Source organism: Paucibacter hankyongi, from assembly GCF_037482915.1.
Lineage (GTDB): Bacteria > Pseudomonadota > Gammaproteobacteria > Burkholderiales > Burkholderiaceae_C > Paucibacter_A > Paucibacter_A hankyongi.
This window is the reverse complement of record NZ_JBBHJX010000003.1, coordinates 57,508-286,433: the sequence shown is the minus strand read 5'-3', so window position 1 is coordinate 286,433 and position 228,926 is coordinate 57,508. Positions and strand designations below refer to the sequence as shown.

At 63.0% G+C, this 228,926-nt stretch carries 201 protein-coding genes, 2 tRNA genes and 1 pseudogene (2 of these 204 only partly in view); 117 read left to right on the top strand and 87 right to left on the bottom strand.

The window, feature by feature from the left end:
* From WG899_RS07240 to ompR, 4 genes are all read right to left on the bottom strand, one after another.
* Positions 1–489, bottom strand: the 5' portion of a protein-coding gene (locus tag WG899_RS07240; protein ID WP_339594956.1) for a hypothetical protein. 324 nt of this gene lie to the left of the window's left edge; the window shows 489 of its 813 coding nt (coding positions 1–489); it begins with the start codon at positions 487–489; its stop codon lies beyond the left edge, outside the window.
* A 213-nt stretch (positions 490–702) separates the two neighbouring features.
* Positions 703–1,266 carry an outer membrane beta-barrel protein gene (locus tag WG899_RS07235; RefSeq protein ID WP_339594955.1) on the bottom strand — a complete coding sequence of 188 codons (564 nt, stop codon included), beginning with the start codon at positions 1,264–1,266 and terminating at the stop codon, positions 703–705.
* A gap of 215 nt (positions 1,267–1,481) precedes the next feature.
* On the bottom strand, positions 1,482–2,804 hold the full coding sequence (locus WG899_RS07230) for an ATP-binding protein (RefSeq protein WP_339594954.1): 1,323 nt from the start codon (positions 2,802–2,804) through the stop codon (positions 1,482–1,484).
* Between the two features lie 36 nt (positions 2,805–2,840).
* Positions 2,841–3,581 (bottom strand): osmolarity response regulator transcription factor OmpR, encoded by a 741-nt coding sequence (gene ompR, locus WG899_RS07225; protein WP_339594953.1) that lies wholly within the window; start codon positions 3,579–3,581, stop codon positions 2,841–2,843.
* A gap of 260 nt (positions 3,582–3,841) precedes the next feature.
* Between ompR and WG899_RS07220 the strand changes: the two genes are divergently transcribed.
* Positions 3,842–4,549 carry an SIMPL domain-containing protein gene (locus WG899_RS07220; RefSeq protein WP_339594952.1) on the top strand — a complete coding sequence of 236 codons (708 nt, stop codon included), beginning with the start codon at positions 3,842–3,844 and terminating at the stop codon, positions 4,547–4,549.
* Positions 4,550–4,587: 38 nt separating this feature from the next.
* On the opposite strand, the gene WG899_RS07215 is transcribed toward WG899_RS07220, so the two are convergent.
* A complete protein-coding gene (locus tag WG899_RS07215) occupies positions 4,588–5,358 on the bottom strand; it encodes a 3-hydroxybutyrate dehydrogenase (RefSeq protein ID WP_339594951.1) in 771 nt (256 codons plus the stop codon).
* A gap of 50 nt (positions 5,359–5,408) precedes the next feature.
* Here WG899_RS07215 and WG899_RS07210 point away from each other — a divergent pair, with 50 nt between their 5' ends.
* From WG899_RS07210 to WG899_RS07195, 4 genes are all read left to right on the top strand, one after another.
* Entirely contained in the window at positions 5,409–6,311 is a 903-nt protein-coding gene (locus tag WG899_RS07210) for an alpha/beta fold hydrolase (protein ID WP_339594950.1), read from the top strand.
* 80 nt (positions 6,312–6,391) lie between these two features.
* Positions 6,392–8,674 (top strand): RelA/SpoT family protein, encoded by a 2,283-nt coding sequence (locus tag WG899_RS07205; RefSeq protein WP_339595149.1) that lies wholly within the window; start codon positions 6,392–6,394, stop codon positions 8,672–8,674.
* 61 nt (positions 8,675–8,735) lie between these two features.
* Positions 8,736–8,812, top strand: a tRNA-Val gene (locus WG899_RS07200).
* Positions 8,813–9,077: 265 nt separating this feature from the next.
* Positions 9,078–11,903: a winged helix-turn-helix domain-containing protein gene (locus WG899_RS07195; protein WP_339594949.1), complete on the top strand. Its 2,826-nt coding sequence runs from the start codon at positions 9,078–9,080 to the stop codon at positions 11,901–11,903.
* A 68-nt stretch (positions 11,904–11,971) separates the two neighbouring features.
* Here WG899_RS07195 and WG899_RS07190 read toward each other — a convergent pair whose 3' ends face one another.
* Positions 11,972–12,751 (bottom strand): PEP-CTERM sorting domain-containing protein, encoded by a 780-nt coding sequence (locus WG899_RS07190; protein ID WP_339594948.1) that lies wholly within the window; start codon positions 12,749–12,751, stop codon positions 11,972–11,974.
* A 450-nt stretch (positions 12,752–13,201) separates the two neighbouring features.
* Here WG899_RS07190 and phaR point away from each other — a divergent pair, with 450 nt between their 5' ends.
* From phaR to WG899_RS07175, 3 genes are all read left to right on the top strand, one after another.
* Positions 13,202–13,822: a polyhydroxyalkanoate synthesis repressor PhaR gene (gene phaR / locus WG899_RS07185; protein WP_339594947.1), complete on the top strand. Its 621-nt coding sequence runs from the start codon at positions 13,202–13,204 to the stop codon at positions 13,820–13,822.
* 108 nt (positions 13,823–13,930) lie between these two features.
* On the top strand, positions 13,931–15,355 hold the full coding sequence (gene rimO / locus WG899_RS07180; RefSeq protein ID WP_339594946.1) for a 30S ribosomal protein S12 methylthiotransferase RimO: 1,425 nt from the start codon (positions 13,931–13,933) through the stop codon (positions 15,353–15,355).
* 76 nt (positions 15,356–15,431) lie between these two features.
* On the top strand, positions 15,432–16,652 hold the full coding sequence (locus WG899_RS07175) for a PLP-dependent transferase (protein ID WP_339594945.1): 1,221 nt from the start codon (positions 15,432–15,434) through the stop codon (positions 16,650–16,652).
* A 7-nt stretch (positions 16,653–16,659) separates the two neighbouring features.
* Here WG899_RS07175 and smpB read toward each other — a convergent pair whose 3' ends face one another.
* Positions 16,660–17,178, bottom strand: coding sequence for an SsrA-binding protein SmpB (gene smpB / locus WG899_RS07170; RefSeq protein WP_339594944.1), 519 nt, complete (start codon positions 17,176–17,178; stop codon positions 16,660–16,662).
* An 85-nt stretch (positions 17,179–17,263) separates the two neighbouring features.
* On the opposite strand from smpB, the gene WG899_RS07165 reads away from it, so the two are divergent.
* Positions 17,264–17,728 (top strand): type II toxin-antitoxin system RatA family toxin, encoded by a 465-nt coding sequence (locus WG899_RS07165; protein WP_339594943.1) that lies wholly within the window; start codon positions 17,264–17,266, stop codon positions 17,726–17,728.
* A complete protein-coding gene (locus WG899_RS07160) occupies positions 17,715–18,062 on the top strand; it encodes an RnfH family protein (RefSeq protein WP_339594942.1) in 348 nt (115 codons plus the stop codon). Before WG899_RS07165 ends, WG899_RS07160 begins: the two co-directional genes overlap by 14 nt.
* A gap of 7 nt (positions 18,063–18,069) precedes the next feature.
* Here WG899_RS07160 and WG899_RS07155 read toward each other — a convergent pair whose 3' ends face one another.
* Entirely contained in the window at positions 18,070–18,606 is a 537-nt protein-coding gene (locus WG899_RS07155; protein WP_339594941.1) for a DUF4124 domain-containing protein, read from the bottom strand.
* Between the two features lie 83 nt (positions 18,607–18,689).
* Between WG899_RS07155 and guaB the strand changes: the two genes are divergently transcribed.
* From guaB to WG899_RS07075, 16 genes are all read left to right on the top strand, one after another.
* Entirely contained in the window at positions 18,690–20,159 is a 1,470-nt protein-coding gene (gene guaB / locus WG899_RS07150; RefSeq protein WP_339594940.1) for an IMP dehydrogenase, read from the top strand.
* A 77-nt stretch (positions 20,160–20,236) separates the two neighbouring features.
* On the top strand, positions 20,237–21,523 hold the full coding sequence (locus WG899_RS07145; protein ID WP_339594939.1) for a TCR/Tet family MFS transporter: 1,287 nt from the start codon (positions 20,237–20,239) through the stop codon (positions 21,521–21,523).
* Between the two features lie 36 nt (positions 21,524–21,559).
* Positions 21,560–23,164 carry a glutamine-hydrolyzing GMP synthase gene (gene guaA / locus WG899_RS07140; protein ID WP_339594938.1) on the top strand — a complete coding sequence of 535 codons (1,605 nt, stop codon included), beginning with the start codon at positions 21,560–21,562 and terminating at the stop codon, positions 23,162–23,164.
* A 51-nt stretch (positions 23,165–23,215) separates the two neighbouring features.
* Positions 23,216–23,431, top strand: a complete 216-nt coding sequence (locus WG899_RS07135) for a hypothetical protein (protein ID WP_339594937.1) — start codon at positions 23,216–23,218, stop codon at positions 23,429–23,431.
* 44 nt (positions 23,432–23,475) lie between these two features.
* Positions 23,476–24,030, top strand: coding sequence for a tRNA adenosine(34) deaminase TadA (gene tadA, locus WG899_RS07130; RefSeq protein ID WP_422045271.1), 555 nt, complete (start codon positions 23,476–23,478; stop codon positions 24,028–24,030).
* Complete coding sequence (locus tag WG899_RS07125; protein ID WP_339594935.1) at positions 24,027–25,007, top strand: LD-carboxypeptidase; 981 nt, start codon at positions 24,027–24,029, stop codon at positions 25,005–25,007. The genes tadA and WG899_RS07125 overlap by 4 nt, the downstream gene beginning before the upstream one ends.
* On the top strand, positions 25,004–27,235 hold the full coding sequence (locus WG899_RS07120) for an ABC transporter substrate-binding protein (protein ID WP_444718824.1): 2,232 nt from the start codon (positions 25,004–25,006) through the stop codon (positions 27,233–27,235). The genes WG899_RS07125 and WG899_RS07120 overlap by 4 nt, the downstream gene beginning before the upstream one ends.
* Complete coding sequence (locus WG899_RS07115; protein ID WP_339594933.1) at positions 27,232–28,215, top strand: ABC transporter permease; 984 nt, start codon at positions 27,232–27,234, stop codon at positions 28,213–28,215. Before WG899_RS07120 ends, WG899_RS07115 begins: the two co-directional genes overlap by 4 nt.
* Before the next feature lie 16 nt (positions 28,216–28,231).
* Positions 28,232–29,749, top strand: coding sequence for an ABC transporter permease (locus WG899_RS07110; protein ID WP_339594932.1), 1,518 nt, complete (start codon positions 28,232–28,234; stop codon positions 29,747–29,749).
* A 7-nt stretch (positions 29,750–29,756) separates the two neighbouring features.
* Positions 29,757–31,622, top strand: coding sequence for an ABC transporter ATP-binding protein (locus WG899_RS07105; protein WP_339594931.1), 1,866 nt, complete (start codon positions 29,757–29,759; stop codon positions 31,620–31,622).
* Between the two features lie 370 nt (positions 31,623–31,992).
* Positions 31,993–34,785: a TonB-dependent receptor domain-containing protein gene (locus WG899_RS07100; RefSeq protein WP_339594930.1), complete on the top strand. Its 2,793-nt coding sequence runs from the start codon at positions 31,993–31,995 to the stop codon at positions 34,783–34,785.
* A 486-nt stretch (positions 34,786–35,271) separates the two neighbouring features.
* Positions 35,272–35,922, top strand: a complete 651-nt coding sequence (locus tag WG899_RS07095; protein WP_339594929.1) for an ABC transporter substrate-binding protein — start codon at positions 35,272–35,274, stop codon at positions 35,920–35,922.
* A 96-nt stretch (positions 35,923–36,018) separates the two neighbouring features.
* Positions 36,019–36,855, top strand: coding sequence for a MotA/TolQ/ExbB proton channel family protein (locus WG899_RS07090; RefSeq protein WP_339594928.1), 837 nt, complete (start codon positions 36,019–36,021; stop codon positions 36,853–36,855).
* A gap of 25 nt (positions 36,856–36,880) precedes the next feature.
* Positions 36,881–37,309 (top strand): ExbD/TolR family protein, encoded by a 429-nt coding sequence (locus tag WG899_RS07085; protein ID WP_263536902.1) that lies wholly within the window; start codon positions 36,881–36,883, stop codon positions 37,307–37,309.
* A gap of 19 nt (positions 37,310–37,328) precedes the next feature.
* Positions 37,329–37,760 (top strand): ExbD/TolR family protein, encoded by a 432-nt coding sequence (locus WG899_RS07080; RefSeq protein WP_339594927.1) that lies wholly within the window; start codon positions 37,329–37,331, stop codon positions 37,758–37,760.
* 78 nt (positions 37,761–37,838) lie between these two features.
* Complete coding sequence (locus tag WG899_RS07075) at positions 37,839–39,092, top strand: tetratricopeptide repeat protein (protein ID WP_339594926.1); 1,254 nt, start codon at positions 37,839–37,841, stop codon at positions 39,090–39,092.
* 111 nt (positions 39,093–39,203) lie between these two features.
* On the opposite strand, the gene WG899_RS07070 is transcribed toward WG899_RS07075, so the two are convergent.
* From WG899_RS07070 to WG899_RS07040, 7 genes are all read right to left on the bottom strand, one after another.
* Positions 39,204–39,962 carry a 3-hydroxyacyl-CoA dehydrogenase gene (locus WG899_RS07070; protein ID WP_339594925.1) on the bottom strand — a complete coding sequence of 253 codons (759 nt, stop codon included), beginning with the start codon at positions 39,960–39,962 and terminating at the stop codon, positions 39,204–39,206.
* A gap of 134 nt (positions 39,963–40,096) precedes the next feature.
* Positions 40,097–40,750: an adenylate kinase gene (gene adk / locus WG899_RS07065; protein WP_339594924.1), complete on the bottom strand. Its 654-nt coding sequence runs from the start codon at positions 40,748–40,750 to the stop codon at positions 40,097–40,099.
* Positions 40,751–40,944: 194 nt separating this feature from the next.
* Entirely contained in the window at positions 40,945–41,718 is a 774-nt protein-coding gene (kdsB, locus tag WG899_RS07060) for a 3-deoxy-manno-octulosonate cytidylyltransferase (protein ID WP_339594923.1), read from the bottom strand.
* Positions 41,715–41,990 carry a Trm112 family protein gene (locus WG899_RS07055; protein WP_339594922.1) on the bottom strand — a complete coding sequence of 92 codons (276 nt, stop codon included), beginning with the start codon at positions 41,988–41,990 and terminating at the stop codon, positions 41,715–41,717. The genes kdsB and WG899_RS07055 overlap by 4 nt, the downstream gene beginning before the upstream one ends.
* Positions 41,983–43,092, bottom strand: a complete 1,110-nt coding sequence (gene lpxK, locus WG899_RS07050) for a tetraacyldisaccharide 4'-kinase (RefSeq protein ID WP_339594921.1) — start codon at positions 43,090–43,092, stop codon at positions 41,983–41,985. Before lpxK ends, WG899_RS07055 begins: the two co-directional genes overlap by 8 nt.
* 12 nt (positions 43,093–43,104) lie before the next feature.
* On the bottom strand, positions 43,105–43,521 hold the full coding sequence (locus tag WG899_RS07045) for an ExbD/TolR family protein (RefSeq protein ID WP_339594920.1): 417 nt from the start codon (positions 43,519–43,521) through the stop codon (positions 43,105–43,107).
* 22 nt (positions 43,522–43,543) lie between these two features.
* Entirely contained in the window at positions 43,544–44,161 is a 618-nt protein-coding gene (locus WG899_RS07040) for a MotA/TolQ/ExbB proton channel family protein (RefSeq protein WP_339594919.1), read from the bottom strand.
* A 419-nt stretch (positions 44,162–44,580) separates the two neighbouring features.
* Here WG899_RS07040 and xseA point away from each other — a divergent pair, with 419 nt between their 5' ends.
* The 13 genes from xseA to WG899_RS06975 all read left to right on the top strand — a co-directional run bounded on the left by xseA (position 44,581) and on the right by WG899_RS06975 (position 57,034).
* Positions 44,581–45,939, top strand: coding sequence for an exodeoxyribonuclease VII large subunit (gene xseA, locus WG899_RS07035; protein ID WP_339594918.1), 1,359 nt, complete (start codon positions 44,581–44,583; stop codon positions 45,937–45,939).
* Positions 45,940–45,995: 56 nt separating this feature from the next.
* A complete protein-coding gene (locus WG899_RS07030) occupies positions 45,996–46,577 on the top strand; it encodes a superoxide dismutase (protein ID WP_339594917.1) in 582 nt (193 codons plus the stop codon).
* Between the two features lie 84 nt (positions 46,578–46,661).
* Positions 46,662–47,363: a response regulator gene (locus WG899_RS07025; protein WP_339594916.1), complete on the top strand. Its 702-nt coding sequence runs from the start codon at positions 46,662–46,664 to the stop codon at positions 47,361–47,363.
* Between the two features lie 7 nt (positions 47,364–47,370).
* Positions 47,371–48,939, top strand: a complete 1,569-nt coding sequence (locus tag WG899_RS07020) for a sensor histidine kinase N-terminal domain-containing protein (RefSeq protein ID WP_339594915.1) — start codon at positions 47,371–47,373, stop codon at positions 48,937–48,939.
* A 143-nt stretch (positions 48,940–49,082) separates the two neighbouring features.
* The gene (locus WG899_RS07015) at positions 49,083–51,467 is read left to right on the top strand and encodes a heavy metal translocating P-type ATPase (protein WP_339594914.1); all 2,385 of its coding nucleotides are present in this window, start codon (positions 49,083–49,085) and stop codon (positions 51,465–51,467) included.
* A 10-nt stretch (positions 51,468–51,477) separates the two neighbouring features.
* A complete protein-coding gene (ccoS, locus tag WG899_RS07010) occupies positions 51,478–51,678 on the top strand; it encodes a cbb3-type cytochrome oxidase assembly protein CcoS (protein ID WP_339594913.1) in 201 nt (66 codons plus the stop codon).
* A gap of 21 nt (positions 51,679–51,699) precedes the next feature.
* On the top strand, positions 51,700–53,145 hold the full coding sequence (gene ccoN, locus WG899_RS07005) for a cytochrome-c oxidase, cbb3-type subunit I (RefSeq protein ID WP_339594912.1): 1,446 nt from the start codon (positions 51,700–51,702) through the stop codon (positions 53,143–53,145).
* Between the two features lie 32 nt (positions 53,146–53,177).
* Positions 53,178–53,801: a cytochrome-c oxidase, cbb3-type subunit II gene (gene ccoO, locus WG899_RS07000; protein WP_339594911.1), complete on the top strand. Its 624-nt coding sequence runs from the start codon at positions 53,178–53,180 to the stop codon at positions 53,799–53,801.
* A gap of 16 nt (positions 53,802–53,817) precedes the next feature.
* The gene (locus tag WG899_RS06995; RefSeq protein WP_339594910.1) at positions 53,818–53,973 is read left to right on the top strand and encodes a cbb3-type cytochrome oxidase subunit 3; all 156 of its coding nucleotides are present in this window, start codon (positions 53,818–53,820) and stop codon (positions 53,971–53,973) included.
* Positions 53,970–54,893, top strand: a complete 924-nt coding sequence (ccoP, locus tag WG899_RS06990; RefSeq protein ID WP_339594909.1) for a cytochrome-c oxidase, cbb3-type subunit III — start codon at positions 53,970–53,972, stop codon at positions 54,891–54,893. The genes WG899_RS06995 and ccoP overlap by 4 nt, the downstream gene beginning before the upstream one ends.
* A 16-nt stretch (positions 54,894–54,909) precedes the next feature.
* A complete protein-coding gene (ccoG, locus tag WG899_RS06985; RefSeq protein ID WP_339594908.1) occupies positions 54,910–56,400 on the top strand; it encodes a cytochrome c oxidase accessory protein CcoG in 1,491 nt (496 codons plus the stop codon).
* 47 nt (positions 56,401–56,447) lie between these two features.
* Entirely contained in the window at positions 56,448–56,711 is a 264-nt protein-coding gene (locus tag WG899_RS06980; RefSeq protein WP_339594907.1) for a hypothetical protein, read from the top strand.
* Positions 56,708–57,034 carry a hypothetical protein gene (locus WG899_RS06975; RefSeq protein WP_339594906.1) on the top strand — a complete coding sequence of 109 codons (327 nt, stop codon included), beginning with the start codon at positions 56,708–56,710 and terminating at the stop codon, positions 57,032–57,034. The genes WG899_RS06980 and WG899_RS06975 overlap by 4 nt, the downstream gene beginning before the upstream one ends.
* A gap of 132 nt (positions 57,035–57,166) precedes the next feature.
* On the opposite strand, the gene fnr is transcribed toward WG899_RS06975, so the two are convergent.
* On the bottom strand, positions 57,167–57,904 hold the full coding sequence (fnr, locus tag WG899_RS06970; protein ID WP_339595148.1) for a fumarate/nitrate reduction transcriptional regulator Fnr: 738 nt from the start codon (positions 57,902–57,904) through the stop codon (positions 57,167–57,169).
* A gap of 203 nt (positions 57,905–58,107) precedes the next feature.
* Between fnr and hemN the strand changes: the two genes are divergently transcribed.
* From hemN to icd, 4 genes are all read left to right on the top strand, one after another.
* A complete protein-coding gene (gene hemN / locus WG899_RS06965) occupies positions 58,108–59,541 on the top strand; it encodes an oxygen-independent coproporphyrinogen III oxidase (RefSeq protein WP_339594905.1) in 1,434 nt (477 codons plus the stop codon).
* Entirely contained in the window at positions 59,541–60,251 is a 711-nt protein-coding gene (locus WG899_RS06960) for a sulfite exporter TauE/SafE family protein (protein ID WP_339594904.1), read from the top strand. Before hemN ends, WG899_RS06960 begins: the two co-directional genes overlap by 1 nt.
* Positions 60,252–60,375: 124 nt before the next feature.
* Positions 60,376–62,613, top strand: a complete 2,238-nt coding sequence (locus WG899_RS06955; protein ID WP_339594903.1) for an NADP-dependent isocitrate dehydrogenase — start codon at positions 60,376–60,378, stop codon at positions 62,611–62,613.
* A gap of 168 nt (positions 62,614–62,781) precedes the next feature.
* Complete coding sequence (icd, locus tag WG899_RS06950) at positions 62,782–64,035, top strand: NADP-dependent isocitrate dehydrogenase (RefSeq protein WP_339594902.1); 1,254 nt, start codon at positions 62,782–62,784, stop codon at positions 64,033–64,035.
* Positions 64,036–64,165: 130 nt separating this feature from the next.
* Here icd and WG899_RS06945 read toward each other — a convergent pair whose 3' ends face one another.
* On the bottom strand, positions 64,166–64,594 hold the full coding sequence (locus tag WG899_RS06945; RefSeq protein WP_339594901.1) for a cold-shock protein: 429 nt from the start codon (positions 64,592–64,594) through the stop codon (positions 64,166–64,168).
* 80 nt (positions 64,595–64,674) lie between these two features.
* Here WG899_RS06945 and clpS point away from each other — a divergent pair, with 80 nt between their 5' ends.
* A complete protein-coding gene (gene clpS, locus WG899_RS06940; protein WP_339594900.1) occupies positions 64,675–65,031 on the top strand; it encodes an ATP-dependent Clp protease adapter ClpS in 357 nt (118 codons plus the stop codon).
* A complete protein-coding gene (clpA, locus tag WG899_RS06935; protein ID WP_339594899.1) occupies positions 65,028–67,343 on the top strand; it encodes an ATP-dependent Clp protease ATP-binding subunit ClpA in 2,316 nt (771 codons plus the stop codon). Before clpS ends, clpA begins: the two co-directional genes overlap by 4 nt.
* A gap of 51 nt (positions 67,344–67,394) precedes the next feature.
* Here clpA and WG899_RS06930 read toward each other — a convergent pair whose 3' ends face one another.
* The 5 genes from WG899_RS06930 to WG899_RS06910 all read right to left on the bottom strand — a co-directional run bounded on the left by WG899_RS06930 (position 67,395) and on the right by WG899_RS06910 (position 70,739).
* Positions 67,395–68,189 (bottom strand): M90 family metallopeptidase, encoded by a 795-nt coding sequence (locus tag WG899_RS06930; RefSeq protein ID WP_339594898.1) that lies wholly within the window; start codon positions 68,187–68,189, stop codon positions 67,395–67,397.
* On the bottom strand, positions 68,189–69,010 hold the full coding sequence (locus WG899_RS06925; RefSeq protein WP_339594897.1) for a UDP-2,3-diacylglucosamine diphosphatase: 822 nt from the start codon (positions 69,008–69,010) through the stop codon (positions 68,189–68,191). The genes WG899_RS06930 and WG899_RS06925 overlap by 1 nt, the downstream gene beginning before the upstream one ends.
* Positions 69,003–69,506: a peptidylprolyl isomerase gene (locus WG899_RS06920; RefSeq protein ID WP_339594896.1), complete on the bottom strand. Its 504-nt coding sequence runs from the start codon at positions 69,504–69,506 to the stop codon at positions 69,003–69,005. Before WG899_RS06920 ends, WG899_RS06925 begins: the two co-directional genes overlap by 8 nt.
* Positions 69,503–70,072, bottom strand: a complete 570-nt coding sequence (locus tag WG899_RS06915; protein WP_444718823.1) for a peptidylprolyl isomerase — start codon at positions 70,070–70,072, stop codon at positions 69,503–69,505. Before WG899_RS06915 ends, WG899_RS06920 begins: the two co-directional genes overlap by 4 nt.
* A gap of 106 nt (positions 70,073–70,178) precedes the next feature.
* Complete coding sequence (locus WG899_RS06910; RefSeq protein WP_339594894.1) at positions 70,179–70,739, bottom strand: tetratricopeptide repeat protein; 561 nt, start codon at positions 70,737–70,739, stop codon at positions 70,179–70,181.
* Positions 70,740–71,011: 272 nt separating this feature from the next.
* Between WG899_RS06910 and cysS the strand changes: the two genes are divergently transcribed.
* The 6 genes from cysS (at position 71,012) to WG899_RS06880 (ending at position 76,960) form a co-directional block, all read left to right on the top strand.
* Complete coding sequence (cysS, locus tag WG899_RS06905; protein ID WP_339594893.1) at positions 71,012–72,391, top strand: cysteine--tRNA ligase; 1,380 nt, start codon at positions 71,012–71,014, stop codon at positions 72,389–72,391.
* A 1-nt stretch (position 72,392) separates the two neighbouring features.
* Complete coding sequence (locus WG899_RS06900) at positions 72,393–73,043, top strand: DNA-3-methyladenine glycosylase family protein (RefSeq protein ID WP_339594892.1); 651 nt, start codon at positions 72,393–72,395, stop codon at positions 73,041–73,043.
* Between the two features lie 77 nt (positions 73,044–73,120).
* The gene (locus WG899_RS06895; protein WP_339594891.1) at positions 73,121–74,092 is read left to right on the top strand and encodes an acetyl-CoA carboxylase carboxyltransferase subunit alpha; all 972 of its coding nucleotides are present in this window, start codon (positions 73,121–73,123) and stop codon (positions 74,090–74,092) included.
* 17 nt (positions 74,093–74,109) lie between these two features.
* A complete protein-coding gene (gene tilS / locus WG899_RS06890) occupies positions 74,110–75,447 on the top strand; it encodes a tRNA lysidine(34) synthetase TilS (protein ID WP_339594890.1) in 1,338 nt (445 codons plus the stop codon).
* Positions 75,448–75,552: 105 nt separating this feature from the next.
* Positions 75,553–76,821 carry an aspartate kinase gene (locus WG899_RS06885; protein WP_339594889.1) on the top strand — a complete coding sequence of 423 codons (1,269 nt, stop codon included), beginning with the start codon at positions 75,553–75,555 and terminating at the stop codon, positions 76,819–76,821.
* Between the two features lie 46 nt (positions 76,822–76,867).
* Positions 76,868–76,960: transfer RNA gene (locus WG899_RS06880), tRNA-Ser, on the top strand.
* 162 nt (positions 76,961–77,122) lie between these two features.
* Here WG899_RS06880 and WG899_RS06875 read toward each other — a convergent pair.
* Both WG899_RS06875 and WG899_RS06870 read right to left on the bottom strand, forming a co-directional pair.
* Positions 77,123–78,277: a DUF484 family protein gene (locus WG899_RS06875; protein ID WP_339594888.1), complete on the bottom strand. Its 1,155-nt coding sequence runs from the start codon at positions 78,275–78,277 to the stop codon at positions 77,123–77,125.
* Positions 78,278–78,324: 47 nt separating this feature from the next.
* Complete coding sequence (locus tag WG899_RS06870; RefSeq protein ID WP_339594887.1) at positions 78,325–79,218, bottom strand: plasmid replication/partition related protein; 894 nt, start codon at positions 79,216–79,218, stop codon at positions 78,325–78,327.
* A gap of 288 nt (positions 79,219–79,506) precedes the next feature.
* Between WG899_RS06870 and WG899_RS06865 the strand changes: the two genes are divergently transcribed.
* A complete protein-coding gene (locus WG899_RS06865; protein ID WP_339594886.1) occupies positions 79,507–79,956 on the top strand; it encodes a hypothetical protein in 450 nt (149 codons plus the stop codon).
* Positions 79,957–80,016: 60 nt separating this feature from the next.
* On the opposite strand, the gene chrA is transcribed toward WG899_RS06865, so the two are convergent.
* Positions 80,017–81,402 (bottom strand): chromate efflux transporter, encoded by a 1,386-nt coding sequence (chrA, locus tag WG899_RS06860; RefSeq protein ID WP_339594885.1) that lies wholly within the window; start codon positions 81,400–81,402, stop codon positions 80,017–80,019.
* Positions 81,403–81,608: 206 nt separating this feature from the next.
* Between chrA and WG899_RS06855 the strand changes: the two genes are divergently transcribed.
* From WG899_RS06855 to WG899_RS06820, 8 genes are all read left to right on the top strand, one after another.
* The gene (locus tag WG899_RS06855; protein ID WP_339595147.1) at positions 81,609–82,118 is read left to right on the top strand and encodes a YbaK/EbsC family protein; all 510 of its coding nucleotides are present in this window, start codon (positions 81,609–81,611) and stop codon (positions 82,116–82,118) included.
* 8 nt (positions 82,119–82,126) lie between these two features.
* Positions 82,127–82,345, top strand: coding sequence for a DUF1289 domain-containing protein (locus WG899_RS06850; protein WP_339594884.1), 219 nt, complete (start codon positions 82,127–82,129; stop codon positions 82,343–82,345).
* Between the two features lie 11 nt (positions 82,346–82,356).
* On the top strand, positions 82,357–83,007 hold the full coding sequence (locus WG899_RS06845) for a 2-hydroxychromene-2-carboxylate isomerase (RefSeq protein WP_339594883.1): 651 nt from the start codon (positions 82,357–82,359) through the stop codon (positions 83,005–83,007).
* Between the two features lie 198 nt (positions 83,008–83,205).
* The gene (locus tag WG899_RS06840; RefSeq protein WP_339594882.1) at positions 83,206–84,771 is read left to right on the top strand and encodes a methyl-accepting chemotaxis protein; all 1,566 of its coding nucleotides are present in this window, start codon (positions 83,206–83,208) and stop codon (positions 84,769–84,771) included.
* 212 nt (positions 84,772–84,983) lie between these two features.
* A complete protein-coding gene (locus WG899_RS06835) occupies positions 84,984–86,669 on the top strand; it encodes an MFS transporter (protein ID WP_339594881.1) in 1,686 nt (561 codons plus the stop codon).
* 442 nt (positions 86,670–87,111) lie between these two features.
* The gene (locus tag WG899_RS06830; RefSeq protein WP_339594880.1) at positions 87,112–87,300 is read left to right on the top strand and encodes a hypothetical protein; all 189 of its coding nucleotides are present in this window, start codon (positions 87,112–87,114) and stop codon (positions 87,298–87,300) included.
* A gap of 96 nt (positions 87,301–87,396) precedes the next feature.
* Positions 87,397–89,319, top strand: coding sequence for a type IV pili methyl-accepting chemotaxis transducer N-terminal domain-containing protein (locus WG899_RS06825; RefSeq protein WP_339594879.1), 1,923 nt, complete (start codon positions 87,397–87,399; stop codon positions 89,317–89,319).
* Entirely contained in the window at positions 89,316–90,017 is a 702-nt protein-coding gene (locus tag WG899_RS06820) for a response regulator (RefSeq protein WP_339594878.1), read from the top strand. The genes WG899_RS06825 and WG899_RS06820 overlap by 4 nt, the downstream gene beginning before the upstream one ends.
* Positions 90,018–90,129: 112 nt before the next feature.
* Here the strand turns inward: WG899_RS06820 and WG899_RS06815 are convergent, their stop codons facing one another.
* Positions 90,130–90,675, bottom strand: a complete 546-nt coding sequence (locus WG899_RS06815; RefSeq protein WP_339594877.1) for a porin family protein — start codon at positions 90,673–90,675, stop codon at positions 90,130–90,132.
* 350 nt (positions 90,676–91,025) lie between these two features.
* On the opposite strand from WG899_RS06815, the gene WG899_RS06810 reads away from it, so the two are divergent.
* The 8 genes from WG899_RS06810 (at position 91,026) to WG899_RS06775 (ending at position 102,698) form a co-directional block, all read left to right on the top strand.
* Positions 91,026–92,333 carry an MFS transporter gene (locus WG899_RS06810; protein WP_339594876.1) on the top strand — a complete coding sequence of 436 codons (1,308 nt, stop codon included), beginning with the start codon at positions 91,026–91,028 and terminating at the stop codon, positions 92,331–92,333.
* Between the two features lie 27 nt (positions 92,334–92,360).
* A complete protein-coding gene (locus tag WG899_RS06805) occupies positions 92,361–94,013 on the top strand; it encodes an MFS transporter (protein ID WP_339594875.1) in 1,653 nt (550 codons plus the stop codon).
* Between the two features lie 46 nt (positions 94,014–94,059).
* Positions 94,060–97,842 (top strand): nitrate reductase subunit alpha, encoded by a 3,783-nt coding sequence (locus WG899_RS06800; RefSeq protein ID WP_339594874.1) that lies wholly within the window; start codon positions 94,060–94,062, stop codon positions 97,840–97,842.
* 184 nt (positions 97,843–98,026) lie between these two features.
* Entirely contained in the window at positions 98,027–99,550 is a 1,524-nt protein-coding gene (narH, locus tag WG899_RS06795) for a nitrate reductase subunit beta (protein WP_339594873.1), read from the top strand.
* A 66-nt stretch (positions 99,551–99,616) separates the two neighbouring features.
* Entirely contained in the window at positions 99,617–100,312 is a 696-nt protein-coding gene (gene narJ / locus WG899_RS06790; RefSeq protein WP_339594872.1) for a nitrate reductase molybdenum cofactor assembly chaperone, read from the top strand.
* Positions 100,309–101,028, top strand: coding sequence for a respiratory nitrate reductase subunit gamma (narI, locus tag WG899_RS06785; RefSeq protein WP_339594871.1), 720 nt, complete (start codon positions 100,309–100,311; stop codon positions 101,026–101,028). The genes narJ and narI overlap by 4 nt, the downstream gene beginning before the upstream one ends.
* Positions 101,029–101,042: 14 nt before the next feature.
* Positions 101,043–101,909, top strand: a complete 867-nt coding sequence (locus WG899_RS06780; RefSeq protein WP_339594870.1) for a peptidylprolyl isomerase — start codon at positions 101,043–101,045, stop codon at positions 101,907–101,909.
* Positions 101,910–101,993: 84 nt separating this feature from the next.
* Positions 101,994–102,698, top strand: a complete 705-nt coding sequence (locus WG899_RS06775; RefSeq protein ID WP_339594869.1) for a carbonic anhydrase — start codon at positions 101,994–101,996, stop codon at positions 102,696–102,698.
* Between the two features lie 24 nt (positions 102,699–102,722).
* Here WG899_RS06775 and WG899_RS06770 read toward each other — a convergent pair whose 3' ends face one another.
* Complete coding sequence (locus WG899_RS06770; protein WP_339594868.1) at positions 102,723–104,288, bottom strand: sensor histidine kinase; 1,566 nt, start codon at positions 104,286–104,288, stop codon at positions 102,723–102,725.
* Positions 104,289–104,546: 258 nt separating this feature from the next.
* A complete protein-coding gene (locus WG899_RS06765) occupies positions 104,547–105,599 on the bottom strand; it encodes a GGDEF domain-containing protein (RefSeq protein ID WP_339594867.1) in 1,053 nt (350 codons plus the stop codon).
* Positions 105,600–105,881: 282 nt separating this feature from the next.
* Between WG899_RS06765 and WG899_RS06760 the strand changes: the two genes are divergently transcribed.
* Complete coding sequence (locus tag WG899_RS06760; RefSeq protein ID WP_339594866.1) at positions 105,882–106,802, top strand: DMT family transporter; 921 nt, start codon at positions 105,882–105,884, stop codon at positions 106,800–106,802.
* Positions 106,803–106,842: 40 nt separating this feature from the next.
* Positions 106,843–107,631, top strand: coding sequence for an SDR family oxidoreductase (locus WG899_RS06755; RefSeq protein ID WP_339594865.1), 789 nt, complete (start codon positions 106,843–106,845; stop codon positions 107,629–107,631).
* Positions 107,632–107,664: 33 nt separating this feature from the next.
* Here the strand turns inward: WG899_RS06755 and WG899_RS06750 are convergent, their stop codons facing one another.
* The 5 genes from WG899_RS06750 to lspA form a co-directional block, all read right to left on the bottom strand.
* Positions 107,665–108,657, bottom strand: coding sequence for an NAD-dependent epimerase/dehydratase family protein (locus WG899_RS06750; protein ID WP_339594864.1), 993 nt, complete (start codon positions 108,655–108,657; stop codon positions 107,665–107,667).
* Positions 108,658–108,706: 49 nt separating this feature from the next.
* Complete coding sequence (locus tag WG899_RS06745) at positions 108,707–109,612, bottom strand: DMT family transporter (RefSeq protein WP_339594863.1); 906 nt, start codon at positions 109,610–109,612, stop codon at positions 108,707–108,709.
* Complete coding sequence (locus tag WG899_RS06740; protein ID WP_339594862.1) at positions 109,609–111,165, bottom strand: ATP-binding protein; 1,557 nt, start codon at positions 111,163–111,165, stop codon at positions 109,609–109,611. The genes WG899_RS06745 and WG899_RS06740 overlap by 4 nt, the downstream gene beginning before the upstream one ends.
* A 135-nt stretch (positions 111,166–111,300) precedes the next feature.
* Positions 111,301–112,152, bottom strand: coding sequence for a DUF2189 domain-containing protein (locus WG899_RS06735; RefSeq protein ID WP_339594861.1), 852 nt, complete (start codon positions 112,150–112,152; stop codon positions 111,301–111,303).
* 110 nt (positions 112,153–112,262) lie between these two features.
* Entirely contained in the window at positions 112,263–112,760 is a 498-nt protein-coding gene (lspA, locus tag WG899_RS06730; protein WP_339594860.1) for a signal peptidase II, read from the bottom strand.
* A 190-nt stretch (positions 112,761–112,950) separates the two neighbouring features.
* Between lspA and WG899_RS06725 the strand changes: the two genes are divergently transcribed.
* A complete protein-coding gene (locus tag WG899_RS06725; RefSeq protein WP_339594859.1) occupies positions 112,951–113,460 on the top strand; it encodes a DUF1269 domain-containing protein in 510 nt (169 codons plus the stop codon).
* A gap of 124 nt (positions 113,461–113,584) precedes the next feature.
* Here WG899_RS06725 and ileS read toward each other — a convergent pair whose 3' ends face one another.
* The 4 genes from ileS to WG899_RS06705 all read right to left on the bottom strand — a co-directional run bounded on the left by ileS (position 113,585) and on the right by WG899_RS06705 (position 120,577).
* The gene (gene ileS / locus WG899_RS06720) at positions 113,585–116,422 is read right to left on the bottom strand and encodes an isoleucine--tRNA ligase (protein WP_339594858.1); all 2,838 of its coding nucleotides are present in this window, start codon (positions 116,420–116,422) and stop codon (positions 113,585–113,587) included.
* 170 nt (positions 116,423–116,592) lie between these two features.
* Positions 116,593–117,615 (bottom strand): bifunctional riboflavin kinase/FAD synthetase, encoded by a 1,023-nt coding sequence (locus WG899_RS06715; RefSeq protein ID WP_339594857.1) that lies wholly within the window; start codon positions 117,613–117,615, stop codon positions 116,593–116,595.
* Positions 117,616–117,671: 56 nt separating this feature from the next.
* Entirely contained in the window at positions 117,672–119,585 is a 1,914-nt protein-coding gene (locus WG899_RS06710) for an ATP-binding protein (protein WP_339594856.1), read from the bottom strand.
* Positions 119,586–119,776: 191 nt separating this feature from the next.
* Positions 119,777–120,577 carry a pseudouridine synthase gene (locus WG899_RS06705; RefSeq protein ID WP_339595146.1) on the bottom strand — a complete coding sequence of 267 codons (801 nt, stop codon included), beginning with the start codon at positions 120,575–120,577 and terminating at the stop codon, positions 119,777–119,779.
* A 230-nt stretch (positions 120,578–120,807) separates the two neighbouring features.
* Between WG899_RS06705 and WG899_RS06700 the strand changes: the two genes are divergently transcribed.
* The 7 genes from WG899_RS06700 (at position 120,808) to WG899_RS06670 (ending at position 129,135) form a co-directional block, all read left to right on the top strand.
* The gene (locus WG899_RS06700; RefSeq protein ID WP_339594855.1) at positions 120,808–121,713 is read left to right on the top strand and encodes a MurR/RpiR family transcriptional regulator; all 906 of its coding nucleotides are present in this window, start codon (positions 120,808–120,810) and stop codon (positions 121,711–121,713) included.
* Complete coding sequence (locus WG899_RS06695) at positions 121,714–122,718, top strand: isoaspartyl peptidase/L-asparaginase family protein (protein WP_339594854.1); 1,005 nt, start codon at positions 121,714–121,716, stop codon at positions 122,716–122,718.
* Positions 122,715–124,568 (top strand): dipeptide ABC transporter ATP-binding protein, encoded by a 1,854-nt coding sequence (locus tag WG899_RS06690; RefSeq protein ID WP_339594853.1) that lies wholly within the window; start codon positions 122,715–122,717, stop codon positions 124,566–124,568. Before WG899_RS06695 ends, WG899_RS06690 begins: the two co-directional genes overlap by 4 nt.
* Before the next feature lie 61 nt (positions 124,569–124,629).
* Complete coding sequence (gene gsiB / locus WG899_RS06685) at positions 124,630–126,174, top strand: glutathione ABC transporter substrate-binding protein GsiB (RefSeq protein ID WP_339594852.1); 1,545 nt, start codon at positions 124,630–124,632, stop codon at positions 126,172–126,174.
* 41 nt (positions 126,175–126,215) lie between these two features.
* On the top strand, positions 126,216–127,136 hold the full coding sequence (gene gsiC / locus WG899_RS06680) for a glutathione ABC transporter permease GsiC (RefSeq protein ID WP_339594851.1): 921 nt from the start codon (positions 126,216–126,218) through the stop codon (positions 127,134–127,136).
* 1 nt (position 127,137) lies between these two features.
* The gene (gsiD, locus tag WG899_RS06675) at positions 127,138–128,040 is read left to right on the top strand and encodes a glutathione ABC transporter permease GsiD (RefSeq protein WP_339594850.1); all 903 of its coding nucleotides are present in this window, start codon (positions 127,138–127,140) and stop codon (positions 128,038–128,040) included.
* A 9-nt stretch (positions 128,041–128,049) separates the two neighbouring features.
* Positions 128,050–129,135: a P1 family peptidase gene (locus tag WG899_RS06670; protein WP_339594849.1), complete on the top strand. Its 1,086-nt coding sequence runs from the start codon at positions 128,050–128,052 to the stop codon at positions 129,133–129,135.
* A 23-nt stretch (positions 129,136–129,158) separates the two neighbouring features.
* On the opposite strand, the gene WG899_RS06665 is transcribed toward WG899_RS06670, so the two are convergent.
* The 6 genes from WG899_RS06665 to WG899_RS06640 all read right to left on the bottom strand — a co-directional run bounded on the left by WG899_RS06665 (position 129,159) and on the right by WG899_RS06640 (position 137,083).
* Positions 129,159–130,286, bottom strand: coding sequence for an acyl-CoA dehydrogenase family protein (locus WG899_RS06665; protein ID WP_339594848.1), 1,128 nt, complete (start codon positions 130,284–130,286; stop codon positions 129,159–129,161).
* 28 nt (positions 130,287–130,314) lie between these two features.
* Entirely contained in the window at positions 130,315–131,493 is a 1,179-nt protein-coding gene (locus WG899_RS06660; protein ID WP_339594847.1) for an acyl-CoA dehydrogenase family protein, read from the bottom strand.
* 179 nt (positions 131,494–131,672) lie between these two features.
* The gene (locus WG899_RS06655; protein WP_339594846.1) at positions 131,673–132,596 is read right to left on the bottom strand and encodes a PEP-CTERM sorting domain-containing protein; all 924 of its coding nucleotides are present in this window, start codon (positions 132,594–132,596) and stop codon (positions 131,673–131,675) included.
* 291 nt (positions 132,597–132,887) lie between these two features.
* Positions 132,888–135,812, bottom strand: coding sequence for an XrtA/PEP-CTERM system TPR-repeat protein PrsT (gene prsT, locus WG899_RS06650; protein ID WP_339594845.1), 2,925 nt, complete (start codon positions 135,810–135,812; stop codon positions 132,888–132,890).
* Positions 135,813–135,886: 74 nt separating this feature from the next.
* Positions 135,887–136,582, bottom strand: coding sequence for a retropepsin-like aspartic protease family protein (locus tag WG899_RS06645; protein WP_339594844.1), 696 nt, complete (start codon positions 136,580–136,582; stop codon positions 135,887–135,889).
* Between the two features lie 6 nt (positions 136,583–136,588).
* Complete coding sequence (locus WG899_RS06640) at positions 136,589–137,083, bottom strand: YajQ family cyclic di-GMP-binding protein (protein ID WP_339594843.1); 495 nt, start codon at positions 137,081–137,083, stop codon at positions 136,589–136,591.
* Positions 137,084–137,147: 64 nt separating this feature from the next.
* On the opposite strand from WG899_RS06640, the gene murB reads away from it, so the two are divergent.
* On the top strand, positions 137,148–138,233 hold the full coding sequence (gene murB, locus WG899_RS06635; RefSeq protein ID WP_444718815.1) for a UDP-N-acetylmuramate dehydrogenase: 1,086 nt from the start codon (positions 137,148–137,150) through the stop codon (positions 138,231–138,233).
* 93 nt (positions 138,234–138,326) lie between these two features.
* Here the strand turns inward: murB and argG are convergent, their stop codons facing one another.
* The 7 genes from argG to WG899_RS06600 form a co-directional block, all read right to left on the bottom strand.
* Complete coding sequence (argG, locus tag WG899_RS06630; RefSeq protein WP_339594842.1) at positions 138,327–139,679, bottom strand: argininosuccinate synthase; 1,353 nt, start codon at positions 139,677–139,679, stop codon at positions 138,327–138,329.
* Between the two features lie 225 nt (positions 139,680–139,904).
* On the bottom strand, positions 139,905–140,360 hold the full coding sequence (locus WG899_RS06625) for a type 2 periplasmic-binding domain-containing protein (RefSeq protein ID WP_339594841.1): 456 nt from the start codon (positions 140,358–140,360) through the stop codon (positions 139,905–139,907).
* Between the two features lie 10 nt (positions 140,361–140,370).
* Positions 140,371–141,642: a hypothetical protein gene (locus tag WG899_RS06620; protein ID WP_339594840.1), complete on the bottom strand. Its 1,272-nt coding sequence runs from the start codon at positions 141,640–141,642 to the stop codon at positions 140,371–140,373.
* Complete coding sequence (locus WG899_RS06615; RefSeq protein ID WP_339594839.1) at positions 141,639–145,046, bottom strand: PAS domain S-box protein; 3,408 nt, start codon at positions 145,044–145,046, stop codon at positions 141,639–141,641. The genes WG899_RS06620 and WG899_RS06615 overlap by 4 nt, the downstream gene beginning before the upstream one ends.
* A 112-nt stretch (positions 145,047–145,158) precedes the next feature.
* Positions 145,159–146,016, bottom strand: coding sequence for a DUF924 family protein (locus WG899_RS06610; protein WP_339594838.1), 858 nt, complete (start codon positions 146,014–146,016; stop codon positions 145,159–145,161).
* On the bottom strand, positions 146,013–148,097 hold the full coding sequence (locus tag WG899_RS06605; RefSeq protein WP_339594837.1) for a prolyl oligopeptidase family serine peptidase: 2,085 nt from the start codon (positions 148,095–148,097) through the stop codon (positions 146,013–146,015). Before WG899_RS06605 ends, WG899_RS06610 begins: the two co-directional genes overlap by 4 nt.
* Before the next feature lie 62 nt (positions 148,098–148,159).
* A complete protein-coding gene (locus WG899_RS06600; protein WP_339594836.1) occupies positions 148,160–148,720 on the bottom strand; it encodes a YaeQ family protein in 561 nt (186 codons plus the stop codon).
* Between the two features lie 122 nt (positions 148,721–148,842).
* Between WG899_RS06600 and WG899_RS06595 the strand changes: the two genes are divergently transcribed.
* From WG899_RS06595 to WG899_RS06585, 3 genes are all read left to right on the top strand, one after another.
* The gene (locus WG899_RS06595) at positions 148,843–149,115 is read left to right on the top strand and encodes a hypothetical protein (RefSeq protein WP_339594835.1); all 273 of its coding nucleotides are present in this window, start codon (positions 148,843–148,845) and stop codon (positions 149,113–149,115) included.
* A gap of 167 nt (positions 149,116–149,282) precedes the next feature.
* Positions 149,283–149,948, top strand: coding sequence for a hypothetical protein (locus tag WG899_RS06590; protein ID WP_339594834.1), 666 nt, complete (start codon positions 149,283–149,285; stop codon positions 149,946–149,948).
* 169 nt (positions 149,949–150,117) lie between these two features.
* Positions 150,118–152,184: a M3 family metallopeptidase gene (locus WG899_RS06585; RefSeq protein WP_339594833.1), complete on the top strand. Its 2,067-nt coding sequence runs from the start codon at positions 150,118–150,120 to the stop codon at positions 152,182–152,184.
* Between the two features lies 1 nt (position 152,185).
* Here WG899_RS06585 and WG899_RS06580 read toward each other — a convergent pair whose 3' ends face one another.
* Positions 152,186–152,686 carry a response regulator gene (locus WG899_RS06580; RefSeq protein ID WP_339594832.1) on the bottom strand — a complete coding sequence of 167 codons (501 nt, stop codon included), beginning with the start codon at positions 152,684–152,686 and terminating at the stop codon, positions 152,186–152,188.
* 165 nt (positions 152,687–152,851) lie between these two features.
* Between WG899_RS06580 and WG899_RS06575 the strand changes: the two genes are divergently transcribed.
* Positions 152,852–153,628, top strand: a complete 777-nt coding sequence (locus tag WG899_RS06575) for an SDR family oxidoreductase (RefSeq protein WP_339594831.1) — start codon at positions 152,852–152,854, stop codon at positions 153,626–153,628.
* Positions 153,629–153,669: 41 nt separating this feature from the next.
* Entirely contained in the window at positions 153,670–153,948 is a 279-nt protein-coding gene (locus WG899_RS06570; protein ID WP_339594830.1) for a hypothetical protein, read from the top strand.
* Positions 153,949–153,959: 11 nt separating this feature from the next.
* On the opposite strand, the gene rsgA is transcribed toward WG899_RS06570, so the two are convergent.
* Together rsgA and WG899_RS06560 are read right to left on the bottom strand one after the other, a co-directional pair.
* Positions 153,960–154,868, bottom strand: a complete 909-nt coding sequence (gene rsgA / locus WG899_RS06565) for a ribosome small subunit-dependent GTPase A (RefSeq protein WP_339594829.1) — start codon at positions 154,866–154,868, stop codon at positions 153,960–153,962.
* Positions 154,865–156,205 (bottom strand): M48 family metallopeptidase, encoded by a 1,341-nt coding sequence (locus WG899_RS06560; RefSeq protein WP_339594828.1) that lies wholly within the window; start codon positions 156,203–156,205, stop codon positions 154,865–154,867. The genes rsgA and WG899_RS06560 overlap by 4 nt, the downstream gene beginning before the upstream one ends.
* Positions 156,206–156,264: 59 nt before the next feature.
* On the opposite strand from WG899_RS06560, the gene orn reads away from it, so the two are divergent.
* The 13 genes from orn (at position 156,265) to WG899_RS06495 (ending at position 175,069) form a co-directional block, all read left to right on the top strand.
* Complete coding sequence (gene orn / locus WG899_RS06555; protein ID WP_339594827.1) at positions 156,265–156,840, top strand: oligoribonuclease; 576 nt, start codon at positions 156,265–156,267, stop codon at positions 156,838–156,840.
* Positions 156,841–156,868: 28 nt separating this feature from the next.
* On the top strand, positions 156,869–158,830 hold the full coding sequence (locus tag WG899_RS06550) for a chorismate-binding protein (RefSeq protein WP_339594826.1): 1,962 nt from the start codon (positions 156,869–156,871) through the stop codon (positions 158,828–158,830).
* Positions 158,831–159,224: 394 nt separating this feature from the next.
* A complete protein-coding gene (locus tag WG899_RS06545; protein ID WP_339594825.1) occupies positions 159,225–161,744 on the top strand; it encodes an SNF2-related protein in 2,520 nt (839 codons plus the stop codon).
* A 548-nt stretch (positions 161,745–162,292) separates the two neighbouring features.
* Positions 162,293–164,056: a DEAD/DEAH box helicase gene (locus WG899_RS06540; RefSeq protein WP_339594824.1), complete on the top strand. Its 1,764-nt coding sequence runs from the start codon at positions 162,293–162,295 to the stop codon at positions 164,054–164,056.
* Positions 164,057–164,175: 119 nt separating this feature from the next.
* Positions 164,176–164,775, top strand: a complete 600-nt coding sequence (locus WG899_RS06535; RefSeq protein ID WP_339594823.1) for a DUF1294 domain-containing protein — start codon at positions 164,176–164,178, stop codon at positions 164,773–164,775.
* A gap of 110 nt (positions 164,776–164,885) precedes the next feature.
* A complete protein-coding gene (locus tag WG899_RS06530; RefSeq protein WP_339594822.1) occupies positions 164,886–166,949 on the top strand; it encodes a putative bifunctional diguanylate cyclase/phosphodiesterase in 2,064 nt (687 codons plus the stop codon).
* A gap of 57 nt (positions 166,950–167,006) precedes the next feature.
* Positions 167,007–168,344: a hypothetical protein gene (locus tag WG899_RS06525; RefSeq protein WP_339594821.1), complete on the top strand. Its 1,338-nt coding sequence runs from the start codon at positions 167,007–167,009 to the stop codon at positions 168,342–168,344.
* The gene (locus tag WG899_RS06520) at positions 168,341–169,084 is read left to right on the top strand and encodes a hypothetical protein (RefSeq protein WP_339594820.1); all 744 of its coding nucleotides are present in this window, start codon (positions 168,341–168,343) and stop codon (positions 169,082–169,084) included. The genes WG899_RS06525 and WG899_RS06520 overlap by 4 nt, the downstream gene beginning before the upstream one ends.
* A complete protein-coding gene (locus tag WG899_RS06515) occupies positions 169,084–171,903 on the top strand; it encodes an ATP-binding protein (protein WP_339594819.1) in 2,820 nt (939 codons plus the stop codon). The genes WG899_RS06520 and WG899_RS06515 overlap by 1 nt, the downstream gene beginning before the upstream one ends.
* A gap of 17 nt (positions 171,904–171,920) precedes the next feature.
* Positions 171,921–172,613 carry a helix-turn-helix transcriptional regulator gene (locus WG899_RS06510; RefSeq protein WP_339594818.1) on the top strand — a complete coding sequence of 231 codons (693 nt, stop codon included), beginning with the start codon at positions 171,921–171,923 and terminating at the stop codon, positions 172,611–172,613.
* A gap of 112 nt (positions 172,614–172,725) precedes the next feature.
* The gene (locus WG899_RS06505) at positions 172,726–173,106 is read left to right on the top strand and encodes a VOC family protein (protein ID WP_339594817.1); all 381 of its coding nucleotides are present in this window, start codon (positions 172,726–172,728) and stop codon (positions 173,104–173,106) included.
* 11 nt (positions 173,107–173,117) lie between these two features.
* On the top strand, positions 173,118–173,612 hold the full coding sequence (locus WG899_RS06500) for an EVE domain-containing protein (protein ID WP_339594816.1): 495 nt from the start codon (positions 173,118–173,120) through the stop codon (positions 173,610–173,612).
* A 317-nt stretch (positions 173,613–173,929) separates the two neighbouring features.
* Positions 173,930–175,069: a hypothetical protein gene (locus WG899_RS06495; RefSeq protein WP_339594815.1), complete on the top strand. Its 1,140-nt coding sequence runs from the start codon at positions 173,930–173,932 to the stop codon at positions 175,067–175,069.
* 386 nt (positions 175,070–175,455) lie between these two features.
* Here the strand turns inward: WG899_RS06495 and WG899_RS06490 are convergent, their stop codons facing one another.
* Entirely contained in the window at positions 175,456–176,157 is a 702-nt protein-coding gene (locus WG899_RS06490; protein ID WP_339594814.1) for a carbohydrate binding domain-containing protein, read from the bottom strand.
* Positions 176,158–176,407: 250 nt separating this feature from the next.
* Entirely contained in the window at positions 176,408–176,863 is a 456-nt protein-coding gene (locus WG899_RS06485) for a MerR family transcriptional regulator (RefSeq protein WP_339594813.1), read from the bottom strand.
* 101 nt (positions 176,864–176,964) lie between these two features.
* On the opposite strand from WG899_RS06485, the gene WG899_RS06480 reads away from it, so the two are divergent.
* Positions 176,965–177,879, top strand: coding sequence for an MBL fold metallo-hydrolase (locus tag WG899_RS06480; RefSeq protein ID WP_339594812.1), 915 nt, complete (start codon positions 176,965–176,967; stop codon positions 177,877–177,879).
* A 49-nt stretch (positions 177,880–177,928) separates the two neighbouring features.
* Here the strand turns inward: WG899_RS06480 and WG899_RS06475 are convergent, their stop codons facing one another.
* From WG899_RS06475 to WG899_RS06450, 6 genes and pseudogenes are all read right to left on the bottom strand, one after another.
* Positions 177,929–179,248, bottom strand: coding sequence for a M1 family metallopeptidase (locus tag WG899_RS06475; protein WP_339594811.1), 1,320 nt, complete (start codon positions 179,246–179,248; stop codon positions 177,929–177,931).
* Positions 179,249–179,318: 70 nt separating this feature from the next.
* Entirely contained in the window at positions 179,319–180,077 is a 759-nt protein-coding gene (locus tag WG899_RS06470; RefSeq protein ID WP_339594810.1) for an MgtC/SapB family protein, read from the bottom strand.
* A gap of 141 nt (positions 180,078–180,218) precedes the next feature.
* Positions 180,219–180,566, bottom strand: a complete 348-nt coding sequence (locus WG899_RS06465; RefSeq protein ID WP_444718822.1) for an FKBP-type peptidyl-prolyl cis-trans isomerase — start codon at positions 180,564–180,566, stop codon at positions 180,219–180,221.
* Positions 180,567–180,596: 30 nt separating this feature from the next.
* A pseudogene (locus tag WG899_RS06460) lies at positions 180,597–180,941 on the bottom strand (FKBP-type peptidyl-prolyl cis-trans isomerase); the annotation flags it as partial.
* Positions 180,942–180,969: 28 nt separating this feature from the next.
* Complete coding sequence (gluQRS, locus tag WG899_RS06455) at positions 180,970–181,932, bottom strand: tRNA glutamyl-Q(34) synthetase GluQRS (protein ID WP_339594809.1); 963 nt, start codon at positions 181,930–181,932, stop codon at positions 180,970–180,972.
* On the bottom strand, positions 181,929–182,915 hold the full coding sequence (locus tag WG899_RS06450) for a LysR family transcriptional regulator (protein WP_339594808.1): 987 nt from the start codon (positions 182,913–182,915) through the stop codon (positions 181,929–181,931). The genes gluQRS and WG899_RS06450 overlap by 4 nt, the downstream gene beginning before the upstream one ends.
* Before the next feature lie 149 nt (positions 182,916–183,064).
* Between WG899_RS06450 and WG899_RS06445 the strand changes: the two genes are divergently transcribed.
* Together WG899_RS06445 and WG899_RS06440 are read left to right on the top strand one after the other, a co-directional pair.
* On the top strand, positions 183,065–183,793 hold the full coding sequence (locus WG899_RS06445; protein WP_339594807.1) for a pirin family protein: 729 nt from the start codon (positions 183,065–183,067) through the stop codon (positions 183,791–183,793).
* Between the two features lie 72 nt (positions 183,794–183,865).
* A complete protein-coding gene (locus tag WG899_RS06440; RefSeq protein ID WP_339594806.1) occupies positions 183,866–184,582 on the top strand; it encodes a DUF599 domain-containing protein in 717 nt (238 codons plus the stop codon).
* Positions 184,583–184,647: 65 nt separating this feature from the next.
* Here WG899_RS06440 and WG899_RS06435 read toward each other — a convergent pair whose 3' ends face one another.
* The 8 genes from WG899_RS06435 to WG899_RS06400 all read right to left on the bottom strand — a co-directional run bounded on the left by WG899_RS06435 (position 184,648) and on the right by WG899_RS06400 (position 193,086).
* Positions 184,648–187,008: a CHASE domain-containing protein gene (locus WG899_RS06435; RefSeq protein WP_339594805.1), complete on the bottom strand. Its 2,361-nt coding sequence runs from the start codon at positions 187,006–187,008 to the stop codon at positions 184,648–184,650.
* A 24-nt stretch (positions 187,009–187,032) separates the two neighbouring features.
* Entirely contained in the window at positions 187,033–187,803 is a 771-nt protein-coding gene (locus WG899_RS06430; RefSeq protein ID WP_339594804.1) for an ABC transporter ATP-binding protein, read from the bottom strand.
* 11 nt (positions 187,804–187,814) lie between these two features.
* Positions 187,815–188,930 carry a succinylglutamate desuccinylase/aspartoacylase family protein gene (locus WG899_RS06425; protein ID WP_339594803.1) on the bottom strand — a complete coding sequence of 372 codons (1,116 nt, stop codon included), beginning with the start codon at positions 188,928–188,930 and terminating at the stop codon, positions 187,815–187,817.
* 106 nt (positions 188,931–189,036) lie between these two features.
* Complete coding sequence (locus WG899_RS06420) at positions 189,037–189,732, bottom strand: ABC transporter permease (RefSeq protein ID WP_339594802.1); 696 nt, start codon at positions 189,730–189,732, stop codon at positions 189,037–189,039.
* Positions 189,729–190,433, bottom strand: coding sequence for an ABC transporter permease (locus WG899_RS06415; protein WP_339594801.1), 705 nt, complete (start codon positions 190,431–190,433; stop codon positions 189,729–189,731). The genes WG899_RS06420 and WG899_RS06415 overlap by 4 nt, the downstream gene beginning before the upstream one ends.
* A gap of 6 nt (positions 190,434–190,439) precedes the next feature.
* Positions 190,440–191,225 (bottom strand): lysine/arginine/ornithine ABC transporter substrate-binding protein, encoded by a 786-nt coding sequence (locus WG899_RS06410; protein WP_339594800.1) that lies wholly within the window; start codon positions 191,223–191,225, stop codon positions 190,440–190,442.
* 71 nt (positions 191,226–191,296) lie between these two features.
* Positions 191,297–192,265 (bottom strand): alpha/beta fold hydrolase, encoded by a 969-nt coding sequence (locus WG899_RS06405; protein WP_339594799.1) that lies wholly within the window; start codon positions 192,263–192,265, stop codon positions 191,297–191,299.
* Positions 192,262–193,086 carry a sulfurtransferase gene (locus WG899_RS06400; RefSeq protein ID WP_339594798.1) on the bottom strand — a complete coding sequence of 275 codons (825 nt, stop codon included), beginning with the start codon at positions 193,084–193,086 and terminating at the stop codon, positions 192,262–192,264. Before WG899_RS06400 ends, WG899_RS06405 begins: the two co-directional genes overlap by 4 nt.
* A 94-nt stretch (positions 193,087–193,180) precedes the next feature.
* Between WG899_RS06400 and WG899_RS06395 the strand changes: the two genes are divergently transcribed.
* On the top strand, positions 193,181–193,399 hold the full coding sequence (locus WG899_RS06395; protein WP_339595143.1) for a SlyX family protein: 219 nt from the start codon (positions 193,181–193,183) through the stop codon (positions 193,397–193,399).
* A gap of 11 nt (positions 193,400–193,410) precedes the next feature.
* Here the strand turns inward: WG899_RS06395 and WG899_RS06390 are convergent, their stop codons facing one another.
* Positions 193,411–193,956: a LuxR C-terminal-related transcriptional regulator gene (locus WG899_RS06390; protein ID WP_339594797.1), complete on the bottom strand. Its 546-nt coding sequence runs from the start codon at positions 193,954–193,956 to the stop codon at positions 193,411–193,413.
* Positions 193,957–193,983: 27 nt separating this feature from the next.
* Positions 193,984–194,385, bottom strand: a complete 402-nt coding sequence (locus WG899_RS06385) for a PaaI family thioesterase (protein WP_339594796.1) — start codon at positions 194,383–194,385, stop codon at positions 193,984–193,986.
* A 129-nt stretch (positions 194,386–194,514) separates the two neighbouring features.
* Here WG899_RS06385 and WG899_RS06380 point away from each other — a divergent pair, with 129 nt between their 5' ends.
* Positions 194,515–195,210, top strand: a complete 696-nt coding sequence (locus WG899_RS06380) for a CoA transferase subunit A (protein WP_339594795.1) — start codon at positions 194,515–194,517, stop codon at positions 195,208–195,210.
* A 65-nt stretch (positions 195,211–195,275) separates the two neighbouring features.
* Positions 195,276–195,914, top strand: a complete 639-nt coding sequence (locus WG899_RS06375; RefSeq protein ID WP_339594794.1) for a CoA transferase subunit B — start codon at positions 195,276–195,278, stop codon at positions 195,912–195,914.
* A 28-nt stretch (positions 195,915–195,942) separates the two neighbouring features.
* On the opposite strand, the gene WG899_RS06370 is transcribed toward WG899_RS06375, so the two are convergent.
* Entirely contained in the window at positions 195,943–196,320 is a 378-nt protein-coding gene (locus WG899_RS06370) for an ankyrin repeat domain-containing protein (RefSeq protein ID WP_339594793.1), read from the bottom strand.
* Between the two features lie 162 nt (positions 196,321–196,482).
* Here WG899_RS06370 and WG899_RS06365 point away from each other — a divergent pair, with 162 nt between their 5' ends.
* The gene (locus WG899_RS06365) at positions 196,483–196,959 is read left to right on the top strand and encodes a YciI family protein (RefSeq protein ID WP_339594792.1); all 477 of its coding nucleotides are present in this window, start codon (positions 196,483–196,485) and stop codon (positions 196,957–196,959) included.
* Between the two features lie 87 nt (positions 196,960–197,046).
* On the opposite strand, the gene WG899_RS06360 is transcribed toward WG899_RS06365, so the two are convergent.
* Together WG899_RS06360 and WG899_RS06355 are read right to left on the bottom strand one after the other, a co-directional pair.
* Positions 197,047–197,541, bottom strand: coding sequence for a GNAT family N-acetyltransferase (locus WG899_RS06360; RefSeq protein ID WP_339594791.1), 495 nt, complete (start codon positions 197,539–197,541; stop codon positions 197,047–197,049).
* A 29-nt stretch (positions 197,542–197,570) separates the two neighbouring features.
* Positions 197,571–198,449: a glutaminyl-peptide cyclotransferase gene (locus WG899_RS06355; RefSeq protein WP_339594790.1), complete on the bottom strand. Its 879-nt coding sequence runs from the start codon at positions 198,447–198,449 to the stop codon at positions 197,571–197,573.
* Positions 198,450–198,749: 300 nt separating this feature from the next.
* On the opposite strand from WG899_RS06355, the gene WG899_RS06350 reads away from it, so the two are divergent.
* The 7 genes from WG899_RS06350 (at position 198,750) to WG899_RS06320 (ending at position 207,074) form a co-directional block, all read left to right on the top strand.
* On the top strand, positions 198,750–201,143 hold the full coding sequence (locus tag WG899_RS06350; protein ID WP_339594789.1) for a catecholate siderophore receptor Fiu: 2,394 nt from the start codon (positions 198,750–198,752) through the stop codon (positions 201,141–201,143).
* A 43-nt stretch (positions 201,144–201,186) separates the two neighbouring features.
* Positions 201,187–201,870 carry a Fe2+-dependent dioxygenase gene (locus tag WG899_RS06345; protein WP_339594788.1) on the top strand — a complete coding sequence of 228 codons (684 nt, stop codon included), beginning with the start codon at positions 201,187–201,189 and terminating at the stop codon, positions 201,868–201,870.
* Positions 201,867–202,571 carry a PepSY-associated TM helix domain-containing protein gene (locus WG899_RS06340; protein WP_339594787.1) on the top strand — a complete coding sequence of 235 codons (705 nt, stop codon included), beginning with the start codon at positions 201,867–201,869 and terminating at the stop codon, positions 202,569–202,571. Before WG899_RS06345 ends, WG899_RS06340 begins: the two co-directional genes overlap by 4 nt.
* A 9-nt stretch (positions 202,572–202,580) precedes the next feature.
* The gene (locus tag WG899_RS06335) at positions 202,581–203,123 is read left to right on the top strand and encodes a DUF2271 domain-containing protein (RefSeq protein WP_339594786.1); all 543 of its coding nucleotides are present in this window, start codon (positions 202,581–202,583) and stop codon (positions 203,121–203,123) included.
* 34 nt (positions 203,124–203,157) lie between these two features.
* Entirely contained in the window at positions 203,158–204,009 is an 852-nt protein-coding gene (locus WG899_RS06330; protein WP_339594785.1) for a DUF4198 domain-containing protein, read from the top strand.
* A 14-nt stretch (positions 204,010–204,023) separates the two neighbouring features.
* A complete protein-coding gene (locus tag WG899_RS06325) occupies positions 204,024–205,136 on the top strand; it encodes an FAD:protein FMN transferase (protein WP_339594784.1) in 1,113 nt (370 codons plus the stop codon).
* Between the two features lie 84 nt (positions 205,137–205,220).
* Positions 205,221–207,074 (top strand): gamma-glutamyltransferase family protein, encoded by a 1,854-nt coding sequence (locus WG899_RS06320; RefSeq protein ID WP_339594783.1) that lies wholly within the window; start codon positions 205,221–205,223, stop codon positions 207,072–207,074.
* 12 nt (positions 207,075–207,086) lie between these two features.
* Here WG899_RS06320 and ubiM read toward each other — a convergent pair whose 3' ends face one another.
* From ubiM to WG899_RS06305, 3 genes are all read right to left on the bottom strand, one after another.
* Positions 207,087–208,316 (bottom strand): 5-demethoxyubiquinol-8 5-hydroxylase UbiM, encoded by a 1,230-nt coding sequence (ubiM, locus tag WG899_RS06315; protein WP_339594782.1) that lies wholly within the window; start codon positions 208,314–208,316, stop codon positions 207,087–207,089.
* A gap of 67 nt (positions 208,317–208,383) precedes the next feature.
* Complete coding sequence (locus WG899_RS06310; RefSeq protein ID WP_339594781.1) at positions 208,384–208,878, bottom strand: disulfide bond formation protein B; 495 nt, start codon at positions 208,876–208,878, stop codon at positions 208,384–208,386.
* On the bottom strand, positions 208,878–209,357 hold the full coding sequence (locus WG899_RS06305) for a RidA family protein (protein ID WP_339594780.1): 480 nt from the start codon (positions 209,355–209,357) through the stop codon (positions 208,878–208,880). The genes WG899_RS06310 and WG899_RS06305 overlap by 1 nt, the downstream gene beginning before the upstream one ends.
* 151 nt (positions 209,358–209,508) lie before the next feature.
* Between WG899_RS06305 and WG899_RS06300 the strand changes: the two genes are divergently transcribed.
* Positions 209,509–212,106 (top strand): DNA internalization-related competence protein ComEC/Rec2, encoded by a 2,598-nt coding sequence (locus tag WG899_RS06300; protein ID WP_339594779.1) that lies wholly within the window; start codon positions 209,509–209,511, stop codon positions 212,104–212,106.
* Here the strand turns inward: WG899_RS06300 and mltB are convergent.
* The 4 genes from mltB to WG899_RS06280 are packed head-to-tail and all read right to left on the bottom strand — an operon-like array spanning position 212,103 to position 217,328.
* Positions 212,103–213,308: a lytic murein transglycosylase B gene (gene mltB, locus WG899_RS06295; RefSeq protein ID WP_339594778.1), complete on the bottom strand. Its 1,206-nt coding sequence runs from the start codon at positions 213,306–213,308 to the stop codon at positions 212,103–212,105. The two genes, WG899_RS06300 and mltB, sit on opposite strands and share 4 nt — an antisense overlap.
* Positions 213,309–213,328: 20 nt before the next feature.
* Positions 213,329–215,395: a transglutaminase TgpA family protein gene (locus WG899_RS06290; protein ID WP_339594777.1), complete on the bottom strand. Its 2,067-nt coding sequence runs from the start codon at positions 215,393–215,395 to the stop codon at positions 213,329–213,331.
* Positions 215,395–216,378, bottom strand: coding sequence for a DUF58 domain-containing protein (locus WG899_RS06285; RefSeq protein WP_339594776.1), 984 nt, complete (start codon positions 216,376–216,378; stop codon positions 215,395–215,397). The genes WG899_RS06290 and WG899_RS06285 overlap by 1 nt, the downstream gene beginning before the upstream one ends.
* 11 nt (positions 216,379–216,389) lie before the next feature.
* Entirely contained in the window at positions 216,390–217,328 is a 939-nt protein-coding gene (locus WG899_RS06280; RefSeq protein ID WP_339594775.1) for an AAA family ATPase, read from the bottom strand.
* A 125-nt stretch (positions 217,329–217,453) separates the two neighbouring features.
* Here WG899_RS06280 and WG899_RS06275 point away from each other — a divergent pair, with 125 nt between their 5' ends.
* Together WG899_RS06275 and WG899_RS06270 are read left to right on the top strand one after the other, a co-directional pair.
* Positions 217,454–218,389, top strand: coding sequence for a histone deacetylase family protein (locus tag WG899_RS06275; protein ID WP_339594774.1), 936 nt, complete (start codon positions 217,454–217,456; stop codon positions 218,387–218,389).
* Between the two features lie 65 nt (positions 218,390–218,454).
* Positions 218,455–219,717 carry a mechanosensitive ion channel family protein gene (locus WG899_RS06270; RefSeq protein WP_339594773.1) on the top strand — a complete coding sequence of 421 codons (1,263 nt, stop codon included), beginning with the start codon at positions 218,455–218,457 and terminating at the stop codon, positions 219,715–219,717.
* A 36-nt stretch (positions 219,718–219,753) separates the two neighbouring features.
* Here WG899_RS06270 and WG899_RS06265 read toward each other — a convergent pair whose 3' ends face one another.
* The 3 genes from WG899_RS06265 to WG899_RS06255 all read right to left on the bottom strand — a co-directional run bounded on the left by WG899_RS06265 (position 219,754) and on the right by WG899_RS06255 (position 222,222).
* Positions 219,754–219,954 carry a hypothetical protein gene (locus WG899_RS06265; protein WP_339594772.1) on the bottom strand — a complete coding sequence of 67 codons (201 nt, stop codon included), beginning with the start codon at positions 219,952–219,954 and terminating at the stop codon, positions 219,754–219,756.
* A gap of 161 nt (positions 219,955–220,115) precedes the next feature.
* The gene (locus WG899_RS06260; protein ID WP_339594771.1) at positions 220,116–220,670 is read right to left on the bottom strand and encodes a cysteine hydrolase family protein; all 555 of its coding nucleotides are present in this window, start codon (positions 220,668–220,670) and stop codon (positions 220,116–220,118) included.
* A gap of 1 nt (position 220,671) precedes the next feature.
* Positions 220,672–222,222: a fumarate hydratase gene (locus WG899_RS06255; protein WP_339594770.1), complete on the bottom strand. Its 1,551-nt coding sequence runs from the start codon at positions 222,220–222,222 to the stop codon at positions 220,672–220,674.
* Positions 222,223–222,330: 108 nt separating this feature from the next.
* Between WG899_RS06255 and nhaA the strand changes: the two genes are divergently transcribed.
* Positions 222,331–223,503 carry a Na+/H+ antiporter NhaA gene (nhaA, locus tag WG899_RS06250; RefSeq protein WP_339594769.1) on the top strand — a complete coding sequence of 391 codons (1,173 nt, stop codon included), beginning with the start codon at positions 222,331–222,333 and terminating at the stop codon, positions 223,501–223,503.
* 18 nt (positions 223,504–223,521) lie between these two features.
* Here nhaA and WG899_RS06245 read toward each other — a convergent pair whose 3' ends face one another.
* Positions 223,522–224,160, bottom strand: coding sequence for a TIGR00645 family protein (locus WG899_RS06245; protein WP_339594768.1), 639 nt, complete (start codon positions 224,158–224,160; stop codon positions 223,522–223,524).
* Between the two features lie 210 nt (positions 224,161–224,370).
* On the opposite strand from WG899_RS06245, the gene acs reads away from it, so the two are divergent.
* Entirely contained in the window at positions 224,371–226,332 is a 1,962-nt protein-coding gene (gene acs / locus WG899_RS06240) for an acetate--CoA ligase (protein ID WP_339594767.1), read from the top strand.
* A 201-nt stretch (positions 226,333–226,533) separates the two neighbouring features.
* Here acs and WG899_RS06235 read toward each other — a convergent pair whose 3' ends face one another.
* Positions 226,534–226,851: a c-type cytochrome gene (locus WG899_RS06235; protein ID WP_339594766.1), complete on the bottom strand. Its 318-nt coding sequence runs from the start codon at positions 226,849–226,851 to the stop codon at positions 226,534–226,536.
* Positions 226,852–226,976: 125 nt separating this feature from the next.
* Between WG899_RS06235 and WG899_RS06230 the strand changes: the two genes are divergently transcribed.
* Positions 226,977–227,225, top strand: a complete 249-nt coding sequence (locus WG899_RS06230) for a TIGR04438 family Trp-rich protein (protein WP_339594765.1) — start codon at positions 226,977–226,979, stop codon at positions 227,223–227,225.
* Positions 227,226–227,231: 6 nt separating this feature from the next.
* Here the strand turns inward: WG899_RS06230 and WG899_RS06225 are convergent, their stop codons facing one another.
* Positions 227,232–228,926: the 3' portion of an HD domain-containing phosphohydrolase gene (locus WG899_RS06225; RefSeq protein WP_339594764.1), read on the bottom strand. It continues 1,071 nt past the right edge of the window; 1,695 of the gene's 2,766 nt are visible here — the last part of the coding sequence; its start codon lies beyond the right edge, outside the window — the gene reads right to left on this strand; its stop codon occupies positions 227,232–227,234.

Below are 228,926 nucleotides of genomic sequence, written 5' to 3'. Positions count from 1 at the left end.
GTTATCAAGCTTGAGTGTGAAATTCAAGTTGCCATTGAGGGTCTGCATGGTCAGGTCGCTGTCGCCAACTCGAAAACTCAGATCCTTGATCTTGATGGCATGCGCCTGGCCGGCAGCGGAGGTTTCGCTGGTGTCGGTGATGGCGCCAGAGGCGATGTACACATTTCCTGACTTGCAGTTCAAGACGGTCAGACTGTTGACCTTGTCCACCAGGGCCATATTGACACTGCCACCATCTTTGCAGGCATAGGTACCCGGGGTGCCTTGCTCTTTCAGCTCAATGACGGGAGCGGCTCCCGCGTTCAGTTGCTCGCCACTGTGCTGCACGCCCGCCGCTGCAATACCTGCCGCTTCGACGAAATTGCTGCTGTTGATCTGGGCCTCGGGCGGCGGCGGGGTCGGGTTGTCGTTGCTGCCTCCGCAGGCGGTCAGTGAGATGCTGGCGGCGGCGGCAGCGGACAAAAGGAATTGCTTCAGTATGGCGTTCATGAGGTGTTGCTCCCTTGCTGGGCCCGGTTGTGACAAGGCCGAATTGACTTGGATGAGGACTGTTTCGTGCCTTGAACACTGGGCTGCGCGCAGCCCAGATCCGGGCCGCGGCACGGGCAGCCCTTGAACTGATGGAGAGGAGGCGCGCCGCTGATGGGCGCGGCAGCGCTGGGTTTAGCGCGCCGTAGCGGCGCTTGGTCGCAGCGCTTGGCTTTAGAAGCTGTAGCTGGCGCCCAGCGAGACCATATTCGCCACCGTGTTGCGGTCCACGAAGCGAACTGGAATCCGGTCCCAGTCGAGGTTCAGGGCCCAGTGCTTGCCCATCAGCACGCCGACGGACGCGCCCACCAGGAATTGGGTGCTCGACTTGTCGACGGTCTTGTCCTTGTCAAAGTCCACCAGGCTGCCTTTGACGTAGGCGGCGCCGAGTTTGCCCTTGAGCATGAAATGGTCTGTGCGCAGTGGTAGCACCAGATAGACGGCCTCACCGCCAAAGCCGTCAAAGCGCGACTCACCCTTGTTCAAGCGGAAGTTGCTGCCGGAGGCACCAAACACCATGCCTTCAACGCCGACATGTTCAAACAGATAGCCGCCGTAGAACTTGACGCCCAGTCGGGATTTGAAGCCGCAATCATTGCTGCTGCTTTGTTGCGTGCCGCAATCGGATTCGGTGTTGACCAAGGCGCTCAAATTGCCGCCCACATAGGGCTGAGCGGAGGCCGCGCCTGCTGCGGCGCAGAGCATAAGGGCGCCGCAAAACTTGCGATTGAAAAGCATGATTTCTCCCTGTTGTGAAGGCGCAGTTCGGGCCGAGCGCTCAGGCAGTTTTGCTGCCTGAGTCTGGGCTTTTTTGTGCGTTGCGGCGCAGTGTCAGGCCTCGCACCGGGCGGCGCCAGCGAGTTCAGGGGAGTATCAGGATTCGCAACGCGGCGTAGCTTGCTGCGCTACCGCGGCCCGCGGTTGGGGCTGTGCGGCTGGACTTGTGGCCGGGTCTAGGCTGCCTTTTGCAAGCGGATCAGAGCGATCAGACCGCCGCCCTCGGCGTTGCCGATTTCCAGCTCGCCGCCCAGGCGTTGCACCGATTTTTCAACAATTGCCAGGCCCAGCCCGGCGCCGGTGGCGGCGGTGCGGGCCGCGTCGCCGCGGAAGAACGGGGTGGTCAGATGGGCCAGCTTGTCGGGCGGCACGCCGGGGCCGAAGTCACGCAGCTGCAGCGTCACCCAAGGGCCGCTTTGGCTGGCGCTGACCTCCACCTGCGCGGCTTCGCCGGGCTCGTGGCCGTAGCGTCGCGCGTTCTCGAACAGGTTCAAGAGCACGCGGCCCAGCTCGGTCTCGTCAGCCCAAACCTTCAACTCCGGCGGCAAACTGATCGCAATGCGCAATTGATCCGGGTTGCGGAAGCCCTGCGCTTCGCGTTCCACCAAGAGGCTCAAGACCACCGGCTGCAGCTGCAATTCGCTGGGGCGGGCGTAGTCCATGAATTTGTGAATGATGGCGTCAAGCTGGTCGATGTCTTGCGCCATGAATTGGCGGGCCTGCTCGTCCGGCACGCTCATCTCGGCCTCCAGCCGTAAGCGCGCCAGCGGCGTGCGCAGATCGTGCGAGATGCCCGCCAGCATGACGGTGCGGTCCTCTTCCATCTTGGCCAACTCGCGGGCCATGCGGTTGAAGCCCATATTGACGTCGCGGATCTCGCTGGTGCGCGTGCTCTCGTCCAAACGCGACTCGTACTCGCCTTCACGAATGCGGTGTGCCGCAATGCTGAGTTCACGCAGCGGTTGGTTGATCAGCCGCGTGATCGCGGCCGAGCCCAGCAAGGTGGCGACCAGCGCGATCAGCAACCACAAGATATTGCTGGAACTTGAAATGCTCAGGGGCACGGGGCTGGTCTGCAGCCAGTAAGCTTCTTCGCCGATGCTGAAGCGCACCCACAGGCCGGGTTCGCCGTTGACGCTGCGCGCGACCAAGGTGCTCGGCCCGAGGCGCCCGCGCAACTCGGCCGCCAGTTGCTTGGCGAAGGCGTTCATGTCGTAGGGCTGCCAGCGGTCGTGTGCCTCGGCCAACCGTACTTGCACCGCCTCGCTGCGCGCCAGGCTGCTCAGCACGGCCACGCGGTTGATGCTGTCGGTGTCGGCCAGCGCGACTCGGCTCAGATTGACCAGGCCAGCCAGCTGCTGCGCCGCTTCCAGCGCGCGCGGCTCGGCCTCCAGCACCTTGAAGGTTTGCTGCCAAGCCAGCACACCGCCCAGCAGCAACAAGGCCAGCAGGGCAAAGGTGCGCCAAAAGAGATTGAGGGCGAGTTGAGGGCGCGGCATGGCCTCGGTGTGTCAGCTCAAAGCACTCACGCAGGCTCAGCCCTTTTCATCCGGCACAAAGACATAACCGACGCCCCAGACGGTTTGGATGAAGCGCGGCTGAGCCGGGTCGGTTTCCAGCAATTTGCGCAGACGCGAGATCTGCACATCCAGGCTACGGTCGAAGGGCTCGAAATCGCGCCCGCGTGCCAGTTGCGCCAGCTTGTCGCGGCTGAGCGGCTGGCGAGGGTGGCGCACCAAGGCTTTCAGCATGGAGAACTCGCCGGTGGTCAGCGGCAGCGTTTCGCCCTCACGCGACAGGCGGCGCAGCGCCAAGTCGAACTCGAAGGGACCGAAGCTGACCGTCATAGGTTCCTTCGATGGCGCGCCGGGTGCTTCGATAACGGGGCGGCGGCGCATGACTGCATTGATGCGGGCCAGCAATTCACGCGGGTTGAAGGGCTTGCTCAGATAGTCGTCGGCGCCGACCTCGAGGCCGACGATGCGGTCCACATCTTCAACCTTGGCGGTCAGCATGATGATGGGTGTGGTGTCATTGGCGGCGCGCAGGCGTCGACAAATGGTCAGGCCGTCTTCGCCGGGCAGCATCAGGTCCAGCACGATCAGATCCACGGTTTCGCGCGTCAGCTGCTTGTTCAGCGCCCGCCCGTCTTCGGCCAGCAGGACCTCGAAGCCTTCTTGGCTCAGGTAGCGGCGCAGCAGGTCACGGATGCGGGCGTCGTCATCGACAACCAGGATGCGGGTGGGCCGGGTCGGGCTCTGGCTGATGCTGGACATGGCGAAATCTCTTGGTGTGAGCCTTAGACCGTGTGCGCGCAGCGAGTTTGCGCGGACAACGGGCTGACAGCGAATTTGTAACAAACGCATTGTCAGCGTGTTTTGTCGCGTTTTGCAGTGGTGCTTGAGTACGGTTACAGATCATTTACAACTTGGCGGGCCGGCCTGCCAACTTCTCGGCAGCCTGGGCTTGGGCTCTATGTGCTGGGGCCTGTTGCAGCCTTGCCTTAAGCTACGGCTCTCGAGCAATAAGGAGTTTTATGCGTAGACGAGTACTTGCCCTTGCCGGACTTGGCCTGGTGATGAGTGGTGGTTTGGCTTTGGCTGCCGAGCCAGCACCGCGGGATCGTTTGACCTTGAGCGCCACGGCCAGTACTGAGGTCGCGCGCGATGTGTTGAGCATTGCTTTTTCGGCCACCAAGGAGGGTAGTGACGCCGCCGCGGTGCAGAGCAGCCTGAAGCAGGCCCTGGATGCGGCCCTGGTCGAAGCGCGCAAGATCGCCAAGCCGGGTCAGGTGGAGGTGCAAACCGGCAACTTCTCGCTTTACCCGCGTTATGCGCCCAAGGGCGGCATCAATGGCTGGCAGGGCACGGCCGAGTTGCTGGTGGAGGGGCGTGACGCTGCCGCCATTGCGCAGCTCAGCGGGCGTATCGGCAGCATGAGCATTGCGCGGGTGGGCTACAGCCTGTCGAACGAGCAACGCGAGAAGGTCGAGGCCGATGTGGTGGTGCAGGCGATTGCGCGCTTCAAGGCCCGAGCCGCTGATTACGCCAAGCAGTTCGGCTATGGCGGCTATGCCGTCGGTGAAGTCAATGTCAGCAGTTCGGAGCCAGTCATGATGCCGATGGCGGCGCCGCCGGTGCGATTCAAGGCCATGGCTGCTGCCGACGAAGCCTTGCCGGTAGAGGCTGGCAAGGCCACGGTCAGCGTGACGGTCAGCGGCTCAGTGCTGATGACCGCCCGCTGAGTCCTGCACCGCCGCTCACTGAGCTGAGCGGCGGTGGTTTATTGAGCGGTCCAGCCGCCGTCCAGGCTCCAGGCTTGACCGCAGACATTGCTGGCGGCGTCCGAGCACAGGAACACCGCCAGTTCACCCAATTGCTCAGGGGTGGTGAAGCGCAGCGAAGGTTGCTTTTCGGCCAACAGGCGGCGCTTGCCTTCTTCTTCGCTGACACCATCGGCGCTGGCGCGCGCATCAACCTGCTTTTGCACCAGCGGCGTCAGCACCCAGCCGGGGCAGATCGCGTTGACGGTCACGCCACTGGTGGCCGTCTCCAGCGCCACCGCCTTGGTGAAGCCCACAATGCCGTGCTTGGCCGCCACATAGGCAGACTTCTGCGCCGAGGCCACCAGGCCGTGCACCGAAGCGATGTTCAAAATCCGCCCCCAGCCGCGCTGCTTCATGCCGGGCAGGGCCAGGCGGGTGGTGTGAAAGGCCGAGCTGAGGTTGATGGCGATGATCGCGTCCCAGCGCTCGGGCGGAAAGTCTTCGACCGGCGCGACATGCTGAATACCGGCGTTATTGACCAAAATGTCGCAAGCGCCGAATTCGGCCTCCACATAGGCCATCATGGCTTCGATCTCGGCCGGCTTGCTCATGTCGGCACCGTGGTAGCCGACGCGCACGCCCAGCGCTTCCACCTGCGCGCGCGGCCCCGCCACATCACCAAAGCCGTTCAAAACAATATGGGCACCCTGGGCCGCCAGGCGCAGCGCGACGCCCAGTCCAATGCCGCTGGTGGAGCCGGTTACGAGGGCGATCTTGCCTTTCAACATCTCGGTTTCCTTTCGGGGTTGCTAGGATGGACTATAGAAGGAAGAACATCATGAGCGACGCACAACTCAAATTTGTGAATTGTCTGGGTCAGGCCGGCTTGCACCGGATGGCATATTGGGAATGGGCCTGCCGTGCCGAACTGCCGGCGGGCCAGGCTGCGCCGGTGCTGGTTTGCGTGCATGGCTTGTCACGGCAGGGGCGCGACTTTGATGCGCTGGCACGCGCCTTGAGTTCGCATTACCGGGTGATTTGCCCGGATGTGGCGGGGCGCGGGCAGTCGGACTGCTTGGCTAACCCGGCCGCCTACCAGATCCCCAGTTATGTTGCCGATATGGTGACGCTGCTGGCGCGGCTGGATGTGGATCAGGTGGATTGGGTCGGCACCTCGATGGGGGGGCTGATTGGCATGGGCCTGGCGGCTTTGCAGGGGGGCTCGGCCAAGACTATGGTGCGGCGCCTGGTGCTGAATGATGTGGGCCCGCAGATTGAATTCGATTCCTTGCGGCGCATTGGCACCTATCTGGGTCAGAACATGGTGTTCAGTGATGTGCAGGCGGGCACTGAGTATCTGAAGAGTATTTCGGCCGGTTTCGGTCCGCATAGTGATGCGCAATGGGCGGCGTTGTCGGCGCCGATGTTCAAGCCCGAGCCTGGCACGGGGCAATGGCGTCTGCACTACGACCCTCGCATTGCCCTGCCTTTTGGGGCCGTGACGCCCGAGTTGGCGCAGGCCGGTTCGTCCGCCTTGTGGCAGGTCTATGACGCGCTGAGGTGTCCGACGCTGCTATTGCGCGGCGCCGAGTCCGATCTCTTGTCCGCCGCAACCGCGCAGGCCATGGCCGAGCGAGGGCCGCGCGCCGAGGTGCAAGAATTGCCCGGTGTTGGCCATGCGCCGACCTTGGTCCAGCCCGATCAGATCGAGCGGGTGAGGGCCTTTCTTGGAGCGGTATGAAAACGGGTTTGAGTGCAGGGCATGGGGAGCAGGCTGCGCCCATCGTGGCCCTGATTGATGTGGATTTGCGCCCGGTCGGCATGCCCGATCCGGCGGCTGGAGAGACTGGCGGGGCAGCCGCTACGCCGGCACAGTTGGACCCGGTGGCGCGCGCACGCGCTTTTGCCGAGCCCTTGCTGACCGGGCAGTCGCTGGATACCGGTGAGGACGCCTTGCAGCATGCCGACGGTGTGGCCGCCATTCTGGCGGGCATTGGCGCCGCGCCGGCGATGCAGGCCGCGTCTTACCTGGTGTATGCCGGCGACTTTTTGAATAAGCCCGAGGATGTGGTCACCAAAGCCTTTGGCGAGTCTTACGCCAGCTTGGTGATGCACACGCGCCGCTTGGTCCAAATTCAGCGCGCCGCGCGCGAGGCGCAGGTGGATGCCGCTCAGCGCAGCGAGCAGACCGAGCGTGTACGCAAGATGCTGCTGGCCTTTTCGCGCGATCTGCGGGTGGTGTTGCTGCGCTTGGCGTCGCGGCTGCAAACGCTGCGCTACTTTGCGGCCTCCAAGCAAACTTGCCCGCCAAGCCTGGCCGCTGAGTCGCAGCAGGTGTTTGCGCCGCTGGCGAATCGTCTCGGCATTTGGCAGATCAAGTGGGAAATGGAGGATCTGTCGTTCCGCTTCATGCAGCCCCAGGCTTACCGCGATATCGCCAAAGCGCTGCATGAAACACGGGTCGCGCGCGAGCAAAGCATTGAGGCCGCACGCACCGCGCTGCAAGAGGATCTGACCGACCTGGGGCTGGACGCACAGGTGCAAGGGCGGCCCAAGCATCTCTACAGCATCCACAAAAAGATGCGCGGCAAGCATCTGGCCTTGGACCGGGTGTTTGACCTGCGGGCGCTGCGGGTGATCGTGCCGAGCGTGGCCGACTGCTATGCGGTGCTGAGCCGCCTGCACGAGAAGTACACGGCGGTGGAGGGGGAGTTCGATGACTACATCGCCCGGCCCAAGCCGAATGGCTACCAGTCGCTGCACACCGTGGTGTTGGGCGCGGATGGTCGCGCCATGGAGGTACAGATTCGCACCTCGGCCATGCATGAGCACGCCGAGCATGGCGTGGCCGCGCACTGGGCCTATAAGGAGGCTGGCGCGAGAGGCTATGCCGGGGTCAGCGCCGCCGGGGAGTTCGAGGACCAAGTCGCGCAGGCGCGCAAGGCTGTGCTGCGTCAACTGCTGGCTTGGGAGCGCGACTTCGTTGAGGGCGAAGCGCAGGCGCAAGTTGCTGGTGCGGCGACTGCCCCGGGCGGCGCCAGTGGTACGGCGGCCGCCGCAACGCAGCCGGTTTTTGATGAGCGCATCTATGTGTTCACGCCGCAGGCCTCCATCGTCGAGTTGACCGCGGGTGCCACGCCGATCGACTTTGCCTATGCGCTGCACACCGATCTGGGTCACCGCTGCCGTGGGGCCAAGATAGACGGCGTGATGCTGCCCTTGAACACACCCCTGAAGAGCGGGCAGACGGTCGAGATCAGTGCCATCAAGGAAGGCGGGCCGTCGCTGGATTGGCTGAACGCCGAGTTGGGCTTTTTGCAGAGCCCGCGCTCGCGTGCCAAGGTGCGAGCCTGGTTCAACGCCTTGGCGCAGCGGCAGACCATTGCGCGAGGCCGTGAGGCGGTTGAAAAGCTGTTGCAACGCGAAGGCAAGACCGCGATCAAGCTGGAGGACTTGGCGGGCCGACTGGGCTTCAAAAATGCCGACGCCTTGTTTGAGGTGGTCGGCAAGGATGAATACTCGCTGCGCAATATCGAATTGCTGCTGCGCCCACCCACGCCCGAGCCCGACACCGACGAGTTGCTGGCGCAGCGGCGCACCCGGGCCGGCAGCTCAGCGCCGCGTGGCGGCGTCTTGGTGGTCGGGGTGGATTCCTTGCTGACCAATTTGGCGCGCTGCTGTCGCCCGGCGCCGCCCGATGCGATTGGCGGTTACGTCACACGTGGCAAGGGCGTGGCCATTCACCGCCTCGATTGCATCAACTTCCGGCAGATGGCTGAGCGCGCCAACGAACGCGTCATCGAGGTGGAGTGGGGCGGTGCAAGCGCTGGCGCCGCCGACTCAAAAGGCAAGGGCGGAGCGCTCTATCCGGTCGATGTGGTGGTTGAAGGTTCAGATCGACAGGGCCTGCTACGTGATGTGCTGGAGGTATTGGCCAAAGAAAAGATGAACGTCATTGCGGTCAACACGCAGTCGGTCAAGTCGACGCGCAGCGACACCGCCTGGATGAACTTCACCGTTGAAGTCGCCGATTCAGGCCGGCTAGCTCACGTGCTGCGCCTGCTCTCGCAAGTCAACGGCGTACGCAGCGCCAGAAGAAAGTGAAGAAGATTTCATCTTTTTGTAGACAACACCGAAAAATGGGTGCTATACTGCGAAGCTCTTGAGGCGCGTAGCTCAGCTGGTTAGAGCACCACCTTGACATGGTGGGGGTCGTTGGTTCGAGTCCAATCGCGCCTACCAAATTAGGTAGGCGTTACCTTCAAGTAACGTTGAAATAAGAAGCCCGGTAGATCGCAGATCTGTCGGGCTTTTTGCTTTCTGGGTTCGCCGCCACTGCGGCTGGGTCTGCTGATTCTGACCATTTGCCCCTCGTTCGCAGTCGCTGTGGTAGGCCGCAATTGCTTTGTTGCGCCGCCAGAAGTACCAATCGCCAGCCCTTGCGCTGGCTTTGTTGCGGCGAGAACTTATGATCCTGCGCTGGTTGCCCGAAGCCTAGGGAAGTGCAGTGTCAGAGATCCGTGCCTTGCTGTTGACCGACGTGGTCGACAGCACCCAATTGTCTGAAGAGCTTGGCGATGCCGTGATGGCAGAGCTGTGGACGCAGCATGATCGCGTTGCCCGTGACTTGCTGCCTCTTTGGCGTGGCCGAGAAATCGACAAGACCGACGGCATGCTCTTGCTGTTTGCCGGTGTCGAGGATGCGGTGCGTTATGCGCAGGCCTACCATCAGGCGATTGGCGCGCTTTCTATCCCGCTGACGGCCCGGGCGGGGCTGCATCTCGGGGCAGTGATCTTGCGAGAGAACAGCGCCGAGGATGTGTCGCGTGGTGCCAAACCTCTGGAGGTGGAAGGTCTAGCCAAGCCTACGGCGGCGCGCATCATGTCGATTGCGGCTGGCGGGCAGACGCTGCTGAGTGCGGAGGCGGTTGCCGAACTGAATGCCGACGATTTGGCCACCGAGTCGCATGGGCATTGGATGATGAAGGGCGTCTCTGATGCCTTGGAAATCTTTGAGGTCGGGCCGAAGCAGACTGTATTCAAGGCGCCGCTCGATGGTGAAAAAGTCTACCGAGTCACTCGCGTGGGCGAGCGCTGGTTGCCGGTGCGCGAGATTCCTAACAATCTGCCGCAACAGGGCAGCCGCTTTATCGGTCGAGAGCAGGAGCTGCGCGACATCAAGGAGTTGCTGGGCAGCGCTCGGCTGGTGACTTTGCTGGGCATGGGTGGCCTGGGGAAGACTCGCCTTAGTTTGCAGGCTGCGGCCGAGTTGATGCATCGATTTCCAGACGGCGTGTGGTTTTTGGACTTGGCGCCCATCAGTGACCCGGCACTGGCGCTGAGCGAGGCGGCGCAAGTTCTGGGTGTGCGCGAGGAGCCTGAGCGCAGTCTGCTGCAGTCGGTTTGCGCCTATCTGAAGACTCGCCGGGTCTTGATGATCTTTGATAACTGTGAGCACCTGATCAAGCCGGCGGCGGAGTTGGCTCAGGCGGTTGTCAAGGCGGCGCCATTTGTTCGCTTGGCCGCATCGAGCCGAGAGGCTTTGCGGATTCCGGGTGAGCATGCCTACCCGATCTTGCCGTTGCCACTGCCCAAGCCCGGCGACAAGTTGGAGACCTTGCTGCAATCCACGGCGGTGCGCTTGTTTGTTGATCGTGCGCGCGCCCATAAACCGAGTTTTGAGCTGACCGAGGATGACGCCCCAGCGGTGATCGAATTGGTTTCGCGCTTGGAGGGGATTCCGCTTGCGTTGGAGTTGGCCGCGGCAAGAGTGCGGGCCCTGTCTGTGTCGGAAATCAACCGTCGCTTGAGCGACCGCTACAAATTCCTCACCGGAGGTTCGCGCGTGCTGCAAGAGCGCCAGCAAACCCTGCGTGCACTGGTCGATTGGTCCTACGAAATGCTGCAGGAGAGCGAGAAAACCTTGCTCAACCGACTGGCTCCCTTCAAGGGTGGCTTTGATATGGACGCGGCCGAGGCCGTGTGCGGCGCCGAGCCGCTCAGTGCCGACGAGATTCTGGATTTGTTGACCTCGTTGATCGAGAAGTCCTTGGTGCAGCAGATCGAGCATCCCGGCAGTACGCGTTACAAGATGCTGGAGACGATTCGCGACTACGCGCGCGAAAAACTGTCTGAAAGCCATGAGTTCAATGATTTGCGGGTAGCCCATTGCCACTATTACTTTGACTTGGCCAAGCGGGCCAGGGATGGCTTGCGTGGCCCTCAGCAAGGGGCGTGGCTGACTTGCTTTGAGGATGAGCAAGACAATTTGCGCGCGGCCATGGCTCTGGCCCAAAGCGATGACGGCACGGTGGATCCCATCCTGACCGTCAAGCTGGCGGTGGCGCAGCAGAATTTCTGGGTTCTACGCGGGCATGCGGCCGAGGGTCGAGCGGCCGTGGCGGCCATGCTGGGCTTAGATGCGGTGCGCGGCTCGCCCATGGTGCATGCCCATGCACTTTACGTGGCCGCTGTGCTGGCCTGGAGTCAGAGTGACCACGCGGCGGCCTTGGATGCGCTGTCTACTTGCTTGGCGCTGCGCCGCGACCTGGCCAATCCGGCCTTGCTGGCGCCGACGCTGTCGACCATTGCCCTGGCTAAGTTGAGTGCCGGTGATGGCGATGGTGCGCGCGAGGCGGCACGAGAGAGCTTGCAGTTGTTCCAGCAATGTGAAGACCCGGGCAATCAGGCCATCGTGCTCTTGCAGTTGGGGCAGATTGATATCTTCCAGGGCTTGGGCAAGCTTGCGGGCGAGCAGCATTTGCACGATGCCTTGGCCCTGGCTCGCAAAATCAGGCATCCCGAGACCGAAGCCGAAGTCGAGTTGGCCTTGGGTCAAATCGCTTTCGATGCCGATGAGCCTGCGCAGGCAACGCTGGCCTTTGCGCGCTCCTTGAAGATCTGCTTGGCTGCAGGTGACCGGCGCGGCGCGGCCAATGCCTTGTGGTGGCAAAGCAAGCTGGATCTGCAAAGCGCGCTATTCGAGCAGGCGCGGGTGCATCTCGGTGATGCCTTGTCTGCCTTTCATGCCTTTGGCATGCGGGAGCAGTTGCTGGGCTGCTTGGAAGATCACGCGGCGCTGGCTTTGTTACTCAGCGATCATGAACTATCCGTGGGGCTGGCCGCGGCCACTGGCCAGCTGCGTGACAACGCTAAGCTGTGCCGCTCGGCGGGAGCAGAGCGTCGATGGCAGGCTTTGTTGTCGCAGATTCGAGAGGCGATGGAGACCGAGGCCTTCGAGTTGCATTGGCAGTCCGCGCTGAACTGGAGTTCGGACGAACTGCTGAACAAGGCCCTGGGGCTGACCGTGCGGGTTGCGGCTTCTTTGCACTGAGCAAAAAAGGCGATCAAAGGCCCCAAACGCAGCAAAGAGAGTGGCGGAGGCGGGCTTGGCGCTAGCGATCAGGCGGCGCGGCTGCTCCGCTGTTGCCTGTTCCTCACTGCACCCAGTACACCCAATGCGCCCAACACCAAGGCCATTGACGCGGGTTCGGGAACCTCTACGGCGTATTGCGGCGTCGATCCGTTCAGCGTCATGGTGATGCGGGTGTTGGCGCCCTTGTCATTGGTGTAGCTGATGTCTTGGCTGAAGCCGGGCTGGCCGTCCTTGCCCGCATAGCCTCCGAGCACAAAGTCCAGGGGCTTGCCATTGCAGTACAAACAGGTCAGCTGCGGCACGCCGGCCGCGTATTTGAAGCTGAAGTCATTGTTGCCCGCTGCTGCCACCGACTTGTAGGGGTTGGACTTGTAGACGTTGGCGCCCAGCAGTTTGGCGGCGAAATTGACGAAGGCCGAATTCGAGAACACCTCGGAATTGGTGTCCCAGCCCACCACCAGGTCATTCAGCAGCGTCAGGCCGTTGACCTTCAGCCCAAAGCTGGTCACCTTTGAATCGTTCGCTACATCGGCGTCAAACAGCCTGAGCGTTGCGTTGGCCTGGGTCTTGCAGGCGCCGCTCAGCGTGATGTGGCGCGTACCGGTGCCGGCTGGTCCCAGGCAGCTGTCTGCAATATTGAAAGCAATGCTTCCCGAGTAGGAGAGATCTGGCAGCGCGCTGCCGAACAAGGGGTCGAAGCTCGTGCTGACTGCACCTGCCTGCGCAGCGCTTGAAAAAACCGCGCAGGTCGCAACCGTGGCCGTCAGTGCGGCAGTTCTCGCTTGGGTCAGCAGGGCTCGAATCATGACGGAACTCCTTGAATATTGTGGTTTGCATGAGCTGGCGCCAAACTCAGGCAGGCCTTGGGTCGGGTGGCTCAGCTCAGTCGCGCAGCATGTCACAAACCCGCGCAGAAATCATCCGTACCGAGTCCCTCGCTTGCGGGGTCTAGGAGTCGTCAGCTGTTCAGATGGGGGTAGTTCCCCTCGGAGATGACGCAGCGGCGGGGCCGCGAGGTTTCGCGATCTTGGCATGCTGCCAGCCTGGGCTATCTTGCGCAGTGCTCTGCCGGCGGCTTTCTTAGCCTTGTTTTTCGCAGCTGTTGCTTCGCCGGGGTATTCCCCTTCTGGCGGAATCTGGGGGGCTTCTAGAATGATGCTGCACTCGCACAATGAGGAAGGGCCCGCTGGGGCTGCGCGTTTGAGCATGCGGCATCGGGCCGTGTCGCCGGACCAATCGATTAGGAGTTCTGCATCATGGTGACTGCCCGCAAGAGCACGGCAGCTGAGAAGGCGGGCGGCGCGCCGGAGCACGAAGGCACTGAGTCGACGGCCAACATTCGGGTCTTGAAGAAATACCCGAACCGCCGGCTGTATGACACCCACACCAGCAGCTACATCACCTTGGCCGATGTGAAGAAGATGGTGTTGGTCGGCCAGGCTTTTGAGGTGCGCGATGCCAAGACGGCCGAAGACCTGACGCGCAGCATCCTCTTGCAAATTATTTTGGAAGAAGAGACCGGCGGCGTGCCCATGTTCAGCACCAATGCGCTGGCCCAGATCATTCGCTTTTACGGCCATGCGATGCAGGGCGTGATGGGCGACTATCTGGAGAAAAACGTCCAGACGTTTGGTGACTTGCAGGCCAAATTCACGGAGCAAAGCCAGGGCTTGGCCTTCAGCCCGGAATTGTGGTCGCAGTTCCTGGGCGCGCAGTCGCCAATGCTGCAGGGTTGGATGGGTGGCTACGCCGAGCAGTCGAAAAACCTGTTCTCCCAGATGCAAGAGCAGATGAAGGAGCAGATGCAGCAGGCGAGTGCACTGTTCCCAGGTATTCCGGGTATGCCCGGCATGCCCGGATTCCCGTCCAAGAAGTAGTTTGTACAGGCTCGGCTGCAATAAGGTTTGGCGCCCTTGTCCGAACCGGCGCTGATGCTTTAGACCTCGCGGGGGTGCGGCGCTTTGCAAATGAGCGAAAATCCGCGGATGAGCGAAACCATCACCCCTAGCCCGACTGCAACTACTGCGGCGGCCGCTGCCCCCAAGATCGGCTTTGTCAGCCTTGGCTGCCCGAAGGCTTTAACCGATTCGGAACTGATCCTCACCCAGCTGCGGGCCGAGGGCTATGAAACCTCCAAGACCTTTGCCGGCGCCGACCTGGTGATCGTCAACACCTGCGGCTTCATTGATGACGCCGTCAAGGAAAGCTTGGACACCATCGGCGAGGCTCTGGCCGAGAACGGCAAGGTCATCGTCACCGGCTGCTTGGGTGCCAAGGCCGGCGCCAGCAGCAGCGATGCCGGCAGCCTGGTGCGCGAGATGCACCCCAGTGTGCTGGCCGTGACCGGCCCGCATGCCACGCAAGAGGTGATGGATGCGGTCCATACCCATGTGCCCAAGCCGCACGACCCCTTCATCGATCTGGTGCCCGAATCGCGCGGCATTGCCGGCATCAAGCTGACGCCCAAGCACTACGCCTACCTGAAGATCAGCGAGGGCTGCAACCACCGCTGCACCTTCTGCATCATCCCCAGCATGCGCGGCGATCTGGTGTCGCGCCCGATTGGCGATGTGCTGAACGAGGCGCGTGCGCTGTTCGAGTCGGGCGTGAAGGAATTGCTGGTGGTCAGCCAAGACACCAGCGCCTATGGCGTGGACGTCAAGTACCGCACCGGCTTCTGGGATGGCAAGCCGGTCAAGACCCGCATGCTGGACCTGGTCGCGCAAATGGGTGAGATGGCCAAGCAGTACGGTGCCTGGGTGCGCCTGCACTATGTCTACCCCTATCCCCATGTGGACGAAGTGCTGCCGCTGATGGCTGAAGGCTTGGTGCTGCCTTACCTCGACGTGCCGCTGCAGCATGCGCACCCCGACGTGCTCAAGCGCATGAAGCGTCCGGCCAGCGGCGAAAAGAATATGGAGCGCATCCTGCGCTGGCGCGAGACCTGCCCGGATATCGTGATTCGCTCGACCTTTATCGCCGGCTTCCCCGGCGAGACGGAAGAAGAGTTCCAGTACCTGCTGGACTTCATGAGCGAAGCTCGTATCGACCGCGCGGGCTGCTTTGCCTACTCGCCGGTGACTGGCGCCACAGCCAATGAGTTGCCAGGTGCATTGCCCGTCGAGGTGCGCGAAGAGCGTCGCGCCCGCTTCATGCAGATCGCCGAAGCTGTTTCCATCGACAAGCTGCGCGCCCGCGTTGGCGCCACCATGCAGGTGCTGGTCGATTCCGCACCGGCCCTGGGTCGCAAGGGTGGTGTGGGTCGTACCTATGCCGACGCACCCGAGATCGATGGCACTGTGCGCCTGCTGCCGCCTGAGAAGGCCAGCAAGACGCTCAAGGTCGGTGAGTTCACTCGCGCACGCATCGTCGCTGTGGAAGGTCATGATTTGATCGGTATGCCGATCTGAGCGACCTCTATCTGAGTCAGAATCAAGACGGGCTTTGGCCCGTTTTGTTTTTTCAGCGCCTCTTCAGGACCCCATCGTGAGCAAACACGCCCCAGCACCAGCCCTCGCATTGGCCACGCAGCAGATCCATCATCCCTATCAGCCACCTGAGGGGTGGGCGGCGCATCCGGTCGGCGTCTTCAAGGCCTCGACGGTGCTGTTCAAGAACACGGCCGATCTGCATCAATACCGCCCGCGTGACGGCAAGAGCTATCGTTATGGCCTGCATGGCACGCCGACCAGCTACACGCTTGGGGCACGCATTGCCGGCCTGGAGGGTGCCGAGCATTGCCTGCTGGTGCCCAGCGGCTTGGCGGCCGTAACCCTGGTGTCGCTGAGCTTGCTGCGCCCCGGCGACGAGGTGCTGGTGCCGGACAATGTCTATGGACAAAACCGTTATTTGAGTGAATCGCTGCTGCCGCAGTTCGGCATCCAGCATCGTTTCTACGACCCGCTGGATGTCGCGGCTTTCAGTGCCCTGATTACCGAAAAGACCAAGCTAGTCTGGTTGGAGGCGGCGGGCTCCATCACGCTGGAGTTCCCGGATCTGATCGGCCTACTGCGGGTCTGCCGTGAGCGTGGCATCACCACCGCGCTGGACAACACCTGGGGTGCCGGCGTGGCCTTCAAGGCCTTCGATTTGCTGCCTGAGACCGAGCCGGGCTTCGGCGTCGACATCGCCATGCACGCGCTGACCAAATACCCCTCGGGTGGTGCTGACGTGCTGATGGGTTCAGTCTGCACCCGCGATCTGGCCTTGCATGAGCGCATGAACTATATGCACGAGCACCTGGGCTATGGCCTGGGGCAAAACGATGTGGAGTTGGTGCTGCGCAGTCTGCCGACGATGGAGTTGCGCTATCGCGCCCAGGATGCGACGACACGCGCGCTTGCAGCTTGGATGCAGGCGCAGCCGGCGGTGGCCCAGGTGCTGCATCCGGCCTTGCCCGGCTCACCGGGCCATGCGCATTGGCGCGAAGTCAGCAGCGGCGGGGCGGCTTGTTTGTTCTCGGCCGTGTTCCAGCCGCAGTACAGCGCGGCACAGGTCGATGCTTTTGTCGATGCGCTGCAGTTCTTTGGCGTCGGCTACTCCTGGGCAGGCCCCATGAGCCTGGCCGTGCCCTACAACATGAGCCGCAGCCGCTCGCTGGGTCTGCCCTACAGCGACGGGCATTTGGTGCGCTTTGCCATCGGCCTGGAGGCCGAGGCTGATCTGCGTGCCGACCTGGCGCAAGCGCTTGAGGTCTTTAGGGCCTGAGGCGACTTCAGCTGCGCGACTTGGTCGCGTGGCGCATCAGCTGTCCTTTCTCGCGTTCCCAGTCCCGTTTCTTCTCGGTGTCGCGCTTGTCATGCTCGGCCTTGCCCTTGGCCAGGCCGATTTCGGCCTTCACATAGCTGCCTTTGTAGTGCAGGTTCAGCGGCACCAGGGTGAAGCCGCGCTGCTCGACCTTGCCGACCAAGCGCCGGATGTCGGCCTTCTTCATCAGCAGCTTGCGCGTGCGGTCGGCCAAGGGGCTGACATGGGTGGAGGCGGTGCGCAAAGGGTTGATGCGGCAGCCGATCAGAAAGAGTTCGCCGTCCTTGATCAGCACATAACCGTCGGTCAGCTGCACCTGGCCGGCGCGAATCGCTTTGACCTCCCAGCCTTCCAGCACGATGCCGCATTCGTGCCGCTCTTCAATGAAATAGTCGAAGCGGGCGCGGCGGTTTTCAGCGATCGGCGCGGTGCTGACAGCCGGCTTGGTCTTTGGCGGCGGTCGGTGGGAAGTGGCGGATGTGGACATGGAGCTCTATTCTTTTGCGCGTCTTGGCTGACTTTGCGAAGCCGGGTGGCCGCAGGGCGTCACGCCAATACAATCCCGCCATTGTATGAAGCATGTAAAGAAGTCCGTTTTGCTCTGGTACTCGCCCCGCGAGATGTACGACCTGGTGGTTGGGGTGGAGCGCTATCCCGAGTTTTTGCCCTGGTGCGAGCGCGCCGAGGTCTTGGCGCAAGATCAAGATGAGGTGACGGCTCGCTTGTCGCTGGCCTATGCCGGCGTTCGCCACGCCTTCACCACCCGCAACACCCACGAACGCGACCGCCGAGTCGGCATGCAGCTGGTCGATGGGCCGTTCTCGACGCTGGACGGTGACTGGCGTTTCCTGCCCTTGTCCAAGCCCGGTAGCGGTGCGGACGAAGGCGAGTTGGCCTGCAAGATCGAGTTTGAGTTGCGCTATGCCTTTTCTAGCGTGGCCTTAGAGGCCGTCGTCAGCCCCGTCTTTGACCGGGTGGCCAATACCTTTGTGGATCGGTTTGTCCAGCGGGCCGAGGCGGTGTATGGGCCTCGATGAAGCGCGCACGGCGATCCAGGTTGAGTTGGTCTGGAGTCCGCAAGCCGGTGATGTTCGCCATGTCTGGCTGAGTGCTTTTGCCGGCGAGTCGGTCGAAACCGCGCTGCGGGCTTGTCCGGCGTTTGCGGAGCAATTGCTGCGCTTGGCCGACTTGAAAATTGGTGTTTGGGGTCGGCTCAGGGCCTTGGATACGCCGCTGCGAGATCGCGATCGCATTGAGGTCTACCGGCCGCTGACGGTGGACCCCAAAGAGGCGCGCCGCCAGCGCTATCGGGACCGTGGTGAGCGCATCGTTTCGCGCCATCGACCGCTGGGCGGCAAGACCAGCCGCTAGGCTCGCTTCAGCGGCACTCGCTGTTCACGACGGTGCGGCTGCGTTGAATTTCTTCGGCACGCTGACGCTCGTCCAGCACCACTGCCTCGCCACGCTCATTGGGGCGGGTCAGGCGCACGCCGTCCTGCAACAGCTTCAGGTTTTCCTGGGCGCGTTGGCAGTTTTCGCGGCGCTGTTCGGCGACCTGTGCGTCGGCGGCCTTCTGCTTGGCCTCCATGTCTTTCTCTAGCCGCTTTTGTCGGGCTTGACGCTCTAACTCGGCCTTGCTGGGGGCGCTGGCCGCTGAGGCTGCGGCCGGCGCCGCGGTGGCGGTGCTGGCTGCTTGCCCATAGGGCACGATGACAATGTTTTGCACCTGCTTGGCTGGACGCTGCAAGATGTCTTTGTCCGGCGTGCCTTGCGGCGGCGGCAGGTCACTGAATTGCAGTTTGCCGCTGGCATCGCGCCACTTCCATTGCGCATGGGCCGGCAGCGCCGCGCACAGGGCTGCAATCAGAACGACGCTGAGGCGCCGAAGGGCAGAGGGGAAGCTTGTTTTGAGCATGTTTTGAGTGTATCCCTGCACCGGCTCGCCATGGGCTGGGCTCGGCTTCCGTATAATGCCGCTTTGCGTCTGGAGCTTCCCTTATGCGCCTACTCGGAAAAGCGCTCACCTTCGATGATGTCTTGTTGGTGCCAGCGTTCTCCCAAGTGTTGCCTCGCGACACCTCTCTTGCCACCCGGCTTTCCCGCAATATTCGCCTGAATTTGCCCCTGGTCTCTGCGGCCATGGACACGGTGACGGAGGCGCGTTTGGCCATCGCCATCGCGCAAGAAGGCGGTATTGGCATCGTCCACAAAAACCTCTCGGCCGAGCGCCAGGCGATCGAAGTCGCCCGCGTCAAGCGCTACGAGTCGGGCATCGTCTTGGAGCCTTTCACCATCACCCCCAGCACCACGGTGCGCGAGGTGGTGGAGTTGCAGCGTCAACACGGCGTGTCCGGCTTCCCGGTGCTGGAGGGCAAAAAAGTCGTCGGCATCGTGACCGGTCGGGATGTGCGGTTTGAAACCCGCATGGACCTGGCGGTGCGCGAGATGATGACCCCGGCCGAGCGCCTGGTCACCGTCAAGGAAGGCGCTTCGCTGGAAGAAGCCAAGGCCTTGATGCACAAGCACAAGCTGGAGCGAGTCGTGGTCGTCAATGACGCCTTCGAACTGCGCGGCCTGATGACCGTGAAGGACATCACCAAGCAGACCAGCTTCCCCAACGCCGCCCGCGATGCCCAAGGCAAGCTGCGCGTCGGTGCTGCCGTCGGCTTTGGCGATGACACCGAAGAGCGCGTCACCATGCTGGTCAAGGCCGGTGTGGATGTGCTGATTGTGGACACCGCCCACGGTCACAGCGCTGGCGTGCTGGAGCGTGTGCGCTGGGTCAAAGAGAAGTTCCCTGGCGTGGATGTCATCGGCGGCAATATCGCCACGGCGGCGGCTGCCTTGGCCCTGGTTGAGGCGGGCGCTGACGGCGTCAAGGTCGGTATTGGCCCCGGCTCCATCTGCACCACCCGTATCGTGGCCGGTGTGGGCGTGCCCCAGATCACGGCGATTGACAATGTCGCGACCGCTCTGCGCGGCACCGGCGTGCCGGTCATCGCCGACGGCGGCGTGCGCTACTCGGGCGACTTGGCCAAGGCCATCGCCGCTGGCGCTGATTGCGTGATGATGGGCGGCGCCTTTGCCGGCACCGAAGAAGCCCCTGGCGACCTGATCCTGTATCAAGGCCGCAGCTACAAGAGCTACCGCGGCATGGGTTCCATGGGCGCGATGGCCAAGGGTTCGGCCGATCGCTACTTCCAAGACACCTCGGCCAACAACCCCAACACCTCCAAGCTGGTGCCCGAAGGCATCGAAGGCCAAGTGCCTTACAAGGGCTCGGTGGTGCAGGTCATCTTCCAGATGGCCGGTGGTCTGAAGGCTTCGATGCACTACTGTGGTTGCGCCACCATCGAAGACATGCAGAACAAGGCCGAGTTTGTGGAAATCACTTCGGCAGGTATGCGCGAAAGCCATGTCCACGATGTGCAAATCACCAAGGAAGCGCCGAACTACCGTTCGGAATAAGCTGACAGCGCAGCACAGAACAGGGGCCTCGGCCCCTGTTCCACATTGAACAGCAAGCAGCCAAGCAAGGATTTCGATTGAGCGAGCAGCAAGAAGGCAAACCAGCAGTGCCGGCGGCTTCGGCAGCATCGGCGGCTAAGGGCCGCTCGGCGGGCATGGGCTTCATCATGGTGGCGGTGTTGATCGACATGATCTCTATCGGCCTGATCATCCCGGTGCTGCCGCCGCTGGTGGGCACCTTCACCAGTTCGCAAGCCGATCATGCTTTCTGGTACGGCGCCGTGGCTTTGGCCTTTGGCTTGGCCAATTTTGTCGGCTCGCCGATTCTGGGTTCGCTGTCCGACCACTTCGGTCGTCGGCCGGTGATGTTGATTGGCTTTTGTGGCCTGGCGCTGAGCTTTTTTGTCACCGCCATGGCGACGGCGCTGTGGATGTTGATCGCGGTGCGCTTGGTGAGCGGCGCCATGCAGGCCAACGCCTCGGTGGCGAACGCTTATGTGGCCGATATCAGCGCGCCGGACGAGCGTGCCAAGCGCTTCGGCATGCTGGGCGCCGCCTTTGGCATGGGCTTCATCCTGGGCCCGGTGATGGGTGGGCTGCTCGGCGCCATCGATCTGCATCTGCCGTTTTATGTGGCCGGCACCATGGCCTTGATCAACTGGTGCTACGGCTTCTTTGTCTTGCCCGAGTCGCTGAAGCCTGAGAACCGTCGCAAGTTTGAGTGGCGCACCGCCAACCCGGTGTCGGCCATCAAGAAACTGAACAAGCTCAAGGGCGTGGGGCCCTTGGTGTTTGTGATCGCTTTGTCGGGCTTGGCGCAACTGGTGCTGCAAACCAGCTGGGTGCTCTACACCGACTTCAAGTTCGGTTGGGGGCCTAAGGAAAACGGCTTGTCGCTGTTTGCCGTTGGCGTCATGTCGGTGCTGGTGCAGGGCTTCTTGTTGCCCAAGCTTTTGAAGGCTTTTGGTGCGCAGCGTTTGGTGGTGTTTGGTTTGCTGTCCAGCGTCTTGACCAACTTTGTTTGGGGCGCGGCGACCGAGGGCTGGATGATGTACGCCATCATCGGCTTCAATGTGCTGGGTTTTGCGGTCAGTGCGGCCATCCAAAGCTTGATCTCCAATGCGGCGGATGCCAACAACCAAGGCGAGACCATGGGCGCGGTGTCCTCGCTGAACAGCATGATGGCCGTCACCGCTCCGGTGGTGGGCGCCGGCTTGCTGAGCCTGGTATCGGGTCTGCCGCGGGGTGATTGGCGCATCGGTGCGCCGTTCTATTTCTGTGCTGCCCTGCAGGCCCTGTCTTTGTTTTTCGCGTGGCGGCATTTTTCGCGCACGCGTGCGGTGGCCGCAGCGGCCCCGGTTTAAGTTCTATTTCAAGTCCGATTTCAAGAGAGTTCTTCCATGCATGACAAAGTCCTGATCCTCGATTTCGGCTCCCAAGTCACCCAGCTGATCGCACGTCGCGTGCGCGAAGCCGCCGTGTTTTGCGAGATTCACCCCAACGATGTGAGCGATGAGTTCATCCGCTCGTTTGCGCCCAAGGCCATCATCCTGTCCGGCAGCCACGCTTCGACCTACGAAGACCATGAACTGCGCGCGCCGCAAGCCGTCTGGGACCTGGGTGTGCCGGTGCTGGGCATCTGCTACGGCATGCAGACCATGGCCGTGCAACTGGGCGGCAAGGTCGAGTGGAGCGACCACCGCGAATTCGGCTATGCCGAGGTGCGAGCCCACGGTCACACCAAGCTGCTGGACGGCATCCAAGACCACGCCACCATCGAAGGCCACGGCATGCTCAAGGTCTGGATGAGCCACGGCGACAAGGTCACCGCGCTGCCGCCCGGCTTCAAGCTGATGGCCTCGACGCCTAGCTGCCCAATCGCCGGCATGGCGAATGAAGAGAAGGGCTACTACGCCGTTCAGTTCCACCCCGAGGTGACCCACACGGTCAAGGGTCAGGCCATGCTGACGCGCTTTGTGCGTGAGATCGCCGGCTGCAAAGGCGACTGGATCATGGGCGACTACATCGAAGAAGCGGTCGCCAAGATCCGCGAGCAGGTTGGTGATGAAGAAGTCATCTTGGGTCTGTCCGGTGGCGTCGATTCATCAGTCGCTGCCGCTCTGATCCACCGCGCCATCGGCGACCAGCTGACATGTGTCTTCGTTGACCACGGTCTGCTGCGCCTGAACGAAGGCGATATGGTCATGGACATGTTCGCCGGCAAGCTGCATGCCAAGGTGATCCGTGTGGACGCCAGCGAACTCTTCCTGGGCCAGCTGGCCGGTGTCACTGACCCCGAGAAAAAGCGCAAGATCATCGGCGGCCTCTTCGTCGATGTCTTCAAGGCCGAGGCCGCCAAGCTCAAGGCAGGCGACGGCGGCCACAAGGGCGCAAGCTTCCTGGCTCAAGGCACCATCTACCCCGATGTGGTGGAAAGCGGCGGCACCAAGACCAAGAAGGCCACCACCATCAAGAGCCACCACAATGTCGGGGGCCTGCCGGAGCAACTGGGCTTGAAGCTGCTGGAGCCGCTGCGTGAGCTGTTCAAAGACGAGGTCCGCGCCCTGGGCGTGGAGCTGGGCTTGCCGGCCGAGATGGTCTACCGCCACCCCTTCCCAGGCCCTGGCCTGGGTGTGCGCATCCTGGGCGAGGTGAAGAAGGAATACGCCGATCTGCTGCGCCGTGCCGACGCCATCTTCATCGAAGAGCTGCGCGGCTGGAAGGACGAGTCCACAGGCAAGAGCTGGTACGACCTGACCAGCCAGGCCTTCACCGTCTTCTTGCCGGTCAAGAGCGTGGGCGTGATGGGTGACGGCCGCACTTACGACTATGTGGTGGCGCTGCGCGCCGTGATCACCAGTGACTTCATGACCGCCGACTGGGCCGAGCTGCCCTATGGTCTGCTGCGCAAGGTGTCGGGCCGCATCATCAATGAGGTGCGTGGCATCAACCGCGTGACCTACGACGTGTCGACCAAGCCGCCTGCGACCATTGAGTGGGAGTAAAGACGCGGTGCGTCTTTGCTGCTGCCGGCCAGTTTTGATCAATCCTTATCCATGCGCGCTGCTCTGAGCATTCTGGGCTTGGTCATTGTGCTGGCCCTCGTGCTTCAGCAGATGAAGCGATCGGCCAGCACGCTCGCGCCGCCCAAGCCAGCGGCGAGTGCGGCTGATGCTGCCCAGCCGCCGGCGGCGGCCACTGAGGCCGTGCGTCAGCAAGTGCAAGACGCGCTGAACCAAGGCTCGCAGCGGGCTTCGGAGGCCCAGCCTTGAGCAGTCAGTCGCCTTGGCTGCCGAGTGCGGCGGATGAGAATGCCATGCGCATTGCCCTGGATCAGGCACATAACGCCTGGCTTGCCGGGGAGGTGCCGGTCGGGGCCGTGTTGATGCGCGGCGGCCAGGTGATCGCGACAGGCTACAACCGGCCCATTACCACCCATGACCCGACAGCGCACGCCGAGATCGTGGCCTTGCGTCATGCCGCTACTTTGCTGGGCAATTACCGCTTGCCCGAATGCGAGCTGTTTGTGACCTTGGAGCCTTGCGCTATGTGCGCGATGGCGATGATGCATGCGCGGCTCAAACGGGTGGTGTTTGCAGCCCCCGACCCCAAGACCGGCGTGGCCGGCTCGGTGCTCAATCTCTTTGATCAGCCGCAGCTGAACCACCACACCTGCATTCAAGGCGGCGTGCTGGCCGAGGCCTCGGCGAAGCTGCTGCGCGAGTTTTTTGCGCAGCGGCGCGAGGCCGCTCGCGAGCGCCGTGCGGCCTTGCGGGCGCTGGCCCAAACGCCTGACGAGCCCATACCCACCGGCGACGTCACCCATCTCGATCTCCCACCGGATTTCATTTCAACGGACACCTCCTCATGAGCCACAGCAACACCTTGACCCTCTACACCCCGGCCGGCGTGCTGCTCAAGTCGCAGCCCATCAAGCGAGCTGCCAAGCGCCTGGCCAAGCTGGGCTTTGAAGTGACGATCGACGAAGCCGCTTTCGACAAGCAGCAGCGCTTTGGCGGCGATGACGAGACCCGCCTGAATGCGATTCACCGCGTGGCTGCGGCGGCGCCCAGCGTGGCTTTGGCGACGCGTGGTGGCTATGGTCTGACCCGCTTGCTCGACCGCATCGACTGGAAGCTCTTGGCCAAGAGCGTGGAGCAAGGCACCCGCTGGGTCGGCCAAAGCGATTTGACGGCCTTGCAACTGGGCTTGTTGACGCATGCCAAGGCGCAGAGCTGGGCTGGCCCGCTGGGCGTGGACTTTGGCCGCAGCAACGATGAAGGCGGCGTGGACGATGTGACCCAAGACTGCTTCACCGAAGCGATGAGCGGCTTGCTGGAGGCCGTGGGCTTTCGCACCGAAAAAGGCTTTGACGGCCTGACCGTGCGCGGCCAGCTGTGGGGCGGCAATCTGTGCATGGTGAACTCGATGTTAGGTACCAAGCACTTCCCGCGCATCAAGGGCGGCGTGCTCTTCCTGGAAGACATCAACGAGCATCCTTACCGAGTCGAGCGCAGCCTCTTGCAACTGGCACAGGCCGGTGTGTTGGATGCGCAAAAAGCCATCGTTTTGGGTGACTTTGGTGGCTGGCGCGAGTCGCCGCTGGACCGGGGCTACGGCCTCAAGTCGGCGATTGAAGCGGTGCGCGCCGTGACCAAGACGCCGATTCTGACCGGCCTGCCTTTTGGCCATGTGGACACCAAGGTCTGCCTGCCGGTGGGCGCCAAGGTGGACTTGGTGGTGCAGGGCCGCGATGTCTTGATGGGTTGGCAAAATGACCCGCAACTCAAGCATGACCATGAGCAGCATGCGCATGATCACGAAGCAGGGCAGGCCCACAGCCACTGATGGGCTTTGATGTGAGGGCCGCCGTCTGCGGCTTGTTTTTGCTGCTCGCGCTGCTGGGCTGCAATAACAGCCCGCACCCGGCCGGGGCCGAGCAGGAGAATACCCTCTACACCTCGTTTGATGAGCGCTCGCCGCGCTATCTGGACCCCACCTCGTCCTATAGCGCGCCGGAGACGGCCTATGCCTTTCACATCTACGAGCCGCTCTACAGCTATCACTACCTCAAGCGCCCTTATCAACTGACACCGCGGGCGGCCGCCGAGGTAGTGCGGCCCTACTACCTGGATGCGCAGGGCCGGCGCTTGCCGGACGACGTCAACCCGGCCTTGATCGCGCAAAGCGTCTACGACATTGCGCTGCGGCCTGGCCTTAGGTTTGCGCCTCACCCAGCCTTTGCCCGCGACGCGCAGGGCCGTTTGCGCTATCACGCGCTCAAACCCGAGGAGATCTTGGGCAAACGCTCGCCCTGGGATTTTGCCGAGCAGGGCACGCGCGAGTTGGTGGCCGAGGACTTTGTCTTCGCGCTCAAGCGCCATGCCTCGCCGCGCTTGGAGGCGCCGCTGTTTGCACTTTTCTCCGAACATGTGTTGGGCTTGAAAGCCTATGGCGAACTGCTGCGCAGCGAGAACGCCAAACTGATGGCCGGGCTGCCCGAAAACTTGGCCGACAAACCGTTCTTGGACCTGCGCCGCTGGCCGCTGGCGGGCGCCGAGGCGGTGGACAAGCACCTGCTGCGCATTCGCCTGAAGGGCAAATATCCGCAGTGGCAGTACTGGATGGCGATGACCTTTCTCGCGCCGGTGCCCTGGGAGGTGGACGCCTTTTACGCCCAGACCGGCATGAATGAGGCCGGCCTGAGTTGGAATCAGTGGCCGGTGGGGACGGGCCCTTTCATGATGACCGAGTACGTGCAGGATCAGCGTCATGTGATGAGCCGCAACCCGAACTACCGCGAGGAACTGTACCCTTGTGAAGGCAGCGAGGGCGACCGTGCCAATGGCTTGCTGCAGGACTGTGGCAAGCGTCTGCCCTTTGTCGACAAGATTGTGGCCACCATCATCAAGGAAAAGGTGCCGCGCAAGGAGCTGTTCAAGCAGGGCTACCTAGACATGCCCGAGATCGACCGCAATGACTGGGGCATCGACTTTCTGGTCGACAAAAGCGACTCGGCCGAGGCGGCCAAGAGCTTTGACGAGCGTGGCTTCAAGTTCCCGGTTGATGTGGACATCAGTAGTTGGTACATCGGCTTCAATTGGCTGGACCCGGTGGTTGGGCGCGGCGCCACGCCGCAGCAGCGCGTGCGCAACCGAAAGCTGCGGCAAGCCTTGTCGATTGCCATCGACTGGGAGGAGGGCTATGGCCGCATCTTCCGTAACAAGGGCGGCGTAGCGGCCCATGGGCCGGTGCCACCGGGCGTGTTTGGCTCGCGCGAAGGCCTGCCGGGGCAGTTCAACCCGATCACGCATGAAATGGTCGCCGGCAAGGTGCAGCGCCGCAGTATTGAGCAGGCCCGCGCTTTGATGGTTGAGGCGGGCTACCCGGAAGGGCGCGATGCGAAGACCGGCAAGCCCTTGGTGCTGAGCTATGACTATCAGCGCGTGATGCGGCCGGAGCTGAAGGCCGAGACCGATTGGATGGTGCGTCAGTTTGCCAAACTGGGCGTGCAGCTGGAGGTGCGCGCCACCGACTACAACCAGTTCCAGGAAAAGGTCTTGAAGGGCAAGCACCAGGTGTTCTGGTGGGGCTGGTTTGCCGACTATCCGGATGCCGAGAACTTTCTCTTCCTGCTCTATGGGCCGAATAGCAAGTCTCGGTTCGAGGGCGAGAACACCGCCAATTACGACAACCCCGAATACGACCAGCTGTACCAGCGCATGCAAACGCTGGACGACGGCCCGGAGAAACAACGGGTCATCGACCAGATGGTGGCAATTGCCCGCGAGGACTCGCCCTGGGCCTGGGGCTACTGGCCCTTTGTCGGCATGGCTTACCAGTCCTGGCTTTACAACGGCAAGCCCAGCATCGTGGTGCGCGATGCGCTGCGCTATGCCCGCATTGACGCCAAGGAGCGCAGCCGCAAGATCCGAGATTGGAATCACCCGGTCTGGTGGCCGCTGCTGATCTTGGTCTTGGGCGGTGGGCTGATCGTTTGGCGCACGCGCCATGCCTTTACCTTGTGTGAGCAGGCACCGGCGCCAGGCTATGCGGCGCAGGAGGAGGCGCGGTGACGTCTTATGTGCTGCGCCGGTTGGGCTACGGCTTTCTGATCCTGATCGGCGTCAACCTGCTGACCTTCTTTTTGTTTTTTTCGGTCAATACGCCGGACGATATGGCGCGCCTGAACATTGGCGGCAAGCGCGTCACGCAGGTGCAGATCGAACAATGGAAGAGCGAACGCGGCTACGACAAGCCGATGTATTGGCACGCCGGCGCCGAAGGGACCAAACAGCTCACCGACACGATCCTGTGGCAGCGCTCGGTGTCCTTGATGCTGTTCGACTTTGGCCGTTCGGATGCGCGCCAAGCAGTCAATATCGGACACGAGGTGAAGACCCGCATGGGCGTCAGCCTGCAGTTGGCGCTGCCGCTGTTCATCTTGCAGCTGATCATCAGCGTGGCCTTTGCACTGCTCTTGGTGTTCTTTCGCAACTCGGCCATCGACTTTTGGGGCGTGGTGCTGTGCGTGCTGATGCTGTCGATCTCGAGCCTGTTCTACATCATCGTCGGGCAGTTTTTCTTTTCGCGCCTGCTACGGCTGGTGCCGATGAATGGCTATGCCGGAGGCCTGGATGCGCTGCGCTTTCTGGCATTGCCGGTGTTGCTGTCGCTGCTTTCGCGCCTGGGCGGCGAGGCGCGCTTGTACCGCGCCATGTTCTTGGAGGAGGTGGGGCGCGACTATGTGCGCACCGCTCGCGCCAAGGGTTTGAGCGAGCAAAAGGTCTTGCTCAGGCATGTGCTGCGCAATGCGCTGATTCCGATTCTGACCAGCGCCGGCGGCTATCTGCCCTATGTGTTCATGGGCAGCCTGGTCTTCGAGAGCTTTTTTGGCATTCCCGGCCTGGGCGCCTTCGTGATCGAGGCGATCAGCGGGCAAGACTTCGCAATCGTCCGAACCATGGTGTTCCTTGGCGCCATGCTGTACATCGCCAGCAATGTGCTGATCGACATCGCCTACACCTGGGTTGACCCCCGCGTGCGGCTGAGCTGAGTTCAGGGGCGCAGCGATGGCATACAAGCTGGTGGTGTTGTGGACCGATGTGGCCTTGTGGGGTCTGTTAGCCGGGCTGCTGGCCTATGGCCTGCGGATTCGCGCGCATCCCCAGTTGCGGGCCACCTGGGCACGCGTGCTGCGCGACCCGGTGGCGGCCAGCAGCGGCGTGGTGCTGACGCTGATGCTGGGCGTAACGCTCTTGGACAGCCTGCATCTGCGCAGCGAACTGCCGCCGGGCGCAGCGGGGCAAAAGATGCAAGCCGAGCAAACCAGCGATGAGCGGGTCTATGACACTCGCACGGTTTCGGTGCTCGATCTTTTGCTGGCGCGGCAGATTGCCATGCGTGAGATCAGCTACTCGGCGCCCTTGGCTTACCTGGGTTTCAACAAAGAGCCGATCGATGCCGCGGGCGAGGGCGTGGGTTACGGTACCCGCACCGAAGGCGAAGCGGGGTCGGAGGCGGCGGGGCGCGGTTTTCCGCGTCTGCAATTTGGCGGCGCCCACTTGCGTCAGCCCGAGCAGGAGTGGGGCGCCGATGTGGCTCGGCGAGCGGGGGCAGGTCTTGCCTGGGGCGCGCTGCTGACGGCCTTGCTGGCCATCTTGCTGGCCGCTGGTTTGGCCACCTCGCATGGCGGATTCAAGTCGGCAGGGCGCGATCTGCTGATGGATCGCACCCACTACCCTTGGCGAGCCATGCTGCTGACTTGCGCCGTCACGGCCTTGCTCGCTGGTCCGGCGCTGGCGCTGATGGATCACTACCATGTGCTAGGCACCGACCGCACCGGCAATGATGTGCTCTACCAGGCCCTCAAGAGCCTGCGCACCGCCTTTGTGATCGGCGCCTTGTCAACATTGGCGACGCTGCCTTTCGCGCTGGCCTTGGGCGTGTTGGCGGGCTACTTCAGGGGCTGGGTGGATGAAGTGGTGCAGTACCTGTACACCACGCTGAGCTCGGTGCCGAATGTGCTCTTGATCGCCGCTTGCGTGCTGATGGTGCAGGTGTTTTTGGACAAGAACCCGGATTTGTTTGAGACCGGCGTCGAGCGCGCCGATCTGAAGATGTTCATGCTGTGCTTGATCCTGGGCGTGACCGGTTGGGCTGGGCTGTGTCGCCTGGTGCGAGCTGAAACCTTGAAGCTGCGCGAGCTGGACTATGTGCAAGCGGCCCATGCTTTTGGCGTCAGCCATGGCCGCATCATGGCGCGGCATGTCTTGCCGAATGTGTTGCACCTCGTATTGATCTCGGTGGTGCTGAGTTTTTCGGAGCTAATTCTGTATGAGGCGGTGCTGACCTATGTGGGCGTCGGGGTTGATCCAACCATGAACAGCTTCGGCAGCATGATCAATCTTGCGCGCTCCGAGATGTCGAGTGACCCGGTGGTGTGGTGGAGCTTTTGCGCCGCTTTCGGTTTCATGCTGACTCTGGTGCTGGCGGCCAATCTGTTTGCCGATGGTGTGCGCGATGCTTTTGACCCGCGTTCGCGCAATGCGCGGCCGCATCGGTCCAAGACATTGAAAGTGCGGGGCTGAGGCGTCTATGTTGCACATCGATCAGCTCAAAGTCTGTCTGGATGCCGAAGTTGGCCTGGTGCGGGCCATTGACGGCATGGCCTTGACGCTGAAACGCGGTGAAACTTTTGCGCTCGTCGGTGAGTCCGGTTGCGGCAAAAGCATGACGGCGCTGGCGCTGATGCGTTTGTTGCCGCAAGGGGCGCGCATCACGGCCGGGCGTTTGCATCTGGACGGGGTCGATGTCTTGGGGCTGCCAGAGTCGCAGATGCGCGGCGTTCGCGGTGGGCGCATCGGCATGATTTTTCAGGAGCCATCGACTTCGTTGAACCCGGTCATGCGGATTGGCGACCAGATCGTCGAGGCGATCCAGACCCATACCTCCTTGCGCGGGACGGCGGCACGCGCCCGAGCCCTGGAGTGGCTGGCGCGGGTCGGCATTGCGGAGCCGGAGCGACGCATCGACGACTACCCCTTTCAGATCAGCGGCGGGCAAAAGCAGCGCGTGATGATCGCCATGACGCTGGCGGGCGAGCCCGACTATTTGATTGCCGATGAGCCGACCACCGCACTCGATGTGACGATACAGGCTCAGATCCTTGCCTTGCTGAAGGACTTGCAGCGCGAACGCGGCCTGGGCATTTTGTTGATTACCCACGATCTGGGCGTGGTGGCCGGCATGGCCCATCAGGTGGCGCTGATGTATGCAGGGCAGATCATTGAAGTAGCTGCGGCGCCGGAGTTCTTTGCCTCGCCCCGGCACCCTTACGCTCGACTGCTGCTGCAAGCGCTGCCCGACGTGGCCAAGCGCGATCAGCCTCTGGCGGCCATCGCCGGCAATGTACCGCCCTTGTGGACGGACTTTCAGGGCTGCCGTTTCGCCCCGCGCTGTGATCGGGTGATGCGCCATTGTCTGCATACGGCGCCAGAGTTGTTGGCGGCTGAGGAGGGGCTTGCCTCGCATCAGGTGCGCTGCTTGCTGTATTCGGGCCCGCGAGAGGCTGAACAGGTGCAGGGCAGGGCGGCCGTCGATGCGAACCTCTCACCGCGCCCGCAAACACCAGGTCCGGTCGAAGCCGCCATGCCCTTGTTGGAGCTCAAGAGCTTGTCGGTTCACTACCCCTTGCGTCGGCGCTTGTTCTCCAGCGGCGAAGCGACGTTGTTCAAGGCGGTTGACGGGGTGTCATTCAAGTTGGCGGCGGGGCGCACCCTGGCCTTGGTGGGCGAGTCGGGCTGTGGCAAGACGACGACCGGCAAGGCGATCATGCAGTTGCTGCGCGGCAATGCGCGGCTTGCGGGGCAGGTCTTGCTGGACGGGCAAGACTTGGCCGGCTTGCACGGTGCAGCGCTGCTGCAAGCGCGCCGCTCGGTGCAGATGATTTTTCAGGATCCATTTGCCTCCTTGAACCCGCGCATGCGGGTGCTGGATCTGCTTGAAGAAGGCATGCTGGCCCTGCGGCCGGAACTGGATGCCCCGGCGCGCCTGCGTCGCTTGCATCAGTTGCTTGAACAAGTGGGCCTGCCGGCCGAGGCCTTGCGTCGCTGGCCGCATGAGTTTTCGGGTGGCCAGCGCCAACGTATCGCGATTGCCCGGGCCTTGGCGGTGGAACCACGACTGATCGTGTGCGACGAGCCCACTTCGGCGTTGGACGTCTCGGTGCAGGCGCAAATCCTCAATTTGCTGCGTGACTTGCAGCGCGAGCAGGGCTTGGCCTATCTCTTCATCACCCACAACCTAGCGGTGGTGGAGTATCTGGCCGATGAGGTGGTCGTGATGCAAGGCGGGCGCGTCGTTGAGGCCGGCCCAAGCGATGCGGTGTTGAGTCATCCTCAACAGGCCTACACCCAAGCGCTGCTCCGCGCGGTGCCCAGGGGCCATGCGACTCGGTCTTAGGGCGGCCGGCCCCAACTTGCCCCAGGTCGCTGGACCGGTGTTTTTGTTGCCAATGAGCAACGAGCGGCTGCCACGGGCAAATTAGAGCAAACACCCGGTGTCTTGCTTGAGGCTCGCGCAAGGGGCTAGCAATTTTTTTGGTGTTCCTCCATGAAATCAATGACTTGGGGGTTTCGTCCCTATGGGGGTGCATGACCATCAGCACTTGTTTGCCCTGGGGGCGCTAGGACTTCCCCTAGCCTCACGCATGACTTCCGGCATCAAGAATGGCGACATGCAAGTGGGGAATTGGCGTTCCGTGACCGACGGCTCCTGTCGATTTCCGCTAGCACCGTGTCTATCGACTGATTTCGTCATCGAAGGAGTTTCAATGTTTAAAAGGTCCAAAGTCTGCACAGGCGTACTGCTCGCCCTGGGCAGCGCCAGTTTTCTGGCCTCTGTCGCTCAAGCTCAAGAGCAGCTCAACCGGGTTGAAGTGACGGGCTCGTCCATCAAGCGCGTTGCCGCTGAAGGCGCGTTGCCGGTTCAAACCTTCACTGCCAAGGAAATCGCCAAGTCGGGCGTGACCACGGTGCAAGACTTCATCCAGCAACTGCCGGTGATGCAGGGCTTCTCGGTGGCGGCTGACTCCGTCGGCGGCGGCGGTGGCGGTACAACCACTGCGTCGATCCACGACGTGGGCGCGCAATACACCCTGGTGCTGTTGAATGGCCGCCGCGTGGCGCCTGCCAACTCCGGCACGACCATTGACTTGAACAGCATTCCGCTGGCCGCTGTTGAGCGTATCGAAGTGCTGACCGACGGCGCTTCGGCGCTGTACGGCTCTGACGCGATTGCCGGCGTGGTCAACTTCATCCTGAAGAAGGGTGAGGCTCCGCTGACCATCGACGCGCGTTACCAGATGCCTCAGCACACCGGTGGCGAGAGCTACAACCTGGGCATCAGCAAGGGTTTTGGCGATATCGAGCGTGATGGCTACTCCATCTTTGCCGCCGTCAGCTATGACAAGTTCAAGCAGCTGAAGGCCAAGGACCGCGAGTTCGCCAAGACCGGTATCATCGATTTCACCAACGGTGGCCGTAACCTCGAATTCTTCAACGGTTCTTCGCGCTCGGTGCCGCCGAACGTTGACGTCACGTACTTCACCGAGCCGCCGCTGCCCGCCGATTCGACCGCCGTCCGCAAGACAGCACGTACCTCGCTGAATCCGTACCTGATGAAGAACGGCGCTTGCCCTGACGCGCACGTTGTCGGTGGCCGCCAGTGTATTTTTGACTACACCTCTTCGGTCGAAATCTTCCCTGAGCAAGAGCGCGCAAGCTTCTTCTCTTCCGGCGAAGTCAAGCTCGGCAGCTCCGGTCTGAAGTTGTTCGGTGACTTGGCTTTGACCGACGCGCACATCCGCGCTCGTATCGCTCCGTACCCGGCTGAATTCGGTCTGGCCAGTACACACCCCTACTTCACCAAGTACATTGCCCCGTACCTGACCGCCGACCAATTGGCGAATGTGAAGAGCGTCAACGTCAAGTACCGTCTGTACGACATGGGCAACCGCTCGTACGACTACCAGACCAAGGCCAACCATGCCGTCATTGGCTTGGACGGCGCGCTGGCAGGCTGGGACTTCAACACCGCCTTGACCTACTCGACCCAGAAGCAACTGCAGAACTACGAAGGCGGCTTCCCGCTGGCTGACAAGTTCAATGCTGCGATCCAGGCACAAAAGATCGATCCGTTCCCCTACACGCTGGGCACGATGCCGCCCGAGATGCTGCAGGCCTTGAACGACACCCAGTACAAGGGCAACTACAACACCACCGACATCAAGATGTACGGTGTTGATGCCCGCGCATCGCGCGAGTTGTTCGCTATGTCGGGTGGTGCTGCCGCGATCGCTGTTGGCGCTGACTTCCGCAAGAACTCCTATGACGTGCGCGCCAATCAGGCCGTCGCCAATGCAGAAATCTTGTTCGATGATCCGCAGTCCGAGTTCGGCATGAAGCGTTCCAACTGGGGCGTGTTCTCCGAGTTGGTGATGCCTGTGACCAAGCAGTTGGAATTGTCGGGCGCCGTGCGTTATGACTCGGTCTCGGGTGTGGATGACACCTTGAACAACAAGAAGTTCGGCGATACAGAGTCGGCCTCGACTTACAAGCTCAGCTTCAAGTACCGTCCTCTGACGAACTTGGTGACGCGTGGTTCCTACGGCACGGGCTTCCGTGTCGCCACGATGTCGCAAATCGCTCAACCGTTGGTTGACTTCGGCGTGACCGGCGGCTCCTATGCTTGCCCGTTCAAGTCGGGCGGCTATGACCCGCTGGGCTATGCAGCCAAGGGCTATATCTGCGACCGTCAAATGGAAGCCTTCCAAGGCGGCAATGGCGGCTTGAAGCCTGAGTCGTCGAAGCAGTGGACCTTGGGCTTTGTGTTCGATGCCGCCGAGAACTTCTCGATGGGCATGGACTACTGGTCGGTGAAGGTGAAGGATGCGGTGTCTTCGGTCAGCGAAGACCTGATCATCAACAATCCAGCCAAGTACCTGGACCTGTACACGACCAAGACCAAGGCTTCCAACGGCCAGACCTACGTCGCTATCAAGCTGATGCCGATCAACATCGGTCAGATTGAAAACGAAGGTATTGACTGGAACTTTGTGCTGCGTAACAACCTGCCCATCGGTCGCTTGACGACACGTGTGGCCGGTACTTACCTGGTCAAGTCGCGCTACACCACGCCCGGTACCTCGGATCAGTGGGAAGACAGCATGGACCACTGGGGTAGCAACAGCGCGGTCAGCTTCCGTAACGTGATGAATGCTTCGGCCACCTTGGATTCGGGTGCTTGGAGCCACACACTGAACTGGAACTACCGTAACGGCTACAAGGACATCCATCACAACGAAGACAACTGCGCTGTGAGCGATGTGGATACCGGTGATTGCGTTGATACGCAGCTGACCGTGAAGTCCTACTACACCTTCGACTGGCAGACCCGTTATGCCTTCAACAAGAGCCTGACCATTGTTGGCGGCGTGACCAATATCGGCGACATGAAGCCGCCGCTGTCGCTGCGCAACGTCGGTAGCCACCAGCTGGGCTATGACCCACGTTACGCCAGCCCTGTTGGCCGTACGTTCTACATGAGCGCCCAATACAAGTTCTAAGAACTTAAGGCGCTAGACGGGCCTTAGCGGCCCATCTAACGGAACCCCTTGATGCATCAGCATCAAGGGGTTTTTTCATTGCGCGCGCTTTGTAATTTATGGTGACAGCCTGGTGAAAACCCTAGCCCTGCGTGAGTGCGAGTCTTGATTGATACCAGTAAAATACCACCAACAAAATGCACTGAAACCGTCCGGTAACCTGGGTGGGTGCTGAGTGCCGTATCGGGAAATCCCCATGGGCGAGTGGCTTTCGAACTCGTTTATGATCCGGGGCGCTGAAGTTTTGGGTCTTGCTTTGCAAGCTGCGAGTAAGGTCTGAAGCGTTGGTGTGGCCCGCGGCCCCAAGCTGACGGGCATTTTTGTTTGATGGACGTGACTTGTGTCTTTGGGCGCAAGTCAATGTAGGTTCGAGACGGGCGCTGCGCAGGGTTAAATGTCCCGACGTGTCTTGATGAAAGAATTTCGCAGTCTTAAGAAGGAGCGCGCATGAACTTTGCGCAGGAGAAGAACGGCTCGTCACGCCTTGTGGGCTTCGGCATCGTGGTGCTGATTCACATCTTGGTGGTGTGGGCGATTGCCAGTGGTTTGGCACGTGAAATCGTCAAGGCTGTTGCCGGGCCGATTGAAACCAAGGTGATTGAAGAGAAGGTCAAGCCGCCGCCACCGCCTGAGAAGGTTGTGCCGCCGCCACCCGATCTGAAGGCTCCGCCACCACCATTCGTGCCGCCGCCTGAATTCCAGGTGACAGCGCCTCCGCCGCCGATGGCAACGCCGATTGCGTCGACCCAGGTCGCGCCTCCGGTCCAAGCCGCCAAGGCAGCTCCAGCCCCTGTGGCTGCGCCCCCGGCACCTCCTGCGCCTCCGCGCACTGGGCCGATCAAGGCGGGTGTGGCTTGCACCAAGATGGCCAAGCCTGAGTTGCCTTCGGTGAACTGGAGCGGTGAAGCCTTGTACAAGGCCACCGCAACGGTGAAGGCCGGTCGCGTGGTCGATGTGAGTGTTTCGAGCCTGCGTGGTGGTGTTGACCGCAAGGCCGAGCGCGCAATGAGGGCCGCCATCGAAACCACGATGCGCGACGGCTACGAATGCCCGGGTGACTGGGTGATCGAGCAGGAATTCCAGTTCCGCATCGATTAAGCCTTAGCCCCAGATTTTTTATACATGGGGCCGGGCCTACCGCCTGGCTCCGTTTCTCTCAAACTGTTCCAGTTTTCTTCCGCAGGAGTTGACTCCATGATCTCTCGTATTTCCGGCCTGATCGCCGCAGTTGCTTTCGCTGCCACTCTGGCAATCTCGCCTGTCCACGCTCAAGAAGCCAAGCCTGCTGACGCTGTTGCTTCGGCTCCCGCTGATGCCGCTCCTGCCGAAGCTGCCGCTCCTGTGGCCGCTGCCGCTGCCAAGCCAGCCGACAATCCTTACGGCCTGAAAGCCATGTTGGAGCACGGCGACTTCGTGTCCAAGGGCGTGTTGGCTCTGCTGGTCATCATGTCGATGGGCAGCTGGTACATCCTGATCACCAAGCTGTGGGACACCCAGAAGCTGGCCAACGAAGCCAAGGAAGTTCGCGCTTCCTTCTTCAAGAAGGCTAACCTGGCTGAAGGCGTCAAGGGTCTGCGTGCTGAAAGCGCATTCCGCTTCATCGCTGGTTCGGCCATTGAGGCTTCCGAGCACCACGAAGGCGCGCTGACCGAGAACATCGATCACAGCACCTGGGTGACGATGAATGTTGAGCGCAGCGTTTCCGAAGTGAACAGCCGCGTGCAAACCGGCCTGGGCTTCCTGGCTACCGTCGGTTCGACCTCGCCGTTCATCGGCTTGTTCGGCACGGTGTGGGGTATTCTGCAAGCGCTGACCGCCATCGGCGTTGCCGGCCAGGCATCGATCGACAAGGTCGCCGGCCCTGTGGGTGAAGCGCTGTTGATGACTGCTTTCGGTCTGTTCGTTGCTGTGCCTGCCGTGCTGGGTTACAACTGGCTGGTGAATCGCAACAAGCAAGTCATGGGTCAAGTGCGTGAATTCGCTGCTGACGTCCACGGCGTGCTGATGGGCAACCGTCAAGTCAAGCGCTAATCAGCGCTAGTCCGGAGAACCCATTATGGGAATGAACGTCGGATCCTCTTCCGGCGATGATGAAGTGGTTTCGACCATCAACACCACGCCCCTCGTGGACGTGATGTTGGTGCTCTTGATCATCTTCCTCATCACCATTCCGGCGGTGATCAGCACGGTGAAGGTGGAGCTCCCCAAGGAGACCAACATCCCGCGCGTCACCAAGCCGGAGAATATTGAAATTGCCGTGACCCGTGATGGCGACATCTACTGGAACACGACTTTGGTGCCGGATGCTGATGCCCTGGTTAAGCGCCTGGGCAAGGTGGCGGTGCTGAATCCTCAGCCCGAAGTGCACGTGCGCGGTGACGACAAGTCCCGCTACGAGTCCGTCGGACGTGTGGTTTACGCTTGTCAGCGTGCTGGCATCATGAAGGTCAGCTTTGTCACCCAGCCGCCCGAGCGTGGTGGTTGAGGCGACGAGGAGATAAGACATGGGAATGAATGTTGGCAGTTCGTCCGGTGGAGACGAACCCGAAGTGATGATGGACGTCAATACGACGCCCTTGATCGACGTGATGCTGGTGCTGATCGTGATGTTGATCATCACGATTCCTATCCAGCTGCACTCGGTGAATCTGGATATGCCTCCTCCGAGCAATCAGCAGCCGCTGAAAGAGCCGGTGACGCACGAAGTCTTCATCGACTTTGACGGCACGGTCAGCTGGGACGGCGTGGCGCTGGCCAATCAGGGCGCTGTTGAAGCGAAGCTGATGGAAGTGGCCGCTGAGCCGGATCAGTCCGAAGTGCACATCAAGCCGAACAAGCTGGCCGAGTACGGCGCCGTGGCAGCCGTGATGGCTGCTGCTCAGCGACTGGGCGTCAAGAAGATGGGCATGGTCGGTAACGAGCAGTACGTCAAGTGACACTTTGAGCAATGACGAACGCGCTGCCCGCAAGGGCTGCGCGTTTTTTTTCGCGATATTCCGTAGAAGGTATTCAACATGAAGTTCAAGACGCTGGCCTCAGTCGCGATCGGCGCTGCGGCGTTTGCTTTTGGCTCGGCCCCTAACGGCGAGCTCGGTGTGGCCCAAGCCCAGGCTCAGGCCGAAGGTGTGCGCCCTGAGGTGGGCAAGCATCTGAAGGACGCCGGTGCCCTGATCAAGGCTGGCAAGCACAAGGAAGCTCTGGCCAAGGTGCGTGACGCCGAAGCAGTCGGTGGCCGCAATGCGACCGAGAACTACACCATCGAAGGCATGCGCATGGCCGCTGCTTCGGGTGCGAGTGATGCCGATTCGATGGTCAAGGCGTTTGAAGCCATGAAGGCCAGCGGCAAGTTGGCCCAGGCCGACCAGCTGCGCATGATCGAAGGCATTGCCGGCACCTATCTTCGCAACAAGGACAACGCCAAGGCTCTGAGCTGGGCGCAGCGTTACTTTAAGGAAGGCGGCAACAGCCCCACCATGAAGACTGTGCTGACGAACGCGCAGTTCCTGTCCGGCGATATGACCGCCATCATCAAGGAGACCAGCGAGGACATCGCTGCCGACGAGAAGGCCGGTCGCACACCCTCCAAGGACAAGCTCAACCTGCTGCTCAGCGCCGCTCAGAAGAAGGGCGACGGCAATGCCGAAGGCCTGGCCATCGAGAAGCTGCTGAACTTCTACCCCAGCAAAGAGCTGTGGACGCAAGTTCTGGGTGGCTTGCAGTCGAAGAAAGGTTTCTCTGATCGCTTCGGCCTCGACGTCTATCGTTTGAAGCTGGTGACCGGCAATCTGAAGGACGCCAACGACTACATGGAAATGGCGCAGCTGGCGGCTCAAGCTGGCTATCCTGAAGAAGGCAAGATGGTGGTCGACAAAGGTCTGGCCGCTGGCATCCTGGGTCAAGGCGCCGAAGGTGCGCGTCACAAGCGTCTGCAAGACCTGATGACCAAGCGCATTGCCGAAGCCAAGGCTGGTTTGCCTGAGGCTGAGAAGGCTGCCATGGCTTCTAAGAACGGCGATCTGCTGGTGCCGCTGGGCCTGGCCTACGCTTTCCGCGGCGAAGCCGCCAAGGGCGCCAAGCTGATCGAGGAAGGCATTGCCAAGGATTCGCTAAAGCGTCCCGAAGATGCCAAGCTCTACCTCGGTATGGCTCAAGCCATGGCCGGCGACAACAGCAAGGCCTTGGCCAGCTGGAAGTCGGTCAAGGGCGGCGAAGGCGCCGGCGATCTGGCACGCCTGTGGAGCATCCATACCCGCAGCGCCAAGCGTTAATGCTTGAAAGCCCGAGGCCCAGCTTCGGGCTTGGCTCAAAACAAAGGGCCCCGGCTTGCGCCGGGGCCCTTTTTCTTTGTTGCCTTCGTCCGCTGAGTAGCGGTTGTCGTTTTACTTCGGTGCCAGACGAATCGCGCCGTCCAGGCGAATCACTTCGCCGTTCAGCATTTCGTTGGTGACGATTTGGTGTACCAGCTTGGCGTAGTCGGCCGGTGTGCCCAGGCGCGAAGGGAAGGGCACATTGGCGGCCAGCGCGTCCTGCACTTCCTGCGGCATGCCGAACAGCATGGGTGTGCCGAAGATGCCTGGGGCGATGGTCATATTGCGGATGCCGTTGCGCGCCAGGTCGCGGGCGATCGGCAGCGTCATACCGACCACGCCACCCTTGGAGGCGGCATAAGCGGCTTGGCCGATCTGGCCGTCGTAGGCGGCCACGGAGGCGGTGGAGATCAACACGCCGCGCTCACCGGTCGACTCCGGCTCGTTCTTGCACATGGCCTCGGCAGCCAGGCGAATCATATTGAAGGAGCCGATCAAATTGACCGTCACGACCTTGCTGAAAGCGGCCAAGGCGTGCGCGCCATCCTTGCCGACCGTCTTGGCGGCCGGTGCAATGCCGGCGCAGTTGACCAGGCCGAACAGCTTGCCCAGCGTCAGGGCCTTGGCCACGACGGCTTGGCCATCGGCCTCCTGGCTGACGTCGGCCTTCACGAAGGCGCCGCCGAGTTCTTGGGCCAGCGCTTCGCCGCGCTCGACTTGCAAGTCGGCGATCACGACCTTGGCGCCATGCGCCGTCAGCATCCGGGCTGTGCCTTCGCCGAGGCCCGAGGCGCCGCCGGTGACGATGAATACCTTGCCTGCGATTTCCATGCGTGATCCTTTGAAGAATTGGTTGACGTTGACGTAAACGTTAATTGTCAGGCAAAAACAAAGCCGCAATCAAGCGGCTTTGTTCTGAGGTGCGACGCTTTTTGAGGGCGCCTCTTTGTCGGTGTTGTGGCGGTTTAGCTCAATGCGACCAGCGCGCGTTGGGTGATCTCGTCCACCGAGCCAATGCCCGCGATGCAGCGGTACTTGGGCGCGTTGTCGTCACCGGACTCGGCCCACTTGGAATAGTAGTCCACCAGCGGGCGGGTCTGGGCTTGATAGACCTCCAGACGCTTGCGCACGGTTTCTTCCTTGTCATCCTCGCGCTGCACCAGGGCTTCGCCGGTGGCGTCATCCAGGCCTTCGGCCTTTGGTGGGTTGAACTTGACGTGGTAGGTGCGGCCCGAGGCCACATGCACGCGGCGGCCGCTCATGCGCTCGATGATGGCGCTGTCCGGCACATCGATCTCGAGCACCAGATCCAGCTTCACGCCGGCGGCCTTCATGGCGTCGGCCTGAGGGATGGTGCGGGGGAAGCCGTCAAACAGGAAACCATTGGCGCAGTCCGCTTGAGCGATGCGCTCTTTGACCAAGCCAATGATGATGTCGTCGCTGACCAGTCCGCCCGCGTCCATCACCTTCTTGGCGGCCAGGCCCATTTCGGTGCCGGCCTTGACGGCGGCGCGCAACATATCTCCGGTGGAGATTTGCGGGATACCGAATTTTTGGCAGATAAAGGCTGCTTGGGTGCCTTTGCCGGCGCCGGGGGCGCCCAGAAGAATCAGTCGCATGGGTCTCCTTGGTACTTTCTGAATGCTTGCAATGCGTGGGCCGGTGATTGCGTTTTGCAATCGGTGGCAGAGCATCAAATGGGCCGGCACAAGGCCTCATCAACAGCGGGCGAGGATAGCATGGGCTGGCCTACGCAAGCCTGACGAGGCGCTCGCTTGTACCCCCTGTGTAACCCTAGTGTCGGGTGGTCGGCTCAGCTGGAATGCGAGGTCCGCAGGACGGCGCGCACGCGTTCCAGGTCCTCCGGGGTGTCGACGCCGGGGCCGGGCTTTTCGGCGCTGATGTGCACGGCAATGCGTTCACCATGCCAGAGCACGCGCAACTGTTCCAGCGACTCGATCTGCTCCAGCGGGCTGACCGATAGTGTCGGGAATCGGCGTAAAAAGCCCGCGTGATAGGCATACAGCCCGACATGGCGCAAGGCTGAACCGGCTTGGGGCTGAGGCTGGCTTGGATTGCCGGCCGAGCCATCGCGCCACCAGGGAATTGGTGCGCGCGAAAAATACAGGGCCAGGCCTTGCGCATCGGTGACCAGCTTGACCACATTGGGATTGGCAAAGTCGGCTGCATCTTCCAGCGCATGGGCCACGGTGCTCATCACGCATTGCGGCTTGGCGACCAGCAACTCGGCGCAGGCGTTGATCATGCTCGGCGCGATCAGCGGCTCATCACCCTGCACATTGACCACCACCTCTTGCCCATCCAAGCCCAGCAGTTCGCAGGCCTCGGCCAAGCGGTCGCTGCCGGATACATGGTCGGGCCGAGTCATCAGCGCCGAGACGCCGTGCTTGGCGCAGGCCGCCATGACCGCGCTGGAGTCGGTGGCCACCACCACCTGGCGCGCCTTGGACAGCGCGGCGCGCTGTGCCACCCGCACGATCATGGGCAGACCTTCGATGTCGGCCAAGGGCTTGTTGGGCAGCCGGGTCGACGCCAGGCGCGCCGGCACGATGATGCTGAAGCTCATGCCTGATGATGGCCTGTATTTGCAGCCTTAGCCGAGTTAGCGGCCAGGGTGGCGACGGCGTCAGCCAGCTCGGCCGCCTTGTGGGCCTCGGCTTCCGCGGCGGCATCAAAGCTGCGCGCCTCGTTTTCCAGCATGACAGGAATGCCGTCGCGGATCGGGAAGGCAAGTCGGTCGGCGTGGCAGGCCAGTTCTTGCTCTGCGCCGCGGCGCAGCAGCTCCAGCGGGCCCTTGCAGACCGGGCAGACCAACATTTCCAACAATCGGTTATCCATTTTCTTTGTCCTGTGGCAATGGCGCGGGCTGCAGCTTCATGCGCTGAAGGTGCGGCTCCAAGGCCAGCCAAAAAGCGTGTTCGGGTCGGAAGTCTAGCGCCACCACCCAGACCCGCGTGCCCAGGCAGCGTTGCGGGGGCAGTTTGACGGCGTCCTTTTCGGTCAGCAGCACATCCTGGGTGCCCGCTGGCCAGGGCAATTCGGCGAAGTCGAAATGGTCAGGCAGCGGATGTGGGGCAAATTGCAAGCCCTCGGCGCTCAGCATGTCGAAAAAACGTTGCGGGTGCGCCATGCCTGCGGTGGCCCAGAGCTGCCGGCCGCGCAAAGCATGCAGGGCGGGCAGGGTGGCAGGGCGCCCTTGCCACCAGTCATCCAGGCCGACGGCCCCCGCCAAGGCGCGCCGGGCCATGAAGCCAGGCAGTGTGGTGCTGGGGCTCTGGGCGTTGTACAGGACCAGCTCATGGGCTTGCAAAAGAAGCGCCGGCGGCTGCCGCAAGGGGCCTGCTGGCAGCAGGCGGCCATTGCCCAGGCCGCGCTCATCAAACAGCAAAATCGATAGTGCACGGGGTAGGCGCAAATGCTGCAGCCCATCGTCGCTGATCAGGACCTGCAGCTGCGGCTGCGCTGCCAGCAAGGCCTGCGCCGCCGCGACCCGGTCGCGCCCGACGGCCACCGGCGCGCCGCTACGCAAATGGATTAGCAGCGGCTCATCACCAACTTCGGCGGCGCTGTGCTCGCGCTGCACCAAGCAGACTTCATCGCCGGTTCGGCCATAGCCTCGCGAGACCACGCCGGCCTGCAGCCCCCATTGTTTCAGCTGCGCCAGCAGGGCCAGCGTGGTGGGTGTTTTGCCGGCGCCGCCGACGATCCAGTTGCCGACCACGATGACCGGCACCGGCAAGCTACCGGGTCGCAGGTAACCGCTTCGGTACAGCAGGGCGCGCAGCTTCAGCAGTGCGCCATACAGCCCCGCCAGTGGACGAAACAAATGCGCCAGGGGCCCGTCGGTATACCAAGCGGCTTGCAGTCGATCTGCAAAACTGAGCTTGCCGGGCGTTGGCTGGGGGCCAGGGTCGGGCGCAGAGCCATGAGCCTTGCTCATCGATCCCAGCGCCTATTGGCCGTTGGTCTGCGCTGCAAAGGTCAATTTGGACAGCCCGGCGCGGCGCGCAGCATCCATCACATTGACCACCGATTGGTGTGCCGCTGCCGCATCGGCCGAGACGATCACCACCGTGTCGGCTTGCCCGCCGGCCGCTTGCGTCAACGCAGCGCTCAGCAACTCGACCGCGCGGCCTTCAACCGGCTGGGCGTTGACCACATAGCGGCCATCGGCCGCCACCGCCACAACGATTTCACGCGGACGGTCCTTCAGTTTTTCGGCGTCGGCCACCGGCAGCGTGATCTGCAACTCGGTGAATTTGGAGTAGGTGGTCGACAGCATCAGGAAGATCAGAATCACCAACAAGACGTCGATGAAGGGGATGAGGTTGATCTCCGGGTCCTCGCTGCGGCGTTGCCTGAACTTCATGGCGTCTGGGGTCCGGTCAAGGTCAGGCGGTAAAGCGCTGCAGATGGCTCATCAAACGGTCGCTGGATTGCTCCAACTCCAGCACGTACTCCTCCACCCGGCCGCGGAAGTAGCGGTAGAACATCAGCGAGGGAATGGCGACCATCAAGCCAAAGGCGGTGTTGTAAAGCGCCACCGAAATGCCGTGCGCCAATTGCGCCGGATTGCCGCCGCTGGGTGTCTGGCTGCCGAAAATTTCAATCATGCCGACCACGGTGCCCAGCAGGCCCAGCAGCGGCGCCGCGGTGGCGATGGTGCCCAGCGTGTTGAGGTAACGCTCCAGTTGATGGATGGCGCGACGCCCGGCCAACTCAAACACCTGCTGAAGCTTGGCGGACGGCAGGCGCGGTTCAGCGGTGACTGCGCGCAGGCCTGCGGCCAGCACTTGGCCCAATAGCGAATGCTCGGCCAGGCGGTTCACCACATCGGGGGTGGGCAGGCTCTGGCTGGTGATGCCCAGCACCTCGTCCAGCAAGCGGCGGGGTGCCACCCGACTGCTGCGCAGACTGGAAAAACGCTCAATGATCAAGGCGAGTGCGATGACGGAGCAGATCAGCAAGGGCCAAATCGGCCAACCGGCGGCTTGTATGATCGAAAACAAGGACAACCCCTGGTGAAAGATAAGTGGCGATCAAGCCCTTGGGCGGGCTACCGCAGGCGGCCCATTGAACACCCACGGATCTGAACTGCGGGCGATTATGGCCTGAACTGGGCGGTCTGCCCGACGCGAATGGCGGCTTCGCCCAACAAGCTTGATTTGGGTCGGGCTGGGCCGTTTATTGGGTGGATGAACAATCCACTTTCGCTGTGGATAACTTTGTGGGCAAGCGGCTTCGGGGTGGTGCGAGGCCCCGAAAAATCAAGGCTTTGGCTACATTGCCTCATTCTTGAGCAGGAAAAATAACTTGAAAAACAAGCGTTTATGTGCGTGTGACGAGGCTGTGACAGGGCTTGTGTCTGTTTGGCCCAGTGTTGGCGCGCTTGTGGACTTCCGGACCCGCGCCGGCATTGGGCTGGCGCATGAATGAGCCCTTCCAGGCCGCGCCACAGCGTCGTGTGTGGGGTGTTGCGGCGCTCTTGATGGCGGTCAGCGACAGCTTGTCGGCGCGCTTTTCGGTTTGCGTGGTCGGCGGCGAGTTGTCGGGCTTTACCCGCGCCGCCAGCGGCCACTGCTACTTCAGTTTGAAGGATGCGGACGGGCAACAGGCGATGTTGCGCTGCGCGATGTTTCGCCGTGCCGCCAGCCTGCTCGACTTTTCTCCCGCCGATGGGGCCTTGGTGGAAATGCGCGGGCGGCTGACCCTGTACGAGCCGCGCGGCGAGCTGCAGTTTGTGGTCGAAGGCATGCGGCGCGCCGGTGCCGGGGCGCTGTACGAGCAATTCCTGCGTTTGAAGGCCAAGCTGGAGGCGGCGGGGCTGTTCGACGCTGCAGCCAAGCGGCCACTGCCGGCGTTTCCGCGCCGACTCGGGGTGATCACGTCCACCGCCGGTGCCGCGCTTCACGATGTGCTGACGGCGCTGGCGCGGCGGGCCCCGCATGTGGAGGTCGTCATCTACCCGAGTCCGGTGCAGGGGGAGCAAGCGCCGGCGGCGCTGGTGACGGCCTTGCAGGTGGCCAATGCCCGCGCCGAGGTAGACGCGCTTTTGTTGGTGCGCGGTGGTGGCTCGCTGGAGGATTTGTGGGCCTTCAATGACGAGCGGGTGGTGCGGGCGGTGGCGGCATCCGCTTTGCCGGTGATTTGCGGCGTGGGTCACGAGACCGACGTCACCTTGTGCGACTTGGCTGCAGATTTGCGCGCCCCGACGCCCACTGCGGCGGCCGAGTTGGCCGCGCCATCCCGGCAGGCCAATCTGGATGCCTTGGCGGCGCTGTCGGCAGCCCTGAGTCGGCGCCTCGAGCAGCGCCTGGACATGTCCGCCCAAAGGCTGGACCGCCTGGGCCTGCGTCTGGCCCGGCCGACCGAGATCCTGACGCGGCAGCGTCGCCAACTGGCCTTGTTGACGCAGCGCTGGGGTCAGGCCTTGCCCAAGCTGCAATCACTGCAAGTGCAGCGTTTGAATAACTTGGAGCAGCGCTGCCGTCATGCCGCGCCGACCAGCCTGAGGGCTCAGGGTTTGCGCTTGGATGCCTTGCAGGCGCGCTTGTCTGCACTGGATCCGCAGCGCGTGTTGGCGCGAGGTTACGTCTGGCTCGACGATGGTCAAGGGCGTGCGCTCAGTTCGGTGGCGCAACTGGCAGCCGGTCAGCAAGTGCATGCCGTGTTGGCCGATGGTGAGGCACAGATGCAGGTGCTGGCCACGCAGGGAAATCAGCCAAGCCCGCACAAAGGGCAGGGCGGTCGCAGCAAGTCTGCGACAAGGGCGCAGCCGAAGACCTAGAATCGCGCCCGAACCGCCGGGCTTCGCCCCACCTTTTTACGCACCGAGGAGTTGAAATGGAACATACCCTTCCCGCCTTGCCTTATGCCAAGGACGCCCTGGCCCCGCACTACAGCGCCGAAACGCTGGAGTTCCACCACGGCAAACACCACAACGCCTATGTGGTGAACCTGAACAATCTGCAAAAGGGCACCGAGTTTGAAGCCCTGTCGCTGGAAGAGATCGTCAAGAAGTCCAGTGGCCCGATCTACAACAACGCGGCCCAGATCTGGAACCACACCTTCTTCTGGAACTGCATGAAGCCTAACGGCGGCGGCGCTCCGACCGGCGCTTTGGCCGAAGCCATCAACGCCAAGTGGGGCAGCCTGGACGCTTTCAAGGAAGCCTTCACCAAGAGCGCCGTGGGCAATTTTGGTTCCGGCTGGACCTGGCTGGTGAAGAAGGCCGACGGTAGCGTGGACATCGTCAACACCGGCGCCGCCGGCACGCCGCTGACCACTGCCGACAAGGCCTTGCTGACCGTTGACGTGTGGGAGCATGCCTACTACATCGACTACCGCAATATGCGCCCCAAGTTCGTCGAGGTGTTCCTGAACAATCTCGTCAACTGGGACTTCGCTCAAGCCAATTTCGCCTGAGTTTGAGTTGCTGATGGAAGGCCGGTCCTGGACCGGCCTTTTTGCGTTTTTGTGGCTTCTTTGTGGGCCTACTGAGTTGATGTCATGCGTGTACTGCTGGTCGAGGATGATGCGGCGCTGAGTTTGGGTGTCACGCGGGCGCTGGAGCGCGAGGGTTGGCAGGTGGACAGCCTGGCCGACGGCCGTCAGGCGCTGGCGCCAGGCTTGGTCAATCAATTCGAACTGGCGGTGCTCGATCTGGGCTTGCCCGGCGCCGATGGCATGGCAGTGCTGCGTGCCTGGCGCTCAGCCGGCGCCAAGTTGCCGGTGCTGTTGCTGACCGCCCGCGATGAGTTGTCGGACCGGGTGGCCGGGCTCAATGCCGGCGCCGATGACTACCTGGTCAAGCCCTTCGATCTGCCGGAGCTGATTGCCCGGCTGCGGGCCTTGAAACGTCGCTCCGAGGGGCGCGTCAGCGAGGTGCTGCGGGTGGGCGAGCTGAGCATGGACCTCTCGCACCGCGAACTCAGCCACAAGGGCGACCCCGTCTATTTGAGTCCGCGTGAATTTGCCTTGACCGAAATGCTGATGCAGCGGGTGGGCCGGGTTGTCAGCAAGGACGCCATCGTGGCGCGCTTGTCCAGCTGGGAGGCCGATTTCAGCGAAAACTCGGTCGAGGTCTATGTGCACAGGCTGCGCAAGCGTTTCGCCGAACTGGGTGTGGTGATTCGCACCGTGCGTGGGTTTGGTTATGTGATGGAGTGCGGTGGCGCCTTGCCGGCGCCCGATGGCGAGGGCGCGAGCTGATTCGGCCATGAGCGCAGCCACAAGCTCCACGCTGAGCGCCGCCAATCCGGCCCGGCCGCTGAGCCTGCGCCGGCAATTGCTGGCGCCGCTGGCCTGGATCTGGTTGTTCGGCCTGCTGGCCGCTGCCGGTGGGGCCTATTGGCTGGCCATGGCCAGCGCCAATGCGGCCTTTGACCGCGGCTTGCAAGATGAAACCGCGGCACTCGCCGCCAGAGTGGTCTGGACCGATCGCGGGCCCTTGCTGGATGTCAGTCGGCAGGCGATGGAGACGATGGGCTGGGATCTGGAGGGTCGCAACAGCTTTGCGCTGCTGGACGAGGCAGGCCATGTGCTGGCCGGAGACCCGGCGGTGCCGCGCCCGGAACTGCGGCATCAGAGCTTTTCGCGCCCGGTGTTGTTTGACGGTGAATTCCAGGGCGAGACGGTGCGCGGCGCCCTGTTCTCACTCAGCTCGCCGATGCTGGACCGTTCGGTATCGGTCATTGCGATCGAGAGTCGTCACAAGCGCGCCCGCTTGGTGCGCGATGTGTTGCTGGCAATGGTGGTACCGACCTTGGTGATCGCGCTGCTGACGGTGTCGCTGCTGGCCTGGGGGATTCGGCGTGGTTTGGCGCCGCTGCGCCAAGTGGCGCGTGAAGTGGAACGGCGGGCGCCGAACGATCTGCGGCCTTTGCCCATCGAGGGTGTGCCGGCCGAGGCCGTGCCGCTGATCGAACGTATCAACAGCTTGCTGGCCGATGTGCAGGCCTCGGTGCAGCTGCAGCGCCGCTTTGTTGCCGATGCTGCCCATCAGTTGCGCACGCCGGTGGCCGGCTTGCGTGTCTTGACGCAAGAGTTGGAGTTGGAATTGCGCCAATGGGAGTCGCAGGCGCTTGCCGACGCGAAGCCCCAGGGAGCGTCGGGGGGGGCTGGGCCTGACCGTGCTCCGCAGGCGGGCGCGTGGCAACCGCTGATGAGCGCCTTGCTGCTGTCCAGCGACAAGCTGGCGCGCTTGATCGGGCAGTTGTTGAGTCTGGTGCGTTCGCAAGGGGCCCAAGCTTTGGCGCCCCATCAGGCCGCGATCGATATTCGCCCCATGCTGCGCGAAGCGGCCGAGCCGATGGCGCTGCGCGCCGCGCGGTTGGGCCGCAGCCTGTTGTTGGACATGCCCGACAGCCCGGTGCCGGCTCGCGTCAATACCTTGTGGCTGGGCGAGGCGCTGTCGAATGTTTTGGACAACGCCTTGCGCTACGGCGGGCCGAACATCTCGGTGCGGGTTGGCATGGCAGCCGTCGGTGTGCAGATCGACATCGAGGACGATGGGCCGGGCGTGGCGCCGGCCGATTTGCCTCGCTTGGTTGAACCTTTTTGGCGCGGCGAGCGGGCCGACGTTCGTGCCGATGTTCGGGGCTCCCCCCGAAGCAACGGGCTTGGGGAAAGTGCTAGCTCGGCCGGCTCGGTGGGTGAGGGCGATGGCGGCACCGGTCTGGGTCTGGCCATTGCTTACGAGGTGATACAGCGTTTGGGGGGTAGCTGGTTGGCGCAAACCCGGCCCGAAGTGGCTGGCTTGCGTATCCGCTGGATCTTGCCGTCTTGAGCGTGGCGTCGCGCTGGGCGGGGCTGCACAGGGCTATGAGCCCCCGGCGCTAAAAACAAACGCCCTGTCGCGCGCTGGTCTTGATATATATCATTCCCGCCAGTGCCGAGTTCGCCTAGATTAGCCTGCCGCCTCCTTGCACGATGACCTCAGCCTCGAACCGACTCCGCCCGTCTGCCTCCGCCACTCTTGCGGAGACTTGGACCTCCGACGATCCCGCCTTATTGGCGCCGTTCACCCGTTGGCTGAATGCGGCCGATGGCTTGGCGTTGGGTCTAGGCGCGGCGGGCGCGGTTGGAAATGCGGGAGATGGGGGCCATGTGGCCGGCGTCGACCCGGACGCCGTGGCCGAATCGCAGTTTCAGCTCTCGGGCCTGCATTGCGCCGCCTGTGCGGGCATCATCGAACAGGCCTTGCGGGAGTTGCCTGGCGTGAAGTCCGCGCGCGTCAATGCCGCCAGTGCGCGCTTGACCCTGCGGTGGCAGCCGGGGCGCAGCAATCTGGCGCAGGTGCTGGCGCGCGTTGAGCGTGCCGGTTATGGCGCCGCACCCGACGTGGCGGCGCCGGCACGGCAGTTGCGGGAGCGCGAGCATCGCCAAGCCTTGTGGCGCTTGTTCGTGGCCGCCTTTTTGATGATGCAGGTGATGATGATGGCGGCGCCGTCGTATTTCGCCGCGCCCGGCGAGATCAGTCCTGACCTTGTGCGTTTGCTGCAATGGGCTTGCTGGGTCTTGAGTCTGCCGGTTTTATTTTTCTCGGCCGGGCCGTTTTTCCGTGGTGCCTGGCAGCAGATTCGGGCCGGTCGACTGGGCATGGACGTGCCGGTGGTGCTGGGCTTGGTGGTGACCTTTGTGGCCAGCAGCGGCGCGTTGTTCGAGCCAGGTGGATTCTTTGGCGACGAGGTCTTCTTTGATTCTTTGACCATGTTCGTGGCCTTTTTGCTTGGCGGGCGCTATCTTGAATTGCGGGCGCGCCACCGGGCGGCGATGGTTTTGGAACAGGCCGCCAATCGCTTGCCCGACGCCGTCGAGCGCATTGCGCCTGACGGCAGCGTTGAGCGGGTGGCGCCCAGCCGTTTGAGGGCTGGGGATTTGGTGCGCGTGGTCGCTGGTCAGGCCTTTCCGGCTGACGGACTGGTGGAGCGCGGCAGCAGCGCGGTCGACGAGTCCTTGCTCAGTGGTGAATCATTGCCGGTTGCCAAGCAGGCGGGCGACGAGGTGGTGGCGGCCAGCATGAATTTGCAGGCGCCCTTGCTGATGCGGGTCTTGCGCGTTGGCGCCGATACCCGGCACGAGGCGATTGTTCGTCTGATGCGTGAGGCGATGACGCAGCGTCCCGCCGCCACCGAATTGGCGGACCGCGTGGCCGGCCCGTTTTTGTGGGCGGTGCTGTTTCTGGCGGCCGCTGGCGCCTTAGCCTGGCACTTCATTGACCCGAGCCGTTCGGTCTGGGTGGCGGTGTCGGTGTTGATCGTGACCTGCCCTTGCGCCTTGTCCTTGGCGGCGCCCTCGGCCCGCTTGGCGGCCACGGCCGCCCTGGCCAAACGCGGTTTTCTGCTGGTGAAGCTGGATGTGCTGGAGACGCTGTGTCGGGTCGATACGGTGGTGCTGGACAAGACCGGCACCCTGACCGAGGACCGCATGGAATTGCTGGAAGTTCGCCTTGCGGGGGCGGACGAGCTTGTGGCCGACGGACGCTCAAACGCGCAGGCCGAGGCGCTCTTGGCGCTGGCGCGTGATCTGGCGCGCCATTCGCAGCATCCGTTTTCGCGTGCTTTGGCTGATCCATTGGCGCATTCTTTGGCGGCCGATGCGCCCCAGCAGGACTGGCAGCAGGTCAGCGAGCAGGCCGGCCTGGGCTTGCAGGCTCAGGATGGCCAAGGCCAGGTATGGCGTTTGGGTGCGCCGGCCTGGGTGGCCGAGGGTCAGGTCTTGCCGGCTGATGTGCAACTGGCCTTTGGGCGCTCGGGTGCCTTGTTGTGGCTGCGCTTTGGTGAAGTCTTGCGGGAGGATGCCATCGCGGCCGTGGCTGCCCTGCACCGGCAGGGGCTGCGCACGGTCTTGTTGTCGGGCGATGCGCCCGAGCGGGTCAGTCGTTTGGCTCAGGCTGCGGGTGTGCAGCAGGCAAAGGGCGGCGCCACGCCGGCCAGCAAGTTGGCGCACGTGGCCGCAATGCAGGCCGAGGGGCGCTGCGTTTTGATGGTGGGTGATGGCATCAATGACGCGCCGGTGCTGGCGCGCGCCGACGCCAGCGTGGTGATGGGGCAGGGGGCCATGCTGGCTCGTGCCAGTGCCGACGCCCTGCTGCTGTCGAACCGCTTGGCCGACCTCGCAGGCGCGCGCGCCTTGGCTCTGCAAAGCGCCCGTGTGATTCGCCAAAACCTGGGCTGGGCCGCGGCCTATAACGCAGCCTGTATACCTTTGGCGTTAGCGGGTTTGTTGCCGCCCTGGGCAGCCGGGCTGGGCATGGCCAGCAGTTCCTTGTTCGTCATCTTGAATGCCCAGCGCTTGGCGTTCGTCAAACCCTGAAGGCCCGCGCATGGATGTGATGTATCTCTTGATCCCTGTCTCGGTGCTGCTGGTCCTGGTGATCGTGGGCATTTTCGGGTGGGCAATTAACAACGGTCAGTTGGAAGATTTGGAACGCGAAGGGGGGCGAATCTTGGAAGATGCTTCCGAGGTTGACCAACATCAAGTTTTCACCCGCGGCGGTGGCGAAGAATCGCCTCCGTCTAACTAGAAGCTGCAAGGAGCCAAACAAATGGCAAATACTGCTGCGCCGGTCATGTCGACCGGAGGCGTGTACGAAGACGGAGTGGTGCGGGCCTTTGCGCTTGCCGCCGTTCTCTGGGGTGTTGTGGGCATGTTGGTGGGGGTGATCATCGCCGCCCAGCTGACTTGGCCCGAACTCAATCTGGGCATTCCATGGCTCAGCTACGGTCGATTGCGTCCACTGCATACCAATGCGGTGATTTTTGCTTTTGGTGGCTGCACTTTGTTTGCCACCGCCTACCACGTGGTGCAGCGCACCGGCCAAACGCGCTTGTTCGCGCCCGGCCTGGCTTGGTTCACATTCTGGGGCTGGCAGCTGGTCATCCTGTCGGCGGCGTTGACGCTGCCTTTGGGCATCACCAGCGGCAAGGAATACGCCGAACTCGAGTGGCCGATTGACATCTTGATCACCCTGGTCTGGGTGTCTTATGCCGTCGTCTTCTTCGGCACCATTGGCACCCGCAAGGTCAAGCACATTTATGTGGCCAACTGGTTCTTCGGCGCCTTCATCATCGCCGTGGCGCTGCTGCACTTGGTGAACAGCGCGGCCATTCCGGTCAGCCTGTTCAAGAGCTACTCGGCCTACGCCGGCGTGCAAGACGCGATGGTGCAATGGTGGTACGGCCACAATGCCGTGGGCTTCTTCCTGACGGCCGGCTTCCTGGGCATGATGTACTACTACATCCCCAAGCAAGCAGGTCGCCCGGTCTACAGCTACCGCCTGTCCATCGTCCACTTCTGGGCGCTGATCTTCACCTATATGTGGGCCGGCCCACACCACCTGCACTACACCGCGCTGCCGGACTGGGCGCAATCGGTGGGCATGGTGTTCTCGCTGGTGCTGCTGGCCCCGAGCTGGGGCGGCATGATCAACGGCATCATGACCCTGTCGGGTGCCTGGCACAAGTTGCGTGACGACCCGATCCTGAAGTTCCTGATCGTGTCCCTGTCTTTCTACGGCATGTCGACCTTTGAAGGTCCGATGATGTCCATCAAGACCGTCAATGCGCTGAGCCACTACACCGACTGGACCGTGGGCCATGTGCACTCCGGCGCCTTGGGCTGGGTGGGTCTGATCTCCATGGGCTCGCTGTACTACCTGATCCCGCGCATGTTCGGCCGTACCGAGATGTACTCGAAGAAGGCGATCGAGTTGCACTTCTGGATTGCCACGCTGGGTATCGTGCTCTACATCGCTGCGATGTGGATTGCCGGTGTGATGCAGGGTCTGATGTGGCGTGCGGTTAACCCTGACGGCACGCTGGTCTACACCTTTGTGGAAAGCGTCAAGGCGACCTATCCCTTCTATGTCGTGCGTCTGCTGGGCGGCCTGCTCTATCTGGGCGGCATGCTGGTGATGGCTTGGAACGTGGTCAAGACCGTGCAGGTGGGCAGTGCCGTCAAGGCACCGATCCCGACCCTGGTCAACGCCTGATCCGCTGAACGCGAGAACGAGGAGAAATTTTTATGGCATCCACAGAACACAAGGCCAGCGGACACCAGCGCATCGAGACCAGCAACTTCTTGATGATCGTGCTGGTGCTGTTGACGGTGATCGCCGGTGGCGCGGTTGAAATCGTGCCGCTGTTCTTCCAGCGCTCGACCACCGAAGCGGCGCCCGGGCTCAAGCCCTACACGCCGCTGCAACTGGCGGGCCGCGACATCTACATCCGCGAAGGTTGCTACAACTGCCACTCGCAGATGATTCGCCCCTTCCGCTCGGAGACGCTGCGTTATGGCCACTACTCCACCGCTGGTGAGTTCGTCTATGACCATCCGTTCCAGTGGGGCTCCAAGCGTACCGGTCCCGACCTGCACCGTGTCGGCGGCAAGTACAGCGACGAATGGCATCGCATTCACTTGAACAACCCGCGCGATCTGGTGCCCGAGTCGAACATGCCGGCCTATCCCTGGCTGGTCAATGCTCAGCTGAATCCGGCCGATATGGCTCCCAAGCTGAAGGCGCTGCGTACCGTCGGCGTGCCTTACACCGATGCCGACATTGCCGGCGCCGGCGAGGCCGTCAAGGGTCGCACCGAGATGGAAGCGGTGATCTCCTACCTGCAGGTGCTCGGCACCGCTCTGAAGTAAGCACGAGGAGCAAGCAATGGATATCAATGCTTTGAGAATCGCAGTGACCGTGCTGTCGCTGCTGGTGTTCCTTGCAATCGTGGCCTGGGCATACTCCGGTCGCAACAAGGCACGCTTCGATGAATTGGCAGGCATGGCGCTGCAAGATGAAGCCGATGGGAGGCCTCAATGAGTGATTTTTTCTCTGATGGTTGGTCCTTGTTCGTGGCCGGTGTCACGATCCTGGGTCTGGTGTTTTGTATTGTTCTGCTGCTGATCGCGGCGCGTCACCGCGTCATGGCCAGCGACAACAGTACGGGCCATGTCTGGGACGAAGACCTGCGCGAGATGAACAACCCGCTGCCGCGTTGGTGGGCGATTTTGTTCGTGCTGACGGTGGTGTTTTCCGGCGTCTATCTGGCCATGTATCCCGGCCTGGGTTCGAACAAAGGCTCGCTGGCCTGGAGCAGCACGGGCCAATATGACGCCGAGCAAAAGGCGGCTCATGAGGCCATGACCAAGGTCTATGCCGATTTCCAAGGCAAGACGGCCGAGCAGCTGACGCAGATGCCACCCGCGATGGCGATCGGTGAGCGTTTGTTCGCCAATAACTGCGCCGGTTGCCACGGTTCAGACGCCAAGGGCAGCAAGGGTTTCCCGAACCTGACCGACGGTGACTGGCTGTATGGCGGTGAGCCTGAAACCATCGTCAAGACCATCACCGAAGGTCGCAATGGCGTGATGCCTCCGATGGCTGCAGCAGTGGGTGGCCCGGAAGATGTCAAGAACGTGGCCAACTATGTGCTGAGCCTGTCGGGCAGCGCACATAACGCCATCGCCGCACAGCTGGGTAAATCCAAGTTTGGCGCTTGCGCAGCCTGCCACGGCGCGGACGGCAAGGGCAACCAGGCCTTGGGCGCGCCCAACCTGACCGACAAGATCTGGCTGCACGGCTGGGGCGAAGAGGCCGTGATCAATATGATCAACAACGGCAAGAACAATATGATGCCGGCCCACGGCACCCGCTTGAGCGCCGAGCAGATCAATGTTTTGGGTGCTTATGTGTGGGGCTTGTCGCGCGGTGCTTCGTCGACGACGGCGCAGGCTCGTTGAGGTTGATGGCTGTTGAATGACTGATATTGCGTCGAAGCAGCGCGGTACCGCCGCGCTGTCCAAACCCGGTCCCGATGGCGATGCGGTGATCGAAATCGTGTCGCTTTATGCGGCACAGAAGAAAATCTATCCGCGCGCCGTCAGCGGCCTTTTCGCCAGCTGGCGTTGGGGCTTGGTTTGGTTCACGCAGCTGTTGTTTTACGGCCTGCCCTGGCTGGATTGGAATTCGCGCCAAGCGGTGCTGTTCGATCTGGCCAGCCGCCGTTTCTATATCTTCGGCTTGGTCCTGTATCCGCAGGACTTCATTTACCTGACGGGCCTGCTGCTGATCTCAGCCTACGGTCTGTTCTTGTTTACCGCCGTGGCTGGGCGGCTCTGGTGTGGGTTTGCCTGTCCGCAGACGGTCTACACCGAGATTTATATGTGGATCGAGAAACAGTTTGAAGGCGACCGTCAGGCTCGCATCAAGCTGGACAACGGTCCCTGGAATTTCAACAAACTCTGGCGCAAGAGTGGCAAGCAGTTCACTTGGATCGCGCTGGGTTTGTGGACTGGTTTCAGCTTCGTCGGCTACTTCACGCCGATCAAGCAACTTTGGGCCGAGGCCTTCACCTTGGGCTTTGGGCCCTGGGAATGGTTCTGGGTCCTGTTCTACGGTTTTGCCACCTACGGCAATGCAGGCTATATGCGTGAGCAGGTCTGCAAATACATGTGTCCTTATGCGCGCTTTCAAAGCGCCATGTTCGACAAGGACACCTTGATCATCAGCTACGACGCTGAACGCGGTGAACCGCGTGGTTCGCGTAGCAAAAAAGCCAGTGCAGATGAGATCAAAGCCCAGGGCCTGGGCTCCTGCATTGACTGCACCTTGTGTGTCCAGGTGTGCCCGACCGGTATCGACATCCGCAAGGGCCTGCAGTATGAGTGCATTGGCTGTGCGGCTTGTGTCGACGTCTGTGATGGCGTGATGGACAAGATGAATTACCCGCGCGGTCTGATTCGGTATGACACGCAAAATGGCCTGGCCCAACACCTGAGCAAGGCGCAGAAACTGCGTCGCATGTTCCGCCCGCGGGTGGTTTTGTACAGCGTGGTGTTGGTGGTTCTGTGCTCGGCTTTGCTCGGCAGTTTGTTGTTCTTGCGCAGCCCGGTGAAGCTCGATGTGGTGCGGGATCGCGGCGTGATGGCGCGTCTGGTGGAGGATGGCTATATCGAGAATCTGTACCGCCTGCAGGTCATGAACGCCTCCGAGCAGGTTCGCAGTTACACCATCACGGTCAGTGGCATGGAGCAACTCGCCCTGGCCAAGCCAGTTGAAATGACGGTGCAGCCCGCGGAAGCGCGTTGGGTCTCGGTGGCGCTGCGGGTGCCGCCCGAGGTGGCCGCCAAGGCCGGTACCGGCGCCCATGCCATCAAGTTCCAATTGAATGGCGCCGAAGTGGCGGGCTCTGTCTCGAAGGCGGGGCTGGCCTTGGAAGAAAAATCAACCTTTGTGGTGCCGCGCTAAGCTGGCGGTGCTAAGTTAATGAATCGCGGCGACGGAGACAAATGATCATGAGTACGCAAGACAAGAGCACGCAGACCTTGGCTGCTTCGGAAGGCCGCAAGTCCAAGTCCTGGTGGCGTGAGCCGATGATGTGGCTGGTGGTGGGTGGACCGAGCCTGGTGGTGGTGGCCAGTTTTGCCACCTTGAGCCTGGCCCTGAGTCATCCCGATCCGGTTCTGCAGGAGCAGGTGGTCAGCAGCAAGGCCAGCGGTACCAAGGCCATGTTGCCCGCGCGTGAGGCTCGCAACCACGCCGCCACAGGTGGGCAATGAATTCGCCGATCGGCTCTCCCTCCGCCGATCTGCCTGAGGCGCAAGGCGACGGTAGCAGCCGTCTGAGCCGCATGGCCATGGCGGTGATCTGGCCATCTTTCCTGATGGCGGGGGTGGTGGAGGCCTTGGTGTTTGCCGTGGTCGACCCGAGCGATCTGACCTGGTTTGGCGGGGCGCCAATGGACTTGCCTAGGCAAGCCATCTATACCTTGAGTTTCCTGCTGTTCTGGCTGGTCATTGGGCTGAGCTCCAGCCTGAGCTTGCTGCTGGCTGACCTGCCGAATCAGCCCGAGAACCCGCATCCGCGGGCTTGGCCGCGTTGAACCTAGCGTCTAGGTTTGCAGCAGGAGGCGAGCGAACAGTTTTGCGCGAGCGCAGGGGGGGGCAGGGCGTACGGGGGGCAGGGCGCCGTGACCGGCTTTCCTCCCCCAGCACAGACCTCGGCCTAGTTTGGTTCAGCAGGCTGTACTGTTGACCAGCTTTTGCAGGCCCGCTTGATCCAGGATGCGCAGATGACGCTGCTTCACTTCCAGCAGCCCTTCATCCTGGAACTTAGAGAAGGTGCGGCTGACGGTCTCCAGCTTCAAGCCCAGATAGCTACCAATCTCTTCGCGCGTCATGCGCAGCACCAGCGCTGCGGAGGAGAATCCGCGTGCCTGCAGGCGTTGCGTCAGGTTCAGCAAAAACGCGGCCAGACGCTCCTCGGCCCGCATGCTGCCCAGCAGCAACATCACGCCGTGGTCACGCACGATTTCGCGGCTCATGATCTTGTGGAACTGACGCTGCAGGTCGGTGAACTCGCGTGACAGCTCTTCCAACTGTTCGTAGGGAATCACGCAGACCGAAGAGTCCTCCAGGGCCACCGCGTCGCAGCTGTGGCGGTCGGTGCTGATCCCGTCCAGGCCCAGCAGTTCACCGGCCATCTGGAAGCCGGTCACCTGATCGCGGCCGTCTTCGGAGGCAACACAGGTTTTGAAAAAGCCGGTGCGCACTGCGTACAAAGATTGAAAACTGTCGCCACTGCGAAACAGGGTGTCACCGCGGCTGACTTGGCGGCGGGTGGCGACCAGTTTGTCGAGTTGAGCCAAATCATCCGAATGCAGGCCCACGGGCAGGCACAGTTCGCGCAAATTGCAGCTCGAACAGGCAACCTTCAGGGGTTCGATCTTGATCGGTAGCGTGGCGTTCATCATGGGCCTTGTTTCGATCCGGCTGGCGTGCCGGCTGACGGCTTCGTCGTGGCGTGAGCGCTCCGACGAGTCCTTGGAGAGTTGCGAAGTTTTGACGGGCATGAGCATGATGTACCTCAAACGTTGCCGCATTGTTGGTGCGAACAAGCGTGGGAAGCTTGATCCTGATCAAGTCGGGTGGCCAAAGCCTTGGCACAGTGTGCGCCATGGTACAGAACATTCAAGCCGCCCCCGCTTCGACCTCTTCGACGGCCACCCCTAATATCAACGAGGATCTGTTGCGTCGGTTCGACGTGTCCGGCCCGCGTTACACCTCTTACCCCACCGCCGATCGATTTGTGGAGGCCTTCACGGCCACCCAGTATGAGCAGGCGCTTGCGCAGCGGGCCAGTGGCTCGCTGGTGGGTGGGGCTTCGCCCTTGTCGCTGTACCTGCACATTCCTTTTTGTGAGTCGGTTTGTTATTACTGCGCCTGCAACAAGGTCATCACCAAGCATCATGACAAGGCCGCCGAGTACCTCGAAGCCCTGATCATCGAGATGGACCTGACGCTGGCTCATCTGGGTCGCGGTGCTTCGGTGTCTCAACTGCATCTGGGTGGCGGTTCGCCGACTTTTTTGAGCGATGCCGAGTTGACCCTGCTGATGCAGGCGCTGCGCGAGCGCTTCAAGGTGGCGCCGGGGGCCGAGGTGTCGATCGAGGTTGATCCGCGCACCGTCACGAACGAGCGACTGCGCCACTTGCGTGAACTCGGCTTCAATCGCCTCAGCTTCGGCGTGCAGGATTTCGATGCCGATGTGCAAAAGGCGGTGCACCGAATTCAAAGTTACGAAAGCGTCGAGGCCTTGATGCGCGCCTCGCGCGAGTTGGGCTTTGAGTCCACCAATGTGGACTTGATCTACGGTCTGCCATTGCAAACGCCGGAGTCTTTTGCGCGCACGATTGCGCAGGTGGGGGCCTTGAAGCCGGATCGGATCGCGCTCTATGGCTATGCCCACTTGCCGCAACGCTTCAAGCCGCAGCGCCGGATTGATTCGACGCAGTTGCCGCCGGCCGCAGACAAGGTGGCGATGCTGGCTGGAGCCATTGCGGGCTTCGAGACCCATGGCTACAGCTATATCGGCATGGATCACTTTGCGCTGTCGACCGATTCGCTGGCCGTGGCCAAGCGCCAGGGCCGTTTGCACCGGAATTTCCAGGGCTACAGCACGCAGTCCGATTGTGATTTGGTCGCGCTGGGCGTGTCGGCCATTGGCCGTGTCGGCGCCTGCTACAGCCAAAACGCCAAGACTTTGGATGAGTATTACGACGCCTTGCGCCAGGGGCAATTGCCGGTCAATCGCGGCCTTGCCTTGACCCGTGACGATATCGTGCGTCGTGCCGTCATCATGGCCTTGATGTGCCAAGGGCGGCTCGAGTTCGAGTCGATTTCCTTGGCGCATCTGGTCGACGTCAAAGACTACTTCAGGCCCGAGTTGGAACGCATGGCGGAGCTGGCCGAACAGGGCTTGGTCACCATTGAGCCCGATGCGATCCAAGTCACGCCGATGGGTTGGTACTTTGTGCGCGCGGTAGCCATGGTGTTTGACCGTTATCTGCAAGCCGACCGGAGCCGCGAGCGATTCTCTAGAATCATCTGATGCTTGATGTCGCACTCGCCGGCTCGGCCCTGATGATGGGCCTGGCCGGCACACCTCATTGTTTGGCCATGTGCGGCGCCTCCTGCGCCGCGGCCGGTGGGCGAGCGCCCTATGCTTTTCAATTCGGGCGTCTGTTGGGTTACAGCCTTGCCGGCGCACTAGCGGCCGGCAGCATGCAGGTCTTGAGTCAGTTGGGTCAGTCCACGGCCCTGTTGCGGCCGCTGTGGGTTTTGGTTCAGGTGGCGGCTTTTCTGTTGGGCATGGCCCTGTTGTTGCGCGGGCGCCAACCTGCGTGGCTTGAGCGCCTGGGGCAAGATGTCTCTCGGCAAGTTGAAGTGCCGGTAAGTGAGCTGCGGCGTGGTGGGGTCAGCATGGCAGGGTCTCGGCGCGTCGCGGTCGCTGGCATGGTCGGAATGGCTTGGGTGGCCTGGCCTTGCGGCCTCTTGCACTCGGCCCTGTTGCTCTCTGCTTTGGCATCTGGCCCCGTCCAAGGCGGTTTGGTGATGTCTGCTTTTGCCTTGACTTCCGGCGCCGGACTGGCTTTGGGGCCCTGGTTGTTGAGTCGTCTGCGCCGGGGCGGCACTGACGGCGCCAGTGCTGTGCGCCTGTCGGTGCGACTCGGGGGACTGGGCTTGGCCTTGGGCTCGGGCTGGGCCTTGGGCCACGGTGTATGGGCTCAGGTGGTCGCGGTATGCGGACAGTGGGCCTGATTCGCGCCACGTGTTTTTCTAAGACTTATATAAGACTTGAGTTCGCGGAGGGCGCCGCTGACTTAGAATCAGCGCCCTAATCGTTCCACTCCTTGGGCCAGAAGATGGCCGATCTGGAAACCACATGACAACAACGCAGCCGACCATCATCTACACCCTGACCGACGAGGCCCCGCTGCTGGCGACGGCGTCGTTCCTGCCCATCGTGCAGGCCTTCACGGCGCCGGCAGGCGTTCGTGTCGAGACCAGCGATATTTCCGTGGCGGGCCGCATCCTGGGTCAGTTCCCGGAATTCCTGAGTGAGGAGCAGCGTCAGCCCGACCGCCTGTCCGAGTTGGGCAAGCTGACCCTGAAGCCGGAAGCCAACATCATCAAGCTGCCCAATATCAGCGCTTCGGTGGCGCAGCTGAAGGCGGCGATCAAGGAACTGCAAGGCAAGGGCTACCCGATCCCGGACTATCCGGAAAGCCCCAAGACCGACGAAGAAAAAGACATCCGCGCCCGCTACGGCAAGTGCATCGGCAGCGCGGTGAACCCGGTGCTGCGTGAAGGCAACTCCGACCGCCGCGCGCCCAAGGCCGTCAAGGAATACGCCCGCAAGAACCCGCACAGCATGGCCGATTGGAGCCAGGCTTCGCGCTCGCATGTCTCGCACATGCATGGCGGCGACTTCTATCACGGCGAAAAGTCCATGACCTTGGACCGTGCCCGCAACGTCAAGATGGAGCTGATCACCAAGAGCGGTCAGACCATCGTGCTCAAGCCCAAGGTGGCCTTGCTAGACCGCGAGGTCATCGACAGCATGTACATGAGCAAGAAGGCGCTGCTGGATTTCTATGAAAAGGAAATCGAAGACGCGCGCCAGACGGGCGTGATGTTCTCGCTGCACGTCAAGGCCACGATGATGAAGGTCTCGCACCCCATCGTCTTCGGCCACTGCGTGAAGATCTTCTACCGCGAGGCTTTCGACAAGCACGGCAAGCTGTTTGAAGAACTGGGCATCAACGTCAACAACGGCATGGTCGATCTGTACAACAAGATCGCCACGCTGCCTCAGAGCAAGCAAGACGAGATCAAGCGCGATCTGCATGCCTGCCACGAGCACCGCCCCGAGCTGGCCATGGTGGACTCGGCCAAGGGCATCACCAATTTCCATTCGCCCAACGACATCATCGTTGACGCTTCAATGCCGGCCATGATCCGCAACGGCGGCAAGATGTGGGGCGCCGATGGCCGCTTGAAGGACGTCAAGGCCGTGATGCCGGAGTCGACCTTCGCCCGCATCTATCAGGAGATGATCAACTTCTGCAAGTGGCACGGTGCCTTCGATCCCAAGACCATGGGCACGGTGCCCAATGTCGGCTTGATGGCTCAGCAGGCCGAAGAGTACGGCTCGCATGACAAGACTTTCGAGATCTCGGAAGACGGCGTGGCCAATATCACCGATCTGGACACCGGCGAAGTGCTGATGAGCCAGGACGTGGAGCAGGGCGACATCTGGCGCATGTGCCAGTGCAAGGACGCCGCCATCCGTGACTGGGTCAAGCTGGCCGTCAACCGTGCTCGCAACTCCGGCATGCCGGTGGTGTTCTGGTTGGATCAGTACCGCCCGCACGAGGCGCAGCTGATCACCAAGGTCAAGATGTACCTGCACGAGCACAACACGGCCGGCCTGGACATCCAGATCATGAGCCAAGTGCGCGCCATGCGTTACACCCTGGAGCGCGTGATCCGCGGCTTGGACACCATCAGCGCCACCGGCAACATTTTGCGCGACTACCTGACCGACCTGTTCCCCATCATGGAACTCGGCACCTCGGCCAAGATGCTGTCCATCGTGCCCTTGATGGCGGGTGGCGGCATGTACGAGACCGGCGCGGGCGGCTCGGCGCCTAAGCATGTGCAGCAGCTGGTGGAAGAAAACCACCTGCGCTGGGACTCGCTGGGCGAGTTCTTGGCCCTGGCAGTCAGCCTGGAAGACTTGGGTCTGAAGAACAACAACCCCAAGGCCAAGCTGCTCGCCAAGACGCTGGACGCGGCAACAGGCCAACTGCTGGACAACAACAAGAACCCCAGCCCCAAGACCGGCCAGCTGGACAACCGCGGCAGCCAGTTCTACCTGTCCCTGTACTGGGCCCAGGCCTTGGCTGCGCAGACCGAGGATGCCGAGTTGGCCGCCAAGTTCGCGCCTCTGGCAAAGACTCTGGCCGAGAAAGAAGCCGTCATCGTCGCCGAATTGGCAGCGGTGCAAGGCAAGCCTGTTGATATCGGGGGTTACTACAAGCCCGATGCAAACAAGCTGGCTGAAGTGATGCGCCCCAGCGCCAGCTTCAATGCTGCTTTGGCAAGCGTGCTTGCCTGACTTTGAATCGGCCAAGAAGAATTTCGTTTGAAGTTCTTCCGTCTTTAAAACTTGGAAAGCCGGCGCCGAGCGTCGGCTTTTTTCATGGCTCATTGCTTGATTGAAAGTCGCTAGAATTTTCCGCATTTCGAGCGACGCCTTCTCGGCTATTTCCGGAGTACTTCTTCCATGTTCCAGCATATTCAGATCCCTGCGAAGGGCTCCAAAATCACCGTCAACGCTGACCACACATTGAGTGTGCCGGATCAGCCCATCATTCCCTACATCGAGGGTGATGGCACTGGCTTCGATATCACGCCGGTGATGCTCAAGGTGGTTGATGCGGCTGTGGCCAAGGCTTATGGCGGCAGCCGGCAGATTCACTGGATGGAGATCTTTGCCGGTGAGAAGGCGACCAAGGTGTACGGTCCAGACGTCTGGCTGCCGGCCGAGACCTTGGAGGCCTTGAAAGATTATGTGGTGTCCATCAAGGGCCCGTTGACCACGCCCGTGGGTGGCGGCATCCGTTCGCTGAACGTGGCCCTGCGTCAAGAGCTTGACCTTTATGTGTGCCTGCGCCCAGTGCGTTACTTCCCCGGTGTGCCTTCGCCGGTGAAAGAGCCGCACAAGACCGATATGGTGATCTTCCGTGAGAACTCGGAAGACATCTACGCCGGCATTGAGTTCGAAGCCCAAAGCGACAAGGCCAAGAAGCTGATCAAGTTCCTGCAAGAGGAAATGGGCGTCAAGAAGATCCGTTTCCCCGAGACTTCGGGTCTTGGCGTCAAGCCGGTGTCGATTGAGGGTACCGAGCGTCTGGTGCGCAAGGCCATTCAGTACGCCATCGACAATGACAAGCCCAGCGTCACCATCGTGCACAAGGGCAACATCATGAAGTACACGGAAGGCGGCTTCCGTGACTGGGCCTATGCATTGGCGCAAAAGGAGTTTGGCGCCGAGTTGATCGATGGCGGCCCCTGGTGTCGCCTGATCAGCCCGAAGAGCGGCAAGCCCATCACCATCAAGGACTCGATCGCCGACGCCTTCTTGCAGCAAATTCTGTTGCGTCCCGCCGAGTACTCGGTTATCGCGACGTTGAATCTGAACGGCGACTACGTGTCCGACGCGCTGGCCGCTCAGGTCGGTGGCATTGGCATCGCCCCGGGCGCCAATCTGAGCGATTCGATCGCGATGTTCGAAGCCACCCACGGCACCGCACCGAAGTACGCCGGCAAGGACTATGTGAACCCGGGCTCCGAAATCCTCTCGGCCGAAATGATGTTGCGCCACATGGGTTGGACGGAAGCTGCCGACCTCATCATCGAGTCGATGGGCAAGTCCATTCTGAGCAAGAAGGTCACTTATGACTTCGCCCGCCTGATGGACGGCGCGACCCAGGTGTCTTGCTCCGGCTTTGGCCAAGTCATGATCGACCATATGTGATCGCCGGGCGGTGCGTCTGCCGGTCTTCAATGGCCCATCAGAAGCGCTGCCTAAAGACAAAAGGCCCGCATGCAGCGGGCCTTTTCATTGATGCAGGCGAAAAACGATGCCGGCGCCCAAGGCTCTGAACTTAGGCGGCCGCAGTCATCTCCGCATGGGCTGCTTGCTGCATGGCCTCGATGGGCGTGATGTTCTGCGCCAACTGGCCTTTCGGGCCGTCGACCAGGTCGAAACTCACGCGCCCACCCTGTTGAAGGGTGCGAAAGCCCTCCATTTGGATGGCTGAAAAATGTGCGAACACATCGGCGCCTCCTGATTCCGGCTCGATAAAGCCAAAACCCTTAGCGTCGTTGAACCATTTGACTGTTCCTGAGGCCATTCCAGACTCCTTCCTCGATTCTGCTGTGCTTGCTTTGTTGTGCGGCGCTTGCTGCACGCGGCGCATTTTTGAATTGCGCCCAAGCTGTGTCAATTTGGGACCTGCCCGGATGGGGTCGACCCTGATGTGGTACCAGCGTGTGAAAAAAGCGCTGCCGGACGGCCAATTCAATGCTTGCAATTGCTGGCTTCGGCGCAAGATGCATCCGGTGGCCCCAGCGAGTCTCTGCGTCGCCGGCCCTCAGTCGATAGAATCAGGACATGCCAGATCTTCCCCGTCAACCACCCGTGCCACCGGCCGGACCGCCAGGTCGAGATGACTTCGATGGCACCACCACTGTCGAGCGCCTGACCCAGAAAACCGAGCCGCCTCGGCTGTACCAAGTTCTGCTTCTGAACGACGATTTCACGCCAATGGAATTTGTCGTGATGGTTTTGCAGGAATATTTCCGCCATGATCTGGATACAGCGACCCAGATCATGCTCAAAATCCACCACGATGGGCGTGGGGTCTGTGGCGTCTTCAGCAAGGACGTTGCAGCGACGAAAGTCGAGTTGGTGCTGGCAGCCGCAAGGCGGGCCGGCCATCCTTTGCAGTGCATTATGGAGGCCGCATGATTGCGCAAGAGCTTGAAGTTAGCCTGCACATGGCGTTCGTCGAAGCGCGCCAGCAGCGCCACGAGTTCATCACCGTCGAGCACTTGCTGATGGCTTTGTTGGACAACCCCTCCGCGGCCGAGGTGCTGCGCGCCTGTTCGGCCAATCTGGATGATTTGCGCAAGAGTTTGGCGCAGTTCATCAAGGAGAACACCCCCACCGTGGGCGGCGCCGACGAGGTGGATACCCAGCCGACGCTGGGCTTTCAGCGCGTGATTCAGCGCGCCATCATGCATGTGCAGTCGACCGGCAGCGGCAAGAAGGAAGTCACCGGCGCCAATGTGCTGGTGGCCATCTTCGGCGAGAAGGATTCGCACGCCGTGTACTACCTGCACCAGCAAGGCGTGACCCGTCTGGATGTGGTGAACTTCATTGCTCACGGCATCAAGAAGTCAGATCCGCCCGAGGCTCCGAAGGGGCAGGAGGGCGGCAGCGCCGCCGAGACCGAGCGCGAGGACGCCGAAGGTCAGGGCAAGGGTTCGCCGCTGGAGCAATTCACCCAGAACCTGAACCAACAAGCCAAGGACGGCAAGATCGATCCCTTGATCGGCCGCGAATTGGAAGTTGAGCGGGTGGTGCAGATTCTGTGCCGTCGCCGCAAGAACAACCCCTTGCTGGTGGGCGAGGCCGGTGTCGGCAAGACCGCCATCGCCGAGGGCTTGGCTTGGCGCATCACCGAGGGCGATGTGCCCGAGGTGCTGGCCGAAGCGGTGGTTTATTCGCTCGACATGGGTTCGCTGCTGGCGGGTACCAAGTACCGCGGAGACTTTGAGCAACGCCTGAAGGCGGTGCTGAAACAACTGAAGGATCAGCCGAACGCCATCCTGTTCATCGACGAAATCCACACGCTGATTGGTGCTGGTGCGGCCTCTGGCGGCACGCTGGATGCGAGCAATCTGCTCAAACCGGCCTTGTCCAGCGGTGCCATGAAGTGCATCGGTGCGACCACCTTCAGCGAGTACCGCGGCATCTTTGAGAAGGACGCGGCCCTGTCACGTCGTTTCCAAAAGGTCGATGTGGCTGAGCCTTCGGTCGAGCAGACGGTGGAAATTTTGAAGGGTCTGAAGTCGCGCTTTGAGGAGCATCACAGCGTCAAGTACGCGCTGGGTGCCCTGCAGGCTGCGGCCGAGTTGTCGGCCAAGTACATCAATGACCGCCATCTGCCGGACAAAGCTATCGATGTGATCGACGAAGCCGGAGCGGCCCAGCGCATCCTGCCCAAGAACAAGCAGAAGAAGACCATCACTCGCAACGAGGTCGAAGACATCGTCGCCAAGATCGCGCGTATCCCGCCGGCCTCGGTGTCCAGCGATGATCGCGGCAAGCTGAAGACCCTGGATCGCGATCTGAACAGCGTGGTGTTTGGCCAAGAACCGGCCATCGAGGCTCTGGCTGCTGCCATCAAGATGGCTCGCTCGGGTCTTGGCAAGCCGGACAAGCCGATTGGCAGCTTCCTGTTCAGCGGCCCCACTGGCGTCGGCAAGACCGAGGTGGCCAAGCAGTTGGCTTACATCCTGGGCATCGAGCTGATTCGCTTTGACATGTCAGAGTACATGGAGCGTCATGCCGTGAGCCGCCTGATCGGCGCGCCACCGGGCTATGTTGGCTTTGACCAAGGCGGATTGCTCACCGAGGCCATCACCAAGAAGCCGCATGCGGTGCTCTTGCTGGACGAAATCGAGAAGGCGCACCCGGATGTATTCAACGTGCTGCTGCAGGTGATGGACCATGGCTCGCTGACCGACAACAACGGCCGCAAGGCCGACTTCCGCAACGTCATCATCATCATGACGACCAATGCGGGCGCCGAGACGATGAACAAGTCGACCATTGGTTTCACCAACTCGCGCCAGCAAGGCGATGAGATGGGCGACATCAAACGCTTGTTCACGCCCGAGTTCCGTAATCGCCTGGATGCCATCGTCTCCTTCCGCGCGTTGGATGAAGAAATCATCATGCGCGTGGTCGACAAGTTCTTGCTGCAGCTGGAAAGTCAGTTGCAAGAGAAGAAGGTCGAGGTCACGTTCAGCGATGCCTTGCGCAAGCATCTGGCCAAGAAGGGCTTCGACCCGCTGATGGGCGCACGCCCGATGCAGCGCTTGATCCAGGACACGATCCGTCGTGCCTTGGCGGACGAATTGCTTTTCGGCCGTTTGGTCGAAGGCGGGCGCCTGAGCGTGGATGTGGACGAAGTCGGCGAGGTTCAGTTGGACATTCAGCCGCTGAAGGTTCGCGACAACAAGCCCAAGGCGGAGCCGGCCACGGCCAACTGATCTCGCGGCATGGCCGCAGCACCCTGAAGACAGGCCCGAGTGGCCTGTTTTTTATTGCCGAAGATCTTGTTGGAAAAAGCCCGCCAGCAGTTGGTACACAGCTGGGTGCGCGGCCCACAGTGCCTCGGGGGCCACGAAGAAAGCTTCGCTGGCGACCGCAAAAAACTCTTCCGGGCTCTCGCTGCCGTAAGCGTCGATGGGAGAGGGCAGGTCTTGCTCGACCCGTTCGCAGAAAGCCTGCCATTCCGCATTCAGCACCTGCAGCCATTGCTCGCGCGCAGCCATGTTTGGCAGGGGCGGGACGCCGTCGGCGAATCCGTCTCGCATATCGATGATGTGGGCGAACTCGTGGATCACCACATTGAAGACGCCGGCTTCATGGGGGTCCATGCTTGCGATATCGCCCTCGTCTTTGATGGCCGCCCAGGTCAGCATCAATGGCCCACCTTCCATGGCCTCGCCGGCAAGGGCCTCTTCATAAAAGTGAACGATGCCGTCTTCATCGACGATTTCACGTTGCGCCAGCACCTCATCGGCATGCATGACGATGCCAATAAAGCCCGAGTACCAGTCCAGGCCAAGTCGCAGCACGGGCAAACAGGCCTGGGCGGCCACGGCGACGGCCACTTCATCAGTGACCACAAAGCCGGCGGCGCCGTGAAACTCTTTCTCGGCCAGAAAGAGTGAACACAAGCGCCGCAGTTCTTGCTGGTCAGCCGGGCTGCGCCTGGCCAAAAAGGGGTAGCGCAGCAGCGTCAGTTGCCAAAGCGCATCGGGGATGGCGTGCCGGCGCAGGGCCTGGGCTTCACGGCGCTGTCGCCAGGACTCCCGGAGCCAATGCCACATCAGGCCAGAGCAATCCGGCGCAGACCGGCTTGTCGCAGTCGCAGCACATCGCCGCGCGGTGCTTCTTCAGACTCAAAGTCCCAGTCGCTCAGCACATGACGTTGCAGACCATCAGACAGTTGATGCGTGGTCGGGCGGTGGGTGTGGCCGTGAATCATGGCGGAGCATTGCGTGGCTTGGAGCCACTCCATACAAGCCTGGGTGTCCAGGTCGCTCCATTGTTCCTGCATCGCTTGCTGGTTCTGGCTGCCCTCGCGCATCTGCTGCGCCAAGGCGCGGCGCACAGGCAAGGGCTGAGCTAAGAACTGCTGCTGCCAAGTGCTGTTCCGCACTTGCGCTCGGAACGCTTGATAGGCCACGTCGGAGAGACAAAGCGCATCGCCGTGAGTCAACAGCCAGCGTTGCCCGAAAGCAATCAGCACGGTCGGGTCGCTTAGCGCTTGAATGCCGCAATCGGCCAGCATTTCCGGGCCCAGCAGAAAGTCTCGGTTGCCGGCCATAAAGGCCAGGTGCAGTCTTTGGCTGGCGCTGCGCAAGATCTCGACGCAGCGCAACTCAAAGGGGTCGAAGCGAGCGTCGTCGCCAACCCAGACCTCGAAGATGTCGCCCAGCAAGAAGATCGCGTCGGCGCTGGTTTCTTGCAGATGGCGCTCCAAGGCCGCCAAGGTGGCGGGGGTCTTCTCTGAGAGATGCAAGTCCGAAAGGAACTCGATGCGGCGCCATTCGGCCGGCGCCGTCAATTCATCAAAAGAGAGCAGGGGCGCAGCCAAATCGCTGGTGGATTTGGCTTGCCCCTTCAAGTCACCGGAAGAATCAGGCAAGTTCAACGGCGCGCTCGATCACCACATTCTCCAGCGGAACATCGTCGTGACCGCTGGCGCGACCGGTGCGAACCTTCTCGATCGCATCGACCACTTCCTTGCCGCTGACGACCTTGCCGAACACGGCATAGCCCCAGCCCGAAGGGGTTTCCGACTTGAAGTTCAAGAAACCGTTGTTGGTGGTGTTGATGAAGAACTGGGCCGAGGCCGAGTGCGGCGCGCTGGTGCGGGCCATGGCCAGGGTGTAGTGTTCGTTGGTCAGGCCGTTATTGGCCTCGTTCTTGATCTCGCCGGTGGTCGGCTTTTGCTTCATGCCGGCTTCAAAACCGCCGCCCTGGATCATGAAACCCTTGATGACGCGGTGGAAGACGGTGCCGTTGTAGTGGCCGCTGCGCACATAGGACAGGAAGTTCTCGGTCGTCACCGGTGCCTTGACGTCATCGAGTTCGATCACGATCAGGCCGTGGTTGGTATGCAGTTCGACGGTTTTGCTCATTTTTTGGTTTCCACAATGGCTTTGTTGATGATGATGGGGGTCAGCGGCACGTTTTGTTGACCGTTGCGATCGCCGACCGGTTGGGCGCGAATCTTGTCCACCACGTCCATGCCTTCGATGACTTGGCCGAACACGGCGTAGCCTTGGCCGTCGCGTGCGTTGTCAGCGTCAAGGAAGGCGTTGTCGACGGTGTTGATGAAGAATTGCGAGGTGGCCGAATTGGGGTCATTGGTGCGCGCCATCGCAATGCTGCCGCGCACGTTCAGCAGACCGTTGCGCGATTCCAGTGGAATCGGCGGCCGGGTCGGCAACTGCTTCATGTCCTTGGTGAATCCGCCGCCTTGGATCATGAAGTTCTCGATCACGCGGTGGAAGATCAGGCCGTTGTAATGGCCGGCCTTCACGTAGGCCAAGAAGTTGGCGGCGGATTTGGGGGCCTTCTCGGCATTCAGTGCAATGCGGATGTCGCCTTCACTGGTGCTCAGTTTGATGGTCTGCGCCTGGGCGCTGACCGACAGTGCGGCCAGGCTCAAGCTCAGGCCGCAATTCAGGGCGAGTTGGCGCAGCAGGTGCAGTGAGGACTTGTTTTGAGTTGCTTGCATGAGATCTCTTCTGGAACAACGGAGTTTCGAGGCGGAGCTTCAGGATGCAGAAAGCCGGATTGTCACTCAATCATTGCGGCGTCTGGCCGTCGCCACTGCTCGGGCCTTGTGGCAGGCTCAGCAAGTCCTGGGTCCGTTTGAGCTTTTGCTTCAGTGCCACCGACGGGGCGGTTTGAGCCTGCTGGGCGCGCTGAAAGGCGCGTGCGGCTAAGCGCAGCAGCACATCGCCTAGGTTCTCCTGAGCCTGTGCGTGCGTGGGTTGCAGCCTTAGCGCTTGCTCCAGGTCCTTTTGGGCCTGATCCAATTCACCACGGGCGGCGCGAATCACGGCCAGATTGTTATAGGGCTCGGCAATGTCCGGGTAGTCTTGCGTCAGCGCGGTGAAGAGTTCGATGGCCGCGGCCTGCTCCCCCAACTCCATGCGCATGACCCCGAGGGCAAACCGCAGCTTGAGTTCATTGGGCGTGACGGCGAGTGCTTTCTCGACCGTGGTCACGGCTTGGCTGCGTTGTCCGGCCAGCCATTGGCGTTGCGCGATGTCCAGTTCGGAGGCTTTGGCCAAGCTGGCGCCAAGGAGCAGGACCAGTGACAGCAGGCAGTGAATCGGCGTGGAGATTTTGCGGCTTTGCATCGGGATGGGTGGCTGTGGTCGGCGCCTTAGGTCGGCGGAAGAGGCGCCCGGTGCGGCCCGGGGGGAGGGTCATCGCGGAGGCGGGCGGCCCGGGCCAGCCGCTATACTGAGCGTCATTCTACGGCGCCCCGCCCGAAGTCGGACCGCTCGCGGATCTGGTGTCGGCGGCCGGTGCCGACGTCCTCCCAGTGAACCGCAGCTGATTGTTTCGATCTCGATCGCTGGAAACTCCAGAGTCCGCGATTCGCGCCGAAGCAAGCCCCAATAGCGCCATGTCCCTTCGCATCTACAACACCTTGAGCCGTTCGGTTCAGCCCTTCACGCCACTTGAGCCCGGTCATGCGCGCATGTATGTCTGCGGCATCACGATTTATGACCTCTGCCATGTCGGTCATGCGCGCATGATGGTGGCGTTTGATCTGGTCTATCGCTGGTTGCGGGCCAGTGGCTACAAGGTCAGCTATGTGCGCAACATCACCGACATCGATGACAAGATCATCCGTCGTGCGCTGGAGCGTGGTATCCCGATTCGGCAGTTGACCGAAGAGATGGTGCAGGCCATGCACGCGGATCTGGATGCCTTGGGCGTGGAGCGCCCGACCCATGAGCCGCGCGCCACCGAGTATGTGCCGCAGATGCTGTCGATGATTGGCAAGCTGGAAGGCAAGGGCCTCGCTTACCGCGCCAGCAATGGCGATGTGAATTATTCGGTGCGCGCCTTCCCCGGCTACGGCAAATTGTCGGGCCGGTCCCTGGATGATTTGCGCGCCGGCGAGCGCGTGGCGGTCGATGACGGCAAGCAAGATCCGCTCGACTTTGTGCTCTGGAAGGCGGCCAAGCCCGAAGAACCGGCCGATGCGAAGTTTGCCTCCGACTATGGGCCCGGCCGTCCGGGCTGGCATATCGAATGCTCGGCCATGGCCTGCGCCTTGCTGGGGCGGCAATTTGATTTGCATGGCGGCGGAGCGGATCTGCAGTTCCCCCACCATGAGAACGAAATCGCACAGAGTGAAGGTGCCAACGGCGTTGGCCCGGCGACGATTTGGGCGCACAACGGCCTGCTGAATGTCGACCACGTGAAGATGTCCAAGTCCTTGGGTAACTTCTTCACCATTCGCGAAGTGCTGCAGCGCTATGACGCCGAGACGCTGCGTTACTTCATGCTGCGCACGCATTACCGCAGCCCCTTCAATTTCAGTGACGTCAATCTGGACGACGCGCGCAATTCGCTGCGCCGTCTCTACACGGCCTTGGATGGTCTGGACCTCTCGGCCCAAGAGGCGGAGATCGATTGGGCGCATCCGCAGGCGGCCGCATTCCGTGCCGCCATGGACGATGACTTCAATACGCCCGGGGCGGTGGCGGTGCTGTTCGAGTTGGCCGCCGAGGTCAATCGCAGTCGTTCGCTCGCCGATGCCGCGCTGCTGAAGCGCCTGGCCGGTGTGCTGGGCTTTTTGCAGCAACTGCCGCGTGACTATTTGCAGGCCGGCAGCGGGCTCGATGAGTCTGCAATCGCTGCGCAAATCGATGCACGCGCAGCGGCCAAGGCCGCACGTGACTTTGCCGCTGCCGACCGCATCCGCGACGAGTTGTTGGCACAAGGCATTGCACTGAAGGATTCGCCCTCCGGCACGACTTGGACGCGGGCCTGACGTGGCGCGTTCATCGGCGACCGGGGTGACCCCGGACTATTGGGACGAGGCTTGCCGCCACTTGGTCAAGCGCGACCGGGTAATGAAGAAGTTGATCCCGCAGTTTGGCGAGGCCAGGCTGCAGGGGCGCAGTGACGCCTTCACCACGCTGGCTCGCTCCGTCATTGGCCAGCAAATCTCGGTCAAAACGGCTCAGGCCACCTGGGAAAAATTTGCCGGCTTGATGGTGGGCAGCTCGGCGCGGGTGCAGCCGGCGGCCGTGCTGGCTTTGCCCGAGGGAGCCTTGAAGGGCATTGGCTTGCCGCCACGCAAGATCGAGTATCTGAGCGACTTGGCGCAGCATTTCGAGGCCGGAGCGGTGCATGTGCGGCAATGGACGCAGATGGATGACGAGGCCATCATTGATGAGTTGGTGGCGATCCGCGGCATTGGCCGCTGGACGGCCGAAATGTTCCTGATTTTTCACTTGACGCGCCCGAATGTGTTGCCGCTGGATGACCCGAGGTTGATCAAGGGCATCAGCGAAAATTACTTCTCGGGTGAGCCGGTGTCGCGTGCCGAGGCGCGTGAATTGGGCGAGGCCTGGGCCCCTTACCGCTCGGTAGCCACATGGTACATTTGGCGTAGCCTCGATCCGCTCCCGGTGGAGTAGACATTCCCCCTCCTCGGGCGGCCACTTACAATGGGCTGTCTGATACAGGACCTTCCTCACTGAAAAAGAATCGCAGGATGAGCAAGAAACATTTCCTCGAATTCGAGCAGCCGATCGCCGAGCTCGAAACCAAGATTGAAGAGCTGCGCTACGTGCAAAGCGAGTCAGCGGTTGACATCTCCGAAGAGATCGACCGACTCAGCAAGAAAAGCCAGCAGCTGACCAAGGACGTCTACGCCAATGTGGCGCCGTGGCAGGTTTATCAGATCGCCCGACACCCGCAGCGTCCGCAAACCCTCGACTATTGCGCCGAGGTCTTCACCGAATTCCAAGAACTGCACGGCGACCGTCACTTCGCCGATGACGCGGCGATCGTTGGTGGTTTGGCTCGATTCAATGGCCAGCCCTGCATGGTCGTGGGTCACCAGCGGGGATCTGACGCCAAGGAGCGCACCTTGCGCAACTTTGGCATGCCGCGTCCCGAGGGCTATCGCAAGGCTTTGCGCTTGATGAAGCTGGCTGAGAAGTTTGGCCTGCCGGTTTTCACCATGATTGACACCATGGGTGCCTATCCCGGCATCGGTGCTGAAGAACGTGGTCAGTCCGAGGCGATTGGCCGCAATATCTTCGAGATGGCGCAGTTGGAAGTGCCCATCATCGCCACGGTGATCGGCGAGGGCGGCTCCGGTGGCGCGCTGGCCATTGGCGTTGCCGATCAGGTGTTGATGTTGCAGTTCTCGGCCTACTCGGTGATCTCGCCGGAAGGCTGCGCCTCGATTTTGTGGAAGTCTTCGGAGCGTGCGCCCGAAGCCGCCAGCGCCTTGGGCATTACCGCCCACCGCCTGAAGGCCATGGGTCTGGTCGACAAGATCGTCAATGAACCGGTGGGCGGCGCTCATCGTGACAATAAGCAGATGGCGTCCAACCTGAAGCGCGCGCTCGGCGAAGCTTTGCGCCAGGTCAGTGACCTGAAGCCGAAGGAACTGCTGGATCGTCGTTACGACCGCTTGCAGGCCTACGGCCGTTTTGGCGACACCAAGAGCCGCTGATCAGGCTTGAATCGTCCTTGAGTCGCTGTGTCGCCGTTGCTTACAGCGGTGGCCGCGACTCCACCGCACTTTTGCATGCGGTGGCTCATCAGGCCCAACGGCTGAACCAGGAGCAGGGCGCGGGCCTAGAGGTGCTGGCGCTGCATGTGCACCATGGGCTGAGCCCGCAAGCCGACGCTTGGCTATGGCATTGCCAAAACCAATGTGACGCCTGGGCCGAGAGTGGTCTTCCCCTTCGATTGCAAACCTGCCGCCTGAGCACAGCGCCCGCAGCGGCGCAAAGCGTTGAAGCCTGGGCGCGCGAGCAGCGTTATGCGGCTCTCAGTCGCATGGCTCGTGAGGGTTCTGCAAGCTTGATTCTGCTCGCCCACCATCGACGTGATCAGGCTGAAACCTTGTTGTTGCAGGCCTTGCGCGGCGCCGGTGTGGCAGGCTTGGCCGGCATGCCGATGCAGCAGTGGCGGGATGATGGGCTGTGCTGGGCGCGGCCCTGGCTGGACCTGCCGCGCGAGTCGGTACAGGCCTATGTTCGGCAGCACGCTTTGACGCACATCGAGGATGACAGCAATACCGACACGCGTTTCGCCCGTAACCGACTGCGTCTCGATGTGTGGCCGGCCTTGTTGGCGGCCTTCCCGCAGGCCGAGTTGAGTTTGGCGCGCTCAGCCACTTGGGCTCAGCAGGCTCTGGCCTTGCAGGACGAAGTGGCTGCAGAGGATCTGCAGCGTCTGTCAGACGGGCAGTCGGGCTTGGCTGTCCAAGGCTTGCTCGGCCTTAGTGCCGTGCGAGCACGGAATGCCTTGCGTGCCTGGTTGGCCGAGCAGACCGGGCGGCCGGCACCATCCAGTCTGGTACTCCGTTTGGAGCGCGAGTTAGGTCAGGGCGATGTGGCGACCTGGCCCTATGCAGACGGGGTTTTGCGCTTGTACCGAGGGCGTTTGAGTTGGCAGCGCAAGGCTCCCGAGGCTGCAGCCGAGTCGGCGAAGGCAATGAAGTCTGTCTCGATCGATCTTTCCGCGCCGGGCCGCTATCCTCAAGCCGAGTGGGGGGGGGCTTGGCTGCTTGAGGAGACGATGGGGACGGGTGTCGATCCGAAGCGCCTGCGTGCAGTGCTGATGCGTTCGCGCAGCGGTGGTGAGCAGTTTCAGCGTGCACCGAACAGTTGCCCGCGCAGCCTCAAGAAGGCCTATCAGGAAGCCGGTGTTCCGAGCTGGCTTCGACAGGGACCGCTGTTGTTCGTCGATGCTGAGTTGCTGTATGTGCCGGGGCTTGGCCTGGATGCCAGGCAGCTCACCGCGCCGGGTGAGCCCGCTTATAAGCTGAGCTGGGTGCCCGATTCCAAGCAGTTTTCGTAACTCGATTGATCGTCATAATGCTGCAATGCAGCAGCTAGAATCGAAGGCTGCGACCGCGGCGCATCACCCGACCGGGATCTTGACCCCCGCGCAAAAACTCTTCCTATGGCCTTGATTGTTCACAAGTACGGCGGCACCTCGATGGGGTCGACCGAGCGCATTCGAAATGTTGCCAAGCGCGTCGCCAAATGGGCGCGTGCGGGCCATCAAATGGTGGTCGTGCCTTCGGCCATGAGCGGCGAAACCAACCGTTTGCTGGGCTTGGCCAAAGAGCTGTCTCCCGCCGTGGGCAGCGCTGAGCTGAACCGGGAACTCGACATGATTGCCGCCACCGGCGAGCAGGTGTCGGTGGGGCTGCTGGCGATTGCTTTGCAAGCCGAAGGCCTGGAGGCGGTCAGCTACACCGGCTGGCAAGTACCTGTCGCCACCGACTCCAGCTACACCAAGGCACGCATTGAGAGCATTGACGACACGCGCGTGCGCGCCGATTTGGACGCCGGCAAGGTTGTGGTCATTGCGGGCTTCCAAGGCATTGATGAAGACCACAACATCACGACCTTGGGGCGCGGCGGTTCCGACACCTCTGCCGTTGCGATTGCAGCCGCGATGAAGGCCGCCGAATGCTTGATTTACACCGATGTGGATGGTGTCTACACCACCGACCCGCGCATCGTGCCCGAGGCGCGTCGCCTGCACACCATCAGCTTTGAAGAAATGCTGGAGATGGCCTCGCTGGGTTCGAAGATTCTGCAAATCCGCTCGGTGGAGTTTGCGGGCAAATACCGGGTGCCCCTGCGTGTGCTGTCGAGCTTCACACCCTGGGATATCGCCATCGAAGAAGAGGCCAAGTCTGGCACGCTGATCAGTTTTGAAGAGGACGAGAAAATGGAACAAGCCGTCGTTTCGGGTATTGCCTTCAACCGCGATGAGGCCAAGGTGACGCTGCTGGGCGTGCCGGACAAGCCAGGCATTGCTTTCCAAATTCTGGGCCCGGTGGCCGATGCCAATATCGACATCGACGTCATCATCCAGAACGTCTCACACGACGGCAAGACCGACTTCAGCTTCACCGTGCACCGCAACGACTATGCGCGCACCATGGAGTTGCTGGAGAAGACCGTCGGCCCGGCGACTCAGGCCTCCAAGGTCATGGGTGATGCGCGCATCTGCAAGGTGTCCATCGTCGGCATCGGCATGCGCTCGCACGTGGGCGTGGCCTCCAAGATGTTCCGCGCGCTGAGCGAAGAGGGCATCAACATCCAGATGATCTCCACCAGCGAGATCAAGACCAGCGTCGTGATCGATGAGAAGTACATGGAGTTGGCCGTGCGTGCTTTGCACCGCGCCTTCGAATTGGAACAAATTTCTGCCTAAGTCTTGAAAGGCCTTGAAAACTTAGTATAGAATTCAAGGCTGCGCTGGAGTCGTGACCGAGTGGCCGAAGGTGCTCCCCTGCTAAGGGAGTATGTGGGCAAAACCTGCATCGAGAGTTCGAATCTCTCCGACTCCGCCAAGTAATGCGAAACCCTTGATCTGCAAGAGAAATCTTGTGAATCAAGGGTTTTTGCTTTGTGGCGAGCAGAAGCACAGCGGCTTCTTTTTGACGCTTGGCCTTGTTGGGTTGATCGTCCCGCTGGAGCGGCGGGAGTAGTCTTGATGCTGCTTGGCCTCGCCGTCAGGCTTTGCAGTTCGGCAAGTCGCCATCAAGGTGGCAGATCACCCGATTACGCCCCTCGGCCTTGGCCTGATACAGCGCCTGATCGGCGGCTTTGACTAAGCGCTCTGCCAATTGTTGGGGCTCGGCCTGGATGCGTTCGGCCGGCAACATGGCCAAACCCACCGAAACACTGGCCGTGATCACTTCTCCGCTGGGCAGGCTGAAGGGGCGCGCGGCAATGCTGGCGCGAATGCGTTCGGCGATCTCGCGCGCATGCTGCACAGGGGCTTGCGGCAGCAGCACCACGAACTCTTCGCCGCCGAAACGGGCAATGGTGTCGCCGGCTCGCAACTGGGCCTGGATGCTGTGGCCGATGGCGCGCAAGACGGCATCGCCGGCCGGGTGGCCGTAGCGGTCATTGATCGCCTTGAACCGATCCAGGTCCAGGAAGAGGCAGGCCAGGTCGTGTCGGTAGCGGCGCGCCTGGGCGATTTCGATCAGGCAGCGGTGCTCGAAGTAACGTCGGTTGTGTACGCCGGTTAAGGCGTCGGTGAGTCCGGCCAGCTTCAGGCGCTCCTGGTTGAAGGTGCTGTCCAGGCAGACCGACACAATGGCGCCCAGTCGTTCCAGCAGGGCGGTGCCGGCGGCGGACTCATAACGTTGCGCATCGACGCTGCCGAAATGAAGGCTGCCGATCAGTTCACCGTGACGGCTTAGAGGTAGCAGGGCAATCGACGCGATGGCTTCGTGGTGTTCCTGGCCGCGGAATAGCTTTCCATGCGTTTGCGCATTGAAGGGCCCCAGCCAGGGTTTGAGCAAGGGGTCGGCATGCAGGGCCAACAGGGGCGCATTGGTCTGCAGCAGGTGTAGGCCCTGCAGCGGCCCCTCGGCACCCAATTCGGCGTCGAGCATGCGGCTGGCCTCGTGTTCGCGGTCCAGCAGTGACAGTGCCACGCAGTCGATGCCAAAGGCCAGCTTGTACTCGCCCAATAGCAAGCGAACCAATTCCAGCAGCGAGCGGGTGGCGATCAGCTTGTGCTCCAACTGCTCGAAGCGGCGCATCTTCTGCTCGTTGTTACGCGCTTCGCGCAGCATGGTCTCGAGTTGCTGGCGTAAGGCCAAGTTTTCAGCCTGGATGTTGGCGTGGCGGTGCTGGGGATCGTCGCGGTCCATGCTGTGTCGCAAGAGGGGGAAGGCTCTGACTGTAGCGATAGTCTGACTCAGCTCTGTGGCTGGGCCGCTGCAAGCTCCTCGCGCAGCCGCATGTTTTCTTCTTTCAGCGCCTTGTTTTCGGCCGTCAAGTCGGCCACCGTGCTTTGCAGCAACTTCAGTTGCGCTTCGCGGTTACGTTCCTCGGCGCTCGCGGCGTTGTCGGCGCCTCCGTCGGCGGCCCCCTCTGCCGAGCCTTCGCTGCCGCTGTCTGCCTTGGCTGCGCGGCTGCCGGACTTGCTTTCACGCACCCGCTTGGCCGCCTGTTGCAGCTCCTTTTTGCCGCCGGCCACGGCAGCAACCTGTTCTTCTTTGTCTAGGCTGGCCACTGCTGCGGCGGCGTTGATCGAGATCGTGCCGGCCTTGACGGCTTCCACCAACTCGGGGGCTGCGCTTTTCTGGATCTTTTCGATCTGCACCACGGTATTGCTGCTGATGCGGGCGGCCTTGGCGATGGCCTCGCGGCTGGTCAGTGCTTCGGCTGCGGGTACGGCCGCGGCGGCATCGGCGTCGATGCTGCTCGGGAACTCGGTGCCGATGGCGGTGCCGGCCTCGGCCAGCGCTGCCACGGCAGCTTGCGCGCGCGCTGAGGTGATTTCTTTCTTGCGCAGGGCCAGAACCCCGCGCTGGAAGTCAGACACGCTGCGGCGTCCCAGATGCTGGTCGATCATCCACAGATGCACGTCTTCCATCGACTTGAAGCGGGTGTTCTGCACCGTGTTGAAGGGCAGGCCGTGTTTCTGGCAGATGCCGTAGCGGTTGTGGCCATCGACCAGGATCTCGCCCCACAGCACCAGGGCGTCGCGGCAGCCCTCGCTCAGAATGCTGCGCTCCAGCGCTTGGTGCTCGTCCGGTGTCAGGGGGTCGATATAGGCCTTCAGTTCTTCGAGGACGGTGATGTTCATGGGGGACGTAAGTGCGAGAAATGGACCCGGCCAGACGATGGCGGACAAGGGCAGGATGTAAGGGCGAGCGCAAGGGCAAGCGTGTGATGCTCATTTTATCGGTTGAGCCACTGTGTCCCGGGGCCGGGTCACGGGGACTTGCTGCCAGGCTCTGAATGCGGGCGTTTGCCGCTGTCCAGCCTGGGATATTGCGTGTCAAATTGTGACGGTTGTGCACCCAGCGCTTGGGGCTTGCGTTGAACCTACATACAGTGAATCGGTCTATTGAGACCTCAAAGGAGTTGGGCGATGAGCAAGAGAAAAATAGTTTGGGCTGCCTTGCTGTTGGGCCTCGGACAGTGGGCGTCGGCTCAAGCCGCCGATGTCGGGGTGTCGATCAATATCGGGCAGCCGGGGTTTTACGGCCATATCGATATCGGCAATGCGCCTCAGCCGCGCTTGATCTACGCGCAGCCGGTGTTGATTGAGCGGGTCCGGGTGCAGGGCGCGCCGATCTATTTGCGCGTGCCGCCTGGCCATGAGAGAGACTGGCGCAAGCACTGCAAGCATTACGACGCTTGCGGCCGGCCGGTCTACTTTGTGCGTGACGATTGGTACCGTGACGAGTACGTACCTCATTACGAGCGCAGCCGTGGCGAAGGTCGAGGGCGCGACCGCGACCGCGATGAGGACCACGATCGCGGCCACGGTCGCGACAAAGAGAAGCATGGCCGGGGCCATGGTCGGGATCGGGACTGAGTCCTCAGTACTGGCGCCCCAGCCCAAAGCGGCGCCGGCTCTCAGTGAACCCGCATGGGCTCAGCGCGCCAGGCCCGGGAGGGCTTGAAGGATCAGGCCGACCAAGGCGCAGCCCATCAGCAGTGGCATCACGCCCAACTTGAAGCGAAACAGGGCCAGGCTGGCGCCGGCCATCAGCAGGGCAGAGATCAGGTCGAAATGTCCGCCCAGCCCCTGTGGCCAAAGCAGGTGGAAGGCAAAGAACAGCGCCAGATTCAAGATCACGCCGACTACGGCGGCGGTGATGGCCGTCAGTGGGGCGGTGAATTTCAGCTGGCCATGCGTTGCCTCGACCAAGGGGCCGCCCGCCAGGATGAAGACAAAGGACGGCAGGAAGGTAAAGAAGGTCGCCACGCAGGCGCCACTCGCGCCGGCCAGCAGCAGGGCCTCTGGGCCCAACAGGCTGCCCGTCCAGGCGCCGATGAAACCCACAAAGGCCACCACCATGATCAGCGGTCCCGGTGTTGTTTCGCCGAGCGCCAAGCCGTCCATCATCTGCGCGGCGCTCAGCCAGTTGTAGTGCTCGACCGCCCCTTGGTAGACATAGGGCAGCACCGCATAGGCGCCGCCAAAAGTCAGCAGCGCGGCCTTGCTGAAGAACCCTGCCATCTGGCTCAGCGCATGGTTCGGGCCGAAGCTCAGCAGCAGGCCGCCAAACACCGTCAGCCATAGGCCCAAGCCCAGCGCCAGCACTATCACCAGTCGGCGGCGTGAAAAGCGGGCATGCGCCGGCGTGGGGGTGTCGTCGTCGATCAGGGCTGGGCCGTAGTGGGCTTTGCCGCCCCCGTGCCCACCGCCGAGGGCAAAGACTTCAGGCCAGCGCTGCGCACCCAGCCAGCCAACGGCCGAAGCCAGCAGCACGATCAGCGGAAAGGGCGCCTTGAGCGCAAAGATCGCCACGAAGGCCAGCCATGCAATCACCCAGAGCCAGCGGTTTTTCAGCGCCCTTGTGCCGATGCGGTGCGCCGCGTGCAGCACCAGGGCGGTCACGGCGGGCTTGAGACCAAAGAAGATGGCCGCCACCTGTGGCTGAGTGCCATGCGCCATATAGAGCCAGGACAGGCCGATCAAGATAAACAGCGAGGGCAGCACAAACAAGGTGCCGGCGACGAGGCCGCCCCAGCTGCGGTGCATCAGCCAGCCGATATAGGTGGCCAGTTGCTGGGCCTCGGGGCCGGGCAGCAACATGCAGTAGTTGAGCGCATGCAGAAAACGCTTTTCACTGATCCAGCGGCGGCGCTCGACCAACTCGCTGTGCATGATGGCGATCTGGCCGGCCGGCCCTCCAAAACTGATGAAGCCGAGCTTGAGCCAAAACAGCAGCGCCTGCCCAAATCCAATTGGCGCGGGACGGCTGTGATCTGCGGGGGCAGCGGAACCAGTGGAGCCAGTGGGATAGGAACTCATGCGGCGACAGAACGGAGATCGGTGGGGTGGCGCAGCATGCCACACCGGTTGGCGCGGTCCGGCCTTCTTCTTGCTGAAACTTGTAGAGGCCCGTGTGGCACGGGTATGGGCGTGTATGGGGCGCGTGGTGAGGGCTATTGGACCTGTGGCCCAGGCGAGCCAGGATTGCCTGAGAGAATGCCGCCATGAATGTTGTCAATGAATCAATGGCCGGCGCACAGACGCAGGAGCGGCCGGAGGGCTTTCGCCGGGTGCAAGCTGCCCTGAGCGAGCGCGGTCATCGTCAGGAGGCGCGCTGGCTGGAGGTGGCCGCGCGTACTTCGCAAGAGGCTGCCGATGCGCTCGGCGTCGCCCTGGGCCAGATTGCCAAGTCGGTGGTGTTTCGGCGCCGCGCCGACGAAGCCGCTGTGTTGGTGATCACCTCGGGTGACAAGCGGGTGGATGAAAAAAAGCTCACGCCGCATACCGGTCCGCTGGGGCGAGCCGATGCCGACTATGTGAAGGCGCGCACCGGCTTCTCGATCGGCGGGGTTTCGCCGCTCGGCTTCGCGCCCGCCGAGGGCTTGCCGCAGCCGCTGCTGTTTGTCGACCGCGAGCTGTTCCGTTTTGAGGTGATCTGGGCCGCGGCCGGTCACCCGAACGGTGTGTTTCCCATGACGCCGGCCGAGCTGGCCGAACTGACCGCCGCGCCGGTGATTGATGTGGTGCAAGCATGAGTGCCGTAATGAGTTCCACGGTCAAGTCTCCCTGCAGCAATGTCTGCCGTATGCATCAGCCCACCGGCTGGTGTGAGGGCTGCGCCCGCACTATCCCCGAGATCACGCTCTGGTCCAAGGCCGACGATGCCATGCGGCTTGAAATCCTGCAGCGCCTGCCTGCGCGCCGCGAGCAACTGCTGGAGCTGGGTGTTTTCACGGCCGCCGAGCAAACCAACGAACCCTGAGAGCCAAGACCATGAAGCAGCTGACCTTTTACTTTGACCCGATTTCACCCTATGCGGCGTTGGCTTTCGAGCGCTTGCCCGAGGCCTTGAAAGGCCTGAGCTACAGCGTCGAGTACCGCCCCATTTTGTTTGCCGCCTTGTTGCATGCGCTGGGTCAAAAGGGCCCGGCCGAGATCGAGCCGAAGCGGCAATGGACCTTCCGTCAGGTGGCCTGGGCGGCGCATCAGCTGAACATTCCGCTGCAGGTGCCGGCCCAGCATCCCTTCAACCCGCTGCCGCTGTTGCGCCTGGCGTGGGCTTGCGCGCCCGTCGGTGGCACGCCGAACCGTTTGCAAGTCGAGAAGATTTTTCATCATGTCTGGCGCGCTCAGGGTGCCGATGCCAATGAAGCAGGGCGTTTGGCCGCCTTGACACAAGACCTGGCCCCGCTGCGCGACCCCGCCAGCGAGGAGGTCAAGGAAGGCCTGCGCGTGGCCACCGAGGAGTCCTTGGGCCTGGGCGTCTTCGGCGTGCCGACGATTGTGGTGGACGGCAAGCTGTTCTGGGGCTTGGACTCGCTGGACATGCTGGCCGCTTATCTGCGCGGGGACCCGTGGTTTGAACAAGGCGATTGGGAAGCCGCGGCACGCTCGCGTCCCGGTGTGCGGCGCGTGTCGCACTGATGCGCTTAGGCGCTGGATGAGGCCTGCGTCAATCGTGACCTAGTTCGCGCGCGCTAACGCCGAAAATAAACAGGCGGGCAAAGCCCGGCCAATTCATGAGTTCTCCCGGCCCGATTCCCACAAGAATCGCGGCGGGCTCCGCTGTCCGGCCATACGCAGTCGGCACAGGGCGCTCGGTCATCCACCAGGGAGTATTCAATGATGATGAAGTCAGGCTTTGGCATGCGTACGCGCATGCGTTTCTTTGCGGCCGTCTTGACGGCTTTCACGCTCATCGCCATGGCCATCGGCCTGCTGCGATTGAGTCAGCTAGAACAGGGCATGCGGACGGTTTATGAGGACCGCGTCGTGCCATTGAAGCAGTTGAAGCTGGTTGCCGACGCCTTCGCCGTGCAGGTGGTGGACGGCGCGCACAAGGCCGCGGCCGGCAAGCAGGATTTCAAGCGAACACTGGACGAAACGCAGCAAGCGCGGCAAACCGTCAGCCGCGAGTGGGCGGCCTACCGTGCCACCCAGATGGATGCCCAAGAGCTGGCGCTGGCGCGCGATGCCGAGCAGGCAATGCGCGGCGCTGAGGCGGCTCTGGCCGAGTTGAAAGAGCTGCTGGAAAAGTCGGATCGGGAAGGGCTGCAGCGATTCACCGCGCAGCTGATGTACCCGGCTATCGACCCAATTTCAAACAAAATCTCCGCCCTGATCGACCTGCAGCAGCAGGTGGCCGAACAGGAGTACCTGGCCGCTCAGGCCAACTACCAGCAAACCCTGCGGATTCAAATCGGCCTGATGTTGGCCGCCATTGTGGTCGGCCTGCTGGCGGCGCAGTCGGTGGTGCGTTGGCTGATGGCGACGCTGGGCGGCGAACCCGAGCAGGCGGCGCAGGTGGCGGCGCAGATCGCCTCAGGCGACCTGTCGCGCCCCATCGCCTTTGAAGGCGCGGGGCCCCACAGTGTGCTTGGCGCCATGGTGCAGATGCAGAATCAGCTGAGCGAGGTGATCGGCCGCATTGTGTGCGCCTCCAGCTCGGTGGCCTCGGCCTCGGCACAGATTGCCATGGGCAATCAGGACCTGAGCGAACGCACCGAAAGCCAGTCGGCCAATGTGCAGCAAACCGCGGCCACCATGGACAAGATGACCGAGGCGGTGCAGGGCACCGTCAAGGTGGTGCATGAGGCGCGCGCGCTGGCGCTGGGCGTGTCGGCCACGGCCGAACAGAGCGCCAGCGTGGTCGGCCAGGTGGTCAACACCATGCAGGGCATCCAGCAGGCCAGCCAGCGGATTGGTGAAATCACCTCGGTGATCGACAGCATTGCCTTCCAAACCAATATCCTGGCCTTGAACGCGGCCGTGGAGGCGGCGCGAGCCGGCGAGCAGGGGCGCGGCTTCGCCGTGGTGGCGACCGAGGTGCGGAATCTGGCGCAGCGCGCCACGGTGGCGGCGCGCGAGATCAGCGGGCTGATTGCCGAAAGCGGCGAGAAGGTCAGTGATGGTTATGGCCAAGTTCAACAAGCCGGCGCCTCGATGGCCGGCCTGGCCACGCAGATCGAGGGCGTTAGCAGCTTGATTCAAGGTTTGAGTGCCAGCTCCAGCCATCAAAGCCAAGGCATTGGCGAGGTCAACCAAGCCATCTCCGAGCTGGATCAGCACACGCAGAAGAATGCGGCCCTGGTCGAGGAGTCTTCGGCCGCGGCCGCCGCGCTGCGGGAGCAGGCTCAGCGCTTGCGCGAGACCGTGGCCTTCTTCCGCTTGGCTCCAGGGTTAGCCTAACGAGCGTCTCGGGCGGGTCGAATTGCCGCCCGAGGACTTACCCTTGACCTGGGTTAAATATCGCATTGCGAAATTTTTAATGAGGGTTGCAGTCGGTTTTGTCAGCTTGGCTTAAGCCTGGCGTCAGAGTCGGGTCAGAGGCGGCTCCCATAGTTCAGCCAAGAGCTACCGGGCGGTGGTTCTCGTGCAAAAACTTCCGGAGACATTCCACCATGGCAACTGCAAGCGCAGTCTCCACGACCAACACGCCGATGACGGCCGAGGAAAAGAAGGTCATCTTCGCTTCCTCGCTCGGCACCGTGTTCGAGTGGTACGACTTCTACCTCTACGGTTCTTTGGCGCCGATCATCGCCAAGCAATTCTTCTCGGCACTGGACCCGCAGGCGGCTTTCATCGCCTCCTTGCTGGCCTTTGCTGCAGGCTTCATCGTGCGCCCCTTCGGTGCGCTGGTGTTCGGTCGCCTGGGCGACATGATTGGCCGCAAGTACACCTTCTTGGTGACGATCCTGATCATGGGTCTGTCGACCTTCATCGTCGGTGTGCTGCCGTCTTACGCCACCATTGGCGCTGCGGCGCCGGTCATCCTGATCGGCTTGCGCATGCTGCAAGGCTTGGCGCTGGGCGGTGAGTACGGTGGTGCGGCGACTTATGTGGCCGAGCACGCCCCTGCTGGCAAGCGTGGTGCTTACACCTCCTGGATTCAAACCACCGCGACGCTGGGCCTGTTCCTGTCGCTGATGGTGATTCTGGGGACCCGCACGGTGATCGGTGAAACCGAGTTTGCTGCCTGGGGCTGGCGCGTGCCTTTCATCGTCTCGATTCTGCTGCTGGGCATCAGCGTGTGGATTCGCTTGTCGATGAACGAAAGCCCCGCCTTCCAGAAGATGAAGTCGGAAGGCAAGACCTCCAAGGCGCCGCTGTCCGAGTCCTTCGGTCAGTGGAAGAACCTGAAGATCGTCATGCTGGCCTTGTTCGGCTTGGTCGCTGGCCAGGGCGTGGTCTGGTACTCGGGTCAGTTCTACGCGCTGTTCTTCCTGACCAGCGTGTTGAAGGTGGAAATGTCCACCGCCAACATCATGGTGGCCGTCTCGCTGCTGCTGGGCACACCGTTCTTCGTGGTGTTCGGTACGCTGTCTGACAAGATCGGCCGCAAGCCCATCATCATGGCTGGCCTGCTGCTCGCGATCGTCACTTACTTCCCGCTGTTCAAGGCGCTGACCAATGCCGCTAACCCGGACCTGGCCGCTGCTCAAAAGAACGCGCAGATTTCGCTGACGGTCGATCTGTCAACCTGCTCCTTCCAAGGCAGCCCGATTGCTCGTGAAGTCGACTTCACCAGCTCTTGCGACATTGCCAAGCGCGCTTTGGCCCAGGCCTCTGCCAGCTATGAAACCATTGCCGGCCCAGCGGGTTCGGTGGCGGTGATCAAGGTGGGCGAGAAGGTCATCAACGGCCTGAACGCCACCAAGGCTACTGAGCACAAGTTTGACGAAGCCTCCACCAAGGGCATCGCTGCCTTCAAGAAGGAGTTGGGCGAGTCGATGAAGGCCGCTGGTTACCCCGCCAAGGCTGACCCGGCCAAGATCAACCAACCCATGGTGATTGCCATCCTGTTTGTGTTGGTGCTGTATGTGACCATGGTCTACGGCCCGATCGCCGCCATGCTGGTGGAGATGTTCCCGACCCGCATCCGTTATACCTCGATGAGCTTGCCTTATCACATTGGTAACGGCTGGTTCGGTGGACTGCTGCCCTCCATCACCTTCGCGATGGTGGCCCAGAACGGCAACATCTACCACGGCCTGTGGTACCCGATCGGCATTGCTGCTATGACGCTGGTGATCGGCCTGCTGTTCGTGCGTGAAACCAAGGACGTGGACATCTACGCCAACGACTGATCTCCGGATCAAGTCCTCCTGATCAAGGGCGACCCTCGGGTCGCCCTTTTTCAATGGCGCGCTGTTGATCGTTGAGGGCCTCGTGCCGGCAGCAAAGCCCGGCCCTGCCGGAGCAGGACGGCTGGGCGCTCTGAACCGCGAGGTCAAGGAGGAGCCCCGGGCGAAGCGCGGGGCGGGGGACAGGAGCGGGGCGGAGCGCCCAGTCGGCCCGCTTAACCGCAGACTTGGTGCGTCTGCCATTCGCAGGGGCAGCAAGCTATCGCTCAGAAACGGTCAGCGCGTGAAGCCCGCTATGTTCCGACAAACGCCCCGCACAGATCAGCGATGATGCGCCTCTTTGTTCGAGCGGCATGCTTGGATTGCGGCGCTCAGGCTGCAGTCAGCTAAGGCCGTAACAATGTGCTGTTCTTTTTCTTAACGTCTCAGACACTGGATTCGAATCATGTGGAAATTGCTCGTCGGATTTGCCCTTTTTGCTGCCCTGGCCATCTTCATCTTGATGAAGAGCGGCGGCGGTATCGACATGAGCGGTGAAAAGCATGATGTAGCCGCGCCGCATACCGAGTCGGCCCCCGCCGCGGCCAGCGCGCCTGAAGCTGCCAGCGCGCCAGCCTCCGCCGCCTCGATGTAAGTCCTGGCCCCACTCGCTCGCCCAAGCTCGGGCGGCGAGTTGCTGCGATTGATCTAGGTCAATCTCGGGCGAACCCGCACTCGGGTATCGTTCGCCATGCGCAAGCTTTTCAGAAGTCTGGCGGGCAAGCTCGCCCTCATCCAGACCACATTTTTGGTCGTGGCCCTGGCCTCGATTGCCTTCACGCTGTGGGTGTCATGGCAGTTGGAGGGGGGCGCCGGCGCGATCAATGAGGCCGGTCGCATGCGCATGATGACCTACAAGTTGACGCTGGCCCATCAGGCCGGCGATCAGCAAGAGGTGGCGCTCGGCCTGAAGAACTTCGACGCCATGGTGCTGAACCTGCGCCAGGGCGATCCCTCGCGCCCCTTGTTCATTCCCGATAACCAGGCCTGTCTGGATCGTTTTGCCGAGGTCGATTTGGCCTGGCAACCCTTGCGCGCCAGCTTGAACGCGAGTGGCGCGAGCGCGCCCGATGGCGCGGCCCTGCGCCGCCAAGCCGACCAGTTTGTTGGCACGGTGGATGCCTTCGTATCGGCCATCGAGCAGGCCATTGCCACTCGTACGGCTTTGTTGGGCGGGCTATGTTTTGGCCTCGTCGTGCTGGTGGCTGCGGCGTCGGTGGTGTTCGTGTCGGGCACCTTTGTCTGGATCATTCAACCCTTGCAGCGCCTGCGCGATGGCTTGGCGCAAATGGCGGCGCGCGATTTTTCGCCCCGTATTGAAGAGCGCAACACGGTCGAGGAGTTCTCCAGCCTGGCGCAGGGCTTCAACCTGATGGCCGATGAGTTGGAGAGTTCGTACCGCGGCCTCGAAAACAAGGTGCGTGAAAAAACCGCCGACTTGGCACTCCAAAACGACCGCTTGGCGGCCTTGTATGACGTGGCGTTGATGGCGCTGCAAAGCAATACCAGCATTGAAGCCTTGGCGCAGACCTTTGCGCAAAAAGTCAGCCGCATAGCCGGCGCCGACGCGGCGGCGGTGCGCTTGGCCTCCGAGGATGGCGAGCGCTTGTTGATGCTGGGGCAGGTGCGCTTGCCGTCCAGCATGGTCGACGCCGAACACTGTGTGCACCGGGGTGAATGTGCCTGCGGCGAGCACCTGGAAACCGCCACCGGTGCTCGCATCATTCCGATCCGAGCCTTGGGTGAGAGGAAACTCAAGCATTGCGAGTCGGCCGGTTATCAGACGGTGGTGGCCATTCCGATGCGGACTCCGAACCGCACCATCGGCGAGGTTGAGTTGTTCTACTACGGTGAGCGCGCAATGCCCGAGAGCGAGCGGCAACTGCTGGATGCGCTGGCCGGGCAGGTGGCCACCCAGTTGGAGAATGTGCGGCTGGCCGCGCGTGACCGTGAAATGGCGGTCAGCGAGGAGCGCAACTTGATGGCGCAGGAGCTGCATGATTCGATCGCCCAGTCGCTGGCCTTTTTGAAGATTCAGGTGCAGTTGTTGCGGCGAGCCATCAAGGATGGGCAGACGCTCGAGGTCGAAGGCGCTTTGGCCGAGATCGATACCGGTGTGCGTGAGAGTTATGCCGATGTGCGCGAGCTGCTGCTGCACTTCAGGACCCGCCCCGGCCATGAAGACATTGCCCAAGCTTTGCGCACCACCCTCTCCAAATTCGAGTTGCAAAGCGGCCTGACCACCCATCTGACCATCTCCGGCCAAGGTGTGCCGCTGCCGCCGGACCAGCAGGTGCAGGTCTTGCATGTGCTGCAGGAGGCCTTGTCGAATGTGCGCAAGCATGCGGGTGCGCGCTCGGTTGAGCTGCGGGTGATGCAGGGGCCGCAGTGGCGCTTTGAGGTGCGAGACGATGGCGCCGGCTTCGATGCCTTGGCCGGTCGTTTTGATGAAACCCATGTGGGCCTGCATATCATGCGCGAACGCGCCGCCCGCATCGGCGCCACCTTGCAGGTGAGCAGCCAGGTCGGGCAGGGGACCCAAATCAGTCTGCTGCTGCCGGCGCAAGGTCGGCCCGAGGCGCAGGAGCCACAAACAGAGAGTCAAAGTGCATGAGTGAAGCTTCCGCAGCTGAGGTGGGGACTATTCGGGTGATGGTGGTCGATGACCACAGCCTGTTCAGGCGCGGCCTGACGGCCTTGTTGACGCACGAGCCGGGCCTGTCTGTCGTGGGCGAGGCCGCGGACGGCAGCGAGGCCTTGCGTCGGGTGGCTGAGTTGCAGCCCGCCGTGGTGCTGCTGGACAACCATATGCCGGGCGTGCGTGGTGTCGAGTTGCTGCCCGGGCTGCTGGAAGTGGCACCGCAGACCCAGTTCATCATGCTGACCGTCAGCGAAGACGAAGAGGATCTGTCGGCCGCGCTGCGCGCCGGCGCCGCCGGCTATCTGCTCAAAACCATTGACGGCCAGGATCTGGCGGCAGCGATTCGCCGCGCCGTGGCGGGTGAGTCGGTGGTCAGTGCGGAGATGACGCACAAGCTGGTGCGGGCCTTCAAGGCTTCCGCGGTGGCGCCCGCCGCGCCCTCTGCAGGTGTTGAAGCGGCAGCCAAGGACGAGGCGCTGGCCATGTTGTCGCCGCGCGAGCAGGAGTTGCTGCGCGAAATTGTTCGGGGCGCCAGCAACAAGGAGATTGCCCGCGTGCTGGGCATTGCCGAAACGACCGTGAAGATCCATGTGCAACACATCTTGCGCAAGCTCAACCTGAGTTCGCGGGTGCAGGTGGCGGTGTGGGCCAGCGAGCGAGGGCTGAGTTGAGCGCAGCTGCGCCGGCTTGAAGCAATAGAAAAAGGCTTGCCGGGTTGTCCCGGCAAGCCTTTTGTTTTGGCGCTGAGTACCGCCGCGTGAGGGCGGCGGACTGGGCCTAGCGTCAGAAGCGGTAGTTGACGCCGACGTTCCAGCTGTCCAAGGTGTTGCCGAAGGTGCTGCTGGTCGGCACATTGTTGTAGCGTGTCAGCTCGGTGCGCAGCGACCAGCTCGGGTCGATGGCGTACTCGGCGCCCAGGCCGACCTTGAAGCCCGCGGCGTGGTTGCCGGCGTCGTCGCTGTACGTGCGCTCCATATGGGCGCCGCCGAGGCGTCCGTAGACGGTGAACTTGTCGCTCACCGGCAGGCGGCCAATCGCATCCAGCGAGTAGGCCTTGGTGGTGGCCTTGCTGTCGCCGATCTTCTGGGTGCCCAGGCGATTCACACCCAGTTCCGCGGCAAAGTACTTGTTGAACTGATAACCACCATGCACACCGTAGGCGGTGTCGGTCTTGTCCAGGCGCGGCGCCGGTGTCTTGGGGCTGCTCAGGTCATTGCGGGACTGACCAATGTCAGCGCCCATATACCAGCCCTTGTCAGCGGCGAAGGCGCTTCCTGCGGCCAGAGCCAATGCGAGCGTGGCGACCTTGGCGAGTGTTTGCTTTTTCATCGTTTGCCTTTCTTCTGGTTTATCCAATCTCGCGGCCGACTGCTTGTGGGCTTGTCTTGCTGCGATGAAGTCATTGTGTCGATGGGGAGCGTCGAAGTCAGTGCAAACCCTGTATGCCTTCTGTGACGGTGTGTGACCGCGCCATGCGATGCGGCTCGGCGGCCAAGGTCCGGCAGATGCGCGTTTTGATGCAACGCAAACCGAGGCGGCTTAATCGGTTTTCTAGTTCTTTGGAACTATCGCCGGCGTGGTGTCATCGTTCTTCTGCTTGATCGCTCGCAGCCCTCCGGCCGATGTTCAGCAGCGGGGGGAATTGCGACAGTGCTGACATGGAAAAGAGGAGAGCCTCCATGTCTGCAAACCCCGCAAGCGCTGTCGCGGCCAACAGCCCCCAAGCTGGCCGCAAGGCACTCAGTGTGCTGATCGTCAGCACGCTGGCCTTCACCGTGTGTTTCATGGTCTGGATGATGTTTGGCGTGATCGGCATTCCGATCAAGAAGCAACTCGGCCTGAACGCCACCGAATTTGGCCTGCTGACCGCCATGCCGGTGCTCAGCGGTTCGCTGGTGCGGGTGCCACTGGGCATCTGGACCGATAAGTTTGGCGGCCGCATCGTCTTTTTCAGCCTGATGATGGCCTGCGTCTTGCCCATCTGGTTGATGAGTTATGCCACCGCCTATTGGCACTTCCTGCTGATCGGTGTGTTCGTCGGTCTGGCCGGAGGCTCCTTCTCGGTCGGCACGCCTTATGTGGCGCGCTGGTTCCCGAAGAATCGCCAGGGCTTTGCCATGGGCGTGTTCGGCGCCGGCAACTCGGGCGCAGCGGTCAACAAGTTCGTGGCTCCCGGCCTGGTGGTTGCCTTTGGCTGGACCATGGTGCCGCATGTGTATGCCGCCGTGCTGCTTGGCACCGCCATCTTGTTCTGGTTCTTCAGCCACTCGGATGACAAACATCTGGTCGTCAGCAATGCCAGCTTTGTCTCGCAACTGAAGGCGCTGAAGGACCCCAAGGTCTTGAAGTACTGCCAGTATTACTCCATCGTGTTCGGTGGTTATGTGGCGCTGAGCCTGTGGATGGTGCAGTACTACGTGGGTGAATACGGTCTGGACATCCGGGTTGCGGCGCTGTTGGCCGCCTGTTTTTCCTTGCCTGGTGGTGTGCTGCGTGCGGTGGGTGGCTATCTGTCCGACAAGCATGGCGCCCACAACGTCACCTGGTGGGTGCTTTGGGTCAGTTGGATCTGCTTGTTCATCCTGTCCTATCCGCAGACTGACTTCACCATCATGACGGTGAATGGCGCCAAGACCTTTCACATCGGCCTCAACGTCTATGCCTTCACCGGGCTGATGTTCACGCTGGGCATTGCCTGGGCCTTCGGCAAGGCCAGCGTCTTCAAATACATCAGCGATGACTACGGCGCCAATATTGGCACCATCTCCGGCATCGTCGGCCTGGCCGGCGGCCTCGGCGGCTTCGTTCTGCCGATCATGTTCGGCGCCCTGATGGACCTGACCGGCATCCGCTCCAGCGCTTTCATGCTGATGTATGCGGTGGTCTGGGTCTCCTTGATCTGGATGTATTGGACCGAGGTTCGCAAGACCGAAATGATGGGCAGCAATGCGGCAGCGTCGCCCATTTCGCAGTCCTTCGCTCGCTGAGCCGAGCGCTATCAAAGGAATATTCAAATGAACACCACGACACATGTCGGCGCCCCCGCCCAAGCTGGCGGCGCGGGCGACGTACAGGACTGGCGCCCCGAGGACGAGCAGTTCTGGGAAACCACCGGCAAGAAGATCGCCTACCGCAACCTCTGGATCTCGATTCCCGCGCTGCTGTGCGGCTTCGCGGTCTGGGGTATGTGGGGCATCATCACCGTGCAGATGCTGAACCTGGGCTTCCCCTTCAGCAAAGATGAGTTGTTCACGCTGACGGCCATCGCTGGCATCTCCGGCGCCACCATGCGCATCCCGGCCTCCTTCCTGATCCGCATGGCCGGTGGCCGCAACACCATCTTCCTGACCACCGCCATGTTGCTGGCCCCGGCCATCGGCACCGGCGTGGCACTGCAGCATCCCGAGTGGCCGCTGTGGGTGTTCCAGTTGATGGCGTTGTGGTCGGGCGTGGGCGGTGGCAACTTCGCCTCTTCGATGTCGAACATCAGCCCCTTCTTCCCCAAGCGCTTGCAGGGCACGGCCTTGGGCCTGAATGCCGGTCTGGGTAATTTCGGCGTCACGACGATGCAAATCGTGATCCCGCTGGTGATGACGGTGGGCCTTTTCGGTGCCCTCGGTGGGGAGTCGCGGGCCTTGTTGAAGGACAGCGGCTGGATCTTCGGCAAGATCGTGGCCGGCACGCCGACCTGGATTCAGAACGCCGGTTTTGCCTGGGTGATCTCGCTGTTGCCGTTGTCGGTGTTGTGCTGGTTCGGCATGAATAACCTGAAGACGGTGTCGCCCGATACCGGTTCGCCGGTCGTCGCCTTCGCCAAGATCGTCTACCTGTACTCCTTGGCCTTCGTGCCCTCGATCGGCATGCTTTACCTCTACCTGCCGGCACCGACCGGGCTGGGCTTGCTGAATATGTGGGTCGCGATTCCGCTCGACATCGTGGCTGCCTTGTTGGTGATGAAGCTGGCCGCTTTCGGCACCATGAAGGAGGGCGTGGCCAAGCAGTTCCAGATCTTCAAGAACAAGCACACCTGGGCGATGACGGCACTCTACGTCGTCACCTTCGGCAGCTTCATTGGCTTCTCGATGGCGCTGCCGCTGGCCATCACGGTGATCTTTGGCTTCATTCATGCCCCTGATGCAGCCGGTGTCTTGCAGCACACGCTGAAGAACCCGAATGCACCGTCGGCCCTGACCTATGCCTGGATCGGCCCCTTCGTCGGCGCCGCGGTGCGCCCGATCGGCGGCTGGATCGCCGACAAGGTTGGCGGCTCTATCGTCACGCAGGTGATCTCGGCCATCATGGTGTTTGCCTCGGCTGCGGTCGGCTACGTGATGATGCAGGCCTACCAATCGGCCACGCCGGAGCAGTATTTCTCGCTCTTCATGGGCCTCTTCATTGTGCTGTTCGCCGCCACCGGCGTGGGCAATGGCTCGACCTTCCGCAGCGTCGGCTTCATCTTTGACAAGACCCAGGCCGGCCCGGTGCTGGGCTGGACCTCGGCCGTGGCCGCTTATGGCGCCTTCATCGCCCCGGTGCTGATTGGTCAGCAGATCAAGGCCGGCACCCCGCAATACGCCTTCTACGGTTTCGCCGTGTTCTACGCCGTCTGCCTGGTGCTGAACTGGTGGTTCTATCTGCGTGCCAATGCCTACGTCAAGAACCCTTGATGACGCTTCGCCAACGCCCCCCCGAATTGAGAGTTAGGAGCAATCCATGAGTCACTTCCTCGACCGACTGAGCTACTTTGCTCTGCCCAAGGAAACCTTTTCAAACGAACACGGCTTGACCACTGCCGAGGACCGCACCTGGGAAGAGGCCTATCGCGCCCGCTGGCAGCACGACAAGATCGTGCGCTCAACCCACGGCACCAACTGCACCGGCTCCTGCTCGTGGAAGATCTACGTCAAGGGCGGCATCGTCACCTGGGAAACCCAGCAAACCGACTACCCGCGCACCCGGCCCGATCTGCCCAACCATGAGCCGCGTGGCTGCGCTCGTGGCGCCTCTTACAGCTGGTATTTGTACAGCGCCAACCGGGTCAAATACCCGATGGTGCGCGGCTCGCTGCTGAAGCACTGGCGCGCCGCCCGCACCGTGGCCAAGAGCCCGGTGGATGCCTGGACCAATCTGGTCGAGAACCAGGAGCAGCGCCGTGAATGGCAAAAGGACCGCGGCCTGGGCGGCTTTGTGCGCTCGAGCTGGGAAGAGGTCAATGAGATCATTGCCTCGGCGAATATCTACACCGTCAAGAAGCATGGCCCGGATCGCGTGATCGGTTTCTCGCCTATTCCTGCCATGTCGATGATCAGTTATGCCGCCGGCAGCCGTTACCTGAGCCTGATGGGTGGCGTTTGCATGAGCTTTTACGACTGGTATTGCGACCTGCCGCCGGCCAGCCCGCAGATCTGGGGTGAGCAGACCGACGTGCCTGAGAGCGCCGACTGGTACAACTCCAACTACATCATCGCTTGGGGCTCGAACGTGCCGCAGACGCGCACGCCGGACGCCCACTTCTTTACCGAGGTGCGTTACAAGGGCGCCAAGACGGTGGCGATCACACCCGACTACGCCGAGATCTCCAAGCTGGCCGACATCTGGATGCACCCGAAGCAGGGCACCGATGCGGCCATCGCCATGGCCATGGGCCATGTGATCCTGAAAGAGTTCTACTTCAACAAGCGGTCCGCGTACTTTGATGATTACGCCCGCCGCTACACCGACCTGCCGCTGCTGGTGAAGATGAAGAAGCAGACCACGGCCGATGGCCGCGAGCTGCTGGTGCCGGACCGCTATCTGCGTGCCAGCGACTTTGGAGGCAAGCTCGGCCAGGACAACAACCCGGATTGGAAGACGCTGGCCTTCGACAGTGCCGGCAAGGTGGTGCTGCCCAACGGTTCGATCGGCTTCCGCTGGGGCGCGGCCGAGCGGCCCGACCTGGGCAAGTGGAATCTTGAATCGAAAGAGGCGGTGCATGACCGCGATGTGAAGCTGAAGCTGTCGGTGCTGGAGGACGGTGCGCAAGCGCATGAGGTCGCCACCGTCGGCTTCCCCTATTTCGGCGGCATAGCCACCCCCAACTTCACCGCCAACAAGCAGCAGGATGTGTTGTCCCGCCATGTGCCGGTGGTGCGCATGAAGCTGGGCAAGCATGCCGACGCCGAAGAATGCCTGGTCGCTACCGTGTTTGACCTGCAGGTGGCGCAGTACGGCATTGACCGCGGCCTGGGCGACAACTGCCCGAAGAGCTTTGACGACAACCTGCCCTACACCCCAGCTTGGGCGGAGAGCATCACCGGCGTCAAGCGCGAGCAGATCGTCACCGTGGCGCGCGAGTTTGGCGACAACGCGGACAAGACGCGTGGAAAATCCATGGTCATCATCGGCGCGGCCATGAACCACTGGTACCACTGCGATATGAACTACCGCGGCATCATCAATATGCTGATGATGTGCGGCTGTATCGGCCAGAGCGGCGGTGGCTGGGCGCACTATGTGGGCCAGGAAAAGCTGCGCCCGCAAACCGGCTGGACGGCCTTGGCCTTTGCGCTGGACTGGATCCGTCCGCCGCGGCAGATGAATTCCACCAGCTTTTTTTACGCCCACACCGACCAGTGGCGCTATGAGAAGCTGGATGTCTCCGAAGTCTTGTCACCGCTGGCCGACAAGGCCCAGTACGGCGGCAGCCTGATCGACTACAACGTGCGCGCCGAGCGCATGGGTTGGTTGCCATCAGCCCCGCAACTGCAAACCAACCCGATGCAGGTGGTGCGCGACGCGGCCGCCGCCGGCATGGACGCCAAGGACTATGCGGTCAAGGCGCTGAAGGACGGCTCGCTGCGCATGAGCTGCGAGGACCCGGACCACGAGGCCAATTGGCCGCGCAATATGTTCGTTTGGCGCTCCAACATCCTGGGCTCCTCGGGCAAGGGCCATGAGTACTTCCTCAAGCATCTCTTGGGCACCACCCATGGCGTGCAGGGCAAGGATTTGGGCAAGGACGATGTGAAGCCCGAAGAGGTCGAATGGCACGCCAAGGCGCCAGAAGGCAAGCTGGATCTGCTGGTGACGCTGGACTTCCGCATGAGCACCACCTGCCTTTATTCGGACATCGTGCTGCCCACCGCCACCTGGTATGAGAAGAACGACCTCAATACCTCGGACATGCACCCCTTCATCCACCCCTTGTCCACGGCGGTCGATCCGGCCTGGCAAGCCAAGAGTGACTGGGAGATCTACAAGGGCTTTGCCAAGAAGTTCAGCGAGTTGTGCGTCGGCCACCTGGGCGTCGAAAAGGAGTTGGTGCTGAGCCCCCTGATGCATGACACCCCGGCCGAGTTGGCACAGCCTTTTGGCGTGCAGGAGTGGAAGAAGGGCGAGATCGATCTGATCCCCGGCAAGACCGCACCGCAGATTGCCGTGGTCGAGCGCGACTATCCGAACCTCTACAAGCGCTTCACGGCCCTGGGCCCCTTGATGAACAAGGCCGGCAATGGCGGCAAGGGCATCGGCTGGGACACCAAGACCGAGGTGGCGCAACTGGGCGAGCTGAATGGTCTGGTGCGCGAAGCCGGCGTGACCCAAGGCATGCCCAAGATCGAAACCGACATCGACGCCGCCGAGGTGGTTTTGCAACTGGCGCCCGAGACCAATGGCCATGTGGCCGTCAAGGCCTGGGAGGCCTTGAGCAAGCAGACCGGTCGCGAGCATGCGCACTTGGCACTGCACCGCGAGGACGAGAAGATCCGCTTCCGCGACATCCAGGCGCAGCCGCGCAAGATCATCTCCAGCCCGACCTGGTCGGGGCTTGAGAGCGAGAAGGTCAGCTACAACGCCGGCTACACCAATGTGCATGAGCTGATCCCATGGCGCACCCTGACCGGCCGTCAGCAGTTCTACCAGGATCACCCCTGGATGCAGGCCTTCGGCGAGGGCTTCAGCAGCTACCGTCCGCCGGTCGATCTGAAGACGCTGGTGGAGGTGCAAGGCTTGAAGCCGAATGGCCATACCGAGATTGCGCTCAACTTCATCACCCCGCACCAGAAATGGGGCATCCATTCGACCTATAGCGACAACATCATGATGCTGACGCTGAATCGCGGCGGATCGGTGGTCTGGCTGAGCGAGGAAGACGCGGCCAAGGCCGGCATCGTGGACAACGACTGGATCGAGCTCTTCAACTCGAACGGGGCGATCGCGGCGCGTGCGGTGGTCAGCCAGCGGGTCAATCCGGGCATGACGATGATGTATCACTCGCAGGAGAAGATCATCAACACCCCGGGCTCCGAGATCACCGGCACCCGCGGCGGCATCCACAACTCGGTGACCCGCATCGTCACCAAGCCGACCCACATGATTGGGGGTTATGCCCAGCTGAGCTATGGCTTCAACTACTACGGCACGATCGGCACCAACCGCGATGAATTCGTCTTGGTGCGCAAGATGGCCAAGGTGGACTGGCTGGAGGATGAGGCGGCCGGTGCCCCAGCCCATGCCTGATGAACAAGCCCGAAGCCCGATGACATGACCCAGAGTTTCGAAGGCCCGGTGAACGGGGCTGACAGAAAAAGCGCCTTGCTTGCTCCTGTTAGACACAGCCCCGCTCATCGCGGTCTTCGAACCGGATGTCATCGAACCCCCCTTAGCTCACCCAATAGCTAGCAAGCTAACAAGGAGTCACGCGATGAAAGTGCGCGCTCAAATCGGCATGGTGCTGAACCTGGACAAGTGCATTGGTTGCCACACTTGCTCCGTCACCTGCAAGAACGTCTGGACCAACCGCCCCGGTGTTGAATACGCCTGGTTCAACAATGTGGAAACCAAGCCCGGCATCGGCTACCCGAAGGAATGGGAAAACCAGGCCCGCTGGAACGGCGGCTGGCAGCGCAAGGCGAATGGCCAGATCGAACCACGCCAGGGCGGCAAGTGGAAGTTGCTGATGCGCATCTTCTCGAACCCGAACCTGCCCGAGATCGACGATTACTACGAACCCTTCACCTTCGACTACGACCATCTGCAGTCGGCGCCCAAGTCCAAGGCCGCGCCCACCGCAAGGCCGCGCAGCATGATCACCGGCAAGCGCATGGAGAAGATCGAGTGGGGCCCGAACTGGGAAGAGATTCTCGGCGGTGAGTTTGCCAAGCGCAGCAAAGACGCCAACTTCGAGAACATCCAGAAGGACATCTACGGCCAGTTCGAGAACACCTTCATGATGTATTTGCCCAGGCTGTGTGAGCACTGCCTGAATCCCGCCTGCGTGGCGTCTTGCCCCTCGGGCTCGATCTACAAGCGCGAGGAAGATGGCATCGTGCTGATCGACCAGGACAAGTGCCGCGGCTGGCGCATGTGCGTGTCGGGATGCCCCTACAAGAAGATCTATTACAACTGGCAATCGGGCAAGGCCGAGAAGTGCATCTTCTGCTATCCGCGCATCGAGGCTGGCCAGCCGACCGTCTGCTCGGAAACTTGCGTCGGCCGTATCCGTTACCTCGGCGTGCTGCTGTATGACGCCGACCGTATCCAGGAAGCCGCCAGCGTCGTCAACGACAAGGACCTTTACCAGGCCCAGTTGGACATCTTCTTGGACCCAAACGATCCGAAGGTGATCGCCCAGGCTCGCGCCGACGGCATCCCGGAGGCCTGGCTGGAGTCGGCCCGTAAGAGCCCCGTCTACAAGATGGCCGTCGACTGGAAGGTGGCGCTGCCGCTGCACCCGGAATACCGCACGCTGCCGATGGTCTGGTATGTGCCGCCGCTGTCGCCGATCAGCGCCGCGGCCAACTCGGGCAAGCTGGGCGTCAATGGCCAGATCCCCGATGTGAAGCAGTTGCGCATCCCGGTTCAGTATCTGGCCAATCTGCTGACCGCTGGCGACGTGCCACCGGTCGAGCGGGCCTTGGAGCGCATGCTGGCCATGCGCGCTTACCAGCGCGGCAAGCATGTCGATGGCGTCGAGAACAAGGCGGTGCTGGATCAGGTCGGCCTGCTGAAGGACGAGGTCGAGGACATGTACCAGACCATGGCGATCGCCAATTACGAGGATCGTTTCGTCATCCCGACCACGCACCGCGAGTACGCCGAGAACACCTTCGATGTGCGCGGCGGCTGCGGCTTCAGTTTCGGCAATGGCTGCTCCGACGGCCAAACCGAGACCAGCCTGTTCGGTGGTGCCAAGAAGCGCACCATCCCGATTAAAGCAAGTGTCTAAACCTTGTGGGTCAGACCGCCCGAGCGCAAACGAGTAGCTCTGACCCCAACTGATTGAGTGGGTTCTATGAAAACAACGACCTTGTCTAAATCCTGCCGCGTGCTGGCGCGTCTGCTCGACTATCCGCATGCAGACATGCGTGCGGCTTTGCCCGAGTTGTACGCGGCGCTCAGCGAGGAGGGTGCCTTGAGCCAGGCCCGTCTGGCCGAGGTCAAGGCCTTGATGGCCACCTTGCAGCAGGGCGACGCATACGCAGTAGAAGCGCGTTATGTGGAAACCTTTGACCGGGGCCGCTCCACCAGCCTGCATATGTTCGAGCATGTGCATGGCGACTCGCGCGAGCGCGGCCCGGCCTTGATCGATCTGCAGCAGACCTATGCGGCCGGCGGCATGTTCTTCGAGGCCAGTGAACTGCCTGATTACCTGCCGGTGGTGCTGGAGTTCGCCTCCACCCAAGCGGCGCCGGTGGCCCGGGAGTTCTTGGCCGAGATGGCACACATCCTCAACGCCATCCACAGCGCCTTGATCAAGCGCCCTGAATCACAAGGTCGCCCCTACGCCGCAGCCATTGGGGCGGTGCTGGAGTTGGCCGGCGAGAAACCGCAGGCCGTCCAGATCACGGTCGATGAAGCGCTCGACGAAGCCTGGCAAGAGCCGGCCGCCTTCGACGGCTGCTCCAGCAAGGGCCAAAGCAAGCCCGGCGTGCCGCAGCCTATTCATATCGTCAGGAAAACTCCAGCTCAACCAGGAGTACAAGCATGAACTCTTTTGACTTCGCCCTGTTCGGCATCTATCCCTACATCTGCCTGACCGTGTTTCTGCTCGGCAGCCTGATTCGATTTGACCGCGACCAGTACAGCTGGAAAAGTGACTCCTCGCAGATGCTGCGCGCCGGCGCGCTGCGCTGGGGCAGCAATCTGTTCCATGTGGGCGTGCTGTTCCTGTTCTTTGGTCACAGCTTCGGCATGCTGACCCCGCACTTCTTGTACGAACACTTCATCAGCGCCGGCAACAAGCAGTTGATGGCCATGATCAGCGGCGGCATCGCCGGTGTGCTGGGTTTTGCCGGCGTGTCCATCTTGCTGCATCGCCGCCTCAGCGATGAGCGCATTCGCCTGAACTCGAAGACCAGCGACATCCTGCTGCTGGTACTGTTGTGGATCCAGCTGGCCCTGGGCCTGGCGACGATTCCGCTGTCGGCCCAGCATCTGGACGGCGGCATGATGATGAATCTGGCCGGCTGGGCCCAGCGCATCGTCACCTTCCAGGGGGGCGCAGTGGAGTTGCTGGCTCATGCCTCCTGGGTCTTCAAGCTGCATATGTTCCTGGGCATGACGGTCTTCCTGGTCTTCCCCTTCACCCGCCTGGTGCATGTGTGGAGCGGTTTCGGCACGGTCGCCTATCTGTTCAGGCCTTACCAGATGGTGCGCAGTCGCCGCTTGTCCTTGCCGGCCGGTCACAACCAGCCGCAGCGCTGAAGCGGGAGAAGCTCATGGGACAACATGGATGTGGCGGCGGCTCTTGTGGCTGCTCGGGCGGCGCGGAGTCGCTGAGCGTGGATCCGCTGAAGGCGCCGGAACTGCAACAAGCGATCGCCAGCGTCAACGGCGTGCCGCTGCACGGCGTGGGCGAATATCTGGACGCCGAGGCCTTGCGGCAACGCGCCTGCAGCGAGTTGTTGCGGCAGGCGGCGCAGCGCGGCGGTCTGCTGTCGGTCGGCGATGTGCCGGCGCTAGACGGCGTCATCAGCGAGGCCGCTTCCGAGGCCACCCTGGCCCTGCTGGAGCGCGAGCTGAAGCTGCCCGAACCCGATGAGCCGGCCTGCCGGCGCTACTTCGAGGCCCATCCGGCGCGCTTCCGTCAGGGTGAGCGGGTGCAGGCGCGGCATATTCTTTTTGCCGTCACGCCGGGTGTTGATGTGGCGGCCTTGCGTCAGCGGGCCGAGGCCTTGCTGGTGTCCTTGCGCTGCGAGGCGCTGGACAGCCCCGCCTTTGCGCAGGCCGCATCGACCCATTCAAACTGCCCGAGCGGTGCCGAAGGCGGCGATCTCGGCTGGCTGCTGGCCACCGACTGCGCCCCCGAATTCGGCAGCGCCTTGTTCGCACAGGACGAGGCCAATGCCCATATCGGTGTGCTGCCGCGTCTGGTCAGCACCCGGTTCGGTTTTCATATCGTGCAGGTGCTGGCGCGTGAGCCCGGCGTGGCGCAAGCCTTCGAAGCGGTCATGGGCTCGATTGCGCAACTGCTGCACCAGCAAGCCTATATGACGGCGCTGCGCCAGTATCTGAGCCTGTTGGCGGGGCAGGCCAAATTGGTCGGTGTGGAGATGGACGTCGCCGACTCACCGCTATTGCAGTGAGCTTTGATCGACAGCATGACGGCATGAGTGAGAGAGCGAAGAAAATCGAGCCCGCCCCAGTTCGAGATTGGAAAGGAGCCGTCCATGCCCGATGAACTGCTGACGCGCCTGCGGCGTTTCAATACCGACTACTTCCCGCAGTACCAGGCGCAGTTCAGGGACCTGGTTGATCAGGGCCAGCACCCGACCACTTTGTTCATCGGTTGCTCGGACTCGCGCCTGGTGCCCTATATGCTGACCGGTGCCGGCCCGGGTGAGTTGTTCCTGGTCCGCAATGTCGGCGCCTTTGTGCCGCCTTACGACGGTTCCAAGGGCCACCACGGCACTGCCGCCGCGATCGAGTACGCGGTACTGGCGCTGAATGTGCAACACATCGTTGTCTGTGGCCACAGCCATTGCGGCGGCATTCGCGCGCTGTACGGCGAGGTGCCGGCCGAGGCCACCAATTTGCAGGCCTGGCTTGAGTTGGGGCGCGAGGCCACGTTGCCGGTGCAACTGAGCGCCGAGGCCTTGCGTCGCACCGAGGAGCGTTCGGTCGTCTTGCAGTTGGAGCGGCTGATGGACTACCCGATGGTGCGTGCCCGCGTCGAGCAAGGGCAGATTGCCTTGCATGGCTGGCACTATGTGATCGAGGACGGTGAGGTCAATGTCTTTGACGTCAACCGGGGTCAGTTCGTGCCCGCCTCCAGCGCCGACAACAGCGGCACCGGGCCCTACCGCCCGCACGCAGAAGACCCCGGCGTCTTGTTCAACGAAATCGACGACGCCTGGGCCCCCCAATCCCCGTGAGGGGCGCGGCTTGATAGCGCTGCCTTAATGCAGTGAAGCTTCGGCGCCGCCGCGCTCCGGGGCCACGGTCGGCAGTCGGATCAGCATGCGGGCGCCATGGCCCGGTGCACTGAAGACCTCGATCTGCCCGCCCAGCACATTGGTGACGATGTTGTGCACGATGTGCATGCCCAGGCCCGATCCGCCGGTCCCCAGCTTGGTGGTGAAGAAGGGATCGAAGATGCGCCGCCGCACCGATTCATCCATGCCGCGGCCGTTGTCGATGATGCTCAGCTCGACCTCATCCGGGTCGAGTTGCGCACAGTGCACCCGCACCTCGCCCTCGGTGCGGCCCTCAAAGCCGTGCACCAAGGCATTGATTAAGAGATTGGTCAGCACCTGGCCGAGCGAGCCGGGGTAGCTGTTCATGGAAATGCCGGCGCCTAGATCGGTCTTGATCACAAAGGGCGTGTGCTTGAAGCTCGGCTCGACCATGATCAAGACATCTTCCACCACGCGGGCCAAATCAAAGTCGCGCCGTAGGTCGGTGGTTTGGTCGATGGCGACTTGCTTGAAGTCGCGCACCAGATCGGCGGCCTTTTGCACATTGCGCTGCAAGATATCTTGGCCGCGGCGGGTGTCGCGCACCAGGTCTTCCAGCATGCTGCGGCGCATCGGGGTCGCGCTGGCCAGCATTTCGTCCAACGCCTTGTAGCGATCCTCCAGTGAGGACACCACGGTCAATGAATTGCCCAGCGGGGTGTTCAACTCATGTGCCACGCCGGCCACCAAGCGGCCCAAAGAGGCCAGTTTTTCCGACTCAACCAACTCGTGTTGGGCGGTCTTCAGGTGCGCCAGGGCCTGGGTCAAATCTTCATTGCTGGTGGTCAGCTCGGCGGTGCGTTGCTCGACCTGGTCCTCCAAGGTGTTGGCATGGTGGCGCAGTTCTTCGAAGGCCTGTAGCAGCGACTGCCGCATCCGTTCCATCGCCAGGCTGACCCGGGCGATTTCGTCGCTGCCGACCAGATCCAAGGGCTTTTCCAACTGGCCCGAGGCGAGCGCTTCGGCGGCCTGCGTCAGCTGCGTCATCGGCACCAGCACGCGCCTGCGCATCACCCACAGAATCAGCAGCGAGGACATGGTCAGGGTAAAGATGCTGCGCCACAGCGTGCGCACCATATCGGCCCGCTTCGCCGCCAGCAGCGGTGCGGCGCTCATCTCGACGGTCAATTCGGCGATCTGCCGGCCATCACGCAAGACCGGCCGGGTTGCCTTCAGGGTCAGGTCTTGCTCGTCCGAGCTTTGCGGGCGACGCACTTCCTGGAAGGCGCTGGTGGTGGACTGCTCACGCACCACCACCGAGACAAAACGTGGGTCATCGAACTGCGCCTTGATCATCGGCTCGGCCAGGTCGGGGGAGACCTGCCACACCGGTTCGGCCAGTGACAGCGACATCACTTCGGTGGTGCGCGCCAGATCGCGGCGCAGGTCTTCCAGCGCGGTGTGGCGTGTGGCTTGGGCATCCCAAAGTGAGGTGACGGCGGTCGGAACCAGCAAGCCGACCAGCAGGGCCACGATCACGGCATATCGAAGCGATGCACGCTCGAACATCAAAGCACTCCTCGAGGGGTTGCTGCTGGCACGGGGCGGTGCGACTGAGCGCTCGTTGGGCTGGATGACATTGTTTAGCCGATGCTCCTGAAGTGGCCAGTGTATAGGCCTACAAGCGGCTTGGGCATGTCCAATGAGCTAGAGCTTACACGGAGTCGCTCGCTCCAGGGGCGCGCCGCCGGGTGGAAGCGAACAAGGGTGCGGCAAGCGAGCTCCATCGCACTCTGACGAGAGTTGCGGTTTGGTGCCTAGATGCAATCAGGCGGCCAGCACGGTCACACAGTTACGGCCGGTGCGTTTGGAGGCATACAGCGCCTTGTCAGCGCGGGCGTAGAAGCTGTCGGCGTTCTCGCCCGCGGCCATTTGGGTGACGCCGATCGAGATGGTGACGCGCTCGATATCACCAGGCGCGCCGCCACGCCGGATGCGACTGGCGGCCACGCTGGCGCGCATGGTCTCGGCCATTTGTTGAGCCAGTTGCAGCTCGCCACTGGGCAGCAGCAAGGCAAATTCTTCGCCGCCGATACGGGCCGGCAGGGCCTCGTGGGCGGCTGGGCTGGCCGAACCGGTACCGGCCACGCCCTTCAAGGTTTGGGCCACCGCGCGCAAGACCTGATCGCCAAAAGCGTGGCCGTAGCTGTCGTTGACGCGCTTGAAGAAATCGATATCACCCAGCAGCAAGCAAGGGGCATGGGTCCGATCGGACGAAGGTGTCTCGATGCATTTCTGCATCTGCAGGTCGAAGGCGCGGCGATTGGCCAGACCGGTGAGGGCGTCCAGCAGAGCCTCGCCGCGGGCGCGCCGCACATCTTCGCGCAGGCTGTTGATCTCCTCTTGGCTGCTGTCGAGGCGCTGCTGCAAATGGCTCAGTGCACCGCGTATTTCGCGCGTCCCACTCAGCAGCTCCTGCAAGACTTGGGCCTGGGCCTGCTGAGGCGGGTTGTCCAACAGGCGCTCGACCCAGCTGGTCAGCGATTGATCAAAGCGGGCCGACTGCTGGCCGGCTTCGGCCGCCGAGGCCGCCATGCCTTCCAAGACCTGGTTCAGGCCGGCGCTGATGCGCTCGCCGGTGCTCGGGTCCAGCTCGCTGATATGTTCCCGGTACAGCGACCAGGTCTGCGCTTCATCCAAAGTTTGGCCGCCGGCGGTCTTGGCGTTCAAGGCCTGGCTCAGCGCGGGGTTGGTACCGCTGACGAACTCATACCAAACCGCATAGCTGGCCGGATGCAGGGCCGCGCGCTGCTGTGTCATCAAAGGCAAGGCGGCGCGCAGGTGTTCGGCGCTACGCGCCATGCTGTCGTTGTATCTCATGATCTTTTCTTTCCCCCAATACCCAGTTCATCGCCAAAGCGCGTCAGGGCGGCATCGGTTCCGCGCAGCAAGCCTCGGCAGGCACCCGCCTGTATCGGACGCACTTGCAGGCAATTGAGGCATTGCGATGAGCCCAGCAGCAAAAGGCCCGAGCGCCGCGAAATAGTGCCGCTTTTGGAGGGGGCACGGCCGCGAATCCTTGTGCGCTTGACGAAGGCTTCGCGACATACGCAGGGCGCAGCGGCCTGCGTGCGGGCTGGCCCATGCCTAGAATCGACCGCAATGACTGCCGCTGCTACCGACTCTCCTCTCGCGCCTGTTGCGCGGCCCATTTGGCCGGGTCTGTTGCTGGCATCGCTGGGGGCCGTGGCCTTCTCGGGCAAGGCCATCATCGTCAAGCTGGCCTATCGGCATGGCGTCGATGCGGTCAGCTTGATCATGCTGCGCATGTTGTTCGCCTTGCCCTTGTTTCTGGCGCTGGCGATTTGGGCCGGGCGCGGCAAGCCGGCGCTGACCCGACGCGATTGGATCGCCGTCTTCGGCCTGGGTTTCTCGGGCTACTACCTGGCCAGTTTCTTGGACTTCGCGGGTCTGGCCTATGTCAGCGCCAGCTTTGAGCGCCTGATTTTGTATCTCAACCCGACCCTGGTCTTGCTGCTGGGCTGGGTCTTGTTCAAACGGCGCGTCAGCGCTCGGCAGTTGCTGGCGCTGTGCGTCAGCTATGCCGGTGTGCTGCTGGTATTCGGGCAGGAGTTGCATCTGCAAGGCAGCGATGTGCTGCTGGGTGCGGCGCTGGTCTTCGGCAGTGCGCTCAGCTATGCCTGCTATTTGCTGTTCAGTGGCGAGGAGGTTCAGCGCCTGGGGTCGCTGCGTCTGACCGGCTTGGCCACCAGCGTGGCATGTCTGTTGTGCATCGGGCAGTTCTTTGTGCTGCGGCCGGCCGCCAGTGCGTTCGCGGTGGCGCCCGAGGTCTTGTGGCTGTCGGTCTTGAATGCCACCGCCTGCACCTTCGCGCCGGTCTTGATGGTGATGATGGCGATCGAGAGGCTGGGCGCCAGCCTGGCGGCACAAACTGGCATGATCGGCCCGATGTCCACCATCCTAATGGGCGTGGTGATACTCGGTGAGCCCTTCACCCCTTGGGTCGCGGCGGGCACGCTGCTGGTGTTGAGCGGTGTTTGGTTGTTGGCGAAATGGCGCTGAAGTCCTCGATCAAGTTTGGTCCGAGGCGAAGGAGATAAACATGGATTTGGGACTGACGGGCCGCTGGGCCCTGGTGTGTGCGGCCAGCAAGGGCCTGGGGCGTGGTTGCGCCGAGGCCTTGGTGGGCGAGGGCGTCAACGTCGTCATCACCGCGCGTGGCGCCGAAGCCTTGGAGGCCACGGCCGCCGACTTGCGGCGCATCAATCCCGCCGTGCAGGTCTTGACGGTGGCGGGCGATATCGCCACGCCCGAGGCCCGTGCTGCCGCGCTGGCGGCTTGCCCGCAGGTCGATATCTTGATCAACAACGCCGGCGGCCCGCCGCCGGGTGACTTCCGTGATTGGGACCGCGCCGCCTGGCTGGCTGCCTTGGATGCCAATATGCTGACCCCGATCGAGTTGATCAAGGCCACCGTTGACGCCATGGCCGAGCGCGGCTTTGGCCGGGTGGTCAACATCACCTCCGGCGCGGTGAAGGCGCCGATCGATGTGTTGGGCTTGAGCAATGGTGCCCGTTCCGGCCTGACCGGCTTCATCGCCGGCCTGTCCCGTCAGCCCGGCCTGGCGGGGCGCAATGTGACCTTGAACAATCTGCTGCCCGGCGCTTTCGACACCGAACGCTTGCACAAGACCCTGGCGGCCGGTGGCGCCAAGCTGGGGCAAAGCAGTGAAGAGTTCGCCGCTAAACGGCGAGCCGCCATTCCGGCCCAGCGCTTTGGCACGGCGGCCGAGTTTGGCGCCATCTGTGCCATGCTGTGCAGCGCACAGGCGGGCTATCTGACCGGGCAGAACATCTTGCTCGACGGTGGTGCTTACCCCGGCGCTTTCTGAGCGCTCAGCGATAGGCCCTGCCGCAGCTGAACGCTAGGCTTGGTCCAGGGCCTGGCGGATCAACGCGGCCTCCCGCTCGGCCGTCAAGGCCGGCCGGAACTCCTGACCCAACAAGGACGCGCGCACATCGTGCAGCGTTTCAGCGGGCGAACTCAGGTGCAGGCCGAGGGATTGGGCCCGTTCACAGCTGACATCCATCAGGCTGCTGCGCGGGCCACCGTTCGGGCGGTACAGCGGCAGCTCGACAAAGCTCAGCCCGGCCTCGCGCAGCAGCGCGGCGGGCACCCAGACCCGCTGCTGTGCGCCAATCAAATCCAAGAAAGCGTCCCAACGCAGGCGCGGCCCGGCCATATTGAAGGCGCCGCTCAGGCCCTGTTCAATGACTCGGCAGCAAAAGCGGGCCAGGTCGCGTACATCCATGAACTGCACATGGTCGCTGCCATCGCCGGGCGCCAGCATGGCGCTTGCGGCAGGGGATTGGCTGAGTTCGGCGCGTTGGATCCAGTAGGCATAACGGCCACTGTCATCGTGCGGCCCGACCAGCGGCTGTGGCCGCAGCAGGGCGCAGCCTTGTTCGCCATAGAGTTGGCTCACGATGTCCTCGCAGGCCACCTTCAGCGGGCCATAGGTCTGAGCGTCGATCTCCTGCACATCGTCGCTCGCTGCGGGCAGGCGAGGGCAAGACTCGGTGACCGGGTGCAGGATCGGGTCGCCATAGACGCTGACCGCGCTGATGTAGACATAACGCTGAATCCGCCCGCGCAGCAATTCGGCGCTGGCGCGCACCTGCCTGGGCGTGTAGCCGCTGACGTCGATGCAGGCGTCCCAGCTGCGGCCGACCAATGATTGAAGACCGCTGACCCCCGCGTCGCGGTCACCGCGCAAGCGCTCCACGCTCGCCGGCAAGGAGTCAGGCGTTTGCCCGCGCGTCAGAATGCTGACGCGGTGGCCGGCGGCCAGCAAGGCTTCGACGATGTGGCGGCCCACGAACAGCGTGCCGCCCAGGACCAGTATGTTGAGCGCCATCAGACGAGGCAGACGAGGCAGACGAGGTAGACGAAGCAGCCGGCAGTGCTCACGGTTGCGCCGAGATCCAGATGCCAGCCGCAATCAGGGCAAAGGCCGCGCCGTGGTACCACTGTGGCCATTCGCCCAGCAAGGCGGCCGACATCAGCGCCGCGAACACCGGCGTCAGGTTGCCGAAGAAGGCTGCGATGGCCGGCCCGGCCTGTGCCACGCCCAGGCCCCAGCAGCGATAGGCAATCAGCGACGGCCCGACCGCCACATACAGCAGCGCCAGGGCAAGACCTGGCCCCCACAGAATCGGCTGCGGCCGCAACGCCTGTTCAAGCCCCGCCATGCCACCGGCAAACAAGAGGCCGAACATCAGCTGGGCCATCAAAACCGAGGCCCAGTCCCAGTCGGGGCGGGCATCACCGCGCATCGAGGCCGGCGGCCGCGCCAGCAACCAGCTGTAGATGGCCCAAGAAAATATCGCCAGCAGCATCAACAGATCACCGCTGACAAAGTGCACCTGAGCCAAGGTCTGCAAGGCCCCGCGGGCAATCACGAAGGCCACGCCGGCCAGCGACAGGGCGGCGCCCAAGATCTGCTTGGGCCGCGGTTTGACCCTGAACACCACGGCGCCCACCGCCAGCATCCAGACCGGCAGGCTGGCCGCAATCAGGGTGACGTTGAGTGCGCTGGAGCTGCGCAGTGCTTGGTATTGCAGCGCGTTGTAGCAGCCCATGCCCAAAAAACCGCTCAGCGCCAGATAGCGCCAGCGCTGCAGCAACGCTGTGGGTTGCTGAAACAGCCGCCAGGCCAAGGGCAGCAGCAGCAGGGCGGCCAGGCCCCAGCGCAGCGCGTTCAGGGCCAAGGGTGAAATGCTGCCGACCATCAGGCGCCCGACCACCGCATTGCCCGCCCACATCAGCGGAGGCAGGGTCAGCAGCAGGGCCAAGCGGGGCGTCAGTGTCATGCCGTCTTGGGCGGAACTTGCTGCAGGGCCACTTCGAAGCTGAAGCAGGAGCCGGTGCCCGGCTGGCTTTCCACCTGGATGCGGCCGCCCATCAGGCCGACCAGGCGCTGCACGATGGTCAGGCCCAGACCGGTGCCGCCATAGCGGCGTGTGATGCTGCCGTCGGCTTGCGTGAAGGGATCAAAGACCTGGCTGATTTGGTCGCGGGTCATGCCGATGCCGGTGTCGTGCACGCTCAGACGCAGGCGCAAGCCGGTAGAACTTTCCTGATCCATGGTGGTGGTGGGGTCGGGGCTGCCTTCGCCTTCGTCTTCAACCAATTGCACCTCGACCCGGACCTCACCTTTTTCGGTGAATTTCAAGGCATTGCCGACCAGATTGACCAGCACCTGGCGCAGGCGTAGGGCGTCGCCCAAGACGTGTTGGGGCACGCCGGGCTGTACCCGCGCATGCAGCTGAATGCCTTTTTCATGCGCCTGCAGCAGCAGCGGGTGCAGCGCCTCGCGCAGGCAGTCATGCAAGGAGAACGGCGCCTGCTCAATCACCACCCGGCCGGCCTCGATCTTGGCCACATCCAGCAGATCGTTGATGATGACCATCAGCCCCTTGGCCGAGTTGTGGGCCAACTCGATGAACTTGCGCTGCTTGTCGCTCAGCTCGGTTTGCAGCACCAACTCGGTCAGGCCCAGCACGCCATTCATCGGCGTGCGGATCTCGTGGCTCATATTGGCCAGAAAACTGCTCTTGGCCTGGCTGGCTGTTTCGGCCGCCTCGCGGGCCGCCTCCAGCGCCGCCTGGCTGGCTTTCAGATCGGCGATGTCGCGGGCATTCAGCAGCAGCACCGCTTCGCCGGTCACTGGGTCACGCATCGGGCTGGCATTCAGACCGTGCCAGCACAGGCCTTGCGGCGTCTGCAACTGCATATCGGCCTTGACGCTGACGCCGGTGCGAACCTGACGGATCACCTTGTCGGCATCCTCTGGATCGGCAAACAAGGCCGACAGTTCGCTGTCGCCGGGCTTGGGGCCGCCGGGCGCTTGCGCGGCCGGCTTGCCGGGGGTGCTGGCCTCCGGCTTGGCGCGCCCGAAGGCCAGTGCCGCGGCCGGGTTGCGCATCAGGCAACTGCCGTCCTTCAGGCTGAATACGGCAATCCGCACCGAGGTGTGTTGCAAGGCCTCGACGCCGCGCAGGACGCCGAGATCGGTGCCGCTGGCCAGCGAGTCGGCGGCGAACAGCATCACCTGGCGCCGGTCGGGCGTCAGCATGCCGCGTGAAACCAGCATGGCGGTGACCGGTTGCCCCTTGGGGTAGAGCGTCCATTGCTCGCGCACGATCTTGCCCTGGGCATGGTCGGTGGCGGTGACGGCCAGGCGCTCGCGCACGGCGGGCGTGGTGTCGGAAAAATCACGCGCCAGAAATTCCTCGGCGCTGGTCGCGCGCCAAAAACGCAGCGCGGCGGCATTGGCCCACAAATTGCGTTGCCGCTCGGCATCGAACACCCACATCGGGACGTCGAGCCAGTCGTAATGCGTCAGGGAAGAAAAGTCGAGCATGGGCAGGGCGAGAGGGAGTTTGCGTCAGATGAGCCGCATGGGCCTCGTAGATCTGCAAGAAAAACGCAGCCCGCATTGTGGCCCGGCCGGCTTGTCTTGCCCCTCCTTCAGTGAATATTTCTGAGGCTGAATTGCTCAGCCGAGGACGGCCGCCCGGTAGGCATGCCAGCTGGCGTGGCCAATCACTGGCCCGACGATCAGCAAGCCGGCAAACCAGGGCAGCAGGGCTAGCACCACGGCGACGGTGATCAAAAATCCCCACACCAGCATCACGCCCGGCTGCGACAGCACCAGCCGCAGGCTGGTCAGGCCGGCGGTCACCGCGTCGGCTTCGCGGGCCAGCAGCATCGGGATTGAGATCACACTGATTGCGTAAATCAGGCCCGCAAAGACGGCCCCAACGGCCAGGTAGACGATGATGAAACTGACGTTTTGCGGGTCCACCAGCTTGACGATCGAGCCGGCAAAGTCGGGCATGCCGTCAAAGCTGACGGCAAACACGATCAGCGCGGCCCGACCCCAGATCATTTCCAAAATCAACAGCACGCCGCCAAAAATGGCGATTTGCGACAGGCGCCGGTTCCAGGCGAACAGCGAGTCGATCAAGCTGGGTTTCTCGCCCATCTCCAGCCGCATGCTGACGTGGTACAGGCCCAGGCACAAGAACGGCCCCACCAGCAAGAAGCCGGCAGACAGCGCCAGGGTGTAGATCGGCGCATGCTTGAACACGCCCAGGATGGCCCAGCCCATCAACATGAAACACAGGCCGTAGAACAGGCCAATCAGCGGTGCGCGCTGGAAGTCGCGCCAGCCCGCGACCAGCCAACACAGCGGATCGCGCAGCCGCAAGGTGCGCAAGGGGATGTTGAAAGAGTTGTCGACCCTCGGCTCGGCGTCGGGCGTGCTGCCGGGGGCAGGATTCGCTGCCGCTGAGGTGGGCGCCGAGGGAGCTGGCGTGGCGATGGGAATGTGGGCGTTCTGCGTCATCAGCGCAGCGTAGAGGCGCAGCCGCCGTCGCACCAGCGGAGTTTCCAGCAGTCGACCGGGTCAAGGGGCTGTCGGCACCCTGCTGATGACCCGACCCTGCGCGTTGAAAATCAGCTGCGGCGTACCCGTCGCATCTCGTCCCAGATCAACAGCACAGCGCCGACGCTGATGGCACTGTCGGCGATATTGAAGGAGGGGAAGTACCAGCCGGCCCAGTGCACCTGGATGAAGTCAACCACATAGCCGTGCAGCAGGCGGTCGATCACATTGCCGAGGGCGCCGCCCAGAATCAGGCTGAGCGCCGTGGCGAACAGAGTTTGTTGGCCATGTTTACGCAGCATCACCACGATGAAAACCGTGGCCAGCGCACCCAGGCCGACAAAGAACCAGCGCTGCCAGCCGGCCGCACCGGCCAGAAAATTGAACGCGGCGCCGGTGTTGTGCCATCGCACGACATTGAAGAAGCTGGTCACGAAGCGGCTGTCACCCAACTGGAAGTTGCCCAGGATCAGCACCTTGGTGAACTGGTCCAGCAGGATGATGACGAGCGCAATCGCCAGCCATTGGCCCAGGCGCGGGCTTGATGAAAATTTCTTGGAGGTGGCCATGCAAAAACAAAAAAGGAAAGAGGGTCACAAACTCGGGCGTGGCCGCTAATGTAGCGCCCCTGATAGACCCGGGTGCGGGCTCACAGACGCGTCGGCGCTTGCTTGTGCGGCCGGAACGGCGTATCAATGGCGTATCCCGGTGCTTGGGGCGTGCGGTTCGCGCGCCACTCTGGGGGCAAGGAGTAGGCTCATGCGCAAACGTATTTACTGGTTGCTGCCGAATCTGGGTAGCGCTAGGCGGACGATGAACGAGTTGCTGCTGGCCCGCATTGGCGAGCGGCATATTCACTTTGTGGCGGCCGAGGGCGCGGAGATGAGCGGCCTGCACGCCGCCAATGTCTTGCAAACCTCCGATCTGGTCGGTGCGGCGCAAACCGGCCTGCTGATGGGCGCCGGCTTGGGCGCGGCCGGCGGGGTGGCCGCCGCCTATTCGCTGGGCAATATGGCCATGCCCGCCGCCGTGGTGATTGCCATGGCCGGGCTGGGAGCGGTGTTGGGCACCTGGTCGTCCAGCATGATCGGCAGTTCCACCCCAAGCCGACGCCTGCGCCGCTTCGAGTTGGCGATGGCGCAGGGCCAATACCTCTTGATGGTGGACGCGCCACGCGAGCGGGTGGCGGAAATTGAAACCCTGCTGGAGGCGACCCACCCGGAGGCGCATTTCGAAGGGCTGGAGCCGAATGTGCCGGCGTTTCCATAACGGCTAACTTACCTGCCTCGACTGATTCGGCAGAATCAGCCGCACAAAACAAAAGGGCGCCGAAGCGCCCTTTCTTTCTTGTCAGCCGATCTGCCTATTGCTTGAGCAGTGCTCTCGTCATCGCTCAGGCCATCGTGCGGGTTTCGCCGCTGCCGTGCAGATTGCTGTCGCAACGGCCGCACAGCGTGGGGTGCTCAGGATTGGCGCCCACGTCTTCGCGGTAATGCCAGCAGCGCTCGCATTTCTGCTGCGCCGAGGGCGTGACGCTGACGCTCAACTCCGCTGCTTCGCTCAGGCTGGCCGCCGAGGTGATGAAGACAAACTTCAGGTCTTCGCCCAAGCTTTGCAGCAGGGTCAGGTCTTGCGCATTGACGCCCAAGGCCACTTCAGCCTGCAGCGAGGAGCCGACACCGCCGTCCTTGCGCACGTCTTCGATCGCCTTGTTGACCGCTTCGCGGATCTCGCGGATGCGGCCCCACTTGGCCAGCAGCGCTTCATCGGGCGCGGCGAATTGCCAGTAGGTCTCGACAAAGATGCTCTCACCAGCCGGCTTGCCGCTGAAGATGGGCCAGGCTTCTTCGGCGGTGAAGCTGAGGAAGGGCGCCATCCAGCGCAGCATGCCGTGGGTCAGGTGCCACAGCGCGGTCTGGGCCGAGCGGCGGGCCAAGCTCTTGGGCGCGGTGGTGTAGAGGCGGTCCTTCAGCACATCCAAGTAGAAGGCGCCCAGGTCTTCCGAGCAATAGACCTGCAACTTGGCGACCACCGGGTGGAACTCGTAGCGTTGGTAATGCGCCAGGATCTCAGCCTGCATCTGTGCCGCGCGGGCCAGGGCAAAGCGGTCCACTTCCAGCAGCTGATCCAGCGGCACGGAGTCGGTGGTCGGGTCGAAGTCGCTGACATTGGCCAGCAAGAAGCGCAAGGTGTTGCGGATGCGGCGGTAGGCGTCGACCACGCGGGCCAGGATCTTGTCGTCCAAACCGAGGTCACCCGAGTAGTCGGTCGAGGCGCACCACAGTCGGATGATCTCGGCGCCCATCTTCTCGCTGACGGTTTGCGGCGCCACCACATTGCCCACCGACTTGCTCATCTTGCGGCCAGCGCCGTCCACGACGAAGCCGTGCGTCAGCAAGCCCTTGTAGGGCGCGCGGCCGTAGAGCGCGCAGCCGATCAGCAGCGAGCTGTGGAACCAGCCGCGGTGCTGGTCATGGCCTTCCAGATACAGATCGGCCTCCGGGCCTTGCGCATGCGCCGCGCCGGCATGGCTGCCGTTCAGCACATGTTGGAAGGTCGAACCGGAGTCAAACCAGACGTCCAGGATGTCGCTGCCCTTGCTGTACTCCGCCGCTTCGGCGCCCAGCCACTCGGCCGGGTCCAGCTTGGCCCAAGCTTCCACACCGCCGGCTTCGACGATGACGGCGGCGCGCTCGATGAACTCCAGCGTCTTGGGATGCGGCAGGCCCGAGTCCTTGTGCAAGAAGATCGGCAGCGGCACGCCCCAGCTGCGCTGACGCGAGATGCACCAGTCGGGCCGGCCGGCGATCATGTCGCGCAGACGGGCGCGGCCGTTCTCGGGGTAGAAGCTGGTGGCGTCGATGGCTTCCAGCGCGGTCTGGCGAAGCGTCTTCTCGGCGCGGTCCACGGCGAACAAGCCTTCGCCCTCGTCCATGCGCACAAACCATTGGGCCGCAGCGCGGTAGATCACCGGCGTTTTGTGGCGCCAGCAATGCGGGTAGCTGTGGGTGATCTTCACATGCGAGAGCAGGCGGCCGGCGTTCTCCAGCGCCTCGGCGATCACCGGGTTGGCCTTCCAGATGTGCAGGCCGCCGAACAGCGGCAGCTCAGCCTCGTACTGGCCGTTGCCTTGCACCGGATTCAAGATGTCCTTGAAGGCCATGCCGTGGCTGATGCAGCTCTGGAAGTCGTCCAGACCATAAGCTGGCGCCGAGTGCACAACGCCGGTGCCGTCTTCGGCGGTGGCGTAGTCGGCGAGGTAGACCGGGCTGGTCCGATCAAAGCCGGCGTCCACATGGGCCAGCGGATGCTTGAACTTCAGCATCGCCAGGTTCTTGCCGACGGTGGTGGCGAGCACCGAGCCTTCCAGCTTCCAGCGGGCCAGGCATTTCTCCACCAACGCCTCGGCCACCATGTAGATGCCGCGCGGCGTGTCCACCAGGGCGTAGACCAGCTCCGGGTTCAGGTTCAGCGCCTGGTTGGCCGGGATGGTCCAGGGTGTGGTGGTCCAGATGACGGTGAAGGCTTCTTTGTTCAGAGCTGGCAGACCAAAGGCCGCAGCCAGCTTCTCGGGCTCGGCGCTCAAGAAGGCCACGTCCACCGCCGGGCTCTGCTTGTCTTGGTACTCGATCTCGAACTCGGCCAGCGAAGAGCCGCAGTCAAAGCACCAGTAGACGGGCTTCAGGCCGCGGTACACAAAGCCGCGCTCGAACAAGCGCTTCAAGACGCGGATCTCGCCGGCCTCGTTCTTGAAGTCCATGGTGCGGTACGGGCGGTCCCATTCGCCCAGCACGCCCAGGCGCTTGAAGTCGGCGCGCTGCGCGTCGATCTGCTCGCCGGCATAGGCGCGGCTCTTGGCCTGCACCTCATCGCGCGGCAGGCCGCGGCCGAAGGTTTTTTCGATCTGGTTCTCGATCGGCAGGCCGTGGCAGTCCCAGCCGGGGATGTAGGCCGCGTCAAAGCCTTCCAGCTGGCGCGCCTTGACGATCATGTCCTTGAGGATCTTGTTCGCGGCGTGGCCGATGTGGATTTGGCCGTTGGCATAGGGCGGGCCGTCGTGCAGCACGAACTTGGGCGCGCCACAGCGGGCGTCGCGCAGCTTTTTGTAAGTGCCTTGTTCTTCCCAGGTCTTCACCCAGCCCGGCTCGCGCTTGGGCAGATCGCCACGCATGGGGAAGGGCGTGTCGGGCAGATTCAGGCTGGCGCGGTAGTCTTTTTTATCGGTGCTCATGAGGGGTCCAGAACTTGTGCATTCGAGGGCGCTGCGCGCATTTGCGGGGCGCCGTAGCGGGGTGGGGGGGCAGCTCAGGCTGCCTGTGCGGGCGGCCTTATTTGAGTTCGAGGTGAATCAAAACCAGGCCCAAAAAGGCGGTAGGAAGGGGCGGCAAGACCCCGCCAGCGTCAAATTCGATCGCGTGTGGTCTGGCGCCGCATGGCGGCATGGGTGGCCAAAAAGGCTCGCGCGTCCGCCACATCCTGCCGGATGGCGGCCGTCAGTGCCGGCAGCCCGTCGTAGCGGGCTTCGTCGCGAAGTTTATGCAGCAGTTCCACGCGCACGAGTTTACCGTAGGCCCCGTTGCTGCCGAGATCGGCTGGCCAATCCAGGCAATGCACCTCCAGCAGCACGCGGCCGGCGTCTTCCACCGTGGGCCGCACGCCGAGCGAGGCCACGCCGTCCAGCGGCTGCTGGCTCAGGCCATGGGTGCGCACCGCGAAGATGCCATGGGCGGCGGGCTTGTCATGCGCAAAGCGCAGGTTCATGGTTCTGAAGCCGTCGAGTGCGCCGGGGCTGGACTCGCCCAGGCTGCGGCCCAGTTTTTGCCCATGCACCACATGGCCGGAGATGGCATAGGGGCGGCCCAGCAAACGGGTGGCGGCCGCCATATCGCCGCCGGCCAGCGCCTCGCGTACCGCCGAGCTGCTGACGCGCAGGCCATGCACCTCGTAACTCATCATGCGGGCCACATCAAAGCCTTGCTGGCGCCCGGCGGCATCCAGGGTGGCGTAATCGCCCTGGCGCTTGGCGCCGAAGCGGAAGTCATCGCCGACCAGAATGTATTTGGCCCCCAGCCCTTGCTGCAGCACCTGGGCGATGAAGTCTTGGGCACTCAAGGAGGCCAGACGTTCATCAAAGCGCAGCACCACCACCTGGTCAATGCCGCAACGCTCCAACTCGCTCAGCTTGTCGCGCAGCGACGCGATGCGGGCCGGTGCCAGCTCGGGCTTGCCGAGCTTCGCGGCAAAGTAGTCGCGCGGATGCGGCTCGAAGGTCATCACGCAAGACGGCAGCCCGCGGTGCGAAGCCTCGGATTTCAACAGCGCCAACATGGCCTGGTGGCCGCGGTGGACGCCGTCGAAGTTGCCGATGGTCAGCGCGCAGGCGGGCGCAATGCCGGGGTGGTGGAAGCCGCGAAAAACATGCATGGCGGCGATTATCGTTCGGCCGCCAAATGTGGGGCCTGGCCGGGCCGGGCTGAGCCTCAGACCAATTCTGCGACCTGCAGATGGCGCTGCGCCACGGCCACCAGATCGTCCATCTCGAAAGGCTTGACCAGGTAGTCATCCATGCCGCATTGGATGCAGCGTTCGCGGTCGCCGTTGACCGCGCTGGCGGTCAGGGCCACGATCGGCACATGGCCGAGGAAGCGGCTGCGCTCCAGGGCGCGCCAGCGGCGTGTCGCCTCGAAACCATCCATCTTGGGCATCTGGCAGTCCATCAGCACCAGGTCGTAGGCGCTGGCTTCCAGCCGCTCCAAGGCCTCCAGGCCGTTTTCGGCTTGGTCGACCTGCAGACCGCAGCTCTCGAGCATTGAGGATGCGACCAGGACATTGACCATGCTGTCATCCACCAGCAGCACTCGGCCGGATAGGCGTGGCGTGCTGGGTGTCTGGGCTGCGCTGGGCAACTGGCTTGCGATTGGTGCGCTGTGGCTTTCATTGACGGCCATGGCCGGCGCCGGTGTGGCGGGCCGTGGCGTACGCGTCGGCGCGGCTTCGGCGGCTGGCAGCAAGGGCAAGGTGAATTCAAACAGCGAGCCTTGGCCGGGTACCGAGCTGCAGCGCAGATCGCCGCCCATGGCGCGCGCCAATTCCCGCGAAATGGTCAGGCCCAGGCCGGTGCCATCTTGGCGGCGGGGGCGCTTGTCCTGGCCCATGGCCTCGGCCTGCTCGAAGGGCGCGAAGACGCGTTCCATCTGGTCGGCGGCGATGCCCTCGCCGGTGTCGCGCACGGCGAAGCGCAAGAGCGTGCCGGCGCGCATGTCCAGGGTCGGGCTGACCTCGACCGTGACCTGGCCGCGCTCGGTGAACTTGATGGCATTGCCGATCAGGTTGTGCAGCACCTGCTTGATGCGCGAGGCGTCGCCCAAGGCATGGCCGGGCAGGGCGGGGCTGAGGTTGAGGGAGAAGTCCAGGCCCTTGTCGCGGGCGGTTTCGCTCAGCAGGCGGCAAACATCGTCGACCGTTTCGCGCACATTGACCGGCCCGGCGTCAACCGCCAGCTTGCCCGATTCGATGCGGGCCAAATCGAGAATGTCGTTCACCAAGGCCAGCAAGTGCTGGCCGGAGCGCCGCATGATGTCGACCTGCTCGCGCTGCTGGCCGTCCAACTGGGTGCGCGCCAACAACTGGGTCATGCCCAAGATGCCATTCAAGGGGGTACGAATCTCGTGGCTCATCACGGCCACAAAACGGCTCTTGCTGCTGCTGGAATGTTCGGCCGATTGCAATGCTTGCTTGCGCTGCTGGGCCAGCCAGTCGGTGGCAAAGCGCAGACGCAAGAGTTCGGTGGCGCGGGTTTCGATGCCGCGCGACTCCTTCAGGGCAATCGCCATGAAGATCAACAGGCTCAAGCCGGTGAGTGCCCCTTGCTGGTCAGCGCGGCTGAGGTGGTAGACCACCAAGGGCCCCAGGGCCAGCGCACAAAAAACCAGATTGGCGCGCATACGGCCGCCCAAGGAGAATAAGGCGATGGCGCCCAAGCCCACCATGGCTGCCAACATCAGGCCTTCAATCTGAGGAGCGGCGGGGGCGTGGAAAAACCAGCCCATGGCGCCCCAGGTGAGCGCATCCAGGGTCAGCAAGCCCAGAAAGCGTTGGCGCCAGGGCGCCAGCTCTGCGTGGCTGGGCTGTTTCGCCCTGAACGCACGGAAACGGTACAAGTCCCAGCAGCGGATCAGGCTCATGAGCACGCGCGCGCTCAACCAGCCCAGCAGCAAGGCGGGCGGCAAATGCGGCCACAGCAAGAGGACCGGAAAAAGGCTGAACAACAGGCCCAGCGAAGTGGGCGTCAAGCTGCGTTCATAGAGCGATGCCAATTGCTCCGACTGCACCTGTTCGGCGATGTCGGGGCCCGCGTCTTCGCTCACCTGTCCTGAGCCAGGTTCTGCCGTCATAAATATGTATTCCCTCGGAAACTGGCCACCTCTCAAGAGGGGGCTCATGGGCGGTGAGTCTGATGCTCCCGCTCGTCAGCCGAGGTTCTACATGCACTTCGTTACAGAATGATCGGGATCAACCCTCAACGTCGCGCCGAAGCCGCAAAACCGGGGGCAAACCCCAGGCTTCGTTGACCGTCATCAAACTGTTATTTGGGTGTGATGAGGTCCGGGCTGTTGACCCAGCACCATTCGCCCGGCTTCAAATCTGTCGGCAAGGTCAGCGCGCCGAACTGCGGGCGGTGCAGGCTTTCGACTCGGTTGCCGACGGCGGCCACCATGCGTTTGACTTGGTGGTACTTGCCCTCGATCAATGTCAGGCGCAGGCCATGGGTGCCAAAGCTCTCGGCACCTTCGGCGCGCACGGTCTCAGGCACATAGGGTGTGCTGCGCTCGGGCTTGCTATTGGGTTTTCCGGCGGACTTGGATGCACTTCGCCCGGAAGCGCCGGCCACGACGACTGGCTTGCTCGGCTCGGGTTCACGCAACTCCACGCCGGCCAGCAGTTGAGCCACCATTTCCGGCGTGACTGGATGCTTGCACTGGGCCTCATAGATCTTGGGCACATGGTGCTTGGGGCTGGTCAGCTTGTGGATCAGGGCGCCGTCGTCGGTCAAGAGCAGCAGACCGGTGGTGTCCTCGTCGAGGCGGCCGATAGGCTGCACGTCGCGCTCGCGCAGCGGCGCGGGCAAGAGGTTCATCACGCTGGGGTGGTGCTTGGGTTTGCGAGAGCATTCATAGCCGCTCGGCTTGTTGAGCAGGATCAGTGCCTTTTCATGAAAGGGCCAGGTCTTGCCACTGACCTCAAACTCCAAGCCTTCGGTTTCGAATTCTTCCCAAGGGTCATTCAGGATCTCGCCCTTGATGCTGACTTCGCCGTTGAACAGCAGTCCGGAACAGAGGCGGCGGCTACCGAAGCCTTGAGAAAAGAGAATTTGGGCGATGTGCATCTTCATGCCGGTATTGTCCCTCAGCGGCTTGCGGGCATGACAGCCGCCAGCGCGAGGCTTGGTTGGCTCACGATCTCAGGGTTTCTCTGCGGCAACCGAAGGCGTCAGGGGTGAAAGAATGTTTTCAAATTTCAACCCGCCATTGAAAGTAATCTTTCAAATTGAAGTCTCCTCCCGGAAAGACGCCAAGTCAGGCGCCGCGTTTGGCGGCCTTCGCGAGCTTGTCTGTCGTGCAGCAGATTGCCCAGCGTGCGCCTGGCATGTCGGCGACGCAGCAGCGCATGGCGGCGGCGGTGCAGGCGCATCCCTTTCGGGCCGCGACCGCTTCGATCGATGAATTTGCGAAAGAGGTGGGCGTGTCGATGGCTTCGGCCAACCGCTTTGCTGTCGCCTTGGGTTTCCGTGGCTACGCCCAGTTTCGGGCCGAGTTGGCGCGCGCCTTTGAATCCACCCTGGCACCGGTGGAGCGATTGCGCAGCGGCCTGGCGCAGGGTGCGGCCGACAGCGCCGAGGCCATGGCGCGCTCGCTGGAGGAAGATAGACGCAATCTGGAGAGCACCCGCGAGGGCTTGCGGGCCGATGTCTGTGAGCAAGCGGTCGACATGATTCTGGCCGCGCGCCGCGTCAACACCTTGGGCTATGGGGCCAGCGCCTATCTGGCGGGGCTGATGCACCATGAGTTGGATGCCTACTGCCGCGATGTCGCCACCTTGTCGCAGATGCCCGGCCCCAGCCATGCGGCGAGGCAGATCTTCAAATTGGCGGAGACCGATCTGTTGGTCGTGATCGCCATGCCGCGCTATAGCGAAGACACGGTGCTGCTGACCACAATGGCGCGCGAGCGCGGCTGCAAGATCCTCGCGCTGACCGATCAGCCGAGCTCGCCGGTGGTGCAGTTGGCCGACGTGGTCTTGTATGTGCAGGCCAGCAAGCAGATGTCGGCCACCTCCAATGCCGCGGCCTTGGCCTGCATCGAGGCCTTGTGCTCGGCGGTAGCGCGGCGCACGCCGCAGGCGGTGCAGCGTGCACAGGAGTTGGCCCGTTATGTGGTGCCCTGGCTGCATATGAATAAATCGGGCCAGCGGACCGGACTGAAAACGCGCAGTGCCGGCAAGGCCGGTGAACGGAAAACATAGATGACACACACAACCGTGAATCCACCGCGGCCCGTCTTGGCCATTCATGGCGGCGCCGGCACCTTGTTGCGCAGCCAGATGAGCGAAGCCAAAGAGGGGGAGTACTTGGCGGCGCTGCGTTCGATACTGGAGGCAGGGCAAGCTCAACTCGCCGCCGGTGTCGGCGCGCTTGAGGTGGCCGTGGAGGCGGTGCGGCGCTTGGAAGAGTGCGAGCTGTTCAACGCCGGCCGGGGCGCGGTCTACACCGCAGCCGGCAGCCATGAGCTGGACGCCAGCGTGATGGACGGCAGCAATCTGCAAGCCGGCGCCGTGGCCGGGGTGACGCGCACGCGCAACCCGGTGCTGGCCGCGCAGGCGGTGATGCAGCACAGCGAGCACTTGATGTTTATTGGCGCGGCGGCCGATGCTTTTGCGGCGGCGCAGGGCTTGGAGCAAGTCGAGCCCAGCTGGTTTGGCACGACCGCACGCTTAGAACAATTGCGCCGCGCCCAGCAGGCGCAGACAGGCGCACTCCTGGACCATGACGGCCAGCAACTCGCTGCAAGCGCTGCCGCCGGCGGCCCCATCGATGAGCGCAGCAAAACCGGCACGGTGGGCGCGGTGGCCTTGGATGCCAAGGGGCACTTGGCGGCTGCGACCTCGACCGGCGGCATGACCAATAAGCAGGTCGGCCGGGTAGGCGATTCGCCCATCATCGGCGCGGGCTGCTATGCCAATGATGCGACCGTGGCGGTGTCTTGCACCGGCACCGGCGAAGCCTTTATGCGCAGCTGCGCGGCCTTTGATGTGTCGGCGCAGATGGAATACCTTGGGCTTGGCGTAGCGGCGGCCGCCGAGCGGGTGGTGCATGGCAAGTTGCCCAAGGTGGGGGGCAGTGGCGGCCTGATCGCGCTGGCGGCCAATGGTGAGCTGAGCCTGTGCTTCAACTCCGAAGGCATGTACCGCGGTTATGCCCGCGTCGGCGAGGTGCCGGTGGTAGCGATCTACGGAGATCAAGCCCGATGAACGAGGTGGTGAAGCCTTCCGTGCTGACGGTGAGCGACCTGACAGTGCGCTTCAAGACGGAGGCTGGCCACAGCGATGTGGTGCGCAATCTGAGCTTTCGGGTCGGTCCCGGCGAGACGCTGGCGATTGTGGGTGAATCGGGGTCTGGCAAGTCGGTCACCTCGCTGGCCATCATGCGGCTGATCGAGCATGGCGGCGGCCAGATCGTCGGCGGCAGCATTCGTTTCCAGCCGCGTCAGGGCGAAGCGTTGGACTTGGCCCAGGCCGCCGAGGCACGCATGCGCAAGATCCGCGGTGCCGATATCGCGATGATCTTCCAGGAGCCGATGACCTCGCTGAACCCGGTTTTCACCGTGGGGGAGCAGATCGCCGAGGCAATCCGCATTCACCAGGGGCAGAGCAGCGCGGCGGCGCTGGCCGAGGCCTTGCGCATGTTGGAGTTGGTGCGCATCCCGGCCGCGCGCCAGGTGCTGACGCGGCACCCGCATCAGCTCAGCGGCGGCATGCGCCAGCGGGTGATGATTGCCATGGCGCTGGCCTGCAAGCCCAGCCTCTTGATCGCGGACGAACCCACCACCGCGCTGGACGTCACCATCCAGGCGCAGATCCTGCAACTGATCCGCTCGCTGCAGCAGGAGATGAAGATGGGGGTGATGCTGATCACCCACGATATGGGCGTGGTGGCCGAATGCGCCGACCGCGTGGCGGTGATGCTGCGCGGCGAGAAGGTGGAAGAGGGCGAGACGCTGGCGCTGTTTGAGGCGCCTCAGCATCGCTACACCCGCGCGCTGCTGTCGGCCGTGCCGCGGCTGGGCGCGATGGCGGGCAGTGATGCGCCGGCCAGCTTCTCTTTGATGAGTGCCGAAGATGCGCAGATGAGCGCGGTGCGGGTCCAAGACAAAGCGCCTGGTGAGCTGCTCTTGGAAGTCAAGCAGCTGACGACTCGCTTCGACATTCGCGAGGGCCTGCTCAACCGGGTGAAGAAACGGGTGCATGCGGTGGAGCAGGTGTCCTTTGAGCTGCGCGCCGGCGAGACCCTGGCCTTGGTGGGGGAGTCGGGCTGCGGCAAGTCCACCACCGGGCGCAGCTTGTTGAAATTGGTGGAGGCCAATGCGGGCCAGATTCTGTTCCGTGGCCGAGACCTGACCCGTTTGTCGCGCAGCCAGATGCAGCCGCTGCGGCGCGATATCCAGATGATTTTTCAGGACCCCTATGCCTCGCTGGACCCGCGGCTGACGGTGGGTTTTTCAATCGCCGAGCCGCTATACATCCACAAGCTGGCCACGCCGGCCCAGGCCGAGGAGCGGGTGCAGTGGTTGCTGCAACGAGTGGGCCTGCCGCCCGATGCAGCCCATCGTTATCCGCATGAGTTCTCGGGTGGTCAGCGCCAGCGCATTGCGATTGCACGCGCTTTGGCGCTGAACCCTAAGCTGATCGTGGCGGACGAGGCGGTGTCGGCGCTGGATGTATCGATCCGGGCTCAGATCGTTAACCTGATGCTGGACCTGCAGGCCGAGTTGGGCCTGAGCTATTTGTTCATCTCGCACGATATGGCCGTGGTCGAGCGGGTGGCGCATCGGGTGGCGGTGATGTATCTGGGGCAAATCGTCGAGATCGGCCCGCGCCGCGCGATTTTTGAGAACCCGCAGCATGACTACACCAAACGTTTGATGTCAGCGGTGCCGGTGGCGGATCCGCGTTTGCGCCGCGGCCCGACCGAATTGCTCAGCGGAGAAATCCCCAGCCCCATGCGCAGCTTGGACGACCCGCCAACGGTCGCGCCGCTGGTGGCCGTGGGCTTTGATCATTTTGTGGCCCGGCATGAAGTGGGGCTGAAGAAGGTGGCCTGATTGTTTCAGTGCCCGCAGGTTTGAGGGCTTGAGTTTTCTTTTGAACAGGGAGATCGACACGATGAATGCCAAACTATTTGCCGCCGTGGCTTTGGCCGCAGCGCTTGCCACCGGCCTGAGCAGCACCGCTGCGCTGGCGCAGGACAAGACCGCTGTGTTTGCAGTTGAGAACACTTTTGCCTCGCTGGACCCTTACGACACCAATGTCACGCTCGACCTGTCGGTGTGCAAGAGCTTCTACCAAGGGCTTTACACCTTTGACAAAGACCTGAAGGTGATGCCGCAACTGGCCGACAGCTACGAGACCGCCAAGGCCGGCCTGATCTATACCTTCAAGCTCAAAAAAGGCATCAAGTTCCACGACGGCACGGACTTCAATGCAGCTGCGGTGAAGGCGGTGTTTGACCGTGTCACCAACCCCGAGAACAAGCTCAAGCGCTACAACCTGTTCTCGAATATCGACAGCACCACGGTCATCGACGACTACACCGTCAAGATCACGCTGAAGCGGCCGTTCTCGGCCTTCATCAACCAGCTGGCCCACCCCTCGGCGGTGATGATCTCGCCAACGGCTTTGGCCAAGTACGGCAAGCAAATCGGCATGAACCCGGTCGGCACCGGCCCCTTCAAGTTCGTCGAGTGGAAGCAACCCGACTATGTGAAGGTGGTGAAGAACGACAAATACTGGAAAGCCGGCTGGCCCAAGCTGGACGCCATCATTTGGAAGCCGGTGGGTGACAGCAATACCCGCACCGCCATGCTGCAGGCCGGCGAGGCCCATTTCACCGCACCACTGCCGGTGGAGCAGGCCGAGAACCTGATGCAAAACCCCAAGCTCGACGTCGTCAGCGGGCCGGGCATCTTCGCCCAGTACCTGTCGATGAACACGATGAAGAAGCCCTTCAACGATGTGCGGGTACGCCACGCGATCAACTATGCGATCAACAAGGAGGCGCTGGCCAAGGTGCTCTACAAGGGCTATGCGACGCCGGCCGAAGGGCCGGTGCCGATTGGTGTGGAGTACGCTGTCAAGACCGGCCGTTACGAACACAACCCGGCCAAGGCGCGCGAGTTGCTGAAGGCGGCCGGCTACCCGAATGGTTTTGAAACCGAACTCTGGGCGGCCAACACCAGCATTGCGCAGAAGGGCACGCAGTTCTTGCAGCAGCAACTGGCCCAGGTGGGCATCAAGGCCAAGATTACTTTGATGGAAACCGGCCAGCGGGTGCAGCAATTGGAGAATGTGCAAAAGCCGGAAGATGCGGCGGTGCGCCTGTACTTCGCTGGCTGGTCCTCTTCCACCGGCGAGGCCGACTGGGGCTTGCGCCCGCTGTTCGCCACCGAGTCGCAACCGCCCAAGCTGCAGAACTTCGCCTACTACAGCAATACCGAGTTTGACGATTTGCTGTACGAAGCGCTGGGCACGGCCGACCGCGAGAAGAAGGCTAAGGCCTACGCTCGCGCGCAAGAGATCGTCCACAAGGAAGCACCTTGGGCCTTTCTGGTGACTCGCAAAGTGGCCTATGCCAAGAGCAAGACGCTCAAGGGCATTTACCAAATGCCGGACAACAGCTTCTTCTTTGAAGATGTGCAGTTCAGCAAGTAAGCGCTAAACCGGCTTCCCCACCTGGACTCGATCGCTCGCCCATGTTTCAGTACCTCCTCAAGCGCTTGGCAGGCCTTTTGCCCACCTTGCTGATCGTTGCCGTGTTCGTGTTTTTCTTCGTCCACCTGCTGCCCGGCGACCCGGCGCGGCTGGCGGCCGGGGCCGAGGCCGACCCCGAAACGGTGGAACTGGTGCGGCGCGATCTGGGCCTGGACAAGCCGATGCTGGAGCAGTTCACCCGCTTCGTCGGCGGCGCGCTGCGCGGCGACTTTGGCCACTCCATTCGTACCAAGCGGCCGGTGATCGATGAGATTGCCGACCGTCTCCCCTACACCTTGAAGCTAACGCTGGCGGCCATGGGCTGGTCGGTGCTGTTCGGCTTGGTGATTGGGGTGGTGGCCGCCGTCAAGCGCAATCGCTGGCAAGACCGGCTGGGCATGACCTTGGCGGTGTCGGGCATCTCCTTCCCGTCCTTTGCCTTGGGCCTGCTCTTGATGATGGTGTTTGCGGTGGGCCTGGGCTGGCTGCCCACCGTGGGTGCCGACAGTTGGCGGCATTACGTCTTGCCTTCACTGACTCTAGGCGCCGGTGTGGCGGCGGTGATGGCGCGCTTCACTCGCTCATCGTTTGTGGACATCTTGCATGAGGACTACATCCGCACCGCGCGGGCCAAGGGGGTCTCTGAGACCGGCGTGGTGCTCAAGCATGGGCTTCGCAATGCCTTGATTCCGGTCGTCACCATGATGGGGCTGCAGTTCGGCTTCTTGCTCGGCGGCTCCATCGTGGTGGAGAAGGTCTTCAACTGGCCGGGCATGGGCCGGCTCTTGGTGGATGCCGTCGAGATGCGCGATTACCCGGTGATTCAGGCCGAGGTTTTGCTGTTCTCGCTGCAGTTCATTTTGATCAATCTGATCGTGGACCTGCTCTACGGCCTGATCAATCCGACCATTCGTTACAAGTGATATGAGCAGCCCAAGTCTTCCTCTTTCAGCGCCTGGCGGCTCGGCCGCCAAGGTGCGCACGCCAGCCTCGGAGTTTTGGCGCAAGTTCAAGAAGCAGCGGGTGGCGATGCTGGCGCTGGGCTTTGTCTTTGTCTTGATCGTGCTGGCGCTGGCGGCGCCTTGGATCACGCCCTATGACGCCGAGAACTATTTTGACTATGACCGCATCAACGCCACGCCCTCGGCCGAGCATTGGTTCGGGGTTGACGCCTTGGGGCGTGACATCTTCAGCCGCATCTTGATGGGCGCGCGAGTGTCGCTGACTGCGGGCTTGGTGTCGGTGGCGGTAGGCTCGGTGTTAGGCACCAGCTTGGGCTTGCTGGCAGGCTATTACGAAGGTTGGTGTGACCGCGTCATCATGCGTTTGTGCGACGTCTTGTTTGCCTTCCCTGGTATCTTGCTGGCCATTGGCATCGTGGCGATTCTGGGCGGCGGCATGGTCAATGTGGTCATCGCCGTGGCGGTGTTTTCAATCCCCACCTTTGCTCGCCTGGTGCGCGGCAATACGCTGGCGCTGAAGCACTTGACCTATGTGGAGGCGGCCCGCTCGATTGGCGCTTCCGACTGGACCATCATCACCCGCCACATCCTGCCCGGCACGGTTTCTACCGTGGTGGTTTTCTTCACCATGCGTATCGGCACCTCCATCATTACCGCGGCCAGCTTGAGCTTTCTGGGCATGGGCGCTCAGCCACCCACGCCCGAATGGGGCGCAATGCTGAACGAGGCGCGCAGCGATATGGTGAACGCGCCGCATATCGCTCTCATCCCCAGCATTGCGATCTTTCTGACCGTGCTGGCCTTCAATCTGCTGGGTGATGGGCTGCGCGACGCGCTGGACCCCAAGCTCGATAGCAGCCGCTGAACTTAGACCATGCCAGGCTCAATCGACTTTCCTCGCATCGGCGTCCTGCCCAGCGGCCCGCTGGACAGCCTGGCCGATGTGGCCGGCGTGACGGTTGGTCATTGCACGCTGGATGCCGGCGCCGTGCAGACCGGGGTGACGGTGATCCGACCGCATGCCGGCGATGTCTTTCTGCACAAGGCCCCGGCCGGCTTGGCGGTGTTGAACGGCTTTGGCAAGAGCATGGGCCTGCTGCAACTGCAGGAGTTGGGTCAGCTGGAAACGCCTATCGTGCTTGGCAGCACCTTTGCCGTGGGCACGCTGGCCACCGCTTTGACCCAACAGGCCATCGCCCAGCACGCCGAGATCGGCCGTGACTGGCCGACCGTCAATCCGCTCGTGTTCGAGTGCAATGACGGCTATTTGAACGATGCGCAGGCCTTTGCCGTGCAGGCTGAACATCTGTCTCGGGCCATGGCCGACGCGAGTTTGGATTTTGCCCAGGGCTGCGTTGGGGCAGGGCGGGGCATGAGTGCTTTCGGCCTGAAGGGCGGCATCGGCTCGGCCTCGCGTCGTGTCCGCGCCGGCGCAGAGCCTTGTACGGTGGCGGCGCTGGTGCTGGCCAATTTCGGTCGGCCGGAGGCCTTGACGATACAGGGGCAAAGGCTCGGGCCGCTGTTGCAAGAACGGCTGCAAGCACGACTGCGCGGCGCGCCGCCAGCCACCGATGGGAAGGCTCAGGTCGAAAAGGGCTCCATCATCTTGATCATCGCTACCGATGCGCCGCTGGACTCGCGCCAACTCGGCCGGCTGGCGCGCCGGGCGGGCGCCGGGCTCGCGCGTACCGGCTCGGACTATGGCCATGGCAGTGGCGATATTGCCCTGGCCTTCTCCAGCGCCTACACCTTGCCGCAACGGGCCGCCGAACCGATGCCAGCGCTGGCCATGCTGCACGAGGCAAGACTTGACCCTCTGTTTCAAGCCGCCGCCGAGGCCTGCGAGCAGGCCATCGTCAAGGCCTTGTTCGCCGCGACCACGGTGCAGGGGCGCGACGGCCATGTCCGCCGCGGTCTGCGCGAGCTGGCGCCGGATTGGCGGCAGCTGCTCGCGCTGTGATTGCGCTTTGATCGAGTCTCAACTCAGGCGAACACGCCGGCCGTCTCGGTCATGCGGGCGCTGACTTCGCCGAGTTGGTGCAGGCTGTCGCCAAATTGCAGCTCCATCACCGTGAGGCGCTTGAAGTAGTGGCTGGAGATGTACTCGTCGGTGACACCGATGCCGCCATGTAACTGCGTGCATTGCTGGCCGACAAAGCGCATTGATTGGCCCAGTTGCAGCTTGGCCTGGGCCAGCGCACGGCGCCGCGCGGGCGCTGGCTCGGCCAGCTTTAAGCTCGCAAAGTAGCTCATTGAGCGCCCCAACTCCAGCTGCATCTTCACATCGGCGACGCGATGCCGCAGCGCTTGAAAGCTGCTGATCGCCACACCGAACTGCTGGCGCTGCTTCATATAGTCAACGGTGATTGCCAACATTTGCTCCATCGCGCCGACCGCCTCGGCGCAGAGCGCCGCAATGCCCACATCGACGGCCAACTCCAGCGCGGCCAGGCCTTGCTCGGGGCCGACCAAAAGGGTGGCGGGCGTGTCGGCGAGGACCAGTTCGCCGGCGCGCGAGCCGTCTTGCAGGCTGTAGGGACGGATGCCCACGCCAGCGGCGTCGCGTTCCACGAGGTAGAGGGCGATGCCGGCTTCATCACCAATGGCGCCATAGACACGCGCCGGCACGATGAAGGCGTCGGCCCAGTCTGCGGCCGGCACCAGGCTCTTCTTGCCGCTCAGCCGCCCATCAAGGGCGCGGGTTTCCACATGCTGGAGCCGATAGCGGGCGGCGCGCTCTTGCTGAGCCAAGACCAGCATCGTCTCACCGCTTGCGATGCGCGGCAGCCACGTCGCTTGCATGGCCGTTGGGGCCTGGCGCAGCACGGTGGGGGCGACCAAGCCGGCCTGGGCGAATGGTTCCATCACGAGGCCGCGGCCGAGTTCTTCCATCACCGCCATGGCGTCGATGGCGCCCAGGCCCATGCCGCCATGCTGCTCCGGCACAAGCAGGCCGCTCAGGCCCAGGCCGGTGAGGCCGTTCCAGGCTTCGGGCGAGAAACCGCCGGCCTTGACGATGGTCTGGCGGCGCGCAAAGTCGTAGTCCTTTTCGACCCAGCGGCGCACGGCCTCGCGCAGCGCTTCTTGGTCTTCACTGAAGTCAAAGTCCATCGAGGTGCTCCCAGTTTGCTCGGGGCATTCAGCCCAAAACCGTCTGCGCGACGATATTGCGTTGCACCTCGTTCGAGCCACCGTAGATGGTGGTCTTGCGGGTGTTGAAATAGTGGCTGGCCAGCGGGGCGCAATGGGCCGCTCCGACATGGTCGCCCTGCCAACCGGCCTCCATCGCCTCGTGAATAAAGGGCAGGCTGAAGGGGCCGCCGGCCAACATCATCAGCTCGGTGTAACGCTGCTGGATTTCACTACCGCGAATCTTCAGCAGGCCCGCCACGTCGAGCGACTGTTTGCCACTTTTCTCGGCCGACAAGACGCGCAGCACCATCATCTCCAGCGCCACGATGTCGACCTCCAGCAGCGCGATCTGGTCGCGAAAGCGAGTCTCAGCCATCAGGCCTTCTTGGGTCGCGATGCGTTTCAGCCGTTCCAACTCACGCTTGGCGCGGTTTACATCGGCGATATTGCTGCGCTCATGGGCGAGCAGGTATTTGGCGTAGGTCCAACCGCGGTGTTCTTCACCAATCAGGTTTTCGACCGGCACTTCGACATTGTCAAAGAAGACTTCATTCACCTCATGTTCGCCGTCCAACATGATGATGGGCCGCACCGTGACGCCGGGCGACTTCATATCGATCAGCAGGAAGGAGATGCCGGTTTGCGGCTTGCCCGACGAGTCGGTGCGCACCAGGCAGAAGATCCAGTCGCCGTACTGTCCCAGGGTGGTCCAGGTCTTTTGGCCATTGACGAGGAACTTATTGCCTTGGCGCGCGGCCTTGCACTTCACCGAGGCCAGATCCGAGCCCGAGCCCGGTTCGCTATAGCCCTGGCTCCACCAGACCTCACCGCTCATGATGCCGGGCAAAAAGCGTTGCTGCTGCTCCGGCGTACCGAAGGCCATGATCACCGGCGCCACCATCACTGGGCCGAAGGGCACGATGCGCGGCGCACCGGCCAGCGCGCATTCTTCCTCGAACAAGTGGCGCTGCACGGCCGTCCAACCCGGCCCGCCAAACTGCTTGGGCCAGGCCCAGCCATGCCAACCCTGCTGGCCGAGAATCTTGGCCCAGCGCTGCATATCGGCCTTGTTCAGCCGTTGCGCCTGGTGCACCTTGCTGCTGATGTCTGCCGGCAGATTCTGGGCCACCCATTGCCGAATCTCGGCCCTAAAGGCGAGTTCTTCCGCCGTGAAGTTCAAGTCCATGCGCGCCTCCGCTGCCTGCTGATTTCGATGCATCGATCAGGGCAAGGTTTTAGCACGAACGTTCGATTTCCACCTGTCTCAACTGGGACAGTCTTGGCGAACAGAAATGCAAAAAGCGGCCACAGGGGCCGCTTTTGCGATCAATCAGCGAGGTAACTCGCTCGCCGATTTTTCTATCTTCAGTCGTTCTTGGCTTTGCCTTGGCGGCGGGTGTAAACCACGCCAAACAGGGCCAGACCGGCGAGGGCCAGTGAGCCTGGTTCGGGAACCTTGTTGCCGGCAGTTACGCTCAACAACACTTGGCTATCGCCGGCCGGATTCGGCTTGTAGACGTTGTAGGTAAAGTTAGTCGTTCCCGACAAATCTGCACCATTAACGGAACTCCAGCCAATAGTTCCATTCAGGGCTGCCAAATAAGCATTGACTTGTTTGGTGAAGGCTGTATCTACCCATTTGCCGCTATTGGCGTCCCAAACCTGTGCTTCGGTATTGTCTAAGCCGCTGCCGGCGTAGCCCTTTGCATAATACTTCCCGTCGCTATTGCCATTGCCGTCGCTCTTGCCCTTGCCGTCGCCCTCAATTTCCCAGATGGCGAACTGGAAGGCTGCAGACTTCACGCCACTCGTGAGGCTGTCATAGTATGCATGCGAATAGAGGGTAGTCAGATCGGCCAAAACCCGCGAGGTCGTTGTCGTTGAATCGTCGTACATCCCTTGGATATTGCTAGCCTGATACTTTGATCCAGCGAACAAGGTGGCATAGCCGCCGCCGGTAACGAAGTTGTTCAGCATGGTCTTGTCGTAGGTGGCGCCAGGTGTGGAGGTGTTGAAACCATTCAAGGGATCCAAGCAGTAAACCCAAAAACTGCTACCGCTCGCCACATTGCTGCCACTCTCGTTGACTTTCCAGGCACCCATGGATGTGGAGGCTGCGGAACGGTTTCCGAAAACCAGGGAGTGCGATTCAACCAAGCTTGTTCCCGCGCCGGTGACATCGGTTACCGTCGACGTTGCATGAGCCGCCGTAAAGGTCATTGCCAGCATGCCGGCCGCAGCAAAGGCGCTGATCCGACTAAGGGTCTTGATCGACAGGGCTGTTTTCATCATGTTGGCTACCTTGTTCACAATTATTTGCACACATTACTTGTGCGTGTCGGGATCCTAACGGCTACGCTGTGCCGAACAACCCCGCGATTCGGGGGGGGGCGGCAGCAATGAGCCGGCTTTCAGGGGCGCACTTTAGCCTCTTTGCGAGTGATTCGAGCGGCGCCATCCATGGACGCTCCTCTTGTGCCGTAGCGTTTGCCACGGATTGTTCGCTTTGCTGCGAATCTGCAAGCGGGCTTCGGGTTCTGGGGTGAAAAATACCGAAGGCCCGCGGAGGCTGCGCGGCACTCACAGACCCAGTTCGGTCTTCAATTGGGTCAGCTCTGGCGACTGCGGCAGCTTGTTGGGGCCATTCAGCGCCGCCGTCAACTCTTCCTTGGCTTCCGCCTTGCGGCCGGACTTGGCCAAGGCGTAGGCGAGGTGGAAGCGGATGCTGCCCGAGGACGGGTTGCGCAAGCGGGCATCGCGCAAATGGCGCAGACCAATGTCCAGTTTGCCGCGCTGCACCAGGATCCAACCGAGGCTGTCGATGGCCTCGGCATTGCCGGGGGCGAATTTGACGGCCTTTTCGGCCGCTTCGACGGCCGCCGGGTCGTTCAGCCGTTGCAGCAGGCTGGCGTAGCTGATCAGGGTGGCGGGTTCGTTCGGTTCCAGCGCCAGAATCTGCGCAAAGCTCTTGCGCGCAGCCTCTAATTTGCCGGCTTGCGTCTGTACTTGGGCCATCGCCTTCAGCGCATTGCGGTCCTTGGGGTTCTTTTTGGACCAAACCTCCAGGTCGGCCAAGGCCTTGTCGAAGTTGCCGGCGGCAATATGCGCCTGGGTGACCAAAATGGCGTTGGCGGTGCTGGGTTCCTTGTCCATCACGGCTTTGTAGCCCGCCAAGGCGGCGGCGAATTGCCCGCGCGACATGGCGATATGGGAGCCGGTCATCAGGGTCAAGGTGTTGCCGGGGTAGGCGCTGCTGAGGGTCTTCATCGCGGCATCAACCCGGCCAGCGTCACCGCGCCGGGCTTCAACCTCGACCTGCAAGCCCAGGGCGTCCAGATAGTTGGGTTGGGCCTGCAGGGCTTTTTGGACGTTGTAGGCGGCGCCGTCAATGCCTCCGGCCATCAGGTTCATGCGCCCGATTTGCACCTGCTGTGCCGGGTTGAACTCGGCTATGCGGGTGGCGGCTTGCAGCGTCAACCTCGCATTATTGGGGTCGCCTGCGCCAAGGTAGAGGCGAGCCAGGGCAAGTTGCGGCGCCAGCACGGACGAATATTTGGCCGCCAGTGATTTGGCTGCGCTCAAGGCCTTGTCGTTTTGTTGTTGGCTTTGCAGCACCTCCACCATCAACAAGCCGGCGCGCGGATCGGTGCGCTGAAGCTCTTCGGCTTTCTTCAAATTGGCCATGGCTTCATCGAGCCGCTTGGCGCGCAATTCGAGTACGCCCAACTGAAACAGGATGTCGGGGTCGTCGCGGCCGCCGACGACCATTTTGCTGAGCCGGCTGCGCGCCTCGTCAAAGCGCTGCTCTTCCATGTCCAGCCAGCTCAAATTGATGGCGGCCGGGCGGAAGTTGGCGTCCTTGCTCAGCGCTTGGGTGAAGGCCTCGCGGGCGCCACGCTTGTCGCCCGTGCGGCCCTTGATATTGCCCAAGAAGCTCAGCATGGTCAGGTTGCTGGGGTCTTTTTTGACGATGCTTTGAACCGTTTGCAAGGCCTTGGCGCTATTGCCTTGCGCCAAGTAAGTCATCGTCAGTTGCACGCCGGAACGGGCATCGCCGGGTTTGGCGGCAAAGGCCTTCTCGAGGTTGGCGATGCCGGCCTTGTCTTGGCCCAGTCCCAGTTGGCTGAAGCCGAGTTCGCGTACGGCCGAGGCGGTGCCGCTCTTGGCCACGGCCTTTTCAAAGAATTCGCTGGCGACTTGGTAGCGCTTGCGGGCCATGTTCAGGCTGCCCATCAAGTACAGCACTTGCGGATCGTCCGGGTTGGCGCGTATCGCGGCTTCGAGCAAGGGGGCCGCGCGGTTGTAGTCGCGCCGGTCCAGATAGACCCCGGCCAAGAGCACCGTGGCGTTGTAGTGTTTGGAGTTGGACCCCAGCAGGGTCTCCAGATAGCCCTGAGCCTTCTCGGCGTTGCCCAGCGAACGGTGCGATAGCGCACCCACCATCAGCAGCGGCTCATTGCCGGCAATGCTGTCGGGCGGCAGCGCATCGACCAGGCCGGCTGCATCGCCAAAGGCGGACTTGGCCGCCGTTTCGTCCCCCTTGCGAGCCGCCAGCAGCCCGGTCAAGTAGGACGCGCGCGGGTCTTCCAATTCTTCTTCGACCAGAAAGGCCAGGTCTTTTGCGGCCTCGGCTTCGCGCCCGAGAGAAATCAGCAGGGAGGCATGGGCGACCCGCGAATCGACTTGTTTGGGACTGAGGGTCAGCGCACGCTCTTGGGCCGTCAAGGCACCCTTGACGTCTTTTTGGGCCTGCAAGATCGTGCCCAGCGTGTACCAGGCCGCCGGCTGTTTGGGGGCTAACTCGGTGGCCTTGGTGGCCGAGGCCTTGGCCTTGTCTAAATCACCCTGGCGCAAGAGCAGGGACGCTTCGGCAATCAGCGGGGAGGCCGAATTTGGATTGGCTTGCTTGGCCTCGTTAAAGCTCTTGCTGGCCATGGCGACATTGCCAGCCATGGCGTAAGCGGAGCCGCGCAGGGTCAGGATTTCGGCGTGAATGGTCTGCGGCATGCCGTTCACATTCAGCTGTTCCAGCAGCCGTTTGCGCTCGCCCAATTGCAGCCAGATTTGCCCCAAGGGTACGGCCACCTCGCTGCGACTGACGCCTTGCTTCAAGGCCTCCTCAAAGGCAGCCTCGGCGCCTTTCCATTCGCCATTGCTCATCAAGACCTTGCCCAGCAGCAAGTGCGCGGCCAACATTTTCTGGTCTTGTTGAATGGTGTTCTTCAACTGAATCGTGGCGCCGTCCAAGTCACCCTTTTCGTAGCGCTGCAGAGCGTCTTCGTAGAACTTGGCGGCTTTTTCTGGGGTTGCCCAGGCGGCGGGAGACAGGGCGCCGAGACTGGCGATCAGACCCGCAAGCAAGACGGGGCGGAGCGCGTCGAGCGACAGCGAATAGGCCTGATCGGAGCGGGGGCAGGTGAGTTTTTTGAGGCGCATCTCGTCAGTATCGGGAGTTGGCGTCGGTTTTTTGAGTTGGCCGACCTGAATTGCGGTGAATTTGTTCATATTCCGCTTCATATTCCACCCAATCACGAAGCGGCTTTGGGCCGGAGCTTGGCCGAAGGGCGGAAATGCTGGGTTCAGTAACGCAGATCCAAGGTCAGCACATCGTTGTCTCGCTTCATCTGGAAGCGGGTCAGAAAACTATTGCCGAGCAAGACATGGCTCATCTGACCCGGCACAACGATGGCGTCGACATTGCGCACCTCGACCTCACCGATGCGCACCAAGTCGAGCGTCAACACATGTGCGGGTACCGTGCCGTTCGCCGTCTGCGTCATGATGCGGCGGCCTGCGTGGTACTTGAGGTTGATGCGCTCCGCCTCGTTTTGGCTGATAGAGATCGCAGTAGCGCCGGTGTCGACCAAGAATTGCGTGGCCTGCCCGTTGATGCTGCCGCTGGTGGTGAAGTGCCCACCAGGCCCCGAACTCAAGATGATCTTGCGCCCCGCGTTAAGGGCTGGCGTGGCTTCGCCGATGCGGCCCGGCGATGCGCCCATCTGCAGAGTTAGGCGTTTTCCGCCGACTTCAACCAAGGCGCTGCCGTCTTCCACGGCCAGCAAGCGCACGCCACGCACGCTGCTGCCGACGGGCACGGTGCGTGCCTCGCCATCAATCATCAGCAGCGCAGCTTTCGCGCCAATGCTGCCGTTGAAGGCCACCGCCGGCCCTTGGGTTTGCGCCTGGCCTTGCACCTGGCCTTGCGCCCAGGAGCAAGCGCAGCAGGCCATCAAGCCCGCCATCAGCAAGGCGTGCAGGCGGCGCGCAGCGCTCATGAACGCTCAGTCCCGGAAATTGCCGTAGTCCAGCGGCACATCGGCGAATTCCTTTTTCAGCAAGGCGATGCCGACCTGCAGGTCGTCGCGATTCTTGCCGGTGACGCGCACGGTGTCGCCCTGGATCGAGCCTTGCACCTTCAGCTTGGCATTCTTGATCGCGGCGACGATTTTCTTGGCCAGATCGGATTCGATGCCGTTTTTGATCTTGTAGACCTGGCGCACCTTGTCGCCACCGAGCTTCTCGATCTTTTCTTGCTTGTCCAGGAAGCTGATGACCACGCCTTGCTTGATCAGCTTGGAATACAGCACCGCTTCGATCTGCTCGAGTTGGAATTCGCTGTTGCCAACGGCGTGAATCTCTTTTTCCTTGTCCTTCAAGCTGACTTCGGCGGGCGTGCCCTTGAAGTCGAAGCGGGTCGAGATTTCCTTGGCGCTGGTCTCGACGCCGTGCTTGATCTTGACCATATCGGGTTCGAGGGTGGTGTCAAAGCTGGGCATGTTTATTTATCGGTTGGGGGCAGGTCCTGCAAGGATAGCCCGGTTGATCTGGGAAAATTCTGCCATGCAGGAACAAGCTGTAAATCCCCCCATCGAACCCGTCAAGACCAGCGGCAATGCCTTGCTGCTGGAACATGACGTCAATCTAAAGCCTTTCAACACCTTTGGATTGCCGGCCACCGCAAGTCGTTTGGTGCGAATTCGCGAGGTGGCCGATGTACGCCGCGTCGTTGACCATCCCAAATTGGGTCGCGCGCCCAAGCTGGTGCTGGGAGGCGGCAGCAATATTGTGCTGACCAAGGACATCGATGCGGTGGTGCTGAAGATGGAAATACCGGGTTTGCGCCTGCTGGAAGAACGTGCGGACGCCTGGATTATCGAGGCAGGCGCTGGGGTGTCCTGGCATCAGTTGGTGCAATGGACGGTGGAGTCCGGTTACCCGGGCCTTGAGAACATGGCGCTGATCCCCGGGACGGTCGGCGCCGCGCCGGTGCAGAACATCGGCGCCTATGGCCTGGAGTTGAAGGACCGGCTTGACAGCGTCGAGGTGGTGGACCTGATGAGCGGCCGGACGGTCATCTTGCCGGCCTCGGCCTGCCGCTTCGGTTACCGCGACAGCGTGTTCAAGCAAAGCGAGTTTGGCGGGTTGGCGGGCAAATGCGTGATCACGCGAGTGCGCCTGGCCTTGCCCAAACCCTGGCGGCCGGTGTTGGGCTATCTGGAGTTGGAACGCAAGATGGCGGAGAACGGCATCAGCGAGCCCAGCGCCCGGCAGATTTTTGACTGGGTCTGCGAGGTGCGCCGCGCCAAACTGCCGGACCCGGCGGTGATCGGCAACGCGGGCAGCTTTTTCAAGAACCCGGTGGTGACGCCGGAGCAATGCCGCGACATCATCGGCCGCGACCCTGGCATCGTGCATTACCCGATGCCGGATGGTGGCATCAAGCTGGCGGCGGGTTGGATGATTGACGCCTGTGGCTGGAAGGGCAAGGCCGTCGGCGGCGCAGCGGTCTACGAAAAGCAGGCCCTGGTGTTGGTGAACCGGGGCGAGGCGCGCGGCGCCGAGGTGGTGACCTTGGCGCGGGCCATTCAGGAAAGTGTCTATGGGCGCTTTGGCATCCGCCTGGAGGCGGAGCCCGTGATGTTGTGAGCGCGAGCCTGAGTTTGTCGATACAAATTGCGGTTCAGAAATAGAAAAGGGCTCAGCAATCGCTGAGCCCTTTTTTTAGATCATGGGCCGAAATTACTTCTTGTCGGCTGCGGCCGTGCCGTCTTGCAACTGGGGCAGGCTGTTGGTGGTGGCCGGCGATAGCAGGCCCACCTTGGCGTAGTTCATCAGCTTGTCGCGGGTGTCTTTGATGTCCAGATTGCGCATGGTCAGCTGGCCAATGCGGTCAGCCGGCGAGAAGGGCGCGTCCTCGACCTTTTCCATGGACAGGCGCTCGGGCGCGTAAGTCAAGTTGGGGCTCTGGGTGTCCAGCAGCGAGTAGTCATTGCCGCGGCGCAGCTCGATGGCGACTTCACCGGTGATGGCGCGGGCTACCCAGCGCTGGGCGCTCTCGCGCAGCATGATGGCTTGCGGGTCAAACCAGCGGCCCTGGTAGAGCAAGCGGCCGAGCTTCATGCCGTTCATGCGGTACTGCTCGATCGTGTCTTCGTTGTGGATGCCGGTCAGCAGGCGCTCGTAGGCGATGTGCAACAACGCCAGACCGGGAGCCTCATAGATGCCGCGGCTCTTCGCCTCGATGATGCGGTTTTCGATTTGGTCGCTCATGCCCAGGCCATGGCGGCCGCCGATGCGGTTGGCTTCCAGCAGCAACTCGACCGGGTCGGCGAATTCCACACCGTTCAGCGCGACCGGCTGGCCTTCTTCAAAGCGCACGGTGACGGTCTCGGCCTTCACCACCACGTCGTCCTTCCAGAAGGCCACGCCCATGATGGGGTTGACGATCTTGATGCCGCTGTTCAGGTGCTCCAGATCCTTGGCCTCATGGGTGGCGCCCAGCAGATTGGAATCGGTGGAGTAAGCCTTTTCGGCCGACATCTTGTAGCCAAAACCGGCGGCCGTCATGAAGGCCGACATCTCGGCGCGGCCGCCCAGCTCGTCGATGAACTGCTGATCCAGCCAGGGCTTGTAGATCTTCAGCGCAGGATTGGTCAGCAGGCCATAGCGGTAGAAGCGCTCGATGTCATTGCCCTTGAATGTCGAGCCGTCGCCCCAGATGTTCACATCGTCCGCCTGCATGGCGGCCACCAGCATGGTGCCGGTGACGGCGCGGCCGATCGGTGTGGTGTTGAAGTAGGTCACGCCGGCGGTGCTGATGTGGAAGGCGCCGCTTTGCAGCGCGGCAATGCCCTCGTGCACCAGTTGGGCGCGGCAGTCCACCAACACGGCCTTCTCGGCGCCGTACTGCATGGCCTTGCGGGGGATTTCGTCATAGTCCGGCTCATCCGGCTGGCCCAGATTGGCGGTGTAGGCGTAGGGGATGGCGCCCTTGTTGCGCATCCAGTGCAGGGCGGCGCTGGTGTCCAGGCCACCGGAAAACGCGATACCGACCTTCTGGCCGACGGGGATTTGCTGAAGAATGCTTGACATGGGCTGCTTGTTTGAACGGGCTCAAGGGGCTGAGCGGGCTGAACGGACTGGGCTGGACGGTCAAAAAACGCTCGCGAGGAGGCGTTGCAGGCCCTATTTTCTGTCAGTTTTGAAAACAGCCCTGCTGGCCCCGTCGCGCCAAGTCAACAGTGGCGACCCTGGTGGTGGATTTGCGCCCAGTTTTGCGGCTGCCCCGCGGGGCTGAGGCTTCGAATCGACGGGTGCTCAGTACTGCGCCAAGACCTTGACCGTGCCGTCCAGCGCGGCCTTGTCGATGTAGCCAATCGCGCCCGGCGTGGCCGCTACCAAGCGTTTCACTTCGGCGTCGCTGCCCAGTGCGCGCGGCGCCTGGGCGCGACCGGTGAACATGATGCGAGACCAATAGGCCTTGATTTGCGCCTCGTCGCGGTTGGCCACAGCCTTGTAGAACTGGCTGCGTGTCGGCTTGCCCTCGCTCTGGTCGATCGGCGTCAGCACCGGCGAGCCGGGCAGGCTATCGACCTTGCCGAGGAAGAGGTTGGCAATCTGCTCGGACTTTGGCGCCAAGGCAGCCACGCTGGGGTGCACGATCACCACCACCTGCGCTTGTGCCAGCGGTGCCAGCTGGACCAGACCGACCAGCATCAAGCTGGCGGCCCATGGACGAGGGCGAAGGCGAGGAGGTGAGGCAAGCTTGCGCATGACCATCCGCTCAGAACACAAAGTCCAGATTGAGGCCCAGCACCTGGAAGTGCTGGCCTTGGCGGGGCGGGTTGAGCGGGTTCGGGTTGACCAGGTAGCTCGCGCCCGCCGGACTGTCCACGGTGATGCGATCCCACTGCAGCTTCAAGGCCATATTGGCGACAAAGTCCCAACGCAGTCCGAGCGAATAGCTGTGCTGCTCGTTCGCTGAACTGGCCGAAAAAAGACTCATGCCGGCATTGATGGCAGGGTTCTGGAAACCGGTCACCACCGCAGCGGGAGCGGTCCAGCGCTTGGCATAGATGGCATAGGGCATCAGCGCGCCAAAGCGTCGGCCGCCGAGCAGGTAAAAAGCCTGTGCGTTGGGCACAATGGTTTGCCCATCTTGGTCCCAGTGAATCAAGGTGTACTCGCCTTGCACGATGTAGCCACCCGGGTCGTAGACGGCGCCCAGCCCGGTGTAGTTCACCCGTTTGTCCAAAAGGTTTAGCTGCTGGGCCAGCGTGGGGCTGTCGGCCAGGGCGCGGCTGAACAAGGGCTTGGCTTTGGAGGGCTCGTAATCGCTGACTCCCCGGTTATGGACCAGTCGCAGCATCAGGTCGTTGCTCTCGTACATGAGATCAAGAGAGAGCAGACGGCGGAACTGCCCTTTGTCTTCGACCGCGCTGCGGTCATTGGAGGGGCCGGCAAAAGTTGCGGTGCCATAGCCGAGCTGCAGGGTCAGGCTGCCATCCACCAAGGCCTGGCGATGGCGCAGCTGCAACATGTCCGAGCTGTTGATCATCGATTGCAGATTGACCTCCACCGGCGCCCGCAAAAAGGGGTTGGCGTAGCCGACCAGCCGGTAGTCCGAAGCCAGGAAATACGGATGTGGGCTGCGGCCGATGCGCAGCGAGTTGTTGCGGTCGAAGTTGTATTGCAGATTCAGAATCTGCAGCGAGGGCATGTAGTTGTTGCGGTTGTTGTGGCGCGTCATGAGTTGCGCTACCGCTTCCAACTGCTCGGAAAAGCCATAGTTGGCCTGCACGGCCAGGCGGCTATCGGGCTTGCTGCTCAGTGCGCCGCTGCGACCGGCGCCATTGGGGGCGTCGGCAAATGTGCCCTTGAAGTCGGCCTGCTCGCTGTCCATATAGGTCAGCCCCAACGTGCCAAAGCCGCTCAGTTTCAACCCCGGCTGCACCTGCGCCAAGGCCAAGGAGTGCGCGCCCAGCAAGGCGAGGGCGCCGGCACAGGCCGTCAGGCCTTGGCGCAGGCGGGCGGCAGGCTTGGTCGATCGGCTCATGGTGGGGTGGTCTCGTCTTTTTGCGGCGCGCGTAAAGGCAGCTCAATGACGGCGATTGTGCCCCGGCCGACTTCGCTGTTGAGCGCGATCTGACCGCCCAACAAGCCAGTGACCAGGCTGTAGACGATGTGCAGGCCGAGACCGGAGCCGCCTTGGCCTAGCTTGGTGGTGAAAAACGGGTCGAAGACGCGCGGCAGGTGCTCGGCCGCAATGCCGCTGCCGTTGTCCTCCACCAGCAATCGCAGCCGCTCGCCGTCAAGGCGCTCGGCGCGCAGTTGCACGCAGGCGTCGGGGCGCGGCATGTCGAAGCCGTGCGCCATGGCGTTGTTGATCAGGTTCATCAACACCTGGCCGAGCGGGCCGGGGTAGCTGTCGAGTTCCAATTCGGGACCGATGTGGTTGATCAGCGCCACCTTGGCCTTGCGCAGGCTGGGCTGCAGCGTCGCCGCGATCTCTTGAGCTACCTCTTGCAGCTTGAAGCTGCGCCGCTGGTAGCTCGATTGGTCGACGGCGACTTGTTTGAAGCTGCGCACCAGCTCGGCGGCACGGTGCAGGCTGCGCAGCAGCATCTCGGCGGCTTGCTGCGTGTCGGTCATGAAGGACTCCAGCGTGGAGCGCCGCAGCCCTTGCGCCACCGAGATGCTGAAGTCTCGCTGTTGGTCCAGCAATGTGCTGGCCATCATGACGGCATTGCCGATTGGGGTGTTCAGCTCATGGGCAACCCCGGCCACCAGTGCACCCAGGCCTGCCAACTTTTCGGAGCGCACCAATTCCTGTTGGGTCTGCTTCAGCGACTCGAGCGCCATGGCCAGCTCTTGGGTGCGGGCCAGCACGCGGCCTTCCAGTGAGGCGTTCAGCTGCTGCATCTGCGTCTGGCTGCGCTTGCGTTCGGTGATGTCGCGCACGATGGCCCAGTAGCCCACCGGCCGCCCCTCCTCATCGGTCTCCAGATAGGTGCGCAGTTCCACCGGCAAGGCGTGGCCATCGAAATGGATGAACTCCTTTTCATAGACCTTGGAGTGCCCGTCCAGCCGGACTTGGTATTTGATCAGGTCACGCTCCATCTGATGCCATTTCGGCGGCGTCAATTGCTCGTTCTGCATGCCGAGCAATTCGCTCTCGGTGTAGCCCAGCATGCGCTGCAAAGCGGCGTTACTGTCCGTCAGCCGGCCCTGCAAATCGGAAGCGACAAAGCCGTCGATCATGCTGCTGTGCAGGCGCCGGTAGCGGGCCTCGCTGGCCTGCAGCGCCAACAAGGCGGCGCGGCTTTCACTGATGTCTTGCTGCACCGTCACCAGCAGCAGCTTTGCGCCGACCGTCACCAGCCGCGCCGAGACCCGGCACAGCAGCTTGCTGCCATCGCTGCGCCGGTATTCGACTTCCAGCCCGGCGACCGCACCGGCTTGTCGTACCGCCTGCAGCATTGCCGCGCGTTGCTCCGGGTCGACCCAAAGGCTGGGCTCCACGCTGGTGAATCCCGCTACCGCCTCCAGGGTGTAGCCGAATTGCAGCAGCCAGGCCTCGTTGGCGGTCACGATGGCGTAGTTGGCCTCGGCGTCCGAGATCAGCACCGCCACCGGCGTCGCCGCCAGCAGGGCCTGCAACTGGCTTTCGCTGTCGCGCAGCGCCTGCTCGGCCGCCAGCCGGTCGGTCAGGTCCAGATAGATGCTGAGGATCAGCTGCGTGCCTTGATTGACGATGTAGCGGCCCGACACCTCGCAGAGGCGCACCTGTCCATCGGCGCGCCGCAGCGCCACTTGCAAACCGGAGATTTCCCCTTCGGATTGCAAGCGCGCCACAAAGTCAGCCCGGGCCGCCGGGTCGACCCAGAGGCCAAAGGCCGAGCCGCCGAGTCCTTCGACTTGCTCGGCGGTGTAGCCGAAGCAGCGGTACCAGGCCTCGTTCCAGTGCGATTGGGTCAATCCTTCGGTGACCGGCGAATAGGCCATCGGCACCGGTGCCGATTGGAAGATCGCCATGAAACTCAGCTCGCTTTGGCGCAGCAATTCTTCCGCGCGTTTCAGCTCGGATATGTCGGACAGCACCGACAGCGCGACCGACTCGCCGTCCAGCTTGATCAGGCGGCTGCTGAGCATGCCCCAGTAGCCCAGGGCTGAATCGGGGCGAGACAACTGCACCGTCAAGCCGTCGATCCGGCCGGTGCTCAACAACTGCTGCGCTTGAGTTTGGCGTAACTGCTGCTCTTCGGCGCTGCTGGCCGGCGGCCGATGGCTGCCGATCAGTTGCGGGCGTGTGCGGCCCAAGGCTTGCTCGGCCGCCGGGTTGACGTCGATGATCTTGTCGTCACCGATTCGGGTCAAGGTGATTGGGTGCGGAAAGGCCTGAAAGATCAGGCGGAACCGCTGTTCGGCGGCGGACAGGCTTTCCACCATGCGGTTGAAGGAGGAGGCGAGGGCAGCGACCTCATCGTTGCCCAGCACCTCGGCGCGCGCCGATTGATCACCATTCTGCAGGCGGGTTTGGGCCTCGCCGAGCAGGTTCAAGGGCCGCATCAGCCAGCGGTAAAGCAAGAGGCTGCCGGCGAAACCCGCGGCCAGCGACACCGCCAGCAAGAGCAAGGCTTGGTATCGGATTGCATCGGCGGCAGCGCTCAAATCACGCTCCGACTGACTCAGCACCAAGCGCCAGTCGGTTTGGCCTATCGTGCTTTGCCAAACCCGCACCGGCTGCTGCTGGCGGGGCAAGGTCAACCGGGCTGGAATGACGGCGTCGCCGCTCATGACTTTGGCCAGGGCTTGCTGCTCTTCAGCCAGCGCGCTCCAACTGCCGGCCAGCGGGCTCCCGGTGGCGTCGAGGATCAAGGCCTGCGCCTCACTTTGAGTGGCGGATTCATTGGCCGGCGCCAACACCTGGCGCAGCGAAAAGGCCGCGGCCAGCACGCCGAGCGGCTCGCCCTTGGCGCCGCTCAAAGGCAAGAGATGCAGCAGCAAGGGATCGCCCAGCGCGCTGCTGATCAAAACGCGGCGCTCGCTCCCCTGGGGCCCGGCCAGCGGTGCGGCCAGCACTTGGCCTAAGCGGGTCGAAGCCTCGCGGCCCGCGGCCAGCAAGCGGCCATCCGGCGCGACCAAGGCCAGCGCTTTGATGTCGCCGATTTGAGCCTGCCAGCGCTCCAGCACTGCGCCGGCGGTGCCGGTCAATTGGTTGCCACCCAGTGCCAGCGTGTCTCGGAGTTCGGTACTGCCGGCCAGCAGCTGCAGCAAGGCCGCTTGTTCGATCAGTCGGCGCGACAGCTCAAATGCGCGCACATCGACCAGCGCCTGAGCCTGCAACTCGCTGGCCTCGGCCTGCTCGCCGGCTTTTTGACTCAGCAGGCTTAAGCCCAAGGCTCCGCCCAAGAGCACCGGGCCGATCACGACCGTCAGCATCTTGGGCAGCAGCTTCATCCAGTACCCTCAAACCATCAGTTTGCTAAGAGGAGAACTCTAACAGTCAGCCCCCAGCTCGGCGACCCGGCCCGCGCCAGATTCTGTTTAGGGTTTGCCTGTAAAACTTGGACTAAAAGCCCGAGCCAGGCTGAGCCAGATAGGCTTGTTCTTCGGCTGTGGAGATCCGGCCAAGGATCGCGTTACGGTGCGGAAAGCGGCCGAACTGCGCGATCACCGCGCGGTGCTTTTCGGCATAGTCAAGCGCGCCAGCCAGGCGCGGTTCTTGTTCGGCCAAGCGGGTGAACTCGGCCACCGCGCGGTCTTGCATGGCCATGTCTTCGGCGTGCTCCAGCGGCATCAGCGCAAACCACTGCTGCAGCGGCGTCAGTCGTTGCAATTGGTCTTGAGACAGCAGGGCCAAGGTGTCCTGCAAGGCCTGGGCGTCGCCGGCAAAGGAGCGGGCTTGCCCGCGGTAGATATTGCGGCTGAACTGGTCCAGTAAAAGGATGCGGGCCAAGCGTCCGAGCGGCCTTGCATCCCAGCTGGCCAATTGACCGGCCAGCGCCTCTTCAACGCGAGCAGCAAAGCCTTGCTCAATCTCCCGATCGGTCTGCTCGCTTTTGCGAAACCAGAGCGGGCGGATCTGTCCATCGTCTGGGCTGCCCAGCACGCCGAACCAGTAGTTCAACACCGCTTGAATATTGGTGGCGAGGGTCAGGGCTAGCCAACGCGGGTGGCGCTTCAGATAGGCCGCGACATAGCTGCAAGCCGGTACGACTTCGCGCTCTTGACTTGCCGCCCAGGCCAGGCCTTGTGCCACCAGTTGCCCGGCCAGGCCGCGCCCTTGCAGGGCCGGGGGCACCCCGGTGTGGGTGAAGACGATTTGCCCCGGCTGCAGGCGGTAATCCAGCTCCATTGCATGGCCGTCAAGCTCGGCGCTGAAGCGGCAAGCGGCCGTGTCATGGTGGATCTGCAAGGTCTCGTTCATGGCTGTGCGTGCCCCAGTTGCTGCCAAAGATAGCTGTATTCCAGCGCTTGCAAGGTGGCGCGTTGCTGGTTGTCCGCCGCGCCGCCGTGGCCGCCCTCGGTGTTTTCATAGTAGAGCACCTCATGTCCTTGCGACTGCATCAGCGCCGCCATCTTGCGGGCGTGAGCGGGGTGAACGCGGTCATCACGGCTTGAGGTGGTGAACAGGACCTTCGGATAGGTCCGCTCCGGCTTGACGTTATGGTAGGGGCTGTAGCGGGAGATGAAGGCCCAGTCTTCGGGCTGATCGGGGTCGCCATATTCGGCCATCCAGGAGGCGCCGGCCAGCAGGCGGTGGTAGCGGCGCATGTCCAGCAGCGGCACTTGGCAGACCACGGCGCCAAAGAGCTCGGGGCGCTGCACAAAGGTGGCGCCCACCAGTAAGCCGCCATTGCTGCCGCCCATGATGCCCAGGTGCTGCGGGCTGCTGATCTGGCGGGCGATCAGGTCCTCGGCCACGGCGATGAAGTCATCAAAGCTCCTCTGCTTGTGGGCCTTGACCGCCGCTTGATGCCAGCCTGGGCCGTACTCGCCACCGCCGCGGATATTGGCCAGCACCAGCACGCCGCCTCGGCCCAGCCATGCCCGGCCAAAGCCGGCCGAATACCAAGGCTGTAGCGAGGACTCAAAGCCGCCATAGCCGTACATCAGGGTGGGGTTGCGGCCGTCGGCCCTGGCTCCGGCGGGCCAGACCACAAAGTAGGGCACGCGGCTGCCGTCTGTGCTGATGGCAAAAAACTGCTCCGTGCGCATGCCGGCGCTGTCGAACTGGGCCTGGCGAGCCTTCAATACGCTGCGTTCATCGCTGCCAGCGCGGCATAGAAACAGCGTGTCGGGCGTCAAAAGATCCGCGTAATTGAGCAGGTAGCTATCGGCCAGCTCGTCCTTGGGTATCTCGTTGTCGTAAAGACTGGACACGCTGAGTGCGCCAGGGAAGGGGGCTTGAATGTCGCGATGTGTTGGGCGAAGCGGATCGGCGAAGCACCATTCCTCCAGCCGGCTGGCCACATGTTCGCTGACGTTCAGCAGCACATGCTGGCGGGTGAGTGTGTAGCCGGCCAGGGAGCGGCTCGCCGTGGGCTCGAAAAGCCGTAGAAACTGGCGCTGGCCCTGCAAAAAATTGGCCGCATCGGTGATCAGCAGCGAGCCAGCCGGAAAGGTCTGTTCGCCCACCTCCCAGTCGCTGCGCGGCTGCAGCAAGAGCCGCGGCCCCCAGAAGCAATGCTGCATATCGCGCGGCAGTTCCAGTTGGGCGAGCGAGCCATCGGCCTGCAGCAAAAAGGACTCTTGATTGTAAAAATCGATGGCGCGCACAAAGGTGCAGCGCTCGAAGCCGGGCGTGTGATCTACGCTAGCCCAGGCCAGCACATCTTGGGCCTCGACCTCAAACACGGTCTTTGCACTCGCCAACGGCGTGCCGCGCGCCCAGCGCTTGATCAGGCGCGGGTAGCCCGAGTCGGTCACGCTGCCGGGGCCGAAGTCGGTGCCCACAAAAACATGGTCGGCATCGATCCAGCTGAGCAGGCTTTTGGCCTCGGGCAGCGTGAAGCCGTCGGCAATGAAGGTCTTGCTGTGCAGGTCGAATTCGCGCACCACCGAGGCATCGGCGCCGCCGCGCGATAGCGAAATCAGGCAGCGGCGGTAGTCCGGCCCGAGGTGGCTGGCGCCTGCGAAGACCCAGTTCTCCTGCTCGGCCGCGCCCAGGGCGTCGAGGTCCAGCACGGTTTCCCATTGCGGCTCGGCCTTACGGTATTCCTCCAAGCTGGTGCGTCGCCACAGGCCGCGCTTGTGATGCTCGTCTTGCCAGAGGTTCATCAGCCAGGGGCCGAGCCGCTCGATACGCGGGATGCGGTCCTTGGCGTTCAGTACTTCGACAAAGTCTTGGTGCAGTCCGGCGTATTCGGGCCGGGCTTGCAAAACCAGCAGGCTGGCGGCATTGCGCTCGCGCACCCAGGCCAGCGCGGGTTCGCTGCTGACCTCTTCGAGCCATGCAAAGCTGTCTTGCGCGGGCTCGGGCTGGGCCTGTGTGGGAGTGGGTGTCATGGCGGCGCGGCCTCGGTCAGCAAGAGGAGCGGGCAGAGCCCGGCGGGATCAGGGGTCAAGGATCAGTCTTGGGCCACCTTCAGCGCGATCGGGGTGATCTCCAGCGAGTCGGCCGCGGTCGAGACATAGATGCCGCCGTCTTGCACGGTGACCTGCATCTGCATGCTGCGCTCGGCAAACTTGGACAAGGCCTGCGACTGCTCGTGCGGGATCTGCCAGACCGCCAGGCGCGGCGCCCGCACCAGCTTGGCTTCGATGCCGGCCCACCAGATGGCGCTGCTGTAGGTGTAGGTATAGACGCTGACCCGCTCGGCCCGGCCATGGGCCTTCAGCAGCCGGCGGTCATCGGGCTGACCGAGGTCGATCCAGTGGACGATGTCGCCGGTCAGGTCGCGCTGCCAGAGTTCGGGCTCTTCCACGTCGGCCAGGCCCTTGCTCAGCTCGAGTCGCCCGCGCATCTCGTCGGCCGGCACATTCAGGGCAAAGGCCAGGATGCGAATCATCATGCGCTCGTCGGTTTCCGACGGTTGGCGCGCGATGGTCAGGTTGTGTTCGCCATAGACGTTGCGGTCCATGTCGGCGATTTGCAGCTGGGCTTTGTGGATGGTGGCTTTGATGGCCATAAGGTCGGGACTCTGGAGGGAAGCGGGCCGCGCATTATCGGCCGCGCTGCGCACCCGCCGGGTGCTGCTGTGAGCCTGGGGGACAATCGGTCGCTTCTTTCCCCTTGCAGGTCTTCAAAAACATGAGCATGAAAAAAACCGACCTCGACCGCCTCGCCGGCCTGAAATTGGACAGCCAGATGCGCGGCGCGGCCGTGCCTGGGCGCTTTGGCCAAGGTGCCGCGCAGCTGCCGGATCGCAAGGAACAGCGCCGCCTGGACAGCGCCGCCGGCCTGGTGCCCTTCGCCTGCAAACTGCCGGCAGACTTGGCCAAGACGCTGCGCGAGCGCGCCGATGCCCATGTCGGTGGCGTCAACGGTTTGATGGCCGAATTGCTGCAAAAAGCGCTAGGCTGAGTTGCAGGGGCTAGCCCTGATCCTGCGACCCCGCGGGCGTGGCATGATTCGGGCGTGGCGCCGCTTTCGGGCGCCTTTCAATTTGTGCCGGGCCGGCCCGCGGCCTCGGGTGTTGTCGGCGCCAAGAGCTGGGCGCTATCTGCATGAAAGAAAGTAAGAGCTTTGCCATGAAACGAATTCTTGTCTCCTTGCTCGCCGCCGCGTTGATGCCGGTGTTTGCGCAGTCCACCGCCAACCCGAATGCCAAGGTTGACCCCAAGAACAACAAGGTCAGCAAGCCGGTGGTGGATAAGCCCAAGCAAAAGCTGATGACGCGCGACGAACTGCGCAGCTGCATGAACGCCAATGACGCGAATCGCGCCGAAGGCGAAGCCATCAAGGCAGCCCAAGCGGCTCAGACCAAGGAACGCGCCGAGCTGCTGAAGGAAAAGGACGACCTGACCAAGATGGGTGACGCGCTGACCGCCCGCACCACGGAGCTGCTGGCCGAGCGTGCCGCCTTGCTCAAGCTCAACGAAGAGCTGAAGGTCAGCTTGCCCAAGGCCAAGAAGGAAGAGGCCGAGGCGCTGAAGAAGGACTACGACGAGAAGGCCGAGGCCCACGGCGTGCGCATCGATGCGCTGAACAAGGACAAGATGTCCTACAAGGCGCTGTCGCCCGGCTTTGATGCCAAGGCCGAGGCCCACAACCAATCGACCAAGGCCTTGGAAGCACGCGCCGAAGCCTACCTCGACAAGCTCGACGAGTGGAAGGCCGAGTGCAGCAACAAGCCTTACGACGAGGCCGACGAGCTCGCCATCAAGAAGGAAAAGGCTGCAGCCGCAGGTAAGTAAATGGCTGCGACCCGCTCGCCGATGATGGCCCGCGCGCAGCGCTGCGCCGGCGCCGCCTGAAGCGCGCGAATGCTTCTCAGACCGACCGAAGAGAAAGGCGTCATCCGTACCCGGACGACGCCTTTTTTATTGCTGGCCCGACCCGCAGGCCAAACAGGAGATGAAATAGATGAACAGCCCCAGCAAGCAATCTCTCGACAACCCACTGTTGCAGGAATGGACCGGTGCCTACGGTCTGCCGCCTTTTGCGCAGATCGATGCCAGCCAATTTGCTCCCGCCTTTGAGGTAGCACTGGCCCAGCATGTGGCCGAGTTGGATCAAATCGCCCAGCAGAGTGCCGCGCCCGACTTTGCCAACACGATGGCTGCCTTTGATCGCAGCGGCCGTTTGCTGACCCGCATCGAGACGGTGTTTTATTCGCTGGCGGCTTCGGCCACCTCGCCCGAAATGCAGGCGGCCCAGCGCGCCATGGCGGCCCCGCTGGCCGCCCACAACAACCGCGTCTATATGCACCAAGGCCTGTTCAAGCGTGTGGATGCGCTGTACCAGCAGCGGCAGGCGCTGGGTCTGAGCGCCGAGCAACTGCGCCTGCTGGAGCGTGTGCACCTGGACTTTGTGCGCGCCGGCGCCAAGCTCGAGCCCGCTGCGCAGGCGCGTTATGCCCGGGTGATGGAGCGCCTGGCCGAGCTGAATACGCAATTTGCCCAAAACGTGTTGGGCGATGAAAGCAGCTACCGACTGGTTTTGAGCAATGACGCCGACCTGGCCGGTTTGCCGGATTTTGTGCGCGCCAGCGCCGCCCAAGCGGCCGCCGAGCGCGGTCTGGCTGGGCAGCATGTGATCACGCTGTCTCGCTCGCACATCGTGCCCTTCCTGACCTTCAGCGAGCGCCGCGACCTGCGCGAACAAGCTTGGCGTGCCTGGGTGGGCCGGGGCGAGGCCGCCGGTGATACCGACAACCGCGCGATCGCGCAAGAGATCCTGACCTTGCGCAATGAGCAGGCGCGCCTGCATGGCCACAGCTGCTTTGCCGACTATGCCTTGGCCGACACCATGGCCGGTACGCGCGAGGCGGTGGCCGGACTGCTGGACAAGGTCTGGCAGCCGGCCCTGGCCGCGGCCGAACTCGAGCGCGAAGCCTTGCAGGCCATGATGCTGTCGATGGGGCATGAGTTCACGCTCGAGGCCTGGGATTGGCGCTTTTATGCCGAGAAGGTGCGCAAGGCCCGTTATGACCTGGAGGAAGCCGAGGTCAAGCCATATTTCCAGCTGGACTCGATGGTTGAGGCCGCCTTTGACTGCGCCGGCCGCTTGTTTGGCCTGCGCTTTGAGTTCAAGCCCGAGGTGGCCGGCTATCACCCGGACGTCAAGGTCTACGAGGTCAAGGACGCCGACGGCAGCCTGCGCGGCATCTTCATGCAGGACAACTTCGCCCGTAGCAGCAAGCGCAGCGGCGCCTGGATGAATGCGCTGCGCTGGCAGGCCCGCAATGGCATGGACTGCCTGCCCATCATTCAGAACAACAATAATTTCGCCAAGGGTGCACCGGGTCAGCCGGCGCTGCTCAGCTTTGACGATGCCCGCACGCTGTTCCATGAATTCGGCCATGGTCTGCATGGGCTGCTGTCTGACGTTGAATTTGAGCGGCTGTCGGGCACCCAGGTGCTGCGCGACTTTGTCGAGCTGCCATCGCAGATTTTTGAGCATTGGATGAGCGAGCCCGAGGTGCTGAAGAAGCACGCCCGCCATTACCAAACCGGCGAGGTTATTCCCGATGCCTTGTTGGCCAAGCTGAAAGCGGCCGAGTTGTTCAACCAAGGCTATGAGACGGTGCGCTACACCGCCAGCGCTCTGGTCGACCTGGCGGCACATTCACTCAGCGATGCCCAAGGCCCCGATGTGGTCGACTTTGAAGCCAAGGCGATGGCGGCCTATGGCCTGCCGGCGGCAATCGGCATGAATCACCGAATGACTCATTTCCAGCACTTGTTCTCCGGCTCCAGCTATGCCTCGGGCTACTACGTCTATATGTGGGCCGAGGTGCTGGACTGTGACGGTTTCGACGCTTTTGTCGAGGCCGGCAACGCCTTTGATCCTCAAGTAGCGGCTCGCCTGCGTGCATGCATTTTGTCGACCGGCAATAGCTCCGAGCCGGGGGCAGCGTTCCGTGCTTTCCGTGGCCGCGATGCGGTGGTGGAGCCGATGTTGAAGAGCCGGGGGCTGTTGCCGGCCTGAGTCAGCTTTTGCCGGTGCAGGTGCCGGCGCTGAGTGATGGGCTGGGTGCGAAGAACGCATCCAGCCCCGCCAGAAAGGCTTTGAAATCGATCGGCTTGGTCCAGTAGGCCAGGAAGCCGGCCGCGATGGCGCGGCGCATGTCGTCGTCCATCGCATTGGCCGACAGGGCGATGCAGGGGATGTGGGCCGTGCTGGGGTCGGCGCGCAGTCGGCGCAGCACTTCGTAGCCGTCGAAGTCGGGCAGGTGCATATCCAGCAGAATCAGCTCGGGCTGCATGTCTCGGGCGCATTGCAGGCCGCGGCGGCCATCTTCGGCGCAAGCCAGGCTCAGCTGCGGGCGGCTTGCGACCAACTCTTCGACCACCAGCATATTGACCGCGTTGTCTTCGATGTACAGCAGTCGCCCGCTCTTGGGTTTGGCCGCCGTGGTCGCCGTAGTCGTCGTGGCCACGGGTTGGCTCAAGGCTTGGGTGGGCGGGGCGGAAAGGATGTGCGCAGACATGGTGTCAGTCTAAGCCGCGGCAGGTGGGTTTTCCTGGTGTTGAGGGTCGAGTGTGTGTTGATGGCCTTCGGTATTTGCCCGGCTTGACTTTCAGGGTTTTGCCCTCAAATGTTCCATTTCGACCGGTCTTGCCGGTGCCGAGACTGGCTACACAGGAATAAATGCATGAGCGAGAGCATCAACGAGGACCGTCAATTTGCCCTGGTGACCGGAGCGGGGTCAGGGGTCGGCCGTGCTGCCGCGCTGGCCTTGTTGAAGGCGGGCTATCGCGTCGCCCTGGTCGGCCGGCGCCAGCAGGCGCTGGAGGATACCGCTGCGGCGGCGGGTCTGGCTGGTGAGGCGGGGCGCGCCCTGGTCTTGCCCGCCGATGTGACGCAGGCGGCCGAAGTGACGGCGTTGTTTGAGCGGGTGCGGGTCGAGTTTGGTCGGCTCGATCTGCTGTTCAATAACGCTGGCATCGGCGCACCGGCGCTGCCGATCGACGAGTTGACCTTGGCCCAATGGCAGGCGGTGGTCGATGTCAATCTGACCGGCAGTTTTTTGTGTGCCCAGGCGGCCTTCAAACTGATGAAAAGCCAGAGCCCGCGTGGCGGCCGCATCATCAACAATGGTTCGGTCTCGGCCCATGCGCCGCGGCCAAACTCGGCGCCTTACACGGCCACCAAGCACGCCATCACCGGCTTGACCAAGGCTTTGTCTCTGGATGGGCGCGCTTTTGATATTGCCTGTGGGCAGTTGGACATTGGCAATGCCTTGACTGAGATGGCGATGCCGATGACGCGAGGTGTGCCGCAGGCGAACGGCACTATTGCTGCGGAGGCGACAATGGATGTTGACCATGCGGCCAGCGCCTTGCTCTATATGGCCAGCCTGCCGCTGTCGGCGAATGTGCAGTTCATGACGGTGATGGCGACCACGATGCCTTTTGTCGGGCGCGGTTGATTCGGTCGGGGCTGACCCCGCCAAGAAAGGAAGTTATTTTGTTGTCTGCTTTGCTAACTTTTGTGGCCCGCGTGCTCTTCACCGCGGCAACCGTGGTGCTGGTGCTGGGTTTGATGGCCGTGGCCGTGCTGACCATGGTCGGCTTGCTGATTTGGAGCCTGCTGCGCGGGCGCCGTCCGGTGCTGGATACCTCCGGCTTCGCGCGGGCGCGCAGTTTCCGCCCGGGTCGCGGCGCGGCGCGGGCGCCTACTCAGCCCGCGGGCGAGGTGATCGATGTGGAAGTGCGCGAGGTCAGTGGCGCGGCAATTCGCCGCGACTGAGGCGCGCGGCCCTACCAGCGCTTGCTGCTCAACTCGGCCAGGATTTCGCCGTAGATGCGGTAGCGCCCGGCGCTGATGGCACCTGATTCGACCGCATCACGCACGCCGCAGCCGGGTTCATGCTGGTGGGTGCAGTTGTAGAAACGGCAATGGTCGGCATGGGCGCGCAAATCCGGCATCAACAGCGGCAGCTGCGCCGGTTCGATTTGTTTAAGTCCAAACTCCTGAAAACCTGGTGAGTCGATCAGCGCACTTTGGCGCTCCGCATCGACCCAGTACCACTGCGTCGTCGTGGTGGTGTGGCGGCCCGAATTCAGCGCCACCGAGATGTCGCCCACCTGGGCCTTGGCATCCGGAATCAAGAGGTTGATCAGCGTGCTTTTGCCGGTGCCGCTGGGGCCCAGGACAAAGCTGCGCTTGCCGCTGAGCCAGGGCGTCAGCAAGGCGCGTGAACCTTCGGGGTCGGCCTTCAGGGCCAACTCCATCATGGACAAGCCCATGGCACGGTAGGGCGCCAGCCGTTCGCGGGCCAGCGCGGTGCCGGGCAGGTCGGTCTTGTTCAGGGCGATGGTGGTCTCGATGCCGGCCGACGCGGCCGCGATCAGGGCGCGGCACAACTGGCTTTCGCTGAATACCGGCTCCACGGCCACCAAGATCAATAACTGATCCAGATTGGCCGCGAAGCTCTTGGTCTTCCATTCGTCCTGGCGGAACAGCAGATTGCGGCGCGGCTCGACGGCCTCGATCACGCCTTCGTCACTGCTGGCGGGCGCCCAGCGCACTTGGTCGCCCACCACACAGTCGCTCTTTTTGCCACGCGGATGGCAGACGCGGCGCAGCCCCTCACTGTCCTCAACGATGTAGTGGCGACCATGGCCGCGCACCACCAGCCCCAGGTCCAAATCGCCAAAGCGGCTCATGCGGCGGCGCCTTCGCGGCCGGTTGGGCTGCCGCTTTCGGGCCGGGCCAAGATGGCGCCCAGTCGTTCGGTGGCAGGTGGGTGCGAGTAGTAAAAGCGCGCAAACACCGGGTCGGGTGTCAGCGTGCCGGCGTTGTCTTCATGCAGCTTCAGCAGGGCCGAGGCCAGGTCGGCGCCGCGCGCATGGGCGCAGGCGTAGGCATCGGCCTGGAACTCATCGCGGCGCGACATCAGGCTGCCCAGTGGCGTGAAAAAGAAGCCGAACACCGGCACCACCATCATGAAGAGCAGCAGCGCCAGGGCGTCGTTCGGTGCCGCCATATTCGGCTGCACCGCAAAGGCGAGATAAAAGCCCGCCTGGCTGGACAACCAGCCCAGAAGGGCGAAGCCGGCCAGGCTGATGGCGAACATCATCAGCATGCGCTTGAGCACATGCTTGTGTTTGAAGTGGCCGAGTTCGTGCGCCAACACGGCCTCGACCTCGGGGCCATTCAGGCGCGCCAGCAAGGTGTCGAAAAACACCACCCGTTTGGCCGGGCCAAAGCCGGTGAAATAGGCGTTGCCATGGGCCGAGCGGCGGCTGCCGTCCATCACGAACAAGCCCTTGGCCGCAAAACCGCAGCGCGCCATCAACCCCTCGACGCGGCTCTTCAAGGCCTCATCGGGCAGCGGTTCAAACTTGTTGAACAAGGGCGCAATGACGGTCGGGTAGAGCACCAGAATCAAGAGGTTGAAGCCCATCCAGGTTCCCCAAGCCCACAACCACCAGTAGCGGCCGGCGGCCCCCATCAGCCACAGAATCAAAGCGGCAATCGGCAGGCCGATCAGCATGCCGACCACGGCGCCCTTCAAGGCGTCATTCAAGTAAAGCTTCCAGGTCAGGCGGTTAAAGCCAAAGCGCTGCTCGATGCTGAAGGTGTTGTACAGCTCCCAAGGCAGGTCCAACAGCGAGCCAATCAGCACAAAAGCGATCAGCAGGCTGAGTTGATAGGCCATGGCGCCGAAGCGCTGTGCGGTGGCGTCAAACACCCAGGTGTTCAGCATGTCGAGGCCGCCCAGCAGGGTCCAACCCAGCAGCACCGCGCTGCTGAAGGCCAGATTCAGCAGGCCGAAGCGGCTGCGCGTGACCGTGTAATCGGCGGCTTTTTGGTGTGCGTCGAGCGGCACCGTGGCGGCAAATGAGCTGGGCACCGCACTGCGGTGCTGCATCACATGCCGGATTTGGCGGCTGCTGAGCCAGAACTTGAGCATCAAGCCGAGCAGCAAAGCGGCGGCAAAGGCCAGACTCAGGCTGCTGGGGTGGAGGGACGGCAATGTGGAGGGAATGCTTGCGAACATGGATGAAGTGTAGGGCTGCGACAATGCGCCCGATTCAAGATGGATAGAAAGCCCCAAGCATGAACACCGAGACCGCGCCTGCGCCTGTGCTGGCCCTCAATGAGCAAAACCTGATTTGGATCGACCTCGAAATGACCGGGCTCTACCCAGATCGAGATCGCATCATCGAGATCGCGGTGGTGGTCACCGATGCGCAATTGAATGTTCGGGTTGAAGGCCCCGTGTTTGCCATCCATCAAAGTGATGAGACGCTGGACAAAATGGATGCCTGGAACAAGGGCACGCATGGCAAGAGCGGCCTGATCGACCGGGTCAGGGCTTCGACGGTGAACGAGGATGAGGCGGTGGCAAAGACCATCGAGTTTCTGAAGCAATATGTGCCGGCCGGCAAATCGCCGATGTGCGGCAACAGCATCTGCCAAGATCGGCGCTTCCTGGCCAATTACATGCCGAAGCTGGAGTCCTTCTTCCACTATCGCAATCTCGATGTGTCGACCTTGAAGGAATTGGCCAAGCGCTGGAAGCCCGGCATTCTGGACGGCTTTAAAAAGGCTCAGGCTCACACCGCCCTGGCCGACATCACCGAGTCGATCGACGAGTTGGCGTATTACCGCGAGCATTTCCTGAGTCTGTGATGCGCTTGTTTGCAGGCGAGTGAGTCCGGTGAAACCCAGTCCTGCTGCGTCGTCCATGCTGTGGGCCGCCTTTGATTTTCCGCGCCACCCATTAGCGCGCGAGGATGGCGAGCGTGTGCGCGGGGCGTTTTACCGGCCACCGGACCAATACCTGCGTGCCCATCGGGCGGCGGATCTTGCTGCCTTGATTGATGCCGCGCATCAGGCCAGCCGTGATGGCGCCTGGGTGCTGGGTGGTTTGCGTTACGAAGCCGCTGTCGCATTGGACCCGGCCTTGCCGGGGCGGGACAGCCCAATGCCCTTGGCCGAATTCGCGCTCTACCATGGGGAGCCCGAGCCTTGGCCTTTGCTGGACGCGGCTGCGGAGCCCCCTGCGGGCCAAACGGTGGGCCAAACTGCGGGTGGGGCGTCCTTGCTGTGCGCCGATTGGCGCGATGCGCAAGACCCGGCGGACGAGCGGGAGCAGATTGAGCGCATCCGCGAATGGATACGCGCCGGCGACTGCTACCAGGTCAACCTGACCACGCAGCTGCGCTCGACGCTGGCACCGGGGCGCGATCTGGCCGAACTCTTTCTGGCTCTGCACCGGGCTCAGTCGGGCGGGTTCTCGCTGTTCCTGCGCAATGCCGGCGTGGCCAGCGTGTCGCCCGAGTTGTTCTTTGACTGGCGACCGCTGCCGGAAGCTCAAACTTCCTGGTTATTGGCCGCCCAGCCGATGAAGGGCACGACCACACGTGGGCACGATGCTGCCTCGGATGAGGCTGCCCAAGCCTATCTGCGCACCAGCGTGAAGGAGCGGGCCGAGAATCTGATGATCGTCGACCTGTTGCGCAACGACCTGAGCCGTGTGGCCGCATTGGGCAGCGTAAGGGTGCCGCGTTTGTTCGAGTTGCTGGCCCTGCCGACCGTCTGGCAAATGATCTCGACGGTGACCGCGGTCAGCCGGCCGCGGCTGAAGCTGTCCGAGTTGTTGGCGGCCTTGTTCCCCTGCGGCTCGGTTACCGGGGCGCCCAAGCAACGGGCGATGCAGATCATCGAGACGCTGGAGCCCGGGCCCCGCGGCTGGTATTGCGGCGCTCTGGGGCTGATGCAGCCGGGCGGGGTGGTGACCTTCAATGTGCCGATTCGCACGGTGGAGACTGCCGTCTCAGCGGTTGGCGACGGCGGCGCCGGGCTTGAGCTTGGCGTCCAGGAAGTGGCGTTGGATCAGTGCGTGCAGAAGGACGAATCTTTGGCGCTGCGCGTGGGTGTGGGCAGTGCCATCACCTTGGACTCGGTGGCCGAGGCCGAATTGGATGAGTGGCGGGCCAAGGCGCGCTTCTTGCTGCGCGCCCAAGCGCCGATTGCCGCGCTTGAAACACTGCGGCTGGAGCAGGGCGTGTTGCAGCGTCTGCCTGGGCATTTGGCGCGCCTGCAGCGCACCGCGCTGCATTTCGGTTTGAACCTGTCACCGAATGAGGTGCGTTCGGCCTTGGCGGCGCTGGCCCAGGCGCATCCGCAGGGCAGTTGGCGTGTGCGCCTAACGCTGCAAGCCGATGGGGCGGTGCAAAGCACGGTCACGGCCTTGCCGCAAACGCCGGCTACAGTCGGGCTGGTGTTGGCGGCGCGCCCAATCGAAACGCGCGGCGCCGGCGCCGAATTCATCCAGCACAAAACCACGCGCCGTGAGGTCTACGAGGCCTTTGCCCGAGCTAAGCCGCCCCAGGCCTTCGATGTGCTGCTCTGGAATGAAGACGGCGAGTTGACCGAATGCACGATTGGCAATATCGCCCTGCAAATTGATGGCCAGTGGCTGACGCCACGGCTGGAGGCCGGGCTCTTGCCCGGTGTCTACCGAGAAGAATTGCTGCAGCTCGGGCGCTTGCGGGAGGCGCGCTTGCTGCGCGCCGACCTGGCGCGCGCGACCGGGCTTGCTTTTATCAACAGTCTGCGCGGTTGGTGTTCTGCCAGCCTTGTGTCGGACTCCGCAGCGGCGCCCGCCGCTGAATAACCTGAAATAGATTTCCATGGCCACGAGTCAAAAGAAACCGCGCAAGGACGCGCCAGTCGCGCCTGCCATTGCCGAAGCGCCCGTCGCCGCTAAGCGCAAGCCGCCGGCAGCGAAGAAGGCCGCCGTCAAGCCCGCCGAACAGGTTGCAGCGCCCGCCGCGCCGGCCTTGCCCAAAGCGAGCAAGAAGAAGGCTGACGTGACGGTGGCACCGCAGGCACCCAAGCCAGCGACTAAAACAGTGGCAAAAACTTCAGCCAAGACTGCGACCAAGGCGCTTGCGAAAAAGGCTGAACCTAAAGCCGTTCCGCTTGCCAAAGAGCCGGTCGTAAAAAAGGCGGCCGTGCAAGAAGTGGCTGTGCCAGAAGCGCTTGCAAAGGCGCCCACGGTCAAAGCCGTGGCAAAGAAGACGCGTTCGGCTGGCGCTGCCAAGGCGGCGGAGTTGCCTCCTGCAGCGGTGAAGACCGTCGCTGAAAAGCCCGCGGCCAAGAAAGCCTCAGCGGCACCCAAACAAGCCTCGAACAAAGCCGCCGAGACGCAAGCGGCGGTGAGAGATATCTTGAACGGTGTGGTGGCACAAACCGCGGCCACGCCAGTGTCTGAGGCCGCTTCGACAAAGAAACCTGCGACAAAGAACCGCAAGCCTACGACGGCGGCCCCTGTGGTGCTTGAGTCTGTAGCGGTCAGTCAGCCAAGCGACCCTGGCGTGCCTACGCCGGGCCGCTCCAAGAAGGCTTCGGCCCCAGCCGCCGACGCAGCGCTGCAATCCTCCTCGCCGAGCGAGACCCCAAAGTCAGGCCAGCAAGGCCGCAAAAAGGCCGACAAGCCCGCGGCCTCATCGGCGACCAAGCAGGCACCTCTAGCGCCTGCCAAGGTGGTCCCTGCGCCCGCACCGGCACCTGCACCCGTGCCTAAACCCAAGCCCAAGCCGCCCGCGCGCTTCAGCGCACAGACAATCGAGACTGGCAACGCCTCGGTGTTTGGGGACTACCAGGTCCGGGAGCTGCAGGGTCCCGGCAATTGGCGCGTTAGCGTGCGTGGCAGCAATCCGGCCGAGTGCCGCTGCACTTGCGAGGACTTCTTGCTCGGTGAGCGCGGCAGCTGTGAGCATGTCGAGTTTGTGCTGGGCAGCTTGCTTGACGACGCTGCACAGCGCGCCTTGTTGGAGCAGGGCTATCAGACCGAGTACAGCGAGGTTCGACTGGGTTATGGCGCGCGCCGGCATCTGCGCTGGCGCCGCGGGCGCGCTTGCCCCGAGGCTTTGAGTCAGGCGGCGTCTGCGCTGTTGGACGGTCGCGGGCGTTTGCGTGCCGAAGCTGAGGGCGCGTTGGCAAGCCTGTTGGCGGTGGCCGAAGAATCCGGCCATGAACTGCGGGTCGAACCCGCTGTCTGGGAATTGTTGGCCTTGGGGCGTGATGCACGCCGGCGCATTCAAACGCTGGAACAGGCCTGCCCGCAGGGACTGGAAAGCCCGGCCTTGCGCAGTTTGTTGAAGCTGCCTTTGCCGCTTTATCAGCTGGAAGCGGCGATTTTTGCGGCCTGCGCCGGGCGCAGCCTGGTGGCCGACGACCTGGGTCTGGGCCTGTATGCGCCGGCCTATGCAGCAGCGGCCTTGCTCGCCCAGCACTTTGGGTTGGAGCGGGTGTTGGTGTTGTGTGCCGAGTCGGCGCAGACCCGTTGGCTGACCGAGGCGCAGACCCTGTGTCATGCCCCCGCGCAGATGGTGTGGGGTGATGCGGCCGCGCGTCAGCAGCAATGTGTGGCCCAAGCCGAAGGCGGGCAGGAGATCAAGATCGCGTCCCTGGCCTCGCTGGGGCAAGACCTGGGCCTGCTGAAGGCTTACGCACCCGAACTGATCATCGTCGATGAGGCTCAGCGTTTGGATGCGCAGACCCTGGCGCAGCTGCGCCAGCTGGACGATGGCTTCATGCTGATGCTCAGCGGCCAGTTGTTGGACGAACAAGCGCAGGCGCTGTTGCCTTTGCTGGAGTTGCTGGATCGGCACCGCACCGGACCCTTGGATCGTTTTCTGACGCGTCATGTCCGGCGCGATGCACAAGGCCAGGTGGCGGGCTTTGTTGCCCTGGAAGCGCTCGACAGCACGCTGGAGCGGGTGATGTTCAGTCGCAGCCGCGCCGAGTTGCAGCCGACCTTGCCGCTGGCCTTGGTGCAGTTACGCGCGGTGGCTTTGACCGAGCAGCAACAGACCTTGCAGGCGCCCTTGTTGGCGCAGTTGCGACAGGCCGTGGCGAAATGGGGCCGCAGCGCTTATGTGTCTGATGCCGAGCAGCTTCGCTTGCAGCAATTGCTGCAAGCGCTGCGTCGTCTGGCGATTGCCCCGCAACTGTTGGACGCAGGCGAGACTTCAGCCGAGGCGCCCAAGCTGGCCACCATGGCGGCACTGTGCCGCGAGATGTTGGGCCGGGCGGTGGACCGTTTGGTGGTGTTCTGCCAATGGGATGATGCCTTGCAGCTGTTGGCGGCGCGCTTGCAGGCACAAGGGGTGGCGGTGCTGCACTTGCAGACCGAAGCCCGCTTGGCCGACAGGCAGGCGGCAGCCGGCCGCTGGGCGCAGCAGGCCAGGCCTGCCGTGTTGCTGTGCAGTGATTTGGCGGCGCAGGGGTTGCATTTGCCACTTGAGCGGGTCGGCCTGGTCAACTTGGAATTGCCCTGGGCCGAGGCCTTGCTGGAACAGCGTTTGGGCTGTGTGGCGAACGAGCACAGCCGCGGCCTGCCTTTGATACAAGTGTTGGCGCAAACCGGCTTGGAGCAGGCCATGCTGCAAACGCTCGATGCCCATGCTGATGTGCCGGCCGCGGGCCTGGATGGCGCCGCAGGCATGCACTTGCTGCAGGGCGAAGAGTTGCAGCGTTTCATGCAGGTCTTGAGCGATCTGAGTGCGGTGCTGTCGCGCTGAGTGCGCTGAGTGCCGTGAATGGGGCAGGGCGTTGCTGAGTCACTGGTCGCGGGGCATTTGCCCTGCGGCGCGTGACTTTGCTCACGAACTGGCGGCCTATCGGATCGTACTTTGTGGGTTTTCATTCCGTGAAAACCCTAGTGTGCTATAGTTGCAGTCTTGCTTCAGCAGAAGTACCTGTTGATTGAAGCTGAAGCATTTCGTACGTCTCCTCTGACCTCGTTCAGGCCGCTGCCCAATTTCTTGCGCGCAGCGACGCAGAATCCGCCACTTCTGAGTAATTGGCTGATCACTGCGCACCCCTTGGGGTGAAGCGCTGAGCACCCTTCGGGTTCGGTCGGCGGCGATGCCGTCGCTTTGACTGTTCCCCCGGCGCCGCACCTGGCACCTCTCGGCATTGCTTTGCCGACACCCAAGACCCGGTGCACGACGCGAGCTTTCTCCCAGCGACTTTATTGGTTCGATGCGCTTTTATTTTTTGCGCGCATCGACCGCGTGTGTTCGTCTTGCTTTTCGCGAGGCGGGGCACGGCTTTGTTGAAAGAAGATATGAGTTTCGAAAATCTAGGCCTGAACGAATCCCTGTTGCGCGCTGTCAAGGACGCTGGTTACGAGAACGCCACCGAGGTGCAATCGCTGGCCATTCCTGCCGGCGTGAAGGGCAGTGACCTGATGGTGTCATCGCGCACCGGCAGCGGCAAGACCGCCGCATTCATCTTGCCCGCGCTGCAAAAGGTGCTGGAAGGCCGTGCCGCTGTGGCCGCCGCTGCAGCCGCAGCCGTTGCCGCCGGTGGCGAAGCCCCACGTCGCGAAAAGGGCAAAGTCTTTGGCCCCCGCGTGCTGGTGCTGTGCCCAACCCGTGAATTGGCCATGCAAGTGGCCAAGGCCGCTCAGACCTACGGCCGCCATGTGCCTGGCCTGAAGCTGTCGACCGTTTTGGGCGGCATGCCTTACGCCTTGCAGCTCAAGCAATTGAGCGGTCCCTTGGACATCCTGATCGCCACACCTGGCCGTTTGATGGACCACATCCAGTCCGGCCGTGCCGTGCTGGAAAACGTCGAGATGCTGGTGCTGGACGAAGCCGACCGCATGTTGGACATGGGCTTCATTGATGACATCAAGTTCATCGCTGATCGCATCCCCGCCACGCGTCAAACTGTGATGTTCAGCGCCACCTTCGCGGGCCATGTGGGTCGCCTGGCACAAGACCTGCTGCGTGATCCGCAGCGTGTGGATGTGGCTTCGCACACCGACACCCACGAGAACATCACCCAGCGTTTGCACTGGGCCGACAATAACAACCACAAGGACCAGTTGCTTGAGCATCTGCTGGCCGACAAGGAAGTTGACCAAGCCCTGGTGTTCACCAGCACCCAGCGTGACGCTGACTGGCTGAGCGAGCGCCTGCAGGAACTGGGCCACGCCGTGGCGCCGCTGCACGGCGGCATGCCGCAAGGTCGCCGCAACCGCGTGCTGATGGCCCTGCGCCGTCGTGAAGTGCGCGTGCTGGTGGCGACCGACGTCGCCGCCCGTGGCATCGACGTGCCCACCATCACCCACGTGATCAACTACGGTCTGCCGATGAAGGCCGAGGACTATGTGCACCGCATCGGCCGTACCGGCCGTGCTGGTCGCGAAGGCCTGGCGGTGACGCTGGCCACACGTGATGATGTGTCCATGATCCGTCGCATCCAGCAGTTCACCACCCAGACCATTCCTTCGGCACAGATCGAAGGCCTGGAGCCCAAGACGCAAGAACCGCGCATCTTCCCGCCAAGGCCCGCTGGCGCCGGTGGTTTTGACGACCGTGGTGGCCGTCCGAGCTGGGGCGGCAAGCCTGGCTTTGGTGGCAAGAGCTTCGGTGGCGGCAAGCCATTCAACCGCGATGGCGGCCGTCCTTTCAACCGTGACGGTGGTCAGCCTTTCAACCGTGATGGCGGCGCGCCGTCCTTCAACCGTGACGCCGGTCGCTCGGGTGGCTTTGAGCCGCGCGGTGACTTCCGCCAGGATTCGCGTCCCCAGTTCGAGCGTGGCAACGACCGTCCGCAGTTCGACCGCGGCAATGATCGTCCTCAGTTCGATCGTGGCAATGACCGCGGTGGTGAGCGCAGCTTTGCTCCGCGTGGTGATCGCCCGGCTTTCGCACCGCGCAATGACCGTCCGGCCTTCGGCGACAGCAAGCCTTCCTTCGGCGGCAAGCCCAGCTTTGGTGGCGATCGTCGCCCAGGCGGCAGTTTTGAGTCGCGTGGCCCTGGCGGCCCTAAGCGTAACGGCCCGCCTGCAGGCACCCGTCGCAGCGGTTTCGGCCGCTGATCGACACTCAATCGCCGGTCTTGCTTGACCGGCCTTGAAAGCAAAGCCCGCTACCCAGCGGGCTTTTTTCTTGCTGAGCCCTTTTGTGGCAGAGTGCGCAAGCAATTTTTCTCCGGACCATGCGACAACAAGGACAGCTGACCCAGTGGGATGACGCCAAGGGCTACGGTTTCATCACGCCCGCCGATGGTGAGGCCAAGGTGTTTGTGCACATCAAGGGTTTCGACCTGCGGGCCGAGCGGCCGCAAGTGGGCGAGGCCTTGAGTTTCGAACTCGGCCAGGACGCGCAGGGCAAGCGGCGCGCGGTCCGCGTGCGCTCCAGGCAAACCAAGCCCGTGGCCGCGCCGCGAGGCGCGTCGCCGCGGCTGCTCAGCAGCCTTGCCTTGGTACCCGGCTTCGCGTTGCTGTATTTGATCTGCCATCTGTTGTGGCCAATCGCACCGGCAGTCTGGGGTGCTTATATGGCCATGAGCATCGCGACCTTCATCGTCTATGCCGGTGACAAGCGCGCCGCTCGTTTGGGGCAATGGCGGGTGGCCGAGCGGACACTGCATGGCCTGTCCTTGGCTTGTGGCTGGCCGGGCGCCTTGTTGGCGCAGCAAATCCTGCGCCACAAATCGGGCAAGCCGGGCTTCAGGCGCCTGTTCTTTGTGACCGTGGGGCTGAATGTGCTGGGCTTTGTGGCTTTGTTCACGCCCTTGTTGAAGCCGTGGCATTGATGGAATTGAAGGCTGCCGGGCCGCTAACTTTTTGCACCCCAGCGCGGCTCTCGACCAGATAATCCGAAGAAAACTGAATCCCGATGCCAGCGCAAGCGGCAGGAGTCGAAATGAATTTGTTTGTTTCGGATCAGACGGCGTCCGCGCCACTGAACCCCTTGGTCTGGCTGATGGTGGTCGCCCTGGTGGCGGCCCTATTGCTGTGGGTGGGTGTCGAGATCCAGGCGCTTGGTGAACAGCGTCGCAAACAGCGGGTGCGCGGCAGTTGGTTGGCCTCGGCCTTGTTGATTGGCGCCGGTTTGTGGTGGCCCATACAGGCCTTGTCTCAGCGTGGCCCCAGTGGGGCGGGCGGGGCGGGCTGGGATGTCTGGGCCTTGCTTGGTCTGGGCTTGAGTCTGGCCGCCGCCGAAATGGTTCTTGAGGGCGTGCGGCCGCGCCGGGCCCGCACGCGGAACTCGCGTTTGCTGATGGGGGGCATGGCGATTGTGCTGTACACCTTGCATGGCTATTTGGCCAGTCAAGGTTCGGGGCTGGGCTGGCTGCAACGTGTGCAGGATTTGATCGCCGCGGCCATGTTGCAGATGGGCGTGCTGGCTTTGCTCTTGCTGCCGCGTGGGGGCCAGTGGCCAGCCCATGCGATGCGCTCGGTCGGTGCCTTGGTCGCGGTGGGTCTGCCATTGGGCTCACTGTATGTGCTTGATGCCGCCTTGCTGCCCGTGGTGGCGCCTTCGTTGCCCGCCAGTCTGGCGCTGATTTTGTTGGCGGCTGTTGGGGCGAGTTTTTGGTTTGCTTTGACGCATTTGTCCGAGGCTGAAACCCAGTCCGTGCCGGAGCTTGACGTCACGCGGGTGGATCCATTGACCGGGCTGTCGACCCGGCTTGGTTTGGAGCAGTTGCTCAGCCAGGCTGTGATTGAGTGCGACAGAAACGAGGGCGCCTTGGCCCTGATGATGTTCGATCTCGACGGTTTCAATCCGGTCAACAGCAGCTTCGGGCATGACTCGGGGGATGCCTTGCTGCGTCAAGCGGCCGAGCGCCTGCGCGCTTGCGTGGGACCGGAGGATGTTTGCGCGCGCATCGGTGGTGATGAGTTTGTGGTGCTCCTGCGAAGTGCGGAGGGCAAGGAAGCGCTGGCTGCTTTTGCGCAGCGTGTTTTGGCCGAGTTGGCGCGGCCCTATGTGTTGGATCAGCGAGAGCTGGCGCTTTCGGCCTCGGCCGGCATCGCACGCTATCCGCTCGATGGTGGCAAGGCTCGCATCCTGGTCTGCGCCGATGCCGCCAAAAACGCGGCCAAACGACTGGGCGGCGCCTGTTACTGCTTCTTCGCCCCCGGCATGGATGGCGATACGCGCGAGCAGCTCGACATCCTGAATGACCTGCGTCTGGCGATCGAACGCAAAGAGCTGGAGTTGTTCTACCAACCCAAGATTGACGCACGCAGTGGTCAGATCACGGCCGCCGAGGCCTTGCTGCGCTGGCATCACCCGAGTCGAGGCATGGTGTCGCCGGCGATCTTCATCCCGGTGGCCGAGCGCTTCGGCTTCATGCGCGAGTTGGGCAATTGGGTCATCGACGACGCCTGCCGGCAGGCCAGGGTCTGGCGCGAGAGTGGCCTGCGTATGCGGGTGGCGATCAATCTATCGGCCCACCAGATGCGCCAGGACGACCTCATTGAGCGGATCGAAAAGGCCCTGGAGGAGTACCGGGTCCATCCCTCGCTGCTGACTTGCGAGATCACCGAATCGGTGGTGATGGAAAACACCCAGGCGATCCAGGACACCTTCAAGCGCCTGGGCGAATTGGGTGTGCACTTGTCCATCGATGACTTTGGCACCGGCTATTCCTCGCTCAGCTATCTGCGCCAGTTGCCGGCCAAGGAGTTGAAGGTTGACCGCGCCTTCGTCACCGACATCGTCACCAGCGTGGATGCGCGCGCGGTGGTGGATGCGGTGGTCAAGCTGGCCCATGCACTGGGCTTGCGAGTGGTGGCCGAAGGGGTGGAGACGCAGGGCCAGCAGGCCATTCTGGCCGGCATGGGTTGCGATGAGCTGCAGGGCTATTTGTTTGCTCGGCCGATGTCGGCGCAAGCGATCTTGCTTTGGTCCAGCGAAGACAAGCACAACGCCCCAGCCTTCCGCGCATCCCTGTTCGGTGAAACCTCTTATACCGAATAGGCTTAATTGGGCCGGCCGGCGCCGGAGTCCATCGCTCAAGCTGGGATAATCGCCCCCATGCGGGAGAACCCAAACCCAGCGAGCGAAGACGAAGCTCGCTTTGAAGACTATTTTCGCGATGCGGTGGCGCCCAGTGAGGCCCAACTGTTGTGGCAACTGGAACGCCAGGAGGGCTTGACCGCCGCCTTGCGCGCGCTTTTTCACGGCCCGGCCAGCTTGGTCAAGCTGCGCCTGTGGGTCTTCATGGAAGTGATGGCCATGCCGGCCTCGCGCATCAGCCGCGAGGCGCTGAACCAGCATTTCCATCAGCTGCGCGATGAGCCGCTGGAGTTGGTGCTCAAGCGCTTGCGTGAGGCCGATCTGCTGGCCTGGGACGGCTCCAACCAACAGTACGGCGTCACGCCCTTGGCGCAGCAGTTGCTGGGGGTCTTGTCGCCCTTGGTGACCAGCAGCGCACAAGATGCCGATTTGACTTCGCTCTTGGCCAATGTGGCCGGCGCCCATCAGCTGGGCACGCTGGACCCGGCTCAGCTGCAGCATTTGCAAGCGCAGCTCTCGCGTCTGTACGACGAGTTTGCCGACGCGATTGCCAGCGGCTCCGAGTTCCATCTGCGCCGCGCCCGTCAGCGATTTGGCAAGGCGCTGAGCTTGGTGGAAAAGGCCAGCGAGGCCTTGTCGGCCATCATGGTGCAGGCGCAAGAGCAGGGCAATGCCAAGCTGGAGCGCTTGGCGCGTGAGCTGGGCCTTGCGCAGGCGCGGCTTTTGTCCATGGCCAGCCAGTTCAACCGGGCGCTGCAACAGGCGGATCGCCAGCGGGTCACGCTGGGCTCCACTGGCATCACCACCACCGATGTGCGGCGCTGGCTGCAGAGCGTGCATTTTTTAGAGAATTTGTCGCTGGGCGCCTTGTCGCGGCCGGTGCATCCGGTGCTGGTGGCCCAGCATGAATTGCTGGATACGGCCGAGGCCGAGTTCGAGCGTGATCGTCCCAAGCCCAAAGAAACAGAAGCCTTGCCCAGCGCCCAGCCGGCGCCCGAGGGCGAGTTGGCGGTGATGAGCCTGCCGCCTGAGATGGGTGTCATGCAAGCCTTGCTGACACGCTGGAGCGAGGCGGGCGAGATCGAGCAAGACCTGGCCCCCGCCGTGCTGGGCGGCAGTTATGCCCGCGCTTCTTACCGGGCGCAGTTGTTGCCGCTGCTGGGTGACAAAGAAGCCCAGCATTTGACCGGCGCCACCGGCGATATGGCGCGCCAACCCTGGCGTGTGCACTGGACCGCCGAGCAGGGTGAGGTGGACGACGAATACATCCGCTGGATGAGCCGCGGCGTGCTGCGGGTGGCCGGTGCAAAAGATCCAGTGCCGGATCAAGACAAGAAAGATGAGACCCAAGCATGAGCGCTGCTCTTGATGATGCCGCCGCGTTGGCGGCGCAATTGCTGGCGCGCCGCTGGCTGCCGCGCAGCCACCCCTTGGTGCGCCGCGCCCTGATCGACAACGAGGTTTGGACCGCCCTGGGCCAGCGCCTAGCTGCCGTCGGCCTGCGGGTGATCGATAACCTCTACGCCGACCACATCAGCCTGGCCATGTTGCGCCCGGCCGAGGTGGCGGTGTTTGGCGAAACCGGCTTGGCCGCCAACAACAACCTGGACCTGCCGCGCGACGGCGTGGCCCTGCTGGTGGTGTTGTGGTCGCTGATTGTCTTGCCCAAGCGGCAGCGCCAGGTGGCGCGAGCTGACGCCAAGGAGTTGGGCCAAAACGAGATGTTCGCCACCGACAAGCCGCTGCCCACGGCCGCCAGCGTCAGCCCGACGCTCAGCTACCGCAGCCTCTTGGCCGACTTTGGCAACCAGCTCGGCAAGAAGATGCGCCTGGACAGCAATTTGAAGCTGCTGGAACGTAACGGCTTCATCACACGGCGCGGCGAAGACATTGCCGAAGGCCCCTTGCTGGACCTGCTGCTGGACTACGACACGCTGGCGCCGCGCATTCTGGACGGTGCCCTGGGCGATGTGATGGCCCGCACCACCGATCCGGCTGTGGCCGCCGCCATTGGGCTGGCGCGCCAGCCCGAGTTGATTCCCGAAGAGGCTGTCGAAGAAGACGTACAGCCGCTACAAGACCAAAGCGAGCCCTGATGTTTCACCTGCAATCGCTTGAACTGCTGCACTGGGACTATTGCCAGCGCGTGACCATGCCGCTGGACGGCGCCATCATCACCATTGCCGGCCCGAATGGCTCGGGCAAGACCACGCTGCTCGATGCCATGCGCACGCTCTTGGGCCTGGAGTGCTCGGGCGGCCGCACCTACAAGACCTATGCGCGCCACGCAAATGCCGAGAGCGCCTGGTTGCGCGCCTTGGTGGACAACCGCCCGCGTGGGCGCCAAAACAGCTCTCGGCCTTTTGCCAGCTCACTGTTTTATTCCGACCAAGTCACCTTGGCCTGCCGCATCGAGCGCCATGGCGGCGACTGGCAACGTCGCTACCTGATGGTGGAGGGTGTGCAAACCATCGAGCAGATGGCTGAGCTGGCCGAGAAGGAATGGATGGGCATCGAGGCCTGGCGCCGTCGCTTGGAAGCGGCTGGCCTGACCCGCGCCATCGGCCGCGTGCTGGCGCTGGAGCAGGGCCAAACCGACCGCCTCTGCGAGCTTTCGCCGAAGGAATTGCTGCGCCTGGTGTTCGAGGTGTTTGGCGACCAGGAGGTATTGGATCGCTACGACCAGGCGCGCAGCCATCAACAGCATTTGCTCAAAGAAGTGGAGCAGGCGGCGCATGAGCTGTCGCACACCCAAGCGCAGCTCTCCGATCTGGCCAACCGTGTCACCAGCTATCAGCAGTACCAGCTGCGCCTGCGTGAGCGTGAGCGCTTGTCGACCGAGGTTTTGCCGGTCTTGCAGTGGAGCGAGGCGCGGGCGCGCACCGCACAAGGTCTGCGTGACTTGCACCGACAACGTCTCTTCGCCGGGGCCGATGCGCGCAGCCATGCGGCGAAGCGCGCCGAGCTGTTGAAGTTGTTTGAAGCCTCGCAGCAAGCCAAGAATCGCCTGCTGGAGCTAGAACAAGAGCGCAAAAACAACCGGTCAGCCTTTGATGCTGCGCGCGAAGCCGAGCGGCCGATGGAGCTTTTGGCCAAACGCGAGGAGGAGTTGCGCGGACTGGCGGCGGTGGAAACCGATGCGCAAGAATTGGCCCAACGGGTCGAAGACCTGAGCGGCCGCCAGCATCAGTTGCGCGAAAGCTTCACCCGCAGCAACGACCAGCGCAACAAGGCCCAAGCGGCCATGGATGCACTGGCCGGCCAACGCCTGCCGCCGCCGCCGGTGGAGGTAACGCGCTTCCGCCGTGCGCTCGATGAAGCCGGCATCGCTCACCATGTGCTGGCCGACTGCATCGACATCGCCGACGAAGCCTGGCGCGCCGCCGCCGAGGGCATGTTGCGGCCCTCGCGCTGGGTGGTGGTGCTGGAGCGCAGCGGCGATGAGGCCCATGCCTTTGCGCTGGCTTCGCGTGAGCGCTATCGCCATTACGTGGTGGCCGATGCCGAGCATGCGCCGGCCGTCGTGCCGCCCGACTCGCTCTTGGCCGCGCTGAAGATCAACGCCAAGCTGCCCGGCTGGCTCTTGCGACAACTCGGCGCCATCCGCCGTGTCAAGGACACCGAGGCCGGCGCTCGCACCGGCGGCGAGTGGATCACGCCCGATGCCTATTACCGCGACGGCCGTGGCGGCCGCAGCCTTTGGGTGGAGCCACGCGACTTTCAGTTCGGCGTCTCGGCACTAGATTCACGCCGCAAAGCGCTGGAGAACGAGCTGGCTCGCTATGACGCTGAGTTGACCCGTTTGGCCAAGGAGCAGGCCGAGGTCGAGCGTCAGTTCAAGGACGCGCAGCGTGCTGCTCAAGGCCACAAAGCGGCCAAGGAACTGGGCGAGCGTGCCGACGAATTTGCTGCTGCCCGCGAGCGCCTGCCGGCCCTGCGCCAGGCCCGTACCGAGGCCTCGGCCCGCATGACCTCCTTGGAAGCCGAGCATGACCGGGCCTTGACGGCCCACACCCGCAGTGAGCGCGATTACGAAGCTGCGCAGCAGAGCCTGAAAGCCAGTGAAGACAATGTCGGCCGGGTGCAGCGTGAGCATGCGGCCAAGCTGGCCGACCTGCGTGCCCAGGCCAAGGCCTCGCGTGAAGCCAAGGCCCGCTTTCCAGCGGCCTGGGTGCAGCCGTCCACGCTGCAAGCCTTGCGCGATGAGTTCGAGAACGCCAAGCAGGCCGAGATTGCCGGCCGCCATGTGCAAGCTGAACTCGAGAACGGCGTTTGGGAAACCGACCCGCAGGTGCAGGAGCGCCACCACCGCATGAATGCCTCGGTGCTGGAGCAAACCACCCAGCTGGAGGACCGCCGCGCCAGCAATGAGATGGCGCGCATCGCTGCCTTCAATGCGCGCGAACGCTATATCGACGTCTTGCGCGCCACCGTGCGGCGCTACAAAAAGAATGTGCAGGAGCTGGGCGAGTTGGCCGGCGTGATGGCGCAGGCCGAGCTGCCGCATTTGGACAATGACGATATGGTGTTGGCCCAGGCCGGTCTGCAGGTCAAATTCAACTTCGACGGCAAGGGCGAAGTGGGCCTGAACGACGGCGAAGCGTCTGGTGGCCAGCAGGTGCTGAAGAGTCTGATCCTGCTGGTGGGCCTGATGAAGGACGACGATTCGCCGGGCGGCTTTGTCTTCATCGACGAGCCTTTCGCCCACTTGGACGTGCGCAATATCCAGCTGGTCGGCCACTTCCTGCGCTCGACCCGCGCGCAGTATTTGCTGACCACGCCGATCACGCACAACGTCGAAGTCTTTGAGCCCAGCGAGATCACTTTGGTGACCAGCAAGAAGCCGCGCGGCGAGCGCTGGGCACCGCCGATTGCGGTGCTGGCGCGGCGGCCTGAGAAGTCGATCTACGGTTGAGCGACGGGCGCTAGAGCATGTCGCGCGCCGCACGTCTGCTTGAGCTGATGCAGTTGCTGCGTCGCCACCGCCAGCCGATTCAAGGCGCGGCGCTGGCGCAGCAACTCGGCATCAGCCTGCGCAGCCTGTATCGCGACATCGCCACCTTGCAGGCCCAGGGCGCGCAGATCGAGGGCGAGGCGGGCCTGGGCTATGTGCTCAAGCCCGGCTTCGTGCTGCCTCCGCTGATGTTCAGCGCCGATGAATTGGAGGCCTTGGTGCTGGGTTCGCGCTGGGTAGCTGGACGCTCCGACGATGCGGCCCTGGCCGAGGCGGCCCGCAATGCGCTGGCCAAGATCTCCGCCGTCTTGCCGCCCGACTTGCGCTTCGAGCTGGACAGCTCGGCCTTGCTGGTGGGGCCGGGTGAACCGCTGCGATCCGATGAATCGGTTCAAACCGGCTTGCGTTCGGCGCTGCGCAACGAACGCAAGGTGTCGCTCAATTACCTCGACCTCAAGGGCGCGGCCAGCGCGCGCATCGTCTGGCCTTTTGCACTTGGGTTTTTCGACTCGGCACGGGTGCTGGTGGCCTGGTGTGAACTGCGGCAAGCGACGCGTAACTTCCGGCTTGATCGCATCGAGTCGATGCAGGTTTTGGCGGAGCGCTACCCGCGCCCGCGCCAGGCCTTGTTGGCCGAGTGGCGCGCGCTGGAGGGCATTGAGCCGCAGTAGCTTTGCGGGCGATGCGGGGCCTTGCGCACTGCTGCCAGAAATTGACAGTGCCGGTTTTTACGATGCCTGACAGGTCCACCGAGGACCGCTTTCAAACTCAGGAGTGCATCGCATGAACCAACAGCCCAACTTCATTCTGCTCTACGTCGCTAGCCCGATCGAAAGCGCGGCTTTCTACGCCCGCGTCTTGGGCCGCGAGCCGGTCGAGAGCTCGCCGACATTCGCCATGTTCGCACTCGATGCTGGCCTGATGCTGGGCTTGTGGGCGCGTCATACGGTGCTGCCCACGGTGGATGCAGTCTCTCCGCACGCCAGCGGGGAGTTGGCTTTTGCCCAAGCCTCGAACGAGGCGGTGGACGCCGTCTATGGGGCCTGGCGCGAACTTGGCCTGCCCATCATTCAGTCACCGACGGTGATGGACTTCGGTTACACCTTCACCGCCATCGATCCGGATGGACACCGCCTGCGCGTGTTTGCGCCGAACGGGCAATGAGGGCGGGGGCATTGCCGCAGAGCGCTTGTTTGCCGGGCTTTGAGTTGGCGGCGCCCGCCTTGCCGCCTGCTCAGGTGGGGGCTGCGCGTTGCTGGATTGCGGTGGCCAGCGCCGAGCATGTGCGAATCGGTCGCGCGCAAGGCTTTATGCAGGTCTGCCATGGCAAGGCCGCGCCGCTGCGGCGTTTGCGCGCCGGTGATCGGGTGGCCTACTACTCGCCCAGCAGCCTGTTCGGTGGCAAGGACCGGCTGCAATCCTTCACCGCCCTGGGCCGGGTGCTTGATCGCGAGCCTTATGCCCACGATATGGGGGGCGGCTTTGTCCCGTTCCGGCGTGATGTGGATTGGTTGCAAGGGCAGGAAGCGCAGGAAGTTCCCATTCAGCCCTGGCTTGATCGCCTTGAGTTTTCACGCGGACAAAAGAACTGGGGCTACCAGCTGCGCTTCGGCCTGTTTGAAGTCAGCGCGCACGATATGGATTTGATTGCGGCAGCGATGGGGGGGTGAGCGTGCCCTGGCGGCCTCGCAGTTTTGCTTCGTTCGGCGAGGGCTAACTTCCGAATCGGATGCAATTGGATTGTTCAAACAAAGGTTCTTAGAGTCAGGAACACTCCCTCGATTCAAGGGGGCTCCGCCCCAATTCAGGGATATTCCTTAGCGATTGCAGGTCGAGGGCTGATGAGAATCGCGCCCATCGAAAACTCTGTAACTCAACGTACCTTGCCATTGGCCGCCCGTTCCGGCGAACGAGCAGCCTTGGCGGAGTGCGCGAACTAGAACGAATGACCTTGAGCCTCACAACACTCGAGCCTTTGACACGATTGATGGCCGCCCTGGCATTGGCCGGCGGCTTGTTCATGAGCCCGGCGAAAGCGCAGTCCTACCAAGTCCAAAACTTGAGCACGAACGGCATGTTTGCCTATGGTTTGAACGCCAAGGGCCAAGTGACCGGTAGCGTGCCGACCGACACCAGTTCCTCTCAAGCCTTTCTCTCTGGGCCGAATGGTGAAGGTGTTTTGGCGTACACCCATCTGGCGGGCCAGGCCACCGGCAATGCACTCAATGCTTCGGGTCAAATCGCCGGAGAGTTAATGGTCAGCGGTGGAGCCACCAAGGTTCAAGCCTTTGTCACCGGTGCGCAGGGACAGAATGCAACGATGCTCGGCGGCCTGGGCGGAAATGTGAGCACGGCCCGAGGTGTCAATGACAGCGGCACGGTGATTGGCTTCGCCCGCAATGCCAACAACAAGTTCCAGGCCGTCAAATGGCTGCCCAACAGCAGCGATGCGGTGCAACTGGCGAATCTCGGTGGCGACACCAGCGGCGCAAACAGCATCAACGCAGACGGGCTGATCGTTGGCAGTTCAGGCTTGAGCGACGGCAGCTTGCATGCCGTGGTCTGGGGTTTGAACGGCGCCGACATCACCGATCTGTCCACGCTGGGCGGACGTAGTAGCACGGCCATGGCCATCAATGGCATTGGACAGGTGGTGGGCAACTCGCGTGTGGCCGATGGCAGTCTGCACGCCTTTATCACCGGCGCCGCGGCCCAGGGCATGAGCGATCTGGGTACCTTGGGCTGGCTGCAAAGCCAGGCCTCTTATATCAACAATGCCGGCATGGTGGCTGGCATGTTGCTGAATGGCTCGGATGCCGATTCTTATCTCGCCGGCCACGTTTTCATCACCGGCCCGAACGGGCAGGGGATGGTGGACTTGAACAGCCTGGTGAATGTGGGGCAAGACCTGTATCTGAACGATGTCTGGGGCCTGAATGATGCTGGCCAGTTGCTGGTCAGCGACCAGAATGGCAATAGCTATCTGCTCAGCCCGGTACCGGAAGCTGCCAGTTGGGCCTATCTGCTGGCCGGGCTGCTGATGCTTGGGCTGTTGGGGCGCACTCACTGGGTTCGCTCAGTTAGCTCCGGTTCGCGCTCAGTGCTTTGTCTCATGCCTCAACGCTGAGCTGAGACCCATAGAAGTGCGGTCTCCACTCCGCACATCGGCACTGGCGCCATGGGTTGCGGCTTTGTCCCGTTTCGACACGATGCAGCTTGGCGGTAAGGGCAGGAAACGCCCATTCATCCCTGACATGGGCGCCTTAGGTCTTCTTGCGGGCAATTGAATTGGGGCTGCCAGCTGCGCTTTGGCATGTGTGAAATCAGTATGCGCGATATGGACTTGATTGCGGCAGCAACGGGGTTGATCCATAGTAAACGCTGGGGTCGGGCGGGCCACCCAAAATTTGGGCTTGGATCCCGGCGGAGCTCCAACCTTGCCTATTGGTGTTGGCAACAAACAAACGATTGAATATCGAAGTAGTTAACGCCAAAAGCTCAGGTGCGAATGCGTCATGTCAAACCGTTATGAAGCATATCGGCTGACGGCTTGGAAAAATGTCGAGCACGATGGGATCGAGTTCCCCCAAGGGCCAAAAGTGCAGCAGCGACCAGCGCAAATGAGCCGGGCTCGGGTAACTTGCCATTTCCAGTCGTATTGCTCGCATCAGGGCCGCTGACGGTCAGATTGTCGACGAAGGCAACACCGCTTGAGCCACCGCGTCCGATCGAAATGAGCTCTTGCATCCCGCTTGCCGTGAATGTGCTACTCAGATGCGACCACCCATAAGAGGCGCTTCCAGCTGTCGCGACGAGCGTGCCGCCGATGGCAATCTTGACGGGATCGCCCCAGTAGTCAATGCCGACCGTATAGGTTTGCCCGGCGATCAAGTTCTGCAATGTTTGCTCTAGCGCAGCGTTCGGCCCCGCTTCGACGCCGAATCCTGACAAGTCGACGAAATAGGAGCCCGCCGAAGCAAAGTAGCTGTCGTTGGTTGGATTCATCGCCCACGCCACCCCACGCCCATTTGCCTGGGTGACGGCCCAAGAAGTGATGGCCGTGGAGCCATCTGCAACGGCCATGTAGTTTGCGGATGTGTTCACCCAAGTATTCAGAGGGTTCTCAAAGCTTCCGTTCTGGACTATGGCTGCTTCGCCGGCTAGAGGGAGCGTCAGGAGAACTGCGATCGCACAAAAGACTGTATTGAGTTTCATGGCTGACTTCCTGTTCGGGGTCGATTGGCAGGACTAAGGAGTGCAGTAGCCGAAGAAGCCGACTCCAAAAAGTCTAAGCATTCAGAGTGCGGTCGAGTATATGCAGGCGCATGGGTCCGGCCAAGTGAAAAATCGAAACCTCGCAGGGAGGCCAGAGGAGGGTGACAGGTACTTGGTTGAAAGCCTTTTACCCGGGAGGCAATTGGCAAGACCCGACCCTTCGGCCACAGCATAGGCCGCAATAGATCGGTTAAGCCTTCGCTGCGCCGGGTGGCTTGAAGCTGCGTTTGCGTACCGCTGCCCCGGCGCCGCTGCCGCTGTCGGGAGCCACGGCGTCGTCCGTCACGAGCGTGCGCTCGGGCGTGCAGCGCAGTGCGGCGAAGGTGGCCGCGAGCTCGGTCTTCAGCAACTGCAGTTGCGTGATATGGGCGTCGATCTCCGCCATCTTGGTTTGCAACTGTTGCTCGATCTCGGCGCGGCCCAGTTTGCCCTGCGCCAACAGGGGCAAGATCGCGCGAATCTCTTGCAGCGAAAAGCCCAGCGCCTGCGCGCCGCGTATGAAGCGCAGTTGCTCAAGCTGGGCCGGCGCATAGCTGCGGTAGCCGTTCTCCTGCCGCGTCGCTGCCGCCAGCAAACCCTGCTTCTCGTAATAGCGCACGGTGTCGGTGGAGATCTGGCAGGCCCGGGCCAGCTGGCTGATGTTCATGGCGGCGACAAAAAAAGTGCGGTGGCGGCTTGACCTTGGAGCATAGACCAATCTTTAAGCTTGGTTTTCATCTCCTTCAACAGCTCTCAGTTAGCCAGCCCATGCGAACTTTCCTCTACCTCCTCGTGCAAATGCTGATGGCGTCAGCCATGCTGCTCAAGCCGGCAAGCGCTGCCCCAAGCCAGACGCCTCCGCTCCCTGAGATCGGCTTCGCCATCATCAAGACCTCGCGCGTTGCTGTGATGGAGGGCCTGCTGGTGCCCGGTGGCAGTTTCAGCAAACAGATTGACTCCAACTTCTCGGCTTTTTTGATCAAGCACCGGGATGAGTACTTTCTGTTTGACACCGGCATGGGCCGCCAGATCGGCGAGCAGTACCGTGCCGATATGCCGCTGTGGTGGCGGCCGTTTTTCAAATACGAGGCGCCTGTGTCGCCGGCCCGCGAGCAGCTTGACCGGGCGGGCATTGCGCCGCTGAGCCGGGTCATTCTCAGTCACAGCCATTGGGATCATGCCGGCGGCACGCTGGACTTTCCGGAGGCGAAGATCGGCGTGGCGGCCGCCGAGATGGACTTGATTCGCCATCCGACTCGCGGGCCGGGTGGCACCTGGGCCTCGCAGATCGCCAGCGAGTCCATCCAATGGGAGCAGTTGAAATTCCAGCCGCAGCCCTATCGCGGCTATGCGCAAAGCCTTGACCTGTTTGGCGACGGGACGGTGGTGCTGGTGCCCATGCCCGGCCACACGCCGGGATCGATTGGCCTGTTCCTGACGGTGGACAGTGGCCAGGTGTATTTCTTCATCGGCGATGTGGCCTGGACTGTGGACGCCATCAAGGCCGGTGCGCCGAAGTTCTGGGCCGCCGCCGCCCTGGTGGATGGCCATGCCGAGCAAACCCAGCACAGCGTAGAACATTTACGCAGCTTGATGCGGCAAGACCCGGCGCTGGTGCTGCTGCCGGCGCATGACAGCGCCACGCAAGATCGTTTGGGCTACTTCCCGCAGTGGGTCAAGTAGGCCAGGCCCCGACGGTTTTATCGAGCTCGCGGTTCAAAGTCTCATCGGCTCAATAGACCCACGCGTCAAACAGCGCCTGCAGACTGCGGCCGGCCTTGGCTTCCATCGCCACTTGTAGATCGTGGGCGCGCACCTGGCGGCCGGCATTGCTTTGTGTGTAGTGCTTGAATCCGGCCCAGAACTGTTGCTCGCCCATGTCTTGCCGCAGGGCCTGCATGAAGAGCGCGGCCTTGCTGTAGTGAATGGCGCGCTTCAGGCCGAGGCTGGGGTAGTCGCCGGGCCAACTCAAGGGCTTGTCGAAACCGGCGTCCTTGGCGCGTTGCCAGCCGCGGGTGGCGATGTCCATCTCGCGTTGGTAGGCCGCCTCGCCCCAGCGTTGTTGTTTCCAGGCGGCGGTCATGAAGACGGTGACGCCCTCGTTGAGCCAGAACTCGCTCCAGCTTTCGCAACTGATCAGCGTGCCCCACCACTGATGCGCCAACTCATGGGCGATGACCCAGTCCTCCTGCTCGGTCTCCAAAATGGGGTCCAGCATGCGGCGGCCGATCAGGGCATAACTGCTGGCCTCCTGCGCCACGCCGCCGGGCAGCAGCAACTGGCTGTAGCTGGGGTGGGACCGTGGCAGGCCGGCCTTGGCGCTGAAGAAGGCCAGCATGGCAGGCGTGCTTTTGAACTTGGCCAGCAAGGCCTCGGGCTCATCGGCCACACCCAAATAGTGCAGGGTCGTGGAATCTCTGCCGGAACCGCCTGCGCTTTGCGTTGCACGCGTAAAGCGGCCGGCGGCAAAACCCAGGGTGTAGAGCGGGTAGGGTTGGGCTTGCCGCCATTGCCGGTGCTGCTTGTCGCTGGCTTCGGTCGGCTGGCCGCTGGCGAGCGAGTCGTACCCCGCCGGCAGCTCCAGGCTCAGGCTCAAAGCCGCCCGCCCCAGATCGGAGCCCAGGCAGGGCAGCCAGCGGCAGGTGTGGAAGGCGGTGTAGACGTAGTCGGGGCCGAACACCAGTCCTTCGCCCGCCTTGGCGATGTAGTCCAGCATCAGGGTCAGGTCTTGCCTGGTGGCCAAATCGGGTGGCAGCGTGATCAACCAAGCGTCGGCCTGCTTTTGGGCAGACAGGGACTGGCCGTTGATCGACGCCTCGAGGATGTCGAGGTCCGGCGCATTCAGCCGCAGCCCTGTTTCGCTGTTGGGGCCGCGATGCAACTGGACGGAGGCCCGTGCAGCCACGGTCTGCTGCTTGAAATCGGGCCGCAGCTGCAAGTGATATGCCGGCGCCTGCCATTGAGCCAGGGCCGGCGAAGCGAGCAGGGCGCTGAGCAGGGCAGTCAGCAGGGCATGAAACTGGGGGAGGGACTTGCTCGCGCGGGGCTTCATCGGCAGCGGAGTGAGGGACGAGTTGAGAAACGAATTGAGGAGCGACAAGCAAGCCAGACTGTCAGGCGTTTCAGTTTCTCGCATGCGTGACGCGGAATTCGACCACGCCGGGGATCTCATGTACGTGGCTGGCAAAACGGGTCAGCGTTTCGCCACCAAAGTTGCGCTTGGCTGTGCAGACAAAGCGCCATTCTTCGCGCCCTCCCGACAGCTCAATGCTGAGCGAGCCTGGGGCGAAGCGGAAGCCGAGTTCGTCGGAGAACTTGACCAACTCGGCCTGTTGAAACTGGCGCTGAGGCTGGCCCCTCAGCATCACCGCAATGGCGGGATGCGAAGGCAAGTGGGATTCCAGTTTGGCACCCCACATCATCAGGCTGGCGCAGAGCAAGGTCAGCATGATGGCCGCGAAGTAAAAGCCCATGCCCAACAAGATGCCGATGGACGAGGCGGCCCAAAGCGAGGCCGCGGTGGTCAGGCCGCTGATGTTCATGCCCTCGCGCATGATGACGCCGGCACATAGAAAGCCGATGCCGGTGACCACGCCCTGGATCACGCGGGTAGGGTCGGCCAGTGCCGGCGGAATACTGCCACCCTGCAGGCCGCCGAACCATTGATGCGGGTAGGCCAGCAAGATGATCACGCCAGTGGAGGCCATGCAGACCAAGGCATAGGTGCGCATGCCGGCGGCGCGGCCGTGGAAGGCGCGTTCATAGCCGAGCACCAGACCTAGCACCATCGCACCCATGAGGTGGAACAGCATCAGTACATTGGCCTGCCATTGCTCGGCGGTCCAGTAGCGCAAGAGGTGGTCAAGGTCGTGCAGGTTCATCACATGTCTCCCGCAGTGGCTGACTGGCTAACTGGCTAGCCGCTTTGATGCTACGCCCACAGGAGCAATCGTCAGAAAGAAAAAAGGCCCCAATCGGGGCCTCTGTGTGTGTTCTTGTCCGTTCTGTTGCGTCGACCTGACTCAGACCGCCAGCAACTCCACTTCAAACAGCAGCGTGGCGTTCGGCGGGATCACGCCGCCGGCGCCGCGCGCGCCATAGCCCATTTCGGCGGGGATCACCAACATGCGGGTGCCACCGACCTTCATGCCTTGCACGCCTTCGTCCCAGCCGCGAATGACTTCGCCGCCGCCGAGTGCGAAACGGAACGGGTCGCCACGGTCCTTGCTGGAGTCGAATTTCTTGCCCTTGTTGCCGTTCTTGTAGAGCCAGCCGGTGTAGTGCACGGTGACGCGCTGGCCGGCCTTGGCCTCGGCGCCTTCGCCGACCACGGTGTCTTCAAACTGCAGACCGCTGGGATTGCTGGTCAGGTTCAATTCGACTGGGGTGTCGCCACCGCTCAAGCCGAGCAACTCGACTTCAAAGATCAGCGTGGCATTGGGCGGGATCACGCCGCCGGCGCCGCGCGCGCCATAGCCCAACTCGGCCGGGATGATCAGGGTACGGCTGCCGCCGATCTTCATGCCCTGCACGCCTTCGTCCCAGCCGCGGATGACCATGCCGCCATCGAGTTCGAATTTGAACGGTTGGCCGCGATCCTTGCTGGAATCAAATTTGGCGCCTTTGGCACCGTCTTTGTAGAGCCAGCCGGTGTAGTGCACGCTGACATCATGGCCGGACTTGGCCACGGCGCCGCTGCCTTCAACGGTGTCTTCGATTTGCAGGCCGCTTGGGGTGGTAATCATCTGGGGTCCTTCTGCCATCAGGGTTCGTTCAATTGCCGGGTGCGATTGTCGCAGGCGGCATGGCCGGCATCATGCCAGCAATTTTCTCCCGCCAGCCGGCCAGGGCCTGGCTCAGCACCTCGGTCACCGTGGCGCCTTCGGTGGGCAGGCCCAGCATCAGGGCGGCGGCGCCCAGCGCGCGTGCGGGTTCGCTCAAGTCCAGGGCGGCGGCGCCGTTTTGCTTGGAGAGTTTTTGCCCGTCCGCCGCCAGCACCAGCGGCGTGTGCAGATAGCGCGGGCGCGGCAGCCCCAGCAGTTGCTGCAGCCGGATCTGGCGCGGCGTGTTGTCGGCCAGATCTTCGCCGCGCACGATGTCGCTGATGCCTTGCGCGGCGTCGTCCACCACCACCGCCAACTGGTAGGCCCACAGCCCGTCGGCCCGTTGCAGCACAAAGTCGCCCACCTCGGTCGTCAGGTTCTGCGTCTGCGCACCCAGGCGCCGGTCTTGCCATTGCAGGGTCAGGTCTTGCCTGCCGGCCGCATCGGCGCTGCTGAGCAAGCGCCAGGCGCGCGCCGGCCGACCCTGCAGCCCCGCGCGGCAAGTGCCCGGGTAGACCAACTCGCCGTGTCGCTCGCTGTGTTGCCCCTGGGCCGTCAAGGCTTCGCTGATTTGCTTGCGCGAGCAGGCGCAGCCATAGGCCCAGCCGGCCGCGCGCAGGCGGGCCAGCGCCTCGGCGTACAGCGCGTCGCGGCTTGATTGCCACACCGGCGCCTCGTCCGGCAGCAGACCGCAGCGTGTCAACTGGTCCAAGATCAGCCGGTCGATGCCGGGCGGGCAGCGTGGCCGGTCGACATCTTCAATGCGCACCAACCACCGGCCGTGATGGGCGCGGGCATCGAGCCAGCTGGCCAGCGCCGCCACCAAGGAGCCGGCGTGCAAGGGGCCGGTGGGCGAGGGCGCAAAGCGGCCGATGTAGGGCTCGCGCTGAAGCGCGGCTTCGGCCGGGTTCAAAGAATCAGCCCTTCATGCTGTTCCAGCAGCGCCTTGCGGGTGTTGGGGCTTTGCAATTGCTGCAGCCACCAGGCCAGCGCCATGCCGGGTGCCTGAGCCCCGGCTGCGCCGCTTTTGCGCCAGGCGTAGTGCAGCGGGAATCGACTCGGGGTTTGCTTGCGGCGCAATTCGACCAGCCGGCCGGCCTCGATATGGCGGCACACCATGGCGCGCGGCAAACTGCCGCAGCCGATGCCACGCAACATGGCCTCGAGCTTGCTAGCCATCGAAGGCAGGGTCAGCACCTCTTGGCCGGGCATGACGCCAATCGTCATCGGCGCCAGATTGCGGGCCGTGTCGGCCACCGCAATGATGCGGTGCTCGGCAATGGTGCTGGACTCCAGCGGCTCCGTGTATTGGGCCAGCGGGTGATGCGGCGCCACGCAAAAAATCATCTCCATCTCGCCCATCGGCTCGCAATGCACCGCGCTGCCGGGGGGCTGGGCCGAGGTGCCGATGGCCAGATCGGCCTGACCGGAGATCAGCGCTTCCCAGGTGCCAGACAAAACCTCGACGCGCAGCTTCAGCCGGGTCGGCGGTGCGGCTGGCGCCTCGGGGCTGCCGGCCTTGATTTGGTAGAAGGCCTCCATCAGATCAAACAAGGCACGGCGGGCGATGGCATCGTCGATGACCAGGGTCAGCTCACTCTCCCAGCCGGTGGCAATGCGGCGCACCCGGTTCGCCACCGCGTCGATCTCCTGCAACAGGCGCCGGCCTTCGACCAGCAGTTCTAGTCCGGCCGCGGTCAGCTCGGCCTGGCGTGAGCGCCGGTCAAACAGCAGAACATCCAGCGCTTCTTCGAGTTGGCGCACGCTATAGGTCAGGGCCGATGGCACCTTGCCCATCTCGCGTGCGGCGGCCGCAAAGCTGCCGGTGCGGGCGATGGTGTCCATCATGCTGAGCGCTTCGGGGGTCAGCGCACGGTATTTGTCCGGCTTGTGCATCGGGGAAGGGGTTCGGGCGGGGCTTCATCTTATTTGAACGTTGCCTTCAAGGTCGCGCGACCGTCAATGATCCGGGCTGGTCTACATTGAATACAGGCGGCAGTCAGCGAGGCCATAGGTCCCGAGGCGAGCCCCGCAGGAGTGTCCCCATGCTTGAACTGATCAAATCTTCGGAACGCGGTTATGCCGATCACGGCTGGCTGAAGTCCTTCCACAGCTTTTCTTTTGCCGACTACTTTGATGCCAAGCGCATGGGTTTTGGGGCCTTGCGCGTCATCAATGAAGACCGCATCGCACCGGGTACCGGCTTTGGCACGCATGGTCATCGCGATATGGAGATCATCAGTTATGTGCTGGCCGGTGAGTTGGCGCACAAAGACAGCATGGGCAACGGCACCGCGGCCGGCGCACACAGCGGCGTGATCCGGTCCGGCGATGTGCAGCGCATGAGCGCCGGTGCCGGCGTGCGCCACAGCGAGTTCAACCACGCCGAGGGGCAGAGCACGCATTTTTTGCAAATCTGGATTCAGCCCGACGCCGACCGCTTGGGCATACCGCCCAGCTATCAGCAGACCCACTTTGCCGACAGTGAAAAACGTGGCCGCTTGCGCCTGATTGCTTCGCCCGATGGCGCAGAAGGTTCGGTCAGCATGAGCGCCAATGCCCGGCTGTATGCCGGCCTGTTGGACGGTGCGGAGCGCGTACGCCTGGATCTGGCGGCAGGGCGCCTTGCCTACGTGCATCTGGTGCGCGGCAGCTTGCAGGTGAATGGCCAAAGCCTTGCGGCCGGCGATGCGCTGCAGCTGCGCGAGGAGGCGGCCGTGCTGTTGGAGGCAGGGCTGGATGCCGAAGTGCTGGTGTTTGATCTGGCGAGCTGAGGGCCGTTTGCGAGCATTGGGCAGGATCGGCACTATCCTGTCGATCTGCCTGAGTTCTCTGCGAATGTCTTCATGAAAAATCTGCACGACCTGCTCGCCTTTTTGCCGCTGTTCGATTGGTTGGCGCTGTTTGTCTTTTTTGCGGCCTGGCTGGGCTATGCAAGCTTTGCCAAGCAGCGCGCTCATTACGAAGGCTCCTTGCTCGCGGCCACGAATCTGGAGCGCTGGCGCTGGATGTACCAGGCCACCTTCCGTGAGGTGCGGGTGGTGGACGGCGTGGTGGTGCAGAACATGTCCACCAGCCCCTCGTTTTTCGCATCCACCACCATCCTGATCATCGGCGGCCTGTTGGCCATTTTGGGTGCGGGGGAGAAGGCCTCCGAGTTGGTGCGTGAACTGCCTTTTGCGGCGCGCACATCCGAGCTGGTGTTTGATCTGAAGCTGGTCTTGTTGACGTCGATCTTTGTGTATGCCTTCTTCCGCTTCACCTGGAGCATGCGGCAATACACCTTTGGCGCCTTGTTGGTGGGCTCGGCGCCCGAGTACACCCAGTTCGAGCGCGGCGAGGCTTCGCGCGAGGTGTTTGCCGACCGCGCCGGCCGCGTCATGGGTTTGGCGGCCGAGACCTTCAACGATGGCTTGCGCGCCTACTACCTCTCCTTCGCTGCGGTGGCCTGGTTCTTTTCACCCTGGGCATTTCTGGTTGCCACCGCGGGCGTGATCTATGTGCTGTATCAGCGCGAGTTCCACTCCGATGTGCTGAAGGTCTTGCGCTCCGACCCACCCTGAGGGCAGGGGCGGCGCTGTGTGCCCAAGGTCTTGTACCTAAGGGCTTGTGCTTCAGAACTTTGGCGTCAGGGCTTGGGAGTCGGCGCCTTCACGGGCAGCGTGATGCTGACGGTGGTGCCCCGGCCCGGCGTGGACTCGATCGTCAAACTGCCGCCCAAGGTCTTGGTGACCAGGTTGTTGACGATGGAGATGCCCAGCCCGCTGCCGCCACGGCCAATCTTGGTGCTGAAAAATGGCGTGAAGAGTTTGTCCAGCGTGGCCGCGTCCATGCCGCAGCCATTGTCCCGGCAGATGATGCGTACATGATCCGGCCCGGCGGCCACCGCGCTGATGTGCAGTTCGCCCGCCGACATGCCTTCGAAGGCGTGCAAATAGGCGTTGTTGATCAGATTGGTCAGCGCTTGTTCGAGCGGGCCGGGGTAGCTGTCGAGCTTCAGGCCCTCGGGAATCTCCAGGCTGATGCGGTGCGGCTGTAGCCGCAGGCCGGGGGCCAAGGCGTCCAGCAATTCCTGCATCACCATGCGCAGGTCAAAGTCGCGGCGCTGTTCGCTGGCCTGGTCGGCCGCCACCTGGCGGAAGCTGCGCATCAAGTCGGTGGCGCGTTCCATATTGCGCACCGCCAACTCGCTGCCCTCCAGTACCTGGGCGACAAACTGATTCAACTCACTGCGCCGCAAGCCCCCCGCTTCCAGCGAGCGTTGGAACTCCTTGGCGACGGCCGCCAGTGTGCTGGCGCCGATCAGGCTATTGCTCATCGGGGTGCTGAGTTCATGCGAGACGCTGGCCACCATGGTGTTCAGCGCCGCCCGGGCTTCGCTGCGGAACAAGGCCTCGCCCGAGTGGTGCAGCTTCAGCATGGCTTCTTCCAGCTCTGCGCTGCGCTCGGCCACTCTTTGCTCCAGCGTGCTGTTGAGCTCCAGAATGCGGGCTTCGGCCTGCTTGCGTGCTTCGATCTCGACCATGGTGCCGGCAATCGTCAAGGCCCGGCCTTGCCCATCGCGCCGCATTACCTTGCCGCGCGCCGAGACCCAGATCCAGCGGCCATCAAGGTGGCGGCGCCGGAACTCGGCCACATAGGCCGGAGACTCACCATTCAGGTGCTTCAACAAGAGCTGGCTGACCACGGGAAGGTCGTCTGGGTGGCAGTCCTCCTGCCAGCGATAGCCTGTGCGCACGCGGTAGTCGGCCGGCTTGAGCCCGGCGATTTCGCACCAGCGATCATTGACCCACATCTGATCGCTTTCGAAGTCATATTCCCAACTGCCGGCGCCAGTGCCTTCGATCACGTTTTGCAGGCGTTGGCGCTCGTCGATCAGTGAGCGCTGTGCATTCAGCAGCTTGCGCCGGTCTTGCAGGATGCGGCCCGCGGTATAGCTCAGCAGCAGGGTGGCCAGCAGGCCCACGCCCAGCACCGCGCCGGCATAACTGCTTGGCAGTGCGGCAAAAAATGCGGGCCTGGGGTGCAGCACGACGTGCCAGCTGCGGTGCGCCACGTCCAGTGTCTTGATGTGGTCGCGAGGGCGCCCGGTCTGCACCACCTCGCCGGCCTGGGTGCGCAGATCACTGTCCGGGCCGATGCCGGCGAAGATCGGTTTGCTCAGCGACATGCCTTTGTCGAACACCAGCAGGTCCAGATGCGCGGCGTTGGCGCGCTCGGCGGCCTGCTTCAGCAAGGGCGGCAATTCGATCACCGCGGCCAGATAGCCGCGCAGGGCGCGCGACTGTGCGGCGGTCTCTGCTGGGCTGTTGGCGAACACCGGTGCGGTGATCGCAAAGCCGAATGCGGAGGAAGAGGCGATGTCCCCATACAAAACTCGAAAACTCTCCGAGGCCACCGGCTCACCGAGTGCCGCAGCCTGCAACTTGGAGCTCATCCGCAGCGGGCTGGTTGCCAGGTTGTAGCCCAGCGCCGCACCTTGTTCGGGCCAGGCATAGAGAATCGGCACATAGTGATCGCGCGGCGGCGCCGGCAGCCAGGTGCCGTTTTTCTCATCCGGTTCCACCACCCGGTAGCCTTGCAAACCTTGGGCGCGGGCATCCAACTCAAATTGCGCCCGCGCGGACGCGGGCACCAGTGGTTGCCACTCCAGCACACCCACACTGGGCAGCTGCCGGATCAGCCCTTGCGCATAGCGATTGAAATCGGCGCGCCGCAGTTGAGGCTGCTGCTCCAGCATCAGGCCGCCGTTGCGGGTCGCTTCGGTGGCGCGGGTCAGTTCCAGTTCGACCGAGCTCAAGACGGTCTGGACGGCGGCGCCGAGGATCTCTTCCTGACGCAGCGCCTCGGCATCACGCAGCGTGCGGTAGCCGAGGCTGCACAGCGCCACGCCTGCCAAGGCGACGGCCGCAATCAGCAGGCCATCTAGCAGGCCCGGGCGCAGGGCCCCGTTGCGGGGCGCCTTGTTGGCGGTGGCTGAGCTCGTCATGATTCAGCCTGAGTTTAGGGCCGCTTACTTCAGTCCGCCGCTCAAAAATTGCTGCAAACGCTGGCTTTGCGGTTTCAGCAGCACCTCGCGTGGATTGCCTTCTTCTTCGACCCGGCCCTGGTGCAGGAACAGGGTGTAGTTGGAGACCTCACGGGCGAACCCCATCTCGTGGGTGACGACGATCATCGTGCGGCCTTCGGCGGCCAGGTCGCGCATCACTTTCAAGACTTCGCCGACCAACTCCGGGTCCAGTGCCGAGGTGGGCTCGTCGAACAGCATCACCTCGGGTTCCACCGCCAGCGCGCGGGCAATCGCCACACGCTGCTGCTCACCGCCAGACAGCTGGGCGGGATAGACATCCTTGCGATGGCTGACGCCGACGCGGGCCAGCAAGGCTTCGGCCTTGGCAATCGCCTCAGCGCGCTGCACACCCAGCACGTGGATGGGGGCCTCGATGACGTTTTCAATCACCGTGCGGTGGCCCCAGAGGTTGAAGTTCTGGAACACCATGGCCAGGCGCGAGCGCCAGTGCTGCAGCTGCTTGGCATCGGCAGATTTGAGGCTGCCGTCGCGGTCTCGCACCAGCTTGAGCTCTTCGCCGTTCAGCGACAGGCGGCCTTCATACGGCTGCTCCAACAGGTTCAGACAGCGCAAGAACGTGCTCTTGCCGGAACCGCTGGAGCCGATCAGGGTGATCACATCGCCGGTCTTGGCCGACAGCGACACGCCCTTCAGGACCTCGCGCTCGCCATAGCGTTTGTGCAGGTTTTCAACAATCAGACTGGCTTCAGACATGGCCTTCTTTCTCAAGCGCTCAGCAATTTGCCGGTGCGGGTGGCCTGCAGGCCAGCGACCTTCGCGATCTTCATGCCGGCCGCCGCAAAGCGAACGAAATCGCGGGCGAAGAACAAGCCGTCGATCGGGCTCTTCAGTTCGGTCACGCTGCCGGTGAAGGGGCAGATCAGATGGGCCAGCACATCGCCGGCCGCAACGGTTTCACCTGCCTGGCGTAAAAAGGTCAAGACGCCGGCGGTCTCGCACTTGATCGGTATGCTGCCGGCCAAGGGGCGGGCGTCGCCTACGGCGGCCGGCATGGGCGGCACCGGCCCATTGATGAGGCCGCGGTAGCTCAGGAAGTCGATGATGTTTTGCGCATCGGCCTCGGCCAAGCCATGCTCCACATCCGCCATGCCGCGCAATTCAACCGTGACCGACAGGCAAGCCTGCCGAATCGGGAAGCGCCCGGCGAAGCGTTTGTCCCATTTCCACCAAACCTGCGAGCAGGCTTCGTCAAAGGGGTTGTCGCCGGAGTCTTGCGCCAGCAAGGTCACGCGCGAACCGAGGTAGTTGGACAGCGCTTCGCATTCGGGCCAGCAAGGCGTCTCGGTGTAGAGGTGCAAGACGGCCTGGGCGTCGCAATGCAGGTCGAGCACGATGTCGGCGTCGCAAGACATCTGCATCAGCAAGCGGCGCAAGGACTGCAACTCGGTGTCAACCGGCGCGGCCTTGATGGCCTTCAGCAACTCGCGCCGCAGCACCTGCACGTTATGGTTGGCGTCGGGGCCCAGCTCGCTTTCGGCGGCCAGCGCGGCGGCCTCGATCTGGTCGGGGTAGTGGCGGTTGAAGTTCTCGCCGCTGCCGGCCTCGAAGCGGCCGAGGTGCATGTGCAAGGCGTATTGCGACAGCCCGATCGGGTTGGCGACCGGCACCAGGATGATTTCACCGTCGATGCGGCCGGCGGCCTCCAGCGCGTCGAGCTTTTGCCGCAGATGGTGCGCGACCAGCATGCCGGGCAATTCATCGGCATGCAGCGAAGCCTGGATATAGGCCTTCTTGCCGCCGGGCTTGCCGTAATGCAGCGAGATCAGTTCGCGCTGCGTGCCGGGGGCGGGGGAGATCAGTGAGTGGCGTTGGAGTTGCATCGAGATGAACAATCAGGTCTATGGGCCGCGGCGCTGGGCTTGAACAAAGCTGTGGCGAAAGAGGGGCGAGGGATGAGCGAGGTATGGGCGAGATGACTGCGCGACTTCAGCGCGGCATCAAGGGCTTGAGCCAACGCGCCTCGGCCTTGTGGAACAGGCCCACCAGGGTCAGCGTCATCAGGAAGTAGAAAATCGCTGCGGTGATGAAGGCCTCGAAGGGGATGTAATAGGTCGAATTGACCTGGCGTGCCGCACCGGTCAGGTCCAGGATGGTGACGATGCTGGCCAGCGAGGTGCCGTGCAGCATGAAGATCGCTTCATTGCTGTAGGCCGGCAGCGAGCGGCGCAGGGCCGAGGGCAAGATGATGCGGCGAAACATCACCCAGCGGCTCATGCCGATGGCCTTGGCGGCTTCGATCTCACCGGCCGGCAGGGCCTTGATGGCGCCGGCAACGATCTCGGTGGTGTAAGCACAGGTGTTCAGCACAAAGCTCAAGCAGGCGCAAAACCAGGCCGAACTCAAATAGGGCCAAAGCACGCTTTCGCGCACCGCCTCGAACTGGGCTAGGCCGTAATAAATCAGAAACAGCTGCACCAGCATCGGCGTGCCGCGGAACACATAGGTGTAGACCCAGATCAGGCGTGAAACCACGGCGCCCCAGCCTCCGCTGAGACTGCGCAAGACGCCCAGCGGCACGGCAAACAGCAGGCCCAGAACGAGCGATATCACCAGCAACTGAAACGTCGCCAGCGCACCGTCCAAATAGAGCGGTAGGTTCTCAACAATGGCTTCGAAATTCATAGGGCACTCTTTCGCACGCCGGTCGAGAAGCGCTTCTCCAGCCAGTTGAAGAGGAACTCACTGGCGGTGGTGAAGAGCAGGTAAATCAGGGCAACCGCCAGATAAAAGACAAAGGGCTCGCGGGTGGAACCGGCGGCTTGCTGGCCGCGTGTCATCAGGTCAGAAAGACCGATCACCGACACGATGGCCGTGCTCTTGATCAGCACCAGCCAGTTGTTCGACAGACCCGGCAAGGCGTGGCGAAACATCTGCGGCCAAGTGATGCGCCAGGCGATCTGCCAGGGCGTTAGGCCGAAAGCCAGACCGGCCTCGCGCTGCCCCGGCGGCACGGCCAAGAAGGCGCCGCGGAAGGCTTCGGTCAGATAGGCGCCGAAGATGAAGCCAATCGTCAGCACACCGGCGACGTAGGGGTTGATGTCGATGTATTCGTCGTGGCCCAGGCTGGTCGCGATGGTATTCACCGCCACTTGACCGCCGTAGAAGATCAGGAGCATCAGCACCAGATCGGGCACCCCGCGGATCAGCGTGGTGTAGAGGTAAGCGAGGGCGCGGGCGAAACGCCACTTCGACAGCTTGGCCATCGCGCCCATCAGTCCCAGCGTCATTGCCATGGCCAAAGAGGCCAGGGCCACGCTCAGCGTGACCCCAGCACCCTCCAGCAGGCTGGGCAGGAAGTCAATCAACAGTCCTTGCAAAGCCATCAGGTCTTATTTCTTCGGAGCGATGTCGTAAGGGAAGTACTTGTCATTGAGCTTTTTGAAGGTGCCGTTGGCGGCCACGGCTGCAATCGCGTCATTGAACTTCTTGCCCAGGGTCTTTTCGTCGGCCTTGCGCATGCCCACGCCCGAGCCGGTACCGAAGTACTTCACATCGTCGTAGTTGGGGCCGATCATGCCGAAGCCCTTGCCTTCGGGCTTGCTCAGGAAGCCTTGGTCGATGGCCACCAGGTCGGCCAGCGTCAATTCGATGCGGCCCGACTTCAGGTCCAAAAAGGCCTGGTCCTGAGTGGCGTAGCGAACGATTTCGCTTTGCTTGAACATGGCCGCGGCAAACTTTTCGTGGATGGTGGCGCGCTGCACGCCGATCTTCTTGCCCTTCAGGCCGGCGGGCGAGAAGTCCAGCTTGGCATCGGCCTTGCCGGCGAAGCGGGCGGGCGTGTTGTAGTAGGCGTTGGAGAAGGCGATGGTCTTCTTGCGCTCGTCGGTGATGGAGACCGAGGCGATGATGGCGTCCACCTTCTTGGCTTGCAGGGCCGGGATCAGGCCGTCGAAGTCTTGTTGCACCAGGGTGCACTCGGCTTTCATCTCGGCGCAATAGGCCATAGCCAGGTCGATTTCGAAGCCCTTGAGCTTGCCGTCGGCGCCGACTTCAGAGAAGGGAGGGTAGGCGCCTTCAACGCCAATGCGGATCTTCTTCCATTCTGGCGCCTGGGCTTGAGCGACGAGGGCGCTGCAGCCGAGGGCGATCAGGGCAATCAGTTGACGTTTTTGCATGGCATCTCCAGGGAAGTGGTGAGTAATGAAACCGAAGCGAGCATCTTGCTATGGATGCGAGGCCTCGGCACCTAGGGTTTGAGCGTAGTCAGAAACGCTTGTACCGGTGCCAGGCTGGCGGCCGGGTTTTCTTCGTGCGGCACATGGCCCAAGCCCGGCAGGGTGACCAGGCGGCTGCCGGCGATATCACGTGCGAAAGCCTGGCCGTTGACCGGGGGGATCAAGCGGTCGCGTTCGCCCCACAGAATCAGCGTCGGCAGGCGCAGCTGTTGGATGCGATCGACATGGTTGCCAAACTGCATTTGCACCAGGCGCTGATTCAAGGCCAGGCGGTTGCCGGCGCGCAGGGTCAGTTCGAAGTAACGGTCGATCAGCTCCGGTGTGACTTTGGCCGGGTCGCCATACACGCTGCGCACACTGGCGGCCACCAACTGGCGGGGCAAGAGGTACTGGCTCAGCCAGCTGACACCCGGTAGGCGCGCCAGGTAAAAGCCCAGCGGCACCACCTCGGGCTTGAAGTCATAGCCACTTGCGTCGACCAGGATCAGGCCGGCGGCCAGCTCGGGCCGGTCGGCCGCTACCGTCCAAGCCACCTCACCGCCGAGCGAGTTGCCCGCCAAGACGGCGCGTTGGATCTTCAAATGGTCGAGCAGCCGGCCGACGAAGGCGCTGTAGGCCTCGATGCTGTAGTCGCCCTGGCTGGCGGGGCCGGTCAGGCCAAAGCCGGGCAGGTCGAAGCTGATAACGCGGCGGCTTTTGCTCAGCTCCGCGACCCAGCCGGCCCAGGTGTGCAAGCTCGCCGAAGTGCCGTGAATCAGCACGATGGGCTGCGGGTCATCCGCTGGGCCTTGGTCGCGCAGATGCACCAGCTGGCCGTTCAAATCAATGAACTCCGACGGCGGCGGCGCCCACAGCGGCAGCAGGCTTTCCAGCGAACGGTCCTCTGCCTTGGTGGCCGCAAAGCCCAAGGCCGCGGCAAGCAGCACAACCCCCAGCAGGCGCAGCAAGAGATCGGGCCAAGCCAAGCGTTGCACGCTCATCCGGCGCTGACCTTGCTTTCTGTGGTGCCGCTTGGCTTGGCCCGGTGGGCCTCGCTCGCAGGGCGTTGAATCTCGGCGGCGGCGTGCAGGCCGGCGTCCAGCGCCTCGCGCTCGTCAAAGACAAAACAGCTGCCCTGGTAATGCGGGCCGCCGGTTTCTTCGAAGTACTTGAGGATGCCGCCTTCGAGCTGGTAGACCGGGCCGTCCAGGCCTTGCTGCTGCAGGTAGATGGCGGCCTTTTCACAGCGGATGCCGCCGGTGCAAAAGCTCACCACCGTCTTGCCCATCAGCTCCTCGCGGTGCGCCTGTACGGCCTCCGGGAACTCGCTGAACTTGGCGATGCGCCAGTCGATGGCGCCCTCAAAGGTGCCGTAGTCCACCTCAAAAGCGTTGCGGGTGTCCAGCGTCACGACCGGGCGGCCTTCATCGTCATGGCCTTGCTCCAGCCAACGCGCCAGCGTCACCGCGGGCAGGGACGGCGCACGCGGCAGCGCGTCGGGCCGGATTGCCGGGTGGTTCATGCGGATGATTTCGTTCTTGACCTTGACCAGCAGTTTGCGAAACGGCGTGCTCTCGCTCCAGCTTTCTTTCGGCGCCAGGTCGGCAAAGCGGGCGTCTTCGCGCAGCGCGTCGACCCAGGCGTTCACCGCCGTGCCGCTGCCGGCCAGGAAGAGATTGATGCCTTCCTCGGCCAACAGCACCGTGCCCTTCAGCTCCAGGTCCAGGGCGCGCTGGTACAGGGTTTCGCGCAGCGCCGCGCAGTCCGGCAGGCTGACGAATTTGTAGGACGAGATGTTCAGGACGGGGAGAGATGCGTTCATGTCTTTGGGCATGGGTCAGCCTGAATTGTAGGCAAGTGCTCGCGCGCGCCCGGTGCGCTCCCTGCTTGAGCCCAAGATGAAGTCCAATACAGGCATGAATTCCACCCATGACACCGAAGAGCGCCTGATCGAGTTGGAGATCAAGGCCTCGTTCAGCGAAGACCTGCTCGATCAGTTGAACCAGATCATCACCCGCCAGCAGGACCAGATCGATGCCTTGCGGCGCGAGGTGGCGGCGCTGCGCCAACAGATGCCCGAGGCCGGCGGCCCGGTGTTTCGCAGCTTGCGAGATGATTTGCCGCCGCACTATTGAATCAACTGGGCTCAAGCGCTGAGCAGCTTGTGGATCAGCTCCGGTGTCGAGGCGGCGGCGTATTTCTTCATCAAGCGGCCGCGATAGACGTCGACGGTGCGCGGGCTGATGGACAGGCGCCGGCCGATCAGCTTGCTGGTCAGCCCTTCGATCAGCAGGGCTGCGATCTCGCGTTCACGGGCGGTCAACTCGGCGGTCAATTGGCGATGCGCCGACAGGTCCTCAAAGCTCCAGATGCCCTCGGCGTGTGGGTCGGCCGGATTCAAAGCGCGCCCGGATACATGGCACCAAAACAGTTGAGCCGAGCCGAGTCGTTTCATCACCCGGTCATCGGCGTAAAAGCCCTGGCCGTCGAGGCTGGCCGCGATGCGCGCGCCGGTGCGCTCGAATTCGGCCGGGCTGGGGTAGAGCACCTCGAAGCTTTGGCCGATCAATTGCTCGCGCTCGGCGCCGAACATGGTCAGCAATTGGCGGTTGCAATCCACGATCAGGCGTTTGGCCGACAGCACCAAGCCGATCGGCGCCAAATCAAAGGCAGTGCGGTAGTCCAGGCTCATCGGCTTTTTGATTGGACGAGTGTGCCGTCACAGCAAGGCGTAGGTGGTGGTGGCCTGGGCGGCCAGTCGGCCATCCGGGTTGGCAATGTCGATGTGGCCAAAGGCCAGACTCTTGCCGCTGCGCAGCACCGTGGCGCTGACCAGGCAGTGATCCCCGCTGACCGGGCGCAGAAAACTGGTTTGCAACTGCACCGTGGTCATCGGCCGGAACTCACCCAGTTGCGCCATCATGGCCAGCACCATGGCGGTATCGGCCGCGGCCATGGTGGCCTGACCACACAGCACGCCGCCGACATGCACCAACTGCGGGCTAACCGGCAGATGCAGCGTGACCTTGCCCGCCTCGGCCGCAATCACCCGCAAATCCAGGGCAATGATCCAGGGCGCAAAGATCGTGGGAATGGCGGCTTGCAGGTCCTGAGCGTTCATGGGCGGGCGGTGCCTTTTGCCAATCGGCGTATGGGGAGGCGTTGGTTCTTAAGCGATTCTACGTAAGACCTACGTAGCGCCATACGTAGTACGCTGCGAGGCTTGCGAACGCTAGACGGAGACTCACGCATGAACAAGGTATTCCCCAGCGCGGCCGAGGCGCTTCAGGGCATCGTCAATGACGGGCAGTTGCTGGCGGTGGGCGGTTTCGGCCTCTGCGGCATTCCCGAGGCTTTGATTGCGGCGCTGCGTGACAGCGCGGTCAAGGACCTGACGGTCATCTCCAACAACGCCGGCGTGGACGGTTTTGGCCTCGGCCAGTTGCTGGAAACCCGCCAGATCAAGAAGATGATCTCCAGCTATGTGGGCGAGAACAAAGAGTTCGAGCGCCAATACCTGGCCGGCGAGTTGCAACTCGAATTCACGCCGCAAGGCACGCTGGCCGAGAAGCTGCGCGCCGGCGGCGCTGGCATTCCGGCCTTCTACACCCGCACCGGCGTGGGCACCATCGTGGCCGAGGGCAAGGAGCTGCGCGAGTTCGACGGACACACCTATGTGCTCGAACATGCACTGTGCCCCGAGGTCGCCCTGGTCAAGGCCTGGAAGGCCGACAAGAGCGGCAATCTGGTCTTCCGCCGCACCGCCCGCAACTTCAACCCGGCCGCCGCCATGGCCGGCAAGATCACCGTGGTGGAAGTGGAGCATCTGGTCGAAGTGGGCGAGATCGACCCCGACGCCGTGCATCTGCCGGGCATTTATGTGCACCGCATCGTCGTCAATGCGAACCCGGAAAAGCGCATCGAGAAGCGCACCATTTCCCAATAATTTGGTGGGGCAGAGCGGGCGCTTGATACCCGAAGCGCTGCCCCCAACGACCTGGAGAGAAGATCATGGCCTGGACACAAGACCAAATGGCGGCGCGTGCCGCTCAAGAATTGGAAGACGGCTTCTATGTGAACCTGGGCATCGGCATCCCGACCCTGGTGGCGAACTTTGTGCCGGCGGACAAAGAAGTCTGGCTGCAAAGCGAGAACGGCATGCTGGGCATTGGCCCCTTCCCGACCGAAGATCAGGTGGACGCCGACCTCATCAACGCCGGCAAGCAAACCGTGACCACGATTGCGGGCTCGTCGATTTTTGGCAGCCACGAGTCTTTCGCGATGATTCGTGGCGGCAAGATCAATCTGAGCATCTTGGGCGCGATGCAGGTCAGCGAGAAGGGTGATCTGGCCAACTGGATGATCCCCGGCAAGATGGTCAAGGGCATGGGCGGCGCCATGGACTTGGTGGCCGGCGTCAAGCGCGTGATCGTGTTGATGGAGCATGTGGCGCGCAAGAAAGACGGCACCACCGACATGAAGATCTTGCCTGCTTGCACCTTGCCGCTGACCGGCGTGGGTGTGGTGAACCGCATCATCACCGACCTGGCTGTGATGGACGTGACGCCCGAAGGTTTGAAGCTGGTTGAACTGGCCGAAGGCGTGACCCGCGAAGAAGTGCAGAGCAAGACCGGCGTGAATTTGATCTGACTTTTGACCGTTGCGGTCGGTGCGCTTTTCAGACCGATCGACCGCCGGACAAGAGCCGATGAAACCAAGGGCCCAGCTTCCACGCTGTGGCCCTTTTTACTTCTGCCTCTTCTTGCTCCCCCATTTGCAGTAGCCGCTCGGCGACAGCCTCAAGCTTGGCCTGGCGTGCCGCCTGCAGCGGCGTGCATGCGTCGAACTCAGACGCTAGGCTGGGATTGGCGCCCGCATCGAGCAAGAACAAGGCGATTTGCTCTTGCCCGGCCAAGATGCACGCGACCAGCGGCGTCGACAGAAACTCGGGATGGGCGTAGTTGACATCCACGCCGCGCTCCATGTGGTAGCGCACCAGCGCCAGATCGCCTTCACAGGCGGCGTTGAACATCTCTTTCCAGTTGCCGCCGTCCATATCTGTCGCCTGCAGTGTGCTGTATGTGGGCTCAATGTAAGGGCATTCGAAGGAAAGAAGACCCAGGTCTATCCCGGCATGGCCCCCGGGTTCTGGGCGGATCGGATTGCCGCTCTGATAGCGTGAGATCCATTAGCATTGAGCAAATTCTGTGGAGCCGCTATGCCAAGACTGCCCTTGCTCAAAGTGCTGACGCTTTGCCTTGCAGCAGCTGTTGTGCCTGTCTTTGCGCAGCAAGCTTTGCCAGCCCAGCCTGCCTTTGACGCCGACTTGGCTCAATCCGTCGGCGCAGACGATTACGGCATGCGCAAGTATGTATTGGTGGTGCTGAAGACCGGGCCTAAGCCCATGCCCGCCGGGCCGGCGCGCGACGCGATGTTCAAAGGGCATTTCGCCAATATCAATCGACTCGCGGCCGAGGGCAAACTGGCGCTGGCCGGGCCTTTTGACGGCGTGGACGGTTGGCGTGGCCTCTTCATCTTGGCGGTGTCAGACATCGAAGAAGCCAAGCAGTTGGCCGCCACTGACCCGGTGATCAGCAGTGGCGAAATGGTGGCGGAGTTCCACAAATACTACGGCTCGGCCGCACTGATGTTGGTCAACCCGGCGCATGCCAAGGTGGCGAAGAAGAGCTTCTAAGTCAGGCCGTCGCGCGCGGTGGGTCGCCTTTGTGTCTTGAGTCTCGGGGCCCGCAATTGGCTAAGTCGGTGTGCTGGGCTGCGCACACTACGGGCTGCTTGTTGCTTTGCCGCCCAGGTTCAGCAGCGCCTCGCCGCTGATTCGGTAGTAGACCTTCTCGGTCACGTGCTCAGCGCCAAGGCGCTCATAAAAAGCCATGGCGCCGGTGTTGCCGTTCTCTGCGGTCCAGTCGAATCGGAGGCAGTCTTTTTGCACCGCGTAAGCGGCGAGGTAGCGCATCAGCTGTTCGCCCAAGCCTTGGGAGCGCCAGCGCTGGCGAACGAACAAATCCTTCATGAAGAGCTGCCCTCGTTGCTGCGGCGCGGGGTAGAGCAGGGTGTAGGTCGCCAGGGCGGCGATCTCGTCCCCATCCAGCGCAACGACAATCCGAACGCCTGAATCGGCCCCCAACAGTCCGCGCTGCAGACTCAGTGTCAGCGCTTCGATGCTCGCGCCCTGTGCGCCGAAATAATGCTGATCCAGTTCGTGCATGGCTTGCACCAGAGCGGGGAACAGACTTTGATCAAAGGCTTGAATGTGCACCGGCAGTCCCTCGAAGCTGCTTGCTAGCTTTATTGCGTCAGCGACCGAGGCACCAGCCGAATTTCAAACAGCTTGGGCCAGAGCTTGCCGGTGACGAAGAGGCGCTTCTTCGCCGCGTCATAGGCGATGCCGTTGAGCACGTCTTCACCACCGCGGGCCGCGCCTTCGCGTTTGAGCAGACCGCTGAGGTCGATGACGCTGTGGACCTGGCCCGTCGCCGGGTCGATGCGCACGATCAACTCGCTTTGCCAAACATTGGCGTAGATCTGACCCTCCACCCATTCCAGTTCATTGAGTTGCTCCACCGGGCGGCCCAGGGCGGTGACCTGCAAGCGTTTGACTTCCTTCATCGTGGCGGGATCAAAGAAACGCAGCGTGGCCGTGCCATCGCTGAGGATCAGATGCTGCTCATCGTGCGTCAGGCCCCAGCCTTCACCGCTGTAGTTGAACTGGCGTTTGAGCTTGAGGGTCTTGAGGTCCCAGACAAAGCCGATCTGCGATTGCCAGGTCAGGCTGAACAATTCGTCTTTCCACACCGTCATGCCCTCACCAAAGTACTGTTGAGGGATGTCAGTTTTTTGCAGCACTTTGCCGCTCTCCAGCGCCACTTTGCGAATCGAGGAGCGGCCGTTCAGCCCGGTGCTTTCATACAGCACGCCGTCGCGGAACAGCAGGCCCTGGGTGAAGGCGTCTGGGTCATGCGGGTAGCTGTTGACGACGACCGCGTCAAAGACGGGCAAGCGCACGCGCTGAGCCGCGCCGGTGCTCGGGTGCAAAAGCAACGCGGCCCAAAGCAGGGGCAGCAGACGACTCAGCCATTGCAGAAGCCGTCGCGGCAGCGCACTGAGCTGTGGCGCAGGCAGGAGCGTGGCGTGCTGGGCTTGGGGGGTAGCGGCTGAGGTGTGCAAGTTGGGTTCCCGTAAGGCGGTCGCAGTGGCGGCGCGTATTTCACCACTGCCGGGCGCAAGGGCCGCCGTGCGACCCATGCGCGCGGGGTCCCGGTCCTTGAAATGGCGGGATGGCCTGGCACAAGCTGATGTTTGCCGACCACAGATCGCCCCAAAGAATCGGTTTTGTGTATTTTTGCAAATGCGAACTGTTATCATTTGCATCGTTCCGCGAGAGTAGACCCAGGTTGTCCCCAGGTAAGGCGTGCGAAGCGCCTGTACTCGAAGTCTTTTTCCATTCGATAGCCTGGATCAGATCCCATGTCCGCTTTTATCAAGAGCCGCAAGCACGCGGCTTCGTCTCCATCTCTGTCTCCGTCTTTGTCTGGCGTTAGCGCCGCAGTGTCGGCCTTGGCGCTGAGCATGCCTTTGGCCGCCATGGCGCAGCAAGCCGCTGCACCCAAGACCGAAGAAGCCTTGCCCATCGTGCGCGCCAAGGCCAAGGCCATCACCGAAAACGAATTCAAGGCCGAAGCCGCCTCTAGCGCCAAGTTCGTCAAGCCGCTGCTGGAAACACCGCAGACCGTCACCGTCATCAACAAGGAGTTGCTGCAGCAACAAGGCACGGCCACGCTGAGCGAGGCGCTGCGCAACACGCCCGGCATCACCTTTACCTTGGGGGAAAACGGCAACACCAACACCGGCGACACCGTCTTCATGCGCGGCTTTGACGCCAGCGCCAATATCTTTGTGGACGGCGTGCGCGATCTTGGCGGCATCACCCGCGACACCTTCAATGTGGAGGCGGTGGAAGTGGTGAAGGGCCCAAGCGGCGCCGACAACGGCCGCGGTTCGCCCAATGGCTACATCAATATGGTCAGCAAGAAGGCGCAGCTGCGTGACTTTGCCGAAGGCTCGGCCCAAGTCTCCAGCGGCAGCCGTGTGCGCCTGAGCGCCGATCTGAACAAAAAGCTGGACCTGGGCTTGCCAGGCGCGGCTTTCCGCCTGAATGCCTTCAGCGACCGCGGCAATGTGCATGGCCGTGATGTGATCGAGCGCAACCGTTGGGGCGTGGCGCCCACCCTGACTCTGGGCCTGGGCACCGCGACCCGCGCCACGCTGAGCTATTTGCATGTGAGCCAAGACGCCACGCCCGATGGCGGCGTGCCCGGCGTGGGCCTGATGGGCTTCACCAGCGCCCCGGTCTACAAGACCCTGGCCGGCGCCACCGCGACGCCAGCGACCGGCGCCGTCACTGCCAACGACATCCAAGCCGTTTCGCGCAACAATTTCTACGGCAGCAAGAGCGACTTCGACAACACCAAGGCCGACATGCTGACCGTGCAACTGGAGCATGACTTCGCCCCCGGCAGCACCCTGCGCAACACCACGCGTTTGGGCCGCACTCAGCAAGACCTGGCCCTCACCAACATCATTCTCAGCTCGGGCAATTGGGCCATTGTTGGCGATGCCGCCAAACCCGACACCTGGACGGTGGGTCGTGCCCGCCTGGGCCGCGACCAGCGCAACCAGATCCTGGCCAACCAGACCAATCTGAGCACCGGCTTCACCGTGGCCGGCATCAAGAACAACATCAGCACCGGGATTGAGCTGACGCATGAGCAGCAAAACACCGCCGGGTTCACCTACACCAACACGGAAGGCGACCGTGCCAATTTGTATGCGCCTAGGACCAGCGACAAGTTCGCGGTGCTGAGCCGCAATGGCGCCAGCACCGAAGGCAGCACCACCACGGCCGCCGCCTATGTGTTCGACACCCTGGACCTCACGCCGAGCCTGCAGCTGAGCGCCGGCCTGCGCTTTGAGCGCTACCGCACCGAGTTCACCAGCATTGCGGCGCCCGCGACACCGGCGGTGGCTTCCACCACCTCTGCCAAGAGCGACAGCCTGAGCAGCGGCAAGCTGGGTCTGCTGTACAAGCCCAGCGAAAACGGCAGCGTGTATCTGTCTTACTCCACCTCGCAAAAACCGCCAGGCAGCGACAACTTCGCCCTCAGCAGCGCGGCGCCTAGCGGCAGCACCAACTCGGTCAGCATCAACGCGCCAAACCTGAAGCCGCAAGAAGCCAGCAATCTGGAGCTGGGCACCAAATGGGATCTGCTGGACAAACAACTGCTGCTGACGGCCGCTTTGTTCCAGTCGGAGAACAAGAACGAACTGGCTCGTGCCGCCAGCGCCACCGGTGAAGTGACGCAGTACGGCAAGAAGACCGTCAAGGGCTTGGAGCTGGGCGCGGCCGGTGCGGTGTCCAACAATCTGCAGCTGCAAGCTGGCTTGGTGTGGCTGGACAGCAAGGTGAACCAGGCGGTCGTGGTGGCACCTGGCAGCACCGACACGCAAACCGGCGCCGAGTTGGTCTACACGCCCAAGCTCAGCTTCACCTCCTGGGTCAACTACCGCTTGAGCGAAGGCGTCTTGCAAGGCCTGAGCCTGGGTGGCGGCGCACGCTACACCGCCAGCCAGACCACCCAGGTCAATAACGGCGCAGCCCCAGTGAGCGGCATCAACGGCATCCCCAGCTACTGGGTGTTTGACGCCATGGCCGCTTATGAGATCAACAAGCAGATCGGCCTGCAGTTCAACGTCGCCAATCTGGCCGACAAGTTCTACTTCGCCGCCGTCAACAGTGGTCGCAACCGCTTCACCGTCGGCGCGCCGCGCAGCTACAGCTTGTCGCTGAACGTCAAGTACTGATCGGCCCAAGCGGGCGATTCGCTAGAACAGGGGCAGGGTCCAGATGTTGCTGCATATCGAGGGTGTTCTCAGCAAGGCCGAGGTGGGCGAGTTCCGCCAACGCCTCGCCGCCGAGGGCGAGTGGGTGGATGGGCGCGTGACCGTGGGCCAACAAGGCGCGCAGGTCAAGCGCAACCAGCAGCTGCGTCCGGGCTCGGCCCTGGCGCAGGAGCTGGGCCAGCGCATCCAGCAAAAGCTGGCCGCGCACCCGCAGTTCTTCTCGGCGGCGCTGCCACTGCGCACCCTGTCGCCTTTGTTCAATCGCTATGCCGGCGGCGGCCATTACGGCCTGCATGTGGACGGGGCGGTGATGAACCAGCTGGGCAGCACGCAACTGCTGCGCAGCGATGTCTCCACCACCTTGTTCCTGAGCGAACCCGATGAGTACCAGGGCGGCGAGCTGGAGGTCAAAGACACCTATGGCATCCACGAGGTCAAGCTGCCCGCAGGTGACTTGGTGCTGTACCCCTCCACCAGCTTGCACCAGGTCTTGCCGGTCAGCGAGGGCGAGCGGGTGGCGGCCTTTTTCTGGACGCAGAGCATGATCCGCGACGATGCGCGCCGCGCCATGCTTTACGAGCTGGACCAGTCCATCCAAAGCCTGCGCGGCCGCTACGGCGAGATCGAGGAGGCCGTGGCTTTGAGTGGCCACTATCACAACCTCTTGCGTCAATGGGCGGAGTTATGAGCCGCGGACTGAGTACCCGGGTGGCCGACGGGCCGACGCCGAACCCCGCGTCGGCTGCGCAAGCCCTTCATCTGGCGGAAAAGGCCAAGAAGAAGAGCCATGCCGATTATCTGAAGACCTTGCACCTGTGGCATTGGGTCAGCTCGGCCATCAGCTTGGTGGCCTTGTTGATGTTCAGCGTGACCGGGGTGACGCTGAACAACGCCGGTTTGTTTGAGTCCAAGCCCAGCGTGCAAAGCGGCCAAGGGCAGCTGCCCGAGCCGCTGCTGCAAGAACTGCTGAAGCACAAGCCGGCTGAGCGCCGCGCCGAGCTGCCGCAGGCCAGCCGCCAGTGGCTGCGCGAGCAATGGGGCTTCAAGCTGGACGGTGTGGCGGCCGAATGGTCGACAGACGAGGTCTATCTGCCGATGCCGCGCGCTGGGGGCGACGCTTGGCTGCGCATCGCTTTGCCCGATGGTGCGGTCGAGTTCGAGCGCAGCGACCGGGGCGCGATTGCCTATCTGAATGACTTGCATAAGGGCCGCCACACCGGGCCTATGTGGAGCTGGTTCATCGACCTGTTTGGCCTGGCTTGCCTGATTTTTGCCATTACCGGTCTGTTGATTTTGAAGATGCATGCCGCCAAACGCCGCAGCGTTTGGCCTCTGGTGGCAGCGGGCCTGGTCTTGCCGGCTCTGTTGCTGATGGTTTTTGTTCACTGATGTGAAGTCATGAAAACACACACAAACTTTTCTCAAGGTCTGCTGCTGGGTGCAGCGGGCTTGCTTGTGCCGCTGAGCTCGGCTTGGGCGGCTGATTTGCAACTGAGCCTGGAGATCCCGCGCCTGAATGTGGCCGAGTACCACCGGCCCTATGTGGCGGTCTGGCTCGAGAACGTCGACAAGAGTGCCGAAAAAGCGGGCGAGGCGATTCCCTTGGCCGTCTTGTACGACCAGAAGAAAGCCAATAACGCCGGCATCAAATGGCTGCCCGATTTGCGCCAATGGTGGCGCAAAGGCGGGCGTGATCTGAGCATGCCCATGGACGGCGTCAGCGGTGCCACCCGCGCGGTGGGCGAGCACAAGCTCAATCTGAGCAAGCAGGTCGCCAATTTGCCGGCCGGCAAGTATGAGGTGGTGGTGGAGGCCTCGCGCGAAGGCGGTGGCCGTGAGGTGCAGCGTCTGGCCCTGCAGTGGCCGCCGAAAGCGCCAAACCAAGTGAGCGCTCAAGGCGAGCATGAGTTGGGCACCTTGGCCCTGCAGTTCAAACCCTGAATTTCTACGCCTGAATTTCGACGGAAAGAAGCCGATGAAAACAATGACTAGCAAGCTCAGCATGAGCGCCTGGGCCGTGCTTTTGGGTCTGGCCCTGCAAGCCCCCGCGCAAGCGCACCGCACTTGGCTGCTGCCGCAAACCGCGCATATCAGTTCCGCCGGCAACGCGGCCAGCCGCCCTGCGATGGTGACGGTGGACGCGGTGGCCTCGGAGGAGTTGTTTGAGTATGAGCATGCGCAGCAACTGGGCACGGTCTTGATCTTGGCGCCGGATGGCAAGGCGATTGCGCCCGAAGGCAGCAGCAGCGCCCGCCATCGCAATAGCATCGACATCAAGCTGGAGCAAAGCGGCAGCTACCGCATCTGCAACAGCGCCGAATCGGTGTTCGCCAGCTACAAGCTCGGCGGCGAAACCAAGCGCTGGCGCGGCAAGCCGGCCGATATGGCCGCGCAAATCCCGGCCGAGGCGCAAGAGCTGCAAGTGACGCAGACCTTGATGCGCAGCGAGACCTTTGTCAGCAAAGAGCGCGCCACCTTGCCGCCTTTTGCCCGCCAAGGCCAAGGCCTGGAGTTGCAGGCCCTGAGCCCGGTGACCGATCTGAGCGACGGCGACAGCGTGCATCTGCGCGTGCTGGCCGACGGCAAGCCGCTGGCCGGCGCTGATGTGACCGTGCTGCGCGGCGGCAGCCGCTACCGCTACAAGCTCGGCGAGATGAGCTTCAAGACCGATGCCAATGGCGAGCTGCGCATCACCTGGCCGGAGGCCGGCCGCTACTGGCTGGGGCTGGGCCACGAGGTGGCTGCCGTCAAGGCTGAGGGCGACAAGGCGGCGCAGCCGGCCAAGCGCTACCGCTACAGCGCGACCTTCGAGGTTTTGCCCAAGTAAGAAAAGCGATCGTTGTGCAGACTGTGAATGCCAAGGCGGCCGATGCGAACCATGCGGCCCTTGCGGGCGCTTGCCCGCCGCGCTGCGTGCTGATGCCGCGCGATATCGACCCCGCGGGCCCCGTGCTGGGTGAAGTGCTTTACCAGCTGCAGGGCCGCAGCATGGGCACCAGCTGGTGCGTCAAGTTCTACGGCCCGCGCGGTTTGGACACCGCCCCTTTGCAAGCCGGTTTGGAAGCCGGCTTGGCCGAGGTGGTGGCGCGCATGAGCCCCTGGGAGACCGAGTCCGACCTGAACCGCTTTGCGCGCACACCCTCGGGCTCGTGGCTGCGCATGTCGCAAAGCACTTGGGAGGTGCTGGGCCATGCGCTGCAAGTGGCACGCGCCAGCGGTGGGGCTTTTGACCCGACGGCGGCAGCGCTGGTGCGAGCCTGGGGTTTTGGCGCCGGCAAGCGCCATGATGAGCCCGGTTTTGCGCTGCCCGAGGAGCCCGCCTGGGGTGAGCGCCTGGGCCAGTTTCTCAGTTGGCAAGACCTGACCCTGCGCGAAGCCAGCCGCGAGTTGTGGCAGCCGGGTGAGCTGGAGCTGGACTTCTGCGGCATCGCCAAGGGCTATGCGGTGGACCGCCTGTCGGCCTATTTGCTGGCTTGCGGTCTGCCGCATCACCTGGTCGAGGTGGGCGGGGAGTTGCGCGGTTGTGGCCGCAAGCTGGATGGTCAGCCTTGGTGGGTGCAGCTGGAGCCTGTACCGGATTCTTGGGGCCTGCCCGAGACCGTGCTGGCCCTGCATGGCCTGTCGGTGGCCACCTCGGGCGACTATCGCCGCAGCTACGTCGATGCTCAAGGCCAGCGCCGCTCGCACACGCTGGACCCGCGCCGGCGCGCGCCGGTGGCCCATGGTCTGGCCAGCGTCAGCGTGGTGCACAGCAGCTGTTGCCTGGCTGATGCCTGGGCGACGGCCTTGCTGGTGTTGGGCCCGCAGGCCGGGCCGGCCTTGGCCACGCAGCAAGGCTTGGCGGCCTTGTTCGTGATCCGCGAGGACGGCCCCAGCTGGGTGGAGCCGAACTGTGGCACCGAGCACTGGCGCGAAGTGCAAAGTCCGGCCTTGCGGGCCATGGCCTGCGATTGAGGCGCTGACTACGTAGTCCAGCGGAGTCGCGGGCAGGGCGGCTGGGGCTACCATCCAGGCAGCTTTCATCATCAGGCCGCACCCATGCCGATCTCTGCTTCATCTCCCATCAAGCTGGCTTCGTTCAGCCTTTTGACGCTGTTGTTGACGGCCTGTGTTTCGCAGCCCGGACTTGGCCCGGATGCCTCCGCCAAGGTCGCCGCGATTCCCGCCCAACCGGAAGGCCCCAGCGGTTGGACTCAAAAGCCAGGTTGGGCCATGCAGCGCTATGCGGTGGCTGCGGCGCATCCGCTGGCGGCCGAGGCCGGCTATGAAATTCTCAAGGCCGGCGGCAGCGCCATCGATGCGGCCATTGCCACCCAGTTGGCCTTGACCCTGGTCGAGCCGCAGTCCAGCGGCATCGGCGGTGGTGCGTTCCTGATGCACTGGGACGGGCAGAAAGTGCAGGCCTTGGACGGCCGCGAGACGGCGCCTGCCGCTGCCGACGAGAAACTGTTTTTGCTGCCCGATGGCAAGCCGATGAACTATGTGCAGTCGGTGGTCGGCGGTCGCTCGGTCGGCACGCCCGGCCTCTTGCCGATGCTGGAGCAGGCCCATCGCCAGCATGGTGTGCTGCCCTGGGCGCGGCTGTTCGAACCCACCATCCGGCTGTGTGAGCAAGGCTTTGAGTTGAGCCCGCGCATGCATGCCATGCTTTTGGGCGATGCGCATCTGGCCCGTGACCCGGTGGCCGGCAAATACTTTTTTGGCGCCGACGGTCAACCGCTGCCGATCGGCACCAAGCTGCGCAACCCGGCCTTGGCTCAGGTCTTGCGGCAGGTCGCGGCGGGCGGTGCGGATGCTTTGATGCGTGGCCCGGTGGCGGCCGATATCGTGCGGCGCGTGCGCGGCCACGCCAGCAACCCCGGCCTCTTGAGCGAGGCCGATATGGCCGCTTATAGACCCAAGGCGCGCGAAGCGATCTGCACCGATTGGCGTGAGACTTGGCGCATCTGCGGCTTTCCGCCGCCGTCCAGCGGCCATCTGACCGTGATGCAGATTCTGGGCCTGCTGCCGCAGCAAGACCGAGCCCAGTCGCTTGAAGCCGGCATTCCCAATACCGCCTGGCTGAATCGTTATGCCCAGGCTGCCAATCTGGCCTATGCCGACCGGGCGCAATACATTGCCGACCCTGACTTTGTGGCCGCACCCGCCGGCGACTGGCGCAGCCTGCTGGCGCCTGACTATCTGCGCGAGCGTGCCGGCCTGATCGGCGAGCGCAGCAGTGGCCCTGCCAAGGCCGGCCAACCCGGTCCGCTGCGCGTCAGCTATGCACCGCAAGGCGCTCAGCCGGAGTACGGCACCAGCCATCTGAGCGTGGTCGATGCCCAAGGTCGCGCGGTGTCGCTGACGACCACCATCGAATCGGTGTTCGGCGCCCGCATCATGAGTGACGGCGGTACCGGCCTGGCTGGCGGCTTCATGCTGAACAACCAACTGACCGACTTCGCGCTGAACCCGCGCGACGCGGCGGGTCGACCGGTAGCCAACCGATTGGAGCCCGGCAAGCGCCCGCGCTCCAGCATGTCACCGACCTTGGTGTTTGACCGACGCGATGGCCGGCTTTTGATGACACTGGGCGCGCCGGGCGGCTCGGCCATCATTCACTTTGTCGCCAAGAGTTTGATCGCCAGCCATGACTGGGGCATGGATTTGCAGCAAGCCTTCTCGCTGCCCAATTTCGGCGCTTTCAATGGCCCGACGCTGCTCGAGAAAGACCTGTTCCCGGCCAGCACATCGGCCGGCCTGCGCGCGCGCGGCCACGAGGTGGTGGAGCGCGACCTGACCAGCGGTCTTCACGGCATTCAGCGCCGGGAGGCGGGCGCCGCCGGTCAAAAGAAAAGCGCTTGGTTCGGCGCCGCCGATCCCCGCCGCGAGGGCGTGGTCAGGGGCGACTGAGGCCGCGCTTGTTCAGCGCTGTACCAGGCTTTGCAGTTGCCGCAGCAGGGCTGGCTGGCGCCCGGTCAGCTGCGCGGTGATGGCGCTTTTGAGCGGCGGCAAATGCTGTGCCACTTGCAGCACGCCGCGGCGCAGCAGGCGGGCGGCCGGGCGGTCGTCGGTGAACAGTTTGACCACCGCATTGGTGCCCTGGTAGATCGGCCAGGTCTTGCGCCGGTGTGCGCTGGCATAACGCGCCAGCAATGCTGCGTCGCCGAGGTCTTGGCCGGCCCGGTGCGCCGCGGCCAGCAGCTTGGCCAATGTCTCCACACCGTAAAGCCCGAAGTTATAGCCATGCGCTGTGACTGGGTGCATGCCCACGGCGGCATCGCCGACCAGGGCGAAGCGGTGGCTGGCGAAGCGGTGCGCATAGGTGGCCACCAGCGGATAGAGGTGGCGCGGACTGGCGAGTTGCAAGTCGCCTAAGCGGCCGCGCACCTCGGTGTTCACCCATTGCATGAACTGCGCTTCGCCCCAAGTCATCATGTCGCTGGCGTGGTCGGCCGGCAGCGTCAGCACCAGCGAACTGCAATCGCCATTCAAGGGCAGCAGGGCCAGGGTGTGGCCATAGTGGAAGCATTCCAGCGCGATGCCTTGGTTGGGCTGGCTGTGGCGCAAGCGGCAGACCAGCACGCTGCGGCCAAAGTCGCGCATCTGCGCGCCGATGCCGGCCTGGCGGCGGGTGGCCGAGAAGCGGCTGTCGGCGGCAATCACCAGCGGCGCACTCAGGCGCTCGCCATCGGCCAGGGTCAGGCTGGCGGCTTCGGCGCCCAGGCTCAGTTGGCTGACCCGGGTGTCGGCTCGCAGCGTGATCAGCTCGGCGCGTTTGACGGCGCCCTGGTAGGCAATGCGGCGCAGCCAGTGATTGGCGACCAAGCTGCCCAGCTGCTCGCGGCCCGAGCCTTCGGCGTCGAAGCCGAGATAGTCGCGTGCGTCACCGTTGAAAACATGGGCGCGCTTCAGCGGCGCGATCTCGGCGGCCGGCAGATCCTGCCATTGACCCAGGGCCTGCAAGACGGCCATGCCCGCATGGGTCAGCGCGATCTCGCGCCCGTCCTCGGCGGGGTCGGCCAGGGCTGCCAAAGGTGCGGCTTCCAGCACGCAGCTGCGGATGCCGGCATCGGCCAGCGCGCAAGCCATGCTCAGGCCGGCCGGGCCGGCACCGACGATCAGGACCTCGGCGCGGGAAGTGGGTTGTGTCATGCAAAGCACTCTTGAAGCTCAATCCTCGCAGCCTAGCGGGATCGAGGTTCAAGAGGCTTGACTTGGGTCAGCGGCGCGTCTTTAAGGCCAAGAAAGCCAACACCGCGGTGGCGATGTAGAGCAGGCCGCTCCAGATTTCGTAGCCCAGGCCTAGCAGTTGGTACTTGGCGGCATCGGCGCAGGTGGCGGTGACCATGAAGACCGAAGGCCACAGCGTTTCCAGGTCGAGCGCGGTGACGATGCGGTCGGCCAGGGTCAGATCGCAAGAAGCCAGCTTGTTGGCCACCTCATGCTGGAAACCGGCCGCGGCGACACCGGCCAGGCTCAAGGCCATCACCAGCAACAGTCCGATGCTGCGCAGCAGGCGTTGGCCCCTGAACATCCAGGCCAGACCGGCCACGGCCGCGATCAGCAGAAACACGCCGCGCTGCATCACGCACCAGGCGCAGGGACGAATACCGAATTGATGCTGGGCAATCAGCGCCGCGCCGACGGCGGCCAAGCTGCCCAGGCTGATCAGGGCCAGCGCTTGGGCCGGGAATTTCGATGGCTTGAGGAACATCAGTCGGCCACCACTTCCACGATCAGATCGATTTCCACGCAGGCGCCCATCGGAATCTGTGCCACGCCAAAAGCGCTGCGTGCATGGGCGCCCACCTCGGGGCCGAACACTTCGGCCAGCAGCTCGGAGGCGCCGTTGGTGACCAGATGCTGCTCGTTGTAGTCGGAGGTGCTGTTGACCAGGCTCATCAGCTTGACGATGCGCTTGATCTTGCCCAGATCGCCGGTGGCGGCGTGCAGCGTGCCCATCAGGTCGATGGCGATGGCGCGCGCAGCGGCCTTGCCGGTGGCGGTATCGGTGTCACGGCCGAGTTGGCCGACCCAGGGCTTGCCGTCCTTCTTGGCGATATGGCCGGAGATGAAGATCTGGTTGCCGCTGCGCACAAAGGGCACATAGGCGGCGACCGGCACGGCCACGGGCGGCAATTCGATGCCCAGGGTCTGGAGCTTGGCGTAGACGGGGGAGTTGCTGTTGCTCATGGCGGTGGACTTTCTGTTGAGGCGGGCCGCGGAGGCTGGCCCGTGTTGAATAGGGGCTCGAATCGCGGCAAACGAATGGCTACGATCGGGTGGCGCGCATCCTACACCGAGCGCAGGGCCGGCCGGATGCGCCAAGAGGGCAGGTGCTTCGATGCGCAGCAAGTCGGGCTCGCGGACCATCCTAGGACAGAGCGCGGGACAAAGCGCCGGCCAGTGGCTGCTGGCCGCCTGCGCTTGGCTGCTCGGCCTGGCTTTGTTGCAGCGCTGCGCGAGCTTGCCCGCAGCGAACGAATGGGCCGGACTGCTCATCCTCCTGCTGGCCTCGCAGGGTCTATGGGGATGGACCCGCCGGCGCGGCCGGCCTGGGCTGGCCTTGTTGGCCGCCGGCTTGGCGGCAGCGCTCTTGGCCTTTGTTCAGGCGGCTTGGCGGGCAGAGCTGCGCCTGGCCGAACATCTGCCCGAGGCCTGGGAGGGGCGCGACCTGCGCATAGGCGGGCGCATTGCTTCGCTGCCCAGCCAGGTGCAGGGCATCTCCGGCCTTCCCGGTTGGCGTTTCGAATTTGAAGTGCAATCGGCGCTTGACCCGAGCGCCGGGCCGCTGCCGGCCGATGTGCGGGCGCAGCTGCCGTCGCGCTTGGCTTTGTCTTGGTACGGCGACGGGGCCAGCCCACCGCCGTTGCGAGCCGGGGAGGACTGGCAGTGCAGTGTGCGCCTGAAGCGCCCGCATGGTTTGATGAACCCGCATGGTTTTGATGCCGAGTTCTGGCTGTTTGAACAAGGCCTGCGGGCCACTGGGCTGGTGCGCACGGCCGGGCCGGGTGCGCAGGCCCCAGTGCGCCTGAGTGAAGGGTCTCGCTGGGGCATGGACGCCTTGCGCCAGCGGCTGCGCGAGGCCTTGCAGCGCCAGGTCCCTGATGCCACCGTGGCCGGCGTGTTGGCTGCGCTGAGTCTGGGTGACCAGGCGGCGATTTCAAGCCGAGACTGGGCGCTCTTTCGCAACACCGGGGTCAGTCACTTGCTCAGCGTCAGCGGCTTGCATGTGACCATGTTCGCCTGGCTGGCGCAGGCAGTAGTGGCACGCCTGTGGCGGCGCAGCACGGCGCTGTGTTTGCGCTGGCCGGCGCCGAGTGCGGCGCGTTGCGCGGGCGTGGCGGCCGCGCTGGGCTATGCCTTGTTTTCCGGCTGGGGCGTGCCGGCGCAGCGCACCGTCTGGATGCTTGTCAGCCTGGCCTTGCTGCGCAGCCTGGGGCTGCGTTGGCCTTGGCCCATGTGCTTGTTGGCCTCCGCCGTGCTGGTCACGGCGGTGGACCCCTGGGCGATCGGGCAGGCGGGCTTTTGGCTGTCGTTCGCCGCGGTGGGTTTGCTGATGGCGGCTGGCGATACGGAAGCACCCATCGAGGGCGCGCGTTCCTCTTGGCGTCAGCATCTGCGCCAAGGCCTGCGCAGCCAATGGGTGGCCACGGTCGGGTTGGCGCCCTTGAGCCTGCTGTTTTTTCAGCAGATCTCCGTGGTCGGGCTGTTGGCCAATGTATTGGCGATTCCTTTGGTCAGCTTTGTCATCACCCCCTTGGCCTTGGCGGGCGCGCTGCTGCCGGGCTTGTGGTGGTTGGCGGAGTTGGCCGTGCGCTGGTTGATGGCCTATTTGCAATGGCTGGCCGCTTGGCCTTGGGCGGTCTGGTACGTCGCTGCGGCGCCGTTCTGGGCGCAATGCTTGGGCCTGGCGGGCGGAGCGGTATTGGTGCTGCCGCTGCCGATGCGCTTGCGTCTGTGTGGCCTCGGCTTGCTCTTGCCGATGTTGTGGCCCGCGCCGGCGCGGCCTTTGCAGGGTGAGTTTGAGTTGCTGGCGGCCGATATCGGCCAGGGCACAGCGGTCTTGCTGCGCACCGCCGAGCATCAATTGCTCTATGACACCGGCCCGGCCTATGGGCCCGGTGCCGATGCGGGCCAACGGGTGCTGCTGCCGCTGATGCGGGCGCTGGGCGTGCAGCGTCTGGACACCTTGATGCTCAGCCATCGTGACAGCGACCATGTTGGCGGCGCTGCTTCGGTGCTGGGCGGCATGCCGGTGCAGCACTTGCTCAGTTCGCTGGAGGACGAGCATCGCCTGCTGAGCGCCGCCGGCGTGGCGGCGCGGCGCTGCGAGCGGGGGCAGCGCTGGGTCTGGGACGGTGTGCGCTTTGAGATCCTGCATCCATCGCCCGATGACTACCGCCAGTCACTGATCAAGAGCAATGCCATGTCTTGCGTGCTGCGGGTCACGGCGGCGAGCGGCCGCAGTGCCTTGTTGACCGGCGACCTGGAGTCCGCGCAGGAATTGGCGCTGGTGCAGGCCGAAGCGGCGCTGCGCAGCGACGTTTTACTGGTGCCGCATCACGGCAGCAAAACCTCCTCCAGCGCGGCCTTCCTGGTCGCCGTGGCACCTCGCTGGGCGATGGTCCAGGCTGGCTACCGGAACCGCTTCGGCCACCCGGCGCCAAGCGTGTTGGCGCGCTATCAGGCGCAAGGGATTGGGCTGCGCGTGCAGCCGGACTGCGGCGCTTGGACCTGGTACAGCGACACTGGCGCCGAGAGCTGCCAGCGCGTGCAGGACAAGCGTTACTGGCACGCGCTGCCGGCCCTGGCCCAGACGCCGCTCGGCGCGCAGCGGCTCGGCCCCTGGCCCGCGCTTGAACCGGCCAAGGCCGATGATGCCGGTGATGCCGAAGCAAACGCGACGCTGGGCGAGCCAGCGACCCTCGGCCCACCCTAGTTGGCGCTGATGGATGCCGCTGCGGCCGGTGTTTGTGCGGTCCGCATCACCTTCAGGGTGCGCCCCATCTCAATCACCGCCATCGCGTAGTAGCTGGACCAGTTGTAGCGTGTCAGCGCGTAGAAGTTCTCGGTGCCGAGCCAGTAGCTCGGCGCGGCGGCACCGTTTTGCAGCTCGACCACGGCCAAGGGGCCGACATGTTCTTGTGCCGCCTCGGAGACTTGCGCGCCGGCCTCGCGCAGCTGCGCCAGGCTGAAGGTCGGCTTGATGTCGGGTGCCAGCAGCAGTGCACGTGCGCTCGTCTCGACCGGCAGCGCTACGCTGTAATGGGTCGGCATGCCGCGCTGCCAGCCGAAGGCGGCCAGGTAGTTGGCGACGCTGCCGATGGCGTCTTCGGCGCTTTGGATCGGGTTGGCGTGACCGTCTCCGTCGAAATCAATGGCATAGCGGTTCCAACTGCTGGGCATGAACTGCGGCCAGCCCATGGCGCCGGCATACGAGCCCTTGACGGCCCGCGGGTCCATGCCCTCGCGCCAGCAGAGTTTCAGGAACTCAACCAATTCAGCGCGGAAAAAGGCGCTGCGGTCGCTGCGGCCGCTGGGGAAGTCAAAGGACAGCGTGGCCAAGGCATCCAGCACCGAGAAGCCGCCGGTGATCTGGCCGTAAAAGGTTTCGACACCGATCAGGCCGGCGATCAACTCGGCCGGCACGCCATAGCGGGCCTCGGCGCGGGCTAACGGCGCGGCGTATTGCTCCCAAAAGGCCAGGCCGGCCTGCAGGCGGCGCGGTTCAACGAAGCGGGCGCGGTAGGCGGCCCAGTCCTTGGCCGTACCGGCCGGGGCCGGCATGATCAGGCGCTGCACGGCCGGCACGCTGCGGGCCTGGGCCAGTGTGGATCGCAAGGCCTCCAGCTCCCAACCCTGCTCCTTGGCCAGCGTGGCCGCAAAAGCCATCACATCCGGCCGTTCGCCAAAGGGCTGGGCGGGTAGGTCCTTGTGTTTTTGGGCCGTCTTGGAGGCTTTCTTCGCGGTGCTGGGGCCGGGCTTCTTGCTCTTTTTCTGCGCGGCACTGGGCTTGCTGCTGGTGTTCGCGGCGGCGTTTGCCGTGGCGGCCTGGCTTGCGCTGGCGGGTGTCAGCAGCAAACAGGCGCTCAACAATGTGGATTGAATCAGGGCGGCGTGAATGGGGGCGGGTGACTTCATCAAATCAGGGGCGAGCGGGGTCAAGGGGAAATCTTGCTGCGCAGCATACGGCCTGCGGCGCGGAACTCGCGCCACCATTGCCGCCGGGCCTTCGCGCCCAGGCCTACCTCGGCGTTCTGACCATAGCGTGCGCGTTCGAGTTTTTGCAGCAGCTGTGCGGCCGGTTCGGCGGCCTGCCCATGGCCTTGACGCAGCAAGCGGGCCCAGTGGCCGGGGCCTTGGTGGGCGGCTGCTTCGCTCAGTCCCAGGCGGTGCAACTCTTTCAGAATACGGCCGCGTTGGCGGCTCCAAGCGTCGTGCGGCCTTTGTTGCCAGACCGACCACGCGCCGCCGGCCAGTGCGATCAAGGCGATCAGCACGGCGCTGACCTGGCCGAGCAACTGCCAATCCGGCGCTTCGAATCCGGCGCTTTTCAGCAAGTCGAATTGGCTCTGGCGTGAGTAGTTCAAGACGCTTTGTTGCCAGCGGTTGTCCAGCGTTTCCCAGGCTTGCCGCAGCGTCAGCCACAGCGTCGGGCTGAATTGCCCGAACGCGCCGGCCAAGACGCCGGGTTGGGGGCGCAGCGCCAGGCCTTGCTGAATGCGCTCGGGGGCGACGGCGGCAGTGGGGTCGACGCGCTGCCATCCGGCCTGCGGCGTCCAGTACTCGGCCCAGGCATGGGCATTGCTGTTGCGGACGATCCAATAGCCGTCTTGCGGCTGCGGGTCCATGCCTTGAAAGCCGGTGACGATGCGCGCCGGCACGCCCATGGCCCGCATCACCACCACAAAGGCGGCCGAGAAATGCTCGCAAAAGCCCAGGCGGCGGTCGAACCAGAATTCGTCGATCAGGTGTGGCGTGACCTCGCCATAACGGCCCGGCGCCAGCGTGTAGGTGAAGTCGGCGCTGGCGATGTATTGCAGCACGGCCTGGGCCAGGGCGGGGTGGAGTTGCGCTCCGCTCAGTGGGGCAAAGCGCGGCTGGCGGCGCAGCTCGGCCGCCCAGGCCAGCGTGCGTGGGTTGAAGCCGGGCGGCAGCTCCAGATAGTTTTGCAAGACCAGGGCGATCTGGCCGGGGCCGGGGATCGGGCCATGGCGGTACTGGCTGAAGGCGCTGGCATTCAGGCGCAGGCGCTCGGTGATGGGGCGCTCGGCGGTCCATTGCAACTCGGGCGAGCGTCGCATCATCAAGCCGCCGAGCGTGCGCTCGCTGCCGGCCGGCTCCGGGCTCATTTCCAGCAAGGGCAGCACGCTGAGGCGCAGCGGCTCCAGTGTCATCTCATAGTTCAGTGCCTCGCCCTGGGTCTGTAGCGGATCGGGCCGGCCCGGCCATTGCAGCGGGCTGGGGCGCCAGGTTTTGCCGTCGAACTGGGCCAGCACCGGACCGCGGAAGTAGCGGGCTTGCGGCGGCGGCGGTGCGCCTTGGAAGCGCAGGCGCATGGCGATGCTGTCGTCGTTGGCGATCTCCGACATGGCGCCAAAGTCCATGCGATTGGACAAGCCGGTGCGGCCCACCGAATCGGCCGGCACGCCCCACAGTGGCCCGATGCGCGGGAACAGCACGAACAAGAACACCATCACCGGCAAGCCATACAGCGTGGTGCGCGCCGCTTGCTTGGCGGCCAGGGCCAAGCTGGGTTGCCCCACCGGCATCTGCGCCAGCACCACTGCGCTGAGCAGGGCCCAGACGCTCAGCAGCGTCCACAGCGCGGTGAACAGCGACTGGGAGTAGAGAAAGTTGGTCAGCACCAGGAAGAAGCCGAGGAAGAAGACCACAAAGGCGTCGCGCCGGGCGCGCAACTCCAAGGTCTTCAAGGCCATCAGCATCACCAAGAGCGTGATGCCGGCCTCGCGGCCCATCAAGGTGCGGTGGGTGATCCAGGTCAGGGCCGCACTGACAAACAGCACGGCGACCAGCACCCAACGCCCCGGCAGCGCTTCGGACCGCCAAGCCAGCCAGGCGCGCCAGCCCAGCATCAGGGCGGTGATGGCGCTGGCCCACAAGGGCAGGTGGCCGCCATGCGGTGCCACGATGGCGGCAATGGTGGCCAGCAAAAACAAGGTGTCGCGGCCCTCGCGGCTGAGCCTGAAATTGGGCAAGCTGGCCATCATCCGGCCGCCAAGCTCAGTTGTTCGAGGCACAGCTGGCGATGCGCCGGACCCAGGTCCGGCGCCCATTCGGCGCCAGCCAGGCGCAAGCCATAGCGGGCTTGCAACTGCTCGGCCGCCAGCACCCAGGCGCACAGGCGCGAGAGCCGGGCTTCATCGCTCAGGCCCTGGCAGTCACGTCGATCGAACCAGAGCGTGCGGGCCACCGGCGCTTGCGTCTCGCGTACCCACAGATTGCCGCCTTGCTCCAGACTCAGTGCGGCCTTTTTCCACAGCACCTGGCGCATCGAGTCGCCGCGGCGGTAGGCGCGCACGCCCTCAAAGTCTTGCCCCTGCTGCGGGGCACTGGCGAGCGCGTGGCCGGTGTCGGCGTCCTCGGACGGGTTGGCCGGCAGCGGTGGGAAGGGCGGTGCCGGCTGCTCCGGCTGCGGGTAGACCCAGACCTGCGACGCCGGGCGCCAGACACTCCAGGCTCGGAACAGACCAAGGGGAAAGCGGGTGACGATTTGCAGCACCGGCAGCGCATGGTGGCCGCGTTTGCCGGCCGGGTAGCGCACCCGCAACAAGGCGTGACCGAGCGCGGGCACATCGGTCCAGGCGATCTCTGAACGCGGTTGACCGATCACATGCACACCAATGCCAAAGCGCGCCGCGCCGGCGTTGTGTAGGCGCAGTTCCAGTTGCACATCGTCTCCGGCGAAGACTGCCGCCGGGGACTTCAGGTCCAGGCTCAGGCCGCGCAAATTGCCGTGGGTGCTGTGCATCGAGGCCAGTCCGGCGCCGGTCAGCAAAAAGGTCAACATAAAGCCCAGGCTCAGCTGATCATTGATCGAGGCCAGCAGCAGCACCAGCAGCGTGGCGCAAAAAGCCAGGCCGGGCCGGCTGGGCACGATGTAGATATTGCGCTGCCCCATCAAGTGGGTGTCGCTGCGCGGGTGGCGGGATGCCCACCAGGCTTGCCAGCGCGCTTGTATCGCCTTCATGACCGGCCCAATCAGGGCAGGGCGATCGCTTCGACCATGGCCCGCACCTGTTCACGCGGGCCGCGGCCGCTGCCGGCCTTGGGACGCAGGCGGTGGGCGATGGTTTGCGGCAGGATGGCCTGGATGTCATCCGGCGAGACATAGTCGCGCCCCTCCAGCAGCGCGCGTGCCCGCGCCGCGCGCAGCACCCCCAAGCCGGCGCGTGGACTGAGGCCCTCGGTGAACCACTGGCCCGAGCGGGTGGCAGCGATCAAGGCCTGCAGGTAATCGAGCAGCGCAGCGGAGGCATGAATATTGCGAACCGCCGCTTGGGCGGCCAACAGGGCGGCCGGGTCCATGATCGGTTTCAGGTCTCGCAAAGCGGCGCGGCTGTCTTGGCCACTGAGCAGTTCACGCTCGGCGGCCTGATCGGGGTAGCCCAGCGAGATGCACATCAAAAAGCGGTCCAACTGCGACTCGGGCAGCGGATAAGTGCCCAGCTGCTCGCTCGGGTTTTGGGTCGCAATGACAAAGAAAGGCTGAGGCAGCGCATGGCTGACGCCGTCCACGCTGACCTGGTTTTCTTCCATCGCTTCCAGCAGCGCGCTTTGCGACTTCGGCCCGGCGCGGTTGATCTCATCGGCCAGCAAGACCTGGGCAAACACCGGCCCGGGGTGGAACACAAAGTCGCCGCGTTCGCGCTCGTAAATGCTGACGCCGATCAGGTCCGAGGGCATCAGGTCCGAGGTGAACTGCAGGCGCGAGAACTTCAGCCCCATCGAGATCGACAGCGCATGCGCCAGCGTGGTCTTGCCGACACCGGGCAGGTCTTCGATCAAGAGATGGCCGCCGGCGATCAGGCAGGCGACGCAGTCGGCGATCTGCGCACGTTTGCCCTTGATGATCGTGCTAACCTGCTGTTGCAGAGCCGTCAGTTGTGCCGAGATTTGCTGCGTGGTGTGTGGCGTCATAGGTCCATCTTAGGGTGATGCGGGTCAGATCGATCGGTGAAACAAGGCCGGTCTGATCGCATTTGATCAAGAACGAGAGACAGCGTGGGGGCCCGCCTCGTCGGCCCCTGCCGACCCACAGAACTATGTCTACAGCCTATTTCAGCCACCCCGACTGCCGCCGGCACGATATGGGGCCGGGCCACCCCGAGTGTCCTCAGCGTCTGGATGCCATTGAAGACTGGCTTCTGGCCAGCGGCATTGATCTGGCGCTCGAGCGTCATCAGGCGTCTTGCGTCGAGATGGCCGCACTGGAGCGCGCGCATACCCACGGTTATGTGGCCGAGATCAGCGAGTTGCTGCGCGGCTGCGCCGAGCGCGGTGACACGCGGGCGGTAGACCCGGACACCGTGGCCAACCCGCACACCTGGTCAGCGGCCTTGAGGGCGGCCGGTGCGGCGGTGCAGGCCACCGATCTGGTCTTGGATGGCGGCGCCGAGAACGCGTTTTGCGCGGTGCGCCCGCCCGGCCACCATGCCACCCGCGACCAGAGCATGGGCTTTTGCTTTTTCAACAATGTGGCCGTGGCCGCACGCCATGCGCTGGACGACCGCGGGCTCAAGCGCGTGGCCATCATTGACTTTGATGTGCACCACGGCAATGGCACCGAAGACATCATTGCCGGTGATGACCGCATCCTGATGGTGAGCCTGTTTCAACACCCGCTCTACCCCTACAACGGCGCGGTGCCCAAGGGCGAGAACATGGTCAATGTGCCGATTCCGGCCTACACCAAGGGCGCTGAGATCCGCGAAATCATCGAGGCCATGTGGATGCCGGCCTTGGAGCGTTTCAAACCCGAGATGATTTTCATCTCCGCCGGCTTTGATGCGCACCGCGACGATGATCTGGGGCAGTTGGGCTTGGTCGAGGCCGACTATGAGTGGATGACGATGCGCATCAAGGAGGTGGCGGAGCGCCATGCCCAGGGCCGCATCGTGTCATGCCTGGAGGGCGGTTACCACCTGGATGCCCTGGCGCGCAGCGTCGGCGTGCATCTGCGCGTGCTTGCCGGTATTTGATCGATGTGGATTTCTGCCGACGCTGCGTCAGCGCAGCGCCGGCGCTTTTGCTGTGCCTTTGAGTGATGAACAAGCCCTTTGATTTTGCTGAACTGCGCGAGCTATTGGCCGCGCTGGTCTCGCCGGCCTCCCTGATGGGGCTGGCGGTTTTGCTGTGCTGCCTGGCCTTGTCTTGGCTGGTGGTGAGGGTGATTCATCGCCGCGTGCCGACCCAGGAGAAGTCGATCCTGTTCGGCCGCCGGGTGGTGGACGGCGTGCTGTTCCCGGTGCTGGCCGCCTTGCTGGCGGTGTTGGCGCGCAAGATGCTGCCCTCTTTCGGTGTCTCTCCGGCGGTTTTCAAACTGGCCGTGCCGGTCTTGTTCTCGCTGGTGATGATCCGTTTGACCGTGCAGGTCTTGACGGTGGCCTTGCCGCAGTCGGCGGTGGTGCGGCTGATTGAGCGCACCGTGTCCTGGTTGGCCTGGGGCGGCTCGATTCTGTGGGTCACCGGCATCTTGCCCTGGTTGTTGGAAGAAATGGAGGGGGTGACCTTCAAGCTGGGGGCCAGCCGTGTCAGCCTGCGCAATATCCTGGAGGGCTCCTTCAGCGCCATCGTCGTGATGGTCTTGGTCTTGTGGCTGTCGTCGGTGGTCGAGTCGCGCCTGATGCGCGGCAAGGTGATGGACCTGTCGCTGCGCAAAATCGCCGCCAATGCGGCCCGAGTGCTGCTGCTCTTCGTGGGCCTGCTGGTGGCGCTGTCGGTGGCCGGTATTGATCTGACGGCCTTGGGCGTGATGGGCGGGGCGGTCGGCGTCGGTATCGGCCTGGGCCTGCAGAAATTGGCGGCCAACTATGTGTCGGGTTTTGTGATCCTGGCCGAGCGCTCGCTGCGCATCGGCGATATGGTCAAGGTCGATAACTTCGAGGGCCGCATCAGCGACATCACCACCCGCTACACGGTGATTCGCGCGCTGAATGGCCGCGAGTCCATCGTGCCGAATGAGTTGCTGATGACGCAGCGGGTCGAGAACTCATCACTGGCCGATCCGCAGGTCTTGATCAACACGCTGGTGCAGGTGGCCTACGGGACCGACCTGGATGCGCTGATCCCCGAATTGACGGCCGCCGTGGCCGCCGTGCCACGCGTCTTGCAGGAGCCAGGGCCGGCAATTTTGCTGAACAACTTTGCTGCCGACGGCCTGGAGTTGTCGATCAACTTCTGGATCAATGATCCGCACAACGGCCAAGGCGGCGTGCGCTCCGAGGTGAATTTGGCCTTGCTGCGTTGCTTGAATCGCCTGGGCGTGGAAATCCCGTTCCCGCAACGCGTGGTGCATCAAGCGGCCTAGGGATGGGATCTCGTGGCCGCGCCGGCGGCCACGCAATCAATCGCGGGACAGTGGGGTGTTGTTGCTGCCGCTGCTCTCGTAGCGGGAGCAGTAGCGCCACCAAGCGGTGAGCGCGGCGGCGGCCATGAACAGCGTGGCGCTGAAGGCGGCCGGGCGGCCCAGCGACCACAAACAGAGCAATGCCGTGATGGCATAGATCATCGGCAATTTCTCGTACCAGTACTTGGAAATCCACATGGCGCGCTCCCTCATCAGCGTGGTTCAGGGAGGCTGGCTTCGTGTCGAAGTCCGGTTGATAGCGCCCAACGTTTTTATGGGCCTCCCTGAGTGCGATTGTGTTGGAGCCTGGCGGCCGGCGCTAGCCGCTTGAAAAGGGGGGTGCCTTTTGGCACCCTGTCTTAGGCAGCCTCGAAACGGATGGTTTCGCTGGGCAGCGCCTCGATGCGTGGCCCAAAGCTGGTGATGCCGGGCAGGGTGGCGTTGTGGTGCGCCCGGATCTGCGCTGCGGTCGCATGGTCCTTGTCATGGGTGGTGTGGGCGTCAGCGGCCAATGTCACCGCGAAGCCCAACGCCGCGGCGCGGCGCGTGGTGGTGTCCACGCAGAATTCGCTGGCATAACCGCAAATCACCACATGCCGGACCTGCTGGCCTTGCAGCAGCTCTTGCAGGTCGGTGCGCAAGAAAGAGTCGGGCGTGGTTTTCCGCGACACGCTGTCTTGCGGGAGGACCTTCAAGCCGCGCTCCAACTGCCAGCCCTCGCTGCCGTGCTGCAAGGCACTGGCCTCACGCTCATGCTGGATGAAGACGACCGGCGCACCGGCCGCCCGCGCCCGATCAGCCAGCGCATTGATGCGCTGAACCACGACGTCAGCTTCAAAAGGGCGTGGCTCGGCGTCGAACAGACCGCGCTGCACATCGATGATCAGCAATGCGGTCTTGTTCGACTCGCTCATCTCAGACCGCCTTGACCGGGATCGATTTGCCAGCGCCGCTGGCAATGCGCTGCTGCCAGTCGGCCGGGCCGGTGATATGGGCGCTGGTGCCGCCCGCGTCCACCGCCACGGTCACCGGCATGTCGACCACGTCGAACTCGTAGATCGCTTCCATGCCCAGATCGGCAAAGCCCACCACCGGCGCGGCCTTGATGGCTTTGGACACCAGATAGGCGGCGCCGCCCACGGCCATCAGGTAAGCGCTCTTGTTGTCCTTGATGGCTTCGATGGCGACTGGGCCGCGCTCGGCCTTGCCGACCATGGCGATCAGGCCGGTCTTCTCCAGCATCATGCGGGTGAAGCCGTCCATGCGGGTGGCGGTGGTGGGGCCGGCGGGACCAACCACTTCATCGCGCACCGGATCAACCGGGCCCACGTAGTAAATGACGCGGTTGGTGAAGTCCACCGGCAGCTTCTCGCCCTTGGCCAACATGTCGGCAATGCGCTTGTGCGCAGCGTCGCGGCCGGTCAGCATCTTGCCGTTCAAGAGCAAGGTGTCGCCCGGCTTCCAGCTGGCCACTTCTTCCTTGGTCAAGGCGTTCAGGTCCACGCGCTTGCTCTTGTTGTAGTCGGGCGCCCACTTCACATCGGGCCAGAGATCCAGGCTGGGCGGGGTCATGAAGGCGGGGCCGGAGCCGTCCAGCACAAAGTGGCCGTGGCGGGTGGCGGCGCAGTTGGGGATCATGGCCACGGGCTTGCTGGCCGCGTGGGTGGGGTAGGTCTTGATCTTGATGTCCAGCACCGTGGTCAAGCCGCCCAGGCCTTGGGCGCCAATGCCCAGGGCATTGACCTTCTCGTACAGCTCGATACGCAGCTCTTCGAGCTTGTTCTGCGGGCCGCGTTCCAGCAGCTCGTACATATCGATGTCTTCCATCAGCGACTCTTTGGCCATCAGCATGGCCTTTTCGGCCGTGCCGCCGACGCCGATGCCCAGCATGCCCGGCGGGCACCAGCCGGCGCCCATCAGCGGCACCGTCTTGAGCACCCAGTCAACCAGGTTGTCGCTCGGATTCATCATCACGAACTTGCTCTTGTTCTCGGAGCCACCGCCCTTGGCGGCCACCATCACGTCCACGGTGTTGCCCGGCACGATGGATACGCTGATGACGGCCGGCGTGTTGTCCTTGGTGTTCTTGCGCTCAAAGATCGGATCGTTCAGCACCGAGGCGCGCAGCTTGTTGTCGGCGTTGTTGTAAGCGCGGCGCACGCCTTCGTTGACCGCGTCTTCCAGCGAGCCGGGGAAGTCCGCGAAGCGCACATTCATGCCCACCTTGAGGAAGACATTGACGATGCCGGTGTCTTGGCAGATCGGGCGGCGGCCTTCGGCGCACATCTTGGAGTTGGTCAAGATCTGCGCAATCGCATCCTTGGCGGCGGCGCTTTGCTCGCGCTCATAGGCACGAGCCAGGTGGGCGATGTAGTCGGCCGGGTGGTAGTAGCTGATGTATTGCAGTGCGGCGGCAACGCTTTCGACCAGGTCGGCGTAGCGGATGTCGGTGGTGGCTGAACTCATGGTGTGGGGCCCATTCGAGGAGAGAGGGGGAAAGGAAGCCAGAGGAGGAAGCAGGGGAAAACTCTGAGAAACTGCCGCCAGTTTACAAAAGGCCGAGGAGGAAAGCCGATGACACCCGGATTGAAGAAGTTTTTTGCCAGCGAATCGGCTGGCGGCATTGTGCTGGCCTTGGCGGCTGTCTTGGCCCTGGTCTTCAGCAATTCGGCCTGGAGCCCGCTGTACGAAGCCTTTACCCGCATTCAGGGCGAGGTCCGCATTGGCGGCGACGCGCTGGTGCTGGCCAAGCCGCTTGTGGTCTGGGTCAATGACCTCTGGATGGCAGTGTTCTTCTTCCTCGTCGGCTTGGAGATCAAGCGCGAGATCATGACTGGCGAGTTGGCAAGCCGGCGTCAGGCTGTTTTGCCGGCCGTGGCGGCCTTGGGCGGCATGGTGGTGCCGGCCTTGATTTATTCCGCCATCAACTGGGGCGATGCACAGGCATTGCGTGGCTGGGCGATCCCGGCGGCCACCGATATTGCCTTTGCCATCGGCATCGTGATGCTTCTGGGCTCGCGGGTGCCGGCCTCGCTGAAGGTGTTCTTGACGGCGGTGGCCATCATTGATGACTTAGGCGCCATCGTCGTGATCGCGCTGTTCTATACCCATCAGCTCTCGCTGCCTATGTTGCTGGGCGCGGGCTTGTGCCTGCTGGTGCTGGCTACGCTGAACCGAGCCGGTGTGCGCCGCGCCGATGTTTACATCATGGTCGGTTTGCTGATGTGGTTGTGCGTGCTGAAGTCCGGTGTGCATGCCACGCTGGCCGGTGTGGCCACGGCCTTTTTCATCCCCATCGACAAGGCCGCGGGCGAACATCATTCACCGCTGGAGCAACTCGAGCATGGCCTGCACCCCTGGGTGGCTTTTCTGGTGCTGCCGATGTTTGCTTTTGCCAATGCGGGGGTGTCGCTGCAAGGTCTGACCCCGGCTGCCTTGCTGGAGCCTCTGCCGCTGGGCATTGGCCTGGGCCTGCTGCTGGGCAAGGCCATCGGCGTGTTTGGCAGCTCCTGGCTGCTGATCAAGGCCGATCTGGCCGAGCGGCCCAAGGGGGCCAGCTGGACTCAATTCTTCGGCGTGGCCGTCTTGTGCGGCATTGGCTTTACGATGAGTCTGTTCATCGGCGGCCTGGCCTTTGAGGGCCTGGACCCGAGCTTTGAAACCCGGGTCAAGCTGGGCGTGCTGTGCGGCTCGGTCTTGTCGGGCGTGCTGGGCGCCTTGATCCTGGCGCGCGCTCGATCTAACTGAGCCGCTAACAGACTGCGTTCAGTGCTTGTCGTCGTGATGGGTGCTGGACAGCAGCTTGTCGGTGTAGGCAATCGCCAGCGCCGAGAACAAGAAGGCCACATGGATCAGGGTCTGCCACATCAAGGTCTTCTCGGTGTAGTTATCCGCATTGATGAAGGTCTTGAGCAGATGGATCGATGAGATGCCGATGATGGCGGTGGCCAGCTTGACCTTCAGCACCGAGGCGTTCACATGGCTGAGCCACTCGGGTTGGTCGGGGTGACCGTCCAGGTCCATACGCGAGACAAAGGTCTCGTAGCCACCGACGATCACCATGATCAAGAGGTTAGAGATCATCACCACGTCGATCAGACCCAAGACCACCAGCATCAGAATCGTTTCGTTCAGCTTGGCAATCGGCTCGAAGCCGATCACCAGTCCCTGCGCGTCCTTGATGGCCGTGGCCTTGTAGCCAATGCTCTTGACCAGCAGGTTCAGCGCCTCGCTATTGCCAAAGGCCGCTTCGATCAGGTGGACCAACTCGGTCCAGAACTGGAACACATAGACCGCCTGCGCCAGGATCAGGCCCAGGTAGAGCGGCAGCTGCAGCCAGCGGCTTGCAAAGATCAGGTTCGGCAGGGGTCGCATCTTGCGTGGGCTGGGCGTGGGGAGGTTCATAGGGTTTCTCTCTAGATGGCGGCGCAGTGGCTGACCCAGTCTGGGCGGATGCCGGATTCTAGGGGGCCAAGCACCTAGGACCTTCCCGGGGTACGTCAAGTTACGGCGCTAGAGTAAGCGCTTCGTCAGAGACGGGACGCACATTAGCGGCCAAGTGCTGCGTTTGGCAGTCCCGCGTTTCTATATTGCTCCCGTCAGAGGAAACACATCATGAGCCAGAACGAACTCTATCTGCCCAGCCCCGAGTGGCAGGCACAGGCCAACGTCAAGGGCATGGCGGGCTATAACGCCCTGGTGGCCGAGTCAGAGGCGGATTACCAGGCCTACTGGGCCCGTCTGGCACGCGAATTTGTGACCTGGCAAACCCCCTTCACCAAGGTCTTGAACGACAGCGAGGCGCCGTTCTTCAAGTGGTTTGAAGATGGCCGCTTGAATGTGTCCTACAACTGTCTAGACCGCAATGTCGAGCGCGGCCTGGGCGACAAGGTCGCGCTGATTTTTGAAGCCGACGACGGCGCCGTGACCAAGGTCACTTACAGCGAATTGCTGTCGCGCGTGTCGCAGATGGCCAATGTGCTGAAGGCTCGGGGCGTCAAGAAGGGCGACCGTGTCGTCATCTATATGTCCATGTCCATCGAAGGCGTGGCGGCCATGCAGGCCTGCGCCCGCATCGGTGCGATTCACTCGGTGGTGTTCGGCGGATTCTCGGCCCAATCGCTGCGCGACCGGGTGCAAGACGCCGGCGCCGTGGCCATCATCACGGCTGACGAACAGTTGCGCGGCGGCAAGGCTTTGCCCTTGAAGGCCATCGTCGACGAAGCGCTGGAAGGCGGCGCCTGCACGACGCTGAAGGACGTGATCGTGTACCAGCGCACCGGTGGCAAGATTGGCTGGGTCGAGGGCCGTGACCACTGGCTGCATGAAGAGCTGGCCAAGGTCGGCACGACCTGCGAGCCCGAGTGGGTCGAGGCCGAGCATCCGCTCTTTTTGCTCTACACCTCGGGTTCGACCGGCAAGCCCAAAGGCGTGCAGCACTCCACCGGCGGCTATCTGCTGCATGCAGCGCTGACCACCAAGTGGACCTTCGACCTGAAGGACAACGACGTCTTCTGGTGCACCGCCGACATCGGCTGGGTGACCGGCCACAGCTACATCACCTACGGCCCCTTGGCGCTGGGCGGCACCGAGATCGTCTTTGAAGGTGTGCCCACCTATCCGGATGCGGGCCGCTTCTGGAAGACCATCGAAAAGCACAAGGTCACGATTTTCTACACCGCGCCAACGGCCATTCGTTCGCTGATCAAGGCGGCCGAAGGCAATGAAGCCGTCCATCCGGACCGTTCGGACCTGAGCAGCCTGCGCCTGCTGGGCTCGGTGGGCGAGCCCATCAACCCGGCTGCTTGGGAGTGGTACCACAAGCATGTGGGCGGCGGCCGTTGCCCTATTGTGGACACCTTCTGGCAGACCGAAACCGGTGGCCACATGATCACCCCGCTTCCCGGTGCCACGCCGCTGGTGCCAGGTTCGTGCACCTTGCCCTTCCCGGGCATCACGACTGCCATCGTCGACGAAATGGGCAATGATGTGCCCAACGGTCAAGGCGGCATCTTGGTGGTCAAGAAGCCTTGGCCTTCGATGATTCGCACCATTTACGGCGACCCCGAGCGCTTCAAGAAGAGCTACTACCCCGAGGAGTTGAAGGGTTACTACCTCGCCGGCGACGGCGCCATCCGCGATGCGGAAACGGGCTACTTCACGATCACCGGCCGCATCGACGATGTGTTGAATGTGTCGGGCCACCGCATGGGCACGATGGAGATCGAATCCGCCTTGGTCAGCTGCACCGAGCTGGTGGCCGAAGCTGCGGTGGTGGGCCGCCCCGACGACACCACCGGCGAAGCGATCTGCGCCTTTGTGGTGCTGAAGCGCCCACGCCCAACGGGTGATGAAGCCAAAGCCATTGCCAAGCAGTTGCGTGACTGGGTGGCCAAGGAAATCGGCCCGATCGCCAAGCCCAAGGACATCCGCTTTGGCGACAACCTGCCCAAGACCCGCTCCGGCAAGATCATGCGCCGCCTGCTTCGCTCGGTCGCCAAGGGCGAAGCCGTCACCCAAGACACCAGCACGCTGGAGAACCCAGCAATCCTCGATCAATTGTCGGAAGCCAATTGATCGAGTGAGCGACGCGAAGCGGCGATCAGCGCCGCAGTCGTTTGTCGGGTTGGGGATCACTCATATCGCGCAGCGATGTGGGTGATCACAGAACCCGGTGGCTATCGATCAGCCTCCGGTAGCTGAAAAACAAACAGGCCCTTGATTCCTCAAGGGCCTGTTTTCATTCTTGCAGCGAGCGCCGCGGCTCGCCTTGCCGGGTCACTTGATCGTCAACACCCACTTGGCCAGCGTTTCCGCTTCGGCGGCACTGACTTGGGCGTTGGCTGGCATGGGCACCGGGCCCCAGACGCCAGCTCCACCCTTGACGATCTTGTCGGCCAACTTCTTGGCGGCGTCCTTGTCCTTGGCGTACTTGGCGGCCACGTCTTTATAGGCTGGGCCCACCAATTTCTTGTCCAAGGCGTGGCAGGCCATGCAGTTTTTCTTTTGCGCCAATTCAGCATTGGCAAAAGCGGACGGGGCCAGCGCGGCGGAGGCCAGGGCGGCAGAAACAGCAAAAGCGAGGGAGAACTTCATGGCTTCCTTTCAAGGGCTTACAACAGGGATGTCGACAAGGCTCGGATGTGAACTACAGTTTGCGAAGCGTAGCGACGTATTGATTCTAGAGGTCTGGGCTTGCGCCCAACACAAGGAGCGAGTTCATGTGGTTGGTTCTTATCGGCGTTTTGTTGCTTGGGCTGAAGCTCCTTGGTGTGGCGCCGGTGGCGGACTGGGGCTGGTTGGCCGTGCTAAGCCCTTTGGGTCTGGCCGTGGCTTGGTGGGCCTGGGCCGATTCGAGTGGCTACACCCAGCGCAAGGCCATGCAGCGCCTGGATGATCGCAAGGCCGCTCGGCGTGAGCGTGCCATGGACGCCCTTGGTCAGGGCGACCCGAAAAAGAAGCGTCGCTGAGAGGACTTATTCCTCGTCCTTGAATCGGCTTCGAATCGCCAACACCTGATCCCAGTGCGCGAAGAAGACATCCACGCAGGCCGGGTCAAAGTGCAGGCCGGACTGGGCTCTTAGATGCTCGCTCGCTTGCTCCAGTGACCAGGCTTTTTTGTAGGGCCGCTCCGAGGTCAAGGCATCAAACACATCCGCCACCGCCACGATGCGGCTGAAGATTGGGATTTGTTCGCCCGCCAGGCCTTGTGGGTAGCCGCTGCCATCGAACTTCTCGTGATGGCCCAGGGCAATTGCCGCGCCGGTCTGCAGCACCAGTGAGGAGCTGTCCTTGAGGATTTCGTAGCCGATTTGCGCGTGACGCTTCATGATCTGGAACTCTTCCGGCGTCAGACGACCGGGCTTGAGCAGGACCGAGTCTGTGATGCCGACCTTGCCGATGTCGTGCATCGGTGCGGCCTCCAGCAGCAGTTGTTGGTCAGCGATGGGAAGGCCCAGTCCGCGAGCGATCAGCTCCGAATAATGCGCCATGCGCAAGATGTGCGCACCGGTCTCGGGGTCGCGGTACTCGGCCGCCTTGGACAAGCGCAAGACGGTTTCTCGCTCACGCTGCAAGATGGCCGCCGTGGCCTTGCTAACTTCTTCGGCCAGCGTGTCGGCGCGCAGGGCCAACTTGTTGCGCGCAACTTCGAGATCAATCAGCGCTGCGTTGGCTTGTTGCTGGGCCCGGTCGGCCAGTGCGTAGGCCTTGGCGTTGTCCAGGGCAATGGCACCGTAGGAGCACAGCGTGCGGCAAATTGCGGTCTCACGTTCACCATAGGCCTGGGCTTGTGTCGACTGCACCGACAAAATGCCGAGCAGTCGATCCCCGATCAGCAGTGGCATGAACAGCAGGCTGCGTGTCTCCAGCGGCCCTTGCAAAGGGCCGGGCTGGCACTGCCCTGCAGGCAAATCGATCAACAGCTCCTGGCGCGATCGGGCGCAAATGGCGGTGTAGGAGTTGGGCTGCTCTAAGGAGATTCGGGGTGAGCTGATGGGTTGTTCACCGTTGCTGGCAAAGGCCGCGCTCAGCTCCCGGCTTGCCTCATCGAAGAGGTAGACGAAAAATGAGTCGACCTGCATCAATTGCCGGATGTGCCGGTACACGGTGGCAAAGACCGCTTGCTGGTCCAGGTTGGAGGTGATCTCGAGTCCGATTTGCCCCAAGACCTCCAGCGTGGTGCTGGCCTCTTGCAAGGCCTGTGCACGATGGGCCTCGGCCTCGGCCTGGCGGCGTTGGGTTTCGGCCTCGGCGCGGGCACGTTCGCCATCTTGGCGGATGCTCATCGTCTCGGCGCGGTTGCGGGCATCGTCGAGCTTTTTGCTGGCGCGGGCTTGAGCCGCTGCCTGCCCGTAGTGCTGGGCTTGCTGTTCGTCGCCACTGGCGGCGTAGGCGCTGGACAACTCATCCAATAACGCGCTCGGTATCACGTAGCCCTCGATGCCGGAGGCGACCTGCAAGGCTTGCTGCAGGTAGTGCAGGACCGGGCTGCCAACGCTCACATCGTCCGGCGCGGGCAAGGCGTAGCTTTGGTAGAGCTCGGCCTTGATGCGCAAGGTCTTGATCTGTTCATCATGGCTGCCTTGCTTGCGCGCCAGTTGGAGGGCGGCCGTGGCCTTTTTCAGAGCCTCTTCGGGCTGGCCAAGCCGGCACAGCGCCAGCGCCTGACC

Coding starts and splice junctions, on each gene's coding strand:
- WG899_RS07235 (WP_339594955.1), bottom strand. CDS start 1,266: ATGCTTTTCAATCGCAAGTTTTGCGGCGCCCTTATGCTCTGCGCCGCA.
- WG899_RS07230 (WP_339594954.1), bottom strand. CDS start 2,804: ATGCCGCGCCCTCAACTCGCCCTCAATCTCTTTTGGCGCACCTTTGCC.
- ompR (WP_339594953.1), bottom strand. CDS start 3,581: ATGTCCAGCATCAGCCAGAGCCCGACCCGGCCCACCCGCATCCTGGTT.
- WG899_RS07220 (WP_339594952.1), top strand. CDS start 3,842: ATGCGTAGACGAGTACTTGCCCTTGCCGGACTTGGCCTGGTGATGAGT.
- WG899_RS07215 (WP_339594951.1), bottom strand. CDS start 5,358: ATGTTGAAAGGCAAGATCGCCCTCGTAACCGGCTCCACCAGCGGCATT.
- WG899_RS07210 (WP_339594950.1), top strand. CDS start 5,409: ATGAGCGACGCACAACTCAAATTTGTGAATTGTCTGGGTCAGGCCGGC.
- WG899_RS07205 (WP_339595149.1), top strand. CDS start 6,392: ATGCCCGATCCGGCGGCTGGAGAGACTGGCGGGGCAGCCGCTACGCCG.
- WG899_RS07190 (WP_339594948.1), bottom strand. CDS start 12,751: ATGATTCGAGCCCTGCTGACCCAAGCGAGAACTGCCGCACTGACGGCC.
- phaR (WP_339594947.1), top strand. CDS start 13,202: ATGGTGACTGCCCGCAAGAGCACGGCAGCTGAGAAGGCGGGCGGCGCG.
- rimO (WP_339594946.1), top strand. CDS start 13,931: ATGAGCGAAACCATCACCCCTAGCCCGACTGCAACTACTGCGGCGGCC.
- smpB (WP_339594944.1), bottom strand. CDS start 17,178: ATGTCCACATCCGCCACTTCCCACCGACCGCCGCCAAAGACCAAGCCG.
- WG899_RS07165 (WP_339594943.1), top strand. CDS start 17,264: ATGAAGCATGTAAAGAAGTCCGTTTTGCTCTGGTACTCGCCCCGCGAG.
- WG899_RS07160 (WP_339594942.1), top strand. CDS start 17,715: ATGGGCCTCGATGAAGCGCGCACGGCGATCCAGGTTGAGTTGGTCTGG.
- WG899_RS07155 (WP_339594941.1), bottom strand. CDS start 18,606: ATGCTCAAAACAAGCTTCCCCTCTGCCCTTCGGCGCCTCAGCGTCGTT.
- guaB (WP_339594940.1), top strand. CDS start 18,690: ATGCGCCTACTCGGAAAAGCGCTCACCTTCGATGATGTCTTGTTGGTG.
- guaA (WP_339594938.1), top strand. CDS start 21,560: ATGCATGACAAAGTCCTGATCCTCGATTTCGGCTCCCAAGTCACCCAG.
- WG899_RS07135 (WP_339594937.1), top strand. CDS start 23,216: ATGCGCGCTGCTCTGAGCATTCTGGGCTTGGTCATTGTGCTGGCCCTC.
- tadA (WP_422045271.1), top strand. CDS start 23,476: ATGCGCATTGCCCTGGATCAGGCACATAACGCCTGGCTTGCCGGGGAG.
- WG899_RS07125 (WP_339594935.1), top strand. CDS start 24,027: ATGAGCCACAGCAACACCTTGACCCTCTACACCCCGGCCGGCGTGCTG.
- WG899_RS07110 (WP_339594932.1), top strand. CDS start 28,232: ATGGCATACAAGCTGGTGGTGTTGTGGACCGATGTGGCCTTGTGGGGT.
- WG899_RS07105 (WP_339594931.1), top strand. CDS start 29,757: ATGTTGCACATCGATCAGCTCAAAGTCTGTCTGGATGCCGAAGTTGGC.
- WG899_RS07100 (WP_339594930.1), top strand. CDS start 31,993: ATGTTTAAAAGGTCCAAAGTCTGCACAGGCGTACTGCTCGCCCTGGGC.
- WG899_RS07095 (WP_339594929.1), top strand. CDS start 35,272: ATGAACTTTGCGCAGGAGAAGAACGGCTCGTCACGCCTTGTGGGCTTC.
- WG899_RS07090 (WP_339594928.1), top strand. CDS start 36,019: ATGATCTCTCGTATTTCCGGCCTGATCGCCGCAGTTGCTTTCGCTGCC.
- WG899_RS07085 (WP_263536902.1), top strand. CDS start 36,881: ATGGGAATGAACGTCGGATCCTCTTCCGGCGATGATGAAGTGGTTTCG.
- WG899_RS07080 (WP_339594927.1), top strand. CDS start 37,329: ATGGGAATGAATGTTGGCAGTTCGTCCGGTGGAGACGAACCCGAAGTG.
- WG899_RS07075 (WP_339594926.1), top strand. CDS start 37,839: ATGAAGTTCAAGACGCTGGCCTCAGTCGCGATCGGCGCTGCGGCGTTT.
- WG899_RS07070 (WP_339594925.1), bottom strand. CDS start 39,962: ATGGAAATCGCAGGCAAGGTATTCATCGTCACCGGCGGCGCCTCGGGC.
- adk (WP_339594924.1), bottom strand. CDS start 40,750: ATGCGACTGATTCTTCTGGGCGCCCCCGGCGCCGGCAAAGGCACCCAA.
- kdsB (WP_339594923.1), bottom strand. CDS start 41,718: ATGAGCTTCAGCATCATCGTGCCGGCGCGCCTGGCGTCGACCCGGCTG.
- WG899_RS07055 (WP_339594922.1), bottom strand. CDS start 41,990: ATGGATAACCGATTGTTGGAAATGTTGGTCTGCCCGGTCTGCAAGGGC.
- lpxK (WP_339594921.1), bottom strand. CDS start 43,092: ATGAGCAAGGCTCATGGCTCTGCGCCCGACCCTGGCCCCCAGCCAACG.
- WG899_RS07045 (WP_339594920.1), bottom strand. CDS start 43,521: ATGAAGTTCAGGCAACGCCGCAGCGAGGACCCGGAGATCAACCTCATC.
- xseA (WP_339594918.1), top strand. CDS start 44,581: ATGAATGAGCCCTTCCAGGCCGCGCCACAGCGTCGTGTGTGGGGTGTT.
- WG899_RS07030 (WP_339594917.1), top strand. CDS start 45,996: ATGGAACATACCCTTCCCGCCTTGCCTTATGCCAAGGACGCCCTGGCC.
- WG899_RS07025 (WP_339594916.1), top strand. CDS start 46,662: ATGCGTGTACTGCTGGTCGAGGATGATGCGGCGCTGAGTTTGGGTGTC.
- WG899_RS07020 (WP_339594915.1), top strand. CDS start 47,371: ATGAGCGCAGCCACAAGCTCCACGCTGAGCGCCGCCAATCCGGCCCGG.
- WG899_RS07015 (WP_339594914.1), top strand. CDS start 49,083: ATGACCTCAGCCTCGAACCGACTCCGCCCGTCTGCCTCCGCCACTCTT.
- ccoS (WP_339594913.1), top strand. CDS start 51,478: ATGGATGTGATGTATCTCTTGATCCCTGTCTCGGTGCTGCTGGTCCTG.
- ccoN (WP_339594912.1), top strand. CDS start 51,700: ATGGCAAATACTGCTGCGCCGGTCATGTCGACCGGAGGCGTGTACGAA.
- ccoO (WP_339594911.1), top strand. CDS start 53,178: ATGGCATCCACAGAACACAAGGCCAGCGGACACCAGCGCATCGAGACC.
- WG899_RS06995 (WP_339594910.1), top strand. CDS start 53,818: ATGGATATCAATGCTTTGAGAATCGCAGTGACCGTGCTGTCGCTGCTG.
- ccoP (WP_339594909.1), top strand. CDS start 53,970: ATGAGTGATTTTTTCTCTGATGGTTGGTCCTTGTTCGTGGCCGGTGTC.
- ccoG (WP_339594908.1), top strand. CDS start 54,910: ATGACTGATATTGCGTCGAAGCAGCGCGGTACCGCCGCGCTGTCCAAA.
- WG899_RS06980 (WP_339594907.1), top strand. CDS start 56,448: ATGAGTACGCAAGACAAGAGCACGCAGACCTTGGCTGCTTCGGAAGGC.
- WG899_RS06975 (WP_339594906.1), top strand. CDS start 56,708: ATGAATTCGCCGATCGGCTCTCCCTCCGCCGATCTGCCTGAGGCGCAA.
- fnr (WP_339595148.1), bottom strand. CDS start 57,904: ATGATGAACGCCACGCTACCGATCAAGATCGAACCCCTGAAGGTTGCC.
- hemN (WP_339594905.1), top strand. CDS start 58,108: ATGGTACAGAACATTCAAGCCGCCCCCGCTTCGACCTCTTCGACGGCC.
- WG899_RS06960 (WP_339594904.1), top strand. CDS start 59,541: ATGCTTGATGTCGCACTCGCCGGCTCGGCCCTGATGATGGGCCTGGCC.
- WG899_RS06955 (WP_339594903.1), top strand. CDS start 60,376: ATGACAACAACGCAGCCGACCATCATCTACACCCTGACCGACGAGGCC.
- icd (WP_339594902.1), top strand. CDS start 62,782: ATGTTCCAGCATATTCAGATCCCTGCGAAGGGCTCCAAAATCACCGTC.
- clpS (WP_339594900.1), top strand. CDS start 64,675: ATGCCAGATCTTCCCCGTCAACCACCCGTGCCACCGGCCGGACCGCCA.
- clpA (WP_339594899.1), top strand. CDS start 65,028: ATGATTGCGCAAGAGCTTGAAGTTAGCCTGCACATGGCGTTCGTCGAA.
- WG899_RS06930 (WP_339594898.1), bottom strand. CDS start 68,189: ATGTGGCATTGGCTCCGGGAGTCCTGGCGACAGCGCCGTGAAGCCCAG.
- WG899_RS06920 (WP_339594896.1), bottom strand. CDS start 69,506: ATGAGCAAAACCGTCGAACTGCATACCAACCACGGCCTGATCGTGATC.
- WG899_RS06910 (WP_339594894.1), bottom strand. CDS start 70,739: ATGCAAAGCCGCAAAATCTCCACGCCGATTCACTGCCTGCTGTCACTG.
- cysS (WP_339594893.1), top strand. CDS start 71,012: ATGTCCCTTCGCATCTACAACACCTTGAGCCGTTCGGTTCAGCCCTTC.
- WG899_RS06895 (WP_339594891.1), top strand. CDS start 73,121: ATGAGCAAGAAACATTTCCTCGAATTCGAGCAGCCGATCGCCGAGCTC.
- WG899_RS06885 (WP_339594889.1), top strand. CDS start 75,553: ATGGCCTTGATTGTTCACAAGTACGGCGGCACCTCGATGGGGTCGACC.
- WG899_RS06875 (WP_339594888.1), bottom strand. CDS start 78,277: ATGGACCGCGACGATCCCCAGCACCGCCACGCCAACATCCAGGCTGAA.
- WG899_RS06870 (WP_339594887.1), bottom strand. CDS start 79,218: ATGAACATCACCGTCCTCGAAGAACTGAAGGCCTATATCGACCCCCTG.
- WG899_RS06865 (WP_339594886.1), top strand. CDS start 79,507: ATGAGCAAGAGAAAAATAGTTTGGGCTGCCTTGCTGTTGGGCCTCGGA.
- chrA (WP_339594885.1), bottom strand. CDS start 81,402: ATGAGTTCCTATCCCACTGGCTCCACTGGTTCCGCTGCCCCCGCAGAT.
- WG899_RS06855 (WP_339595147.1), top strand. CDS start 81,609: ATGGCCGGCGCACAGACGCAGGAGCGGCCGGAGGGCTTTCGCCGGGTG.
- WG899_RS06850 (WP_339594884.1), top strand. CDS start 82,127: ATGAGTTCCACGGTCAAGTCTCCCTGCAGCAATGTCTGCCGTATGCAT.
- WG899_RS06845 (WP_339594883.1), top strand. CDS start 82,357: ATGAAGCAGCTGACCTTTTACTTTGACCCGATTTCACCCTATGCGGCG.
- WG899_RS06840 (WP_339594882.1), top strand. CDS start 83,206: ATGATGATGAAGTCAGGCTTTGGCATGCGTACGCGCATGCGTTTCTTT.
- WG899_RS06835 (WP_339594881.1), top strand. CDS start 84,984: ATGGCAACTGCAAGCGCAGTCTCCACGACCAACACGCCGATGACGGCC.
- WG899_RS06830 (WP_339594880.1), top strand. CDS start 87,112: ATGTGGAAATTGCTCGTCGGATTTGCCCTTTTTGCTGCCCTGGCCATC.
- WG899_RS06825 (WP_339594879.1), top strand. CDS start 87,397: ATGCGCAAGCTTTTCAGAAGTCTGGCGGGCAAGCTCGCCCTCATCCAG.
- WG899_RS06820 (WP_339594878.1), top strand. CDS start 89,316: ATGAGTGAAGCTTCCGCAGCTGAGGTGGGGACTATTCGGGTGATGGTG.
- WG899_RS06815 (WP_339594877.1), bottom strand. CDS start 90,675: ATGAAAAAGCAAACACTCGCCAAGGTCGCCACGCTCGCATTGGCTCTG.
- WG899_RS06810 (WP_339594876.1), top strand. CDS start 91,026: ATGTCTGCAAACCCCGCAAGCGCTGTCGCGGCCAACAGCCCCCAAGCT.
- WG899_RS06805 (WP_339594875.1), top strand. CDS start 92,361: ATGAACACCACGACACATGTCGGCGCCCCCGCCCAAGCTGGCGGCGCG.
- WG899_RS06800 (WP_339594874.1), top strand. CDS start 94,060: ATGAGTCACTTCCTCGACCGACTGAGCTACTTTGCTCTGCCCAAGGAA.
- narH (WP_339594873.1), top strand. CDS start 98,027: ATGAAAGTGCGCGCTCAAATCGGCATGGTGCTGAACCTGGACAAGTGC.
- narJ (WP_339594872.1), top strand. CDS start 99,617: ATGAAAACAACGACCTTGTCTAAATCCTGCCGCGTGCTGGCGCGTCTG.
- narI (WP_339594871.1), top strand. CDS start 100,309: ATGAACTCTTTTGACTTCGCCCTGTTCGGCATCTATCCCTACATCTGC.
- WG899_RS06780 (WP_339594870.1), top strand. CDS start 101,043: ATGGGACAACATGGATGTGGCGGCGGCTCTTGTGGCTGCTCGGGCGGC.
- WG899_RS06775 (WP_339594869.1), top strand. CDS start 101,994: ATGCCCGATGAACTGCTGACGCGCCTGCGGCGTTTCAATACCGACTAC.
- WG899_RS06770 (WP_339594868.1), bottom strand. CDS start 104,288: ATGTTCGAGCGTGCATCGCTTCGATATGCCGTGATCGTGGCCCTGCTG.
- WG899_RS06765 (WP_339594867.1), bottom strand. CDS start 105,599: ATGAGATACAACGACAGCATGGCGCGTAGCGCCGAACACCTGCGCGCC.
- WG899_RS06760 (WP_339594866.1), top strand. CDS start 105,882: ATGACTGCCGCTGCTACCGACTCTCCTCTCGCGCCTGTTGCGCGGCCC.
- WG899_RS06755 (WP_339594865.1), top strand. CDS start 106,843: ATGGATTTGGGACTGACGGGCCGCTGGGCCCTGGTGTGTGCGGCCAGC.
- WG899_RS06750 (WP_339594864.1), bottom strand. CDS start 108,657: ATGGCGCTCAACATACTGGTCCTGGGCGGCACGCTGTTCGTGGGCCGC.
- WG899_RS06745 (WP_339594863.1), bottom strand. CDS start 109,612: ATGACACTGACGCCCCGCTTGGCCCTGCTGCTGACCCTGCCTCCGCTG.
- WG899_RS06740 (WP_339594862.1), bottom strand. CDS start 111,165: ATGCTCGACTTTTCTTCCCTGACGCATTACGACTGGCTCGACGTCCCG.
- WG899_RS06735 (WP_339594861.1), bottom strand. CDS start 112,152: ATGACGCAGAACGCCCACATTCCCATCGCCACGCCAGCTCCCTCGGCG.
- lspA (WP_339594860.1), bottom strand. CDS start 112,760: ATGGCCACCTCCAAGAAATTTTCATCAAGCCCGCGCCTGGGCCAATGG.
- WG899_RS06725 (WP_339594859.1), top strand. CDS start 112,951: ATGCGCAAACGTATTTACTGGTTGCTGCCGAATCTGGGTAGCGCTAGG.
- ileS (WP_339594858.1), bottom strand. CDS start 116,422: ATGAGCACCGATAAAAAAGACTACCGCGCCAGCCTGAATCTGCCCGAC.
- WG899_RS06715 (WP_339594857.1), bottom strand. CDS start 117,615: ATGCATGTTTTTCGCGGCTTCCACCACCCCGGCATTGCGCCCGCCTGC.
- WG899_RS06710 (WP_339594856.1), bottom strand. CDS start 119,585: ATGACGGCAGAACCTGGCTCAGGACAGGTGAGCGAAGACGCGGGCCCC.
- WG899_RS06705 (WP_339595146.1), bottom strand. CDS start 120,577: ATGCACATCGCCCAAATTCTCTTTTCTCAAGGCTTCGGTAGCCGCCGC.
- WG899_RS06695 (WP_339594854.1), top strand. CDS start 121,714: ATGACACACACAACCGTGAATCCACCGCGGCCCGTCTTGGCCATTCAT.
- WG899_RS06690 (WP_339594853.1), top strand. CDS start 122,715: ATGAACGAGGTGGTGAAGCCTTCCGTGCTGACGGTGAGCGACCTGACA.
- gsiB (WP_339594852.1), top strand. CDS start 124,630: ATGAATGCCAAACTATTTGCCGCCGTGGCTTTGGCCGCAGCGCTTGCC.
- gsiC (WP_339594851.1), top strand. CDS start 126,216: ATGTTTCAGTACCTCCTCAAGCGCTTGGCAGGCCTTTTGCCCACCTTG.
- gsiD (WP_339594850.1), top strand. CDS start 127,138: ATGAGCAGCCCAAGTCTTCCTCTTTCAGCGCCTGGCGGCTCGGCCGCC.
- WG899_RS06670 (WP_339594849.1), top strand. CDS start 128,050: ATGCCAGGCTCAATCGACTTTCCTCGCATCGGCGTCCTGCCCAGCGGC.
- WG899_RS06665 (WP_339594848.1), bottom strand. CDS start 130,286: ATGGACTTTGACTTCAGTGAAGACCAAGAAGCGCTGCGCGAGGCCGTG.
- WG899_RS06660 (WP_339594847.1), bottom strand. CDS start 131,493: ATGGACTTGAACTTCACGGCGGAAGAACTCGCCTTTAGGGCCGAGATT.
- WG899_RS06655 (WP_339594846.1), bottom strand. CDS start 132,596: ATGAAAACAGCCCTGTCGATCAAGACCCTTAGTCGGATCAGCGCCTTT.
- prsT (WP_339594845.1), bottom strand. CDS start 135,812: ATGAACAAATTCACCGCAATTCAGGTCGGCCAACTCAAAAAACCGACG.
- WG899_RS06645 (WP_339594844.1), bottom strand. CDS start 136,582: ATGAGCGCTGCGCGCCGCCTGCACGCCTTGCTGATGGCGGGCTTGATG.
- WG899_RS06640 (WP_339594843.1), bottom strand. CDS start 137,083: ATGCCCAGCTTTGACACCACCCTCGAACCCGATATGGTCAAGATCAAG.
- murB (WP_444718815.1), top strand. CDS start 137,148: ATGCAGGAACAAGCTGTAAATCCCCCCATCGAACCCGTCAAGACCAGC.
- argG (WP_339594842.1), bottom strand. CDS start 139,679: ATGTCAAGCATTCTTCAGCAAATCCCCGTCGGCCAGAAGGTCGGTATC.
- WG899_RS06625 (WP_339594841.1), bottom strand. CDS start 140,360: ATGCGCAAGCTTGCCTCACCTCCTCGCCTTCGCCCTCGTCCATGGGCC.
- WG899_RS06620 (WP_339594840.1), bottom strand. CDS start 141,642: ATGAGCCGATCGACCAAGCCTGCCGCCCGCCTGCGCCAAGGCCTGACG.
- WG899_RS06615 (WP_339594839.1), bottom strand. CDS start 145,046: ATGAAGCTGCTGCCCAAGATGCTGACGGTCGTGATCGGCCCGGTGCTC.
- WG899_RS06610 (WP_339594838.1), bottom strand. CDS start 146,016: ATGAACGAGACCTTGCAGATCCACCATGACACGGCCGCTTGCCGCTTC.
- WG899_RS06605 (WP_339594837.1), bottom strand. CDS start 148,097: ATGACACCCACTCCCACACAGGCCCAGCCCGAGCCCGCGCAAGACAGC.
- WG899_RS06600 (WP_339594836.1), bottom strand. CDS start 148,720: ATGGCCATCAAAGCCACCATCCACAAAGCCCAGCTGCAAATCGCCGAC.
- WG899_RS06595 (WP_339594835.1), top strand. CDS start 148,843: ATGAGCATGAAAAAAACCGACCTCGACCGCCTCGCCGGCCTGAAATTG.
- WG899_RS06590 (WP_339594834.1), top strand. CDS start 149,283: ATGAAACGAATTCTTGTCTCCTTGCTCGCCGCCGCGTTGATGCCGGTG.
- WG899_RS06585 (WP_339594833.1), top strand. CDS start 150,118: ATGAACAGCCCCAGCAAGCAATCTCTCGACAACCCACTGTTGCAGGAA.
- WG899_RS06580 (WP_339594832.1), bottom strand. CDS start 152,686: ATGTCTGCGCACATCCTTTCCGCCCCGCCCACCCAAGCCTTGAGCCAA.
- WG899_RS06575 (WP_339594831.1), top strand. CDS start 152,852: ATGAGCGAGAGCATCAACGAGGACCGTCAATTTGCCCTGGTGACCGGA.
- rsgA (WP_339594829.1), bottom strand. CDS start 154,868: ATGAGCCGCTTTGGCGATTTGGACCTGGGGCTGGTGGTGCGCGGCCAT.
- WG899_RS06560 (WP_339594828.1), bottom strand. CDS start 156,205: ATGTTCGCAAGCATTCCCTCCACATTGCCGTCCCTCCACCCCAGCAGC.
- orn (WP_339594827.1), top strand. CDS start 156,265: ATGAACACCGAGACCGCGCCTGCGCCTGTGCTGGCCCTCAATGAGCAA.
- WG899_RS06540 (WP_339594824.1), top strand. CDS start 162,293: ATGAGTTTCGAAAATCTAGGCCTGAACGAATCCCTGTTGCGCGCTGTC.
- WG899_RS06535 (WP_339594823.1), top strand. CDS start 164,176: ATGCGACAACAAGGACAGCTGACCCAGTGGGATGACGCCAAGGGCTAC.
- WG899_RS06530 (WP_339594822.1), top strand. CDS start 164,886: ATGAATTTGTTTGTTTCGGATCAGACGGCGTCCGCGCCACTGAACCCC.
- WG899_RS06525 (WP_339594821.1), top strand. CDS start 167,007: ATGCGGGAGAACCCAAACCCAGCGAGCGAAGACGAAGCTCGCTTTGAA.
- WG899_RS06520 (WP_339594820.1), top strand. CDS start 168,341: ATGAGCGCTGCTCTTGATGATGCCGCCGCGTTGGCGGCGCAATTGCTG.
- WG899_RS06515 (WP_339594819.1), top strand. CDS start 169,084: ATGTTTCACCTGCAATCGCTTGAACTGCTGCACTGGGACTATTGCCAG.
- WG899_RS06510 (WP_339594818.1), top strand. CDS start 171,921: ATGTCGCGCGCCGCACGTCTGCTTGAGCTGATGCAGTTGCTGCGTCGC.
- WG899_RS06505 (WP_339594817.1), top strand. CDS start 172,726: ATGAACCAACAGCCCAACTTCATTCTGCTCTACGTCGCTAGCCCGATC.
- WG899_RS06495 (WP_339594815.1), top strand. CDS start 173,930: ATGGCCGCCCTGGCATTGGCCGGCGGCTTGTTCATGAGCCCGGCGAAA.
- WG899_RS06490 (WP_339594814.1), bottom strand. CDS start 176,157: ATGAAACTCAATACAGTCTTTTGTGCGATCGCAGTTCTCCTGACGCTC.
- WG899_RS06485 (WP_339594813.1), bottom strand. CDS start 176,863: ATGAACATCAGCCAGCTGGCCCGGGCCTGCCAGATCTCCACCGACACC.
- WG899_RS06480 (WP_339594812.1), top strand. CDS start 176,965: ATGCGAACTTTCCTCTACCTCCTCGTGCAAATGCTGATGGCGTCAGCC.
- WG899_RS06475 (WP_339594811.1), bottom strand. CDS start 179,248: ATGAAGCCCCGCGCGAGCAAGTCCCTCCCCCAGTTTCATGCCCTGCTG.
- WG899_RS06470 (WP_339594810.1), bottom strand. CDS start 180,077: ATGAACCTGCACGACCTTGACCACCTCTTGCGCTACTGGACCGCCGAG.
- WG899_RS06450 (WP_339594808.1), bottom strand. CDS start 182,915: ATGCACAAGCCGGACAAATACCGTGCGCTGACCCCCGAAGCGCTCAGC.
- WG899_RS06445 (WP_339594807.1), top strand. CDS start 183,065: ATGCTTGAACTGATCAAATCTTCGGAACGCGGTTATGCCGATCACGGC.
- WG899_RS06440 (WP_339594806.1), top strand. CDS start 183,866: ATGAAAAATCTGCACGACCTGCTCGCCTTTTTGCCGCTGTTCGATTGG.
- WG899_RS06435 (WP_339594805.1), bottom strand. CDS start 187,008: ATGACGAGCTCAGCCACCGCCAACAAGGCGCCCCGCAACGGGGCCCTG.
- WG899_RS06430 (WP_339594804.1), bottom strand. CDS start 187,803: ATGTCTGAAGCCAGTCTGATTGTTGAAAACCTGCACAAACGCTATGGC.
- WG899_RS06425 (WP_339594803.1), bottom strand. CDS start 188,930: ATGCAACTCCAACGCCACTCACTGATCTCCCCCGCCCCCGGCACGCAG.
- WG899_RS06420 (WP_339594802.1), bottom strand. CDS start 189,732: ATGAATTTCGAAGCCATTGTTGAGAACCTACCGCTCTATTTGGACGGT.
- WG899_RS06415 (WP_339594801.1), bottom strand. CDS start 190,433: ATGGCTTTGCAAGGACTGTTGATTGACTTCCTGCCCAGCCTGCTGGAG.
- WG899_RS06410 (WP_339594800.1), bottom strand. CDS start 191,225: ATGCAAAAACGTCAACTGATTGCCCTGATCGCCCTCGGCTGCAGCGCC.
- WG899_RS06405 (WP_339594799.1), bottom strand. CDS start 192,265: ATGAGCGTGCAACGCTTGGCTTGGCCCGATCTCTTGCTGCGCCTGCTG.
- WG899_RS06400 (WP_339594798.1), bottom strand. CDS start 193,086: ATGAACGCATCTCTCCCCGTCCTGAACATCTCGTCCTACAAATTCGTC.
- WG899_RS06395 (WP_339595143.1), top strand. CDS start 193,181: ATGAATTCCACCCATGACACCGAAGAGCGCCTGATCGAGTTGGAGATC.
- WG899_RS06390 (WP_339594797.1), bottom strand. CDS start 193,956: ATGAGCCTGGACTACCGCACTGCCTTTGATTTGGCGCCGATCGGCTTG.
- WG899_RS06385 (WP_339594796.1), bottom strand. CDS start 194,385: ATGAACGCTCAGGACCTGCAAGCCGCCATTCCCACGATCTTTGCGCCC.
- WG899_RS06380 (WP_339594795.1), top strand. CDS start 194,515: ATGAACAAGGTATTCCCCAGCGCGGCCGAGGCGCTTCAGGGCATCGTC.
- WG899_RS06375 (WP_339594794.1), top strand. CDS start 195,276: ATGGCCTGGACACAAGACCAAATGGCGGCGCGTGCCGCTCAAGAATTG.
- WG899_RS06370 (WP_339594793.1), bottom strand. CDS start 196,320: ATGGACGGCGGCAACTGGAAAGAGATGTTCAACGCCGCCTGTGAAGGC.
- WG899_RS06365 (WP_339594792.1), top strand. CDS start 196,483: ATGCCAAGACTGCCCTTGCTCAAAGTGCTGACGCTTTGCCTTGCAGCA.
- WG899_RS06350 (WP_339594789.1), top strand. CDS start 198,750: ATGTCCGCTTTTATCAAGAGCCGCAAGCACGCGGCTTCGTCTCCATCT.
- WG899_RS06345 (WP_339594788.1), top strand. CDS start 201,187: ATGTTGCTGCATATCGAGGGTGTTCTCAGCAAGGCCGAGGTGGGCGAG.
- WG899_RS06340 (WP_339594787.1), top strand. CDS start 201,867: ATGAGCCGCGGACTGAGTACCCGGGTGGCCGACGGGCCGACGCCGAAC.
- WG899_RS06335 (WP_339594786.1), top strand. CDS start 202,581: ATGAAAACACACACAAACTTTTCTCAAGGTCTGCTGCTGGGTGCAGCG.
- WG899_RS06330 (WP_339594785.1), top strand. CDS start 203,158: ATGAAAACAATGACTAGCAAGCTCAGCATGAGCGCCTGGGCCGTGCTT.
- WG899_RS06320 (WP_339594783.1), top strand. CDS start 205,221: ATGCCGATCTCTGCTTCATCTCCCATCAAGCTGGCTTCGTTCAGCCTT.
- ubiM (WP_339594782.1), bottom strand. CDS start 208,316: ATGACACAACCCACTTCCCGCGCCGAGGTCCTGATCGTCGGTGCCGGC.
- WG899_RS06310 (WP_339594781.1), bottom strand. CDS start 208,878: ATGTTCCTCAAGCCATCGAAATTCCCGGCCCAAGCGCTGGCCCTGATC.
- WG899_RS06305 (WP_339594780.1), bottom strand. CDS start 209,357: ATGAGCAACAGCAACTCCCCCGTCTACGCCAAGCTCCAGACCCTGGGC.
- WG899_RS06300 (WP_339594779.1), top strand. CDS start 209,509: ATGCGCAGCAAGTCGGGCTCGCGGACCATCCTAGGACAGAGCGCGGGA.
- mltB (WP_339594778.1), bottom strand. CDS start 213,308: ATGAAGTCACCCGCCCCCATTCACGCCGCCCTGATTCAATCCACATTG.
- WG899_RS06290 (WP_339594777.1), bottom strand. CDS start 215,395: ATGGCCAGCTTGCCCAATTTCAGGCTCAGCCGCGAGGGCCGCGACACC.
- WG899_RS06285 (WP_339594776.1), bottom strand. CDS start 216,378: ATGAAGGCGATACAAGCGCGCTGGCAAGCCTGGTGGGCATCCCGCCAC.
- WG899_RS06280 (WP_339594775.1), bottom strand. CDS start 217,328: ATGACGCCACACACCACGCAGCAAATCTCGGCACAACTGACGGCTCTG.
- WG899_RS06275 (WP_339594774.1), top strand. CDS start 217,454: ATGTCTACAGCCTATTTCAGCCACCCCGACTGCCGCCGGCACGATATG.
- WG899_RS06270 (WP_339594773.1), top strand. CDS start 218,455: ATGAACAAGCCCTTTGATTTTGCTGAACTGCGCGAGCTATTGGCCGCG.
- WG899_RS06265 (WP_339594772.1), bottom strand. CDS start 219,954: ATGTGGATTTCCAAGTACTGGTACGAGAAATTGCCGATGATCTATGCC.
- WG899_RS06260 (WP_339594771.1), bottom strand. CDS start 220,670: ATGAGCGAGTCGAACAAGACCGCATTGCTGATCATCGATGTGCAGCGC.
- WG899_RS06255 (WP_339594770.1), bottom strand. CDS start 222,222: ATGAGTTCAGCCACCACCGACATCCGCTACGCCGACCTGGTCGAAAGC.
- nhaA (WP_339594769.1), top strand. CDS start 222,331: ATGACACCCGGATTGAAGAAGTTTTTTGCCAGCGAATCGGCTGGCGGC.
- WG899_RS06245 (WP_339594768.1), bottom strand. CDS start 224,160: ATGAACCTCCCCACGCCCAGCCCACGCAAGATGCGACCCCTGCCGAAC.
- acs (WP_339594767.1), top strand. CDS start 224,371: ATGAGCCAGAACGAACTCTATCTGCCCAGCCCCGAGTGGCAGGCACAG.
- WG899_RS06235 (WP_339594766.1), bottom strand. CDS start 226,851: ATGAAGTTCTCCCTCGCTTTTGCTGTTTCTGCCGCCCTGGCCTCCGCC.
- WG899_RS06230 (WP_339594765.1), top strand. CDS start 226,977: ATGTGGTTGGTTCTTATCGGCGTTTTGTTGCTTGGGCTGAAGCTCCTT.